Below are 216,727 nucleotides of genomic sequence, written 5' to 3'. Positions count from 1 at the left end.
CGTGCGGATTGAATGCCGCGATGGCGAAGGCCAGCGTTGCTCCGAGCAGGACCTTGAACTGGAGATCTACCGGAGCGGTAACGAGATCAATCTGATGCTCAGCTGGTGGGACCAACCGGAACGCCCGATGCTCTGGCACGGGCGCCATCCGGTCTGGATGGATGGTGGATCCGGTCAGCGTTGCGCGGCACCACAAGATGCCGCCGTTCTCGAGGCATTGGGTCGACGTTTACGAGCACTGGTGCAACCGGCTGTTTGACTGCGACGAACTCAATCGGCGTGGTCGGTTGTTGCACCACGGCTTGAGCTGGAAACCAGCCGTGCGTATTTGCCGAGAATTCCATGGCGATAGCGCGGTTCCGGCTTGCTCCAACCCGCCCGGCGGCGCTCCAGTTCCACCTCATCCACGTTGAGTTGGAGCAGCAACTGGTCGGCATCAACGGTGATGCTGTCGCCCTCTTGAACCAGGCCGATCGTTCCACCAACAGCAGCTTCAGGGGCCACGTGACCTACCACCAGGCCATAGGTGCCACCGCTGAAGCGACCATCGGTGATCAGGGCGACCTTGTCCCCAAGGCCTTGACCCACGATCGCTGATGTGGGAGCCAGCATTTCCCGCATGCCCGGCCCACCAACGGGACCCTCGTTGCGGACCACCACCACATCCCCGGCCTTGATCTTTTTGTCGAGGATGGCGGCAAGGCAGTCTTCCTCGCTTTCGAACACCCTGGCCGGGCCTGTGAGCACCGGGGTCTTCACACCGCTGATCTTGGCCACGCTGCCTTCGCAAGCGAGGTTGCCCTTGAGGATGGCGAGGTGGCCTTTGGCGTAAAGGGGGTTGCTCAAGGGGCGGATCACGTCCTGCCCGGCGGCGGGGGCTGACGGCACGTCTGCCAGCAAGTCTTTCAGGGTCTTGCCCTCAACCGTGCGGCAGTCGCCGTGCAGCAACCCGGCATCCAGCAGCAACTTCATCACCTGGGGAATGCCGCCGGCGTTGTGCAGATCAACGGTCACATAGCGGCCACTGGGCTTGAGGTCACAGATCACAGGCACCCTCTGACGGATCCGTTCGAAGTCATCGATGCTCAGCTCGACGCCGGCCGTGCGGGCGATGGCCAGCAGGTGCAGCACCGCATTGGTGGAGCCACCCACCGCCATGATCACGCTGATGGCGTTCTCAAAGGCTTCCTTGGTCAGCAAATCCAGGGGGCGGATGTTGGCTTTCACGGCCTCCACCAGCACCTCAGCGGAGAGAGCGGCACTATCGGCCTTTTCGCCGTCCTCCGCAGCCATCGTTGAGCTGTAGGGAAGGCTGAGACCCATCGTTTCGATGGCGGCGCTCATGGTGTTAGCGGTGAACATGCCGCCGCAACTGCCAGCCCCAGGGCAGGCATTTTTTTCAACTGCGGTGAGCTGCTCTTCGTCGATCTTGCCGCTGGTCAGTTGGCCGACCGCTTCAAAAGCGCTCACCACCGTGAGATCACAGCCACCCAGCTTGCCCGGCTTGATCGTGCCGCCGTAGACGAACACCGAAGGAATGTTCATCCTTGCCATGGCCAGCATGGCGCCAGGCATGTTTTTGTCGCAGCCTCCGACTGCCAGCACCCCATCCATGCTCTGGCCGTTGCAGGCCGTTTCGATGGCGTCAGCAATCACTTCACGACTCACCAGGGAGTACTTCATCCCTTCGGTGCCCATTGAAATTCCATCACTCACGGTGATGGTCCCGAACATCTGTGGCATGCCTCCGGCCTGCCGGGCAGCTTCCTCAGCCCGTATGGCCAAGTCGTTCAGCCCCACATTGCAGGGAGTGATGGTGCTGTAGCCGTTGGCAATGCCCAGGATGGGCTTGCCGAAATCACTGTCTCCAAAGCCAACGGCCCGCAACATGGCGCGATTGGGAGACCGCTGAATCCCCTTGGTGACGGCGTCGGAGCGAAGCATGGAACGGAGCGGACCAGTGGCGATCAAGCCAACCTACCGAGCGCTCATCCTTCGCTTCCGAGACCCTCGAGCTGGGCACGAACGCGGGCAATCTCTGCGTTGAGTTTTTCCACCCGTTCCTCGAGGTGCCCGTTGGGTGAACTGTCCAGTACTTCCGAACCGTCCTGCATCCGCGGTGCGTGCAACATCGACGTCTGCGCGCCGTAACGCCTACGCCTGTCAGCCTCATTGAGGAGCCACCAAGCCAGGCCTGCAGCACCGAGCACTGCTCCGGTGACCAGAGTTGCCAGGGTGCCTGAGCCCGTGTCGTGCTGCTGGGCCATGGGTGCAATCAACCTGATCGAAGGTTAGTCACGCCCTCAAGATCTGAAGTTCAGCCGTCGCACAGGGTCACCGATTCCCGGACAAATCTCGCCTTGCTCACCCAGGCTTTCGTCGATACAGGCGGTATGCAGCGTTAGGTCTGGAATCGCTTCACCCAAAAGCTTTAGTCCAGGACTGGCACAAAGGGCAGTGATCATTCGTAGCCGCCGTCCATCCACACCTTTGGTCTGGAGCTCCTGCAGAAGCTTGAGGGTGGATTGGCCATCGCTGATCTGATCAACAAACAGAATCACCCCGGCATTGGCTTCGATTTCCTCTGGGCATGACCCCAGGCTGAGGGAGGAATCGGGAAGGACAGATCGTCCCCCCTGCCAAAGCTCGAGGCCTGCTGGCAGCACTGGAATGGCGATCAGCGGAACCGACGACTCAACGATGGTGCCTTCGGTGTCTCCATCGATTCCGGGCACCATGTCCCGACGATGGGGCAGCCAGTCCCGCAGGGCTTCGTAGGTGAGCCACCGGCCCAGCTCCTGCAGGGCGGTGGCATAAAGGGCAGCAGGGGTTTCCCGGTGCCGCAACATCGTCAGCCAATGACCGATTAGGGGATGGGGTGGAACTACCACCCGCAAGCTCATGGCCATATCGACTCGCTCCGCTGACAGTTGCCATAACGTGATTGCTCAAATTACCGGTCTCATGGGCGCCCTTCGACGTTTGGCCTCACTGCTTGCGGTGATCACGCTGGCGATCAGCACCGTTTTCTGGGCTGAATCAGTGCAGGCCATCACCGCTCCCGAGTTGCGTGGTCAATTCGCAGTTCAGGAGATCAGCGCCGATATGCACGGTCTTGATCTCAAGGAAAAAGAGTTTCTCAAGGCCGATTTGCGGGAAGTGAATCTCAGCGGCACTGACCTGCGCGGAGCTGTGATCAACACCTCCCAACTGCAGGGGGCCGATCTTCGTGATGCCGATCTCTCCGATGTTGTTGGCTTTGCCAGCCACTTCGAGGGCGCAGATCTGCGGGGGGCCAACTTCACCAACGCGATGATGATGCAGAGCCGTTTCACGGACGCGCAGATCGACGGTGCTGATTTCACCAATGCTGTGATCGATCTGCCCCAACAGCGGGCTCTCTGTGCTCGGGCGGATGGATCCAACCCGATCAGTGGCGTCTCAACCCGTGAGAGCCTGGGCTGCCGCCCTTAATCCTCATGGCTAAGCGTCTGCCGGTGACCGTGATCACCGGGTTTCTCGGGGCAGGAAAAACGACGGTCCTCCGCCATCTGCTCACCCGCGGAGGCCAGCGATTGGCCGTGATGGTCAATGAATTCGGCAGCGTTGGGCTTGATGGTGATCTGATTCGCAGCTGTGGCTTCTGTCCCGAGGAGGATGTTGATGGCCGTCTGGTCGAGCTGAACAACGGGTGCCTCTGCTGCACGGTGCAGGATGACTTCCTCCCGACGATGGAGACCTTGCTGGAACGGGCGGATCAGTTGGATGGGATCGTTGTTGAGACAAGCGGTCTGGCCTTGCCACGGCCTCTGCTCCAGGCCTTGGATTGGCCGGCCATCCGCAGCCGTGTGCATGTGAATGGTGTGGTGACGCTGGTGGATGGCGAAGCCTTGGCTGCGGGCAGCCCAGTGGCTGATACTGAGGCGCTGGAGCGGCAACGTGCCGAGGATCCCAGCATCGATCACCTCACAGCGATCGATGACTTGTTTGAGGATCAACTCCAGGCCGCTGATCTGGTCTTGATCAGCCGGGCTGATTGCCTTGATGCATCAGCGATGGCTGAGGTGCAGGGGCGGATCAAGGGCAAAGTCCGTCCGGGAACCGCTCTGCTCCCGGTGTCTCAGGGACAGGTGGAGACATCTGTTGTGTTGGGTCTTGAGCACAAGCCCACGCACGACCACGACCATCACGACCATCACGACCACGACCATCACGACCACGACCATCACGACCACGACCATCACGACCATCACGACCACAGCCATGTCGACATGGTCGGCAGCAATGTTCGCGTCGAAGGGGCATTGGACCGCCAGGCCCTCGAGCATCTGTTGCCCAACCTCGTCAGCGATCACCAGGTGGTGCGACTCAAGGGGCGTATCTGGTTGCCCAGCAAAACGGTTCCGTTGCAGATCCAGATGGTGGGTCCGCGGTTGAACAGCTGGTTTGAAGCAGCTCCCAGCCATGCCTGGCGTCCCGATCAGGGCTGTGGTGCTGATCTGGTGGTGTTGGCCTTGAACAAGGCTGCCGCTTCGGCGGTGGAATCCACTCTTCAGAGGCTGGTACAGGCCACACCTGCCAAGGCCAGCACTGCGGCAGCCACGCCCGAGAGCTGAATTGGATCTCCTTCCATTCGGCCCACAAATAGAGCCATCACTGGCGCCGTGGCCATCAGCGTCACCCCTTCTCCAACGGGCATACTCTGCAACACTACTTGTTGCAACAAGATGCCCCCGTTGGTTCCGATCACGGTGGCGATCACAAGCTTCCATTGCTCCCGCCGCGTCAGACTGGCTTGTCTCCAGATTCCGTTGAGGAAGGGGATCAGACCAAGCCAACCGCCCAGCAGCCTGATGGCTGCCGTCTGAAAGGGAGTGAGGTCGCTGCTGATCAGCACATGACGGGCCAGAAAGGCTCCGCTCAGTCCACAGATCACGGCGGCGAATGCCAACAGCAGCCCGGGGCCGAGGTCAGCAGCGATCGCCCCCTTCTCCCGTTGGCTCGTTTCTTTCGCCTGCAAAGCAATGAGAACCACGGCGCTTGAAACCAAAAGCGCGCCTAGACCGTTCTTCACTCCCAAGCTGTCCCCCATCACCAGCACCCCAGCGATGCTGGCCAGCACCGGTCCGCTGGCTTCCACAGTGAGGGTTCGTCGGGTGCCGAGTCGCCGCAGCGCCCCGAGATAAAAGCTGTCGCCGAAGGCAATGCCGATCAAGCCGCTGATCAACAGCAGCAGAACGACCTGCATTTCGGTGTCATGTGGAAGTGTGAGCAGAACCGGCAGAAACAGCAGGCTGGCCAGCCCGTTTTTCATGGCATTGAGCCGGATCGCCGTCATCCGCCCCGATAGCGATCGCCAAAGCGCACTGGCTCCCGTCCAGGCCATGGCCGCTCCGAGGGCCGCCAGTACACCCGTCATTGTTTGGTGGAGATCGTTGTGCAGTCTGCTGCGCTGTTCAGAACTCTGAGCACAATTCAGGAACGTGAGTCCTGGAGACGCACAAGGTGCTGAGGCAATTGCTGGAAAGCCTTTCAGGGCAGTGGGCTGTTCATCTTGAAAGTCGCGTTCCGCGCACTGAGCTCTATGAAGCGCGGATCGCATCATCCAACCCATCGCTTGGCTTCTTCATTCTTCTGATCAGTTCTGCAGTGATCGCCACCCTCGGGCTGATCTCCAACAGCACAGCGGTCGTCATCGGGGCCATGATTGTTGCCCCATTGATGGATCCCATCCTCAGCTTGGCCTTTGGCTTGGCGGTCAGTGACGGGAAATTGATCCGACGTTCTGCCGTCACAGTTGGCTTTGGCGTGTTGGCGGTGATTGGAACCGCATCGTTGCTCAGTTGGGGGCTCGGCATCAGCCATGTGCAGTCGGAGATCACCGGACGCACGTCTCCGAATCTGATTGATCTCGGCATCGCCATTGCAGCGGCTGTTGCCGGTTCGTTCTCGATGACGCGCAAGCACTTGTCGAATTCAATCGCTGGTGTGGCGATTGCTGTCGCCTTGGTTCCACCGCTTTGCGTCAGCGGCATCGGCATCACCCTTGGCTCGGAAATGTTGGCAGTGTTTGGGCGAGGAACAGTGGCGGGCCTCACCAATGAGATCGCGGAGGGATCATTTTGCTCTTTCTGGCGAACCTGATCGGAATCACTTTCACCAGCCTTGTGGTGTTTTTGGTGAAGCGTTACGGTTCAATCCGCAGGTGTTGGCGCAATCTTTTGATTTGGCTTGGATTACTCGGCTTGCTGAGCATTCCGCTGTCATCGGCCTTGCATGACTTCAGCGTCCGGCAGGAGATGGATGCCGTGTTTGGTCGCTTTAAGGCAGGCCAATTGAAACGTGTAGCTATTGCCCAAAGTAACCCAAGATTTTGGTCGAAGGTTCGACTGATGTGCAGCAATGTGATAGTCGTCAATAACAAAGCAAGACTTGATCTTGTTTTGAATGCACACGAAGTTTTTCTAAATCAATCGTTTATGGACGACTTTTATCAGAAAATGCAGGGACGAGTTAAAGACTTTGGCTTGAAGGATCTTGACGTGAACGTCAGGGTGATTCCCAATCGTCTTTATAAGTTTAATAGTCTGAGGTTGATTAAACAATAGTTGGGTTTTTAGGGATCACTTTGAGAGCCTGTCTGATGGCGTCAGCACGGAGTTAATCAGCTCGCGTGACAACGTCCAGAGCATCGTCGCTTTCTCACTGTCATTCGCTTCCTCGGATGGCTCCGTTGGTTTGAAATGATGCCGTCCAGGGCCCAACAGGCCATTGCTCCAATAGCTGAAGCCTGGCTGGTGAAGCTGTTCATTGATGAGCTTCACAAGCAGTTCTCCAGCTCGCTCAACGCTCTCCGTCAGTCTCAGAACATCTCGGGCAACAAAGCCAAACAAGGCCTGCCCAAGTGGATTGGCTTGGCGACTGTTTCTGAAAAAGCCCTCTGATGTGCGTGGAATCACCAGCCCCGGACTCCAGGCCACGACAGGCAAATCCTCATGCTGCTGGTGGATCTGCAGGGCCATCAGCAGATTGCAGAGCTTGCTGTCTTTGTAGGCCTTGTCTGCATTGAACGGACTTTCTCCGTCCACCATTGACGCCCCGGGCCCCTGGCGCAGCCCCTGCAGCGCGCCCAGCCCTGCAGGTTGGCCAACCCGTCCTCCGCCGGTGGCTGGATTGTGCACCTCAGAGGCGGTGATCACGATGGCTTTGGTTTGCTCCATCAATCCTTCAGCCAGAAGTTGATGGGCCAGGTGGTTTACCGCAAAGGTGAGTTCAATGCCCTGTGCACTCCAACGGGGGGAGCTGTAGCCGGCGTATTGCAACCCGGCATTGAGCACCAGTGCATCGAATGGCATCTCGTGATAGCGGAGTTGTTCGATCGCCTTGGCCACAGACGCAAGGTCCGCCAGATCGGCAATGCAGGTATCAACGGAATCCGACAGAGCCTTGCGGGTTAGCTCGGCCCGTTCTGCATTGCGGCAAACAATTGTGAGTGCATCACCACGGGTCAGAAGAATTTTTGCCGCTTCAAGGCCAATGCCGCTGCTGACACCGGTGATCAGAACGCGGCGCTGTTCAGCAGTCGTCATGGAGTTTGAACACGTAGAGATCAGCGTCTCGATCGCTCACCACGTACATCCTGTTCCGCCCGGGATCGAAGGCAACACCCTCCGGTTTGCGGATCCGCTTTGGCTTATCTCCCGTGCTGATGGTGAGATCGAGGCGCTGGATAACAGTGTCGCCTGCCCAGTCGTATTGGAACAGGCACCGCCCCTTGTCGCTGACAATCCAGAGGGTGTCGCTTCTGCTGTCGTAGCTCAGGCCCGAGAAATCAAGCTGCTCGGCCTTCAGTTCGGGATGGACGAACCCTTGGCTGGGCTGCAGCATTCTTGTGGAGAGGATTGTCGTGAGTGAGGAATCCAGTTCGATCAGCAGACCGGGCTGCTGCTCTTTGACCACAACTACGTGGTTGTTCTTGGTGTTCACTGTGATGCCCTCCAATCCGTTGTTGTCTGGAGGGTCTGGGAAGTGGTGCGCAATCGTGTCGTAGTTGGTCATCGCTGACAGGGGACGTCGATAGCGTTCCTTCCTGCTTTTCAGATCCACCACCACCACAGAATTGCTCTGCTCCTGCACCACGAGCAGCTCGTTGTCATCGCCACGGATGGCGATGCCTTCCAAGTCGTCGAGGCCGATGAAGAACGAGTCGCCCACCGACACCCTGCCATGGAGATCCAGACGAAAAATCGCCTTGGTGTCATCACTGATGGTGTATAGCGCCGAGCCATCCCTGCTCAATGTCAGTCCGGATGGCTCATTCAGGCCGAGGCCTGGGTCACGAATCCGATGATGGCTCAGCAGCTCAAGGCGCATCGAGGTCATCCTCACAGGGACCCGTTCCTGGTGATTCTCGGGGCTTGGCTCGTTTTTACCAGCCATCGCAGGTGAGGATGAATGGATCACAGCGAGGCGTCATGAATCGGATCGCTGTGTATTGCGGCTCCTCGAGTGGCGACTCGAGCCTGTTCAAGCTTGCTGCCACTGAGCTGGGTGACCTGATCGCCTCCAGGGGCATGGCCCTGGTTTACGGCGGAGCTCGCATTGGCTTGATGGGCGCTGTTGCTGATGCCGCATTGGCGGCTGGAGGGGAGGTGATCGGGGTGATCCCCGATGCGTTAACACAGGATGAAGTGGTGCACGCCGGTTTGACCCATCTCGAGGTTGTGGGATCGATGCACGAGCGCAAAGCGCGGATGCTCGATCTGGCCGATGCAGCCGTGGCCATGCCCGGGGGGCTGGGAACCCTCGACGAGTTGTTTGAAGCTTTGACCTGGGCTCAGCTTCGTTTTCATGCCAAGCCGATCGGCATGCTCAACCTCGATGGATACTTCGATGCGTTGCTGAGCTTTTTGGATCAAAGCGTTTCGACGGGCTTTCTCTCGGAGCGAAATCGCCAGCTCCTCCTGGATGCAACAACGCCAGAATTGCTGATCGACCGACTTCTCAACCCGTCCTGATGCAACGCACGGTTTTGCTCACCGGAGCCAGTCGTGGCATCGGGCGTTCCATTGCCAGACGTTTGCTCAAGGATGGTCACCGCCTCAGCCTTGGTCTGCGGGATTCGCAGGCTCTAAGGGGAACAGATCTGGACGTCGAGACGGTGTTGCATCACGCCTACGACGCCAGCGATCCAGCCAGTGTTGAAGCATGGGTTGACAGCACCGTTCGTCACTGGGGTGCCCTCGACACCGTGATCCACTGCTCAGGGATTTTGCATCGAACACCGCTGTTGTTTGCGGATGGTGAAGAGCAGCAGCTTGATGAACTCTGGGCGATCAACGTGAAGGGGCCCTGGTGGCTGACCCGTGCGGCATGGCCGCATCTGGTGACCAGTGGCTATGGACGAATCCAGGTGCTGGTGTCGATGAGTGGCAAACGCGTCAAAGGTCGGATGGCGGGCTACCCCGTGAGCAAATTCGCCTTGATGGGGCTCTGTCAGAGCATGCGTAATGAAGGGTGGGACAAGGGGATTCGGGTGACCGCCATCTGTCCCAGTTGGGTCAATACCGATATGGCTTGTTCGGTGAAGGCTGTTGAGCCTGCCGCAATGACCCAACCCGAGGATATTGCTTCTCTTTCCAGCAGTTTGTTGTCGATGCCGAACGCTGCCGTTCCGTTCGAGTTGTTGATGAATTGTTCGCTCGAAACATGAGTTTTCTCGCCATGACGATGTCGCCTCCAGAGGACGTCGCTATGGATGACTAAGCCTCCCTGCCCTGCGTTGTGTCTTCTGGCGGCGATTGGCTTGCTTGCCCCACGCCTTGTTTTGGTGCTGATGTGGTTGATCAACAGCAGCTTCGTCCTTCAGCCCTTCAGTGGCACCAGTGTTCCAAACCCAGTGCTTCCTGTTCTTGGCTTGCTGTTCCTTCCCACCACAACCCTTGGGTATTGCTGGGCTGTCACGTCGTTTGGAGGAGTGTCTTCTCTTAGCGGATTGTTGGTGGTGTTGATCGGAGTGATCATCGACTTCGGCTTGATCGGCAATGGTCGTGGTGCCGTGCGCCGTTGAACAAGCCTCTCGTGGAAAACTGTGCCATCTGTCAGCTGCACGCCGACCCTGCAGCTCGAGAGCGTTATGAGATTCGGCGATCGGAGCTTTGGGTCTTGAGCCATCACACCGACCCAGCACCTCTCCCTGGTTGGCTGCTGTTGGATTCACTGAGGCACTGTTCCGGCCCCGCGGATTTCACGGCGGCCGAGGCTTCTGATTGGGTTCGCGCTGTCTGCGATGCGAGTCGTCTCGTGAAGCAAATCACCGAATGCGAACGCGTGTATGCAATTGCCTTTGGTGAGGGAGCTCAGCACCTTCATCTGCATCTGATCCCGCGCCATCTGAATGAACCGGCCTCCAAGGCCTGGGCGATTGCCGACTTGTACCGGGACATGGACCGTGGAGCTCGAGCCTCTGCTGATCCTGCTGTTGTGGCAGCGATGGTGCAACGCTGTCGATCGTTGATCAGCGACCCGGGTTGAAGCGTTTGCGCGTCTTGGTGACGTCGGCGTTTTGCAAAAGGTTGCCCAAGGGCCAGCCGAGGTGCCTGAGATGGCTCAACGTGTTCGACGATGCGCTGAAGCAGTTCTCGCTGTAGCTGTTGGCAATTCCGATCTCTTTGAGGGTGAGCAGCAGCAACCTCTGCTCCCGGCGTGTACCTCGCCGGCTCGCGACCATCGCAAAGTCGCGTTCACGAAGCTGTTCGCTGATTGCATCGATGTTGTTGGAATACCCCAGGGAGAGGGTCTGATCAATGGCGCGATAGGCGGTGTAGATCCTTCCTCTGGGATTGTCTTCAAGGGTTTGAACCCGTTCACTCAGGGCAATCACGGCATCCATCACCGGTGCCTGGAGCGCTTGTTCGATCTGTTCAAGCTGCACAATCAAAACCCTCCCACGGCCAAACGCTCATCACAGGCACCCTCGTAGGCGCGGATGGCTGCGTTGGGTATGGAGCCATTGCTCTTGAGCTGGCGCACCGAGAGCTCTACGCACTGGAGCACAACACTGGTGAGCTCACGCCCTTCGCACAGGGCCCAACTGCGAAGCAGCACATGAAGGCTTGGGGGAACGGAGACCGTGAGCTTGACCTGGGTTTCGCGGGTGGAGGTTTTGATCATGGCCCGTGTGCAGCCGTAGCAACTATAAAGTAGCTCCGCAGGTACCCGAGAGCAACTGCTGGGTATCTCAGGGGAAGTTTTTTGTGGTTGATGCACAGTCGCTTGGCAGTGCTTCTTGGCCGTGCTGAGCGATTTCAATGGCTGGCGCAATGGCGCTCGGTCCGTGGACCCCGTCTCTTGAGCATCAGGCTTTGCTGATCTGGCTGCAATTGTTGTGTCTTTGTGTTGTCAATTCAGCCGTTCCATGGACTCCCCGTCTTGCTGACTCGGTAATTCGCGGTGTCGACTTTAAATGTCCCAGGTCAAGCCTCTTTTATGCAAAATTCGCATCAATGTGGATAAGACGAAACTGTGATAGGGATAGTTGATGGGCACTACTTCTGTTCAAGCTGACAAGGTGGTCAACGTCAGGTTGTCTGAATCGGAGCACACTCTACTGAAGACATACTTCGCTTCGTTGAATCGAAGTATGCAAGATGTGCTGCGTGATTTTGCGTTGATGCAAATCCAGAAGCAACACTTTTGTTGCCGCCTTGTGCGCTCCTTGATGGAAGAACATGGGATTGAGCAAGACCACAGGGTCAGCAAACCTTGTTATGGCTATGCCTGTTACTACTGCAGCCATGCAGATGCCTGTATGGCTGGCGAGACGGATCTGCTTTATGTCCCCCGCCAGGAGATACGTGAACTCGTTGCTGAGGAATCGGCTTATATCTTCGAGTTCGACGGCAGCAGCATCGAGGTCCCTGCGCAGCCGGGCTGATCGTGTTTCGACTCGCCAATAACCTCGATCTTTGAGGGATGGGCCTTCCGATTCCAGAGTTCGATGCAGGGCGTCCAGGCAGGAATTATTTTGAGTCTCGGAAGCGATTTGTGGATGTCATGAAATCGAGCACAGCCCCTTCAAAACTCCGAACGATTCGTCCCATAGTGATGTCACCAAGTCGGTAATTGGGCTTGGAAGCCGGGCAGAGCGATGTCCGACGCGTCGGTATTTGGCCCTCACTTTGGTGGTGGCCAAATCCGTTTCTTTCTTAAGGAATCTGGCTGTGTATCCCGATGAACGGATTCGTCCGTCAATGTACAGACGTGGTCGAATCGCTCCGGTGATGCATCACCGTCGGCCACACAACATTGTTTGATCTATTTGAAAAGTGGTGGACCTTGAGGTCGCCTTTTTAGTGAGAAAACGGAGAGGGTGGGATTCGAACCCACGGTGCCCGTGAAGACACGCTGGTTTTCAAGACCAGAGCCATAAACCACTCGACCACCTCTCCAGAGGGTGCCAGGTGCCCCGCGGGACACCTGGCAACTGTATCGGGACGTGATCCCAGCTCAGTTTTTTGGCTTGGCCAGAGGCAGCAGACACTTGTCGGAATCACAACCAGCAGGGCCGGCTTCGGTCAGCTCACCCTGGTCGTAACGCTGCAGTGCTTCAAAGAAATCAGTGCTAACGCGACGCTTCACCACAGCGGATTGGAGCTCTTCGTAGGTAGCTGAATCGATCGGCTCGAAGGGCAGGCGGGGGAAGGTGGCATTGGCATCGAAGCGGGCTAGAAGCGCCGCAGAGATGTACCCCTCGCCCTTCTCCATGGCTTGATGCAGAGCATCAGCCAAAGGTTCGATTTCGTGCTCGCGGAATTCGATCGTGGCGGAGGTGTTGTGGGCGGTGTAGTGACGCTGCACCTGCATGTAGAAGTCGAATTGCGCCATGGCACTGAAGCCGTTGATGTCAACAGCATCAGCACCAGGGAGGTTGGCCCAGCTCACCTCGGTGGGGATCTCCACCAGCCATTCGGTGCACCGGGGATCGAAGGGATCATTCAGCAGGCGGCCTTCCTCATCCTTGTCGGACTGGGAGGGAACGATGGTGTAACCGTAATCCATGCAGGCCATGGCCACGGGGTCGTTCTTGCGGAAGGTGATCCTGCGGATGAAGCGCTGGGCTTTGGGGGGATGCCAACCAGGTGCGGCGCCGGTGAGAAGGCTCTTGGTGCCTGCAGGTTGAACAGTGGTGCAGCGGTTGGGGCGACGCAGACCCTGGCGGTCGCAGTAGTCCGAGACCGTTTGATTGACGATCTCCTTCCACCGACTCAGGTAAGCGGCTTCCTGCTCCTTGAAGCGCAGACCCGCCTCGGTTTCAGGCCGGCCGGCTTCCCACCAACGCAGCCAATCCGTTCCGAAGGCGTGCACAAAGAAGTCGAACAGACCGGTGAAGCTGACGCCCACGATCGGATCCCACTCGCGGCTCTGGCGGTAGCGCTCAACTTCGAAACGATGGTTGAGCAAACAAGCAACCGACAGGGCGCCTGCACGGAAAGCATCGGCCTGCCCCTCCTCGTCGCTGGGGTCGATCTGGTTGAGATGCACCTCAGCCAGATTGCAGTGGAAATCGGCACCCAGGATCTCGCCGCAGGGATTCAAGCCGTAACGGCTGAGGCGGTGCTCCAGCTCGTTGGCGTCGATGGGGCCATGGTTGTCGGACAACCAGCGACCCGCTTCCTCGCGACCCTGGTCGCAGTAGATCTCAATGAACTCCGTGCGCAGTTCAGGGGTGGTGAGCAGATCGGCATTGGAGCGAGCGATCGCTTCGGGAGCAAACTGGATCGCACCTTCACCGGAGTGGAACTGTTTGGTCACCGCTGCGTGCACAACGTCCTTGCTGGGACGGGTGTGGTACACACGGGTGTGGTTGGCCATCCGCAGAGCATCACGCTCGGGATCGATCCTCCAGTTGCCCTCCTCGTCTTGCTGCCAGAGGTTGTCCTTGGAGGACGCAGCGGCCTGGTCGTCTGCGGCGAACTGGCGCATGCCGGCGCTGCGACGGATGTTTCCGGCAACGATCGTGACGGCGGCTTCGTCGATCAGCAGACAGCACTCCACCGAGGTGAGCCGACGGCCCTGGGCCTTGTTCAGTAGCCGAGCAACGCGACCGTAGAGATCCTTCAACTTGACGGGGTTTGCCATCCCGCCGAAACCTTTCAGGGTTTCACCAACAGGCCGCACATCGCTGAGGTCCACCTCGATCTGAATTGGATCGCCATTGAACCGTTCATCGCTGCTGAGCTGGAGCATCAGCTGGTAGCTGTCCACCCAGCCACGGCGGGTGTCACCCACCTTGATGGTCACTTTGTTGCCGTCAATGCTGTGGGTGCAGTCGTCCTGGCGCTCAGACGCAGGAGTGATGCCGATGTCGCTAACGCTGAGGACTTCAAAGGTGTTGCGCACCACAGGAAGCCTGTCGATCAGGTGCGGCTCGATGATGGCGCCGGTGCCACAGCCCATCATTGCCAGATCCATCATCAGACCGAAGGCATGCCAATCCACGAGGTTGGTGGACGTGCAGTTGTAGGAGCCGGAGAAGTTTTCGGGCTGTTCGATCCAGCGTGTGCCACCGATCCAGAGCCAACGACCTGAGGGAAGAGCTTTTTTCTCGGCCTGCATGCGAGCCAGCAGGGCCACTTCCGCGTCGTTGAGGTTGCCCAGTTGACGCAGACCTTCCAGGTTTCGCGCACCCACCTGGTTCCAGCTCTCACGGCCGCTTGGGGTTTTGCGGCTGTAGGTGCGATAGAAGACCGGGTTGGCAGCAGGAGCAGTTGCGGGGAAGGCGCCGAACCCGGCGACAGATCCCGCAGAGGTCTCCACACGATTTGGAGTGAGGGTCACGTGCGGTACGTGGGCGAAGGACAAGTATCGAAACCCTAACGCCACAGATGGGGGCAGCAAGGTCTCTTCACCACCATCAACAGTGTCCCCTTCAAACTGAGTTCCAAATCGGCAGTGAATGATGCAGCGGCGGCTGGAGCCTGAGTTGATGAACGGCGATGCGCAGGTGCAGGCCTATGCCGCTGCTGACTTCAGTTCCGGCGATCAAGCAACCATCGAGGCGATACAGCGCCTCCTCTTCAACACATCACCATTGCCGTCTGATCCACTGGTGGTGGATCTGGGCTGTGGCCCGGGAAACATCACTCTTCTGTTGGCCGGACACTTCCCCGAGGCTCGGATTATCGGCATTGACGGTGCCGAATCGATGTTGGCCCTGGCTAGGGGGCGGGCTCAGCAGCAGCAGCTGGAGATTTCATTCCACTGTCAGACCCTTCAGGAGGTTCTTGGAGGTCCTCTAATCGGTCAGGCCGATCTGGTCGTTAGCAATAGCCTTTTGCATCACCTGCACCAACCCGATCTGCTTTGGACGGTCAGTCGAGCTTTAGCAGCACCGGGTTGTCGCACGTTGCATCGGGATCTGCGGCGTCCGGACTCCGATGCTGAGGTTCAACAGCTGCTGCTCAAACATCTGCCATTGGCGCCAGAGGTGTTGCAGCACGACTTCGCTGCTTCGTTGGCTGCGGCCTTTGAACCTCAGGAAGTGACTGAGGAGCTGCACAAGCTGGGGCTCAACCAATTGACGGTGTCAGTGGAGGACGACCGTTATCTGGTGGTGTCAGGCTTGGTGAAGTCCTGAAATCCGATGAGCGGCAGTCAAGCGACCACTGATGGTGATCTGGCCCAAGTTTTGGCCTCGGCGGTGGATCGCCGTCGCAACTTTGCGATCATTTCTCACCCAGACGCGGGAAAAACAACTCTGACCGAGAAGTTGCTGCTCTATGGCGGTGCCATTCAGCAGGCCGGTGCGGTGAAAGCGCGGGGTGAGCAGCGCAAGGTGACCTCCGACTGGATGGAGCTTGAAAAGCAACGGGGGATCTCGATTACCTCAACGGTGCTGCAGTTCGATTACGGCGTCACAACGATCAATCTTCTGGACACGCCAGGTCACCAGGATTTTTCCGAAGACACCTATCGAACGCTGGCAGCGGCTGACAACGCCGTGATGCTTGAGGACGCAGCGAAGGGTCTTGAGCCGCAGACCCGAAAGCTGTTCGAGGTCTGCCGCATGCGTGAGATCCCGATCTTCACCTTCATCAACAAGATGGACCGCCCGGGGCGAGAACCGCTGACCCTGCTCGATGAAATCGAGTCGGAACTCGGCCTTACCCCCTGGGCCGTGAACTGGCCCATCGGCAGTGGTGAGCAATTCCGTGGCGTGATCGATCGCCGCAGAAAGGAGGTGGTTTTATTCAGCCGTGCTGAACGCGGCAAACAGGCCAGTGAGCAGCGCCTCTCCCTGGACGACCCAGCCCTGCGGGAGTTGGTGGAAGAGGACCTTTTGGATCTGGCCGTTGAAGAAATGGAGTTCCTGGAAGCAGCAGGCGCCGAACTGGACATCGAGATGGTTCATGCCGGCGAGCTCACCCCGGTGTTCTTTGGCTCGGCGATGACCAACTTCGGGGTCCGTCCGTTCCTGGATGCCTTCCTCGAGATGGCGCAGCGGCCGATTGCCCGATCCAGCAGCCAAGGTCTGGTGGACCCGTTGCGGGAAGGGTTCAGCGGCTTTGTGTTCAAGCTTCAGGCCAACATGGATCCCAGGCACCGCGACCGGGTGGCCTTCGTTCGTGTCTGCAGCGGCCGTTTCGAAAAAGACATGACGGTGAAGCATGCCCGCACCGGCAAAGCAATCCGCCTCTCACGTCCTCAAAAGCTGTTCGGTCAGGACCGAGCCGTGGTGGAAGACGCCTATCCGGGTGATGTGATCGGTCTCAACAACCCCGGCATGTTTTCCATTGGCGACACCCTTTATGTGGGTTCGAAAGTGGAATACGAAGGCATTCCCTGCTTCAGCCCGGAGATTTTCAGTTGGCTACGCAACCCCAACCCTTCAGCCTTCAAGAATTTCCGCAAAGGCGTGAACGAGCTTCGGGAAGAGGGGGCTGTGCAGATCCTCTACGACACCGATGAGAGCAAACGAGATCCAATTCTGGCGGCCGTCGGACAACTCCAACTTGAGGTGGTGCAGCACAGGCTGGAAAACGAATACGGCGTTGAAACCCGCCTTGAGCCCATGGGTTTCCAGGTTGCCCGTTGGATCAGCGGTGGTTGGGCCGAACTTGAGAAGGTCGGGCGGATCTTCAACTGCAAGACCGTGCGTGATGCCTGGAATCGGCCTGTGTTGCTTTTCAAAAACGAGTGGAATCTCAATCAGCTCCGAGAGGACCATCCCGAGCTGGAACTCAGCAGTGTTGCCCCCGTGGTGAGTGGAGTGGAGCCGATCAGTCTTTGAACAGAGCTGATCTCTTCATCCACACCTCAACGGCTCACTCGCCAGAATCGTCCGGCGCGTCCAACTCTCGTGAGTACGTTCTGGCTGCTGAAGAACAACGCTGACGGCGGCACCGAATACGTGTGTTTTCGTGGTGATGACGAATCAGTGGAAATGCTCGAGGGCTACCACTTTCCTCCGCAGATGCCGCTGATTAAACGACGCTCTTGGATGAACAGGATGGATGCGCTGAGCTGTCGCAGCAGGCTCCAGCGAAGCGAGGGTTTTCGTCACGGTGCACCCCTCTTCTGAACAGGCCCCGATACGCTCATCAAACGACCCCAATCGACGCAATGGCAGCCCTGGGTGAATCTGGTCCCGATGCAAACGCAGATGATCCATTTGCCCGTCTCGGCCTGAGCCGTGATGCGGGGTTTGAACAGGTTCAGTCGGCGAAGGCGCGCTGCCTAGCCGAGGTTTCCGGGGATGATCAGGCCCTGGCAAAGATTGAGGCGGCCTACGACGCCGTCTTGATGGCTCGTCTTCGGGACCGGCAGCAAGGTCAGGTGAGTGCTGCTGCAGCGACCGCATCGGAGCTTGAGGCGACCGCAGGATCAATGCCCTCGTTGCCAGCACAGGCACCGATAGGCAATGTGTTGGCGAGTCTCCGCAGCAAGTTGCCTGATCCCTCCCAGTCTCTCTCCGGCCTTAAGCCGGACTGGGCTCTGGTGGAAGGGCAGGGGCGTTCCGTGCGCATCATTGCGGGGATCATCGGTGTTGCTCTGCTGCTGGTGTCTGCCGGCAGCATCCAATTGGTGCTTGCTTTGGCCACGATCGGTGTGTTTCTCAGCCAGGTTCGCCGTGGCCGGCGACCACTGGCATCCCTCGGCTGGACATTGCTGGTGCTCAGCATCGGCTTGGCGGTGGGCTCTTTGTTGAACCTGGCGCTCTCTCCGACTGCTTTTGAGCAGCTGGCTCTCAGTCCTCTGCAGATTCAATCCCTGCCTGCTGCTCTGCTGCTCTGGGCGGCAGCTCTGTTCCTGGCCTGAAATTCAGTCAGGCAGCCGACGGTAGGGCGTTAATCAGTTCCTGCAGCTCGGCAGCACTCACGTCATAACGGTTGTTGCAGAAGTGGCAGGTCAGTTCCGCGCCACCATCTTTGTCTTGCATGTCGGTGAGTTCGTCCCTTCCCAGCAGGAGCAGGGCCGCCTTGCTGCGTTCACGGCTGCAAGGACAGAAAAAACGAAGCTCCTGACTAGCCTCAGCGTCGTCGAGAGGTTTGGGATCAAGGTCGGGGAAGACATCCTGAAGCAGATCTTCAAGCTGGTCTCCACTTGCAGCCAGCCGCTGACTGAATCCAGTGATCTCGCGGCAACGTTGTTCAATCAGCTCCACCAGGGCGGGCTCTTCCGCTGCTTTGGGAAGGATTTGAACCAGTAGGCCACCGCTGGCGTGGATGCCGGCACTGTTCACCTGCTCTCCCACAAACACAGCTGATGGGGTTTGTTCTGAGTGGAGCAGATAGGAGGCAACATCCTCACCAATGCCTCCGCTAACGAGCTCAACGGTGCTGTTGAAGGGCTCGCCCTTGCCGTCGTCACGCATCACGTGGAGGTAACCGGTGCCAGCGGCTTCTTTAAAATTGAAGCTGAAGTGTCCGGCTTCATCCTGAATCGGATCAAGTTCGAGGGCCGGCTCGCCGACGTAGCCACGAACTGTTCCGTTGCGACCGGCATCCACCATCAAGCCCTTGATCGGTCCGTCGGAGCCGAGGCGCAGATTCACCCTGCCGTGGCGCACCTTCATCGAACTCGCGAGCATCAGTCCAGCCGCCATGGCCCGTCCGAGCATCACGCTGGTGAGGAACGACAGCCCATGGCGTTCCCTCGCCTCACGCACGATGTTGGTTGTTGATACCGCCACCAACCGGATGCCACCTGCGGCTGCGGTTGCGCGAACCATCCGGTCGGCCATGTCCCCTTCGGAAGCTCAGGGCAATGTAGTCATCGGATCGAGCCGCCCGCCCTGCAAACGCAGCCGTTGGCAGTCCCAGTCCTGAAACAGCTCAGGTTCGTGGGTGACCACGATCAACACCTGTTCACGAGCCAGGCCGGCGAGCAGTTCAAGCACGTCGCGTCGCACCGACCAATCCAACCCTGCGGTGGGTTCATCCAGGAGGAGCACTTCAGCGCCGCGGAGCATTTGCACCGCTAGGGCAAGCCGCCGTTGCTGCCCGCCGCTCAGTCGTTCAGGAGCTGTTGTAGAGGAGATGTTGTAGAGGCCAACCCGTTCGAGAACGCTCTGTTCGCGCTCATGACCGAGCCGGCGATGGCCCAGCCGCAGTTCCTGAGCCATGCTCAGCCCGAGAAAATGGCGTTCGGGAAACTGGAAGACGAAGCCGCAAAGCCAGCGCAGCTGCCGCCGTTTCATCGCGGTGCCATTCCAGCGGATGCTGCCGGATTTGGCCGACGCCAAGCCGCTGATGATTTCCAGCAGCGATGTCTTTCCGGATCCGCTAGCGCCAGCGATCAGCAGCGGCCGTCCCTTCTGCGTCTGAAAACCGATGCCATCGAGGATGGGTGCGCCAGCCGTCGCAGGTGCATAGGTGATTCCTGAGAGCTCGAGCATGCGATCAGCTTGAACGATGATGAAGGTGTCGCGATGACCCCATGGACATTCGTTTTCGTGAAGTCGACCCCTTTAATTGCTGGTTATGGATCCGTTTCTCGGAACCCCCCAGCCAGGGGGAGCGAAATTACGTGGATGGTGTGTTCGACAGCTGGTACGTGATCGGGCGTTTGGGCGGTTTCAATGCAGAAAACCTGCAGGTTCATGACGCTGGCTCCGATCTCAGCTGGATGGCCTACGAGAACGATGGGGCTGAGTCGGCGATGCCCGCCCTGATGCACAACATGGGACAGCTCGAATATCAGAACGAATGGGGACGCTGCTGGGTGGATCTCGGTACGTCAGATGGTGTCGCCATTGATGTCTTGATTAATGCTCTGCGTCAACTGGACTCTGACGTGGTTCAGCTCGAGGAGCTGGTCGTTGGTGGTGTCAATGAAAATTGGCCGGTCGAAGATCATCCCGACAGCGTTTTCCCTGCAGGTGGCTGAACGCCGGCGTCTACTCCTGTCGCCGGATCGCCTGGAGGTGGGTGGTTCGGTTCTGCTCAACACCGAAGAGCAGCACTATCTGCGGAGGGTATTGCGTTTGCGTTGTGGCGAGCAAGTGGATGTGACCGATGGTTGCGGCCGCCTCACGCTCGCAACCCTGGTGGAACCGCAGTTGCTTGCGCTCGACAGGCCAGTGCAGCAGATCGAGCCATTGGCAGAACCTCAGCTGGGCTTAGCCGTGGCCTTGATGCGGCGGGGGATGGATGAGGTTGTTCGAATGGCTTGTGAGCTCGGTATTGATCGGATTCAGCCCTTGCGCTGCGATCGCTGTGTTCCCCAGGCCGATCATCGGCCGGAGCGCTGGACCACGATCATTCGTGAAGCGGTGGAGCAGTGCGAGCGTTTGTGGATGCCGCAGCTGCAAGAGCTGAACGGTATTTCCGAATGGATCGGAGCGGTGGAAGGTCTGCCTCTTGCCGGGGTCACCCGAGATACGGCAGCTCCATCATTGGATCAATGTTTGCGCCAACAGGGCGATCCTCTTCAGCCCACTTGGTTGGTGATCGGTCCTGAGGGGGGATGGACCTCAGCAGAGCAGAGCCTCTTCGCCGATGCAGGGGTCCAGCCTGTGCGGATGGGAGCAACCATCCTCCGCAGTTCAACAGCAGCCGTGGCAGGTGCGGTTGAACTGGTTCGTTGGCGCGATGGCCTGATCAGCTCTTGAACAGATCCTGAGCGATACCCCGGAAGGATTTCAGAGCTGCTCCAGGCCGACGGCTGCGCTGGCGCAGTCCGCCACCGGGCATCAGGTTGACGGGTGCAAAAGTGGAGTAAGTCACGGCTGGGCGGGCTGCCTCTGCCGCAGCCAGGTCGGCAGCGATGGCTTCTGCAGTGGTGAGTGAGTCTGCGGGCTGAGTGCTGGATTCAGCTTTGGATTCCACAACGGCCTCAGTGGCTGAAGGCTTGGAAACAGCTGAAGGTTCGGAAGGTGCGACAGGTGTTGCTACGGCGCTTGCAGCAACGACAGCTTCCTCGAACTTCGCTTCTTCGGTTGCGGGAGGCTTTTGTTGAGGCAGCTCAAGGGTGGCCGGCGCTGCGGAGTCATCCAGGGTGAGGAAAAAGCCCTTGTTGCGGTTGAACACCATCCGGTCGACCAGAGAACGAACGAACCCGATTCTCCCTCTGCAATGGCCGCAGGCAGGAGATGCTTAGAGCACTGCAACACGGTGTGATGTCCGCACTCTGGATTCAGGCTCTGCTGGTGAACACGGTTTTGATTGCACTGGCGCAGCGGACAACCGTGCTCACCCGGAAGGGTTGGGTCCATGCGGCTGCTTTGGGCACGATTCTTTGGGGTTGTTTGGGTTGGTCGGGCTGGTTGGCTGTGGTCGCTTACCTCTGCCTTGGAAGTCTGGTCACCAAGATCGGCTTTCAAAACAAGCAAAACCGGGGCCTTGCTGAAGCCCGCGGTGGTCAGCGCGGTCCTGAAAATGTCTGGGGTTCCGCTGCAGTTGGAGCTTTCCTGGCACTGCTCATTGGTGCCGGTGTTGAGCCCCATGAACTGTTGTTGGTTGGCTTTGCTGCGAGTTTCGCCGCCAAGTTGGCCGACACCTTCGGCAGTGAAATCGGCAAACGTTTCGGTCGCAACACGGTGTTGATGACCAGCCTTCGCGTGGTTCCACCAGGTACTGAGGGAGCCATCAGCCTTGAAGGAACCCTGGCCAGTGCCGCCGGCAGCATCGCCATGAGCCTGGTGATGCTGGCCCTGCAACTGATTCCCTCGTGGCCTGTGGCTGTGTTGGTGATGATGGTTGGTCTGGTGGCGACCCTCGGGGAAAGCCTGCTCGGCGCTCTGGTGCAGGACCGCGTGGCCTGGTTGAGCAACGAGCTGGTCAATGCTCTCCAGACCCTGTTGGCCGCAGTTTTGGCGATGCTGCTGATCGCGCTTTGATCAGCTGGTATGGAATGGCATCAAACCATCGCGGTGGGCCCATCGCCGTAAGAGTTCCAGCTCCTCATTGAGATAAAAGCGCAGGGATGAGCGGCTGCATTTCAGGGCCTGAGCCAGATCCTTGAGGCTCTTGCCTTCGATCAGGTGGGCCTGCAGCACCATGCCGGTTTTGCCCTCCACTTGGTGCAGCACGCTCCTCAACCAGTCCAGGTGTTCATCCTCTGCAGAGAGGATTGCTGGCTCTCCAGGACAGGCAAACAGGTCAGCGACCTGGCTGGCCCCATGGCTTTGCACGGCGGAGGCCCAGCGTTCCGGTCGCACCAATACTTTGGCTGCAAGCTCCTGGTCGCTGAGGTTCGGTAGCTGGTTCTGTTCGCGTTCACGTTGGATCTTCATCCCTGCTGCGTAGAGATCACGCAACTGCCACGGAATCCGAATCGTGCGAGAACGATCGCGGCGGTAGTGGAGGATTTGACCGGTGGCCCGCGAAAGCAAATAGCTGCTGGGGTGTACGCCTCGTTGTCGATCAAACCGTTCAAGGCCACGGATCAAACCAACACGGGACTCCTGCAGCAGGTCGTCGAACTCTTCGGGTCCGCGTTGCTGTTGGCGACGGGCCGCGCAGTGGGCCAGTCCAAGGTGCTTGAGAGCCTGCTGATTCCGCCGTGCAATGGAGGGCGGAAGCCCGCGTCGGTACTCATGGCGCAGGTGAGGTTTAGAAATCAAGGGATCAGTGCAACTGATCCAACGTTTCAACAATCAACCTCTGACCGGTTGGCCCTTAGGTGCCGCAGTTCGGCAATTTTGTGCCGGATCATGGGTGCATCGGTTTTGGATTGATGGACTGGCAACCAGAGGCCCTAGCAGCACTTAAAAAAGATGTTCCGTTCTTTGTTCGGCCCGCTGTACGTAAACGGGTTGAAGCGATGGCGGATTCAGAAGGACGTGCCGACATCGATCTTGGGTTTTACCAGTCCGCGAAGCAGGCGATGGCGCCAAGCTGATTTTCAGGAGGGATCCAGATCGCAGCGCTGCAGTTCTGGCTGGGTCAAGCGGTCAATGATGCGTGCCATATCGAGAGCGGTCAGTTCACCGTTTTCGTCCCACTTGAGCGTGGTTTTGCGCTGGGCTGGAGGGTGGCCGGCAGCACGTTCTGCAGAGCGGTCAGGTCCCAAGTCTGATCACCAATGTCAGGAGAGCCACACATTAATCGCTCCTGGGGGCTCCTTTACATGCTGATAGGTGTTGATGTGTTGTGTCGAGCAAGACCGGCCCACTCCCGCAGAGGTGCCCACTGATCCAACCGCTTGTCCAGCCAGCGGTGGCCATCGGCATTGAGATGGATTCCATCGGGTTCCATCCAGGTCAACCAGTCGGACTGCTCCTGCATCTCCCGATGCATGGGCAGGAAAGGCACATCAGCCTCACGGCACTGTTCAGCCATCACTGCTTCTGTTGCCGCGATCTGGCTGTTGGCGTACCAAAGGCAGCCGGCAAAGGGCATCACATGCTCATCCACTGCTGTGAGGCCCAGCACAAACACCTGCATCTCCTGGGTCATCTCATTGAGAAGTTGCCCCAGGCCGAACGAAAAGGCCTCCACATCAAGTTGAGGCCTGCCGTCAATTCGGCCAACTCTGGCGGTGTCATTCAGCCCAACACTGAGCAAAAGCCCACCCGGTGTTTGGCGACGCAGTTCGCCGCGGCAGCACCACTCGCTGCGCCAGCGAGCGGCCACGCGTTCCAAGCCGTCGCCGCGCACGCCAAGGGGATACACCACTGGAACGCTGGGCAGATTCATCCAGCGCAAGCGGAGTCGTTGGCACCAACCACCCGCTTCACGGTCACCCCAACCATGCACGCCACTGTCCCCGAGAACGATCAGCTGACGGGGGACGTTGTTCGCACCGCTCATAAGGCCATGGCTCGGCTATTCCAGATCCCCTGAAGTCTTTCCCCCAGGGTCTCACCCAGCAGCGTGAGCACCGCGGAGATCAGCACAATCCAGAGCACCAACCACCAATGAAAGGAGCTGAGTGCCTCCATGAGCTGCCAGCCGAGGCCTGCTCCACCCACCATTCCGATGATGGCGGTGTCACGCAAGATCACATCCAATCGGTAGGTCGCATAGGTGAGGTAGGCGCGACTCACATCCGCCAAGGGCCCGTAAAGCCAGCTCACCCGGGGGGAGGCCCCGCAGGCCTTCATGGTCTGACCGGAACGCAATCCCGTGCTGCGGATGTCGTCCATCAGGACCCGACCCATCACACCGCTGTGGTGAAGCCCTAGGGCCAGACCTGCCAGGGCCATGCTCGGTTTGGCCAGCATCAGCAGTAGCAACGCGGTGAGAGGCGCCGGGATGAGTCGCAACGCTCCCCACACCACCCCCTGCAGGTGGAGGCTGGCACGGCTGGGCCAGATCAACATCAGCAGTGGTGGTAGTCCGGTAGCAATGCAAGCGGCGATCAGGGTGATCCACACCGTCGCTCCAATCACCCCTGGCCAGGAGATCTCAAGGGCAGCATTGATCCCCTCGGATCCTTCGATGAGGTTCCATACCACCGTCGACCACGACTCCACAGGCCATACAGCCACAGGCATGGCTAGCTGCAGATCCAGCTGTGTTCCCCAGCCGAGGGCGAGCCCTGGGCTGGCAATGACCACAGGAAAAATCAGGACGGGTGACCAACAGCGCAGCGTGCGCAGCAATCGGTCGAGCACCACCATGGTGATGGCCAGCAACCAGAGGCCACTCCACATCTCCTGAAATTGAAGCGAGCGCAGGCTGAGGCTGAGGTCTGTGCCGAGTCCCCCGAGGCCGAAAACGCCCAGAATCAATGCTGAACGAAGCGCACAATCGAGGCGGTGGCCGATGTGGTCGCTGACCGGTTTTGTCAGCGGAGGGGCAAGCCCAGTGAGCATCACTGCCCATGGTGTCGCGCCGGCTCCTTTGAGGACGGGGATGGCCGGTGAAACGTGGCAATCCACCTGATCGGCAATGACCCGCGCCATCAGAACTGTGTAGGGAATGGCGATGGCGCAGACAGCAACCCAGCCATTCAGTCCGAAGACCTGCAGCAGCAAAAGACCCCAGATCAGTTCATGCACAGCTCGCAAGGGGGCCAGCCAACGGCGCAAGACCACTGCAGGCCAACGCACGCCCGCCAGGATCTTCCAGAACGTGTTTGAACTCAGAAGGCCGAGACCGACGCCGAGAAGGCTGCTGATACCCCAGGACATCACTGCGATCACCAGGGTGATCTGGAGTCCGTTGAGCAAACTGCCCAGCACGATCGGATCAACTGAGGGCTGCACGGCCCCAGCGGCGAACTGTTGCAGAAGAGCAAAACCTCCTCCGTGCCCATCGCGTAACAGCACGGAAAGAACACCCAGCAGACTCAGGCCCGGCAGCAATGGGATCAGCGGCAGGGCTGGTGTCAGGCGGATGCGTAGAGCCATTCCAACTGATCCCGATGAATGGTGTTCGGAGCCGCATCGATTACCAGGGCACCATCACGGAGCCCCAGAACCCGATCAAACCGGTGAATCAGATCCGGTCGGTGCAGGCTGATCAGACAGCCCGGCGACAGAAGCAACGTGTTGAGAACGTCCTCGGCGAGTGTGGGATCAAGGGCGGAGAGGGGTTCGTCCGCCAGCACCAGTTCTGGTTGCTGATGCAACAAACGGCCCAGAGCAACCCGTTGACGCTGGCCTCCGGACAGCTCTCGTACAGGCTGTTCAAGCAAATCGGCCTCCAGTTTCACCTGGTGCATCAGCGCAAGACAGCTGTTCTTGTCTAGGGGAGCGAGCAGGTTTCGAATTGCCCAGAGCAGACCATGGCGTCCCAGGGCACCGCTGTTGATGTTTTGAATGACGTTCAATTCCTCCACCAGACGCAGGTCCTGCCAGAGGGTGCCGATTTGGCACCGTTGCCGGCGCGATAGCTGCTGATGGGAGCGACCACACCAACGCACGGATCCTGCATCGGGTCTTAAGGCCCCGTTGCAGAGCTTCAGCAGCGTGGTTTTGCCGGCGCCACTGGCACCGAGCAAAACCACTCTCTGGTCAGCACGAAGGGTGAGGCTGATCGGTTGGAGCCGTTGTCCCAAGCAGGCCTGGTGCAGCTCCAGCAGTGCCGTCAACGGATTTTTCCGAGCTGGCGACCCACCGATTCGATCAACACGTAGTCCTCGTCTTTGGCAGGGATGAAGCGTTCTGCACCGAACAACTCAAGAATTGCTGCGCCGTTCTCGGTCTCTGCCGAGAGGTCCAGCAACGCGGTTTGAAGTTTGTTGGTGAAACCAGCGCCAAAGCGGTCATCCAGACCTGGCCGTACAACCCAGTGGTAATCCACGTAGGGCGGTGTCCTCCAAATCACCGACACTTTGTCGGGATCCACGCGGCCATCTGCAATATTGCTGCGCCAGACCTGTTCGTTCAAGGTACCCACCTCGTAGGCACCGCTTTGCACCACCGCAATGGTGGCGTCGTGGCTACCGCTGAAGCCAGGTCCGCCCCCCGCCAGATCCTCAGGTTTGACGCCGTTTTCCCCCATGAAGAACTGGGGCATCAGGCGGCCAGAGGTGGAACTCTCCGAACCAAAGGCCAATCGGCGTCCCTTCAACTCAACCAGTTGGTCGGCACTGGTGAAGGGGCGCAAGCCGCTGGCCCCATTGGCGATGAACACACTGGTGAATTCGGCGTCGATGTCGCGTTGCGCCAGCACACGGGCTCCAGGCGTCTGCAGCCTGGCCTGCACACCGGTGAGTCCACCGAACCAAACCAGATCAAGACTGCCGGTGCGAAAGGCACTGACCGCCGCCGCATAGTTGCTCACCGGCCCATAACGCACAGGAACATCAAGCTTCTCGCTCAGTTCCTCCGACAGAGTGCCGTAGAGGCGATTCAGTTTCTCAGGGTTTTGGTCGGGGATGGCCCCAATCTGTAGAACAGCCTGTTTGGATTTGTTCTGGGGTGCTCCGCAGCTTGAAACACTGGCCGTGAGGGCGAGGCCGGCAATCAAACCGAAGGCCACCACGGCCTTGCGTTTTCCTACAGCCATTCAGAAATTGGAAGTGATCAGATTGGATCAGAAGGAACGAAGCAGTCGCTTCAGTCGCATTAGTCCATCGTTGATCGTCTCATCCGCTACGGCACAGGAGAGTCGAATGCAGCGGTCGTCGCCGAAGGCCAGGCCTGGAACCATCGCCAGACCTTCCTGTTCCAGGGCTTGCCGGCAAAACTCCATCGAATCGGGCACACCATCTGGCAGACGAGGGAAGGCGTAAAAAGCCCCTTGAGGGGGCGTCAGGGTGATGCCCTCCAGGGCTTGTAGCCCTTCCGTGAGCAGCGCGCGTCGGTGGTTGTAGCTGATGGCCATCTCGCGCACGCAATCTCGGGGTCCTTCGATCGCCGCCAGGGCCCCCCGTTGAGCAAAGCTGCATACATTGCTGGTGCTCTGGCTCTGCAGAGCAGAAGCGGCCTTGATCACGGCAGAATCTCCAGCCAGATAACCGAGGCGCCAGCCGGTCATTGCCCAGCCTTTGGCAAAGCCGTTCACGGTGAAGCAGCGCGAGCGGATCTCTTCGGCGACGGCTGCGAAGCTGCAGTGCTGCTGACCCTCGGCCAGGAGATATTCATAGATCTCATCGCTCATCACCATCAGCTGGGGGTGACGGCCCACCAATGCGGCCAGTGCCTCAAGTTCGGCTTGTGTCATCACCTGGCCGCTGGGGTTGCCAGGTGAATTGATCACCAGCAGTCGGCTACGTGGGGTGATCTGCTGCTCCAGCAGATTGAGGTTGAGACGGAAGCCCTCCTCCGCTTTGGTGTGGATGATCCTGGTGCTAGCCCCAGCCAGGGCTGCCATTTCGGGATAGCTCAGCCAGTAGGGGGCCGGCAGCAGCACTTCATCGCCGGGATTGAGCAGAACCTGGAACAGGTTGTAGATGGCTTGCTTGCCGCCGTTGGTGACAAGCACCTGCTCCGTCTGGGTTGGGATGCCGTTTTCGACGCTCAGTTTGTGGGCTAGAGCAGCACGAAGATCAGGGTCCCCCGCAGCGGGGCCATAACGGGTGAAGCCGGATCCCAGAGCGCGCTGGGCTGCTTCAACGATGAATGGAGGCGTCGCAAAGTCCGGCTCACCAGCACTGAGGCTGCAGATGTCCTTGCCGCTGTCGCGCAGAGCTTTGGCCTTGGCGCTGATCTCCAGCGTCAGAGACGGTTTCAGGGCGACAGCCCGGTCGGAAAGTTCTGGCGGGCGCGGCATCGGTAACGCACCTCCCCGCGGTGCGTTTAAAACGTCATCATCCTGCCGCAGATGGTGTCGCAGACAACCGTGATTTCTCAGCGCCGATGAATGCGATACAGATCAGCTGGGTCCTGGCTGCAAAAGACAGCGCCAAGTTGGCGGGCTTTTACTGCGAGCTGTTTCAAGCCAAGTTGAATCCTGGGGTGGCAGACCACCACTGCATCGTTCAATTCAGCGATGGCAGCCAGCTTGAGATTTACAGCCCATCACGCCGGCGCCCTTTCCCTGCCCGTGGGCGAGCGCTGGCCCCCTGTTTGAGGCTCCCCCCATCTCAGGCCCCCCTGCCTGAGCTTGAGCGGCTGCTCAGCAACGCCCTGCAGTGTGGTGGGTCGATTCTGGAGGATGTGCGGCTTGAGCCCTTTGGTGCTGAGGCCTGGATCCACGATCCGGAGGGCAATGCCCTGTTGCTTCTGGCTCCCCTGGACTCTGGCGCTTCGATCTCATGACCGGCTCCAACCTGGATGACTGCAGTTCCTGTAAAGCCTGTGAGCTTGCCAGCACTCGACAGAGCGTCGTGATCAGCCGCGGCAATCCCAACGCGAATCTGATGCTGATTGGCGAAGCACCAGGGGCTCAGGAAGATGCTCAGGGCGTTCCCTTTGTTGGTCGTTCAGGACGTGCTCTCGATCAGCTGCTGCGGGACGTGGATCTGGATCCCGAGCATGACCTTTACATCTGCAATGCGATCAAATGCCGCCCCCCGAACAACCGACGACCAATAAAAGCTGAGTTGGCCGCCTGCCGGTCCTGGCTTGACCTGCAACTGGAGGCCGTTGATCCAAAGGTGATCGTGCTGACGGGAGCCACCGCTGTGGAAGCCATCCTTGGAATCAAGGGGGGCATGACCCAGCTTCGTGGTCAGTGGCAGAGCTGGAATGAACGTGCGGTGATGCCGATTTTTCACCCCTCATATCTGCTGCGCAATCCCTCTAAAGCAGCTGGAGCGCCCCTCGATCTGACCCGTCGGGATCTCGCCACAGTCCAACAGCGCCTGTGCGAGCCTTGTTCTGCTTCTAACTGAGCTTCATGACTGCCCTGGATCGGCGTTACGACACCAAGATCCATCGCCGTGTGACCCGCACCGTGATGGTGGGTGATGTGCCGATCGGCAGTGAGCATCCTGTCGTTGTTCAGTCGATGATCAACGAGGACACCCTCGATATAGATGGGTCCGTCGCAGGGATCCTTCGGCTTGTGGAAGCTGGATGCGAAATCGTTCGGGTGACGACGCCTTCGATTGGCCATGCGAAGGCCATGGCGAAAATTCGTGCCGCACTTCGAGAGCAGGGCTGCATGGTTCCCCTGGTGGCGGACGTCCACCACAACGGCATCAAAATCGCCCTTGAAGTCGCTAAGCATGTCGACAAAGTCCGGATCAATCCCGGCCTGTTTGTTTTCGACAAGCCCGATCCCGATCGGCAGGAGTTCAGCAAAGAAGAATTTGCTGCCATCGGCCGGCGCATCCGTGAAACGTTTGAGCCCTTGGTGACCCTGCTGCGGGATCAGAACAAGGCGCTTCGAATCGGCGTGAACCATGGCTCCCTGGCGGAGCGGATGCTGTTCACTTACGGCGACACCCCTCAGGGGATGGTCGAGTCAGCGATGGAGTTTGTGCGGATCTGCCATGAGCTTGATTTCCACAACATCGTGATTTCGATGAAGGCGTCGCGTGCTCCGGTAATGCTCGCGGCCTACCGCCTAATGGCGGACACCATGGACAAGGAAGGCTTCAATTACCCGCTCCACCTGGGCGTGACCGAAGCCGGTGATGGTGATTACGGCCGGATCAAGAGCACCGCAGGCATCGCCACCCTGCTGGCCGATGGGTTGGGAGACACCCTCCGGGTCTCGCTGACGGAGGCCCCTGAAAAGGAAATTCCCGTCTGCTATTCGATTCTTCAATCCCTGGGTCTGCGCAAGACCATGGTCGAATACGTTGCCTGCCCCAGCTGCGGTCGCACCCTGTTCAATCTCGAGGAGGTGCTGCATAAGGTGCGGGATGCCACTAATCATCTGCAGGGTCTTGACGTTGCCGTGATGGGATGCATCGTCAATGGTCCCGGAGAGATGGCAGATGCTGACTACGGTTACGTGGGTAAAGGGCCTGGAACCATTGCTTTGTATCGCGGTCGTGATGAAATTCGCAAGGTCCCTGAGGCCGAAGGCGTTGATGCTCTGATCCAGTTGATCAAAGAGGACGGACGATGGGTTGAGCCAGCCTGATCTCGTTAGCCTGAAGAATCAGTCCTAAAGGGCCATGGTTCGGAGTCAGCGCCTGCGATCTTTGGTTCGATCAACTCCATTGCTACTGATGCTCGGCGTTGGCGGTGTGGTCACCGCCATGGGAATTAGTTCACCTGGCTTTTCCTTGCCATCGGCCTCCGGCGGATCCATTCACGACAGCCCCAAGGAGGTAATTGATCAGGTCTGGCAAATTGTTTATCGCGATTACCTGGATTCGACGGGCTCTTACGACGAAACCACTTGGCGCCAATTGCGGAGCAATTTGCTCAGCAACTCCTATGGGGGAAGCGCCGAGTCCTACGAGGCGATCCGCGGCATGCTTGCCAGCCTTGATGACCCCTACACGCGTTTTCTTGATCCGAGGGAGTTCAAGGAGATGCAGATCGACACCTCGGGTGAGCTCATGGGCGTGGGGATCCAGCTCAGTTTGGACAAGGACACGAAGGAGCTGATCGTTATCTCCCCGATTGAGGGCACCCCTGCATCCCGTGCGGGAGTTCAGCCCAAGGATGTGATTGTGTCCATCGATGGTACCTCCACCAAAGGCATGACCACTGAGGACGCCGTCAAGTTGATCCGAGGTCCGGAGGGCACCGATGTGGTGCTGGGACTCAGGCGCCAGGGTCAGGTGCTGAATGTGCCGCTGAAACGGGCGCGCATTGAGATTCATGCCGTGAAGGCCATGCTCAACACAGCACCCAACGGCCGCAAGGTGGGCTACATCCGTCTCAAGCAATTCAATGCCAACGCCACGCGTGAGATGCGTGCGGCTATCAAGGATCTGGAATCACAGGCTGCTGAGGGCTACGTGCTCGATCTGCGCAGCAATCCCGGTGGATTGCTCGAGGCCAGCGTGGACATCGCCCGCCAATGGCTCAATGAAGGCACCATCGTCAGCACTCGAACACGGGAAGGAATCCGCGATGTGAGGCGCGCCACCGGCAGCGCGATTACCGATAAACCCCTGGTGGTGCTGATTGACCAAGGATCTGCCAGTGCCAGCGAAATTCTTTCAGGGGCACTCCAGGACAATTCCCGTGCACAGCTCGTCGGTCAGAAGACCTTTGGCAAGGGCTTGGTTCAGGCCGTTCGAGGCCTTGCCGACGGATCAGGTTTTACGGTCACGATCGCCAAATACTTGACGCCTAAGGGAACCGATATCCACAAGAACGGGATCCAACCGGACATAAACGCAGCGATGTCGGAGAAAGAGCTCAAGAACTTCTCGGTTGATGACTTGGGAACCGAGAGAGACAGCCAATACAGGACGGCTGAGGGAACTCTGGTGAAACAGTTGAAAAAAATTCAGGCAGGCAACACGTATCAGCCGGGCCAAGCCAACCTCAGCTACGCGCTGCGGTAGGTCAGGAGATCGGCTGCATCAGTCCGCCGCCGCCGCCACCATTGGAGTCGTCATCGTCTGAGGCGTCGGGTTGGAACAGGGCGTACACACCGATTGCGGTGGCACAAAAAACGCCGCTGATCAGTTCCAGAGAGACGCCACCAGCACTGAACTCGACGAATTCACCCATGTCCAAAGGATTTCTCTGCGCTCAATGTAACGAAGAATTGCGTGGTTGGTAACGTTTTTCTCAGAATTGGGTTCAGGCTTCAGACCTGAACCACCTCTGCGTTCTTGTTAAGCAGCTCCTCCTGCCGCTGTGCCTCGGTTTTGCCTTCGGCATCGGGAATCTGGGCAGCCATCAAACGGAGCCATTCCATCAGCTGCTCCAGTTGCTTCTCCATGGGGAGAACACCAAGACCGCGGGCCATCACCTTGTGTTGGATGCCGCTTCCGGCCTGATACACCAATCGGCCATGCAGGTGCTGGGGCAACCCCTGGCGCAGCAAACGGAACGCCGGTTCCTCCATGGGAGTTTCAAGCACGATGTTGGGCTTCTCCGGTTTGATCCTCGAGAACCCGCACCGTTTCGCCAGAAGTTTGAGTTCCATGAGCTGCAGAAGTGACACCACGGCAGCAGGCAGCGCTCCGTAGCGATCGGCCCAACCGGCAGCCAGCTCCACAAGGGCTTCGGCCGTCAGGCAGTCGGCTGCAGCTCGGTAGGCCGCGATTTTTTCATCGGGATCAGTGATCCAGTCCGCAGGCACGAAGGCCGTGACGGAAAGGTCCACCTGCGTGTCTTCAACGCTGGGGATGTCTTGACCCTGAATTTCAGCCAGGGATTCCTGAAGCATTTCCATGTAAAGGTCAAAGCCGATGGTTTCCATCTGGCCGCTCTGCTGCACGCCGAGGAGATTGCCGACCCCACGGATCTCCATGTCCCGCATGGCGAGCTGATAACCACTGCCCAGTTGGGCGAACTCCTGAATGGCGCGAAGCCTCTGACGTGCAGTGTCGCTTAGCGATCCATTGCCGGGATAGAACAACCAGGCATGGGCCTGAATCCCACTGCGGCCGACACGTCCCCGCAGTTGATAAAGCTGGGCAAGGCCAAAACGGTGGGCGTCTTCAATCAGGATCGTGTTGACACGCGGAATGTCCAGGCCGCTTTCCACAATCGTGGTGCAAAGCATCACGTCGGCTTCGCCTGCGTTGAACGCCACCATGGCGCTCTCCAGCTCCCCTTCGGCCATCTGACCGTGAGCCACCAACAGCTTTAGGCCAGGCAGCATCTCCCGTAGTCCCGCGGCTACGTCTTCGATTCCTTCCACCCGGGGAACCACATAAAACACCTGGCCCCCACGATCCAATTCCTGGCGGATAGAGCTGCGCACCGCCTCCGGATCAAGAGATGCCAGGTGCGTCTTGATTGGACGGCGCAGCGGCGGTGGTGTGGTGATCAGGCTCATCTCTCGCACCCCCGAAAGACTCATGTAGAGGGTTCTGGGGATCGGCGTTGCCGACAGGGTGAGCACGTCTACATCCTTTCGCAGCACTTTGATCTTTTCCTTCTGGTTCACACCGAAGCGCTGTTCTTCATCCACCACCAACAGGCCTAGCTCTTGAAAGGACGCTCCTTTGCTGAGCAACTGGTGGGTTCCCACCACGGCGTCGATGGTTCCCTGCTTCAGCCCATCAAGAATGGTTTTTCGTTCCGATGCTGTTCGGAAACGATTGAGCAGAGCCACCTTGATCGGATAGGGCGCGAATCGTTCCGAGAGCGTGCGCCAGTGCTGCTGAGCCAGCACCGTTGTAGGGGCCAGCATCGCCACCTGTTTTCCGGCGGTGATGGCTTTGAAGATCGCGCGGATCGCAACTTCGGTCTTGCCGAATCCAACGTCACCGCACACCAGTCGGTCCATCGGTTCTTGCCGTTCCATGTCCCGTTTCACGTCGGTCGTGGCCTTCAGTTGATCCGGCGTTGGTTCGTACGGGAACGACTCCTCCATTTCCACCTGCCAGGGTCCGTCTGTTGGGAAGGCAAAACCGGCAGCCTGTTGCCGCTCCGCGTAGAGCTTCACCAAATCAAGGGCTACCTTGCGGACCGCTTTCTTGGCCCTCTCTTTGGCCTTGTTCCAGGCTGTGCCACCCATACGGTTGAGCTGCGGGGGTGTTTCACTCGTGGCGCGGTAACGCCCCAGACTGCCGAGTTGATCGGCGGCGACCCGAAGGATTCCGTCGGCGTACTGCACGACGAGGTAGTCGCGGATGTCGCCTGACATCGCGAGTTTTTCCATGGCTTTGAAGCGGCCGATGCCATGGTTCCGATGCACCACGAAATCGCCGGGTCGCATCTTGTTGGGATCAACTGTGCGGCTTGCTGCCTTGCGGCGACGTCGCACATAACCACTGGAACTAAGTCTCTGTTGGCCAAAGAATTCACGGTCGGTGACCAGCGCAATCCTCCAGGCAGGCAGCTGCAAGCCCTCAAGTTCGGCTGTGCCCCTCACCTTCAACGCGACGGGGGTGTTCTGCTCAATTAGTCGGGCAATGGCATTGCTGTCGCCGGCATTCGGTACAAACCGACTGATGCAGTCATGCTCCTCTAAAAGAGCAACCGCTCGACTTGGTTGAGCAGACACCAACCAAACCGCCGTGCGGTCGGATTGAAACCCCTTGATCAGTTCCCCGAGCTTTCCGAATTGGTTGGCATAAGCCGGAACAGGTCGGCTTGCAAGGTCAAAGCTGTTGGGATGCTGGTCAACTTCCAGCAGTTCAGCCATGTCAAAGCCATGGAAGACCTCCGTCAGTCCATAGGCAGATTCAATCCCACGATGCAGAACTGCTGGCCAGAGCTGATCACGTTCGCCTTCATCCAGGCCCGCCTCAGCAGCCATGTCGCGGTGGTGTTCCTCCACATGGCTGAGCCACTGTTGTCCGTGGGCCAAGCCGTGGCGTCGTTCATCAATTACCACCGTTGTGGTGTCAGGGAGATAGTCAAGTAACGAAGCGGGTTGATCCCAGGCGAGCCCCATCAGCCGGCGCATGCCTTCCGGCGTTCCACCGTTCAGAAGTTGCTCTGTCTCGTCAGCGCCGAGCAATTGCTCCAGTCCATCGGGCATCGTCTCCCTGAGCTGGTCTGCAATCAGAGGGCCAAAACCTGTAGGTGTTAGTCGAAGGGCATCGACGGGGTCCAGTGAGCGTTGGCTAGCGGGATCGAATTCCCGGAGCTTGTCGAGTTCCTCCCCGAAAAATTCGAGTCGAACAGGCAGCTCACTGCTCACCGGGAATATATCGACTATGTCGCCTCGACGGCTCCAGCTCCCCTCCTGCTCAATGGTGGTGGCCCGTTCGTAGCCAAGTTGAGCCAGGGTCTCACCAAGAATTTCCAGATCAACCTCATCCCCTTTGCGCAACGTGCGCGTCTTCGTTTTCAGAACATCCGGAGGGGGAAGGTGAGGCTGCAAACAACGTTCTGTGGACACGATTGCCCAGGACGACGCGTCGGGATCCCCAAGCAAGTCACTCAGAACTTGAAGTTGCCCCCAGGTGATTTCGCTTGTGGGGTCAAAAGGTTCATAGGGAGAGCCTTCGCTGGTGGGGTATAAGCCGGCTTGGTTCCACCCCATCAATTCCAGCAACGCCGTCCAGCGCCCTGCTTCCTCAAGCGTCGGCACTACCACCAGCAGAGGTGCACCACGTCGTTGTGACAGCGCACTCGCCACCAGAGCGCGGCTGCAACGACCAGCTCCGCGCATCAACAGACGTTCAGTGCGGCTTGAGCGCTCATCAAGCTCACCGGTGAGTGCAGTTTCCTGCAACTTGGTCACCAGGGAACGGAGCGGCATGGAGCAGGCCTCGGCAATCCATAATCTTCGCAATAAGGTGCCAGCAGTTGCGTTTCACCGGTCGATGCCGCGCTATCGCTGCCCGTCCTGCTGTTGCGGCCCGGCCTTGGTGTTGCATCCACCCAAAGGTCTGATTCCGCTCTGCTCCAGCTGCGCGTCCCCGCTACAGCGTCAGCCGCTGGTCCGGCCCATCCCGCTGCTGGTGTTGCTCACTGTTGGTGGAGTTCTCGTGGCCTCGTCAATCCCCATCCTGTTCACTCCAGTACCAGCTCCTAGATCGAGGCCCGAAAAACTGGCCTAAAGCGATGTTTTCGGTTCAATACGTCGGTATTGGTGCGTTCATGACTCTCGGCCGTTTTTTGATTTTCTTTGTGATCGGGATAGCGTTCGCGCTTACCGTGCCTCAGCTGACTTGGTTGCTTTGGCCATTGGCAGCGTCAGCGCTTTTGGTAGTTGTGCAACTGATCCGTTCCTGATCTCTGGTGTGTTTGAGACCAAGCGGAATCTCAAGACAACCAGCAGGCATCCACTGAAAAGGTGAGCACCTCGTGGGCATCACGATGGTCAGCGGAAGTGATGGCCACACAGGCCAACTGACCATCGTCAAAACAAGTTTTCGACTTGAGCACAAATTTGGCGGCGTCACTGTGGGACCAGACCGCCAAACCCTGCTGTTGGGCTTCGTCGGTGTAGAAGTCCCAGAGTTCCGCGAAGCGTTCTGCCTCTGGACCTTGCAGAAATTCCTCCTGCGCTCGATCAGCTCCAATCTCACGGAAGCGTTCCAGAAAAGACCGCATCAATGGATCGTCGATCACGTTGCTGGTGGCTATGGCACCGGTGATTCCGCGCACCGACGTTCGAACAACCCGATACGGTTCGGTCCGGGCGTCAATGATGACGATGGGGCATTGAAGATCCCAAGCGTTCCGATTTCTCAGTTCACGGCCTGCTTCGGATATGTCATCCCGAAGTTCGTTGATCAGCTGCCGTACAACAAGTGTGGAATCTTCCATACCTGGATCTATCGCGAAGGCAACGTGTCACTTTGGCAAGTTTAAGATTCAAAACGTTGAGGTTGAAGGAAGCTCTTCAAGCAAATTGGGACGTCAAGGCAATATGCACTGGGCTGGCAATACGGAGTGAGACAATCACCCAGATCAAGCCGCCGTCGACCAATTGATCCTTTTTTATGCCTTCAGTCCCTTTATTTATTCTTACTTTTGCTAGTATTGCTGGTGTAACGCTGCTGCTGTTCGGTCAAAGCACGAAAGCGCAAACTGGTGCCTGCCAAAGCTATGAGGCGGCATTCAACCTTGAAGCGGGAGTGCGGGATGGATAACCCTTAAACAAGCCAAAGAAAGCATTCTCTATGATGGATATTCAGATGGCACACCGGCGTGCTCCTCATCCATCAAGAATGAAATCAACCAAATGCCCTATGCCTTTCTGCTCGTGAATCAAGCTCTCTACAAAAGAGCGCGCCGCTTGAGACCGCGCAAAAGCATCCTGTCTTTTGTAAAATCATGCTGTATAGTTTAACTAGACGAGCCAATTCCATCACAACGGCTATATCATCAAAAACCTCGGATCAAAAGTCCAATCATTTGGCTAAAGCTGCCGAATATTATTCACAGGCCAAGGAGCTGATAGAAGTGAATCAGGATTGGCAAGCCTGTGGCTCAATGATTCTTAGAGCTCTCTCTGAGGAAAGGAAATCCGAGAATACCGGTCTTCAGGTGATGAGTGTGATCAAGTATCAAAAGCCCAAAAACAAGCTGGAGTTCAACTTCCGCAGTTGAGTTCAGCATTCAACTAGCCCTTAACGCAGGGAAGAATGAAGCTCGTTATCTTCCTCTAGGAGCCATTTCCTCCTTCAGGAAAGAAGCGGGGGAAATGGCCAGGATGCGCAGAGTGTTTAGACGATTCACTCTGCTGCAATCGGCATGGACGCCGTATCAGTCCCTGCCGCAAACCTGTTGTAGGCCAACACCTCGGACCATTCCTGAGTGTTAGTGCTTATTTCGCCAGGCTGATCGCTTGCTCCTCCAGCAGCAACAGATTAACTGACAAATTGGTTTTGAACGAACCTCGAAGATCTGCACGCAAAAAGTACGTTTCTCTTTAGGCAGGGCTGCTTATGACTGCCCTTGGAAGATGCTCTTTGATGCCAACGAATTGAAAGAGCTAAACCCAATCGTCTGTGTACTTGGTCTTGGCTGAGGTCACGGCTCGTACATCCTCTGTGGGGTGTTGTGCTGCCCATATGCCTCTGACTTCATGGCAGACGCCCTCTCGGTCGCAAACCTTGTAGCACTCGATGCCCTGTGGCGTGGTTGTGAGTTTTGTCGTTTCCATGAACCAAACCCTGCAAGCTCACAGATAGGTCGCAGCGTGAGTCCCGTCTAGACAAGTTGAGCTCAAAGGGTCAATACGTTACAAATTCTTGGATGGCTTAACTGCTGACGTCACGCATCTTCAGGCATCTGTCGCTTGACGCCAGATCCAGATCTACGCCTGCACTAATACAGTTGTACTAGCAGGAGAGGGTATGTCGGTTGATCATGCAAGCGCCGTTGCAGCGCCCAAGTCAGATCCCGTTTATCTGCACGTCAAGGCAGGCATGACCGTGATCGTCGCCGACACGGATGGTGCCTGGCGGATGGCTGATGTCATTTGGGTCAATGGCGGTGCCAGAAACCCAAAGATTCCAACGCTGTTCCAGGTGGCTGATGTCGATACCGGCGTCATCAATTGGATCAACGCAGACCTCGTAACTCACATTTGCCCCAGGGTTTAGAAGTCAGGGGTTGCTAGCTCTGAGTATTTCTGCTCACTAGCCCTTTTCCTTATGTTCATCAAACCTCAGATTTGTAGGCCCTCTTTGAACAGCACTAGGCCCTGCGCCTCCGCTTTTAGAAGCGCCAATTGATGACTGATCGAACTCTCGACATCTCAGCCGTACTGCGTGAAGCGCAGCTGCAGCGTCTCGAGGCCTCCCTGGCTTCAAAGTCAGTGCTCAAGTCGAGGCACCCAATGACAAGGACGAGTCAGTTTGCGACTGACCGTTAACGGTCGCTGTCCCACCCCTTGATCACCACGGCATATTGAATACATCTAGCTCCGGCTGATGTTCTCTGGATACTTGTTGTGGAGGCGCTTGTCTCGATAGCTCTGGGCGTCTTACTCGCCTGGTTCACCACCCGGTTGATATTTTGGTTTTTCAGCCCTGATCGGTATCGGCGAGGTCGCAGTTCAGAAGACTGAAATCGAATCCTGAGCTGCTGCCATCTTTGGCGCACTGGGAAAGCGACCATCAGCTCGCCGCTTTCATTTGGTGCTCCTCCAGCAGCAACAGATTGAGTGACTGAAAGGGTTTTTAACGAACCACGACAATCTGCACGCCAATAAGCACCCTTATCTAGGCAGGGCTGCTTTTGTCTGCCCTAAGCAGGCCTAACTTTGGTGACGCTCCTCCGAACAATGGTGCAGCTCATTTAGCCACTGCCATTGCCTCATCTTTATCGAAGTGAACATCTGGCAGGGGGGATTCTGTCTTTGGAGACCCGAAGACCTCCATCCAATGGTTTTTGTAGGAACCATTAGGCGCTGAGTGTCAGCGTTCGTTTCACGGTGACATAGCAAGCAACGGCCTGACTCCTCTTCTGAATGGGGGGGAGTCAGATCAGCGTTTCAGTTCCCGAAACCTTTCAGCGACTCATTTGGTCGCCGCTGTCGCCTCATTGGAACTGCACTGAACGCCTGGCAGGGGCGATGGTTTCTTTGGAGGTTCCTGTGCTGGGCATCTCCATCCAATGGTTTTTTCGTTTTAACCATTGGGCGCTGATAACTGTTCACTGACTCCCTTTCTATCCGGTCGGGGAGTCAGTTCAGCGTTATCTGACGGGAAATCTGAACCGTTGCCATCCTTGGCGCATGAGCAACAGGCAGCACCCTCCAGGGCCTAACGGCTCCTGAGGAAGGGAGGCTACTGAGGCCGCGAGAAGAACTCTGTCCTTCCCGAGCGATGCGGCATCGGTGATAACAAGTTCGCCAAATTAATTAGGTTGCCTGCGAACGCACCAATTCTCTTCAGAATTTCGTTGCAGAAGCTGTCTCCGGCGATCGCTCTCGCGGGAGACAGGGGGTTCTGCCAGCTCTCGAATCGCTCTTCCGAGGCCGTCGCGTGTGAGGGATTTCTCCCTGCTCGCGCCAGGCAAATATGGGGCCAAACAAAGAGATCGGCAACAGATCATTTGGTCATTTTTTGATTTCAGAAAATCTCCCGCGAAGACCTGTGATCCCTGTTACATCCGACACCGACAGAAGGTCTCTCATCCGCCCAGATCACTTATTGAGACTGACTTCTCAAAAGGACGGATGATGTGGGTCATCAGCTCTGCTCAAACATCGATCACGTTGGGCATTCCGCTGATCGCTGCCATCCTTGGCGCATGAGAAAGGTGCTGCTCCTTGATCGCAGATACAAGGTTCTGCTCCCAGGGGTAGTTCTCTCCGCTTCGGCATCGTGCTCTACTTGCACGAAAAACGTACCGTCCTGCACGCAAAACGCATGTAAAACCGCTCATACCTGCTTCAGACTGCCCCAGATGCACGCAAACTGCCTAGGAGGAACTAGTTATAGAGCCTTAATATCATAAGTTTTTCATCGAAAAAAAACTTCAGGCCTTCGCTTGCATTTGCTGCTCCTCCAGCAGCATGTTGAACTGCAGCAACTGTTCATCACTCAGCTGTTGTCGACTGGTGGACCCAAGATGTTGTTGGAGAAAAGCCCGGGCCTGATCGGAGTTCCAGCCCAGCTGCTTCAACATTGAATCTCCTTGCTGGAGCAGATCACCACGGCGGATAGGAGCTGGCGCGTTTGACGCATCGTCGTTGGCTTGGATCAACTTCAGCTGACGCAGATAGGCCACCAAATCGGCATAGCGCGTCAGCTTGTGGCGGCTGCCATGACCGAAAGCACGAGTCAAGTACTCCTGCTCCTGCTCCCGAGACCAACCGATACGTCTGATTTCCATATCGATGGCGGTCAGCTCATCACTCCAATCGTCAGGATCCGTGGGGGTTTCGGGCGGGGGATTGTCAGAGGCTGTAACGCGGAGCTCCTGTGGGGCTTGAGCGGGCGAGGCGGAAACGGACTCGGGCTCGGGCTCGGCCTGATCAAGCTTTCTTGACCTTGGGGTGTGGAGCGCCTTCGCGTCCCCATCGTTCGCCTTGGCTTCGAGACGAGCCGAAGTCTGTGTGGGTTGCGCTCGCCCAGTGGGCTCGAGCCTGGTGTTCAGGCGCTGCAAAGCCCTTTCCTCCGCTTCCTCCGCCGTCGCGGCTTCACCAAGCGCACTGCCCTGCAGAGAGCCGTCGTGCCATGCCTCAACTCGCACGATGCATCGCAGGGTGTCGACGTGACACAGCTCGGCCCGGATCTGCATCGCAATGGAACAGCGCTTGCACTTTCTAGGCTGCCGCGATGGACATCACTTCGCTCCCCTCACTCTCGGATTTCTTCGAAGGTGCCGATCAATGGAGAGAGGTTGTGTCACTGCTCCCCGTTCTGGTGTTGCTGGAGCTGATCCTCTCCGCCGACAATGCCGTGGCCCTTGCTGCCATCGCCAGAAGCAGCCGCCAACCGGAGCAGGAACGCCTTGCCCTCAACCTGGGTATTGGCATTGCATTGATCTTGAGGATCGCCTTGATCGTTGTCGCCCAATGGGTGTTGCAAAACGCATGGGTGCAACTTCTGGCTGCCACCTATCTGGTGTGGCTGGTGGTGGATCACTTCAACAATCGATCAGGCGATGACGCGGACTCCATCGAAGGCAGTGAATCCAGGGCTCTGTCACGCCCTTTTCTCAACACTGTTCTGCTGTTGGCCTTCACAGATCTGGCGTTTTCCATTGATAGCGTTGCCGCAGCAGTTGCTATCAGTGATCAAATTTTGTTAATCAGTGCAGGTGCCTTCATTGGCATCGTGGCGCTGCGCTTCTCGTCCGCTCTCTTCATCCGCTGGCTTGATCTCTATCCACGGCTGGAAACGGCTGGATTTCTCGCTGTTGCCTTTGTGGCGTTGCGCCTGATTGTTCACGTTGTTCTCCCCAGTCTCAATCAACCCGATTGGCTCACCCTGTTGGTGGTGCTGATGCTATTTGCCTGGGGAATGTCGATCCGCAGCAACGATCTCGATCAGGATGAAAGCCATGCTTGTTGAACTTCGTCATATCAATGGTGACCGTTTGATACATCGTGTTGATCTGGATGATCCACCACAACCGGGACGCTGGCTTTTTGTTGAAGAGCAATCCTTTCTTGTGATGCAACGTCGTCATCGTTATGCCCTTCGTAACGGTCGCTATGTGATGGCATCGGTGGCCTTGATGGTGAAACCCCAAGCTCGACCAGCTGATGCAACACCCTGGCGACACGGCTGGGTGATCGGTGATCCGAAGTGTCGGTTCAATGCTCGCAGCCCTTTGCTCCGTTGCGCCGTGTGGCCGGAAGGCCCCTGCGAGAGCTGCAGCCATCGTGAACTCGCTAATCCATGAGTGCTAATTGGCTCACTGGGCGTCTCTGCGCTGGCCATGGAGTCGCCTCCGGATCAAGCAACGAATCTCCGTACCCAGATGGAACGATTCGAATGCAAGTCCCTGTTTTCCAGGCCTTCGGGCTTGACTTATCGGGCTGTAATTTCGGGACACTAAACATCGATTTTTCCCCACTCGAGGTTTCTCTCACAAATCCAGATCACTGTTTCGAGAACGTGAATTGGACCGAATTCCACCCCCCTGAAACATTCTCGTTCTGGACTGTGGAGATCAAAACAAATGAAACTGACGTTGTGAACGGATGGATTTACTATCCCCATCCCGAGACCAAAGAACGTCATTGGCAACCTTCAACAACGTTGGAGTTGCTTGCACCCTACTTAAGGGGGATTGAACCCGGCAGCACCATTCAGCTTCGAGATGAAGGCGGACGAATCAAACTCGTGGATACGATTCGCCTGCGTGCAAGGTTGCTTGAATTCCTAAAATTCAGAGTGCTCGCATCACAGCAAACATTTTTTGAAGCTGACACCCTGTTGAAACGACAACAATGGCTTTCAACGATGTTCCCGGAAGCTCTACAACTCTCCGAACAGAATCTTGATCGGGTCTGGACTCAAGCGCGTTCGTTGTACACGGAAACCTGAATCAACCCTCATCGAAGCGATCTCCCGGAGTGGCCTTGAGTTGCTGCAACAGAACGGGTGCTGTGCTGCGAGCTTTCCCTTCCAGCTGTGCCTCCCGAATCAGAAGAGGACAACCTGAACTGCTCACCACAAGTCCCAAATCTTCAATCACTGCCAAGATCGTCCCTGGGGTATGCCCGCCCTTGGGCCACTGACCCACGAGGTTGCGTCCTTCGGCGCTGAGTTGATCCTGCAAGCGCTCGATCAACGGCTCTGTGTGCAACACCTTCAAACGTTTGCCCTTCCACTGGGTGAATGCTCCGGGATGAAGTCCCATGACTTTGCGATGGATGCTGAGGGCAGGGGCTGACCAATCCAATTGGAAATCCTGCTTCTCCAGCATGCGGGCATAGGTCGACTCCTCTGCCTGAACGCGCACGTTCAGCCTTGCCCATCTCTCGTCTTCGCTGCCAGGACCAGCCGCTTCAATTAGAGGCATGGCCTGCACCATCAGGTTTGCGGTCAGTGCACTCAGCCTTTCGGCTAACGCGATGGATGACTCCAGCAGCTGGATCGGGATGCGTTGCTCCAGCAGCACAGGCCCGGTGTCGAGGCCTTCTTCCATGGCCATGATTCCCACACCCGTTTCCTTATCACCTTCGAGCAGGGCCCACTGAATGGGACCCGCACCTCGCCAGCGGGGCAGTATCGATCCGTGGCCGTTCCAAGAGCCCAGGGGCGGTTGCTGCAACACATCCTTGGGAAGGATCTGTCCGAAGGCGACCACCACTGAAATATCGGCTCCGAGAGCATCAAGCTCAGCCTTGCAATCGTCATCCCGTCTGATCCGCTCAGGGGTAAACACCGGAAGACCCAGCTCTTTGGCCCTCGCCTTCACTGGTGATGGAACCAACTGTTTGCCGCGTCCACGCCGCCGATCTGGCTGGGTAACCACCCCAACAATGGTGTGACCCGTCTCATGCAATGCATCAAGGGTCGGCACGGCATAGACCGGTGTCCCCCAGAACAGAATTTTCAACGTCAGGCTTCGCCGGTGATCGAGAGTCCATCCACCCAAACATGGGGGGAAACCCCACGGTGTGTGACTTCAGAATCAGCTTCCAAATGAGCAATTCCGTTGAGAACGGAGCGGATGTCACCAGCAACCGTTGCCGCTTCAACGGACACCCGTTCGCCGTTGTTCACCAACCAGCCATCGAAAGGCAAGGAGAAGGAGCCCTGGGTGGCTTTTACACCGGCATGGAGAGCTGACAGATCCTCAATCAGAACGAAGGGGGCTGACTCGGTGCGGTGATCGAGGCTGTTGCCGCTGCTCACCTGCGGGTTGGAAGTAACCACGAACCAGTCTGGACCAACTGAAACCTTGGCTCCAAGACCTGCATGGCCTGTAGGTTGAACACCGAACGCTCGCGCCGTAGCTTCCGAGTGGAGGAAGTTCCGCAGACTTCCGTCCTCAATCAAGGAGAGCCGCCGTGTCGGTGTTCCCTCGCCATCAAAGGCAGCCGCACTGATATGGCCAGGATGGAGGCCGTCATCGTGGAGATTGAAGAAGGGAACCGCCACATTGGATCCAATCGAATCCCGTTGGCTCAAGCTCACTCCATCGAGCACAGAACGAGCATTGAACATGCTGCTGAAGGCACCAAGCAAGGAGAGGAAGGCCTCAGGCGTAAAACAAACCCGGTAGCTCCCGGTTTCGATGGGTCGATAGTCCAGATGGCTGACGGTTCGAGCAACCGCTTCGCTGATGCAGCCTTGAACATCCAGCTCGCTGCTACCAAGACCCAGACGAACAGCACCTCCACTGCGGGGCTTGCGACCTGTTTCTTCCGCTCTGGCGTAGAGATAAAGGCTGGCTTGGGTGCGCTCCATCTGACGGAGTGCTCCTTCACTGTTGAGATAGAGGCTCTGGGATAAGGATTCAGCCAGTCCGTTGTAGGGGACGGTCTGGATCGCGGAGTGGCGACCCAGCAGGTCTGCTTCCGCATCCCGGAGGGTGTCCAGAAGGGGGAGGATTCCCTTGCGTGGTTGCAGCGGTCGATCGAGCTCGGGAAGTGGAGCTGTCGCCAATGGTGAGAACTGAGGAATTTCCTCCGGATTTCCAAAACGGCTGGCCGCATGTGCTCCGACCAGAGCTTGATCTAATCCACTTTCCGAGAGGTCGGTGGTGCTAGTGATGCCCACCAGTCCTTCGTTGTTCCAGACCCTGACGGTGATTGAGCTCCGCTGCGAAGCCTTGAGTTGTTTGGCTTCACCGCGATCCACCTGAACGGAGCAGTCATCGCTGCAAGCTGCACCGAGGTCCCAGCGACGAATGCCTTCGCGAGAAGCGAGGGTCTGTAGGCGATCCCTGAGATCTGTGGCGTTGAGGCTGTTCTTGCTGGTCATCATCAACGGCCCCCCACCGTGATCGAATCAACCTTGATATGGGGTTGGCCCACGGTGACGAACACACTCCCGCTAACGGAACCGCAAAACCCTGCAGCCAGTTCCAGATCATTGGCGCACATCGAGATGCGAGGCATCACCTCCTTGGCATCACCGATCAACGTGGCCCCTTTCACCGGTTTGGTGAGCTTGCCGTTCTCAATCAGATAACCCTCTTCAACGGAGAAATTGAACTGACCCGTCGGACCGACGCTTCCACCACCCATGGCCTTGCAATACAGGCCTTGGTCAACGGATTCAATCAACTGCTCGGGGGTATGCGAGCCCGCATCGATGAAGGTATTGCGCATCCGGCTCGCAGCGGCGAAGGCATGGCTCTGACGGCGTCCGCTTCCGGTGCGTTTGTGGCCCGTGCGCAGTTCACCGGCCCGGTCACTGATGAACCGTTGCAGCACGCCGTCTTTGATCAGAACCGTGCGCTCCGGTTCCATTCCTTCGTCGTCCATCGAGAGGGAACCGAAGGATCCACCGCTCAGTCCTTCATCAATGGCAGTGACAGCTGGGTGAGCGATCAATTCACCAACACGTTCAGCGAAGGGAGTAGTGCCTCGTTCGATCTGGGTTGTTTCGAGAAGGTGTCCACAGGCCTCATGGAAAATCACGCCACCGAAGCGGTTGGCAAGAACAGCCGGCATCTGTCCGGCATCCACGTAGTCGGCACGCAACATCGTTCCAGCGCTGTTACAAACCTCAGCTGCACTGGCCTCGGAATCCCAGTCCCGAAGATCATCCGGACGATCGGAACTGCCATAGCGTCGGCCAATGCTGGACCGGTGATCTCCATCGGCGGCGAGAACGGAAAGACCGGTCGACTGATGCAGGCGGATGTCGCGGGCGTAGGTGCCATCGGATGCAGCCACAAGCACTTCTTGCCAGTCGCGGGCGTAGCTGCCGCGACGCACCTGAAGGTGCTGACCGAGACGATCAAGATGGGCTGTGCCCTGGAGCAGACATTGGCTGGCCTGGTCCAGGGATGGACAGCGTTCCAGCCAGTCGGTCTTGGTCAGACCGTGGTCGGTCAGCTGCTTCAACCCTTCAAAAGCTGACGGAGATGAAAGTTGTTGAGCCTCGAGCCCCAGCATGGCGAGGGCTTGATCAAGGGCCCGTTGGAGGCCAACTTCGCTGAGGTCGTTGGTGCTTACGAAGCCATCCCGGCCATCACGAAACACCCTGAGGCCAGCACCCCGGGCGAAGGATGGATTCACACTGGTGATCCGATCCTGTTCAGCGAGCAAACCGATGTGATCGGTGCACTCAAGGAACACCTCCACCAGGTCGGCTCCTGCAGCACTGCCGCGATGTAGCAAGGACTCCATGAGTCCTCGCCACTGGTTCGAAAAGGCGTTGGTCAAGAAATCTCCTCGGTTGGGCTGGGATCGTTCCTCAGCGCACAGCAGGCTGGAAGCGATCGCTGTCGACCGCAGGCATCAGAAAAAGCTTGGCCATTTCGGCACCGTTACGAATCCAGAAGGGCAGCTTCCGCAGCAGCTTTACAGGGGCAATAGCTCCGCTTGCATCGGCCTCTTCTAGGGCGGCATTGTTTGCCACGAGGCGTTCGAGGCGCGTCCAGAACTTGTCGTTGTTCACGTCGAGAACGACAGGGAAAACGCGAGCGGAGGTTTCATTGGTCTTCTCGATCACCATCTTGTCGTAGGTGCGGGCGTCCAATCCGAGAGCCTCGTAGAAGTCCTTGCGAGCCACGTCACGCACATACATGGTGGCGAACACCGCCAGGAGGAAGAAGCGGCACCAAAGTTTGGCAATCGGTCCACGAACCGTGTCCGGCTGGGCCTTCATCAGGGCATCGAAGAAATCGCCATGACGGTTTTCGTCCTGACACCAGTTCTCGAAGAAATTGAAGATCGGGAAGATTTTGCTGTCGGGATTCTTTTCGAGATGGCGATAAATGGCGATGTAACGCCAGTAGCCAATCTTTTCAGACAGGTAGGTGGCGTAAAAGATGAATTTCGGCTTAAAGAAGGTGTATTCCTTGTTGGCCGTCAGGAAGCCGAGATCAAGCTGCATCCCGAAATCGCCCATCGACTTATTGAGGAAGCCGGCGTGGCGAGCTTCGTCACGAGCCATGTGGGCGAAACACTCAGCCAGAAGCGGGTTTTTGGCCTTGATCCGGCGGCTCAGCTCCTTGTAAAGCAAGAATCCTGAGAATTCCGACGTGCAGCTTTGCTCAAGGAATTCGATGAACACCTTGCGGGTTTCAGGATCGAGCTTGTCAGCGGCGCCTTCAAACTCTTCGTTACGCACGAAATGGTGACGGTTGTAATCCTTCCTGAACTCTTCACAGATGGCTTCCAGTTCAGCCTCATTAGGCTGAAGGTCCATTGCCGCCATCGCCTCGAAATCGGTGGTGTAGAAGCGAGGGGTCAGGATTGTGTCCTTGACAGGATTCTTGATTGCTACAGCGCTGCCTTCGGCCACGGCGGTGGGAGGGACCATCAGTTGCGATTGACGATCCTGCCAATGTAGGCGTGTCAGCCCGACCCCCGAGGCGAAAGCGGGCGGTTAGTTACCTCCCAGCCACTTTTGGCCGTTAAGCCGTTGCAACAGGCGGGAGACGAGAAGGGGCAATGACATCCGCTTCTCATCGATCAGAAAGCTTTCCAGCAGCGTTGGCTCACTACCGGCATCAGCAAGGGCAATCACCTTGGTGCTGTTGATGTCGGCTTTGGAGAAGCAGACCCAGAAGCGGCGTCCCCCAGGCAACTCGCCAACCACCATCGGACATTCACCACCGACGACGGGACGCTGCCCATCCACGCGCTCAAGCCGATCGGCTTTGATGTCGTGTTCGGCCAGCTGTTTGGCGACGGCCGGCAGAAACAGCGTGTCGATGAATTCAGGGAAGGGCTTGTCTTCCGGTTTGGGCGGCTTGGCTTTCGGCGCCGCTTTGACGGGGGCGTCTTGACCTGAAGACTGCTTCTCGACTGGGGTTTCGCTCACCGATCAAGCATTGCTGGGGCAACTGTAAGCAGCTTGGTGCGTTGCTTACCAGTCCGCTTCAGGATCATCTCCCCAATCACCGAAGTCCTGTAGGGGAGAGGCCACGGCTGAAGCTTCTGGCGGCTGGGGGGCTGATGAAGGGCGTTGAATCACGCGGTAAGCCACAGAAACCGTTGGAGCCGGATCTCTCACATCGCGTTCGGGGCCGTGGTTTGCGCTCGATCTGGGTGTTGATGCATTAGCCGCATAGTCCCTTTCATCCAACTCCGGTTGAACGGGGGAACGCCTTTGACGAATCAGAGGACGCTCCAGTGGCGACACCAGAAACGCTGCTACAGCTGCTCCGGCCGCACCACCGACGCCAGCCATTGCGGTCCAAGCCCCCAAAGGGAGTGGAGGTGTTGTCCACACCAGCAGACGGATTCGGGTCTTGTCTCCGGCACTGGTGGCCGACAGAACCAGCAAGGCCAGCAGTGGCGCCAGGCAGGGAATCAGCAGAAGCCGCTGAAACATGCTCATTCCAGGGGGCCGTTCCAGCGGTTCAGAGGTGCGAGGTCTTCCTCCAGACCATCGAACAAGCGCACCACCAAAAAGTCCACCATCTCCTGCAACGAATCCGGACGGGTGTACCAGGCCGGAATGGGAGCGGCAATGGTGGCTCCGGCCTCAGCAAGGCCGGTGAGGTTGCGGAGGTGAATGAGGTTGAAAGGCATCTCCCGGGGAGCAATCACCAGAGGACGGCGCTCCTTCAGGTGCACATCCGCACAACGTTCAATCAGATCAGCCGCAATACCGGCATGGATCCGTCCGACGGTGCCCATGCTGCAGGGAACGATGACCATCGCCCTGGTTCTGCAGCTCCCACTCGCGATGCAGGCAGCTTGATCATTCCAGCGATGACAGGTGAGTTCGCCGCTCTCCACCGCAAGCCTGTCTCTCCAGAACTCGCGTTGCTTCAGAGGATCCACTGGGATGGACAGGCCCTGTTCCGCACGGAAGACCTCATGGGCACCATGGCTGAGCACCAGATGCACCGCGCGACCGCGTTGCAACAGAAGCTGTAGGGCGCGCTCGGCCAGGGGTTGGGCAGATGCACCGGTGACCGCCAGAACGTAGGGATGCATCACTCAGCGCTCGCTGAGGGCAACGGGCAACGGCTCCGAGGATTCAGGCTCGCTGGAGGCGTTGGAACCCTGACTGATGACCTCGAGGTCGATCTGGTTTCGCAGAACATCCACATTGATCACGCGCACCTGAACGGCGTCGCCGAGTTGATAGGTCTGACGGTTCTTGCGCCCGACCAAGCGATTCTGGCGTGATCTGTATTCGTACCAGTCATCGTTGAGGGAGCTCACATGAACCAGCCCCTCAGCGCGACTCTCACCAACTTCAACGAAAAAGCCATAGCTCTGCACACCACTGATGCGGCCTTCCACCTGTTGGCCGATCAGGGGCTGGGCTGAACGAGCCTGGATCATCGACAGCAGATCCTTTTCCAGTTCCAACACCTGACGCCGAAGGGTGTTGAGCCGCTGCACGGTGCGCTCATTCACCAATCCGTTCAGTTTCTCGTCCTGCGATGCCGTGAACAGGGGCCATGTGAGATCAGCACCGGCACCCTTGAGCCCAAGCTTCAGGCGTGTCTTGTGACGCACGGTTGGACGATCCTTGGCATCTGTCAGCAGCGCAACGATCACCTGTTGATTCACCAGGTGGACGTAGTGCTGGGTGGCACAAGTCCATGGGGTTAGTGAAGTATTGGGGCTGGTCGAAGCAGCCTCTTTCCCATCGGAATCTGCAGCCGCCGGGGTGACTTCTTTTGATGCCACAAAGCTGAGCGGTGGCAGGGCATGACTGAGCTGCTGTTCAAGCACCCGACGTTGAAGGCTGTCTTTGAACACCTGAATCAGTTCAGTAGCTGATGGGCAACCATCGTCATCCAACTCAAGAGGTAGATCCAGGGCAATGGCTGTCTTCGCCACATCGGTCAGCACGCTGCCATCAGGTTCATCCGCCTCAATGGTGATCCCAGGCAATTGCAGATCGAGTCGTTGTGCGGTCCATGCACGATCAGCAGCCCTCAACAGAGGCTGAAGGAAGGCATGGGGGTCCACCGGGTTGAACGCATCAACCCAGCGATGCCGCAAACCTGATGGATCTGCGCTGCGCAAGTCACCAAGGGCATCCAGCTGCGGAGGGCAGAGGTTGAGTTGCACAACCCCGCTAATGCGCTCTTGCTCCAATAGCAGCGTGCAGCAGAACCGCAGGGTCTCCAACTGACCGAGCTGGTCTTTGATCGGTTTGAGCACCGCAGGAATGCTGCGCGCCTTGGGTTTGCGTTCCGCAAGGGCGATCAACTGCTCAGCGCTGACGTCGGCGACGGGCCGCACCGAGCTCAGCATGAACTCCCAATTGCTCACCTCACCGTTGGCTGAGATGTCGAGCTGAACGCTGATGGCGTCAGCCTCGGAGCCGGCGGAGAATCTGGTGGCCTTGTTGAGGGCCGGAGTCAGCAGGGGTTGCCAGACTTGACCGAGGCAAAGCGCTTCGCCGCGATCGCGCAGGCAGGTATCAAGGCTGTTGCCCAACCCGATCCGCTCCCCCACGCTGGGCACATGGACCCAGAGGCGACAACCACCGTCCATGGGCTCAACATGCACGGCAGGCAAACCCGGCGCATCCTCCTGTGTCCAGCCCTTGAGAAGCAGCGAAGGTTGCGCGGTGAGATCGACCCGGCCCTTAGCCGCAGGGTTTTTGCCAGAGCTTCGGGGTGCCGCCGGACGGTCCTGAAGTCCAGCCTTGGTCAGCAGCAGATCTCGATCTGCTGCTGGTCCGCCGTTGAGCGGGAGAGATCGCACAACATGACCAACCGCAGCATGCTGAGCCAAGGGATAGCGATCGATGCGCACCTCGACAACGCTGGAGACTTCATCGCCTGGGAGATGCTTCGAATCCTCTGCTGGTAGCTCAATGCCAGCGAGCACCCTGTCATCCAAGGGGGCAGCCAACAGCTGCTCGCTCTGCTGCTCCACCTGAGCCAGGAGCGATTGAGTGGCCCTTTCAAGGATGCACTGGACGCCACCTTCTGGTGAGCGGCGGCGTCCGCCCTCCCTCGTCACCCGCACCAGCACACGATCGCCATTCCAGGCGTGGTTGAGCTGATGGTCTCGGATATAGATATCCTCGCCGCCGTCATCGCGAATAGCGAAGCAGAAGCCTTTGCTGCTGCAACGCAGGCGGGCATCAATCAGGTCGCTCTCTTGGGGTCGTTTGAGAGCACCCCCGCTCGTCTGCTCGATTACACCGATCTTGACGAGTGATGAAACGGCAAGCTCAAGCGATGCCTTATCCGTCTTGTTGCTGAGCTTGAGGATCTTGGCCAGTTGGTCTGGCTCGGAGGGATGCTCTGTCGAGAGCTGATCCAGCAGATCGGCAACCGTAAATTTCATCGTGGCGTGCGCAGAAACCGACCATCAGGGTCGGGAGAGACGGAAGGGGCGGCCGACGCTGTTCAGCAGGCCATGCGGAGTCAGCCCTTCAATACCCATCCTAGGACTCGGGAGTTTGATCCCCGTCCGCGGCGGGTTCCGTCTCACGGAACAGAGGAACCAGCAAACGGCCACCGATTACAAGGAAACCCAGCGAGGCCAACAGCTGAAGCAGGTCGCTCGGAATCACCGTCGCAACGGATCCACCTGCAAAGGCCCCGAGCAAACTGGCCAGAACCAACGCGGATGATGAGCCCAGAAATACGGCCAGGGGGCGATTGGACGTGCCACTGATGGCCACGGTGGCGAGTTGGGTCTTATCACCGAGTTCGGCCAAGAACACGGTCAAGAAGGTGGAAATCAGAAGTGGAAAATCCATCGTCAGCTCGCGGCATTAAGCCAAAGGGAACGGGCTGCCTGGAGACCCAGCCAGATGCCAAGCGCCACCATCAGCACTCCAGCCATCAGTTCAAGACGCTCAGGCGGAAGGGTTTTGGCCAACCATTGACCCACGAGAACGCCCACAAGGCTGGAGGCAATCAACGCCAGCGCGGCACCAATGAACACCAGAACCGGTGAGCCGGACTGGGCGGAGAGCAACAGCGTCGCTAACTGTGTTTTGTCGCCAAGTTCAGCAATAAAGACCGTGGTGAAGGTGCTGAACAAAACGGCAGCAAAGCTGCGCGACTCAGGGCTGGTTTGCTCACTCATCGATAGAACCTCCCGCGGTCTGAGCGCGCTTGAACCTACGCATCACGCCACTACGACCGCCATAGGTGCTGCGGATTTGCTGGTGGCAACAAGCGATGGCGAAGGTGTCAAATTGATCATCGGGAACGTCAAACAGCCGGCCCAGGCCACTGACACGACAGAAGTCAGGACGCTCCTCATAAATCGTGCAGTGCTGACTCCCCGTGTCGTAATGAATGCACCATCCGTCGGGCCCGACCATGGCCAGATAGGTGCGCTGTTGTTCTTCGCTCAAGGCCGCCAGGGCATCGGCCCGTTCTTCTGGAGCGAGCCGGCAACAGGCTCCGCAGTGTTTGATGCAGGTCCATTGCGGCGTCTCCCTACTCATGACTGAAGCTGTGACAAGCCATCACAGAGATCAGAACAAATCCGTCGCACTCGGGACAGAGCCCCGTAGCCTGGGAGGCGTAACGATTTCGGATAGCGCTGCAACGCCATGGGCTTTGACATTCACCTGATCGCCAACTTTGCCGCCCTGGCGATGATCACCATTGCCGGTCCTGCTGTCATCTTCATCCTCTTCTATCGTCGCGGCGCGCTCTGATCGCATCGCTTAAGGACGAAGCCCCAATCCCAGACAGGCTTCTTCGATCAACTGAATCACCCGTTGATCCCTCGCCAGGTCGTCGTCACTGGTGAGGGATTCTTCTTGTTCGATGCTCGCCTGAAGCGTCTCACCCTCGCCATTGGTGAGCGTCAGCCCTGTGCTTTCCGTCCTGCGGGCGATGTATTGCCGTGTGCCGCGATCAATCATCACCAACTCGGTATGGGCGCGGATTGCTTTGAGCTCCAGTTGGAGACGCTGTTCGCCCTGCCAACGGTTGACCGAAATGCTGTAGGCCACGTCACAGCATTCGGGGACAGATGCCGATGGATCCCATCGCCAGGCAATGGCGCGACGCTCACTCTCCCGTTGGCGCAGCGTCAGGGCCAGGTGTCCTCCCTTGAGGTCGCGTCGATCCTCAACGCTCACTCCCCGTGACCAGAACAGCGGTTTCGGATGACCGATGCCGAAGGGGGCCAGAGATTGCAGGTGGCGCCACAGATCCCAGTTCACATCCTTCAACTGCAGGAGAGCGTCAGGCTGCACGGGACGCCCCTGAGTCTGGGTGATAAGCCAGCTATCGGCCTCGGCGCAGAGGCGCTCATGCAGGGCGTTCACTAGCTCAGCTCTCACGGTGAATCCCCCTGCAGCGGGATGGCCTCCAAAACGGTTCAACAGATCACTGCAATTGGAGAGGGCACGATCCACAGCGAAACCGATCGGTCCCCGCACGGAAGCCCGCAGGCTTCCATCACCATCACCGGCCAGAAGAGCGGTGGGTCGGTGATAACGCTCCATCAGACGCGCAGCCACGATGCCAATCACCCCGTGGTGCCAGTGACTTTGGGCCAGCAGCAGAAAGGACGGAAGTGCCTCATTTCTCTCCGCTTCCACCAGAGCCACTGCCTCCGCTTCAATCGCGTCGCAGAGGTCCCGTCGCTGACGGTTGTAATCATCACAACGGCGTGCCAGGGCCATCGCTGAATCACGATCCTCAGCTGTGAGCAGATCCACGACAAGCTTCGGCTCGCCGAGACGACCGACGGCATTGATGCGTGGTGCAAGCTGAAACCCAATGTCCTCGGCTGTCAGCGGGCGTTCTCCCAAACCGGCAAGGCGCTGAAGTGCTTGCAAGCCCTTGCAATCGGAACGGTGCAGGTGGTTCAGCCCCTCGAGCAACCAACTGCGGTTGGCCCCCACCAGCGGAGCCATATCGGCAACCGTGCCGATACAAAAAAGATCCCGGGCAACGCGGATGGCCTCTGGTTTGTTCAGCACCTCGGCAACGGCATTGGCAAGCACATAGGCCAGGCCCACACCTGCCAAGCCCCGGTAGGGCGAGCCATCCGGAGTGGTGGCCGGGTGAATGAGTGCGGTCATTGGCGGCCGTTCCGCCGGGATGGTGTGGTGATCGGTCACGATCACCTGCATAATCAAACTCGCGGCCAGTTCAAGGGCTTCCCTCGCGGCTACTCCGTTATCAACGGTTACCAGAAGCCGTACTCCATCGTCGTAGAGGCGCTGCACCATGGCGGGATTGAGGCCATATCCCTCCTCCATCCGCGACGGAATCGCTGGCTCCGGCTGAGCACCCAGCGGGGCCAACGCCCGCAATAAAAGAGCTGTACTAGTCATCCCATCGGCGTCGTAATCACCACAGATGGCGACACGCTCACGAGATCGGCAGGCAGCCACCAGACGGGCGCAGGCCTGATCGAGATCGGGGAAATGATCGCGAGTGGGTGGCAGATCACCAGGGGAGAGAAATCTCTCGGCCTCGGATGTTGAGCTGAATCCCCTTCGCCGCAGCACACAGCGCAGCGCCAGCGGCAAATCAAGCCCTCGCAGTGGGGATGGTTCCACAACGGCTGGAAGGGACCAGGACCAATGGAGCGGAACAGCCGGCAAGGGAACGCAATAAGGGGTGATGTCCCAGCATTGTGGCGTTGCTGCTCCTCAAGGTGAACAGACTTTCGGCGGTCTTTTGGGATGTGGATGGCACCTTGGCCGACACGGAAATGGGCGGTCATCGACCGGCCTTCAACATGGCCTTCAAAGAACTGGATCTCCCCTTCGTGTGGGATGAAGAGCTGTACAACAAGCTTCTGGCGATTCCTGGCGGGATCCGCAGAGTGAAGTTTCACGCTGAAGCCTGTGGGATGACCCTCAGCCAGGACCAACTGGACCAGGTGCGTGATCGCAAACGCTTGCATTACTTGGAACGGGTCCACGAAGGACACGTTCATCTGCGCCCCGGTGTGAAGAGGCTTTTGCATGAGCTGAGCCACGCCGGAGTGAAGCAGTGGATCGTCACCTCCAGCGGAACGGCGTCGGTGATGGCACTGCTGAAACAGATCCAGAAGCAGATCCCTAGCTTTGATGGAGTGGTGGCATCGGATGACGTTGCTTCAGGCAAGCCAGCACCGGACGGCTACCTTCTCGCTCTCAAACGCAGTGGGGCCAACAGTGCTGCCAGCCTCGCTGTCGAAGATTCTGCTGCTGGTCTCTCGGCCGCAAGAGCCGCAGGTCTGCGATGTCTGCTGACCCCCTCCCCCTGGGATGCCGAAGCCCTGCGTAATTCCTGTGACGAGGCAGCTGCAGTGTTGGAACACCTGGGGGACCCTGGACAACCAACGACCGTCCTTTCGGGTGCCTCTTGCCAGGAGGGGGCAGTGACGCTGAAGTATCTGGAGACCCTGCTGTCGGTGCCGGATCGATGAGCTCAATCCAGCGCACACGTCTGGCGGGGCTTCAAAACAGTTGGGGTGCAGGGATCCGTCGTTCTTGGTCTGGACCCTGGTGGCGCCGCAGCGCCACGTTGCTACTGCTTCTGCTTGGATTTTTTATTGGCAGCAACCTCCCCGTTTACATCCTGGACGCTGTTCAGCTGAGGACATATACGGCGTTTTGTGCACTCATCGCCTGTGAATTGATGGTTCTTGGGCGTCGTCGTCTTCCCTGGCTCGACAACCTGCGGCTTGGATTTGTTTACGCCGTTGTTCTGGAGGCGTTCAAAGTTGGATCCTGAGGGTCAACGTGTCATTCCCAGCAGCGATCAGCAACGGTTGCTTCAGCATCTCGGGTTGGGCAACGTCGAAAGTTGGTTTGCTCAACAGCGCAATTCCGGGCGTCATCGGGTCGCCCTCGATCACTGGCATCCCAAAGCTGCACCGGATTGGCTGTGGTCAGTTGGTTTGCCTGTTCTGAGTCTGGGGGAACAATGGCTGGGAGAGCGCCGTCTGCTCGGACTCAGTGCTTTGCCGGGATGTGGGAAGACCACTCTGGGGCTATGGATTGAAGCCGCGGCAAAGGCACTTGGCCTCTCCATCCAGGTGGTGTCGCTGGATGATTTTTATTTCGAGGCCGAACGGCTTGATGCGGCCACACGCGGCAACCCCTGGGGTGTGCCTCGCGCACTTCCTGGCAGCCATGACCTGGAGCTTTTGCAGAATTGTCTCCAGGCATGGCGCCAGGGTGACCACGTCTTGATGCCCTGCTTCGACAAAGCCAAACGACAAGGACGTGGAGATCGCAGCGGTTGGCGCCGTTGCGATGCCGACCTGCTGATTTTTGAGGGTTGGTTTGTGGGATGCAGATCAAGTGCCGACCCAACGGCAGTTGAGCCCCATCTCGAGATCCCCCTGTCGTCGCAGGAATTGGAGTGGCGCCAGAAGCTGCAACCTGTGCTCGCCCTCTACGAAGCCACCTGGAGTTGTTTCGATCAACTCTGGCAACTGCGAGCGACAGACTTCAACGCTCCATGGCGATGGAAACGACAACAGGAAGCCACCCTTCAGGCGGAACGGGGTGCATCACTTTCCAATTCCGAACTGGATAGATTCGTCCGCATGATTCTCTGCTCGCTGCCATCGAGCAGTTTTCAAAAAATGCGAGCGGATGTTGTTTTGGAGGTGGATCCAGATCGAAACCTGAGACGAATCCACCTCCAGGGTGCGGATCAGGCTTCGGCGTCTTCGGACTCACTCACCGGGTAGACAAATCCCTGAGCACGGCCACTCAGCACAGATTTGCCAATGGACATGGCGCGCTGGGCGGCAATGGCTGCCTTGCCCTTCCAGGTGGCGCTGCGCTGGTTGCGCTTGGCCTTGGATGTTTTCTTCTTCGGGACGGCCATTGCGCCTGATGTATTTCCAAACCGAGATTGTCTCGTTTGGAACCCCCTTGCGTCAAATCGCTAGGCTCCGTGAAGCGCAGCGACGACGTGGCACCAGGTTCGGACGGCTCCAGTGGTTCCGCGGCCCCTCAGAAGGTTCAACCTTCCTCGATGCAGGGTTTTTGGACAAAGCAGGACGCGGTGAGTTATTCCACCCTGCTGAACGATATCGATGCAAAAGAGATCAAACAGTTGGATCTCGTACCGGGCAGCAGGGAGGTCAGGGTCCAATACAACGATGGCCGAAAGGTCACCGTTCCCGTTTTCGCCAACGACAACCAAATCCTTCGAGCAGCTGAGAGCTCTGGCACGCCTCTGACGGTTGTTGATATCCGCCGTGAACAAGCAGGACGCGAACTAGCCGGGACCCTGGTGATGGTTCTGCTGGTGCTGGTCGGCCTATCACTCCTGCTGAAGCGTTCAGCTCAGATGGCAAATCGGGCTTTGGGTTTTGGGCGAAGTCAACCTCGCTTAAAACCTCAGGAAGACCTGCAGATTCGTTTTGAAGACGTAGCCGGCCTTAACGATGCGCGGCTTGAACTTGAGGAGGTGGTCACCTTCCTCAAGCAGCCTGAGGCCTTCATTCGGCTTGGCGCCAAGATCCCGCGGGGGGTTCTGTTGGTCGGGCCCCCTGGAACCGGGAAAACGCTTCTTGCTAAGGCGATTGCTGGGGAGGCGGGCGTGCCGTTCTTCTCGATCGCGGCTTCAGAGTTTGTTGAGCTTTTTGTGGGTGTCGGCGCCAGCAGAGTTCGCGATTTGTTCCGCCAAGCCAAGGAAAAGTCTCCCTGCATTGTTTTCATCGATGAGATTGATGCGGTTGGTCGCCAGCGGGGTGCTGGCATCGGCGGCGGCAACGATGAACGCGAACAGACCCTCAACCAACTCCTAACGGAGATGGATGGTTTTGAGGAAAACTCGGGCGTCATTCTGCTGGCGGCCACAAACCGTGCCGACGTTCTTGACGCCGCATTGCTGCGTCCAGGCCGCTTCGACCGGCGTATTGAGGTGGGCCTTCCTGATCGCCGAGGTCGCGAGGCCATTCTCGCCGTGCATGCGCGAACACGACCCCTCGATGACTCGGTTTCGCTGTCGGATTGGGCGAGCCGAACTCCTGGATTTTCCGGTGCAGATCTGGCCAATCTGCTGAACGAAGCGGCGATCCTCACGGCGCGCCAGAACATGCTGCGCATCGGTCAGTTCCAGTTGGAGGGGGCCTTGGAGCGGATCACCATGGGGCTCAGCAATCGCCCCTTGCAGGACAGCGCCAAAAAACGGCTCATCGCTTACCACGAAGTTGGCCATGCCCTGGTGGCAAGTCTTCTGCCGGCTGCTAACGCAGTGGACAAGGTCACGATTCTTCCCCGTGGCGGAGCCGGTGGTTACACCCGTTTCATGCCCGATGAGGAAGTTCTGGATTTCGGTTTGATTACCCGCTCGTCCTGCCTGGCTGATCTGGTGGTGGCCCTCGGTGGGCGGGCAGCAGAGCAGGTGGTTTTCGGATCGCTCGAGATCACCCAGGGGGCCAGTGGAGATCTCCAGATGGTGGCTCAACTCGCACGAGAGATGGTGACGCGCTTCGGCTTTTCCAACCTCGGGCCCATGGCCCTTGAGGGCCCGGGTTCGGAAGTGTTTCTTGGACGCGACTGGTTCAACCAACGGCCGAGTTACGCCGAATCCACAGGCCAGGCCATCGATGCTCAAATCCGCCAGCTCGCCAAGAGTGCTCTGGCACAAGCCATCGCTTTGCTGGAGCCACGCCGTGAGTTGATGGATCAAGTGGTGGACGTTTTGATTGCCGAGGAAACGATCAACGGTGATCGGTTCCGAGACATCGCTGGCCTCCCATGAGACGCCTCCTCCCTCTGCTGCCGCTGGTTGTTGTTGCAGCCCGGATGCAGATCGAGTGGCTCTGGTTCGATCAGTTCGCCTGGACTGACGTTCTTCTAAAGCGCTGGTTTCTGCAGCTTCTCTTCGCTGGGTTGGCCATGCTGCCACTGCTGGTAGCCAGGTCCTGGTCCAGGCAATTCAAACAACAGACGTCGAGCACATCCCAAGGGATAAGCCTGACCGGATGGTCCTACGGATTTGCTCTGTTGATCAGTGCTGGTGTGGTGCTGATCAGTGCATCGCTAACGCTGGATCTATTGGCGCTGGCCATCAATGACCCGTTTCAGCTGGGGGAGTGGCGGCCAAAACTTGGGCCGAATATTCGAATCGACTCAGCTACAGGAGTCGTTCAGGCGTCATTGATAGCTCTGGCGATGGCCTGGCCGCGGTTGAGGCCATGGTTGGCACGAGTCATTGCAGCCTCTCTGGTCGTTGTCGTGAGCCGCGCCTGGAGCATCTGGTCGCTGGCCCTCTGGATTCCTGATGAATCCACAAAAGACCCCTTGCTTGCAGCCGATCTCAGCTTTGGGTTGGGGCGCTTTGCCGGATTGCATCTGGCCCTGGAACTGCTGATCTTGGGTACCGCATTCACCCTCGTCTTTGAGCTCTGGCGTGTTCTGGCTGGTTTGAAAGCAATCTCTGACTGGGCCAGTCCAATCTTTTCGCGGCGACAGATTCAGCTAATAAGGTCCTTGTCAGCGCTTCTGCTGCTTGGAGCAGCGGGTCTGGTGTGGTTATCGAGGCATCAGCTCCTGTGGACCCAACACGGCCTGGTGGCCGGGGCGGGATGGCTGCAGGCTCACCTCACCCTGCCGTTGCGTGATGTCGCCACACTCCTACTCGTGCTGATCGCTGTTGCAATTCTGTTGCCCTGTCGGCGACGGCTGCGTCAGGGACTTGCATTGACCTTGGCGTCGATCGTGGCGCTGGAAATGGTCGCCACACCTCTGACCCGCTGGCTCGTAGTGCGGCCAAGAGAATTTGCTTTGCAAGAGCGTTATCTCAAAAATGCCATTGAGGCCACGCAATGGGGCTTCCATTTGGATCAAATCAAGAGTCGAGTCGATGACCCCTCAAGGTTCAGCGCCGCTGATCGTGAGCAAGGCGCCAGCACTCTCGAAAATGTCCGTCTCTGGGACAGCGGTCCACTGCTTGAAGCAAACCGCCAATTGCAACAGCTGAGGGTCTACTACCGCTTTTCCAATGCAGCGGTTGATCGTTATCCGCTGAATCAAGACAGCGATTCATCCCAGCAAGTGATTGTCTCGGCGCGCGAATTGGATCAATCCGCACTACCGCGTCGCTCCAAAACTTGGCAGAACCGTCATTTCATCTTCACCCACGGTTATGGCTTCACCGTTAGTCCGGTGAATGAACGCAGGGACGATGGTCTCCCCTCTTATTTCATCAAAGGTTTGGGCACGGAAACGAAAATTACTGGAAATCCAGCATTGGGTATTGAACGATCTGAGGTTCAGGAAGAAATTCCCGTCGGCGATGCTGCGCTCTATTACGGGATGCTCCCTTCCCCCTATGCCATCGCTCCGACAGATATCGCGGAATTTGATTACCCCGAAGGGGATATCAATGTGATGACGCACTACAAGGGATCAGGTGGGGTATCAATAAGATCTTGGCTCCAACGGTGCGCAGCAGCGGTTTATCTGAATGAACCTAGATTGCTATTCACAAACGCGATCAACGTTGATTCCAAACTATTGATCAGGCGTGACGTGCGCAGCCGCGTCAAAGCGATTGCACCCTTCATTGATTTTCGTGGTGAGCCCTATCTCATCTCCATTCCCAATTCTGAGCTCGACAGTTCCAACACGACCTACGCGACATCGGATCAACGCCCACAACATCAGTATTGGGTTGTTGAGGGGTACACCCACAGCACGACCCTGGCCTATAGCGCGGCGGTCTCACCAGATGATCCTGATCGGTATTTAAGAAACTCAGTGAAGGCAATCGTCGATGCTTACAACGGCAGCATTCAATTCTTCATTTCAGAACCAGAAGATCCGATTGTGAGCGCCTGGACACGCATCTTCCCAGATTTATTTGAACCAATGAAGGCAATGCCGCAACTGGTTCGTGATCACCGCAGAGTTCCTGAGGATTTCTTCAATGTTCAAGTGAATCAACTGAAGCGATATCACGTTACCGATCCCCAAATCTTCTACAACGGCGATGATGTTTGGCAGGTTCCTAGTGAGATCTATGGGGGAAAAAAAATTGATGTTGAGCCGTATCACATCACGGCACAGGTTCAAGGCAACGACAATTCCGAATTTCTTCTACTCCAACCGCTTACCCCGCTAGCCCGGCCAAATCTTACAGCGTGGTTGGTGGCTCGAAACGACGGTGATCACTATGGTGAATTGGAATTGATCGATTTTCCGAAGGACAAAATTATCCTCGGCCCGGAACAAGTTCAGGCGCTTATTCATCAGGATCCAGATGTAAGCGAACAGTTTGGCCTTTGGGATCAGGACGATCTAGAACTCGTGCAAGGAAATCTTCTTGTGCTTCCCGTTGGCTCCGGACTCCTTTACGTGGAACCGGTGTATTTGCGCACTAGGAAGGTGGGGCTACCTTCATTAGCCAGAATTGTTGTCAGTGACGGACGGTTGATTGCCATGGACCAGAACTTAAATCTCGCTTTGGATCAACTCATGAAAAAAAGCTCTACCCGATTGACGGGCAGAGCTTAAGAAAATACCAATTTGGTTAACTGAAGGATCAGCCGATGGAGGAGAAGTACTCCTTCGAACCCTTGGGATCAGGCTTCATGGTCTTTTCACCAGGAGTCCAGTTGGCAGGGCAAACCTCGTCGGGGTTGGATTGCACGTACTGGAAGGCCTGCAGAACCCGAAGAGTCTCATCCACGTTGCGACCAACAGGCAGGTTGTTGATGGTGGCGTGCATGATCACACCATCGGGGTCAATGATGAACAGACCGCGCAGGGCAACACCCTCAGCGTCATCAAGAACGTTGTAAGCCGTGGAGATTTCCTTCTTCAGGTCGGCAACGAGGGGATAATTGATGTCGCCCAGGCCGCCCTGATTGCGAGGGGTCTGAATCCAGGCCAGGTGGCTGAACTGGCTGTCCACGGAAACGCCGAGGACCTCGGTGTTCTTGCTGGAGAAATCGGCGTAGCGATCGCTGAAGGCCGTGATTTCAGTCGGGCAGACGAAGGTGAAATCCAGCGGATAAAAGAACAGCACCACATACTTGCCCCGGTACTGGGACAGGGTGACTTCCTTAAACTCTTGGTCCACCACTGCGGTGGCTGTGAAATCAGGGGCCTGCTGGCCCACACGCAAGCAACCGGTGTCGGTCATGTTCGGGGAGAGAATGAGTGAGCTGAAGGCCGCAATCGACTTAACACGTAGTCGAATCGACTTCCAGATTCATGTTTCAACCTATCACGGATGTTGCCCCCCGTCGCCATAAACTCAGACGATGACTGACAGATTCACCAGCTGGGACCCAGCTCTCCTGCGCAAGTTCAGCTCTACCGGACATTTCCGTCTGCTGAACCAGCTGAAAGGAGATCTGCGCAAGAAACCCCTGGATCGAGACAAGCGCACTGGGCAGCTGAAAAGCTTGGGAGGCAATCGCGGAACAAGCCGACGGTCGTCCCCCTCAAGGGTTGCCGAACCAGCACCTTTACCTGCACCGACACCTGTTGTTGAGACCGCCACGCCTCATATCAGTGATGACCAGCCGAGATCCTTCCGGGACCGCCTGAATGCCATCGACATGCGCTGAGGGTGAACCCCGAGATGTATGATGGGCACTGGCCTGAAGGGCCTACGTCAGAGTAGCTCAGCTGGTTAGAGCACAGGATTCATAACCCTGAGGTCGGGAGTTCAAGTCTCCCCTCTGACATTCATTTAATCAAGCTGGCGAGCAACCTGCTCTCTAACGGCTTGGCTATGAGATTGATTGGTTCAGGCTTTTTGCGTTGGCAACTTGACCAGAGGATTGAGAGCAGCGCCACCGGCCCGACGGATTTCAAAATGAAGGTGAGGTCCGGTGCTTCGTCCGGTACTTCCCATCAGTGAAATGCGAGAACCACGAGGAACAATCTGCCCTTTTTTAACCAAAAGACGGCTGTTGTGGGCATAACGCGTGGATTCGCCATCACTGTGGGCGATTTCAACCAGATAGCCGTAGGCGCCTCTCCAGCCGGCGAAAGAAACGATTCCATCACGGGCAGCAACAACGGGCGTTCCGGTGTTGTTGGCGATATCAATGCCTTTGTGCATGCGTCCCCAGCGCCACCCATAACCGGACGTGAAAACCCCCTTGGTGGGCCACTGGTAACCAACAATCGGCGGCTTCAGGCTGTCGGGCTGGTCGGCTGAAGACAACAGAGGGCGATCTGGCCAGGCACCGCCTCCACTGCTGAGAGGGCGAACAGCCAGGATTGACTGACCCGAAGAGGCTTCAGCGATCTGCAGTTCCTGGCCAATCGTCAAAGCACTGAGCTGAAGGCCTGGATTCCAACTCAACAGCTGCTTTTGCGTAACGCCATGGCGTTTGAGGAACGACGCCAGAGAGTCTCCGGTCTTGATATTGGCCGTGGCGCTTACGGGAGGTGGGGCAACTATCGGAAGTGTCTGACGTTCACTGGAATGATTGAGTGACGACAACGTCACGGCAGAAACCCGTGCGGAGTCCGGAAGGGAAAGCCAGCTTTCTTTTTCAAAAACGTGGGTGCTTGGCACGTTGTTCAACGAGGCCAGCACTTCACGATCGAGCTTCAACAGCTCAGCGAAACGCCGCAGGGACGTGGCACGAACGACCTTGAACCAGATCTGACTGCTCGATTCAACTTTGCTGACAACAGCAACGGGATCGTTCAGGAAAAGAGCTGGCAGAGGAGGCGGCTCGGCAAGATCAAAGGTGGCGTTATCGGCAATACCGGGCAGGGAGCTCCACAAACCCAATGACACAACAGGGGCTACTGCAGCTGCCAAAGCAAGCGATGCGCGCATGAAAACCCAGAGACGCGTTGAAGGTAACGAGCCGAACATCCCGTCGCAAGGGGGTTTGGAGCAGTGGTGGGATCACCACAACCGCAACTGCTCTCCAGCGGCGTAGGTCACCAATGCAGAAGCCACCGAAAGGTTGAGGCTGCGTACGCCTCCCTGGCCAGCGTCATCAGCAGCTCCAGGCATTGGAATCGTGAGGATGCTGTCGCAGGCTTCGCGCACCGGTTCAGGCAACCCCGTGTCTTCCCGGCCAAACAGAAGAACATCCCCTCGTCGAAACGTAAACGACGAGAGCGATGAACCACCACGACGACTGCAACCGATCAACCTCTGCTCAGGTCGAAGCTCAGCTTGAAACTCCGGGAAGTTCGAAGCAATCGAAAGCTGAACGTGGGGCCAGTAATCGAGACCGGCACGGCGAACGCTGCGGTCATCCACCTTGAAGCCAAGGGGTTCAATCAAGGTCAACGGAACTCTGAAAGCTGCCGAAGTACGGGCAATGTTGCCGGTGTTCGGTGGGATCTGGGGCTCGAACAGGGCAATACGCAGGGGGGCAAACTCAGTCATGGCACCACCTGGCCGAGAGCATGAAGATCCAGAGCGCGACCCTGGAGAACCAGCCAGGCGGCGCTGGCGACGCTGTCCAGGGCTTGCGCAAGGCTTCCAAGACGATCCCGGAACAAGCCACCGATGCGTGTTGGGGGAACAACGCCCCAGCCTGTCTCTTCGATCACCAGAACAAAGATGCAATGCGATGACCTGATCGAGGCGATCAACCGTTCACAGAGCTGATCCCACTCCAAGGCACTTAGGTCCAAGTGATGGGCAACGAATCCTCCAAGCGCGTCAATCAGAACAGATTGGCCTGGAGCAAGGTTGTCGATGACGTTCACCAGCTCTGCTCCGCATTCAGCGACGCTCCAGTGGTCGGGTCGACGCTGCTGGTGGACCTCCAGTCGCTTCTGCCAATCAGGATCACCCGGTCGGGTGGCAGCTGTGGCGATGTAGGTCACAACAGGGTGGTGATGCAAAAGATGCTCAGCCCAACGGCTCTTTCCACTGCGGGCTGGTCCGCTGACCAGAATCAAGCGGCTGGTCTGACCGGCTACGTGTGGCTCCATATGCAACCTGGGTTCAACCACCGCCATTCATCCCCTTCAGCGTCGCGACGGAAGACGGAGAAACACGGTTGAGATATCTGAAAATCCAATACTTGAAGATCGTCGCTAACACCACTGGGAATGTCGCGATGAAGAGATTGACAAAACTCTGGCTGGAGGGAAGACCGAAATGGTCGGCAATCCCTTCCAGCAGCACCGACCAACCTTCCGGGCTGTGGTAACCAACGAAGATGTCGGTGAACAAGATGATGGCGAAGGCCTTGGCGGAATCACTCAGCCCGTAAACAGCCTCATCCACAAAACCTCGAAGAACCCGCAGTTCATCGCGGCTCATAAAACACACCACGGCGAAAGCAATCAGGCCGGTCAAATCTGCAAAGACGTTTTTGATGGCCTTGAGACTTTCCTGATCAGCATCGTGCTTGAGTTCAGTCGCCTTTTCGGTGAGCTTGTCGCGCAGAGCACCATTATCCAGAGGCTGGACGCCTTTGAGGAAGGCATCGAATTCCAATTCTTGCTTGTAGATCCGAAGTTTTTCAGCTGCCCTCTCTTCCAACTGAGGCTTGGGATAACTAAGAAAAGGAAGTTCAGGTGAAAGCTGATTCACAGCAGGGGAGATCAGATAGGTCCCCGCAATCTGCTGAACCAGTAAGGGAACAAGAACGAGAAGCAGCAGAACCTTCAGTGAAATCAGCGTGCTGTCCCGCCGGCGTCGATAACCTTCAACCAAGTTGTCCTCGGTTGAAGGATCCAATTGAAGTCGAATGCTGTCGAAGACGCCGAGAAGCGAACGAGGCAGGGCATCCGGTGAGCGGCTGATCGACGGCGAACTGCTTGATCGTTGCGATCCATAACGGCTCACAACGGATTCAATCAGTTGGAGTTGACGCAACTCCTGGGAATCCAGTTGGCCCTGTTGGTCCGAGAGATTGGCTGCTGAATTACGGCAAATGGCCAGCGCCGTTTTGAAGCGTCGCAAAATCGTGGCCTGAACAGAGCGAGGAACGGAGAGCTTGAGGTCCGGCCGGATCTGCCGGTCGCCGTAGTACTCCAATTCCAAGCTTTGGATGAGAAGAGCCGCTTCATAACCACGCTCAAGATCACTCGAGAGTTCGATGGATTGGCTATTGCTGAACAGGTTGATCCAGTTTCGGCGGCTCATCGCAGACAGGTCATCAGCGCGAGAACACCCACCAGGTGGCCATCGGAATGATGGTTCCAAGAACCAACAAAATGATCACCCACTTGGTGGCATCACTCTCAGCGGTTTCAGCCTTGGTGGGAATATTGGTAGGTAGTGTGACCCGTTCGATTTCCTTCGGAGGGCCTGGATCCTCCCCACCAGAGAGAACAATTGAAAGTCGGGTGAGGCCATCAACAGAGGCCTGGCGATAACGATCGCCCTCACGCAGGGGCACAGTCATGGTTGTCCGCGCGGTGCTCTTCAGCAGGCTCGAAGGAAGTTGTGCTTCAAGCTCCTGATTTGCGACCACGGCGGAACGCTTGTTGGAGGTTTCGATCAACATCAAAAGCAATGGATTGCCGCTGGGCGAGCTCCACATCTCGAGGAGTTCCTCACCGAAGCTGTTCAAGTTGATGCCGTAATCCAAACGCCGCAGGGTGATCAAGCGGGCATCCACCCGTTGATCATCAAAACTGCGCAATTTCACTTCCAATTCACCACGGCTGGCGCGGCTGAACACGTCGGCATCGTCGATAACCAGCGCATCTGGCAGGCTTCCACCCAGCGCGGCAGGTGAGATCGCCAGACTGGCAGGGGCACAGAGAAGAAGACAGAACCCGAAGCTGAGCAGGCTGGCCAACAGGCGTCTGGCGGAACGAGGCATCCCTTCAAGCGTTATGACTCCCTCAGTCTGCCGTTAGCTGTCCAGCATGTCGCGGTTGAGGGCTGCAATTGCCTCAATAATCATGCGGGCCTCGTTCTCGGGCACAGCCATTCGACGGGTGAGCTGATCCAGGAGGTCGGTCTCCTCCGCTGTGATCTTGCGGTCGGCATGCACCAGATGCGCTGCCACGGCCAGGGCCGACTGCTGCTGTGGTCGATTGAGCTGCGGCAAAGCGGAGGCGATCAAGCCCTGAACGCCCTGCTTCCGTAACAGCTGAAGCAGGCGATCAAACAATTCACCCATCTCAGCTTCAGAGCAGTCGCTGTAGAGCGATCGGTTCTCCAGCTGACAGCGCAAGGCATGGGCTTCATCCCGCCCCAACTTGCCGTCACAGGCAACAGCGGCGAGGGCAATGGCGGCAAAAGCCTCGGGAGTCGTCATGGCAGAGACGCACATATCCGTATTTGAGCAGGATGATTACGTTCTGACAGTGCTCTTCGTTGATGCCAGGTCCCGCCCGAGCCGTTCTGATCTGTGCGCTTTTGTTGCTCGGTCTGACCGTGACCAATGCGGGGTTAGCGGAGACCGTGACACCCGAACTGCAAAGAGCAGAGGTTTTGGCGGGGATGGCAGCGGTTGGGTTGATGTTGGTGGCGGTGCTCTGGACACGGGCCAATCCCAAATCAACGGAGAAGGTTCCATTGAAGGGAGAGCAGGGACTGGTGATAGGGGATCAGTTCAGCGAGGACCAACAACAAGAGCTGGCCTGGGGCAGCCACATGCTGCTGACGGCAACGCCAGCGGCATCCGTCCTCGTGCTGTGGCGCAAGCAGGTCGTGTTACGTCGAGGCCTGATCAGTCAGGACTCGTTTCAGCCAGGCCCGATCACCAAACGGGCTCTAGAGCGTGACCAAACCATCTCCCTGGTGAACACAACACTTTTTCCGGGCCGAGCGGAATTCGACGCGATGCTGCCGTCACTCCCTGCCATCGTTGTATGCCCCATGGGAAACGAGGGAGCCGTGATCGTGGGGGGTTGGTCGCCCCGTTGCTTCACTTGCTCGGATGAGCGATGGATTGAGGGCTGGGCCCAGCGGCTCAGAACGACACTTGGGGCCGGCGAGGTTTCTCCTGTGCCGCCGGACTCAGCTTGATCCTGGATTCAACCCTCGCTCCGGATTGGCCGAAACGAATCTCTCCATCATCAGAAATCATGGCCTCCATGCGTGATGCCCGAGTGATCTGCTCAGGCTTGGTCCGCTGAAGAACCACATCGCCATCAGCCACAAGCCGTTCACTGCGCCAGTTCCATGCACACCGACGAGCCGTAAGCGTTTCCGACTTCTGCTCCACGCGACAGTTCCTGGAAATGATCACGGTGCCAGTGCGCTCATCAAGCTTGAACCCGCCGCCCTGCACTTTGCTGTTTTTCAAATCAGCCTGAACGGGTTGATCGGATTGAAGTTGCTTCGCAGAAAACAGCCAACGCGTCCGTCCGGCAGTGATCCGACCCCGTTCGCTTTCGAGCACAAGCGTGACCGGTTTTTGAAGGTCGAGGTAGCCCTTGCGGGTATTGCCATCCAGCCCTGATGCATTGAGTGTCCGGCCATCACTGCGCACGGCCTCCACCGGACCAGGCGCTTGCATCAAACCGCTCTTGAGATTCCAGGTTCCGCTGCCTCCGCGCACCACTGTGGAAGCAGCATCTGTTCCATCCACACGGTTCAGCTGGGTTGGGCCGCTGAACACCAGCACTTCGGTGTCCTGCTGGAAGGCCAGCTCGCGGGATCGAATTTGCGTCTGGCCATCATTGGCCGTTGGCCGTTGATTGATCACCATCCTCGACTGCGATGGCGTCCAAATCAGATTGTCCCCCTTAATCGTCAGCCCCCGTCGGTTCAGCTGCTGCAGATGCACCGATCCTTCAAGAACGACGAGTTCTCCATCCCTCAACACCGTGGCGAGATCGGCAGTGATCCGGTAGTGCGGTTGATCGTCTCCATAGAGAACGCCCTCAGGATTTCGTGCACGGATGGTTCGACTGCTCAAGTCGTAACGCGCCTCGGGGCTTGTGAGATCCCAGTCACGGTTGCCGTCGTCGGTCCGTTGACTCAAATCCAGCGATCGAAAAACGAAGGAAGGCGTGGGTTCAACCGTGATTGGACGCCGAGTCGCGCAAGCGGTCAGCAATGCACTTGCCACAAGGGCTGCCGTCAGACCACAACGCGACAAGCGACCCAGCATGCTTTGTTTAGAGGGGTTCATCCAGTTCCAACCGCTGCATCACCGGTGTTGGCTTCGGCAGCACAGAACCGCTGCTCAGCCTGCCCCAATTGAGCTGATTCGACCAGTTGTTTGGATCCAAGCTCTGCCCAAGCTGGGTAAGAATCCGCCCGCTGAGGTCGGGCAAAAGCGGGGCAAGCAGAAGCCCAACGATGCGGGTGGTTTCCAGCACAGCAAACAAATCTTCGGCAACGCTCGCCTCTTGACCGGGTTCCTTCATGCGACTCCAGGGCGCCGTGTCATTGAGATGACCGTTCGCAGAAATCGCCAACTGAAGGATCGACTCGGCCGCGGTCTTGAACGCAAGCTGCGGCATCGCCTGAATCACCGTACTGACGGTTTCCGCAGCCTTGATAGCCATGGGATGGTCAGCACTTGAGGCTGTTCCTGCCGGAGGGACGCCTTCATCGAACCACTTGCGGGCCATCGACGAGGTGCGGTTGAGCAGGTTGCCGATGGTGTTGGCGAGGTCGTTGTTGACGAGATCCACAAAGCGTTGTTGTTGAAAATCTCCGTCGTCTCCGAATTGGATGTCGCGCAATAGATACCAACGAACGGCATCGGTGCCGCATCGTTCCAGCAACAATTCCGGGTCCAGCACGTTGCCAAGGGATTTGCCCATCTTCTGGCCCTCCCTGGTGAGGAAGCCATGGCCAAACACCTTTTGCGGCACCGGCAGCCCTGCAGACATGCACATGGCAGGCCAGAAGACAGCATGAAAGCGAAGAATGTCCTTACCGATCACGTGCACGGAGGCGGGCCAACCGCAGGAGGCAAGCCGATCCAGTGACACCGCTTCGCCGTCATCGAGAAGTGCTGTGAGATAGCCCAGCAGGGCGTCAAACCAGACGTAGAAGGTGTGACCGGGATGGTCAGGTACTGGAAGGCCCCAGGACACATTCACCCGTGAAATGGAGAAGTCGCGCAATCCTTGGGCGACGAAATTGCGCACTTCCTGTCGTCTGCTGGCAGGCGCGATGAAGTCATCCCGAGCCACCAACTCTTCAATGGCAGATTGATAGCGAGAGAGCCGAAAGAAGAGGTTCTCCTCATCGCGCCATTCCAGAGGCTTGCGGTGGATCGAACAGGAAGGCGACTCCGCCTCGGCCGGATCGTCCTTGTATTCCTCGCAATCAACGCAGTACCAGCCGGTCTGTTTACCGACAACAATGTCGCCGGATGCCTTCACCCGTTCGTAGAACTGCTCCACCAACTCCAAATGGCGCGGGTTGGTGGTGCGCACGAAGCGATCGTCGGAAATCCCCCACTGATTCCAGAGATCGCGGTAGCGGCTGCTGACGCGGTCGCAGTGATCTTGCGGGCTCAGCTGCTGACGTTCTGCCGTGCGTTGAATCTTCTGACCGTGCTCATCAACCCCGGTTACGAAGGTCACCTTCTCCAGCCGGAGTCGCTCGAAGCGAGCCAGGGCGTCACAGGCGAGGGTCGTGTAGGTGCTGCCCAGATGGGGACGATCGTTGACGTAATAGAGCGGAGTCGTAAGGGTGTAGGGCATCAGAAAAGTTCGAACTCCGCTGCACCGCAGCGACGACAGACTCTAACGAGCATGCCCATCGCGCTCCACGCCAAACCGACCTCGCCATGACCCAACGCGACGTGGTGGTTTGGGGTGGTGGCTGCGGAGGCGTTGCTGCTGCTCTGCAGAGCGCAAGATCAGGAGCGGACACGACACTGTTCACACCCGGCCCTTGGCTTGGGGGCATGGTGAGTTCGGCAGGGGTCTGCGCCCCGGATGGGCATGAACTGACCTGTTGGCAGACCGGGATTTGGGGCGCATTTCTGCGGCAGCTGGAGATGGAGGAGCCGAGCGGGCTCGACCAGAACTGGGTGAGCTGTTTCGGATACAGGCCGCTAACAGCCGAACGGATCCTGCAACGCTGGGTGACGGCTGAGCCCAAGCTGGAATGGCGTCCCCACTGCAGGCTGGAGCGGGTGCAATGCCAGCAGGGGTGCCTCCGTTCCGTGGACATCCACAGCGCAAATGGTGTCGAAACCTTCTCCGCCAAAGTGTTTGTTGACGGCAGCGACCTGGGTGATCTGCTTGCCCTTTCGTCGACTCCTTTTCGCTGGGGTTGGGAAGCCAAGGAGATCTGGGATGAACCCAGCGCCCCCGATCAGTGCCGGCTCGAGAGCGAAGCGTTCTTTCAACAGCAACCCATTCAGTCACCCACCTGGGTGGTGATGGGTCAGTTGCATGGAAAACTTGCCCCGCAGCGTGCCGATGCGATCCCGCACATTCCGTTTGATCGGAGCATCGCCAGTTTCGGCCTTGAGAAAACCATCACCTATGGCCGTCTGCCCAACGGACTGGTCATGCTGAATTGGCCCCTGGAGGGCAACGACTGGCACCAAGGACTCGATCGAGCTCTCAGTGCGGATGCCGAGGTTCGTGCAGAGCTGACCCAAGAGATGCAGGGGCACAGCAAGGATTTTCTCGCGGCACTGTCGGAATGCAGCGGCGGTTGGATCGCTGCAGGGAAGGCTTTTCCAGGTGAAGACCCCAGCCTCGCGTTGATGCCGTACTGGCGGGAAGGTCGGCGGCTGATAGGTCGATCAACGGTCACGGAACGAGACCTCTTGCCGATGGCCAAGGGAGCCCTGCGAGGACCGCTCCCGATCGATGTCCAGGGACGCTGCACCAGCATCGCTGTGGGCACCTACGCCAATGACCATCACTACCCTGGTGGAGACTGGCCCCTCGCAACGAAAAGTGTGCGTTGGGGAGGGCGTTGGAGCGGTACACCCTTCTGCATCCCCTTTGATGCCTTGATCTCAGAATCGATTCCCAACCTTGTGATGGCGGAGAAAGGCTTCAGCGTCAGCCACATGGCCAATGGGGCAACGCGGTTGCAGCCCTTGATCCTCAATCTGGGCCAGGTGGCGGGTCTTGCAGCGGGCATGGCCGTTCGTCATGGCTGTGCCGTTGGTGATCTGGCGGTTGATGCCATCCAGTCAGCACTGATCCACGAGCCCCAAGCCCCTGCAGCAGTGCTCCCGATCTGGGACTGGCCGCTTTGGCATCCCTACTGGGTTACAGCTCAGGAGCAGGGCTTGGCTCAGCCTGAACACCTGGATGCATCAGGCTGCCTTTCAGGCCCACGGGCCAGCACGCTCATTCACCCCGGAGTGAACCAGGCGCCAAACCAGCCTCATGAGGTCGGCCTCAGTGGTGTGCTTACAGGCAACCTTCAGGAGGGCTACCAATTGCAAACCGCAGAAGGGATCTGGCCCCTTATCACGCTGGAACCTGCTGTTCACCGCTGGCTTTCCGCCTCTGATCAGGCCGGCCAAACGGTGAGTCTGCGCGGCGTGCAAAACCCATGGGGTCCCTGGGTGCGGATCACAGGGGTTCTGGATCAGGCCAACTGAAGCTGCAGCTCACCGCGTACAGGGTCAGCTCGACCCACCTTGAGCTCAAGAGCGTCGCCGGGCTCAGGGTCTGCGGCAGACACACAACCGACCAGATCCATGGCCAGGTCGCTGACATGAACCAGGGCCAAGCGATCCTGCGGACGCAACCAGCGCAGGAATTGTGCCGACCAAACGGTGCTCTGATGCTCAGCGAACCACACCTGCTGCCAGTGGCGCTGATCCTCACGGCTGATCTGAATGGATTGGCGTAATGGATCATCGAGATCGTCGATCACTTCCCCAAGATGCTCTTCATCCATCGGTGCAATCTCCGAAAGCTGGGCAATTATCTGGCGGTGGGCCATGAGATCGGCATAGCGTCGAATCGGGGATGTCGCCTGCACATAGGCCTCAAGCCCGAGGCTGTAATGAGGCATGGGTCGCGTTCCCTGCACGCCACGGCTCAAGCAGCGCTTGATCGCCGCATCACGGGCTGGTCCCTCGGGGATTCGATCGAGTTCATCGCTGGAGGGCAGCTCCGCCGCAGGCTGACTGCGGAAGGGCAGCGGCAGATTGTGCTCTTCCCCAAAGCTGGCCACAACAGCGCCCATCAGCAGCATCGCTTCACTCACCATCAGGCGGGAGGGTGACGGGTCAATCACCTGCAGCGTCAACGCCCCATCGCTGCAGCGGAAGCGTCCTTCGGGACGGTCGAACATCACGGCCCCTTTGGCTCGGCGCCAGCGCATGCGCTGAATCAAGAGTCGCGAGAGATCTGACAAGGCTTCATCGCCTGGGGGAGCCAACTCGATCAGCTCATCACCATCGGTGTAGGTGAGGCCGTAGCGGGGTTGAATCCAGCTGCGCGCAATCCGTTGTTCCGCCACAGCACCAGCGTCATCAAGGCGAACGGCCACACTCAAGGCTGCACAACGCCTCCCGGCCCGCAGGCTGAGGGGACCGGCTGCCAGCTCAAGAGGGAGCATGGGCATCACACCGTCCGCCAAATACAAACTGGTAGCCCGGCGTCTTGCTTCCTGATCGAGAGGGGAGTCAATGCCGATCAACCGACTGGGATCAGCGATGTGGATCCAGATCCAATCGACGCCGTCACGACACTCCAGGGAAAGAGCGTCATCAATTTCGCGGGTTCCTGCATCGTCCAGGCTGTAGGTCGCCAGGTCCGTGAGGTCAATGCGTTGCTCATCCCCAGGCAGCTGTTCATTCGACAAAGCAACAAGGCGGTTCGCTTCTTCCACCAGATCAGTGGGAAAACTGCGAGACCAAACGCTGCCTCTCAAACCAATGGGCTCATTGCGATCGAGCAACTCCCGCACGATCAACCACTGCCGCAGATCAGCTGCATCCGATCCGATCGATAACTGTGCCGACCACTGCTGGAGATCCCGGTCGGAGCCCACAGACGCGGGATTGTCTTTCAGCAACTGAATCCAGTGGCTGAAACGTTCATCCCAAACCTTACCGAGTTCGAGGCGTTCATCGTCGCTGAGGCCTCGCTCCGCCCGCAGCAACGCGAGCTGCCGTTGTTCATGCTGTTGCGCTTGCCGCTCAGCACGGCGTTGGCGCCGCAGGCTGGCCCGCTCCTCGCGGGGTAGTGGTTGGATCAAGCGGTCTCGACGCCAGCGGAACAACTGTTGGTTCCCATGCAGCCAGGCCCACAGCGCTGCCAGACCGGCGAGGTTGAACGGGGTTAACACCAACTCGCCCAGCTCACACAGACTCAGACGACCCATACCCCCCGGTTGATCCGTTTCCAGCAGCTGCCAGGCCTCGACGACGGCCCGTGCTGATGGGGCGCTGTCCTGCACCTGCTCAGGGGCAGGCAGGTCACAGTGATCGAAGAGATGCTCGGGATCAATGGCACTCAGATCTCGCAGGGGTAGGCCCTGGTCACGACGTTGACCACCAAAAGAAAGAACCGCCTTGCTGCCCTTGATGGACAGAAGACGGCCGAGAAGAGGAGATCCCTTGAGAACAACCGCGACGGTGTCTCCGGGTTGAATGAAATTGTTCAACGCCCGAGGATCAACCTTCGGGGTTCACGAACGGCAGAAGAGCAACGATGCGTGCACGCTTCACAGCGTTGGTGAGATCACGCTGTTGCTTGGCGGTGAGGCCGGTGAGGCGACGAGGAAGGATCTTTCCGCGTTCGGTGATGAACTTCTTGAGAAGATCCACATCCTTGTAATCGATGGGATCACCGGGCTTGATCGGCGAGAGACGCTTCTTGAAAAAGGAGCTGGACATGAATCAGGAACAGTTGAAAAGCTGGACGAGCAAAAAGCTCACTTGATCTCTTTGTGAAGAGTCATCTTGTTGAGCTGAGGGCAGAACTTCATCAGCTCAAGCCTTTCAGTGGTGTTCCGGCGATTCTTTTCCGTCGTGTAGCGAGACACGCCGGGGGATCGCTTTTCGGAAGCGGGAACGGACCGGCATTCGGTGCACTCAAGAGTGACAACGATCCGGACGCCCTTGTTCTTGGCCATAAAGGACGTAGCGCCGCAGGTGCGAAGCGAAATGACAAACATTGAGCTTACCCCCTGACCCGACGGGGCTTAAGCAGCTCTCCCTAGGGGACTTCCTAAGATCGCGCGCTGTTTGGCATAGATCCGATGCGGGTATCCATCTCCTGGCTGAAACAGCTGGTCCAGGTGAATGAGTCCGTGGACGATCTCTCCGAGCGCCTATCGATGGCGGGCTTTGAGGTAGACGACGTCGATGACCTCAGCGCAAGGGCCAAGGGCGTGGTGGTCGGCCATGTGATGGAGCGGGACAAACACCCCAATGCCGACAAACTGAGTGTCTGCAAGGTGGATGTCGGAGCTCAGGAGCCCATCCAGATCGTTTGTGGCGCCAGCAACGTTCGTGCCGGCATCCATGTTCCGGTGGCGATGGTCGGAGCCACCCTCCCCGCCGTTGGCTTGACGATCAAAGCCGGCGAATTGCGGGGTGTCGCCAGCAACGGAATGATCTGCTCCCTGACCGAGCTGGGCCTCACGGAGCAATCCGACGGCATCGCCATCCTTGATGAGCTTCAGGAATCGCTGCCACCAACCGGGTCGCCTGTGGCGCCCCTGCTGGGACTGGACGACACCGTTCTGGAGCTGGCCATTACCGCCAATCGTCCCGACGGCCTCTCCATGGTGGGTATTGCTCGCGAGGTGGCGGCCTTGACCGGTGGCAGCTTGAGCCTGCCCGAGCTGGATATGAATCCCAGCATCACTCCGCTGAACACAGAGCTGGACGGCTGCTTCTACTCGATCACAAGGGTCGAGGGTGTGGATGGCTCCAAGCCCTCACCAACCTGGTTGCAACAGCGTCTTGAGCACGGTGGTGTGAACAGCGTGAATGCCGTGGTTGACGTCACCAATCTGGTGATGCTGGAGCAGGGGCAGCCCCTCCACGCCTTTGATGCCGATGTGCTGGAACAACTGGCCGGCCAACCGGTGGATGCCAAGAGTTTTGCTGTCCGTCCCGCTCGCGACGGGGAAACGTTCGTTGGTCTGGATGATCAGAAGCGAAGCCTCGACAGCCGTGTTCAGGTCGTCACCTGTCATGACCGGCCTGTGGCTATCGCAGGTGTAATGGGGACTCTTGAGAGTGGGGTGACCGCCAAAACCCGAAACATCTGGCTGGAGTCCGCTTTGTTTGCTCCGCCACGGGTTCGCCAGTCCGCCCGGGCCCTGGGCTTGCGCACTGATGCCAGCAGCCGATACGAAAAGGGCTTACCCATTGAAATGACGCTGCCCTGTTCAGCCCGTGCCTCGACCTTGTTGAGTCAGGAGTTTTCCTGCTCGGAGAAGGGCCGTTGGGTGGGCGGCACCGGTCCTGGAGCAGCGGAACCGGTGCTGTTGAGGCGCAGTGCTCTGCATCAACTGCTTGGCCCCCTCGATGCTGCCGATGGCCCGGAGAATCTGGATGACACCAGCATCGAAAACTGCTTGTCAGCCCTGGGTTGTCAGCTCTCAGCCCATGAGCAGGGATGGCAGGTGATTGCACCGCCCTCAAGACGGCAAGACCTGCAACGTGAAGTTGATCTCATCGAGGAAGTGGCTCGTCTTGTGGGCTTCGATCGGTTTGAGGCTCATCTGCCAGATCCGCTGGAGCCCGGTGCCCTCACACCGCGCCAGCAGGCGGAACGGCGCCTCCGGCAGCTGTTCTGTGCAACAGGGCTACAGGAGGTCACCACGCTGTCGCTCGTTCCTGGTTCCGAGCAGGAACAGCGCATCGCCATCAGCAATCCGTTGTTGGCCGACACAAGCCATCTGCGCACGAACCTCTGGGAAGAGCACCTGCAGATCTGTGTTCGCAATCTGAAGGCGTCGCAGCGGGGTTGCTCCATCTTCGAGATCGGCAACACCTACAGCGGATCCCCGGAATCCGTCAGCCAAGCCGCAATTCTGGGTGGCGTGATCTGCGGAGATCGACGCCTCTCCACCTGGGCAACCAGCGGCAAGCCGCAGGCGCCCGACTATTACCAGGCCCGTGGCGTTCTCACCAGGGTGATGGAGGCCCTTCAGCTGGAGCTGTCCGACCGTCGTCTGATCGACGATGCACGACTCCATCCAGGTCGGGCCGCCACCTTGGTGCTGGAAGGCCGTCCCTTGGGCTGTTTCGGTCAACTTCACCCAGCCACGGCTGAGGAGCTTGATCTTCCCGAAGCCACCTATCTGTTTGAACTCGACCTTGTTCGACTTCTGGATGCGGCCACTCGCAGCAATCGCTGGACACCGTCCTTCAAGCCCTACCCAACCGTGCCCTTCAGCGAGAGGGATCTTGCTGTGGTGGTCGACCGATCCAGTGCAGCTGCGGATCTAATCCAAGCCATCCGCAAGGCGGGCAAACCTCTTCTGGAGCAGGTGGAACTGGTGGATCGCTTTGAGGGCAAACAGCTTGGCGACAACAAAGTGAGCCAGGCCTTCCGTCTGCGCTACCGCGGCAAGAATGAAACCCTCACCGACGACAAAATTCAGCCCGTTCACGACAAAGTGCGCGCCGCGTTGAGCAAGCAGTTCCAGGCGGAGCTCAGGAGCTGATCCGTTTCAACAGCGCCAACGACTCAAGGTGCGTTGTTTGGGGGAAGAAATCCACAGGCTGGAGCATCTCCAGCTCGTATGGGCCTGTTGGCCGTAGCAGTGCTTTCAGATCCCGCGCTTGGGTGGCGGGGTCACAGCTGAGGTAGGCCAGCACGCCAGGGGGCTGCTCAAGGATGGTGTCCACCACGCGTTGATCGAGGCCCCGGCGCGGTGGATCCAGCACGAGTGCCTGACAGTCCTCAAGCTGAGCAGCCAGGAGGTCTGCCACATCGCCGGCGTGAAATGCACAGCGGGAGGAGAGGCTGTTGTGCATGGCATTCAGCCGGGCATGCTCCACCGAGTCAGGGTTCAGTTCCAGACCTTGAACATCAAAACCGGCCTTGGCCAGGGGCAGAGCAATGGTCCCCACGCCGCAATAGGCGTCGACCACACGTCCGCCGCCGCACTGATCCCAAAGCCAATCGCTGAGCAGCTGAACGATGCGTTCCGCCTGCGGCGTATTCACCTGAACAAAGGTGGTGCTGCTGAGGGAGAGCTTGATGCCGCAGAACTGGTCCTCAATCGTGGGAACACCGGCAAGGCAATGGGTAGTACGACCGAGAACGAGGTTGTTGGCCTTGGGTTGAAGGTTGAGGCAGACCCCTTTCACCGCGGGCCAACGCTGCACCCAGCCCTGCGCGAGGTCCTCAAGGCCAAAAAGCTGGGCATGGCTGCTGATCAAGGTGATCAGCACATCACCAGTAACGCTGGCCAAACGAAGCCCAAGGTGACGCAGGCCCTGGGCATCGAGCAGGTCATGGTCGGCCGGCCACCCCCCTGCATCCAGGTCTTGCTTGAGTGGTTCCACCAACACGTCCAGGCGTGGATCGAGCACCGGGCAGTGGCTCAGGTTGACGATCTTGTGGGTCTTCGGTCGGAAGTAACCGGCTTTCAGGCGGCCGTTCTGGTCTCGCTTCAGCGGGATCAGGGCTCTATTGCGGTAACCGAAACAGCGTTCGTCATCAACAAGAGTTGCCGCGGGGGCAACATCAATGCCCCCAATGCGCTGCATGGTCTGTTGAATCTGCTGGGCTTTCCAACGGGATTGGGCGGGATCATCCAGGCGTTGCAGGGTGCAACCACCGCAGTCATCAGAAAGAATGCAGGGAGGACGGCGTCGATCTTCGGAAAAAGAGATCTGATCCACCCGACGGCTCAACCAGCGCGACTTTTGGCGTTGCTGCAGCTGAACCGTGGCGCGCTCCCCCGGCAAGAGACCAGGAACAACGATCACCCAGTTGTTCCAACGGGCCAGGCCCTTTCCGTCGCGGTCGAGGTCAACAGCCTCAAGCTCGATGGTGAGCCCCGGCCGCGGTTCACTGCTGTTCGGGCTGTCGACTTTGGTCATGCTCTCGGTTCCCTGCCATTGCAATGGCGTAACACCCGGGCAGTGAAGGGTCTGGTGAACGGGTCGAGACCACTAAACTCCAGGAAGCCTGCCCAGTTCCATGAGCGTTGTCCGGGATCTCATCCTCCAGGCCGATGACGATCTGCGGTATCCCACCAGCGGAGAACTCCGCACCATGGTGGATTTCCTCGACCAAGGCGCCATGCGCGTTTCTGTGGTCAATGTTCTGACCGAGAACGAAAAGAAGATCGTCGACGAATCCGCCAAGCAATTGTTTGGTCGCAAACCCGAGTACGTTGCTCCTGGCGGCAACGCTTACGGTCAGCGGCAGCGTGCTCAATGCCTGCGTGACTACAGCTGGTATCTCCGTCTGATCACCTACGGAGTTCTTGCTGGCAGCACCGAAATGATCCAGGAGATCGGTCTAGTGGGCGCCCGCGAGATGTACAACAGCCTGGGTGTTCCGATGCCTGGCATGGTTGAGGCGATGAAGTGCATGAAGGAAGCGTCTCTGTCTCTGTTGTCTGAACAGCAGGTGAAGCTCACGTCTCCCTATTTCGACTTCTTGATTCAGGGCATGCAAACGTCCACCTGACTCAAAGGTCAACGCCCTCAAAGGAGCCGGGCCTTCGAGCCCGGTTTTTTATTGCCAAGTCATCGCAATTGAGACTATTTACAGGACTCAATACGCGTCTTGGATGCGACCTATGCGGCACACCATTTGTCTCGGAATTACAAGGCAAGACACTACATGAGTCCCGCAACGAGTCCTATACAAGCAATTAGAGACAACATTCATTCAGGCCATCAAAGCCGAAAAAGCCACAGCTCAGGCTGCGTACCTGTGTCAACAGCAGGTACGCGAGCTTCTAAAGCATTGAGGTGTCTTCATTTTGCGTATCTCAGATGGTGCCTGGACTGGCCCTGGACCACTGCAAGGACCTTCAAAGAAGGCTGTTTCGCGCGAAGAACAGCAACATTCTCTTTGCGTGCAACAAGCGAAACAGGGCACTTTTTGAATCTTTATAATTAGCATTTATCTCAGGCAAGACTGGTTTCAAGACTGGCCTTGTGTCTCAGCCGAGACTTACGATTGCGTTGATTGGAATGAGCCATGTCAACGCGATGGATTGAACGACGGTTTTAGCGGCTGATCTGACAATTCCGGTTGATCAGCATTGTGCCGGTGGTACTAAGCCTGCTCGGAAGCGTTAGCTGTTTTGTGATCGGGGCGATTGAAGTCTTCAATGCTTTTCTGGTGATCATGCGCCTACCGTTCAGGACCAAGATCGTTGCTGCCCAAACAATCGCCCAGATGGTGGTGGGGGGGGGGTGATTACTTCGTAATCGGCATTGCCCTGCTGATCTTTGGCTACGGCATCTATGAACTGGTGATCTCAGACCTTGATCCACGCCTTGAAGATGGCGCAGAGCAACACAACAAAATTCTCTCGGTGAACAGCCTGCAAAGCCTGAAAAACAATCTGTCCAATGTGATTGTTGTTGGCTTGATTGTCGCTGCGTTCAAAAAGACTATTGGCTTCGAAGTGAACGACGCCACCTATCTGCTGGCGCTGTGCGGCTCTGTGGCCATGCTGGCCCTCAGCACTTGGTTGATTGTTCGCAGCCACGGAACCAGCCACGAGACATAACGCAAACGTCTCGAATAAGACTCGAATCTAGTCTCATAGCGCATCTACAGCGCGACAGCTGATCAACGGTTCCGGTACAGCTCGCGAAGCAACCGATAGGCCTCATTGAGGCGCCGCATCGCATCGGTGGAGCCACCCGCATCGGGATGTTCTTCAAGAGCCCTTTGTTTGTAAGCCTCTCGAATCGAGCTAAGGGTGACCGAGGTACCTGCTTGCGTTGACAGACCCAACAGCTTCAGAGCTCCGTGCACCGTCATCGTTGATTCAAGAGTTTCGAAGGAGGTGACCTGCCGGCTGCGACGGAAACGGTTCACGAACCGACGGATCAGAGTCGGCATGCGCTCCGCCAATGAAGACGTAGCAAAGGGATCTTCAAGAGCACCTGCCACCACCATCACCCGCCCGAGCGATGGATCACTGGACTCCCAACCGACACAGAGTGTCTCAACGGCCGCGTTGGCGGCAGACCATGTGAAAGGACGCCCATCACTCGCATCGGTGCTGGACCAGACATCACGCGCCAACCAGGTCATGGCGGCTTCAATCACGGTTGGGCCCGGCGGTTGGCCATACAGGGACCTCCAGTGCTCTTCAGCTGCAGCACTGGCCTCCTTTAATTCGGCTGGGTCCACCGTTGAGACAAGGGGATCGTTCTGAGGAGATTCCCGTGGCTGCGGAGAGCGAAGGGTCGCTTTGAGCTGACTGGTGCGCTTACTGACGAACCCCGGCAGATCGATGCCCGAAGGTCCACCCCCAGAGGGAAGCCCAGATGCTGAGGTTGGAGTTTCTTCAAGGCCTTCTTGATGGTTGCCCGTTGAGATCAGAACGAGACTGGTGACCTCATCGGACCTGTTGGAGGACGCTGGTTCAGCAGCGTCCTCCAGGGGAGTGACCTCAGGATCCGAAGCTGCATCGCCAGGGTCGATCAGATCCTGCAACAACATCTCAAGCACACGCCCACGGGAACGTGCTCCGTATTCACCCTTGAGCTGGTCAATCAACGCGACCATGGGCTCTGACATCTCCACGGAGATGCGTTGACGTTTTGAGTCCTCGCCGCTCAAAAGTTCAATCCACCTTTGGGAAGGTTATCGACCCTGAAGCTGCAGCAACCATTGCTGTTGAGATCGAATCACATCGCCGTAACGCGGGGTGGTGACGGGGAGCACTGCAGGGATCACAGGAGCTGGCTTCCCAGGAGCAGGATTCGCAACAATGGGCTTTATCTCAGGAGGAGGGGGAGCGGTTTTCGGTCCCACCTTCCGTGATTTGGTGTCCGCAATTTTTAGCTGGGCGTTTCGCTGCTGTTGCTGGCGACGATGAATCATGGCCAGCTGCTGAACGGGAACAACACTGAGGAGATGGCCTGGGGTGGCATCGGCTGGATAAACCAAACTCACCTTCACAGCCTTGCGAGTACCAGGTGCCAGGTTGAGATCAGCCAGGGCCAGGCTCTCGCCTGAGCGCATGCCAACGTGAACCTCTTGAAGAGTTCGATCCTGAGCAATCTGAAGCGATCCTCGAAAGGCAGTGAAGGTCTTCTTGCCAGACACAACCGGGTGACTGAGCACGAGTTGATGGGGCCCTGTCCCAGAAACATTCAGGGTTACGTCGTAGCGAACTCCATAGGTGCCAACGTTATTCAGAGCAGAATCGATCATCCGTGTGGTCAACGGATTGACCTGAACATCGCTGGTGCCGAAGTGATGCCGCTTCGTGCTTGTTAGGGGCACATGCAGTGGACCCTGGTTGAGGTCGTGGCTGATCTCTGCCTTGTAAGCATCACCAAGGGCAACGCCGGCCACTCGGGAGAAGACGCGGCCCAGCTGAATCTCTCGAATCCGATTCAAGTAAATCCGCCCAGGGGCCAGACGCTCTGACTGCAGAACCGCAAAGAGATCTGAATCCTGCGCTGATTGCTCAGCAGCAACAACAGCCATCGTGAAAGGACCATTGCTGCGTCCCTTCAAAAGGCCGTTGGCAATGCCACGGGCGGGGAGAACAGTGCTCACCACAACACGACGTCCTCCAGCAGGGATCACGACGCGTTCGGGCAACTTGCGATCCAGTTCTCCGCGAAGCAGTTGAACGGCGGTGGCATCGCCAGGACCGGTGTTCCAGGGGCGCTTCCCGAGGGGTTTAACCCCCATTAGCCGATTCGGGTGATATGGCGCTTCAAAACTATTTTTGACGGAACCACGGTCGAAATCCAGCGTGATCGACGTCGGTCCTGGATTTGTCGCGATTAGAGCCAAGGTCATCAAGCCCCTGGATCGTCGTCCGCCGAGCTTTGACTGGTCTTGGGGGTAGTACTTGTGATGCATATGAACGCCGAACTCACCATTGAAGGTGTAAGCGGCATTGCGGAGCGGCTGATTCGACTCGGCTGCGACAGCAGACCCGGCAGCGGTGTTCACCAGGATTCCAGGTCCGGTGACGATCTCCGGTTGATTGGAATGCAGAACCGGGACGTTGTTAAACGTTCCGTTGAGGGGGCGTGCGCGCTGACCAGCCATCAAGGCGACATAAGCCTCAGCACGGCACTGCAACCCAAACTCAAGTCCCGCAAGCGAGACACAGGCTAAGACCAATAATGGGACTCGCCTGAGACTCATGCGGCTTGCTGTTGTGGTGTTCGCAAGGACGTCAACACCACTGAGTGGATGTCGTGAACCCACAACGTAGTTCCACCACCTGCCACAGCCAAGTGATTGGAGAGTCGCACCAGGCCTGGAAATCCGTCAGGATTTATGCGATTTGACTCGCTGACATGCTCCCACCTTTCTGCTGCAGCACCAGCACCGATCACACGACCCTGCGCCGCCAGCATCAAGAAAGGAAGTTGTCGATGCTGCGGTTCTGGCGTGATAGTGCAGAACGGCAGCTGTCGGCCCTCAATGCCGCCATCAAAACTCTCCAAGAACAAATGGATCGCGACGCTCAGGCGTCCAGCTGAGCAGCGTTCAACTCTTTGGAAAGGCTGTTGAGGGCGCGTTTAACCCGACGCTGAACAGTCATCGCTGAAATCCCAGGCTGTTGAGCTGTTTGCCTCAGACTCATTCCATCGATGACGACCTTCTGTAAGGCGCATTCGTCGTGTTTTTCAAGTTTGCGGAAAACCTTTTCACCCTGCTCCAGGCTTCTGAACGTTCGAGCAACTCGATTCCTTCCGGCGTGTCATTGAGCAGATCGTCGTTGAATTCTTCCTAGTGCTGCTGATTGCGGTAGTGGTCAACCACAAGTGAATCGGCTGGGCTCAGACCAGAGCCTCCGGGGCTTCGCATCATCCGCATGGCCCTTTCCTCAACGGCCCTTGGGAGTCGAATCAAACCAACGCTGTCACGGAGGAAATGAAGTATGGCTCCCCGGATGTGCGGCTTGGCGAAGCTTGGAAAGTTTCCCCACGCAGTGCGTCGTAGCGGTTGCAATCCTTGATCAGCCCCAGACATCCCACTTGCAAGAGATCACCGTTCTCTAGGCCTGTCTGCTGGGCGTAATGGCGGGCAATGGGTTGAACCAGATGCAGGTTGTCCTGGATCTGACGGTTTCGACGCTTAAGGCAGGTCTTGTCCCATGGATGGTTGTGAGTGCAACTACAGCCTTGGCAGAGAAAAGCAAGCCACGGCATCAGTGGCACCACTGCACCGTTGCGTTCCTGGTGACGTCTTTGTCACGGAGCTTTGGTTCAGTCGTCAGCGTCAACAACGGCTTGAAGCAGAGCCTCTGGTCCTGAATCCTGAATCCATTGCCGATCGGAGGCCTCAGTACTCAACAAGGATCCGGCGAAGCCGAGAGCGTTGACGCTGAAACCACGAATGCCCTCCCTTCTGCGGCGAACGATGGCCATCCACTCCCTTGAGAGCAGCAGGTTGTAGGCCCCCCGGGGGCAGTCGTCGGTGCTGGGGTGACCCAGACCGAGGTCTTGTGCAAGAGCGAGATAGCGATCTTGAAGCGTTTCACCCGTCAGGGTTGAACTGATCGCTGCGACCCGTGAACTGCGCAACAGAGGATCCTGAACAGACGAGGTTGCGTCCTGAGCGCAGCGTCGAAACCAACCGTCCCGAGCACAGATGCGCTCCCCTGCTGCACGGGGTAACAGCTGCAGATGCCGGTGCGGCTGACTCGCACCGGCATCTGGACCACTGTTGAAAAACCACAGCCCCGTCGTCGTCGCATCAATCCGGGCGAGGGACTGCCAATCCTCCATGGACAACCAACCGGTCTGGGGTTGCCAGTCCTGGGTGATGAGCAACATGTGGGAGGTCTGAACTGGATATTTGTTCAGGATCACGACGTGGGAATCACCAATCCGATCAACCTCCAGACGTTGATCCCAGGGAAGAAATGGATTCGGCTTTGGACCCGATGCTCGAAGGTGCTTTGGTGTGGCGCTGAGGAGATGCCGTAACTCAAAGCGGCTTCCTCCCTCCCCCAATAGGTGGGTCAACGAGGTGTCGAGCGGCACCAGCGCTCCGGATGCTGTCGCTGCGACCGTGACCTCTGTCGCTTTTCGAAGCAGTTCACTGGTCATGCCAAGTCAACCGTGCCAGCGAGGCTCCTGCGTAGTACCTGCCGAGAATGGCGTTGAAGGGAAGTCCCTGACTGGCCAGATGCTGTGCCCCGGTTTGACTCATGCTTGCGCCGAGATGGCCATGGGCTTCAGCACTGACTTGCGCGTTTGACGCGTAGAGGCTCTCCACAATGCCACCGCTGTAACTGAGGATCATTCCCCGGGGCTGCGGAGTGGCTGAGCGACTCGCCTGTGTAGTGCTCTTCTCCCCTGCGAATACCTGCCAACGGGTTGTGTCCCCAAGGTGATAAGCCGTTGTTGCGGGTCTGGCGAGGTGCGCCATCGCATATGAGCGAGCTGCAACGGCTTGCGCCTTCAGGGCTTTCTGATGCCACTGGCTCGGCATTTCGGCGCCAACCACTGAGGCCACATAGGTTTCCAGGGCAAGGGAGACCACAGGAAGCCAATCACCTTGGCCTTTGAGCAGCGATACATCGCCTCGATAGTGGTGCTGGTTGATCTGAAGAGGTCCGCCGGAGCAATGAATCTCCTTTGGGGTGGATGAAGCAATCCTCTTACCCAGCTGTTGAGAAGGAATCAAAGAGCCGTTCTGGTTGCGACACAAAACGTCGGGGCCTGGCTGGAAGGCTGTGATGGGACTTTGGCTGACCAAACCGACGCGGATCTCCAGTGGCACGTGATCAGGATCAGCAACCGGCGGCACCCTGGGGACAACACTGGCACCAACAGTTGAATCGGTCTCGAGCAGCTCAAGCAGGCCTGAGGTTGGCTGATCAGGCCGCTGCGGGAGTGGCCGAGCCAACCAGCCGATCAAAGCGGCCATGAGCAGGCTTCCCAGCACGGCAGGGAGCCAGAAGTAACGGTGAAGCGGCACCAGAACTGCTCAGCAGAGCCTCCAGCCGATGATGCCTGATTTCCGCTAGACGATCTCCACTCCGCAGCAAGATCACATGGTCGAAACAGCCTCGACCAACTGGATTGGCCTGGCCCTGGTGGTTGGCCCCGGTGGAATCGGATCAGCAGTGGCGGCGGAACTGAAGCAGTGCTGCCCTGATCTGAAGGTTTTGACAGCCGGACGTCATGGACCACCGGAATCCTCACTGCAGCTTGACCTCGAAAACGACAGCGACCTGGATCGACTGGGAATGAGCCTGCGTGCTGAGGGCCTGCCGCTTCGCTTGGTGTTCAACTGCAGCGGCCGTCTGCATGGTCCTGAACTTCAGCCGGAAAAACGTCTTCAACAGGTCGAGCGTTCCCAGTTGGAGCAGCAATTCGGCATCAATGCCATGGCTCCGATCCTCCTGGCCAAATCAATCGAGCCTCTGCTGCAGCGGGATCAACCCTTCCATTTCGCCAGCCTCAGCGCTCGCGTGGGCAGCATTGGAGACAACCGTACCGGTGGCTGGTACGGCTACAGAGCGGCCAAGGCGGCTCAGAACCAACTGCTGCGCTGCTTAAGCATTGAATGGGCCCGCCGTTGGCCGATGGCCACTGTGAGCCTGCTGCACCCAGGCACGACGAACACAGCCCTGTCTCGTCCATTCCAGAGCTTCGTGGCACCGGACAAGTTGTTCTCCCCCGAACGGGCCGCTCAACAGTTGGTGGAAATATTGCTGCAACAGACTCCAGAACAGTCAGGAGCTTTTCTCGCCTGGGACGGTCAGTCGATCGATTGGTGAGCGTGCTGCTGCAGCTGCTCAAGGCTGACCACCTTCAGGGCCGTGTCTTCCGTTGCTTCCAAGCGCACCAGCGGTGCGACGCCATCTTCATAGGCCTGCTTCCAACGCGGCGCACAGACGCACCAGTGGTCCCCCGGTTTCAAGCCCGGGAACTGAAAGGCGGGCATCGGAGTGGTCAGATCATTGCCCTGGGCCTTGCTGTAACTAAGAAATTGCTCGGTCATCACGCAGCAGATGCTGTGCTGGCCGAGATCCGATGGATCGGTTTGGCAGAGACCATTGCGATACCAACCCGTCATCGGCTCACAACTGCAGTTCTGTAATGGGTCGCCAAGAACGTTCATGGCCGGCGGAAATTCGGGGCTACTGCTGGACATCTGAGCGCTGAATTAAGGGGGAGTCTGCCCAAGGACTGGCACATTTTGACTTCAGACAGTTGACGAACCCCTGGGGGAGCGGGTTAAAGGTCATTCAGTCATGTCCACTCGATGGATTGGGAGTTCACTGAAGACGCTGCGTTTCTCGCGCTTTGCGATGCGTTTCGCGAGAGCGGAGAAAGCTCGGCGATCGAGTTCCTGGCCAATGGAGAGGGAGCCTTTCATTTCCAGGACCTAGCCCAGAACGCTGCTGGCGAAGGCCTTGATCTGAGCGAGTCCAATGCCTTGGAATCGTTTCAGCAAGAGGTGATCGACACAATGGAGAAGCTCTGCCAGGACTGAGCCCGGCAGAGGCTGTGTCTCCGTCACTGGGAGATCATCCGTAAAAGAAAGCGATCTCCTTGTCCTTCAGACCGTCCCATCCGGCCTCCTGGAGCCTCTGATTGAGCGTTTCCTGGTCGAAATGCTTGGCTCCGGTCTTGACCACCCGGTTGCGCATCGATTTCAGAACACCACTGCGAGCGCGCTGACTTTCCAGATCCATCACCTGGTTGTAGAGAGCGAGCATCGCTTCAGGGATTGGACTTCCATCAAGATCCACACCCGCTGTGATGGCGGCGTCGACACCATCCGGTCCGGCAATTGCCATGGTGAGAAGAAACAGGGCGCCTCAGGCTATGGGACGCCCCTCAGGCTTAGGCGCTGAAATAACGCGCCTGGGAATGGAGAGCCACCAATGCTGTGGTGCTTTGCTCCGGTTCGAGCTGGTCGCTCGCGTCCATGCTGAGACCGATCCGGTCGGCGCCAAGCCATTCCAACTGCTGCCTGGAATCAGAGACGTTGGGGCAGGCCGGGTAGCCGAAGGAGTAACGACTACCGCGATAACGCTGGGCCAGCACATCGCGCAGTGCCATGCCGTCAGGATCAGCGAAGCTAAGTTCGGCGCGAATGCGTGCGTGCACCCATTCAGCCATCGCTTCGGCCATCTGAACCGCAAGGCCGTGGAAGTACAGGTAGTCGCTGTAGCGATCGCCTTTGAACAACTCCTGGGCCACCAAGGAGGCCTTCTGGCCCATGGTCACAGCCTGCATCGGCAGCACGTCTATAGGGCATCCATCAGAGTCCAGATCGTTGAAGAAATCGGCAATGCAGTAGCGGTTGCCAGAACGCTGACGGGGAAGGTCAAAACGTCCGAGTTCCCGCGTGCCATCGGCATGGAACACCCGAAGGCTGTTGCCATCGCGGCCGGCAGGGAAGTAGCCGTACACCGCCCGGGGGGTTAACAGTGATTCGTTGATACAGCGCTGCATCCACTCCTGCAGCACGGGCTCTGCCTTCTCCGCCAGCATCGCCTCGTAATCGTCACGGCTCTGTTCCTTGGTTTTGCGGAGCATCCACTGGCCGGCAAAGAGAGCATTGCGGTCGAGGTAGCGGAAGACCTCAGCGATGTCGATGTCGGCCTCGGTGATCACAGCAGAACCCAGGAAGGGCGTCACCGGTGCGGTTTCAGCGGGGACTGCGTCCGAACGATCCGAGCTCACCGGTGGCAGATCCACTGCTGGAACATCCGTTTTGGAGGCGGATGTCTCCTCAAGGGTCTCGGAGGTTGTCGACTCTTCATCCAGGCCCACGCCTTGTGGGGCATCAGCCAGAAAGCCCTGGGTGTTGGTCCAGTTATCGCTCCGCTTCGCGTCCATCAACGCATCCATGAAGCGCAAATCAGCGAAGGCATCACGGCCGTAGATCACCTTGCCGTCGTAAACCTCGCGGCAATCCTTATTGACGAAGCGCGGTGTCAGAGCCGCTCCGCCGAGGATCACAGGAACATCGATCCCCGCATCGTTGAAGGCCTTGAGGTTGTCCTTCATGAATGCTGTGGATTTCACCAGCAGACCGCTCATGGCGATGCAATCGGCCTGGTGCTCACGCTGGGCCTCAACGATCGCGTCACAGCTCTGCTTGATGCCGAGGTTGATCACCTCAAAACCGTTGTTGGTGAGAATGATGTCCACCAGGTTCTTGCCGATGTCGTGGACATCACCCTTCACCGTGGCGATCAGGAACTTGCCCTTGCTCGTGCTCTGACCCTCGCCTTTTTCCATGTGCGGCTCTAGGTGAGCCACAGCGGATTTCATCGTCTCAGCGCTTTGCAGAACGAAGGGAAGCTGCATCTGGCCGCTGCCGAACAATTCACCCACCACCTTCATGCCATCGAGCAGGAAGGTGTTGATGATCTGCAGAGGGGGATAGGTCTGCAGCGCCTCGTCTAGAGAGGGCTCAAGGCCGATGCGCTCCCCATCAATGATGTGCTGCTTGAGCCGTTCCTCAATGGGCAGATCGGCCAGTGAGGGGCCAGAAGCACGGGCTTCCTTGGTGCTGACTCCCTCAAACAGCTTGGTGAGTTCGGTGAGCGGGTCGTAGACGCAGATGCCGTCCTCGAAACGGCGGTTGTCATTGATCAAATCTCGACACACCTTTTGGTGGTCATCGCTGATCTTGATCAACGGAAGAATCTTTGCTGGGCTGACGATGGCCGAATCCATGCCGGCTTCACAGCAGTCGTGGAGGAAGACCGAATTCAGGGTGATCCGGGCTGCCGGTGACAAGCCGAAACTCACATTGCTGACCCCGAGCACCACGTGCACGCCAGGGAGGTTCTCACGGATCATCCGGATGGCATCCACGGTGGCGCGACCATTCAGACGGTCTTCCTCGATGCCAGTAGAGATGGGAAGTGCCAGAGGGTCATAGAAGATCTCGTGGGCCGGGATCCCGAACTCCAGGGCATCGCGATAAGCCCGCTGGGCGATCGCAAACTTCTTCTCGGCCGTTCTGGCCATACCGTCTTCGTCGATCGTACCGACCACCACAGCGGCGCCGTAGCGGCGAGCAAGCTCCAAAACCTTGAAGAAGCGCCCGTCACCGTCTTCGTAGTTGGTGGAGTTGAGTATGCACTTGCCCCCGGCTACCTTCAGGCCCGCCTCCATCTTCTGCCACTCGGTGGAGTCGAGCATCAGGGGCAGGTTGACGTTGGTGACCAGACGGCTCACCAGATCGTGCATATCCCGTTCGCCATCGCGACCGACGTAGTCGACGTTGACATCGAGCACGTGAGCATTTTCCTTCACCTGGCCGCGGGCCACCGACACCAGCCCGTCCCAGTCTTCCTCTGCCAGCAGTTCGCGGACCTTGCGGCTGCCGCTGGCATTGAGCCGCTCACCAATGATCAGGAAAGAGTTGTCCTGGTGGTAGGGCGTGACGCCGTAGATCGATGACGCGGCGGGCTCGTAATTGAGGCTGGGGCGAACATCTTCATCACTGGCACGATCCCAGCGGGAGGGGCGCTCTGCAGGCTTGAGCTCCTGTGCCAGTTCTGCCAGGCTGCCGATATGGGCGGGAGTGGTGCCGCAGCAACCACCGATCACCTGCACGCCGAGGTCTTCAACGAAGTGCATGAGCTGCATCTTCAGCTCCACTGGCGTGAGGCGGTAATGGGCCACACCGCCAACGTTTTCCGGCAGACCGGCATTGGGAATGCAGCTGACGGTGAAGGGGGAATGCTCGGAGAGATAGCGAATGTGCTCCTTCATCTGCTCCGGACCGGTGGCGCAGTTCAGGCCGAGAATGTCGATCGGGAACGGCTCCAGGATCGACACCACCGCAGCGATGTCCGTGCCAACGAGCATGGTGCCCGTGGTTTCCATCGTCACCGACACCATCAGGGCCCGCCGCTCACCGGTGGCGGCAAAAGCCTCTTCGATGCCCTGGAGAGCTGCCTTGATCTGCAGCACGTCCTGACAGGTTTCAATGATAAAAAGGTCGACGTTGCCGGCGATCAGTCCCTCAGCCTGTTCGCGGAACGAGTCCCGCATCGTGTCGAAATCAATGTGGCCGAGGGTGGGAAGCTTGGTGGTGGGTCCCATGGACCCTGCCACGAAGCGAGGCTTCTTAGGAGTGCTGAATTCATCAGCCATCTCCCGCGCCAGCTCGGCTGCCCGCTTGTTCAGCTCGAAGGCCTTGTCTTCCAGGCCGTATTCCGCCAGCACGATTGATGCAGCCCCGAAGGTGTCGGTCTCGATGACATCGCAGCCCACCTCGAGGAACTGGCGATGCACAGCCTTGACCGCATCAGGTTTGGTGACTGCAAGGTTCTCGTTGCAGCCCTCCAGCTCAGGACCACCGAAATCATCCGCGGTAAGCCCCAAACCCTGAAGGCTGGTGCCTGTGGCGCCGTCGAATACCAGCACAGGGCGCTGCGGCCCGTGCAGGTGCTTGAGGAATGCAGAGGTGGTGGCTTGCCGATCTGCCTGCGTCACCACCATCAATGCACCCCTGAAGAGGGTCTGATCTTAAGAAAAGCTCAGGACGAACTTCAGGCTGTTCCTATCAGGAGATCGGAATTCGAGTCACCCAGTGCTCATAGGCGGAGTCCCGCCCTTCGGTGATCCCCACCAGCTTGGCCTTCAGCGCATCCATCACAGGCCGCTTGGCATTCAGCACCGTTGATTCGATCTGACGGATCGGCGTCACCTTGGCGGCCGTGCCGGAAAGGAACACTTCATCGGCGATGAACAACTCGGTTTTGTCGACCGGACGTTCAATCACAGGGATGTCCATCGCTTTGGCCAGCTCAATCACGCTGGCGCGGGTGATGCCCTCGAGGATGTCCTGATCCACTCCAGGCGTGATCAGTTGGCCATCACGCACCAGGAACAGGTTCATTCCACTGGCTTCACTGATTTTGCCGCGACTGTTCAACAGCAAGGCTTCGTCGAAACCGCTCTGAACGGCCTCCGTTTTGGCCAGCGAACTTGTGATGTATGCGCCGGAGATCTTGCCGCGCAGCGGCAGAGAGCGGTCCTCCTGGCGGGTCCAGCTGCTGATTCTGCAGCTCACCCCCTCCGGGGACAGGTAATCCCCCAAGGGGAGTCCGTAAATCAGGAAATCGGTCTCAATATTGTGCAGGCGCGGGGCGATGCCTAGATCGCTGGTGTAAACGAAGGGCCGCAGATAGATGGGCTGGTCAGGCTTGTTGGCCTGGAGCATCGCAGTGAGAGCCGAGAGGATCGTCTCCTCACTCAGATCCGTTAGCAGCAACCTGGCACTCTGGCTGAGACGCCGGGCGTGCCGATCAGCACGGAACAGCAGCATGGTGTTGCTGTTCTCGGGATCGGGAATAGCTCGCATGCCGCCGAAGGCACCGGTGCCGTAGTGCAGAGCATGGGTGGCAATGGAGATCCTGGCCTCCTCGAAGGGAACGCACTGGCCCTGGAACCAGGCATAGGGCAGGAACTGATGCATCACCGTGAAGGATCCGACCGCTGAATCTTCTCACCACCGGTCACCGCAAAGACGGAGAATGGGGTCATGCATCGCCTTGCCACCTGTCCGGGCCTGGACCCACCGGAAGATGTGGTGCTGGTCGAGCAGCCGGGCGCCGACGTACTTTTCCTCACCAGCGCTGGCACGGACATCAGCTGCCTCGACGCCAGCCTGCCGAGCAACCCTGCCTGGAACGATCAGATCCGGGCATTGTCCCTGAGCTGCCTAGACCACCCAGCGCAGCTGGACCACTACCTCAACACCACCGCCCAGGCGGCGAGATTGATTGTGGTGCGTCTGCTCGGCAGTCGTGGGCACTGGAGCTACGGCCTAGAGCAACTGCAGCGCTGGCGCGCCGAAGCGAAACAACGGCAACTGATCGTCCTTGCCGGAACGGCTGATCAGAGCAACGAACTGCATGGGCTGGGCTCCTGCAGTCCTGAACTGGCCGATCGGCTGTCGGCTCTGCTGCGGGAAGGCGGCATCGACAACATGGGGCAGTTCTTGAAGGTCCTCGAGGCCCTGATGGAGGGCAGCCCCCCATCACCCGACAGCGTCGCGGTGGTGCCTTGCCCCGATCCGATGCCCTGGGATTGGCGCGATGAACCGGGGACAGCCGTTGGTGTGGTGCTCTATCGAGCTCAGTTTCAGGCCGGAGATCTAGACCTAGCGGATGAACTCACGGCCGCACTGCGGCAACAGGGACTGCGACCCTGTCTGCTGTGGGTCAGCAGCTTGAGAGACCCTGCAGTGCAGGCCGGCGTCCACGACCTGTTGGAACAGCAAAACGCTGAGCTCGTGATCGCAGGAACGTCCTTTGCCTCGGTGCAGTCCGAACAGGCCGGCTTAGGCAGCCCGCTCTGGGATCGGCTGGATCGACCGGTGTTGCAACTGCTCAGCAGCAGCCGCAGCCGTGCCCAGTGGCTGGAGAGCAGCCAGGGGCTCAATCCGATGGATCTGTCCCTGCAAGTAGTGATGCCGGAGCTGGATGCCCGGATCACCTCGCGGCCCTGCAGTTTTCGTGAGCACCGGCAGACGAGCGGACCTCTGGCCACCGCCATTCCTTGTCTGCAGCCGGATCAACAGGGGCTGGCGTGGCTGGTCGAACACAGCCGTCGCTGGGTGGAGCTGCGCCAGACCACCTGCGCCGACCGGCGCATCGCAATGGTGTTGGCGAACTATCCCGTGCGCGATGGGCGTGTAGCCAATGGTGTTGGCCTCGATACACCGGACAGCACGGCGCGGATGCTCCGGTGGCTGGCGGACGCAGGCCATGACCTGGGCACGGATGCCTTGCCGGGTACAGGCGATGACTTGATGCAACAACTGTTGGCCGGTCGTACCAATGCACCGGAGGGACAGCACCGTCCACCGCTGGATCATCTGCCCCTCACCACTTATCAGCAGTGGTGGGGCTCCGTTCCGGAGCCGGCTCGACGCTTGATCGAATCCCGATGGGGGCCTCCGGAGACCGCCTGCGATCTGGATCCAAACCAGGGGTTTGCCATTCACGGCCTGCGCTTCGGTCATGTGGTGGTGCTGATCCAGCCGGATCGCGGCTACGACGCCGACCAGATCGCCGATCTCCACTCACCGGATCTGCCGCCACCACACCGGTATCTGGCCCAGTACCTCTGGCTGCGCAGCGTGCATCAAACCCAGGTGATGCTGCACGTTGGCAAGCACGGCAGTGCGGAATGGCTGCCGGGCAAGTCAGTGGGGTTAAGCGATTCCTGCGGCCCCGGCCTAGCCCTCGGCCCTATCCCACATCTCTACCCCTTCATCGTCAACGACCCCGGCGAAGGATCTCAGGCCAAGCGTCGCGGTCACGCCGTGGTGCTGGACCACCTCACACCGCCCTTGGGTCGTGCTGGGTTGCACGGACCACTCCAACGGTTGGAGGGGCTGCTCGACGAACTTGTGGAGGTTCGCCAGCTGGGGGGGCAGCGGGCCCAGGTGCTGGAACAGTCGGTGCATGCCAGCTTGCTAGACCTCAACTGGCCTGGAATCCCCAGTGAAGAGGAGATTCGCCGACAACCACAGCTGCTGGAGAGCTGTCTTGATCAGGCGGAGACCTATCTCTGCGAGCTGAAGGAATCGCAGATCCGCACGGGCCTGCATCGGTTCGGCGTTGCGCCGTCGGCAGAAGCTGCCGATGAACTGCTGGTTGCCCTAGCCCGTCCCCCCAGGCAGGGACAGCCGGGCTTGCTGCAAGCCATGGCCATACAGGCAGGTCTGGGCTTCGATCCCTGGCAGCAGGACGAAGGCGACAAGCTCTCGGAGACGGACCAGACCCGCCTGAGGGTGCTGGGCGGATCGGACTGCCGTCGGGTGGGGGATGGTTGTGCATGGCTGGAGCACCAGGCTCAATTGTTGATCCGTCAGGTCGTCCATGGGGAACAGTGCGACGGGATGGCGGAACCCTTCCAGACCTGGAACCCGGAGGATCCCTGCCTGCTGAACCTGCGCAACGACCTCTGGCCTCGCTTGAGCGGTTGTGCCGCAGCCGAAAAGGCGGCGTTCCTTCGGGGCATTCAGGGTCAGCGAATTGCTGCTGGGCCGTCAGGAGCTCCGAGTCGCGGCCGCCCCGATGTGCTGCCTACAGGCCGGAATTTCTATTCCGTCGATCTGCGGGGCTTGCCCACGGAAGCCGCCTGGGACCTAGGGCGACGCTCAGCGGAGCAGTTGCTGGATCTCCATCTACTGGAGCAGGGGGAGCCGCTGCGCCATCTGGCGTTGTCGGTCTGGGGAACGGCCACGATGCGCAATGGCGGAGAAGACATCGCACAGCTGCTGGCCCTGATGGGTGTTCGACCGGTCTGGGATGGCCCTACCCGAAGGCTGGTGGACCTGGAGGTAATCCCACCCCGCTTGCTGGAGCGACCACGGGTGGATGTGGTGCTGCGCATCTCCGGACTTTTTCGCGATGCCTTTCCCCAATTGGTGGGCTGGGTGCATCAGGCCCAGTCGATGATTGCGGCCCTCGATGAACCGGATGAACTCAACCCGCTGGCCGAGCTCACCCGTCGAGGGGGACCCCAGGGCCGCATCTATGGATCCGCCCCCGGTGCCTATGGAGCCGGTCTGCAAGCTCTGATCGACAGTGGTGCCTGGGACTCCCGAGCAGACCTGGGCCAAGCCTTCCTCAGCTGGAGCCAGTGGTCGTACGACGGTGGCGCCGCCCCCAGCCTCGACCGTTCCGGTCTGGAACAGGCCTTGGGCAGAGTGCAGGTGGTGCTCCACAACCAGGACAACCGCGAGCACGATCTGCTCGATTCCGACGATTACTACCAGTTCCAGGGTGGCCTGAGTGCCGCGGTGGAAGAGGTGTCAGGAGCACGTCCGCAGCTGTGGTTCGGGGACCATTCCCGCTCCGAACGGCCTCGCCTGCACCGGCTCGAAAAGGAACTGGACAAGGTGATGCGCAGCCGGATGCTCAACCCCCGCTGGATCGAGGGGATGATGCGACACGGCTACAAGGGTGCCTTCGAGATGGGGGCCAGCATTGATTACCTGTTTGCCTACGACGCGGCCACCGATCGCGTTCCCGATTGGTGTTATGGCGCTCTATGTGATGAGTGGCTAAGCCAGTCGCGGATTCTTGACTTCCTAAGGGCAAGCAATCCCTGGGTGCTCAGAGACATGGCCGAGCGACTGCTGGAGGCCTCGAATCGAGGCCTTTGGACTGCAGCAACGGATGGGCAGCTGCTTCACCTGCAAACCCTTGTGAACAGCAGCGAAGCCCAAATTGAACGAGGCAGCCCTATTTGTTGAGATCGCGAACCATCTGACGAAAGGGATCGATCGATCCAGGCTTCGAGGACGGCTCAGCAGAACCTGCTTTGGCCACCGGCTCTTCCTTGGGCTTCAACTCTTCTTTGCGGCCGACGGGAGCAGCATCTGCGGGAGCAGGGGTGTTCACACCCGTGATGGCTGTGCCTTTGAGGCGCTTGCTCATCTCATCCGTGCTCACCTGCGTAGCGAAGGTTTTCTTCACCGGAGTGGGGATGCCTGCGTTGAGGGTGACGGATTGTTCCTTCTTGACCACGCCCCCAAGGCCTTCGCTGCGCTTCTCAAGCTTCTCGGTTTCAGCGGCCACCTCCATGATCTGTTCCTTCGTTCCGGGGCTTGCGGCCGTGCCCGGGAAGGTGCGACGAATCGTCTTCGATTCGCGCATGTAGTTCACATCACCCAGTGAGGATGAGGAGTCTGCATCAAGAAAAAACTCGGCCGGCTTCTCCTTCGCTGGCTTGCGTGGCTGAATCGTGGAGTCGGACTCTGCGGAATCCTTTTTCAGCAGACGATCCAAGAAGCCCATGTCGACCGGAACTGAGATGAGACGAACTTAGCGGCCGCAAAGGTGAATTCCATGGGTATCGGTGCCACACGTACGCAAAAGGCCAAGGTTGCTCAGCTGACGGTCGATGGATTCACAGATCAAGGGACTTGCAGACCAGCTTGGTTGCATGTCGTAGTCGTACCAGGCTTCACCGCCATCGAAACCGAGACGAGCCGCCTCATCGATCAACACGTCATGACCAAGGCGATAACGGGCGGGATGGGCCAACACCGCCAATCCACCGGCTTCATGGATTGCCTTGACCACAGCCTCAGCCCTTAGCGGTTCACCGACAACGGCATCACCACGGTTGTAGGGCTGAAGCGCAGGGTGGTTCAGCTCGAAGCCAAGGGCGAGCACATGAACCAGGCATCCCTTGAGCAGTGCACTGATTTCCATGCCGCTCCAAACCGTGGGGAGCACGGCACCGGTGCCGCGCTGCTGTTTCAGCCAGGCTTGGATCTCCTGATGGGCTTGGCTGCTGTGGTGATCCGTCACCGCAAGATGCTGGAGCCCCCGCTCGGTGGCCTGCTGAATGAGGTCCAGGGGTTCGAGGCTGCCGTCGCTGCAGACAGTGTGGCAGTGAAAGTTGTGCGTGGTGGGGCAGCTCGACGGTCCCACCTGGTCGAGAACAGCCTTGAGCGGATGGGTCATCTCAGCCCTCATCTCAAGCTTTGGCGGAGGCTTCGGCCCGCAGTCGGCGCCAACGGGCATAAAACTGAATCGACGCCGCCATGAACACCACCAGAGCGACGATGAACCAGGTCGCTGCGCTGGTGGGGAACTGTGTTTTGAACACCACCAGCATCACCACGATCACCAGCAGCAGCGTGGGCAGCTCATTGAGGGCGCGGAGCTGCTTGCCCGACCAGGCACAGGTGCCGGCGTGGAGTTGGCCCATCAGCCGGTAACAAAACACGTGATAGGCCAGCAAAGCCGCCACGAAGGCGAGCTTGGCGTGCATCCAGCCCTGCTGAAGCCAGGAGGGCTGAGCCAGCAGCAACCCGATTGCCATCGACACCGCCACCGCCATACCGGGCGTGGTGATGATGTTGGCGAGACGTTTCTCCATCAAGGTGTATTGATCGCGGAACGGCTGCTGCAATTCCGGCGCCAGCTCCTCGGTTTCAACGTGATAGATGAACAGACGCACCAGATAGAAGAGGCCTGCAAACCACACCACAACTCCAACGATGTGCAGGGTCTTGAACCAGAGGTAGGCCTCGGGCGAAAACGTCATCAACACAACTGCTCTGGAGCGACCTTACGCAGGGTTCAGGTGAGAGCGTCAAGAAAATCGCTGGCCCGGCGCTGATGGGCCACTAGAACATCGGCGCCGATGCGATCCAGGTTGCGGGCCATCATCGCAAGGCGGTATTGGCGCCGGAAGAAGTCTTGATGGCAATGGATGAAACTCCAGAACAAGCCATCCCAGGTGTCACACCACTCGCCTTTGCGGTAGTCCGACATCTTGCGGACGTAGTTCGACCCGGAGAGATAGGGCTTGGTGGTGAAGATGCCGCCATCGGCAAACTGACTCATGCCGTAGACGTTGGGCACCATCACCCAGTCGTAGGCATCCACGAACAGCTCCATGAACCAGGTGTAGATCCGGGTTGGATGGAATCCGCAGAGGAGCATCACGTTGCCCAGGAGCATCAGTCGTTCGATGTGATGGCAATAACCGGTCCCTAAGGCATGGCGGATGGCGTCATCAATCGGAGGAAGTCCCGTGGATGCGGTGTAGAAAGCTGAAGGGATTGGTCGGTCTTCAAAGCCCCAAAAATTGCCGTTACGCATCTCCACACCATGGCGCCTGTACATCGCAGCCATGAACTCTCGCCAGCCGACGATCTGACGCAGAAATCCCTCCAATGAATTGAGGGGGACATCACCGACCTCGGCCCGTTCCAGCGTTCGATCCAGCACCTGCTGCGGCGTGAGCAAACCGATGTTGAGCATCGGCGTTAGAACGCTGTGCCACATCACCTGGTGCTGGGTGCTGATCGCATCTTCGTAAGCCCCGAATTGGCGCAGCCGCTGATCGAGAAATTGATCCAACCAACGGGCTGCATCGCCATGGGTGACTGGGTAATGGAACTCGTCCCAGCTGCCGATGCCGGCCACCCCCTCCTCGATCAGCTGCTGCCGAGCGGTGTCGACGATGACGGTCGAGCCGCTCGAACGTTTGCCAGGGAGCTCAGGAACAAGGATTCCCTTGGGAAGCTTCTTGCGGTTGTCGGCATCAAAACTCCAGCGGCCGCCGACAGGGCCACCATCAGAATCGATCAGCAGATCCAGTCGCTTGCGCTGCATCTCGTAGAAGCGACCCATCAGTGGCTTCTTACGGGATGCGAAATGGTCATCGATGACGGCCTCTGGGGTGAGCAGCATCGGAGTGGGGACTATCTCCAGACCGCAGTCATGGCGTGATGCGAAGGCGGAGATCCGTTGGGTCAGAACATCGTCCACCGGATCCGCGAGATGAAAGGACCGGTAGCCCTGATCGAGGAGCCCACCAAGGATCACAGCGGTGCTGGCCGCCTGGCCCTGAAGGATCCGCAGCACAGAGAAGCCCTTGGCCTGAAGCATCTCCGCATAGGCATTCATCGAGGCCCGATGCAAAAGCAAGCGCTGCCGATGCACCTGGATTGGCCAGCGGGGATCGGAACCGAACAGCAGCGGATCCTCGATCAGTGCCACGGCACGCCCCGGCTGGATCGCGGGATGGTGCTCAAACAGCTGATGGGGAAAAACGAGACTGAGATCCACCGTCAGCTGTCCTCCCCAGCAAGGCGGCAGGCACGATGGCCCAGGGCGGTGGCATAGGCGCGATCCACGGGTCCGGCCATGGGGCTCAACTGGCCGGCCCGGCAATTCATCACCACTTTTTCGCGATGGCCCTGCTGATCGTTGAGCCGCAGCACCAACTGCCAGTGGTTCTTGGCACTGCGGGTAATGCCATCGGCACACACGGGCCCCGTGCACAGGCCTGGGGACGCCCAGACCGGACTGGCGAGCAGAAGCACTCCTGCCAAAGCCATGCAGAGATGACGGATCATGCGGAGAGTTCCTGAGGCTGTTCTTCTAAAGCAGCCCTGACATCAGCGTCGGTGCCGTCGTCCGACGGGTGGAAGAAATCGTGGATGTCGCGGGCCAGCGCCGGGCCAACGCCAGGGGCCTTAGACAGGGTTTCAAGCGATGCCAGCTGGATGGCATCAATCGAGTGGAAGTGAGCCAATAGATCCTTGACCCGCTTGGGACCGACCCCAGGGATGTCCGACAGGCGTGAACGCTTCATCCGCTCACCACGCTGCTGGCGGTGGAAGCTGACGGCGAAACGGTGGGCTTCGTCCCGCAAGCGGCGAAGGAGCACCACCCCGAGCTGATCCGGTTCACTCTCCAGGGGCTGGCTTTCGCCAGGGAGAAACACCTCTTCGCGCTGCTTGGCGAGGGAGCAGACGTTGAGATCCTCATGGAGATCCAGCTCCCGAAGAGCCTCCATCACGGCCGAGAGCTGGCCTTTACCGCCATCAATCATCACCACATCGGGCCAGTCGTTGAGGCCGTCGGTCTGCAAGGCGCTGCCGCCTTTATGACGCAGGGCACCCACATCCACCCCCTCCGCCTTGGCCCGGGCCCAGCGCCGAAAACGGCGGCGCATGATCTCTGCCATCGCCATGAAGTCATCGCTGTGACCAGCGCGGATGCTGCTGCTGCGGATCTTGTATTTGCGGTAGTGCTGCTTAGCGGGCAATCCGTCGATGAACACCACCTGGGAGGCCACGGCATCGCTGCCCTGGATGTGACTGATGTCATACCCCTCGATTCGTCGCGGCGGGGTCGGCAACTCCAGCAATTGCGCCAGATCCTCCGTGGCCAACGACTGCTTCTCCTGGCCTTGCTTGGCGCGGAGCAACTCGAACTCCGCATTGCGCTGCACCAGTTCAATCAGATCGGCCTTTTGCTGGCGCTGGGGGCAGTGGATCTGCACCCGACGCTCCCGCTGTTCCGAGAGCCAGTCCTCCATGAGTTTCTGCTGAGGGAGAGCGTGCTGCACCAACAGCTCGGGGGGCACCTCAACGGAATCCACCTGGCTGTAGTGCTCTTCAATCACCCGTTGCAGGATCAGTCCCGGTTCCAGGCCTGAGGCGTCGGCGGTGTAGCCAAGACGTCCCACCAACTTCCCGGCACGCATCTGAAACAGCTGGACGGCCGCCAACCGTTCATCAAAGGCAAGGGCCAGCACATCCCGACTCACGGAGGAATCCGGCAGGCTCATCTTCTGGTCGGCGGTGAGCTGATCCAGCCCCTGAAGTTGATCGCGGATCCGGGCCGCCGATTCGTAGTCCATCCGCTCGGCGTACCGCTCCATCTGCTCCTGCAGCAGCTGCTGCAGTTCATCACTGCGGCCCTGAAAGACCATCGCCACCTTGCGCAGGGTGCGGTGATAGTCCTCCGAGCTGATTTTTTCCTGACAGACCCCCGGACAGCGCCCAATGCTGTAGTTGAGGCAGGTCCGGTCGGGGTACATCGGACGTGGCCGTTGCCGCAGCGGGAAAACCCGCTTAACCAGGAACAGGGTGCGACGCAACAGCCCGACATCGACATAGGGCCCGTAAAAGCGATCCAGGGGACTGCGGAAACGGCGGCGACGGGTGATGAAAATCCTTGGGTAGGCCTCACTCCAGGTGATGCATAGATAGGGATATTTCTTGTCGTCCTTCAGCAACACGTTGAAGTGCGGCTGATGGTTCTTGATCAGATTCGACTCGAGCACGAGGGCTTCCGCCTCGCTGTCGGTGACGATGAACTCGATCTCACAGACCTGGCGCGTCATCAGCCGGATCCGTGGTGACAGATCGTGGCGGCTGCGGAAATAGCTGCGCACGCGAGTGCGCAACGCCTTCGACTTGCCGACGTAGAGGATCCGGTCGTCGCCGTCCCGCATTAAATAGCAACCAGGCTCAGGGGGAATCTCCTTGAGGCGGCGTTCGAGACGTTCGGGCTGCGTCAGCAGCGGTGCACTGGAGGCGGCATCCACCAGGCCAGCTCAGCCGCCGTAATTCCAGCCGGTGCTGGCCAGGTTCAGGGCATCGCCATCGGCAATCAGACGCGCCGTTTTCACTTCGCCCACAAAAACGGTGTGGTCTCCGTGTTTGATCGAACCCACGAGCTCGCACTCCACACCACCGACGGCGTCAGTGAGGAGGGGAAGGCCAAGCTCACCTTCTTCGAAGGGTGCCGCTTCAAAGCGACCACCGAGCGCCTTTTGGGGCTTGAAAAACACGGCCGCCAGGTCCTTCTGATCGGCTCGCAACACATTGAGGGAGAACTTGCCGGTGGCCTCGATGATGGCGTGACTACTGCTGTCAGACCGAACACCCATCACCACCAATGGCGGTTCGAACGATCCCTGGGTCACCCAGCTGGCGGTGAAACCGTTGACCTCATCGCCGTTGCGCACGCCGCAGATGAAGAGTCCGTGGGGGATCTTGCGGAGCAGGATCTTCTTGGCGTCGGCGTCGAGGCTCATGGCACGAATGCGTTGGTTGAAATCTAAACATCGATCCACTGCATAGGATCCGCCCATCGCTTATTCCCGATGCGGGCGCTCTACCCCGGCAGTTTCGACCCCCTCACCAACGGTCATATGGACCTGATCGAGCGGGCAGTGAGCCTGTTTGGCGAGGTGGTCGTAGCGGTGCTCAGCAATCCGAGCAAACGGCCTGCATTCAGTGTCGAGGAACGGATCGAACAGATCCGCACGGCGACGCGCCATCTCTCCGGAGTTGAGGTGATCAGTTTCGATGGCCTCACGGTGAACTGTGCCGTCACCCATCGCGCCGACCTGATCTTGAGGGGCCTGCGAGCGATGAGTGACTTCGAATACGAACTGCAGATCGCCCACACCAACCGCTCATTGGCGGACGATCTGGAGACGGTGTTCATGGCCACTACTGCACGCCACAGCTTTCTCAGCAGCTCCGTGGTGAAGGAAGTGGCTCGCTTTGGCGGATCTATCGACCACATGGTCCCACCAGAGGTGGCGAAGGACCTCAACAGGCTCTTTAATTCGGCTTTCCCCGCCAGCTGAGATGAACGACGTCCGGTTCTCCGTTCTCGATCAACTAGATCAGTTGGAGGAAGTTGTGCTGGAGGGCAGCCGGATGCCCTTCACCGGCGGACGTCTGGTGAACGAAACCGATGCCGTTGAGCTGCTGGATGCCGTCCGCGACGAATTACCCAAGGAGCTCGAGCGGGCGGTCAAATTGCTGGATCGCCGTGACGAGTTCATCAACACCGCCCGCAGGAACGCCGAAGAAATTGTTGAGCAGGCTCAGCGTCAGCGCGAACAACTGGTGAACAACGCCTCCATCCGCCAGGAAGCGGAACGGCAAGTGAATGAAATGCGTGAGCAGGCCCGCCAGCAATGTGAGCAGCTGCTGCAGAAAACGCGGGAGCAGGGGGCGAAGTTGGAACAGGAGATGCAAAGCAAGCTGGCCCAGTTGGAGCAGCAGTTCGCCTCACGCCGCCAGCAGCTGGAGCAGGAAGGCCTGGAGCGTCGCCAACAACTGGATCAGGAGGCGATTGAGCTGAAGCGTCAACATGCTGAGCGACTCGAAGCAAGCCGCCAACAGGCCCAACAGCAAATCCAAAAGATCGAGACCAACGCAGCAGAGCTCAAGCGCCAACACGCTGAGCAGCATGAAGCCAACCGGCAGCAGGCGCTGCAGGAGCTTGAGACGATTCGCCGTGAAGCCCTGAGGATTCAGAAGGAAGGCCGGGACGAGGCCGAGCGGATTCACAACGATGCGCTGCAGTTCCGCCAGCAGACCCAACAGCAATGTGAGTCTCTGATCCAACGCAGCCGCCAGGAGGCCGCCGGAGTTCAGGACGGCGCCAACCGTTACGCCGAACAGACGCTGGGTGAGCTGGAAGTGCGCCTTAAGGAAATGACCCAAGTGGTGATGGCTGGCCGTCAGGAGCTCTCCAAGATTCAGACGATTCGCTCAGCTGCCCCTGCCGCCAACGCTGCCGACGAAGCCAAAACTGTGCCGTTCAGTCGGGCCCACCGGGCAGCGTCCCGGCTGCGGTCCATGCGGGGCAACGGCTGATCCGCTGGCTGGCCAGCAGGATCTGGCCCATCACGGAATTGGGTGCGTAGGACCCGTTGGCAATCATGCTCACGTAACGCGGTCCATCGGCGGTTTCCAAAATGCCGGAGATCGAACGAACACCTCTGAGAGTGCCGGTTTTGCCCCAGAAGCGACCCACAAGCGGGGTGCCCCAGAAATAATTGCGCAGCGTTCCCCTTTGGCCAGCAATTGCCATTGAGGCCTGGTAATTGGCCGCCAGGGGGTGTTGCGCCATGCGCCACAGCAGCACGGACAAGGAACGGCTGGTGAGGCGGTTGCCCCGTGAAAGTCCGCTGCCATCACGCAGCCGAAGACCCGTCATCGGGACCCCCTGCGCTTGCAACCAGCGGGTGGTGGCGATGGACGCACGATTCACATCCCAAACCTCGGCCGCTTCCCGCATCAGCACCTCAGCAGTGAAGTTATGGCTCTCCGTGTTGGCCAAGCTGAGCAGGGCGTGCATCGGCGCGGAATCCTCGCTGTGCAGGACCACACTCGCTCCCCTACTCCGCGCAAGGGCCGCTTCCCGGATCTGCTGATCAACCATCTGCAGATGGATCTGCCCTCCCTGCTGGCGGACTGTGGAGTTGAGGATGCTCTGTAGCCGTGCCGCTGGATCCATCACCGCCATGTGCAGAGCATTGCTGGTGAGGGCAAGACGGGTGATCGGTGCGCCGTAGGCGTAGGACCGATCCGCAGGATCCCAATCGGCGGGCCACCAGCGCTGACGCGGTTCCTCCCGAACCATCAGCTGAACAGGTGTTGCGGCGAGGCTGGTGGTGCTGCGGGAGCCGCCCTGGCCGATAGCCACCATGGCGAACTTCTGGATCTCGGCAATGCTCAGGTCGGGATCGCCTTCCCCCACGATCTCCAGTGATCCATCGGGGTGACGCAAAAGCTGCGTCTTCAAACGGAAGTCGGGGCCGAGGCGATCCAGGGCAAAGGCCGTACTAACGAGTTTCTGATTCGATGCAGGGATCCGGGGGATTCCCCCGTTCAGATCAGCCAGCAACTGCCCCCGTTGATCGAGAACGCTGACGCTCCAGAGCCGCTCTTCCGTCCCCACCGCTGATTTCAAGGCCGTCTGCAAGGCCGGGCAAAGCGCACCGCTGCTGAGAATGGCCTGGCCCTGACGATGGTCCACCGGAGGTGGTGCCAACAGTGGAGGCGCGGCCCTAAAGGGCAACTGGGGCGCCAGCACCAGCAGGGTGACCAGGGCAGAGCGAATCACAGAGGCATGACTCCGCTTACAACACCGTTCAAGCGGTAAAGGCGTCCTTCCAGCTCAACGGGCACTCCCACCTTGAGCTTGGTGCCACCGATCACAACACCGGAGGGTTTGATCTCGGCTTGGGCCTCCATCACAAAACGGGCATGCCGGGGCAGGGCCGTGCTGGGGGCATCCGCGATCACCACCGAACCATCGGGCTGCACTGCCGTCAGGGGATTGGTGAGGTCATCCACCGACACGAGGGTCACCTGACCGGCCGGTTGATTGCGGATCACGATGTTGAGGCCCGCTTCCTCTCGGGCTGAATTCAATAGCTGCTCGGGATCAGCGCTGTAGAGACTATGCACATCAACACTGACCTGCACAGGCTTCACGGCACCCGTGGCCTTGGCGACCGCATTGGAGAGCTTGGGGGACCAGATCACCCCAGCCAGCGCTGTCAGAGCAACGACTCCGGCCACAGCATCGATGGGTGAAAGGGATCGCAGCCTGTGGAGCACTGTCGAGAGGGAGCCTGGGCTCGAACCTTATAGAGACTCTGAGCCTGGATCAAGCCAGGCGCGGCTCAATTGCGCAGACCATCAAGGAAGCGGTCGACACCGGAAAGCTGTTGCTTGATGCTGTCGGGATCTTCACCGGCCAGAAGCGCTGCTGTTGTGTCCGGATCCGGTCGTTCGGGAAGCACCTCAAGTTGCCGGTAACCATCGGGATCCTGTCGAAAGAGACGCCAGTCATCGGGGAAGCAGCGCATCAGGGCTCCTCCCTCCAGGGGCTGAAGCCAATAGGCCTGCTGCCAGCTGGCCACGAAACCCTTTCGGCGCTCCCGGGCCACGCTCCCGATGCCAACGGCGGCGTCTTCAAGACGCCCATTCAGCATCAAAACCACTCCGGCATGGTTCTCACACAACGCCTGGAACTCCTCGTAATCGGCAGGGGAGGGGTTCACCGCAAGCAACAGGCGGGTGTCGGGAGCGTCGCTCTCCGAACGTTTGAGCTGATTGAAATCGAAGATCACCTCCTTGAGGTCTTCCGCATCACGCCGAGCCAGGGCTGCAGCACCGGCATCGGGCCAAACCATCAACAGCTGTTGACCGGCAGCGATCAGCGCGCGGGCCAGACGCACCGCCACCGGGAGCAGGCGAAGCCCCTCAAAGCGCAGGCTTGCGGCCCAGCGTTGACCGTCGCCAGATCCAACGGCTGCCAGGGCAGCTTGCAGCATGGCCTCTTCGGCCGCGAGCAGATCCGCGGGTAGCGCGAAACAGGGAGCGTCGGATTGAGTCATCGCCAAAGCATGTCAGGGAAAAGCCTGCAGCACGGATGCAAAACGGCCTGGAACGGCATCGAGATCCTGATCCGATAGCCAGGGGCCAAGGGTCAGCCGCAGGCCCGACTGGCGTGCAGGTCCGGGAATTCCCATGGCTGTAAGCACAACACTGTCAGTACTGCTGCCACTGCTGCAGGCACTGCCGCTGCTACAGGCCACTCCCGCTGCTGCCAGCCGTCGTACCAGATCGCGTCCCGGCAGGGGCTGGCCATCGGCGGTGGTTGCTAGCAGCGCGATGTGATGAGGCAGACGCTGATCGACTTGAGGGCCGCAGAGCTGAAGCTGGGGCAGCTCGAGTAATCGTTCGAGCAGTTGATCCCGTTGACGACGGATCTGCGACGAGCAGCCCGGGGGGACGGGTTGACTGGCGGGGTCAAAGCTGGGGAGGTCCATCAGGGCTTCGGCCATGCCGCTGACCAAAACAACGGGTTCGGTGCCAGAGCGCAGGCCGTGTTCCTGACCTCCACCGCCCTGGAGCGGTGAAAGTTCCACACCCGGGGCTCGAATCAGCAGCCCCACGCCCCTGGGGCCACGGAACTTGTGAGCCGAGAGGGTCAGCAGATCCACTCCGAGACTCTCGAAAGGGAAGCAACCCTGGGGCACAAGCTGGGTGGCATCGCTGTGGATGACGATGCCGCGCTCGCGGCAGGCCTTTGCAATCCTGCTCACTGGTTGCAACGCACCAACCTCGCCCTGGGCTGCGATCAGGGAAACCAGCCGGGTTGGAGCAGACAACAGCCCTTCGAGCTGGTCGAGCCGCACAACGCCCTGGCCATCAACAGGCCATTCAGCGATGCTCCAGCCCAGCGCTTCGAGTTGGTGGGCCGCAGCGACCACCGCCGGATGCTCCACCGCAGAGATCACCAACCGGCCCGGGACAAGACCATTGGCACTGCCGAGCAGGGCGAGGTGAACGGATTCCGTCGCTCCTGAAGTGACGATCAACTGATCAGGACTGACAGCAAAACGTTCGGCAATGAGCCAACGGGCTCGCTCGAGAGCTTCCGCAGCTGCCAACCCGGCCTCATGGAGGCTGCTGGGATTCGCCCAGGCTGTCTGCTGGAGCTGCTGCATCACTGTGATCACCGCCGGCAGCGGCGGTGTCGTGGCAGCTGCATCCAGATAGATCTCAAGGTGTTCCACGCTCGAACCGTGCCTTGGTGCGCTGCTCCAGGGACTCACTGGCGAGATTGAGCATCGAGTCGAGGGACGTGCTGCTGAGGAAGGCCTGCACCTTTTGCTGCGCCTCATCGCGGAGGCAGCGGCCGGGGCGCTGACATTCGTCAGCGCAATCCTTGGAGCAATCGAAGTCGGCTGCGGCCGTCTGCGCAGGTGGAGCAGAAGGGGCTTCACTGATCGACGCCGTCAATGGACCTGCAGGCACCAGATCGGGCGTCAGTACCCCGTCAAACACCGCTTCGGCAGGTCCTGTCATCAGCACGGAACCGGTGCGATCGCGCCATTCGATCATCAGCGGTCCACCGAGCAGCAGCACCTCGGCGCAGTCATCGGCGAGGCCCAGCAACACTGCCGCCACCAGAGTGGCGCAGGCACCGGTACCGCAGGCCAGGGTCGGTCCTGCACCCCGTTCCCAGACCCGAATCTCCAGCCGCTCACGGCTGTGCACCTGGAGGAAATGAACGTTGGTCTTGGCCGGGAAGGCCGGATGCACTTCCAGAGCAGCTCCCCAGGCATCAAAGGGAATGCTGGCGAGGTCGTCGACGGGCACCACCACATGGGGATTGCCCATGCCAACGGCCGCCACCTTCAGCTGCTCGCCCTCCAGAAGCAGCACCCCCTGCGGCAGACCCTCTTCGGGCATCAGGGTTGTGGGGATGCCTTCGGAAGTGAGGAAGGGCGGCCCCATGTCCACCCGCAACTGGCCATCGGCCATCAGTTCAGGGCGGATAATTCCCGCCAGGGTTTCGATGTCCCAACGTCGCCCAGGCGCATCACCGTCAGTGTCGGCGAGGTAGCGGGCCAGGCAGCGAATGCCGTTGCCACACATTTCGGCCTCACTGCCATCGGCATTGAGAATCCGCATCCGCAGTTCTCCCTCCGCCTGTGGGGGAAGCGCCAGGATCAGGCCATCGCCGCCCACGCCGAAGCGCCGATCACAGATGCGCCGCACCCAGGTGGGATCCGGATTGCTGATGGCATCAGGCAGTTGTCCCTGCCGCCCTTCAACGATCAGGAAATCGTTGCCAAGTCCCTGATATTTGCTGAACTGCAACATGCGTGGCCGGTATTCCTCCCGAATCCTATGGAGACATCTCCTCTAGATCCAAGCCTTCCGGGGGTTCGGTTGCTGCAGAGCTGGATCCGTGAACAGCTGCCCCTCAGCATTGCGGTGGTGGGAGAACCATCGAGGGGCGTCTGATCTGGCAGGACCCTGAATTTCTGGCCATCGAACGTGCGGGCAGCAGCCGGCCCGTGTTGATCAACCGTCGTCAGATCAGCGTGATCCGCTCCCTCGGCTAAACACCAGGCATGTGGCACGATCGCAACCTTGCCGAGCGCTGGTTCCGTGAACGCTGCCAACCCTGCCGTCGACACCAGTGCCCAGACCGGTCGTTATGACCCCGCTGCGCTGGAGCAGCGCTGGCAGGAGAGCTGGAAGGCAGATGGAGTGGACAGCACCGAAGAAAGCAGTGAGAAGCCGGGCTTCTTTGCCCTGTCGATGTTCCCGTACCCCTCGGGCAGCCTGCACATGGGCCATGTGCGCAACTACGTGATCACCGATGTGATCGCCCGGGTTCAACGGATGCGGGGCCATGCCGTGCTGCATCCGATGGGCTGGGATGCCTTCGGACTTCCCGCGGAAAACGCGGCGATCGAACGCAATGTGGACCCTGGCGAGTGGACCGACCGCAACATCGATCAGATGCGGGCGCAGCTGGACCGGCTTGGCTTGTCGATCGACTGGAGCCGCGAGCAGGCGACCTGTCACAGCGACTACTACCGATGGACCCAGTGGCTTTTTCTTGAACTTCTCGAAGGGGGGCTGGCCTATCGCAAGAACGCCACCGTCAACTGGGATCCCATTGATCAGACCGTGCTGGCCAATGAGCAGGTGGATGGTGACGGCCGCTCCTGGCGCTCCGGAGCCCTGGTGGAACAACGCCAGCTGAACCAATGGTTCCTGCGCATCACCGACTACGCCGAGCCGCTGCTCAACGACCTGGATGCCCTCAAGGGCTGGCCGGAACGGGTGCGCACCATGCAGGCCAACTGGATCGGCCGCTCCGAAGGCGCGGAGATCAGCTTCACCGTTGAAGGGGAGCAGGATCAGACCATCACTGTGTTCACCACCCGCCCCGACACCCTCGCTGGGGCGAGCTATGTGGTGCTGGCTCCGGAAAACGAGTTGGTGGACAGCCTCACCAGCACGGAACATAAGGGGACGGTGGAGGCCTTCCGCAAGGAGGTGGCTCGTCTCAGCACGATCGAACGCACCAGTGATGACCGGCCCAAACGGGGGGTGCCCATCGGCAGTCACGTGATCAACCCTCTGACAGGGGCAGTGCTGCCGGTGTGGATCGCCGATTACGTGCTGGCCGAGTACGGCACCGGCGCCGTAATGGGAGTGCCGGCCCACGACCAGCGGGACATTGCCTTTGCCCAGTCGAATGATCTGCCGATCCAGCAGGTGATCGATGCCGAAGGAGCTGCTGAAGCCATCGCGGCCGGTCAGGCCTGGACGGATGCCGGAACACTGATCAACTCCGGCACCTTCGATGGCACCGCTTCCATCGAGGCCAAGGGCGCCATCATCGGCCACGGCGCCGAGCAGGGTTGGGCCCGCAGCAAGGTCACCTATCGCCTGCGCGATTGGCTGATCTCGCGCCAGCGCTACTGGGGCTGCCCAATTCCTGTCATCCACTGCGATGACTGCGGTGCTGTACCTGTGCCGCGCGAAGAGCTGCCGGTGGAACTGCCCCGGGGCATTGATCTCTCCGGCAAGGGTGGTTCGCCCCTGAGCCAGCAGAGCGACTGGGTCAACGTGACCTGTCCGACCTGCGGCAAGCCGGCCAAGCGGGAAACCGACACCATGGACACCTTCATGTGTTCCTCCTGGTATTTCCTGCGGTTCGCAGATCCCTACAACACCGAGAAACCCTTCAGCAAGGAAGCGGTGAACCGCTGGTTGCCGGTGAAGCAGTACGTGGGCGGCATTGAACACGCGATCCTGCACCTGCTTTATGCACGCTTCTTCACCAAGGCACTGAAGGATCGAGGCCTGATAGACATCAACGAACCGTTTGAACGACTCCTCACCCAGGGCATGGTGCAGGCCATCACCTACCGCAATGCGACGACCGGCAAGTACATCGCTCCAGCGGATGTGGCAGATCCGGATGATCCTCGCGACCCCAACACCGGCGACAAGCTCGAGGTGTTGTTCGAGAAGATGTCGAAGTCGAAGTACAACGGCGTCGACCCCGCGGCGGTGATTGATCGCTACGGCGCAGACACGGCCCGGATGTTCATCCTGTTCAAGGCACCGCCGGAGAAGGATCTGGAGTGGGATGATGCCGATGTGGAAGGCCAGTTCCGCTTCCTGCAACGGCTCTGGCGCCTTGTTGAGGCGGGTGCTGCCCGCATCGACTCACTCGAGCCGCAACAACGGCCGGCCGATTTGAGCGATACCGACAGTTGCGTACGCCGGGCGCTGCACCTGGCCATCGAAGCCGTCAGTGAAGATCTCAGTGACGAGATTCAGCTGAACACGGCGATCTCCGAGTTAATGAAGCTCTCTAATGCCATCAGCTCCACGGGCATCGATGCCCTCAGTGTTCCTGTGCTTCAGGAGGCTCTTTCGGGGCTGATTCGACTGCTGGCTCCGTTCGCGCCGCATCTGGCAGAAGAGTTCTGGAGCCGTCTGGGGGGAAGCGGCAGCGTGCACCGTCAAAGCTGGCCGGTGCTGGATCCAACGGCTTTGTTGCAAGACAGCGTTGAAGTGGTGATCCAGGTGAAGGGCAAGGTGCGGGGCAAACTGCAGGTTCCGGCCTCCGCCGGCAAGGAGGAGCTGGAACGGCTGGCTCTGGCCAGTGACGTCGCCAAAAAGTGGTTGGAGGGCGCCGCCCCCCGGCGGGTGATTGTTGTCCCTGGAAAACTGGTGAACCTGGTGCCCTGAGCCAGGGAAGATCAGCCTTTGCTGAAGCGCATCGAGGCGGGCTGGCTCCAGTCGCCCTGGGCACTAAAACCACGCTGGTTGCCGGTGAGATGACGCAGGATCCAGAAGATGGATTCGTCGGTGCCATCCGCGAGGGCCAGGCGAATCTCATCGGCGGAACGGGCCACACCGTCAGCCAGGATCGCCTCCACACGGCCTTGCAGGTCGAGAATCGCCGCCGCTGCCTTCTTGCCGGCTTCAACGCCGGGCTGGTGGTAGGCGTTGATGTTCACAAGTTCGCCGTAGAGACCGACGGCGCGCTCGAACAGAGCAATCAAGGCACCGAGACGGCGTGCATCAAAGCAGCGCATGCTGATCGTCATGCTCTGGCGCCCACCCTCGGTGAGGGCTGAGCGGGTGCCCTGCAGGAAACCATCGAGGAAGTCGCCGGGGCATTCCCCGTCAATCGTGGGGATATCGCTCACGTCCTCGAGCACCTCGATGAACGTGGCGAAGAAGTTGTCGACACCATCGCGCAGTTGCTGAACATAGGCGTGCTGGTCGGTGGAGCCTTTGTTGCCGTAAACAGCGATGCCCTGGTGAACGACCTCACCGTTGCGATCCAGGCGCTTGCCCAGGGATTCCATTACCAGCTGCTGGAGGTAGCGGCTGAACACCTCCAGGCGATCGCGGTAGGGCAGAACAACCATGTCGCGCTGACCGCGACCGCCACCGGCCACATACCAGGAGGCGGCCATCAGGGCCGCTGGATTGCGACGCAGATCCGCTGCGCGGGTGGCGGCATCCATCTGAGATGCGCCGGTGAGAAAGTCGCGGATGTCGCAACCGATCAGGGCACCGGGCAGCAGACCAACGGCACTGGTGATGCTGGTGCGGCCCCCAACCCAATCGAACATGTCAAAGCGCTTGAGCCAGCCCTCGGCCTGAGCCTGCTGATCCAGCTTGCTGTCGAGCATCGTCACGGCAACGGCCTGGCCGGCCCACTGGCCACCAGCGGCCTCGAGGCGATGGCGAGCCTGCTCCAATCCGAGGTGGGGTTCAGGGGTGCCCCCCGACTTGCTCACCGTCACCACCAGGGTGCGGTCAAGACGACCCTTCAACCCGGCCAGGACGTTGCTCATCCCGTCGGGGTCGACGTTGTCGAAGAAATGAAACGGGAGACCCTCGTCTGGGTTCTGCAGGGCCTTGATCATCAAGGCGGGACCCAGACCACTACCGCCGATGCCGATCCAGAGCACATCGCTGAAGCTTTCGCCGTTGGGCGCCTTGATCGTTCCGTTGATCACATCGCGCCCGAAGGCCGCGATCAGATCGATTTCCCTGGAGATGTGCTGTTGCAGCTCTGAGGAGGGGGCGAGTTCGGGGGTGCGCAGCCAGTAGTGACCAACCTGACGCTGCTCATCCGGATTGGCGATCGCACCGGCTTCCAGCTCCTGCATCGCAGCGAAAGCCTTGTCCATCCGCGGCCGCAGCTGCTGCAGGTCAGCGGCGTTCACGTGCATCCGGCTGATGTCGAGCCAAACGCCGAGATCGTCGTGATACCAGCTGAGATCGCAGAAGCGCTGCCACTGGATATGAGCGTCGGAGGCGTTGAAATCCGGGAAGCTCATGCCGGGCGGACGATGCAGACCTGCCGAACGTATCCAGAATCTGCCGGGATGCCCACGCAAAAGGACACCCCGGCTAGTTTCATGTCACATTCCGCTAACCCGATTTCCAGCCCCCATGGCTGAGCCACTGCGATTGACCACTGGGCTGCTGGCGATGGCAGCGAGCCTTTTCCTGGTCGGTCAGTGGTCACAGCCAGTCGCTGAGCTTGAGGATCAGTTGCCTGTGGTGGTGGAAAACAGGCTCGAGCCGACCGACTTCACACCGCAAGAACTGAAGTTGCTCCAAAGGCGCTTCGGGGTTCACGGCCCGCAGACGCAGCTGGCCCAGTTGTTAACAAGCAGCGTCGATCAGCTCAAACCGCTGCGCTCATCAACCTTGAATCGCCTGCGGAAGCTGAAACCGGTGATCCTGCGCGAAGCAGCGGCGCATCAGGTGAATCCGATGTTGATCACGGCCGTTCTCTTCGACGAGATCCAGCACTCCAAGCCGGGGGAGAGCCTCCCCTTCATCGCCCACTCCGGCCTGGTGAAGACCCATGGCCTCGCACAGCTCGGCATTGCTGAGCTCATTCATCAGAAGCGACTTTCCGAGAACCCAACGCCGGAAGAAATCACCTGGGCCCGCAATCAACTGCTGGACCCCAATACGAACATCACTCTGCTGGCGGCGAAGTTCCAACGTCTGAAGTTGGCTCTTGGCATGCCAGACAACTTAATCCTGCAAGCAAGTCGCTCGTATCTCGATGCCAAGGCGATAGCCACCCTCACGTATCTGCACAACGGAAAATTGGATTACCCAGCGCGGGTGCTGGGCTACATGCAGGACCCTGAACTGCACGGGTTGATTTACGGCGGTCATCAACCGAATCCAGACATCACTGTTTGAAACTCCACGGAGCGGACTGGTTTGTTACGCAGAGGCCGATCCAATCCCTCGTCCCCCTGACCCCTCAGATGAGGGATAAAAGCCTCACCCAAAATCCCCCGATAGGGGGATTTTGATATTTAATGGTTGTTGTTTCATCGATCCAATACACAAATCGATGAAACAACTCCTGACACCGATTGCGTTTGGTCTGCTGTTCCCAACCGCAGTATTGGCTCAGGTGGATGGCGAGGTGGCTGCCCAGTGCGAGGACGCCAGGGATTTCTATGGCTGCATCAGAGCCTTCACCGCTCCTCCCCAATCCAGCGCTGATCTCGGCCCTCTGGGTGGAGCCATGGGTCAGATGGCTGCAGATCTGATCTGGGCCCAAGTTTCCGCAGCTCGCCTGCCAAAGACCCACCAGGCGTGATTCCGGCGGGTCTTGTGGAGGGAATCCTGCGCGGCGTTCTTCGCTGAACCGACGCAGGTTGCATTCACTTATGGCAGCTCGCCCGGAACCGATCGGAGCGGCTGGTGGCGGCGTGTTTGGTTTTGCGGCCACTCACCCGCTTGCGCCAGAGCTTGAACGACGACGCTTTCATCTGTTGCCGCATCACAGCAATCACCTGCGGCTCGGAGAGTCCGAATTGAAATTCGATCGCTTCGAAGGGAGTGCGGTCTTCCCAGGCCATTTCAATGATCCGATCGAGATCTTCGCTGGGGAGCGGTGTCAACGACGCACTGAACAGGATGCCGAACGCTAACCACGCCTCAGCTCACGCAGAGGTCCCCGAGGGCAGCGAGTCGCGTCTGCAGTTTCGACCAGTCAAAACTGCGCGGATCACCGCGTTCTCCGCCCAGATCCACATGACGATGGGTGGTGATCGCCGCCGGCGGCAGATTGAAAGAGCGGATCCAACCAGACAACACCAGGGCCAACGCGTCGTATTGCTGGGTGGTGTAGCCCGAATGAGAGCCATAGGCATTCGCCCCTGACAGCGGGGTTTCCAGGCTCAGGTGCAAGGCAAAGTTGTTAACGGAGCCCTTGAGCTTCTTGTTGGTGATCGCCCACTCCCCCAGAAAGGCGGAGTAACCAGCGCCGTAGGCACGACTTAATGGGTCCACCAGATCAACAACGCGCCCGTCCTGGCCCACCAACGTGTGATAGCTCACTTGATCTTCATCCCGCAGGTGGGGCGTCATGAAGGTGTTCAAGGCGGAGCTCAGCGAATAGACGGTTTCATGCAGCACCACCACCCGCGGCATGGCATCAATCACACGGCCATAGGCATCCTTCTCGTAGCGCTCACCAAAATTGGTGGGATCGATCTTCACGAAGGCCCGCCAGGAACTCGAGCGGGCTTCGAGCTGGTTCAAACGTGACCGCAAAGCGGTGTCCACACCCGAGCACTGGCGGGCCAGTGGCGACCGCCAGGAGCGCGACTTCGGTGGCAAAGGCAACGATGAGGAGGGGTTGTCCTCCCGTTGGCGACCGCGTTCCATCACCACAGGGGACAACTCCTCTTGATCCATCAACATCCAGCCGGTCAGTCCAAGAGCCAACGCCCCCGCTGCAGCAACGCTGATCGCGAGCGGCCGATGCTCATTAACGCGGTTCAAAACACCGCTCCAGCAACGGCTTAAACGATCTCGAACCATCGATCCCGTAACTGCCGTTGTTCTGTTGTGCACCCAGGATCCCAATCCAAAACCCAATGGTCCACACCGGTGTCGGGGAAAAGCGGGGTCTCCTTGAGCAGGCTGCGTCGTGAATAGGTGACGCGTACACACTTCTGCTTCTCAAGCAGAACTGATAGGTCACTGCTGCGACGCACCCGGTAGCCGTTGATCGCCAACAGCTCATCGCCCACCACAAGCCCAGCCCCTTGGCCGGGACTGTCCCGCCGCACCCTCTGAATCAAAGCGGCACCCTCAACATCCTTCAGAGTGAGTCCGTGGTCGGGATACTTGAGCGGAACAGGGTTCATGCGCAGCCCCAGAGCCTCCACGCAATCAAGGAGGGGAAGAGCCACGGGCTGGTCCAACCATTGACCCAGATCCGTCGCAAGATCGGCATCCCATCGAGCCAGGGCGGCCTTGATGTCATCACGGCTGTAGCCACGGGCCTGACGGCCGGGGCCCTGCCACAACTCCCGCAGGATCGCGGCCATGGAGTGGCCGCACTGCCGCAGGCGAACATCCAAGCAGAACGCCACCGCAGCACCGAGGCGGTAGTAGCTGATCTGGCTATCCCGCGAGGCTGGCGTCGCCTTATAGAGCTTGATCCACGCCTCACGGGCACTGGCCGCCAGCGACTGGATCGAACAGCCGGGTGACATCAGCACGCTGGACAGCTCTTCCCCCAGATCCTTGATCAGAGTCGGCCGATCAGAACATCCCGCCAGCAGGGGCAGGCTGAGGTCAAAGTAGCTGGTGATTCCCTCGGCAAACCAGAGGCCTTCGGTGATCACCGCCTGCCCGTAGTCGTAGGGCCGCAGCTCAACAGGGCGCAGCCGCCGAACATTCCACTGATGCAGGTATTCATGGCCGATCAACTGCAACAGCTGCCGGTAGCCCTTGGGCTTGGCAAGTGCCGACCAACTGAACTGCAACACAGCACTGTGATCGTGTTCAAGGCCGCCATAGCCCTGATCGAGCAGTTGCAAAACCAGCTGGTAGCGATCTCCCGCCGGAGGTGGCGTTCCAAGCAAGCGACAGGTGGCGCTGCACACCTTCTCGATGTCGCTGATGAAGCTCGGCGGCCAACCCATCGGCGGCGTGCCGATTAAAAGCAGCTCATGGTTCTTGCCCTCCACCGTGAAGGGTTCCGCCTGAAAGGGTCCCGCATGCAGCGGGCTGTCCACAAGAGCATCGAAATCAGCAGCGACCCAGCCCTCAGCACTGGCCTCCAGCGGCAGATGCACACTCCAGTGCTGTGGGGCCGTCACGACAACGCGGTGCGTTGACCAGCGGCAGCCGTCGATCTCCATTGCCACTGCGGCAAGGCAGAGCGAGGCGAAATCGGGATCCAGCAAGCCGGTGCGGACAGTCAGATCCCGGGCCTCAAGCTGATAGTTGAGCGTGAGCGGGCTCAGATCCGGCAGATCGCAGAGCCATTGGTGCGTCGCCATGCGACGCACCGGAAGCTCCTCACCATTGGCATGCAGCTTCAGGCTGTGCAGGTGCTGGGCGTGATCACGCACCGTGTAAGACCCCGGCGTCCACACCGGCAGTTGGAAGGTCTGGCGATGGGTCTGCGGTGTCCACTGGATGGACACCGAGATGGTCTGGGTTTGGGGATGGCTCAGATCGAGCCGGATATGAACCGGTTCGAGCACGTCAGTGGGTCTGCACAATCAGTTCGACGGAACCCATGTCACCGAGGCGCACCTGGTCGATGGCATGGAGCAGGGCGTAGCGGCGGGTCAGTCGCTGCAAGCGCTGTTCAAGCCCCGGCTGGCGGCTGATTCGCTGGATGTCGCCATGCATCACGATCGCTCCATTCTCTCGCTGGGTCCAGCCCAGGGGCATGGCTGAGCCCTGAAACGCGAGCACATCAACAGCGTGGGAGTCGTCCGCGAATCCCTGCAATTCGGTCGTTCGCTCCACCGTGAAGCCCTCATCACAAAGGGCCTGAACCAGACGCTCGAGGTCGGTGAAGACAGTCGGCAGGATGGAGAGATGGGACATGGACCGAACCCCGCTTTGACTGACCCTAGCCACGACAATCGAGCTGACCAGGCCCCGCTTCAGCTGGGGGTGATGGCATCCGGAAACGGCAGCAACTTCGAGGCCCTGGCCCAGGCGATTCAGGCGGGGGACCTCAACGCGAGGATCCAGCGGCTGGTGGTGAATAATCCTGGCTGTGGCGCCCAGCAGCGTGCGGAGCGTCTCGGCATTCCCGTATCGGTGCTCGACCATCGCCTGATCAAGGACCGGCGCGAGCTGGACGGCGAATTGGTGCGCCTGTTTCGTGCCGACCAGGTGGAACTGGTGGTGATGGCGGGGTGGATGCGGATCGTCACCGAAGTGTTGATCAGCGGCTATTCCGATCGCCTGATCAATATCCATCCCTCACTGCTGCCCAGCTTCCGTGGCCTGGACGCCATCGGGCAGGCTCTCAAGGCCGGGGTGAAGCTCACCGGCTGCACGGTGCACATCGTCACAGAAGAGCTGGATGCCGGCCCGATCCTGGCCCAGGCCGCCGTCCCCGTCCTCGAAGGGGATGACCACGCCAGGCTCGCCAAACGCATTCAGGAGCAGGAACATCTGCTCCTTCCCAGGGCACTGGCTGGCCTGCAGCCAACCTGGCGTCAGGGATAGAACGACTGCAACGGCAGCCCCGTCTCCGGAGCAAGACCCGCCATCAGGTTGAGGCACTGCACGCCCTGCCCGGCCTGACCCTTGATCAGGTTGTCGATGGCACTCATCAACACCAGCTGGCCCGTGCGGTTGTCCACCTGAACAGACAGCAGAGCACGGTTCGTGTGGCGCGCCCACTTGGTGGCGGGGTAGGTGCCCACCGGCAGGACTTCAACGCAGGGGTGGTGGCGGTAGATCGCATCCAGAACCGTGGTGCAATCCTCCGCGGTGAGACCGGGGTCGCGCAAGCGGGCATAGACCGTAGAGAGCAGACCACGCACCATCGGCACCAGGTGAGGCGTGAACTGAAGCCGCACCTCCTGGCCAGCCACCTCCATTGCCATCTGCTCAATTTCAGAGGTGTGGCGATGGCCGATGACGCCGTAGGGCGCGATGGATTCCGAGGCCTCGGCCAGCAGCATCGCCTCCTTCGGCACCCGACCCCCCCCGGAGGTGCCGGTCTTGGCGTCAATGATGATGCCGCTCGTCTCAATCAGACCCTGCTTAAGGAACGGCAGCAGAGGCAGCAGGCTGGCGGTGGGGAAGCAACCGGGAGCTGCGACAAGCTTCGCGTCAGCGATGGCGGGGCCGCTCCATTCCGGCAGGCCGTAGACGGAACTGCTGCAGAGCTCGGCGTCCTGACGGTTGAGGGAGCCGGCCTCCCTGGCATAGACCTGCAGCCACTGCTCCAGAGAGCGGTAGCGGAAGTCGGCGGAGAGATCCACCACCCGCACACCCCGCTCCAACAGTTGTGGTGCCAACAGACAGGCCAGTCCGTTGGGGAGGCTCAGTACAGCGAAATCGGAGCAGGCCGCAATCCGATCTGGATCCGCCGATTCCACCGTTGGGTCGTCCGGCAGGGGAAGGAAGGAACAGACGGAGCTCCAGCGTTGACCAGCACTGCGTTCACCACCCAGAAAGCTGACGGAAAGCCCCGGGTGGCTCTGAAGCAGACGGATGGTCTGCAGGCCGCCGTAGCCGGAGGCGCCGATCACAGCAACCCGTCCGCCCTTCACCGTTGCCATCGCTTCAACCGCCGACGTTGTCTTGCCTGCCATTGAACCAACCAGCCAACGATCGATCGTACAGAGATCAATAATGAAGGCATCTCCCGACGACCAGGCTCCTGAATCCCAGTTCCCTTGACCCCACGAACGAACCCATTGCGTTCGATGCGATCAGCGACGCCCTTGCGGCGATCCGCAATGGGGAGTGCGTTGTCGTGGTGGACGACGAACAACGGGAGAACGAGGGTGATCTGATCTGCGCGGCCCAGTTCGCCACCCCTGAAGCGATCAACTTCATGGCCACCGAGGCACGGGGCCTGATCTGTCTGGCCATGGAGGGGCAGCGGCTGGACGAACTGGATCTGCCGCTGATGGTGGACCGCAACACCGATGCCAATGAAACGGCCTTCACCGTGAGCATCGATGCCGGCATCGAACATGGGGTGACCACCGGCATCTCCGCCGAAGACCGCGCCGCCACGATTCAGGTAGCCCTCAACCCAGCCACACGGCCAGCGGAACTTCGCCGGCCCGGGCATATTTTTCCTCTGCGCGCCCGCCCCGGCGGCGTGCTCAAACGCGCCGGTCACACCGAAGCCGCCGTGGATCTAGCTCAGCTGGCGGGCCTCAGCCCCTCCGGAGTGATCTGTGAAATCCAGAACAGCGATGGCTCCATGGCTCGTTTGCCGGAGCTGCGCAGCTATGCCGATCGCTGGGGGCTGAAGCTGATCAGCATTGCTGACCTGATCCGCTACCGGCTGGAGAACGAGCGCTTCGTCTGCCGCATGGCTCAGGCCCAATTGCCCAGCCGCTTCGGCAGCTTTCAGGCAGTGGGATACCGCAACGAACTGGATGGCTCCGAACACGTCGCTCTGATCAAGGGCGAGCCCAATGCCCTGAGCGAACCCGTGCTGGTGCGCATGCATTCCGAATGCCTCACTGGTGATGCCTTCGGCTCACTACGCTGCGACTGCCGGCCCCAGCTGGAGGCGGCCCTGCGCCAGATCGAGTGGGAAGGCGAGGGTGTTGTCGTCTACCTGCGCCAGGAAGGTCGAGGCATCGGCCTGATCAATAAATTGAAGGCCTACAGCCTCCAGGAAGCGGGGCTCGACACCGTTGAAGCCAATGAGCGGCTCGGCTTCCCGGCTGATCTGCGCAACTACGGCGTTGGCGCGCAGATCCTCTCCGACCTCGGCATCCACCGGCTGCGGCTGCTCACCAACAACCCTCGCAAGATCGCCGGCCTCGGCGGCTATGGCCTGCAAGTGGAGGAACGGGTGCCGCTGGTGATGGACCCCGGCGCTCACAACGCTGACTATCTGGCGGCCAAGCGAGAGAAGCTCGGGCACTTGTTCGAATCCGAGAGTCCCTGCGTGGTGCTGGCTCTGGCGGTGAACGTGGGCCCGGAAAGCTGGCCCACCATTCGCCAGGAAGTGGAAGCCATCGCCCAACGCCAGGGCTTCAGCCTCGAGGCCCTGCATGAACCACGCCTTTTAGCGCTCTGGGATCGACCGCAATTTGTGTGGAAATTGATTCCCGACGGTGCTGATGCAGCCCCGCTGCTCAAGAGCCTGGCGGTCTTGGCAGCGACCGAACGTGTGGGGCTGATGCGCGTTCCTACCGAGCGGATGGCTCTGCACCCGCCCCAGACCCTCGAACGGGTGGAGCATCAACTCAATGAGTTGATCAACTTGGGCAGTGACGAACTGCTGGAAAACGGCCCGTCACTGCTGCACTGGACACGGGCCTGATCAGCCTTCCTGGATCGTCACTTTGTTGATCTTGGAACCGTTGGCGAGCTTCAGCACCACATCCATGTTGCCGGTGTGACCGAACACGGTGTGCACGCCATCAAGGTGGGGCTGGCCTTCATGGCAGATGTAGAACTGCGAGCCACCGGTGTTGCGACCGGCATGGGCCATGGCCAGGGTGCCGGCCTGGTGCTTCTGCTGATTGATCTCGCAATCGATCTGATAACCGGGGCCTCCAGTACCAGCCATGCCGCGGGCGCCCTCACGACTGTTAGGGCATCCCCCCTGGGCCATGAAGCCGGGGATGACGCGGTGAAAGGCAAGACCGTCATAAAAGCCGTCCTTGGCCAGCTTCACGAAGTTGGCGACTGTGTTCGGTGCATCGGCTTCGAACAGCTCGAGCTCGATCAGGCCTGCTTCAGTGTCCATCAAGGCCTTGGTCATGGTGGCGCGAGCAAAACTGGAGTGTAATGAGACGCTGACCATGCCCGACCTCTCCAAATCTCGCGTCGGTGTGATCGGCGGCAGTGGCCTCTATTCGATCCCCGGCTTGCGCCAAGTGGAGGAACGCACGGTCGATACCCCTTTCGGGGCAACGTCCGATCAATTGCGACTGGGAGAGCTCGAGGGGGTCGAGACCGTCTTCCTGGCACGCCACGGCCGCCATCACCATCTGCTCCCCAGTGAAGTGCCCTACCGAGCCAACATCTGGGCCATGCGTTCACTGGGGGTGCGCTGGCTGATCTCGCTCTCGGCGGTGGGATCACTGCAGAGGCATCTGCAGCCGCGCGACATGGTCGTGCCCGATCAGTTCATTGACCGCACCCGTGATCGACCCGCCAGTTTCTTCGGCAACGGCTGCGTCGCCCACGTCAGTCTTGCGGACCCCTTCTGCCCCCAGTTGAGTGCCCTACTAGCCGATGCCGCCGAGCAAGGCTTACCGGAGGGTCGACAGCTGCACCGCGGTGGCACTTATCTCTGCATGGAGGGACCCGCCTTCTCCACCCGGGCGGAGAGCAAGCTTTATCGCTCCTGGGGCTGTTCGGTGATCGGGATGACCAATCACACCGAAGCCCGCCTGGCCCGAGAGGCCGAACTGGCCTATGCCTCCCTAAGCATGGTCACCGACTTCGATTGCTGGCACGAAGACCATGACGCCGTCTCTGTGGAGATGGTGATCGGCAACCTCCAGGCCAATGCCTCGGCCACCGAACCGATCCTGACTGGGTTGATGCAGCGGTTCAAGCACGAGCTCCCCGCCTCTCCAGCCCATACAGCCCTCGCCAATGCCCTGATCACGCCCAAGGATCAGGTGCCAGCGCACACCCGCTCCAACCTCGATCTGTTCACCGCCCCCTACTGGGGAACGTTCAATCAGGCCTCCGCCAGTTGAGCGCCGCAGGCCTCCAGGGCTGGACGCAGCTGTTGGTCGTGCTGCAGCAGCAGAGCTTCGGCCTGATCCACCGACAACGAAGCAGCGGCCATCAGTAAGGCGAGTTTCACCGATCCGCCGGCGTCCTCCAGCAGCGTCAGCCCCCGCTTCCGCTCCACGCCAGCCAGATCACGCAGAATCCGCAATGAGCGGTCTACCAGCTTGCTGTTGCTGGCGGCCACATCCACCATCCGATTGCCATAGACCTTGCCCAACTTCACCATCACGGCTGTGGAGAGGGTGTTCAACGCCAGTTTTGTGGCGGTTCCAGCCTTCATCCGGGTGGATCCCGTCAGCAACTCAGGGCCCGTGAGGAGGCGGATGTCAATGTCGCAGGGCAGAGGGGCTTGCTCCGCCGGAACGCAGGCCATGGCGATGGCAAGGGCGCCGATATTTGTCGCGAACGCCAGTCCACCGCGCACGTAAGGGGTGGTACCGCCGGCAGCGATGCCCACCAAGCAGTCCTTGGCGCAGAAGCCCCGCTCCTCCAGATCAGCGCGACCGGCGGCCTCAATGTCCTCAAGCCCTTCAGAACTGAGAAGCAGCGCTGCGGAGCCACCGGCGAGAACGCCTTGTACCTGCTGGGGATCACTGCAGAAGGTGGGCGGACATTCCGCGGCGTCCAACACCCCAAGCCGTCCAGAGGTGCCAGCACCGAGATAGAAAAGGCGGCCACCGGCACGGAGACGCTCGGCAACAGCATCAACCGCCTGGGCCAGGGCTGGGGCCACCGCGGCGACTGCTTCCTGGGGGCGACGATCCTCGTCTGCAAACAACTCCACCAGCGCCAGTGTGTCGAGTTGATCCAGCCGTGAACTGCGCTGGTTGTTCTGCTCGGTGAGCAGATGGCCGCGGTCGCTGGAGGGTTGCAGATCGGGGTCAAACACGGCCATGGCTCAGAGCAGACCTTCCAGGCGCCGCCGCAGCTCATCCAGTTCAGGATTCGATTCTGATTCGGTCTCCAGTCCCTGGCGCGCCGGCTCCACAGCCTGCTGCCCAGCCATCGCGTCGTCGGAACCAGCGTCGTCTTGCCAATTGCTCACATCGCGGTTGCTCTGAGGCGGTGCCATAAACAGACGCTCCTCGTCGTTGCTCGGCACAAAACCCGACTCGATCAAGCGAGCCTCATAGCCGGCCTCACGGCAGAAGAGATCAACGTCTTCTCGGTCGAGGGCCTCCACCGTGGGAACAGGAAAATCCTGGGCTTCCAGAAGACCGGCATAACGCTCGGCATCGTCGGGGTTCTCAAACAACAGAACCACCGTCCGTCCGGCGATTTCAAGCGAGTGGATGCCTTCGCTTTCCGTACCGGCATCAAAGAGCAGGACGTGGACGCGCATCGGGAAAAATCGTCAGATCAACCGGTCCGGAGTCTCACCCATCGTCAACCACCCTGCTCAGATTCGCTCGCCAGTTCCTGAAGCCGCCGGTAGAGGGCCCGTTCCGCATCGCCCAGATCCGAGGGGATCACCACAACAATCTCCACCAACTGGTCCCCCCGCTCGTCATCCAGCTGCAGACCGCGCCCCCGCAGCCGCAGCAAACGTCCACTGGATGAGCCTGGAGGCACCTGCAGCGTCACGGGTCCATCAAGAGTGGGTACATCCACAGCGCAGCCCAGCGCCGCATCCGGCGGGAAGAGCATCAACTTGTAGAGCACGCGCAGACCGTCAATCCGCAGCCCATCGTCGGTCACAACCCGAAGCTGCAGGAAATGATCACGGCCACCGGGGGCAACGCCTTCAAGCCGCAGACGCCAGCCATCCCCTGCAAAGGGAGGTGTATTCAGCTCGATCATCGTGCCGTCATCGAGCGTCAGTTCCACCACGGTTCCCTGGAGCGCCTGATCCGGGGTGAGATGAACAACTGACTCGAGATCTTCCACAGCACGCACCGGCGGCGGTGGCGGCGGTGCCGACACCGGACTTCGAAAAGGTGGATCGGGCTCTTCCACAACCTCAGCGCCCGATTGAGCTGATCCGCCGCCAAAGATCACATCGAGGTAGTCCTCAAAATCAGGGAAGCCCTGGGCAAAAGGATCGGCGACATCCGAGCTGGATCCACCCCCCTGCTGCCAGGCATGACGCCGGCGGGGATCGCTGAGCACCGCATAGGCCTCATTGACCAACTTGAAGCGCTCCTCAGCAACGGGGTCATTGCTGTTGAGATCGGGATGCCAGCGGCGTGCTTCCCGGCGAAAGGCCCGTTTCAGTTGCTGATCCGTGCAGTCGGCATCGACCCCCAGCAGAGACCAGTAATCAGGCTCAGCGGTAGATGTCATCGTCCCAAGGTGCAGGATCACGACGGCTCAGACCATGGCCACGTTCACCCGGACGGCTGGGGGGCCCCCAGGGGTCGTCGTCCCAGTCATCGGCAAATAGCTCATCTTTGAGGGAGCCCAGGGTGTTGCGAATGCCCTGAAGCGGACTGCCATCGGCCTGACGTTCCGCCGACAGACGACGGTTCAACCCGAACAACGCCTCCTCCAGACCACTCACGCAGAGATCAAGCTCCTGAAGGTCGTCGTTGGCGAGACAATCCTGCACGTCACGCATGGCCATTTCAACGGCCCGTTGCTGACGTTCGGCTCCATAGGGCCCCAGCTCGAGCGAGGCATCCCGCAGCCGCCGTTCCGCCTGGGCAAGCAAGGTCTGAGCCCGGTTTCGGCGCTCAATCTGGTTGCGTTTGCGCCGGTCCTCATCAGCTCTGGCCTCGGCTTCCGCCAGCAGAGCGGTCACATCCTCCTCGTTGAGGTTCGAGCCGCCCTGGATCGACACCGACTGCTTCCGGCCCGTGGTGCGGTCGGTGGCACTGACCTGCAGCAGGCCATTGGCATCGATGTCAAAGGCCACCTGCACCTGGGGCACCCCCCGCGGGGCCGGTGGTATCCCGGAGAGACGGAAACGACCGAGGGATTTGTTGTCGGTCGCCATCTGGCGCTCCCCTTGCCAGACATGAATTTCCACGGACGACTGATTGGCTTCCGAGGTACTGAACACATCGGACTGACGAACCGGAATAGGCGTGTTGCGCGGAATGAGCACCTTCATCAATCCACCGATTGTCTCAAGTCCGAGCGACAGGGGGGTGACGTCGTTGAGCAGCAGATCCCTGAGTTCACCGGTGAGGATTCCGGCCTGCACCGCAGCACCGATCGCCACCACCTCATCGGGATTCACCGATTGGCAGGGGTCGATCGGCACCAGGGTGCGTACCAATTGCTGCACCATCGGCATCCGCGTGGCACCCCCCACCAGCACGACGTCATCGATGTCGTCGGCCGCCCAGCCGGAGTCACGCAGGGCCGCTTGGACCGGACTCAGCAGACGATCCAGCAGATCCGGGCAGAGCCCTTCGAAGGTGGCGCGGTCCAAACGCGTCTCAATGTGAAGCGGCCCCTCGCTGCCGGTGGCAATAAACGGCAGCGAAATCGGGGTGCTCAGCACGCCGGAGAGTTCCTGCTTTGCTTTTTCAGCGGCTTCCGTCAACCGCTGTAACGCCTGACGGTCGCGCCGCAAATCAACCTTGTGCTCCTCCTCAAAGGCATCGGCCAGCCAGTTGACGATGCGCTGATCGAAGTCGTTGCCGCCGAGTTGGGTGTCGCCGTTCGTCGCCTTGACGTCAAAGACCCCGTTGGCGATGCGCAGCAGCGACACATCAAAAGTGCCTCCACCCAGGTCAAAGACCATCACCCGCTTGACGGCGCTGCGATCAAATCCGTAGGCCAGGGCAGCCGCCGTGGGCTCATTGAGGATGCGCTCCACTGAAATCCCGGCCAAGCGTCCGGCGTCGCGGGTGGCTTGACGCTGCGCATCATTGAAATAGGCGGGGACGGTGACCACCGCGGCTTCCACCGGTTCACCCAGATAGGTGGAAGCATCATCGACAAGCTTGCGAATGATGCTGGCCACCAGTTCTTCAGGCGCGTACTCCCGCTCGGTCACCGGGCAGGGCACCCGGACCTGTCCCTGTTCGTTGGCACGAACCGTATAAGGCACAGACAGGCTGCTGTCCTCCAGTTCGTCCCAGTCACGACCAACGAACCGCTTCAGGTTGGAAAAGGTATTGCGGGGGCTGAGCACCAGCTGGCGCCGGGCCAGTTGCCCAACCAGCAGTTCCTGATCCTTGGTGTATCCGACAACGGATGGGGTGGTTCGTCCGCCCTCGGCATTTGCGATCACATGTGGACGACCTGCCTCCAGCACAGCGACAACCGAATTGGTGGTCCCCAGATCGATTCCGACGATCCGCCCCATATCCCTGAAAACTTGATCCCTACGCTAACGGCAGGTACAAATCTGCTCCAGCCCCCCGCTTAAACCGTTCTTGATGACCTCCAGCGGTTCGGGTCATACGTTGTATGAGCGCGCCCTTGGATGCATGTCCGACCCGGACAGTCGTTACTTGCTCCGAAGCCGTCCACCTGCGGAAAAGTTGGTGGACAACAGTTTCAGAAATCTCGCCATCGCCATGGCTTCCGTTGTGGCGATCGTTCTCTTCTCCATCCTTGTGGTCGTTTTCCAGGGGGGCCTGGATTCCATGGCCCGCTACGGCTGGCAATTTCTGGTCACCTCGGACTGGAATCCGGTGGACGATCAGTACGGGGCCGGGGCTGCGATCTACGGCACCTTGATCACATCGCTGCTGGCCTTGTTAATTGCGGTGCCCCTCGGGGTCGGCACAGCCATTTTCATCACCGAAAACATCATCCCCAAGGGAATCCGTGACGTGATCGGCCTGATGGTGGAACTACTCGCAGCGATTCCATCAGTAGTGCTTGGCCTATGGGCCATTTTTGTGATGGAACCATTCATCAGACCTGGGCTTGAACTTCTCTATCAACTGTTCAATTGGTTCCCCCTGTTCAGCACCCCGCCAATGGGTCCAGGCACCATTCCTGCAGTATTGATCCTCGTAGTGATGATCCTGCCGATCATCACGGCGATTTCCCGTGATTGCCTCAATCAGGTCCCACCACAACTCCGCCAGGCGGCCTATGGGGTTGGCACAACACGGTGGGGCGCAATCATTAATGTAATTCTCCCTGCAGCTATTTCCGGGATCATCGGAGGTGTGATGCTGGCGTTGGGTCGTGCCATGGGCGAGACCATGGCCGTCACGATGATTATCGGCAATTCGAACAACTTCAGTGTGTCGCTGCTGGCACCTGGAAACACCATCGCGGCGATGTTGGCCAATCAATTTGGTGAGGCGGATGGTTCACAGGTGTCATCGTTGATGTACGCAGCGTTTGTGCTGATTGTTCTGACCTTGTGCGTGAATATTTTTGCCCAGTGGATCGTGAAGCGTTTAAGCCTGAAGTACTGACATGACACAGACGCTCACCCACGACCAAGCCGGGTCAGCACCTGACCTCAGCTACAAGCACTTTCAACGCAGAAACATCAGCAGCGGAGCACTCTCGTTCTTGGCGGCACTGTTTGCCGTCATCGCTGTCCTGCCCCTGATCCTGGTGCTGGGTTATGTGCTGGTGCAGGGGGGCAGCAAGATCAGCCTGGCCCTGCTTACGCAACTTCCTCCGCCGCCAGGCCTCGAAGACGGGGGCATCGCCAATGCCATCGTTGGGACCCTGGTGGTGACGGCTATTGCGGCACTGATTGCCGTTCCAGTAGGCGTCGGCGGTGGCATTTTTCTGGCTGAATACTCCCGCTCGGGATGGTTCGCTCAGTTCATCCGGTTTGGCACCAATGTGCTGGCCGGGGTGCCGTCCATCATCGCCGGTGTGTTCATCTACTCAACAATCGTCACCAGCCGAATTCTCTTCGGGAACGCCTATAGCGCCGTGGCTGGCGGCATGGCACTAGCTGTGCTGATGCTTCCCACAGTGATCAAAACAACGGATGAGGGCTTGAAGCTGGTGCCCGACGATCTGCGCCGTGGAGCCTTGGGCGTGGGGGCATCCCGATTCGTCACCATTGTTCGAATCACGCTCCCTGCCGCATTAACTCCGATTGCAACAGGGGTGGTTCTTGGCATCGCCAGAGCAGCAGGAGAAACGGCTCCCTTGATTTTCACGGCCCTGTTCTCACCGTTTTGGTCGGATCTGCTCACACCGGAAGGGATCTTCGCTCCCATCGCGACCCTCTCCGTAATGATCTACAACTTCGCGATCATGCCTTACGAATTTCACAACGAGTTGGCATGGGCCGCATCGTTTGTACTCGTGGTGATGATTCTGGCTCTAAACCTCCTCTCGCGCTGGCTGGCGCGAATTGCTGCCAAATAAACCACTTCCCACTTAAAACAATGACGCTTCTTCAACAGCCTCAAGCCACCGAGTCCCACAACGCAGACGTCGCTCTTTCCCTTCAAAACGTCACGATCAGCTACGGCAATTTTGAAGCCGTCAAAAACGTCTATTGCGAGATTCCCCGAGGCAAGGTGACAGCCTTCATCGGCCCATCCGGCTGTGGAAAGTCAACGGTGCTTCGTTCATTGAATCGGATGAACGATCTGATCGAAGGCTGCTCACTTAAGGGAAGCATTCTGTTTGGGGGCGTTGACCTCTACGGGCCCAGGATTGATCCCGTGGAAGTGCGCCGCCGCATTGGGATGGTGTTCCAACAACCCAACCCATTCCCGAAGAGCATCTACGACAACATCGCCTTCGGCGCTCGCATCAACGGCTACACGGGAGACATGGATGAGCTTGTTGAACGATCACTGCGCCAGGCGGCGGTTTGGGATGAATGCAAAGACAAGCTCAACGAGAGCGGCTGTTCGCTGTCCGGCGGACAGCAACAGCGCCTTTGCATCGCCCGCACGATCGCGATCCAGCCGGAGGTGATCCTCATGGATGAGCCCTGTTCAGCCCTCGACCCCATCTCCACCCTGAAGATCGAGGAGACGATGCATGAGCTCAAGAAGAGCTTCACCATCGTGATCGTGACCCACAACATGCAGCAGGCCGTCCGTGTCAGCGACATGACTGCCTTCTACAACGCAGAGGCAGTTGAAGGCGGAACCGGAAAGGTGGGTTATCTCGTGGAATTCAACGACACAGACAAGATCTTCAACGCCCCCCAACAGCAGGCCACCCAGGACTACGTCTCTGGTCGTTTCGGCTGATCGTTCTGTCAACCAGTCACGACCAGGGCCTTAGTGGGGTTTTAAGCCTCTAAAGCGGCAAAAAAAATCCGGTCCCTTAGGACCGGAGAAGCGGAGAGCGAGGGATTCGAACCCTCGATAGAGTTGCCCCTATACAGCATTTCCAGTGCTGCGCCTTCGACCACTCGGCCAGCTCTCCACCGGCTAAATGGGGCAGGTGAGAATGTAGCAGGGCACTGCCAGGTGACCTTCATGCGTCCCAGCCACAGGATCACGATTCATTGGCGCCAGGAGGGTCGCACCATCACCCACGACGTCCCTGAAGGGGACTACATCCTTCGCAGCTTTGAAGAGCAGGGCGACCCACTTCCCTTCTCCTGCAGGAACGGATGCTGCACTGAGTGCGCCGTTCGCGTGCAGAGCGGCAGCCTCGACCAGCGCGAAGCCATGGGTTTGTCGCAGGAGCTGAGGGCCAAGGGCTACGGCCTTCTCTGCGTGGCCCGCGCCGTCGGCCCCCTGGAGGCTGAAACCCAGGATGAGGACGAGGTGTACGAGCTCCAGTTCGGTCGCCACTTCGGCAAAGGGCGCGTCACCGAACGAATTCCCCTCGAGGAGGAGTGAACATGCAGGAATCGATGTGCAGCCGGGCCGCCCGCAAGTGCGGTCTCACCCCAAGCGATCTGGAGCGTCTTGTCGCCGTGGCCCGCTCAGCGGCCGATGCCGGCGGCCAAGAACTGATGCGCCATTACGGGTGCCTGTCGTCCATCGAAAGCAAAGGCCGCATCGGCGACCTTGTCACCAATGCTGACGTTGCAGCCGAGCGCATCGTCTTGAAGCTGCTGGCAGACCAGACCCCTGAGATTGCTGTGCTGGCAGAGGAAAGCGGGGCGGCCGGACAGCAGGACGGCCTGAGGTGGTGTGTTGACCCCCTCGATGGAACGACGAACTTCGCCCACGGCTATCCCTTCTTTGCAACTTCAATCGGGCTCACCCTGGGCCAACAACCGATTCTCGGTGCCATCGCTGTGCCCTTTCTCAAGGAGATGTACTGGGGAGCGCCGGGGATCGGAGCGTTCTGCAACGACAGCCCGTTGCAGGTGAGCAGCTGCGATCGGCTCGAGGACTCCCTGCTTGTGACCGGTTTCGCATACGACCGGCATACCCGACTCGACAACAACTACGCCGAGTTCTGCTGGTTCACCCATCGCACCCACGGCGTGCGCCGAGGCGGTGCTGCAGCGGTGGATCTGGCCTTTGTGGCCGCTGGCCGCCAGGACGGCTACTGGGAACGGGGCCTCTCTCCCTGGGATCTGGCAGCTGGAGTTGCGTTGGTGGATCTGGCCGGTGGAACCGTCACCGGGTATGGCCATCAACCCTTCGACCTCTCCAGAGGCCGGGTCGTTGCCGCTGGTGCCAGCTTGCATGCGGCGATCACCGATGGGTTGTCTCAGGTGAAACCACTGTCTGGAGATGCTTTCGGTGCGCCCGAGGTCACGGCCATGGGATCCTGAGGCGTGGCCGAGAGGACGTGAGATGGCGCTGCAACCTGCAGCTGGCGCAAAGGATCTGAATCCACGTCAGGTGGAGACCAACCGACAGCTGACGGAACGTCTGGCGTCGGTTTACCGCCTCTGGGGCTACGACGAGGTGTCTCCACCCCGGGTGGAACGCCTGGCCACCCTGATGGCGGGCGGTGCCATTGACAGTTCAGACATTGTTCGTCTGGTGGCGGATGACCCCCTCGGGCTGCGACCGGAGATGACGGCTTCCATCGCCAGAGCCGCCTGCACCCGATTTGCAGATCGCCAGAGACCGCTGCGGCTCTGGGCCTCCGGCACGGTGTTCCGCACCCGTTCCGCCGATGAGGGGGGCCAGTGCATTGAAGAAAACCTGCAGAGCGGCGTTGAACTGTTCGGCGTCAGTGGCAGTGAAGCGGAGATGGAATTGCTCAGCCTATTGATGGCCTCCGTTGAGACCCTGGGGCTGCAGGCCAGTCAGAAGCCGAGGCTGCTGCTGGGCCACACCGCGCTGATGGATCTGGTGCTCCGTCCGTTCAGCGGAGCGTTGCGCGATCAGATCCGCACGGCACTGATCGATTTCGACCGTTTGGCCATTGAAAGCTTCGATCTGGCCGACGGGCAGAAGAGCAGACTGCTCTCCCTGATGGACTGCCGCGGCACCCCCGACCTGGTGCTGGCGCAGCTCGCCAGCACCTGTGGGGAACAGCCGGTTTTCGACGAGCTGCGTCGCCTCTGTGCCCATCTCGCCTCGGAAGCTCAGGCGCAGGCCGTGACCATCCAACTAGACCCAACCTTCCAACCCCATTTCGAGCTGTACACCGGACTGGTGTTCCAGTTGGTCTGTGATGGCCGCAGTTCACCGGTGGTGATTGCCCGCGGCGGCCGCTACGACGACTTGGTACGCCGTTGCGGCGCAACGGATGACCGGGCCTTTGGCACTGGGTTCAGTCTGGCGATCGACCCGATCCGCGAACTGATTTCGGACCTGGATGCTGCTAAACAAGATCAGTCCGATGTTCTCGTTGCGTTTTCAGCGGCCTCGAATCTGGAATCCGCCATGGAGCGTCAGCGCAGCTGGCATCAACAGGGACGCACAGCAGTGATGGTCCTTGAAGCATTGGCGTCCAAGCAGGAGGCTGAAGAGCAGGCGAAGGCCCAGGGTGATCTGAAGCTGGATTGGGTCGATCCTTAGGATCCCGCTGTTCGGCAGGACCTCCATGGCTCATTCCATCGTCACTGACGTTTGCGAGGGCATCGCTGACTGCGTTGATGCCTGTCCAGTGGCCTGCATTGACCAAGGAAAAGGAAAGAACAAAAAGGGAACCGACTTCTACTGGATCAATTTCGACACCTGCATTGATTGCGGCATTTGCCTGCAGGTGTGTCCCGTTGAAGGAGCCATCGTTGCCGAAGAGCGTCCTGACCTCCAGAAGACGCCCTGAACCAGAAGGAGGTACGGAGACCCCCCTGAAACAGCCGTTGAGCCGGGGTGAAACCTGTCTCTAGTGTCTGGTTTTTCGCAGCAAAGGAATGGCGGTGCTGGAGGAACAGGGTCAGATTCAGATCCATACCGAAAATATTTTCCCGATCATTAAGAAGGCCGTTTACTCCGGCCATGAGGTGTTTCTGCGGGAACTGGTCAGCAATGGCGTGGACGCCATCAGCAAGCGCCGGATGGCCGCCATGGCTGGCGATTGCAGCGAAGGGGACGACGGAGCCATCCGGATCACTGTGGATCGGGAAGCCAAGACGGTCACCATCAGCGACAACGGCATCGGCATGACCGCCGATGAGGTGAAGCGCTACATCAATCAGGTGGCCTTCTCCAGTGCCGAAGATTTCCTGGAGAAGTACAAGCAGGAAAACGACGCCATCATTGGCCACTTCGGCCTGGGTTTCTATTCCAGCTTCATGGTGGCCGAGCGGGTGGAGCTGCTGACCCGTTCAGCCCGGCCCGACGCTGAAGCCGTGCGCTGGAGCTGTGATGGTTCCCCGAACTTCAGCCTCACTTCCGCCGAAAAAGACCAGCCCGGTACGGACGTGATCCTTCATTTAATGGAGGACGAGCTCGAATATCTCGAACCGGCTCGGATCCGCACCTTAATCAACACCTACTGCGACTTCATGGCAGTACCGGTGGAGCTAGAGGGAGAAACCATCAACAAGATGGATGCCCCCTGGCGCAAAAGCGCCAGAGATCTGAGTGATCAGGACTACATCGATCTGTACCACTACCTGTACCCCTTCCAGGGCGATCCCCTGCTTTGGGTTCACCTCAACACCGACTATCCCTACAACCTTCAGGGCATTCTTTTCTTCCCCAAACAGACCGGTCGTGCCGACTGGGAAAAGGGAGAAATCAAGCTGTACTGCAACCAGGTGTTCGTCAGCGATTCGATCAAGGAAGTCGTGCCGCGCTATCTGTTACCCCTCCGGGGGGTGATCGATTCACCCGACATCCCCTTAAACGTGAGCCGCAGTGCCCTCCAGACCGACCGACGCGTTCGCTCCATTGGCAACTTCGTCGCCAAGAAAGTGTCCGACCGGCTGCGGAACCTAAAAAAGGAGGATCCCAAGAGCTACGCCGAGGCTTGGGATGCCTTGGCACCCTTCGTGAAGATCGGCGCCATGGAGGACGAGAAGTTCGCCGAGCAGGTGTCTGAATTGATCCTGTTCGCCACCACCGCTGCAGCAGGCGAAGAGGACGACGCTGACCCGATCGCATGCGATGGCCGTGCCTTCACCACGCTGGAGGGATATCGCAGCCGACTGGCCGCTGATCAGAACAAGCGCGTGCTTTACAGCACCGATGACGTTGCCCAGGCCGGAGCACTCAACCTCTGGACCTCCCAGGGCGCGGAGGTGCTGAAGCTGGAGACGGTGATCGACACCCAGTTCATCCCCTGGCTGGAGCATCGCCATGAGGAACTCACCTTCCAGCGTGTCGATTCGGAACTGGACGAAAGCCTGAAGGACAACGATGCCGAACTCACCGATCAAGACGGCACGACGGAGTCCGACCGACTGCGGGATCTGATCAAAGCGGCCCTGGCCAATGACAAGGTGACCGTTCAGGTGCAGGCGCTGAAAGCCGAAGGAGCACCACCGGCGATGATCCTTCTGCCGGAACAAATGCGCCGGCTGAACGACATGGGCGCCTTGATGGACCAACGCCTGCCAGGCCTTCCAGAGCATCACGTTCTGCTGGTGAACCGTCGTCATCCCCTTGTGGAGGGCATGCTGAAATTGCGTGCCGGGGGCGTGCTGGTGGGAGCGGCGGAAACGTCTCCAACCGCAAGCCTGGCCGAGGATGTGGCGTGCCATCTGTATGACATGGCGCGGCTGGGCGTCGGGGGGCTTGAGCCCAATGAGCTGGCCGGATTCCAGACCCGCAGCGCTGAATTGATGGGTGCCCTGATGCAGAGAGGACTATGAACTGAAGACCTTTTGCTAAATTGGTTGTTTGGAACTGGTCTCTCAGCTCCAAACAACCTCTCAGTAGAAGGACATCGTCATGTCACGGGTGTGTCAGCTCACCGGTACTCGCGCCAACAACGGCATGGCCGTGAGCCATTCCCACATCCGCACCAAGAAGTTGCAGCAGGCCAACCTGCAGCAGCGTCGCCTCTGGTGGGCGGAAGGCAACCGCTGGGTGAAGCTGCGTGTCACCACCCGCGCTCTGAAAACCATCCAAAAGAAAGGCCTGGGCGCCTATGCCAAGTCTCTGGGCATTAACCTGGCCAAGATCTGAGATTTTGAACGGGTGAATCGGCGGGAATTACTAGTCAAGTCCGGCCTATTCCTTGCAGCTTTGACACTCTCACCCTCGCGGGCTTTGGCCCTCGGGGGTGTTGTTTTGGAAACGGGCACGACCGTTCCCGATTTTGATCTGCCCGGATCCAGCCAGTCCGAACCCGATCGGAAGCAATGGGGCAGCCGTGATCTTCGCGGCCGTTGGCTGGCGGTTTATTTCTACCCAAGGGATTTCACCGGGGGATGCACGATCGAAGCCAGGGGCTTCGAAAGCCTCCACGCCGACTTCCTTCAGGCTGGGGCCGAGGTCATCGGCATCAGCGCTGACAGCGTTGACGACCATGAATCCTTCTGTGAAAGCGAGGGGTTGAGCTTCCCTCTGCTGTCCGATCCAGACGGAACCGTGAGCAAGGCCTATGGGTCCTGGATGGCGCCATACTCACTACGCCACACCTTCCTGATCGATCCCGAAGGAATCTTGCGTGAGCGTTGGGTAGCGGTTAGACCCAACGGTCACGCCCGGGAGGTGCTGGATTCGTTGAAGTCTTTTCAGAACAAACCCACCGTTTGACAAAAAAGGCCTTTTGCTGAAAGGTGGAACGCACGAAGCGATGTTCAGATAAATGGGTGCTGGTCAGAGTTCGTTTGTAATCCTCTACCACCGCACGCCGTTCGACGAATCAAAAGACAAGAACGGGAAAAGAGTATGGGTCGATCAGAAAAGCCCTAACGGAATTATTCCGACACTTCGCAATCTTTTTCGCAGTTGCGAAAAGGGAACCTGGATTGCCTGGAGACGCGTCGACGATCAGTCGAATGGGGGCACAGAACGGTTTGAAATGAACAAACCTTCGCCGTTCACTCTGTGCAGGATCCCCCTGGAAGACGAACAGATTTCTAGTTTTTATCACATCACCTCCAAAGAATGCTTCTGGCCGATTCTTCATACATTTCCAACTTACTTCAATGTCAATAATGCGAACTGGAAAATCTTTGAAGAGGTTAATAAGTGTTTTGCCATGGCGGCCTGTGCGGAAGCCGCTGAAGGCGCAACAGTTTGGGTGCACGACTACAATCTATGGTTGGCTCCGGGATACATCCGAGCGGAACGTCCCGACCTAAAGATTGCCTTTTTCCATCACACTCCCTTTCCAGGAAATGATGTTTTCGCCATCCTTCCCTGGCGTGAGCAGATTCTGGAAAGCTTGCTCTGTTGTGATGTCGTCGGCTTCCACATTCCCCGCTACACAGAAAACTTTGCCCGTGCCGCCATCACCCTGGTTGGCGCAAAACGTGGCCCCAAAGTCCCGGTGGACACGAAATTCATTGAGGTCGGCACTGCTCTTTCAGAAGGCACGGTGACCAGTCACCTCGAGCACAACGGGCGCACCATTCAGCTCCTCAGCTCTCCCGTGGGCACCTCACCAGATCTGATTCAGGAGTTGTGCTGGAGTCCGTCGGTTGAAAGCCACGGAGAATTGATTGTTCAAGACACCAAAAAAGGCCGAAAGCTGATCCTCTCCGCCAGTCGGGTTGATTACACCAAGGGGAACGAAGAGTTACTGCTGGCCTTTGAACGTCTCTTGGAACGACGCAAAGATTTGCATGGGCAGGTGGTGTTGATGCTGGCCTGTGTTGCCGCTGCCAGTGGAATGAAGATCTACGAAGACACCCAACGCTCGATCGAAGAAATGGCCGGCCGCATCAATGGCCGCTTCAGCCAGATCGATTGGGTCCCCATCCGCTTTTCCACCCGCCGGATCCCCTACGACGAAATGATCGCCTGGTTCTGCCATGCCGATGTTTGCTGGATCACTCCGCTGCGGGATGGCCTGAATCTTGTGGCCAAGGAATATGCCGCTGCTCGACGCAACCGAGGCGGGGTTCTTGTGCTCTCGGAATTCACCGGAGCCTCGGTTGTTCTCGATGGCGCTTTGCTCACCAACCCCTATTCGAATCGCCGTATGGATGAGGCCATTGAATCGGCACTGGAAATGGATGAAGAAGAACAACGCGATCGAATGAGCCGCATGACCGATGCCGTTGAGAGCTACACAGTTAGCGACTGGGCAAATGAACAGATCTCTGGTCTCTCGTCCTCGACCCCGCAATGAACCTGCGCCTCTGGCTCGTAGGCAGCGCCTTGGCTCTGGCGATGGCCTTGGGAGCGATGGTTGGATCAGCCTCCTTTCGAGCGGAGGAGGTGAGCATCCTCATGCCCTCGTCCTTCACCGATGCCAGTGCTGATTTGGTGAAGGCCTTCAACAGCGAGCATCGCGGCCGGATTCATCTCAAGTTGATTCGAGGTCCTTTAAATACCGAATCGATTTCAGATCTGGCAATCAGCAGTCTTCTCCTTGGGGATGCGCCGTTCGACGCGCTGCTGATGGATGTCACCTGGCTGCCGAAATATGCAGCCGCCGGTTGGCTGGAACCGCTGGATCCCTGGTTTGATCCGGGCGATCAAGAACAGCTTGTGCAAGGGGCACGGCTCGGCAATAACTACGACGGCCATCTCTACCGCTGGCCGCTGGTGGCCGATGTGGGGCTGCTCTACTGGCGCACGGATCTGATGGATCAGCCACCGACAACGCCCGACGCGCTGGTGAACATTGCTGGACAGCTGGTGCAGAGCCAAGCCGTTGCTAACGGTTTTGTCTGGCAGGGGCGTCAGTACGAAGGTCTGAGCTGCGACTTTCTTGAAGTGCTGCAGGGCTTCGGCGGTGACTGGATGGACACCACCACCAACACCATGGAGCTCGATACGCCTGAGGCGACGGCCGCGGCGGGATGGTTGAACGATCTGATTCGCAAAGGCGTCAGCCCTTACGCCGTGACCAATTACGCCGAAGCAGAGTCGCTTCAGGCCTTCAAAGCCGGAGATGCCGCTCTAATGCGGAACTGGCCCTACGCCTGGGCTGAACTGCAGAAGGACGACAGCAAGGTGAAAGGCAACGTCGGCATCAGCCTGATGGTGGCCCAACCGGGTGAACGTCCAGGAGCCACCCTCGGCAGCTGGGGGCTGAGCCTGATGCGGCAATCGCAGCACAAGGAGGCAGCGGTGGAGGCGATTCGCTACCTCACCAGCGAAGCCGCACAGAGGGCGCGCTTTCTCAACAACGGCTACACCCCCATCCAGGCGGATCTGTTCAACGACCCTGAGATGCTGAAGGCCTCCCCCGTGCTGCCGGATCTGCTGGTGGCCTTGAACCATGCGGTGGTTCGTCCGCCAACCCCGCTTTACGCCCAGCTGAGCGATGTGGTGCAGCGGGAACTCAATGGCTTATTCACCGATGCCGGGTCCGCCGATGAGGCCATGGCCACCAGCCAGCAGCGGAGCCAGACCCTGCTGCGTGCTGCGGGAGCCATGCCATGACCATGCTCCTGGCTGCTCCGGCGCTGCTGTTGATTGCGGTGGTGTTCGGCTGGCCGATGCTTCGCTACGCCTGGCTGAGCTTCCACGCTGATTCCGTTCTCACGGGCCTTGAACCGGTGGCCAACGGCGGGGCCAACTGGTTGCGACTGGTGGCTGATCAGCGCTTTTGGCTGGATGCCGGACAGACCGCGCGATTCGCCCTGATCTCGGTGGGTTTGGAGTTGTTGTTGGCCCTGGCCATTGCGCTGCTGCTCCATCAGCGCTGGCGCGGCAGAGGCGCCGTTCGTGCCCTGACACTGCTGCCCTGGGCCCTGCCCACAACAATGATGGCCCTGGGCTGGCGCTGGATCTTCAACACCCCCTACGGCCCGATCGAGGTGCTGGCACGAAGCCTTGGCCTCAACTCTCTGGATCTGTTGTCCACCCCATCGATCACCTGGCTCGTAACCGTGTTTGCCGATGTCTGGAAAACAACGCCCTTCATAACTCTGATTCTTCTGGCGGGGCTCCAGAGCATTCCCCAGGACCTCTACAGCGCCTTTCGCCTGGAAGGGGGAACCCCCCCTCAGGCGCTTCGCAGGGTCACCTTGCCGCTGTTGCTCCCCTACATCCTGTTGAGCCTTCTGTTCCGCTTGGCCCAGGCCTTCGGGGTGTTCGATCTGGTGCAGGTGCTCACCGGTGGTGGCCCCGCTGGCAGCACCGAAAGTATCGCCCTTTATGCCTACCTCAACGGCATGCGCTTTCTTGATTTCGGCTACAGCGCCACGGTGATGCTTGCGGGATTTCTGCTGCTCACCGCGCTGATCCTGGTTGGCACGTTGCTGCTGAGGAGCTGCGGTCTGCTCAGGCCCCTGGACCGATGAGGGATGAATCGATGACACGTGGATTAAAGAAACGACGCACCTTCTGGGTTGCACTGCTGCTGGTTTGGTCTCTGGGTCCGATGCTGTGGCAGCTGGTGAGTTCCTTCACTGCCGCAGATGCCTTGGTCAATGACCAACTGAGCTTCTGGAGCCGTTGGACGCTCAACAACTACCGGGATCTGCTCACCACTGATCCGCCGTTCTGGCGTTACTTGTTCAACAGCAGCTTTGTGGCCTCCATCACCACACTGCTCACCTTGATTCTCGCCATCCCAGCCGCCTACGGCATGGCCAAACTCCCGGATCGGTGGAGGGGAAGCCTCCGAGCCGCAGTGGTGGGAGCCGCCCTGTTTCCCTATGTGCTTCTGTTCCTGGCGCTGCTCGAACTGGCCCGCACCTTTGCGCTGGGCAACAACCTGATCGCCATCGCCATTCCCTACAGCGCTCTGTCGATGCCACTGGCCCTGCTGCTGCTGACGGCAGCGTTTGAAGCCCTGCCCAACGATCTAGATGACGCGGCAAAGCTGGAGGGTCTGTCGTTGTGGCAGCGGCTGCGTTGGGTGCTGATCCCCTTGATTGCACCGGCCTCCGCCAGCACGGCAATCCTGGTTTTTCTGTTTGCCTGGAACGAATATCCCGTGGCCCTTACCTGGCTGAGCCGCAGCGATCTACTCACCTTGCCGATGGCGATGGCCCGAATTGCGGGATCATCGACCTATTCGGTCCCCTACGGCACCTACGCGGCAGCCACTGTGCTCGGTGCCATTCCTCTTCTGGTGCTGGTGTTGGTGTTCCAGCGCCAGATCGTCAGTGGACTCACCAACGGAGCCATCAAGGGATGACACTGCAACTTCGGGCCATCAACAAGCGCTTCGGCGAGCGTCAGGTTCTCAACCAGCTATTTCTCGATGTGGCGAACGGCGAGTGCGTCGCTTTGCTTGGGGCCAGCGGCTGTGGGAAAAGCACGGCCTTGCGTCTAATTGCCGGACTCGATCACCCGGATCAAGGATCGATTCGCATCAATGGTGCGGAGATGGTCGACGTGCCCGCTGAACGTCGCCGTGTGGGGATGGTGTTTCAAAGCTATGCCCTGTTCCCGCATCTGAATGTGTGGGAGAACCTCGAACTGGGACTGCGCATGCGGGGCGGCAGCGCCGGCACCCGCGATGAACGGATCCGCAGCGTCCTGGAGGTGTTGCAGCTCAGCGGGCAGGCCGGGCAACGACCCTCACAACTGTCCGGCGGACAGCGGCAGCGCGTCGCACTGGCCCGCGCCCTGTTGCGAGATCCCCTCGTCTACCTGCTCGATGAGCCGATGAGCAATCTGGATGCCCAGTTGCGCGAGGACCTGCGACCTCAATTGCGCCGTCTGATGATTGGCGGTGAACAGCCTGTGGTCTACGTCACCCATGACCAGCAGGAGGCAATGGCGCTGGCAGATCGCATCGCTGTGATGCGCGAGGGATACATCGAACAGATCGGAACGCCCCGTGAGCTGTACCTGCAACCGGCCAGCACCTATGTCGCCCAGTTCATCGGCCGCCCGCAGATGAACCTACTGCCAGCCAAGGACGGGGTGATCACGGGCATCCGACCAGACGACCTGCGGCTCGATCCCGCCGGCTCGCCCTGCACGATCCTCAGCCGTGAATGGTTCGGAGCCAACCAGATGTTGCTGATGCGCTGCGATCGCGGCGACCTGCGGCTGGTCTGCCCCGGAGAAACAGAAATTGAAGCTGAACCACGCGTCAGTTGGCCCAGCGCTTGCGAGCACCACTTTGATGCCATCAGCGGCCTTCGGCTGCCATCCGATTGAGAAGCTCGCTGTGCGCTGACGCCCGGCGTCGCAGGGCTTCGGTCTGATCAGGATCCGCTGGACGATCCACTTCTTCCCGCCAAAGGGTCAGCAGATCATCCACAGAGGGAAGTGACCGCAATGGCGTGCAAGGCACGTTGGCCATGCCTGCTGCGGCCTCCACCTTCGGGTCATAGCTGAGGGCAGCCATGGGGCTGTTGGCCAGTCGGGCCAGGACTAGAGCATGCAAGCGCATCGGCAGCACCAGGCGCGCCCGCTGCACCAAGTCAGACACAGCCTCCAGGGACTGGGGCACCAGGGTTGAGCTGCGCGCTTTCAATCGCGCCGGCAGTAAGCCTTGATCACTTAAACGCTGCAGCAGCGGTGCGTCCTGGGTGTGATGGAACGCCAGCCAGATCACCGGCGCCTCCAAGTCGGAACTAAGCCGATCCAGAGCTTCCGTCAAGCGACGCCAGCCCAAGTGATCCAGCAGAGGAGTCGGACGCCAGCTGAGCACGATGGCGTCGCCACCGAGCCAAGAGCGCGCCGGCATCTGCCAGACCGGATCGGCGGCCAGGACCATCGGCAGCTTTGGGGCCCAGAACTGAGCCCAATCAAAGGAGCGCTGATCCCTCCAACTAGCTGCCTTGCAGAGGGGCAAAACCGTACGAACCAACAGCCGACTGATCCGACGCTGCAAGGGTCCAAGGCCCTGCCCCCATAGAACCACCTGGGCGCCACCGAGGCGGGCAACCGCCATCAGCAAGAGGTAATAGACAAGGCTGCTGAAGCTGGTGCTGTCCTGCAGCAGGCTCCCGCCACCAAGCACGAGCACATCCGCCCGCAAAGCCGCACGAAGGCAAAGCAATAAAGAACGACGATTCACTGTCTGCGCCGACGGAGCCAAAGCCAGAACGGGTGCCGGATCGCGGGCGGTAATCAGGAGCTGGTGCGGCTGAGGAAGTGACGACACCAGCACCTGAAGCAGTGCATCGTCGCCAAGGTTGCGCTCTCCGTAGTAGCCGCAAAGCAGCAATACAGGCGCAGTGGGGCGGACCACGGACAGCAGCCTGTTCACTCCGTGCATTATCAACCGATTCCTAGGATTCAGGGCATGCACGCGTTATCGCTCGGAACCTGGTGGATCCACGTCGCCTCCGTGGTCGAGTGGTGCGTTGCGATCGTCTTGATGCACCGGCGCGGGCTGCCGGGAATGGCCTGGGCCATGCTTCCGGCCCTAGTGAGTGCAATGGCCGCCTGCACCTGGCATCTGTTTGACAACAGCGAAGCGTTGCGGGGCCTGGTGACCCTTCAGGCCATTTTCACCGTGATCGGCAACTGCACCCTGGCCTTTGCGGCTTGGCAGCTCCAACGACGCCGGGTTGTGGACAGAGTCAGCGCTCCATGAGCTTTGATCCCGCACCGCTGTTCGCCGCCTCACTGATCCCCTATCTGCTGTTTCTGTACTGGCTCAGGAAAAGTGAGGCGCTTCCGCTGATGGCGGAACGGGGCTTCCAGCTCACCCTGCTGTTTGTGGCCGTCACGATTGTTGCCGCCATTGCCGCCCTGCGCTGCTGCTCAGCCGAACTGGTGGAGATCGACTGGTTGCATGGTGGGGCAGAAGCCTTTCTCACCCTCAGCAACACGGTTTTAGTGATCGGACTGTTGTTACCAACGCCAAAAAAAGGGTGAACAACTCTTAAGAGAGTCAGGCAAGGCGTCCCGATCACCGGAAAATGAGATGTCGCTCATTGGCTCGAATGCTGACCCACCTTTTCGCGATCGCTCCCGCCTCAGTGTCTTGGTCTCCCAAGGTCGCCCTGGTGATGATCCTCTGCAATGTGGTTGCAATCATGGTCGGCAAGGCCACGATCAAGCACCCGAACGTTGGTGCTGGACTCCCCAACGCTTCCTTCTTCGGCGGAATGGGCCACGCAGCCCTGCTCGGCACCACCAGCCTGGGCCACATCATTGGCATCGGCGCCATCCAGGGTCTTGCCGCCCGCGGAGTGCTCTGAAGCACATGACTTTGGGGAGGAGCCGGTCTTCTCCCTGAAACAACTGTTGTCTCAGAGCAGATAAGGCAGCAGACGAAGGCCGTAACGCTCGAAGTTGTACTCGAACAACAGCTCGGAGAGAGCTGGGGCTTCTGTTGAAACAGAAAGCCCATGGATCAGACGTCGGAGACGCCGATCCGCCCTTGGATTGTCGAGGCCCCACCAAGTGCGCCGCGCGAGGCGGCCCGACACCAACCAGCGCCAACTCCGCTGGGCCTTGAGCTGATGTTGGTAGCGACGGGCCATCGTCGAAGAATCTCCCCAAATCCCTTCAGCGATCAACAGATCGGCCAGTTGATCAGCGCCATCCATGGCATGGCGGATCCCTTCTCCCCCAAGCAGATTGGCGGAACTGGCCGCATCCCCCACCGCCAGCAGCGCCCCGGCCACCAATGGTTCGGTGCGGGAAATGCTGCTGGACAAAGGACCGCCATGGCGATCCAGCACCGGGCAGGAGCTCAAGCCGCAGCGATGAATCAAGCGCTTAAGGGGCCCAGCCAAGCTGCCGGGAGTCGATCGATCCGCCGGTGGAAGGTGACAGACGCCCACCTTCAACCGTTGCCCTTGCATGGGGAAGATCCAGGCATATCCATGGGGGATCCAGGCGGTGCCCAGGAAGAAACTGATCCGATCCCGCCAGGCCGCAGCCTGACGGTCGTCGGCTTGGAGCAACCACTCAACGCCAATGCCCTGCAGCAGCGGGTCCTCCGGATTGGGCCTGAGGCCGGCCTGCTGCAGCAGATCTCGGCGTGCACCCGTGGCATCAATCAGCCAACGAGCTGAGCGCAATGTCGTCTGCCCATCGCGCATCTGCAACCGGACGCTGGCCCCTTCGGCCGTCAAAGAGCTCAGCGAAGCCCGGCAGTCCGAAATCAACTCCACCCCATGGCAGCGCGCCTGCTCCCAGAGCCAGGACCGAAGCCGACCGAAGTCGAGCACCACCCCCAGATCGCTGGCAGACCACCACTGATGAACGAGACCGGAGGGATCGTGCAGTTGCCAGCCCTGCCAGGTGGCGGCAATGGCTTCATCCGGCAGACCAAGCCGACGAACAGCGTCCAATGGCAGAGCACCACTGGAGTAGGCATTGCGATTGGGATCGGCCAAGCGATCCACCAGGGTGACCTCAACTCCCGCCCGCGCCAGTTGAATCGCCAGACGAGCACCGGACGGCCCCGCGCCAACGATCAGAACCGACACTGATTCCTCAGCCTTAGGCCTGGAGGGCCTTGATCGAAGCGCTGGAGGGCAGATCACCAGAGGTTTTGCTGAAGCGCTCAAGGATGCGTTCAGCCATCTGCGCAGGAGTCAGGCCGAGAGTCTCCTTGCTCTGCTGCGGCGTTGCGTGATCGACCATCTGATCGGGGATGCCGATGCGCAGCATCGACACGTTGATGTCCTGATCGATCAACGACTCAAGAACCGCTGCACCAAAGCCACCGGGGAGCGCCCCCTCTTCCATGGTGACCAAGCGGGGGATGCGTCGCGCCAGGGGATGAATCAACGCCTGATCCAGGGGCCGCAGGAAGCGGGCGTTGATCACAGTGGTGGAGAGCCCGGCTTCCTCCAACAGCGTTGCTGTGGCTAGCGCCGGAGCCACCATCGAGCCGTAGGCCACGATCATCAGATCGTTGCCTTCCCGCAGCAGTTCACCACGGCCGATCGGCAGTGATTCCCAACCTTCCTCCATCAACGGGACGCCTTCACCGGAGCCACGGGGAATCCGCAGCGCCGTGGGCCCGTCGTGATGCAGGCAGGTCACCAGCATCTGCTGAAGCTCAGCCTCATCTTTTGGCGCCATCACTGTGAAGTTGGGAATGGCACGCATGTAGCTGATGTCGTATTGACCCTGGTGAGTCGGGCCGTCAGCGCCGACGATTCCGGCACGATCCAGCACGAAGGTGACCGGCAGCTTCTGGATGCCCACGTCGTGGATCAACTGGTCGTAGGCGCGCTGCAGGAAGGTGCTGTAGATGGCGACGACGGGGCGCAACCCCTCGCAGGCCATGCCAGCCGCCAGGGTGACGGCATGTTGCTCAGCAATGCCGACGTCCACGTACTGATCCGGGACAGCCTTCTGCAGCAGATCGAGACCGGTACCGGTGGCCATAGCCGCGGTGATGCCGATCACGCGGCTGTTCTGCTCACAGAGCTTGACAAGGGTCTGCCCAAACACCTTGCTGTAGCTGGGTGGCTTCGGTTTCGACGACGGAATCGCCTTACCGGTGCCGAGATCAAAGGCCGATTGGGCGTGATAGCCAACCTGATCGGCCTCGGCGTAGGGGTAGCCCTTGCCCTTTTTGGTGACCACATGCACCAACACAGGGCCGCCCTCACGATGGGCCGCCTGGAAGGTGCGCACCATTTCACCGATGTCATGGCCATCGATTGGCCCCATGTAGGTGAAGCCCAGTTCCTCGAAGACAGCACCCACCTTGGGAACTGCTAGGCGACGCATGCTCCCCTTGAGGCGGTTGAGTTCCGCAGGGATCTCACCACCCATGAAGGGCAGGTGCCGAACGCTTTCCTCAACACTGCCTGAGAGGAACTGCATCGGTGGACTAAGCCGCGCTCGGTTCAACACATTCGACAGCGCACCCACAGGCGGAGAGATCGACATGTCGTTGTCGTTCAGCACCACCAGAAGTGGTGTACTGGGAAGGTGTCCGGCGTGGTTGATGGCCTCCAGAGCCATGCCGCCTGTGAGGGCTCCATCACCAATAACGGCAACGCATTTGAACGACTCACCCCGGTTGTCTCGCGCCATGGCCATACCCAGCGCCGCGGAGATGGACGTGCTGGCGTGGCCAGCTCCGAAGTGATCGAAGTCGCTCTCCGAGCGCTTGAGGTAACCCGCGACCCCATGCTGCTGGCGCAAGGAATCGAAGTCGTTGAACCGGCCGGTGATCAATTTGTGGGGGTAGGCCTGATGGCCCACATCCCAGACCACACGGTCATGGTCGAGGTCGAGCGTCTGGTACAGCGCCAGGGTCAGCTCTACAACGCCAAGACCAGGACCCAGGTGACCGCCACTGGTGGACACCACCTGCAGATGCCGCTCGCGAATCTGCCGAGCCACATCCTCGAGCTGAGCCGGGCTGAGTCCGTGCAGTTCATTCGGATGCTTCAGATCTCCGAGATGCATGCACTGCCAACTTCAATACATTCAATCTACGGGAAACGACCCGGATCATGTCTGGATCGAATCCTTGGAAGAATGATGGGATGACCGACTACCTGCAGCGGATCCTGCGCGCCCGCGTTTACGACGTGGCGCGGGAAACCCCCTTGGATCACGCCCCCAATCTGAGCCGCCGGCTGAACAACGCGGTCTGGCTGAAGCGTGAGGATCTCCAGCCGGTGTTCTCGTTCAAGCTGCGCGGCGCCTACAACCGAATGGCGCAGCTCAGTGCCGACGAACTGAAACGCGGTGTGATTGCCTCCAGCGCCGGCAACCATGCCCAGGGCGTCGCCTTAAGTGCCAAGCGACTCGGCTGTCGGGCCGTGATCGTGATGCCGAGCACCACCCCAGAGGTGAAAGTGCGCGCCGTACGGGCCCTGGGCGGTGACGTGGTCCTCCATGGCGAGACCTACGACGAGTGCTCCGCTGAAGCACAGCGACGCTGCAAGGCCGAGGGGCTCACCTTCATCCACCCCTTTGACGATCCAGAGGTGATCGCAGGTCAGGGGACGATCGGCATGGAGATCATGCGCCAGGCCGAGCAACCACCCAACGCTATCTATGTAGCTGTGGGCGGTGGTGGCCTGATCGCAGGAATCGCTGCCTACGTCAAACGGCTCTGGCCGGAAACGGAGGTGATCGGCGTGGAGCCGGTCGATGCCGATGCCCTGAGTCGCTCCCTCGAGCAAGGCCAGCGTGTGGAACTGGAACAGGTGGGTCTGTTTGCAGATGGCGTCGCGGTCAGAAAGGTGGGCCAACACACTTTTGAGCTGGCTCAGCAATTCGTCGATCGGATGGTTCGGGTCAACACCGATGCCATCTGTGCCGCGATCAAGGACGTCTTTGAGGACACCCGTTCAATCCTGGAGCCAGCCGGTGCTCTGGCGGTGGCTGGGCTCAAGCAGGACGTGGCCGATCGGCACCTGGCGGGGCGCAATCTCGTGGCGGTGGCCTGCGGGGCGAACATGAATTTCGACCGCCTGCGCTTCATCGCCGAACGGGCTGAGCTCGGTGAAGAGCGAGAAGCGATGTTGGCAGTGGAAATTCCCGAATCACCCGGCAGCCTGAGGCGGCTTTGCGAACTGCTGCGGGAGCGCAGCCTCACGGAATTCAGCTACCGCATGACCGATGGCGCCACGGCACAGATCTTCATCGGTGTGCAGGTAAAAGATGAAAGCGACCGTGCCTCACTGCTGAACCAACTGGAAGATGGGGGCTTCCCCTGCCTCGATCTGAGCGGGAACGAATTTGCCAAGGTCCACCTGCGCCACATGGTGGGGGGTCGTCTGCCGTCCTCAGCGCGCACAGCCTGTGCAGGTGAATGCAAGGAGCTGCTGTATCGCTTCGAATTCCCGGAACGACCGGGTGCCTTGATGAGCTTCGTGGATGCTCTGCACCCCGGCTGGAGCATCAGCATCTTCCATTACAGAAACCACGGCGCGGACGTGGGGCGCATCGTTGTGGGGGTGCTGGTACCGGAGCAGGAGAAGGAGGGCTGGACCGAATTCCTCAATGCCCTGGGGTATCGCCACTGGGATGAAACAAAGAACCCTGCGTATGGCCTGTTCCTCTGAGTTTCAGGGCGGTAACTTGAGCGCTCTAGAGGGGTTGTGATGACGTCTGCATCCCTGCCCACGCGGCTCGAGGCGATTCTCTATCTCAAAGGTCGGCCCGTCAGCGTCGGCGAACTGGCCGAGCTGGCCGACTCAGACCGCCGCTCCGTGGAAGAAGCCCTCGTAGCCCTGACGGCCTCTTACGCCCAGCGGGACAGTGCCCTTGAGGTCGTTGAACAGAGCGGTCGCTACGGGCTGCAACTCAGGCCGGGCATGGGCGATCTGGTCAAAGACCTGCTGCCGGTGAATCTCTCCACGGCAACCTTGCGAACCCTTGCCACCATTGCCCTGAAGAAGCGGATTCTTCAATCGGATCTTGTGGATCTGCGGGGCTCGGGGGCCTACGACCACATCAAGGAACTGCTGACGCAGGAATTCATCGAACGGCGTCGACAGAGCGAGGGGCGGTCCTACTGGCTCACCCTCACCGAAAAATTCCATCGCACCTTCTCCGTACTTCCTGATCTCGGGGCAACCGATCTGACGGAAGCTGCATAAAGTCGAAGCAGATCAGCCCACGTCATGGAATCTCTACCCGTCACCCTGCTGCAGGTGCTGTCCCAGACCCTGCAGATCTACTCATTGGTGCTGATCGTTCGAGTTCTGCTGAGCTGGTTCCCGAATCTGGACTGGGGCAATCCGGTGCTGAGCAGCGTGAGTGCGATCACCGACCCCTACCTCAACGCGTTCAGAGGCTTGATCCCACCGCTTGGGGGCATTGATCTCTCCGCCATCCTGGCCTTCCTGGCCCTAAATCTGTTGCAGAGCCTGGTGGGGCGGTCGATCAGCGCCTTTTACATGTCTGGCTCCACTTGGTGATCACTGCTGATTGATGCCGCGTTCCAACGGCAGCAAATCATCCTCGTCGGCATCAACGCGGGTTCGGACCGGGGAATTGAATCCACGTGCCCGAGGATTTTTAATCACAAACGGGCCGGGGGTTCCGGCAGGCACTGAGATTCGCAGAGCGAATGGGGAGTGACCGGGGTTCACATCCCCGATCGATCCCACCCGGGTTCTGTTTGGAAGAACGGGTTCACCACTGGCATCCAGGATCCGTGCGTACACATCGGTATCGATGACGCTGTTTTTGCCGCGGTTCTCAACGTCTCCCGTCAGCACATAACAGCTGGCACCCACCGGCCGGCTCAGTTCCGGTTGATTGCCAGCATCTAGCTCTCCGCAGGGATCCAGGCGAACCTCACTGAGTTGAAGTTCAGCGGCATCACAAGGGAGTGCCAGTCCAAGCAGCAGAGGCAGGCTGCACAACAAGGCAAGGAGTCTTTGGAGCATTAGGAGATCAACGTTGGTCACCGCTGCCGCCGATGCGCCCACGGGCAGCCCGGCTCGACAGTTTCTGCAGGTTGGCTTCAGCCACCTCATCCATTTCATAACCCAGTTCGCTGGCCAGCTGAGCCACGTACCAGAGCACATCTCCCAGCTCCAACTTGATTGCTTCGCGGGTGTCTGCATCAAATACACCCTTACGATCCCGAATCACCTTTTTCACCTTGTCGGCCACCTCGCCGGCTTCACCGGTCAAACCAAGGGTCGGATAAATGAGATTACGGCCCACATCCGGGTAGGCAGCCGTCTTTCGGGCGGCGTCCTGATAGGAATTCATCTCCATGGGGCCGGTAGGGAAACGCCCGGATGGTAGTTTCCGCAGGGATTTTCAGCCGCGATATGGGCCAGTTCGACCTGAACCGACGCACCAAGATCGTGGCCACCATCGGCCCTGCCACGGAGAGTCCGGAGCGGATCAAGGAGCTGGTCAATGCTGGTGCCACCACGTTCCGGCTTAACTTTTCCCACGGGGACCACAGCGAACACGCCGCACGCATCACCACGATTCGTCAGGTGTCTGAGGAATTGGGTCAGACCATCGGCATCCTCCAAGACCTTCAGGGCCCGAAGATCCGACTCGGGAGGTTTGCGGAAGGGCCGATCACCCTGGCCAACGGCGATCCCTTCACGCTCACCTCACGGCAAGTGAGCTGCGACAAGACGATCGCAACAGTCACCTACGACAAGCTGGCCGACGAAGTCACTGCTGGGAGCCGAATCCTGCTCGACGACGGCCGCGTTGAGATGAGGGTCGATACCGTCGACAAGGCGCAGCAGACCTTGCACTGCACCGTGACCGTGGGCGGTGTTCTTTCCAACAACAAAGGCGTCAACTTTCCGGACGTTCAGCTTTCCGTTCGTGCCTTAACGGACAAGGACAAGACCGACTTGGCCTTTGGCCTCAGCCAGGGGGTGGATTGGGTGGCCCTCAGCTTCGTGCGCAATCCCTCCGATATGGAAGAGATTCGCGGACTGATCCGTGAGCAGGGCCATGAGACCCCTGTGGTGGCGAAGATCGAAAAATTTGAGGCCATCGATCAGATCGATTCGATCCTTCCGCTCTGCGACGGTGTGATGGTGGCTCGCGGTGACCTTGGGGTGGAGATGCCAGCTGAGGAAGTTCCGCTGCTGCAGAAGGAACTGATCAGCAAGGCAAATAGCCTTGGCATCCCCATCATCACGGCCACCCAGATGTTGGATTCCATGGCCTCTAGCCCCCGGCCGACCCGAGCCGAAGTCAGCGACGTGGCAAACGCCATCCTTGATGGCACCGACGCCGTGATGCTCTCCAACGAGACCGCGGTGGGGGATTTCCCCGTGGAAGCCGTTCAAACGATGGCCACCATTGCTCAACGGATCGAAAGGGACTACCCCCAACGCTCGATCGACAGCCACCTGCCAAGCACCATTCCCAACGCCTTGAGCGGAGCGGTCAGCACCATCGCTAGCCAGCTCAATGCCTCCGCGATTCTTCCTCTCACCAAAAGTGGGGCCACGGCTCGCAACGTCAGCAAGTTCCGGCCTGCGGCACCCATCCTTGCCATCACTCCTGATCGCACCGTTGCCTGCCGTCTTCAGCTGGTGTGGGGCGTTACACCGCTGGTGATTCCTCAGGGCGAACGCACCACTCAGACCTTCCAGGCAGCGATGGTCAAGGCCAAGGAGCTCAATCTGCTCAAGGAGGGTGATCTCGTGGTTCAGTCCGCAGGCACCCATACCGGCGTTTCCGGATCCACAGATCTGGTCAAGGTGAGCATCGTCGGCAACGAAGCTGCGGCGACACTGATCTGAACGAAGCCAGACCATGAACCGGCGCATGCCCGCAACGGAAACGGTGCGGATGGCACTGTCCACCTTGCGAAGCAACCGCCTGCGCAGCCTGCTGACGATGGTGGGCATCGTGATCGGCAACGCTTCTGTGATCACCCTGGTCGGAGTTGGTCGTGGTGCTCAGGGGTTGGCGGAGGAGCAGCTGACCAACCTTGGCGCCAACGTGCTGTTCGTGGTTCCGGGCAACAACAACACCCGTCGCCAGGGAGCAACGCGACCCAAGACCCTCGTGCTGGAGGACGCCGAAGCGATCGCCACCCAGGTTCCCAGCGTCAAGCGCGTCGCCCCTCAGATCAACAGCAACCAGGTGGTGCAAGCGGGTGCACGTAGTTCCACCAGCGCCGTCTATGGCGTGACACCTGAGTTCGTTCCGGTGCGCAGCTTTGAAGTGGCCAAAGGCCGTTTCATCAGCGCCCAGGACGAAGCCGGTGCACGGGCCATTGCTGTGCTCGGCTCTGATCTGCGCACCAAGTTGTTTCCCACTGGCCCAGCGATTGGCCGGCAAGTACGCATCGGCAATCAAGGCTTCGAGGTGGTTGGTGTGATGGCCCCCAAAGGGGCCGTATTCGGCAGCAACCAGGACGAAAACGCCTACATCCCGCTCTCAACGATGGTGAATCGGATCACCGGAAGGGATCCGATTTACGGCGTCAGCCTCACCTTCATCAGTGTTGAAGCAAAGGATGAGCAGAGCACCAATGCAGCGAGCTTTCAGGTCAGCAACCTGCTTAGGCAGCGGCACCGAATTCTCCGGGATGACGATTTCGCGGTGCGGTCCCAGAAGGATGCCCTCACCATCGTGGGCACCATCACCGGAGGACTCACCTTGATGCTCGGAGCCATCGGAGGGATCTCCCTGCTAGTGGGCGGCATCGGGATCATGAACATCATGCTGGTGTCCGTCAGCGAACGAACCGAAGAGATCGGCCTGCGCAAAGCACTGGGGGCTCGCAGCACTGATGTACTGCAGCAATTTCTTGTGGAATCCCTGGTGCTTGCCAGCCTGGGCGGCGCCATCGGCACGTTGGTGGGGCTTGGAACCGTCAGCCTCGTGGCGGCGGTCACGCCTCTCCCGGCAGCGATCGGCGCCACGACGGTGATGGTCACCGTTGGACTCTCGGGATCGATCGGACTGTTCTTCGGTGTCGTACCCGCCCGTCGAGCAGCAAGACTTGACCCAATTGTTGCCCTGAGAAGCCTTTGATCAAGGCCTCAGAAATCAGACCGACTCCTTTACACTAGTTCACGAATTTCCTCAGCTCATGAATCAGCGCTGGCGCCTTCTTGCCCTCTGGCTGTTGCCAATCGGCGTCGTGTTGCTGATCGGCTGGCAGGTGGTGAGCAACGGAGGCATGAATGGCCTCAGCCAAGACAGCAATGGCACCACCGTCGCCCCCCGCAATGCTGCGGTGGCCCGCATGAGCTATGGACGCTTCCTTGACTATGTCGAAGCCGGTCGCGTCACAGCCGTTGATATTTACGACGGTGGCCGCAACGCCGTGATCGAAGCCGTCGATCCTGATCTCGACAACCGTGTTCAGCGGCTGCGTGTTGATCTGCCCGGTCTCGCCCCTGAGCTGATCAATACCCTGAAGACTGAAGGCATCAGCTTTGATATTCATCCCCCCCGCACAGCGCCTCCAGCCCTCGGCGTGCTGGGCAATCTGGCGTTCCCGCTGCTGCTGATCGGTGCCTTGATCTTCCTGGCGCGCCGCAACAGCAACATGCCTGGCGGTCCTGGTCAGGCCATGCAATTCGGCAAAAGCAAAGCTCGCTTCATGATGGAAGCGGAAACCGGCGTCATGTTTGATGACGTGGCTGGTGTCACTGAAGCCAAGCAGGAATTGCAGGAAGTGGTCACCTTCCTGAAGCAGCCCGAGCGGTTCACCTCCGTGGGTGCTCAGATTCCCCGCGGCCTCCTGCTGGTTGGTCCTCCCGGAACCGGAAAAACTCTTCTTGCCAAGGCCATTGCAGGTGAAGCGGGCGTTCCCTTCTTCTCCCTATCTGGCTCTGAGTTCGTCGAGATGTTCGTTGGCGTGGGTGCCAGTCGCGTCCGCGACCTGTTCAAAAAGGCCAAAGAGAACAGCCCCTGTCTGATCTTCATCGACGAAATTGATGCCGTTGGCCGCCAGCGTGGTGCCGGCATCGGTGGAGGCAACGACGAACGCGAACAGACGCTGAACCAGCTCCTAACGGAGATGGATGGCTTCGAGGGCAACAGCGGCATCATCATCATTGCCGCTACTAACCGGCCTGACGTTCTGGACTCAGCCCTGATGCGTCCCGGTCGTTTCGACCGTCAGGTCACCGTGGATGCCCCAGACATCAAGGGCCGCCTCGCCATCCTGGATGTGCACTGCCGCAACAAGAAGCTCGAAGACGAGCTGTCCCTCGAAAGCATCGCCCGCCGCACCCCTGGCTTCACTGGTGCTGATCTGGCCAACCTGATGAACGAGGCGGCCATCCTCACCGCTCGTCGCCGCAAGGAAGCAATTGGTCTGAGCGAGATCGATGACGCTGTCGATCGCATCATTGCCGGCATGGAAGGCCGTCCTCTCACCGACGGGCGCAGCAAGCGTTTAATCGCGTACCACGAAGTGGGTCATGCCCTGATCGGGACCCTTGTTAAGGACCACGATCCTGTTCAGAAGGTCACCTTGGTTCCTCGTGGTCAGGCCCAAGGCCTTACTTGGTTCTCCCCCGACGAAGAGCAGACTCTGGTAACCCGCGCCCAGCTCAAAGCGCGCATCATGGGAGCACTCGGTGGACGTGCCGCAGAAGATGTTGTGTTCGGTCATCAGGAAGTCACCACCGGAGCCGGTGGCGACATCCAGCAAGTTGCTTCGATGGCACGAAACATGGTTACTCGGCTCGGCATGAGTGATCTCGGCCCTGTTGCTCTCGAAGGCGGAAGCCAGGAAGTGTTCCTGGGTCGCGACTTGATGTCCCGCAGTGAAGTGTCGGAATCGATCTCCCAACAAATCGATATCCAAGTGCGCAATATGGTGAAACGTTGTTACGACGAAACTGTGGAGATCGTGGCCGCCAATCGCGAAGCTATGGATCGCCTGGTTGAATTGTTGATCGAGAAAGAAACCATGAATGGTGATGAGTTCAAGGCCGTTGTGGCTGAATTCACCGCTGTTCCTGAAAAAGACCGCACAGTCGTCACCCTGGACTGATCTTCAGTTCAGCAACAAAAAGCCCCCGTCTTATTCAGGCGGGGGCTTTTTTATGGATTGGATTTACTCTTTCGTCGACGGCAACGTTCGGAGCAATAGATAACATCATCCCAGCAATTTCTCCAAGCTTTACGCCACTCAAACGGACGATCGCAGACTGGACAGATCTTGCTGGGGCGGATGTTTTTAGCTTCCCGCTTCTTCAAGCGACAGCCTGAACGGGACGCTTGTCGATCACCGAATCAATCAACCCATAGTTCACTGCTTCGGTAGGTGACATGAAGAAGTCACGGTCAGTATCCTGTTGGATGCGATCCAGAGGTTGCCCGGTCCGATCAGCCAGCTCCTTGTTGAGGCGATCCTTCAAGAAGAGGATTTCATCCGCCTGAATGCGGATATCACTGGCTTGCCCCTGGGCACCGCCCAAAGGCTGGTGAATCATGATCCGGGAGTGCTGCAGGCTGCTGCGCTTTCCCTTGGTGCCGGCGCAAAGAAGGAAGGCACCCATGCTCGCGGCCAGACCTACACACACCGTGTGCACATCCGGTTTGATGTGCTGCATCGTGTCGAAGATGCCGAGGCCGTCGTAGACCGAACCGCCGGGCGAGTTGATGTAGAGGTAGATATCTTTCTCGGGATCCTCAGCTTCGAGGAACAACATCTGGGCCACGATCCGGTTGGCAGAGTCACTGGTAACAGCCTCACCAAGGAAGATGATTCGCTCGCGCAGAAGCCGGGAATAAATGTCAAAGGCCCTTTCTCCCCGGCCGGACTCCTCAATCACAATGGGGATCATCTGAGCATGAGCGGGGTCAAGTAATCCTAACGGCGATGTCTGCGGCGCTAGGGTTTCAGCCATTCATTCTGGGACTGCACGTTGGCCGCAAGTCAGACCATCGCCGACAGCAAACGAGCGTTTCATCAGGCTTTCCCCCACGTCATTGCGCCGCTGTACCGCCGCCTTGCTGACGAGCTGCTGGTGGAGCTGCATTTGCTGAGCCATCAAAGTCGATTCGAAGCCAACGAACTCTTCAGCGTCGGGCTTTGCAGCGTGTTTGACACCTTCACCAAGGGCTACCGGCCAGAAGCACAGACAGACGCACTGTTCAGTGCCCTCTGCAGCAGCAATGGCTTCGATGCAGCAAAGCTGCGCAAGAGCAACGCTTCGCTGGTCGAACAAGCCAAAGGCAAGGATCTCGAAAGCCTGAAGAGTTGGCTGTCGTCCCACAGTCTCAAAGATGGCAGCCACTACTCACGTTTGATGGCCGTGGGACTGATGAACCTTCTCAAGGCGGCCGCCGCGGATGCCAGTGGCTCGGAAACTGAGGCCATCCTCAATCAGAGCAAGGAACTCGCCGAAAGCCTGGGTTTGCCCAGCGATCGCGTCGAGAAAGATTTAACGCTGTTTAGCTCCAATAGCGAACGGATGGATCAGGCCGTTGAACTGGTGAATGAAACGATCGCCGCTGAAAAGCGCAAGAAGGAGCGCCGTTTGGCAGAGCAGGCTCAAGGCACCTCCAACTGAAGGCGAAGCCGTCCGGTCTGTTTCTGCATCGGCAGTGCTGTCATCTGAAGGTCGAGTGGAGATGCGTTGCCAATCACCCAGGCCAGCCCGGACCAAGCCAACCCAGCCGAACCAATTGATCCTGTCTCCCTCGAAGGCGAAGTCGCTGTTTTCCCACCCTTTTCATCGGTGAGGGGCCGATGGTCCGGACGTCCCCCAAAGCAAGCAGCAGCTCCACCCGATCCTGCGTTCCAGAGGTCAGCGACCATCCACCTTGGGGGTTCCCCTCGGAATCGAGCCGAACTTCGGCGACACGGTTTGAGGGTCGACCATCCGGAGACAACAGGGGGCGTTGCTCCAATAGAAACGTGCTTCGACAAGGCAGTCGCAATGGCATCAAGACTTCGCTTGATCCAGTCGATTTGATCAGCAGCAATCATCAACCTGGCTTGAATAGAGGCCTGGAAGCGGCCAGCCTCGAGCGCGTCCACCCGCACAACGACAGGCGCGGCGAGCAAAACATCACGCAACTCCTGCGGAAGTCTGTAGCTGCTGTTGAGTTGTTCTGCGATCAGTGGATTGTTGAAAACGGATCCCAGCAAAGGCTGCAGAGCAACACTGTTGAGCTCCACATCGGCCGACGCTGGATCAAAGCGGACGAAATTGGTTTGATCTTTCGCCTGGCCAGCCTGCATAGACGCAAAGGGGCTGGACGCTACCGGTCCTTCAGCCATCAGACGGTCGCCCTGCAGAGCAACACGCAAACTGCTATGGGACACGCTCGCCAAGGCAGGAAAAAGGGGACCACTGATCGAGGCCAGACCTGACGGTTGCCACAAAACGGCTGTTCCGCTGGTCAACCGCTGCAAGCAGCTCTGCTCCAAGGCCGAAGGCTGCCTTCGCTGAAGCGATTGGAGTTGATCAAAACTGCTTCGATGTAATGCTTCAGCGAACAGCAGATCCAGGGAAGACGAATTCGAAGCGGACCGATGAGCCAGAAGGGGGTCCCCGTCCTCCACCAGATCAGCCACCAGATCCCGCGGCAATGCCGGACCCAGCGATCAGGGGCTGCAGAAGGACCCAGCCTCTTCTGCCAGACCTTCGGCACCGACCTGGAGGCATCAGCCTCAAAACTCTGAACCAAGCGAGCCCGCCGACTGAGCTCAAACAGTTCTGCTGTTCCACGGCGATTCAGAGAAGGCGTCAACAGGCTGGACGTGCCGAAACGCAGGGCGGGCAAAAAAAAGCACAACCCCAGAAGAAGGGTTGTGCAGAGATGATTTTGAAGTTCGCGTCGGGTAGACGCAATCAAAGGGAGGATTTATCTGAACCTTAACGGCGTCGACGGTCTCTCCATTCGATCGTTGAGAGATAAATCACTGCAACGCTGACGAAGACGAGAAGCACTGCTGCCGTGACCGCCAGGGCCTGGGTGAGAAGTGGTGCGTCTTGAAGCACAGATTCGATCAGAAATTCAGGGTGCCGTCACCGTTGCGTCCCCAGACCACCATGGCGATGGAGAAACTGAACATGGCGGCCAAGGACGCCCAACCCAGAGTGAACAACATGCGCTTGACCGCTTGAATGTTGAGATCCTACCTAGGATTCGGCACCTTTTCGTCCGTCCGGAGGCAACTGTCATGACCAGCTCAAGCCCCGGTTCATCAGCAGTACTGGAGCGTCAGGAAACTACTCAGCGTTACCCCCAGGCTCGCGTGATCGTTTTGGACGACGACGAGAACACGTTCCAGCACGTGGTCGATTGCCTTCGCAAGATCATTCCCGGAATGAGCGAAGACAACGCCTGGAACCTCGCCAACAAAATTGATGGGCAGGGTTCGGCTGAAGTCTGGTGCGGGCCCCTGGAGCAGGCCGAGCTGTATCACCAGCAGCTCCAGGCCGAAGGGTTAACAATGGCCCCTCTGGAACGCTGCTAAGTCAGGCCGCCGGCTTACGGCTTGCTTTGGTGAGTCGCAGCAGATCAGCCACCTGCAGACGCTGCAGCTGCTCGTCCATCACGAAACGCACAACGCGGCCAGGGCACAAGGCCAGGCCGCGAACCTCCGTTCCGTGCACCTCAGCGGTAAGCATGCGGGCATGGGGTCCACATGCATCCTCCAGCGGTCCGCTGATCGCGTGGTGGAGAGCGTCAACTGATTTCAGCATCACAGCCCCAGAGCGCTCTCTCTGGCATAGCCAAAGTCGCTAACTTTCACCAGTTCTCGGGTTTTCGTTCAGCTTTGGGCCGGGTAGTTATCACCCACAGCACCTACGTGGATGGCTTAATCCCGTGGCTTAAGGCCTTGTCCCATGAAACGAGTATCCAGACGATCACCCCTGCCGTGATCAGCCGCGTGCGTGGCCGCAGTCCCGAACTACGCCTGCGAGTGTCCACACCGATCCATGGGGGTTACAAGCTGGTGGCTCGCAAAGGCACTTCAGTCCAAGAGGTCTTTGTGGTGACATCGATGAGTCGGCCCGACCTGGAACAGGCGGTTCTGCATCACCGCCCCTGAGGGGATTGGCCTTACTGGAATCCTGCATCACGACAAGCCTCAGGATGACCAACAGCAACGCTGAGTTCACTGGCACAGAGATCAGCCCAGTCGGATCGTCGGAAACATTGGGGAAGGATGGCCCGGCATGCGACTTCAGCGTCATCCGGCAGAAAGAAGGCAGCGTCAACGGCGGGGTGCCGAAAAATCAACAAGCAATCCGCCTGCTAGTAGCCCGAAAAAAGGTGAGAGCAACGAAGCCAAATATTGAACGTTGAAATATCAAGCGACAAAAAACGAGCCTAAACAACAATAAATCCACTAAAACTCAGTTCACAATGATCAACAACAACGACATCAATTACTGGCGTCAGATGGAGGAATCTTGAATTCCATAAAAAGAGCCTCCGCATCAGCATAATCTTTCTTTTCACGCAAATAAAAAACTTGAGCTTTCCACCAATCCCAGGTTTCCATTTGAATTAGCTCATCCAGGCGAGGATCACGCATCGCGATACAGCAAGGGACCCAAAGCTAAAGACAACCAAAGCACTGACAAGCTTTGTTCACACAGTAGTAAGCATCATCGACTACACAACGGTTGAGCGGTAGCCTTTGTTCGCTCAAGCGACCGAACGATGCCCCTGGAAATTACCGTCAAAGAAGGGCAACTAACAACGGAGATCATAGGAAGCTTCGACGATCTCGAAGACGCTTTGACCGAATTCAATGAATTGATCAATCGCCGAAACTGGAATCCAAGCGTGACAACCATTGCGCTGAGCGACACTAATAAAAACAAATGCCTCGCCCAATACGCGCTTCAAGAGTTCAACCACTCCAAGAACTAGCACCACAAATCCGATCTACCCCAATCCGGACAAAACGAATCTAAAATTCTGCAAAGCAAAATTTTCAGAATGAACGGCAAAATCCTAGTGATCGGCATTGGTTCATTCTTCCTTATATTTTTTGTGATCGAGTCTTGGTTGATGAGGAGTTTAGCCCATTAACCGAAGTTAAATTTCTTCCAGGTAAGAACCGAAAAGAATTTGAATACTAACCTGGAAAGTTCAAATTTTGGACGTATCCAGAGCAACACCCAAGCAAATTGATTTGCTGATGCTTATGTCAGAGCCAGGCATCGACCAAGCAATGATTTGAAGAGGGTGAACCACCATGCCGTGCGAGCCCCAGTGGTCGACCTGGAAGAACCAGAAGGGGCGACAAAGTGGGGTTTCGTTTCCGGCTGCATGGCCGGTTTACGTCACCGTCACGACAGTCTCCCCAAGTCGAAAGAGAGTCAGATCAGAACACTAGAAAAAGGCCGTCACCAACACAGCAGTTCACTTACAACCCTAGTCCTGACTCTCGCTTTCGAGCGGCCAGATCCGGCGAATGGCGGCAAGCGCTGACTCGGCCTCATCGCGCCGATTCAAGACCGTGTCGCTCTCGAGCAGCAGCGTCACGTGCCCCAACTTGCGCCCCAGTGTTTCCGGTGACTTGCCATACCAGTGCAGGTGAAGCCCCGGCATGTCCTCTAGAGCCTGAAGCCGCTGATCCAAAGGAGCATGGCGCTCCGTATCGAGACCGAGCAGGTTGACCATCAGGGCACCGCGGCTATTGAGCTCGGGATCTGGCACAGGTAGCCCGGCTGCAATGCAGAGCTGCTGATCAAACTGACTGCTGGTGCACGCCTCGATCGAGAAATGCCCGGAATTGTGAGTGCGTGGGGCAATCTCATTCACCTGCAGGCCGGCTGGCCCGTAGAAAAACTCCAAAGCCAACACCCCCACGTAGCCAAGCTTCGTCATCAGCGATGCCGCCACGTTGTAGGCCAGGGCTGCTACCGAGGGTTCCACCGGTGCCGGTGCCAGAACCCAGTCACAAACCTGCTGGTGCTGGTGGGTCTGAACTAAGGGGAAATGACGGATCCGGCCGCGCTGATCACGGCTGACCACCAGAGCCAACTCCAGCTCGTAGTCCACCCATGATTCCAGCAACCAATCGTCGGCCGGAACGGCGCGCAACAACTGCGCCAGGGCATCGATGTCGCGCAAAACCAACGTGCCCTTGCCGTCATATCCCCCGCGGGATGCTTTGGCCATCACGGGGAAGGTCCAGCCCTGTGGAAGTGCCGGTTGAGCGGGCGAAATCAGGCTCAGCGGACACCAAGGCGGGCTGGGAATCGCTAGGTCATCCAAGAGCTGACGTTGAGAGAGTTTGTCGACCAGGGGCGAGAGCGCGGCCAAAGACGGCCGGAAACGAACCCCCTGCTGCTCCAGCGGCAGAAGGGCATCGATGTTGACCCACTCGTTCTCGAAGGTGATGCCATCACAGCCCACCACCAGCTCCCGGGTTCCAGCCACATCCCTCGGATCCGCTGCAATGAGACGCGAGGCCAAGCCAGCGGCGGGATCCGCTGCATTGGACGTTTGAACGGCGATCGGAACTTCACGTTGCGCAGCGGCCTGCACAAGCATCCGTGCCAGCTGACCACCTCCCACAACGCCGATCATCGTGCCCGAGCTGATGTCCGCAGCTTGCCACTTTGCAGGGTCGATGACAGCGTCAGATCAGCGGCCGATCGCCGGCAAAGACCAACCGAATCATGGTGAACAGCAACACCAACAGAAACAGCGCTAGGCCCAGGGTGCAGGCGTAGCTAATCTCCAACTCAGCAAAGGCCTGGTCGTACACGTAATAAACGATGGTTCGCGTGGCATCTGCAGGACCTCCCTGGGTCATCAGAAACACCTCCTCGAACACCTTCGTGGCCGCAATCGACGACACCACTGCGACCAGGGTCACGTAGGGACTCATCAAGGGCAGAGTGATGTCGAGATGCTTTCTCCATCCCTCGCTGCCATCCAGCTCCGCTGCCTCATAGAGCTCCTGGGGAATGCCCTGCAGACCCGCCAGAAAAATCACCATGTAATAACCAAGACCTTTCCAGAGGGTCACCAACATCACGGAAGGCAGGGCCAGCTGCGGCGTGGTGAGAAAACCAATCGGGCTGAAGGCATCGCCGAGCAGAGCGCTCAACCATCCATTGATCAGTCCGTTCTCGGCATACAGCCAGCGAAAGGCGATCGCTGCAACAACGATCGACACCAATACGGGGGTGTAGATAGCGCCCCGCAGCAAAGAACGACCGGGCAATCCCTGGTTCACCAACACCGACAGCGCCAGCGCTCCGAAAACGATGGGAGGCACCACACCGATCAGATAAAAGAAGGTGGTGACCAACACCTGCCGCGCCATCGGATCGGACAGCAAGCGCTCCAGGTTGGCCAAACCCACAAAACGCAGGGGTTCACTGACATCAAGCCCGGTGGAGGTGAAGCTCATCACCAGGGCCATCAAGGCCGGCACCAGCACCGACAAACTGATCAGCACCACCGCCGGGAGCAGGAATGCCCAGGCCGAAAGGGAGTTGCGCACTGATCTCTCGCGCACAGGACCAGCGACACTGTTGCGAGAGTAGGTGGGTTCCAACGGTTTCATGACCACAATCACCCCGTTGCATCACATCCGCGTTGCGCTGGAGCGCAATCCGTACGAGGTGGTGATTGGAGCCGGCGGCCTGGCCAGACTTGGTCAGCAGATGCTGGACGCCGGTGTGCAGGCTGGTCGGCGTGTCCTGGTGGTCAGCAATCCGGATGTCGCCAGCCCCTATGGCGATGCCTGTCTGAGCAGCCTCAAGGAGGCAGGTTTCAGCGTTGAGCTGCTGGTGATTGACGCCGGCGAACACCAGAAGACGCCCGTCACGGTGGCTGAGATCCACGATGCGGCCTACAACGCCAAGCTCGAACGCAGCTCCTTGATGGTAGCCCTCGGCGGCGGCGTAGTCGGGGACATGACGGGTTTTGCAGCAGCCACCTGGCTGCGCGGCATCCAGGTGGTACAAGTGCCCACAACGCTTCTGGCCATGGTGGATGCGTCCATCGGTGGCAAGACCGGGGTCAACCATCCCCGCGGCAAAAACCTGATCGGCGCCTTTCACCAGCCGCGCCTGGTGCTGATCGATCCTTCCACCCTGAACACCCTTCCCAAGCGCGAGTTCCGAGCCGGCATGGCGGAGGTGATCAAATATGGAATCCTCGGCGACACCTCGCTGTTCGAAGAACTGGAGGCCTGCGTCGACCCAAGCACCCCCGCTGGACTTGGAGCAGAACGCCTGAGCTTGATCCTGCAGCGATCGGCCGCGGCCAAGGCCCGGGTGGTGGCCGCCGATGAAAAGGAAGGTGGCTTAAGAGCGATCCTCAACTATGGCCATACCTTCGGCCACGTGGTCGAGACCCTCTGCGGCTATGGCACCTGGCTGCATGGTGAGGCAGTCGCCATTGGCATGGTGGCGGTGGGCGAACTCGCCGTGCTGCGAGGAAGCTGGAGTCGCGACGCCGCCGAGCGGCAACGTCTGCTGATCGAAAGCGCCGGACTACCCACCGCCTGGCCCGATCTCTCCGCAGATGCGGTTCTCGACAGCGTGCAGGGCGATAAAAAGGTGCGCGACGGTCGCCTGCGCTTCGTGATGCCCACCGGCATCGGATCCGTTGAAATTCGCGATGACGTCAGTCGCGTCGAGATTCTGAACTGCCTGGAGCGCCTGAAAGGCTGAAGCCGCCTCCAGGCAATCCGCGCCCATAGGTGAGCCAGCGGAACGCACCCAAACCCGCAGGGTCCACAAGCCGAAGCAGAGCTTCGCGGCGTTGCAGGGCCTCCGCCAGGTGTTGGCCCGGCAGCTGCTGCAGCCCATACAGACGCTGTGCAAGCCCCAAGGCGAGAAGTGCTTCGCCCTGCTTGGCCTGATCACCCACCAGCCAGCCATTGCGCTGGGCCGCCTCATGCACAACCTCGATGCAGAGGTGTGCCGTGAGGTCCTGCTCGCCGGGCTGATCGAAGGGCGACAGCCCCGCCTGCTGAGCACAAACAGCCATCAAGGTGCCGTCGGAGCGGCGGGCCGCGTAATAACGCTGGGCCTCCAGGGCGTAATCAATCACCAGCAGGACGCCCGCATCCACGGCAGCCGCAGCAGCAGCGAACCAGTCGGGCAGTGCGCTACTCCACTCCGTGGTCCACCCCTCTTCGGCATCGGGGGGCGGCAACTGAATGCCGGTTTGGCTGCAAACACGCTTGATCTCCTTGTGCAACCCATCCGGTAAAGGGCGATGCGTCGAGAGCAGGCCACCGTTTGGATCAAGCTCCACCCACTGCTGATGGAGGGCTCCCTCCCGCCAGATCAATCGCTCCACCGGGAGGGCATCCAGCAACTCATGGGCGATCACGACCCCATGAACCGGATCGCGGCGCAACTCGTCCAGGGAACACCAACGCAGCGGCAGATCATCCACTTCTTGCAGCAGGGCCTGTTGTCGCCGCCGCATGCCGGGATTGGCCTCCACCAACACCAACTCGATCTGGCCCAGCAGCTCTGGAGCCGCACCACGCAACGCAGCGACGAGATCCAGGGCCAGATGACCTTCACCAGGGCCGATTTCCACGATCGACAGGCGTTGAGCAGAATCCGTCCGGGGAACCGCAGCCAGCCAGGCCAGAAGTTGGGGCGCCAGCAGGGCTGCAAAGTCACTGCCCATAGAGGGAGATGTGACGAAATCACCCTGGGCGCCGATGCGTGCGCGGCCTGAACCGTAATAACCATGCTCCGGCTCATTCAGAGCCAGATCCATGAACCGGGAAAACGGAACGGCACCCCCTGCTTGATGCAGATGCGTTGCCAACCAGTCAGGAGAGGACGCAGCCATCGGTTTCATTGGAGAGAATGCCGGTCGCTGCAGCAGTTCCATGGGAACACATCACATCCGACATCTGTGGAGCCTTGTCGTCGTGACTCTGGTCAGCCTGGGTGTTCTGGTGACCCCGGCTGAGGCCTACGACAACCCAGAGCTGCTGCCGGATCACCCCACCCCGGTGATCGACCTCGCCAAGGTGTTCAGCGACACCCAACGGGCTCAGCTGGAGGCATCTCTCGCGGATGTGGAGGAACGCACCGGCTGGAAAATGCGGGTGTTAACCCAGTACGAGCGCACACCAGGCCTGGCCATACGCGAGTTCTGGGGGCTGGATGAAAGCAGCCTGCTGCTGGTGGCCGACCCCCGTGGCGGGAACCTGCTGAACTTCAACGTTGGCGATGCCTACTTCGCGATGATGCCGCGCACCTACTGGGTGGAGCTGCAGACCCGCTACGGCAACCAGTACTACGTGAAAGACCACGGCGAAGACGGAGCCGTGCTGGATGCCCTCAATGCCGTGGAGATCTGTCTGGACCGGGGTGGCTGTCAGGTGGTGCCTGGTCTTCCCCAGGAACAGTGGCTGTGGACGCTGACCACCTCGATCTTTGGCGGCTTGATTGCTGGCTTTGCCGCCTACCCCCGGAAGGAGGGCGAAACCATCGCCTGGGCCTGGTTGCTGCTGCTTTCACCGCTGTGGGTGATGCTGTTTGGCGTCTTTGGCGTCGCTCCCGTGGTGACGCGCACCTCAGACGTGATGCCCCTGCTGCGCAATGGGGTTGGATTCCTCGCCGGGGGCATTGCTGCCTATCTGATTGCCCAGGCCACCGTCGGGCAAAAGCTGCAGAACGACGCCGAAGGCAGAGGGACTTAAAAATTCTCGAGGCTTCTCAGAGCCGGGTGGCGCAATCGATGCGCGACCCGGTGCACAGAGCCGGCGGAGGCGCCACCAAGGCTTGTCGCTTGACGTCACGCAGTCGACGCAACTCAGCAAGATTCACGTCGTAAAACGAGCGAAGGCGCGCGTATTTCTTGACGGGCTGGCCGTAGTAGCTGCGACCGGCAAGGGTGGGGAATGAGGCCCACTCGGGAGCCAGCATGGCGGCGAGAACGGGGCTGAGAACACCGGTATCGGTCAGAGACAGGGCTTTGCGCCGCTGAATCAGGAACAAAGCACCCTGGTCCTGAGCTTCAGGCCCGAAACCGCGCACTCCAATGCTTCGCTGAACCAGGTTCCAGGTGAAGGGCATGAACTGGTAGGCCCCGGCAGCTGCACTGGCGTAGCGGGAGCTGTAGATCACCCGGTTGGGATGACGGGCAAAGGAAGGCATCAAGCCACCTCCGAACATCACTCGATAGCCCACATCCAGGCCACCTTTCCAGGTGCCTTCAGCGAAGCGGATCGTGTTGAGCATCGCCCGACGTTCGGGCGTGATCACGTAGGGAATTGCCCGGCTGGGCTGAATATCAGAGGTATGAATTAACTGTGCCCGCGAGGAGGGGGGCAGCAGGCTCGCCTGAGCGGGCAGAGGGGAAATAAGAACAGGCAACACTCCGACGATCACGGCCGCTGAGAGCGTCTGACGACCGAGGAATGTAGAGATAGCCATTAAGAGCGTTCAAAGAACAAGCCCGAGAAAGGGCGAAGAGCAGATCAGAAGCGGATGAAATGCTCAAGCGGAAACAAATCCACCGGATGCACCTTCTCGAACCAAAGGTTTAAAGCAATAGGTATATATGCCAGTGAAGTAATCGGCCAAGACATCAACGTGGAAGCAAATCAGCTCAAAAAGGTGTTGATAAATACCAAAAATTACAAGTGATCTTCCACCCAGTTCACCAGTGCTTGCGCGGCTTCTGAGGCCCCTGATGAAGAAAGAGGGGCGTCACTTGGCGCCATCAACGGCTGGTCCAGCTGCCATGCCCCAGCATCCAGCTCCTGACGGCTGAGGCAACGGTGCTGACCGTGGCGACGCAGACCAGCCATCAACGCCGAAGCTTCAGCGAATTCGCTGCGCTCCACCACGTGCATCCCAACCCCTTGGGCCATCGCCTCACAGAAGCTGCTGAAACCGGGCTTGCCAATAAAACGGGAGCAACGGCCGAGCACATCAACGGGACGCAGCTCATCCGGCAGAAGCGTGAGGTTGGGGAGCGCCGCCAACTTATGCGCTTGCAAGGCATCTGCTGAAGCCGGAAGCAGGAAATGGTGGTTGGGCCAGATCTGAAACAGATCCCGCGAAAGGGACAAGCCCAGGCCTCCAAAACCCACCAACACAAGGGGAGCGTCCTGGGCATCAAGGAAAACCTCAAGATCCGCCGGGACGGACCGCGGGCTGGCGCAGACCAAACCGAGCCTCCGTTCAGGCAACCCCCAATTCATCGCCAGATCAAACGGACAGCGCAGCAGCAGATCACCGCAGCGGTAGGACTCAGTGGCAGCGTCAGCCCAGCGTTGGAAGGCAGCCCCCAAGGGGCCATAAATGTCATCCCAACCGAAATTGCTCATCCAAACCAAAGGTGCATCGAGGCGCTGGGCCAAGGCGGCCGCGGCCGGAGGAATGTCCCCGACGATCAAAACCGGCTGCCCCTGGGACGCCAGCCAGTTGATCTCAGCCTCGATCAGGTGCGGCAGCCGTTGCTCCAGCTGATCCAAGGCGCTGAGGGTGGCGGCGCAATCCACACCAAGCGCATCGGCCTGCACCATGCCCACATCCCATTGACAGATCCGTTGCTGAATTGCTGTATCGCCCAACAGCAGCGTCAGCACAGGGGAGGGCAGACCCGAGCTCATCACCAAGGTCCACTCAGGACGTAGGCGGCGCAGGCGCTGCATCACTGCAGCATCGCGGGCGGCATGGCCGTAGCCATGGCTGCTGCTGCAGAGATAGATCAGCACGGCAGCGGAGCATCCATCGGCAACAGCTCCTGATGGATCAACTCAGCATCGGGGGTGTACCAGCGATGGGCGAGCAAAGCGAGACGGGAACCCTGGAATTCAGCCCAGGAAAGGTGCAACAGCGTCCGCCCTTGCCCATCAACCCCGGAACGCGGCACACAGGCGGCGTTGATCAGCGCGGTTCCGTGGCGATGACGCAACAAATTCTGGCGGAAACCGGAGCCGCGCTTGAGGGCATGGTGCATGTGGCCAAAGATCACCAGATCGGCAGGTCGGCCCTTGGCCATGCGATCCAAGGCGAGGGCCAGATCCTGATCTCCCCAGTCCACCTCCGGTGTCTTCCAATCGCGCCCGCAAGGACTGGCAGCATCGGATCCCAACCCAGAGGGTCCACAGTGGGCCATCACGATCAAGGGTTGATCAGCGGGAACATCAGCTGCGGCCTGCACGATCCGCTCGGCTGAAGCCTCGAGCGACACCGGGCCGTACACCGCCTCCACTGCATTCGACAGGTCAAAACCTCCACCTGCACTGCAGGGACGCGCACCCACAACCGTCAATGGGAGCTCGGGCCATTGGATCGAGCGCCAGGCACAGTGCAAATCGCCGAGCAGAGCAAGTTGTTGCTCAAGGATGCGGCCACTGCGATCCCGTCCGCGGTCGTGGTTCCCCAGGATCACGGCTACGGGAAAGGGAAGCCGCGTGATCCGGCGCGTCAGCCGCAGATCCCCATCAGCGAGATCACCAACGAAGAGAACAGCATCGGGCTTGAGCTGCTGCAGCAGCTGTTCATCAGCGTCGCCCCAGGCGCCGTGCAGATCACCGGCAATGGCGAGACGCAGGTGCTTCAGAGCGAATGCCTAGGCTGTATCCATCCTGCCCGAATCGGTCCTGATGAGCGCTGACACCGCCCTTGTTGCGGCGATCAACCGGCTTCGCCAGGACCGCAACGCCGTGATCCTGGCGCACTACTACCAGGAACCGGAAATACAGGACATTGCCGACTTCGTTGGTGACTCCCTTGAGTTGTCGCGCCAGGCCGCCAGCACCGATGCAGACGTGATCGTGTTCTGCGGCGTGCACTTCATGGCAGAGACCGCCAAGATCCTCAGCCCGGAAAAGACCGTGGTGCTGCCAGATTTAGAGGCTGGGTGCTCCCTTGCGGACGACTGTCCCGCCGATGAGTTCGCCCGCTTTCGTGCAAAACACCCCGACCACTTCGTGGTGAGTTACATAAACTGCACAGCAGCGGTGAAGGCGCAGAGCGATCTGATCTGCACCAGCAGCAATGCCGTTGATCTGGTGAACCAACTGCCTGCCGATCAGCCCGTTCTGTTCGCCCCCGATCAAAACCTGGGGCGCTGGGTTCAACAACAGAGCGGTCGCGAGCTAACCCTCTGGCCGGGACGCTGCATCGTTCATGAGACCTTCAGCGAAGAAGCCGTGCTGGCCCTTAAGCACGAACATCCCTCAGCGGAAGTCATCGCCCACCCCGAATGCCAGCAAAACCTGCTTGACCTGGCGGATTTCATTGGGTCCACCAGCAAGCTGTTGAATTACGCCGAACAGAGCCCCTGCAACAGCTTCATCGTTCTGACGGAACCAGGGATCCTGCACCAGATGCAGCAACGGGTCCCTGAGAAAACTCTGCTTGACGTGCCAGGGGTCGATGGATGCAGCTGCAATGCCTGCCCCTACATGCGGCTCAACACCCTGAAGAAATTGAAGGCATGCCTTGAGACCCTCACGCCTGCGATCGAGATGAATGAATCGATGCGCCTGAAGGCCATGAAACCCATGCAGCGCATGCTCGAGATGAGCCGGTGACGCGCCAACGGATCAGGGAAATCGATCTGATCCGAATAAATTTTCAAGAATCCACCCCGCGCTGCATGGCACCTGTAACCCAACCCGAGTGCATCAGGCTTCTGATCGTGATGGCAGCGATGACGGGGACAACGTGCACTGCAGCAGCTGCAAAACCCTGGAACCAACCCATCCCTGAACCCGTAACGGAATCCACAGCACAAACGATCAAGTTGGCCGACCAACTCAACACAGTTGGCGCCAAGTTTTTTGGGGCCCATTGGTGCCCCGCCTGCAAAGAGCAGATGAAACTCTTCGGCAAACAGGCCGGTCGCAGCCTGAACTACGTGGAATGCGGTTTGCCCGACAAATATCCCGACCAGCTCAGCCAATGCAGGGATGAAAACGTTCGATCCATCCCTACATGGACAAGGCCCGGATCAACGCGGCTGGAGGGCGTTCAATCGATCAACACCCTTGAGCGCTGGAGTGGCCTGAGGCCTGAATCAAAGAACTGATTACTCCTTGCGGCAGTAGCCAGCACCAACATTCATCCAGCCGGAGGGGCAGGCTTCACCATTGGTGGGCATCATCTTGTAACAGATCGGTGAGGTACAGGTGGTGCCCAGAGTGTTGACGTAACCCAGGGGGCATTGGTTGTGGCCTTGTGCCTTGGGAATCTTTTTCTGAACTAGAGCAGGACTGAGCACAGCGAGGGCTGAAACAACCAGAGCAGCAGCGAGAAGCTTGATCGCAAACAGGACAAACACGATCAAGTCACGGGGCTTTCAGACTGTCTGCAGCGATCAGCAGCGGAGCTTGATCGAACGCACGCCAGAGGGGTTGTATTGCCAAGCTGCAAAGGCCTGGGTCGACCCTTGGCGTCCAGTTCCTCGGGCTCTGATCACCCACGCCCATGCCGACCACGCCCGACCCGGATGCGGGGAATACTGGGCTGTGGCCTCCAGTGAAGGGGTTCTGCGCCAGAGGCTCGGTCAGAACATCACGCTTCACCCGTTGGCCTACGGCGAAGAACACTGGCTGGGGCAATGCAAGGTGTCGTTTCACAGCGCCGGACATGTGCTCGGTTCAGCGCAGATCCGCCTGGAATCGGGGGGTGAGGTGTGGGTGGTCAGCGGTGATTACAAACGGGATGACGATCCCAGTTGCGAATCCTTTGAACCGGTGCACTGCGATGTGCTGATCACCGAAGCCACCTTCGGGATGCCGATCTATCGCTGGCAAAGCGGGGCGCACGTAGCCCATGACATCCATGCCTGGTGGAGCGGTGATCGCAGCAGGCCGTCACTGCTGTTCTGCTACGCCTTCGGCAAAGCCCAACGCTTGCTGGCTGAGCTCAAGGCCATCGGCGTGGAAGAGGAAGTGCTACTGCACGGTGCCGTGGAGACCGTGACCCGTCACTACCGGGATGCGGGGGTTCCCATGACCCCCAGCCGTCCCGTCAGCGAACTGCCCCGCAAGGATCCGCTCCATGGTCGATTGATCCTGGCGCCGCCATCAGCCCATCGCTCCAGCTGGATGCGCCGCTTCAAGTCACCCCAAACAGCCTTTGCCTCCGGCTGGATGGCCGTGCGCGGTGCCCGACGCCGCCGGGGCTACGAGCGGGGGTTCGTGCTCAGTGATCACGCCGACTGGCCTGGACTGATCCAGACCGTTCGAGACAGCGGCGCCCGCAAGGTGTACGTCACCCATGGACAGAGCGACGTCCTGGCCCGATACCTGCGGGAGGTGGAGGGTGTGGATGCGGAGCCGCTGGAGACCCTGTTCGAAGGGGAATCCGACTAAAACTTGGCGATGCCGTCCGGCAGCTCGGGAAGTTTGAGATTCGCCTGACGGCCTTCAATCGCGGCATTGAGCGACTCGATCATCATGGCGTTGCCGCTGTCTTTAATGGCTTCAAGTGCCTTCTGCAGTCGACGTTGACGGTCGGAAGGATCCTCCGCTGTTTCCGGAACAGCCGCAGGAGTCACCACGGCAGTTGCTGACTCAGTGGCGCGGACAGTGTCCAGTTGTTGCGCCAGGTTGTCCCAGAGAAGTGCCATCCGGCTGATTCAGAAAGCTGTCGCTCAGATCAACACAAGTCTGCGCCGGATTTCCAGCACTGCTCACAAAATGTCTTGTCAGGATGGCGGTGCATTTCATCCATCCCGTTCAAGCGCGCATGCGGGCCTTTCAGGACCTGTTCAATCAGCTGGATCAGGTCACGGGCACCAAGGCCAAGGTGCGGGCGCTGGTGGATCACTTTCAGGGGGTCGATCCAGGGGAAGCGGCTTGGGCGTTGACGCTGCTGTTGGGCAAACGCCGCCGCCGCTTGATCACCGGTCGCCGACTGCGCGACATCCTGCGGGACCGGGGTGGTTTGCCGGATTGGCTAATCGACGACTGCTACGGCCAGGTGGGCGACTCAGCCGAAACCATCAGCCTGCTCTGGCCCGCCGTGCAAGAGCGGGTTGAAGCAACCGATCCCGGTCTACCCAGCTGGGAGGGAGACATGCCCCTGCGCTGGTGGATGGACACCCTGCTGCCGGCCATCAGCACCAGAAGCGATGACGATCAGGCCAATGCGGTGATCTGGCTCTGGCACCGAACCCCGCGCGATCAACACTTCATCGTCAACAAGTTGCTCACGGGGGGATTCCGTGTGGGCGTGTCGACGGGACTAATCAGCCGCGCCATCGCCGAGGCTTTTGATCTCGAGGAAAGTTTGGTGGTGCAACGGCTGATGGGGGGCTTTGAGCCCTCCGCTGATCGATTTGATCAACTCACCGCCCATGCGACGCCGGATGAGCACCGCTCCAGTGGCACGCCGTACCCCTTTTATCTCGCCAGCCCCCTGGAACCCGAACGACTGCAGGAGACATCTGCAAAAGATTGGCAACTGGAGTGGAAATGGGATGGGATCCGCGGTCAGCTGATTCACCGCGGTTCTGGCGTCTACCTCTGGAGCCGTGGAGAAGAACTGGTCAACGAGAGCTTCCCTGAACTTGTGGATGTGGCCCAGGCTTTGCCATCCGGCAGCGTTCTCGACGGCGAGCTGATCTGCTGGCAACAAAACGCGGCCACACCGCTTGGCTTTGATCAGCTGCAACGACGGCTCGGCCGCAAAACCGTTGGAGCAACGTTGAAACGGGACTGCCCGATGCAATTCATCGCCTACGACCTGCTGGAACATCAGGGCGTTGACATCCGCCAGCAGGGATTACGCCAGCGTCAGCAGCAACTGGCTGCGCTGCTGGGAAACATCGAGCATCCCGAGTCGTGGCGACTGCAGCAGAGCCCGTCCTGGTCGATCAACACCTGGGAGGGACTGGAGACACAACGCAACCAGGCCCGTCAACACGGGGCCGAAGGCCTGATGCTCAAACAAGCGGAATCGCCTTATCTGAGCGGACGCAAACGCGGCAACTGGTGGAAGCACAAACTGGAGCCGATGACCCTCGACGCTGTACTCCTCTATGCCCAGGCCGGCAGTGGGCGACGCGCCAACCTGTTCACCGATTACACCTTTGGCCTCTGGACCAACGCTGAAGAGCCCCAGTTGGTGACCTTCGCCAAGGCCTATTCCGGCCTCAACGACGCCGAAATGCTCGAGATTGACCGCTGGATTCGACGTAACACCCTACAGCGCTTTGGGCCAGCACGATCTCTGAAAACCGAGCTGGTGTTTGAAATCAGCTTTGAGGGCATCCACCCCTCAAAACGCCACAAATCCGGCATCGCCGTCCGTTTCCCGCGCATCCTGCGCTGGCGACGCGACAAACCCGCCGATGAAGCGGATTCACTCCAAACAGCGATGGCGTTGATCCAGAACCGCTGATGGCAGCTTCAAAAGCGAAGGCAAAGGCCAAGTCAAAAAGCAGCGACCCTCGGTTGAAGCCGATTCATGCCTGGTTCGCGCAGAAAAACTGGGCACCGCTCCCGTTCCAACAGGAGACCTGGATCGCCTATCTGGTGGGGCGGAACGGGTTGATCCAAGTGCCCACAGGGTCCGGCAAAACCTTCGCCGCTGTAATGGGACCGATTGCGCGGATGTTGGCTGAGGAGCAGCCGTTAAAAGGAATACGTCTGCTCTACATCACGCCCTTGCGCGCCCTCAGCCGCGACTTATCACTGGCGATCCGCGAACCGATCGAGGCGATGGATTGGCCGATACGGGTGGGCATCCGCAATGGCGACAGCAGCAGCAGCGAACGCACAAAACAGCTCAAGGCACCACCACAAATCCTGGTCACCACTCCCGAATCCCTCGCTCTCCTGCTCAGCAATGCCAAGGCCGAAGAGCTGTTTGGCCAGCTGCAGACGGTGATCCTCGATGAATGGCATGAGTTGATGGGGAGCAAAAGGGGCAGCCAGGCAGAGCTGTGCCTGAGCTGGTTGCGCCAGCTGCGTCCCCAGCTCCAGACCTGGGCCATCAGTGCCACCATCGGCAACATCGACCAGGCAGCGCGCCATGCCCTGGGAACGGCAGGGGAGCCACATCTGATCGGGGGCGCCCCTGCCCGCAGCACGGAGATTCAGAGCATCCTTCCGGAGACGATCGATGGCTTCCCCTGGGCCGGACACCTCGGGTTGCGGATGTACGAGGAGCTGGTGGCACGCCTCAATCCCGGGATCAGCACCTTGCTATTCACCAACACCCGCAATCAGTCCGAGCGTTGGCACCAGTGTCTGCGCTTCGCCTGCCCGGAAATGGAGGAGGGATTAGCTCTACACCACAGCGCCATTGATCGCAGCGAGCGGGAAGCGATCGAAGCCTCCGTGAAGGCTGGCGGCATTCGTTGGGTGGTGTGCACCAGCTCCCTGGACCTCGGGGTGGACTTCCAACCGGTGGAACAGGTGGTGCAGATCGGCAGCCCAAAGAATCTGGCGCGGCTGCTGCAGCGAGCGGGGCGGTCAGCGCACTTGCCCGGCGGAACATCCCAGGTGCTGTTCATGCCCACCAATGCGCTCGAACTGCTCGAACTCAGTGCTGTGCGTCGGGGATTGGCGGAGGGTCTAGTGGAACAACGCAAGCCGCCGAACGCTCCTCTGGATGTGCTTCTGCAGCACCTCACGGGGTTGGCCTGCGGCCCTGGTTTCAATCCCGAGCAGACCTTACAGGCCGTGCGGAGCTGTGCGGCCTATGCCGAGCTGAGCCAGGACGACTGGGACTGGTGCATGCTGTTTCTCGAGCAGGGCGGGGAGTGCCTCGGGGCTTATCCCCGCTACCGCAAGCTCGAGTGGGAGGAGACAAGCCAGCGCTACCGGGTTGGTGAGAAGGCCATCGCCCGGCTGCACCGTCTCAATATCGGAACGATCACGGCCGCACCCGCGATCACCGTGCGCTTTGTGCGTGGTGCAGTGCTCGGCCATGTGGAGGAGACCTTCATCAGCCAGCTGAAGCCGAAGGATGTGTTCTTCTTCTCCGGCCGCCAGCTGGAGTTCGTACGGCTGCGGGACATGACCGCTTACGTGAAGGTGAGCACAAAAAAAACGCGCACGGTGCCTGCCTGGGCTGGGGGGCAGATGGCCCTCTCCGATCTGCTGACCCATCACCTGCGTCTCGAGGTGGACCGTGCCAGCCGTGGTGATCTCGACAACGCCGAACTGCAGGCTCTGAAGCCCCTGTTTGATCGGCAACAGGACATCTCAGTGTTGCCGATGGTTGGGCAGCTATTGATTGAGACCTGTCACACCCGGGAAGGCACGCACCTGTTTGCTTACCCCTTTGAAGGACGGTTCGTGCATGAGGGCATCGGCTTCCTCTGGGCTTCGCGGCTCACCCGTCTGGAGCGGGGCACGATCACGGTTTCGGTGAACGACTACGGCTTTGAGCTATTGGCACCGAAGAGCTACCCCATGGCGGAATTGCTGGAGGACCACATCGATCTCCTGCTTGATCGTCAAAAACTGGAGCGGGATCTGAAAAACGCACTGAATCTTTCCGAGCTGCAACGGAGACGCTTTCGCGCCATCGCCCAGATCGCTGGCCTGATGAACCGGGGATTCCCTGGATCCAGCAAAAGCACCGGTCAGCTTCAGATCAGCGCCTCGCTGCTGTTCGATGTTTTCAGCCGCCACGAACCGAACAATCGCTTACTGCTGCAGGCACAGCAGGAGGTACTCGACGACCAGTTGGAGATCTCACGACTGGAGGCAGCCTTGGAACGCGCTGCGAGCCAGGAATGGCTGCACGTTGAAACCCCGCGGCCCAGCCCATTGGCCTTTCCACTGTTGGTGGAAAGGCTCAACAACAGGATGAGCAATGAATCCGTTTTGGAGCGGGTTCAGCGGATGAAGGATGAAGCCATCCGCAAAGAGGGTTGAGATCGCTTTCCACTGCAGTGCCCTTAGGGTTCAGCAGCGGAAAGAATTAGCAACGTTGGCCAAGCTCGGGGAGATCAAACTCAAAAAGATTCCACAACTGAATACGGCCAACAGCTCGCCGTTGATTCGGAAACACAAGGAGGTTCTGAATCTGATGATGAAAACGCTTTCGCTCGATACCTACGGCCTCACTTGGGCCCAGTTCATCAAGGGGTTTGGTTGTGGTGCCTTGGCCGTTTGGCTGCTGATGCGCTGAGATCAACCGTGACGTACCGGCCTTCCGCCCTGTCGCAGCGACTCCAACATGCCCCTTTCCAAGGCCGTCAGTTTTGGTGCCGGCTCATTCAGTGCAGCTTCCGCCCGTGACTTGGCTGCGGCAATGAATCGGTCTGTCTTATCACCAGAATCAAACGCCAAGATGCCTTAGCAAGTACCAACAAATGTATGAATCGGTGGCCGTTAAGGCTCAGGACTTAAGGAAAAACCCTGAACCCAAGAGATGAGGGTGAGAGCTCTCGGCAACCATTCCCTCGATCACTTGTTCGTTGCTATCGGTTGGAGGTTGCAGCACCTCGATGAGCCGTTACCCCGTCTTTTATTGCTCTCCAGCGTCGGTTGACGCCGGCTTCATGCCTGTTGAGGCGGAGGACGCCTATGAGGCTGAGCAAATCGTGCAGCGCGAACACCCCGGTGCCGTGACGGCATCCCTGAGCGAGCGGATCACGAACGCAGAGGAAATCCGCCGATTATTCCTGGCCTGGCTCGAAAAAGTCTGAAAATCTGGAGCCACCGGGGGGTGCATGGGACACAATCCGTTGTCGGTCAGGCCCCCCAGCTGGCTGGACATCGATGCCGACAGCTACAAACGGCTGCTGAACCGCACTGCTGTAACGATCACCAAGCGCGCCAGAAAGCGAGGAGCCACATACCAAGTGAGGGAGGCCATTGATGCCATTCACTCAGCCTTTCAGCGTTGCGACGGCACGGATCCCTTCGACGGACTGCCGTTGGACAGCCAACTTCATGAAGGAAGCCGCAGTCCGACGGTCTCCCCGGTGAGCAGCAGCAGCGCCGCGACCTTTGAGATTCTCAGCCTGCAGACGAAAGAAGCCAAAGGGGAGAGGAACGCCGAGGAGTTCATCGCCCACTGCCGTGCCGTCGTTGCCCATGCCGACGACCCATCAACAGCCCAGCGATGAGCAGCGCAAAAAAGTTGTTCCTGGTGGTTCTGGGGGGCCGTTGCAAGGGCTGCCATGTCGAGCAGCACGATGTGCGCTGGGTGGTAGGTGAGACTATTGAGGCCACGCTGCCGGCCCTGCGGCAGGAATGGATCGGCCTTCGCAGTGGCTTGCACATCGACACCTATCGCTGCATCGACCATGTCGATGGCCATCGCGTTGAGGTTGTTGAGCAAGCGCAGGATCGATCCAGTGCTGATGGTCAGCAGCTGTGGTTCGTCAACCTTGGCGCCTATGACCCCACGTCAATGGCGGAACAGCACGCCTTTGGGGTGATCGTGGCCCGTTCTTCAGCCTCTGCAAAAGCGCGGGCACGCCAGCGTTGGCTGCAAGGACAGGAGCAAGTCCACAAGGATGACCTTCACCCTGTCGAAATGGACAGCGCGCTCGATGATCTGCTGCCGATTAACGGCAATGGCCAATGGCATTTGAAACTGATCGCGGATCCCCAAGTCGATGACATCCCAGCCCATCCCGATTGGTACGGCTACTGGACGATCTGACCACAGAACAAACACAGGTCAGCTACAACAAACCCCACATTGAGGATGTGTCGTGCTGATCCTGATCCTCCTCGTTCTGACGGGCTCCTATGCCGGACTATGGGCGTTGCGATTCGTGCTCGAACAAAGCACAGACACCGAATAGGCAATCACGGCCCAAAGCAGCATCCAGTCACACTTGACCGGAAAGCTGACATGGTTTGCAGGTGGAGCCGCAATACAAATTTTTAGTCAACTGAACAACCACGAGACTTGTTCAACGTCTCGGCACCGCCATGCTTTTCGTGGGGGTCACCGGAATCGGCCTGAGTCCTGCAGCTGAAGCCCATCTCGATCACCACCACCACAATCGCCACTCCCACAAGAAGCAAAAGGCCTACGACAAGGGCCACAGGAGGGGCTACAGAAGTGCGATCGGCATATCCGTCGCCGCCTCGTCCGTCCGATTTACCGCAGCTATTCCCCGGTGCACGGCCCCATGGGTTTACCTGTGCCCTGGATGGTTCCGGTTCACCCGTATCACCACGGAAAGCGGGGCAGTGGCGGTTTCGGGTTCAATCTGTAGACACAGATCAATCCACCATGTCTGATCGATTCGGCAAAGACGCAAGCGAAGCCTGGCGCGACCATGTGCTGAAGCAGGTGGTGGGTTATCTAGAGACCCATCGCGAAGCAATCCTCGATCGCTTTGAAGCTGACAACGCTTACAACTTGAAGCGTGAGGACATCGAACAGTCAGATCTTCTCGATTTCGATGTTTCAGTCACACTGCACCGCGATCAATCCTCATCCTTCGGCCTTGGATTCGGTTTTTTCAAGGCCAACATGATTCGCTGAATCAAGCTGCAGGCTTCCAGAGTTCGTCGGGATCCTGGCGTTGCAGTGTTTGTTCAGCCAGCTTGAGGTAATAGAAGTAGCTCTGCCTGTCTTCAGATTCAGCAGCTTTGTTCATTAAGTGCAGATAGCTGAGACGCTGATCGCTTTTCATGCGTTGACTGGAAGAAGTCCAAACAATCACCTTCTGGAGCCTTGAGTTTCGGTATCGGAGCGAACAATCGATACAATTTTGGGTATCACCACGGCACTTTTTAACTTTTTCTTTTGAAGACTTTGCCTAAAACCTTTCCCGACAATGCAATCAACAGGGCTGGAAGTTCTTCGTGACAGCCGGGCCGCCTCCAGGAGGAACGAAACAGCCAGAATCGATTTTCTGCTCAGGCAACGCAGGACCTTTAAGTACAGGCCCTTCTGGGGATGCCGGACCCAGGCCCGGCCGGATCAGTTGAGACGTGACGTTGAACGCCAAGCCGCCAAGCAAACCCAGCCCCATCGAGGCCGAGAAAGCGATGAAGAGTTGACGCTGACGGTTGTTCATCCCACTGCTCGATCCCGGTGAAGGTGGATTGGCCGCGAGCTCTGGCCTCAATCTCAGTCAATAACGGAGATTTGACAGATCAAAACAGACCGCCGGATGATCCGCCTGCTGCAATCAGAACGATCGAAACACAGTCTCTGCTGACGCTGCTCACCCCCTTCCTCGTGTTCGGAGCGTTGTTTGTGGTGCTCCTGCTGGTCTGGGACCGATGACAGCCCCCGTTGCGGGACTGTTCTGGACGCCATACGCCGATTGGATTTACACCGTGGTGAGCCTCAGTGGTCTGATGCTGATCACCTTGTTGGTGCTGGGTCGCAGCAGCCGTAGCTGACGCACCTCAAAGGGCGTCAGGCAGCAAGCATCTCCATCTCAGGCTCAAGCAGCACATCGCGGGCTGTGTTGAACCGCGTCATTACGTCAGGTTCTCCTCCTTTGTCCGGATGATGTTGAACAGCCAGAAGTTTGTGGGCCCGCTTCACCTGGGCAACGGTCAACCGCCCGGTCAGCGGCAAGCCAAGGCACTGCCTGGCCTGAATCGCCTCAAGGCCAGGATCGCGCCCCATCGGACATTGATCGCGGCGATGGTTTGAAGTGCCTGGCTTGCGCTTTTTGCTGGCTTTACGTTTGGCCGAGCTGGCCTCACCCCCAAACCCTTTCGATTCCTGCACGAGCTGATCGCCGAAGCAGGCCACAATGACTGATTGCTTGGCTCAGTCACCCAAAAGCGACCACCAGCGCACGATGCGATCGGTGGAGCCGTACCAGCTTTGGCCGAACAATCCGCCGTGGGCCGTATCGGCAAGCTCAATCCAACGGGCATCCCGCAACAGGGCTGATGAAATTGGCACCAGGCCATCCCCCTCCAGATCCGGGTCGTCCATGATCTGGCGATAGCTGCGGGCAGAGCTGCGCCTCGAGAAGCTTGACGCATTCGCTCCCAGAGGATCCAGCCGACCCGCAACCGCGACGTAATCCACCCGATCGGCTTCAGGGCAACCCGGAAACTCACGATCCACGCGAGCCCGCATCGGTGTGGCACGCAGAGCCTGATGGGGACTGCCGAGAGTGATCAGGCGATTGCATCGGGCTGCACCGTTGAATCGACGTCCCAGAAAGCTCGTATCGGCCAGATAGGGACGCAACATCACCCCACCGGAACTGTGACCAATCAAAGTGACTCGCCCGGTGGGCGACTGGGTTTGAAGCTCGCGCACAGCGGTATCAACGCGATCAAGCAGGCGACACCAACCGAAGCCCCAGCTGGTGGCCAGCCAATCCAATTTGGACGCAGGCACGATGCGCACTGCAGCACCAGTGGCTTGATGAATCCAATCAGAGAGCGGGCGATAGGCCTCTTTCGTGATAAGAAAGCCACCGAGGATCACTACGGGCTGATCCAGCGAAACCGTTTTAGGATCTAGTTTCTTCAGTTCTGACAACGGTTTTGAGCGGTTGGGCGATGAGTAAGTGGTGGCCAGCTTCCGGATTATGCGGGATGATGCTGGCAAGAAATTAGGCCCAAATCAGGCCCATTTCCCGCCAAATCTCCAAATAAGCCACCGAGAGTCAGCCCAGTTGGACCTGGACCTCACCACTACTAACCAAGCCCTGCGTAATCGCGGGGCAAAGCTGACGCTGTATGTCGTGCCCGGCAGGGGAACCATCGGTGTCAGAGGCACCTGGACTGATGCAGCAGGGGTGAGGAAACAGCGGAAGGCCGGCCTCGGTTGCCCTGCAACGCCGGGCGGATTGATCGAAGCGGAGCAGATCGCCACCGCTATGCACCAAGCGATCAGCGAAGGGATCGATCCCACCACGGTGGTGCTGCGGGCAAAGCATCAGCCGGGCCAGGCAATCCCTGAGAAGCCCGTCACCGTCGCAGAAGCGATCGCGACATTTGAGAAGGACTACTGGCAGACCCGGAAGCGACTGCCCAACACCGAGCTCACCTGGCAGCGATACCAGATGATCCTCAACCGCTTGCCCGCCAACGGTGTCCTGAGCCTCGGTCTTCTGCAGCAGATCCTGCTGGAAACAACGGAACCGGACAGCAGGACAAGGCAGATGACCTGCATGCAGTTCGAGCGGCTGCTGAAGAAGTCAGGGGTGGAGGGCAGCGAACAACTCCGCATGCTGCGGGGCAACTACAAGCCCCAGGAGCGAGAGCTGCCGACCGATGAGCAGCTGGTGCAACTCATTGATGTCATCAGGCCCACGAAGTGGGGATGGTGCCTCGCAGCGATGGCGACATTTGGCTGCAGACCCGGCGAGGTGCCCAGCCTTCAGCTGCATCGGGACGGCACCGCCGAGTGCCTCTCAATCAAGGAGAAGCTGCGCCTGCCAACGCCCCGAACCTGCTTCGCTTATCCGAAGGAATGGATCGACCGCTGGACTCTTCATGAGGTGGAGATCCCCACGGGGCCGCTAGAGGAGGCCAGGTGGATCAAGCCTAACCAGTTCGACTCCGCTGACAGCGAGAGATGGGTGGCTGCATGGCGCGGCGCCCGCCAGGCGCAGATCTACAAGGAGACCATCGCCGAGGTTTTCGGAGACGACTATCGATTCGATATCTACGACATGCGGCACCGCTGGGCCGTGCGGTCCATCGAGGCCAACGTGAACCAGAGCCTTTGCGCCCAGAGCATGGGGCACTCCCTGCAGATGCACGAGCAGCGATACCAGCGCTGGATGACAGCAACAGACCTCAGAGCCGCCATGGCGAAGCTCACCATGTAGCTCCGCAGCACCTCGAAAATCGAACGCTTAATGGCTTGGGGAGAGGCCTAGTGGACCTCGATCCCCATTGGTGTGGGAGGAGGCCAAGTGGTCCTCGACTCCCAGCTGCAGAACCCCCTGGGTCTGCAGGGTCAACATGCGCCTGCCATTCGAACGGTCTCCCGAAGCCTTCTGTTTTCTTCCGGCCTCCAGGTTGTCGAATCATTGGAGTGGCTCATTTGGTCGCTGCCAGCACTTCATTAATGCGGCAACAAGTCAGTGGCCGGGGTGATTGTGTCTTCGGAGGGTTCCTGCAGCCTCCATCCAATGGGTTCTCCAATGACCATTGGGCGCTGATCACTGCACTGACTCCCTGAGGCGATGCGGGGAGTCAGGTCAGCGTTCTCTACACGCAGTTGACCTCGCCGTACCACCAGTAGTAATACAGATGTACTTAGAGTGATGTATGTCGGTTGATCATGCAAGCGCTGTTGCAGCGCCCAAGTCAGACCCCGTCTTTCTGCACGTCAAAGCCGGAATGACTGTGATCGTCAGTGACACAGAAGGTGCCTGGCGGATGGCTGATGTCCTCTGGGTCGATGGCGGTGCCAGGAACCCAAAGGTTCCAACGTTGTTCCAGGTGGCTGATGTCGATACCGGCGTCATCAACTGGGTGAACGCTGACCTGGTAACGCACATCGTTCCAAAGGTCTAAGCAGCTGCCATCCTTGGTGCACGTCGCAATCAAAGCAATGCGCACTTGGGGACAGGTCTTGGTTGCCTTGATGGCCCTAGGGCTGTTGGGCTGCCTAGTGGATGACGACCCCCAAGGAGACATTGAGGCACTTCCAGGTCTCGCCATGTTTGGCGGAGTTGGGGCCTACCTCTGGATTGATGGACAGAAACGTCTGGACAAACTTCAAGCCCTTTCAGAGGCAGCCTTGAAGTCCAACAGAGAGTTGGGCCATATCGACTGCCTGAAAATTAGCGGGAGCCTCCAAATCCCTGAGACTCAAGTCAGAGTGAAAATCGCTAGGGCTCAGAAAAAAGGTTGGGTGCCTCACGGCATTGAGATGAAATAACTCCTTGTCACCACTCCCTTCGGCACCTGGATCGCTGCCATCATTAGCGCATGACAGAGCTCGGGAAATTCCTTCTAAGCGTTGTGTTGACGGCGTTCTTTGCCGTGTCTCTCGTGCCTTACGGCTTCCTAGGGCTGTTTGGAGCAAGGTTTGTCGGGCAAATGCTGGACGGGTTGTTTTCCCAATTCGGTACAACCACCCCGGTTTGGCTGGGAATGGGTGTTTTGGTTCCGATGGCGATTGCGTGGGTAGCCGCACCCATCGCTCTTTTGGTCCTTGGAATTAGAGGTATCTGGGCGAAGCCAAAGAGCTCTCGCCTCCCTGAGGGCAAGAGCTGAAAGCGCTGCCATCAACTGGGTCAACGCCGACCTAGTGAGTCACATCGTTCCAAGGGTCTGAACCGCTGCCATCCTTGGCGCATGAGAAAGCCACCGAAGATGACGATGGGCTGGGTGAGACGAGCTGTGCTGATCACCTGATCAGCGCGCATTGCGGGGCCTTGATCAGGTCGTAGCCACGACGAATGCGACTTCCACCAGGCTCAAGAACCGTGCTCAGCTGTTGATCCTCGGAGGAAGCCTCGAGAACAACCTGCTGACCGATCAACACGATCCTGAAGCGCCAGGGGAGAAGACCCGGAAGGGTAAAGCTCATGGAAGTCCTGGTTCTCGCCTAACGCTGCCGCAATTGAGGCCAGCGTCCATCCCTTGAATTCGAAGGAAAGACGAGGAATTACTGGAGAGGTTTCTCCGTCATAACGGCAAAGAAAGGATCTCCCTTGCCACCGAACAATCCCATCACACCTTCGGCGCGGGTGTCTTCAGCAACTATCTCTGGCTGGGGCCAGCCCTGGGCCATCAACACCTCAGCGACATAGCGGAGGTGATCGCCGTTATCACCATCGGTCCAGACCTGCGGAGCCTTGGTGAAGAACATTCGATTCGAAAACGCCACGATCACCTGGCCCCGGGGACGGGTGATCCGCAACAGCTCAGCAGCGATCAGCTCGGGCTGTTGCAGGTACTGCCAACCGGCCACGATCAGGGTGGCATCGATCGAAGCGTCCTCAACCGGGAGGGTTTGGTCGCGGTTGAGGTTCTGAACCCAATGCCGATCCAATCGGGGGTTGGCGCTCAGCTCATCTCCATTGAGACCATGGCCAATCACCTTGTCGTAACTGATGTCTTCCGGCAGGTGGCTGACCCAACTGCTCATCAGATCAAGCACCTGGGCACAGGGCGGAATGCGCTCGCGGTATAGAGCGGTCAGCCGAGCCCGAAAACCCGCATCCAGGTGGTGAACGAAACGAGGCTCGCTGTAAAAGATCGCGTCATCGGTGGCATCCAACTTGAAGCGTTGGGAGTCCTTGAGAACAGGAACAACCGTCATCGATCAACCCAACTGCAGGTACCAGTGCAGAACTGCACCAAGCTGACCCGCAATTCCCAAGCCTGTGGTCTTTTCAAACACCACGGCAGCCGCGAAACCGAGCATGGCTACCCGGCCATTGAGACGCTCCACATCGGTCAGAGCTGACCGGTTCCAAGGACGTGCCGTGGTGAGCGACTCGCCGAAGCGTTCCGGTTCTTCGTAGCGAAAAGCAGGCCGACTCATCGCATTGCGCAAATCCAGCGGACCTTAACCACGGTTCCATCGCGTCCGGGGTAGACGGTCCAGGAACCATCGGCCCGGCGTTGCTCCAGCTGACCGTTGGCGCAGTTGGCACGCATCGGCAGAACCCGTTGGCTCCACTGATCCTGGCCAGGGCGCTGAATTAACAGGCCTGCCTCCACCTCAACGGCACCGTCCACGGTTTTTGGGGCCCGGATGTATTCAGCCGCCTTGAGCGCGGGAGTGTCGAGGGCCTCCATGAAGATCCAGCCGTCGCCGGGCAGCAGCTCGCCGCGACGCGATTGCCAAACCGCCGGCTCCTGCATCGGCTGCCATTCCGCCAGAGCAGGCAATGCACTCAGGGACAAGAGTGAGGCCACAGCAACGTTGAAGGACAGAGAACAGGAGGCCATGGGCAGAAGGATGCGGGCAGAGCAGCTTTCAGGGGGACTGTCAGTTGCTTCAAACAGCTTCACGAAGCGTTGAAACGCAAACATGAACGAATGGTTATGGAATTCCACCTGGCAGGAGTGCCAGCTTGAAGCGACTGATTCATCGGCCCATGGCCAGCATTACTCAGGGACGGGCTGCTTACACCGTCCGCCACAAGACATCCAACGGAGAAAAGCTGGAATCCTGCTTTTACGCCACGGATGCGTTTGAAGCGCGTCTGCTGGCCATGGAGTTCAACGATTACATCCGTCAGCACCCAAATTGCATCGATTCGATCCTCAGGACGGAGGCTTGAGCGGCGCTCGCCGACGCTCCACCTGAACGAAGACAAGCCAGGCCAGGCTGGCGAGGCCTCCTCCGATCCAATCGCTGCGCAGCAGTTCAACCAGGGCGATGGTGCTGGCCCCAATGCGCAGTCCCCGTAGAAGCAGGTCCGTTAGGGGAGGTGTCCGGCGCTTGTCGCGCTCCATGGGCCGACTCCGAAAAAATAGGGAGGTTGCAGAGCCCCATGATCTCAGCAGTATCTGGTCCGCCTGCCGCTGCCCTTCTTGCGCGAGAACGTCAGAGCCGCCGAGAGGGAAGCGGCATTCAGATCGAGCAGTTGCCGGGCTGCTGGATCTTGCAGCAAACCTGGAATCGCAATGGTGATGCGCCGCCGCCCGGCACGGCAACACTGCTGCGTTGGCTGGATGCCAGCCTGATTTTGAGCCCTTGTGACCAGGACCTGGGCATCACCAATCAGGTGTCCCTGGCCGGGTTCCGATTGAGGTTCAGTGGTCATGCCCAGCTCAAGGGGTCAAGACCGCTGCTGATGTTCAGCTTCACGTCGATAGAGCTGTCCTGGTCGAGTCAGCTGCTGCTTAAGCGAAGCCTGCCTTCACCACAGCCCCAACGGCTTCCTTTTTTTGCCCTGATCGAGCTGAACGATCAGCAGGGAACGCTGACGGCGCGGGGCCGGGGCGGTGGACTGGCTCAGTGGTCGCGGCTCAAACCGGAGGCGCCATGAAGCCCGCCGTTGCCCTGGCCATGCTCCAGCGGGAAGGGCAATGGCTGCTCCAGCTGCGAGACGATGTCGACTCAATCATTTATCCGGGCCATTGGGGGCTGTTTGGCGGCCATCTCGACCCGGGAGAAACAGCTAGCGAAGCCGTGCACCGCGAACTGCAGGAGGAGATCGATTGGTCGCCCAGCGTGCCGCTCGAGCCTTGGTTCAGCGACGACAGCGGCAACCGGGTGGCCCATGTGTTCCATGGAGCCCTCAGCGTGCCCTTGAGCAAGCTGCAGTTGAAGGAGGGCCAGGAGATGAAGTTGGTCTCCCTCAGCGACCTTGTGCGTGAGTCGATTTGGAGCGAGCGGCAGCGGGAGATGCGGCCCGTCGCGCCCCGCCTGTCGATCGTGATCGAACGGCTGCTGGAGGAGGGCCATGACTGCTGAAACCTGGCTCGATCTCTGCAATGTGGAGGCATGGTTGGGCGATCGCCCGGTGCTGCACAACCTCAACCTGCATTTGAAGCTGCGGCAGTCCACAACGGTGTTGGGGCCCAACGGCGCAGGTAAAAGCAGCCTTGTGAAACTGATCGACCGCAGCCTGTATCCCATTGTTCGGGCCGACGCGCACCTGCGGCTTTTTGGCAGCGAGACGGTGGACCTCTGGGCGCTGCGCAGCCGCCTTGGGGTTGTGTCCAGCGAGTTGGAACAGCGGCTTCATCCCAAAACAGCGGTTGATGAAGTGGTGGTGAGCAGTTTTTTTGGTGCCACCCGGCTGGGCCGGGATCAGAACCCAAGCGGTGAGCAATGGGAGCAAGCGCACGATCTACTCGATCAACTGCAACTCCAAAACATTCGTGGGCGCTGCTATGGAGAACTGTCGGACGGACAGCGGCGCCGTCTGCTGATCGCTCGCGCCCTGGTGCACGACCCCGAGGTGCTGGTGCTGGATGAGCCGAGCAGAGCCCTTGATCTCCAGGCCTGCCATCAGTTGCTGAACATCCTCCGGTCCCTGATCCAAGCGGGGACAACCGTGGTGCAGGTCACCCACCGCGTGGACACGATCCTGCCGGAGATGGAACGGGTGCTGTTTCTGGCGCAGGGACGCCTTGTTGGGGATGGGAGTCCGCGGGAGATGCTGCGGCCAGCCGAGCTGAGTGAGCTATTCAAGACCCCGCTCAACGTGGTCGAAGCCCATGGCTTTCGCCAGGTTCTCCCGGGATAAATCCAAACGCAGCACCCTGCTCTGCTAGGGATGAGGGCCAGACATTGCAATCGCCATGGCAACGGCAGAACAGAAAAAGACCATCACCAAAAAGCGCCTGCAGGAGCTGCGCAACCAGTGCCGTGACCACTACAACGTGGTAGCCGATGGTGTTCTGCCCGACGGTGCCGATGTGCGCGTCACCATGGGCAGGCTCCAGGAGCTGATCGAACTGCTCGATGGCAAAGCCAAGTGGGATGACAGCGAAGCCTCCTGAGCCACTCAAAGACATGCGGGACGATCTTGATTACCGCGAGCCGTGGGACCAGGCAGATTCCAAGCAGAAGGGATCCGATCAGGATCATTCCACCAGGGAATTTCACTTCCGAGAAGCCGGCGTTCAACGCTTCAACGACATCTACGACTGGGACGACGACGCGCGCTGATCCATCGATCAGAGTCGCCGCAGAACCCCCTGACCAGGGGCCAAAAGGAAGGCGAGCACGAATTGCGCGGTTTGCGCCAGCACGATGCAACCAGCGGTGGAGCTGTCGGTCCAATAGCTGATGAACACCCCCAGAACACTGGAGAGCACGCTGCTGGTGACGGCCAGCAGCGTCATCCGATCGAACCGATCGGTAAGCAGATAGGCCGTGGCACCGGGGGTGACGAGCATGGACACCACCAGAATGATTCCTACGGTCTGCAGACCGGCGACGGCGGCCAGGGAGAGAAGCCCCAACAGCATGTAGTGCAGGAGTCCGGTGTTGATCCCGATCGATCGGGCGTGGGTGGGGTCAAAGCAAAAAAGCATCAGGTCCCGCCGGAACAGCAGCAGCAGCACCAGCACCAGCACGGAAATCACCAGGGTCTGTTGCACGTCCCCGGTTGAGATCCCCAGAACATTGCCGAACAGGATGTGGGTGAGATCGATGTTGCTGCGCGTCTTCGAGACAAGCACCAGACCAAGGGCGAAGAAGCCGGTAAAGACAAGCCCAATGACGGTGTCTTCCTTCACCCTCGACTTCTGCTTTACAAATCCGATGGCGGCAACGGAGCCGACACCGAAGACGAACGCCCCCAAGGAGAAGGGGAGTCCAAGCGCATAAGCGACCACCACGCCAGGGAGAACGGCATGGGAAACGGCGTCACCCATCAACGCCCATCCCTTCAGCGTCATGAAGCAGGACAACAGCCCACAAACACCGGCGACGAGGGCACTGATCAACAACGCCTTGACCATGAAGGCGTGACTGAGGGGTTCCAGCAAGAGCTCCATCGGTTCAGTATGGGCGCGCTGCAGCCGGTTCGATGCCCCGCGCCTCCACCCATACCGCTCGTCCCGCGCTGCGCCGGCTACCCACCCGCCCAAGCCGGATGGTTCAGACCGTTGTCAGCCGCCTGCTTCCACTGCTCTTCCGCAGTCAGGGGCTCGAGATCCGCCATGGCAGTGCGGCAGAAGGCTTGGCGCGGGCCTTTGCAGCGCAGCAGTCGGGCGGCTGCAATCTGCTAATCGCCTTTCGCCACCCCAGCACCCGCGATCCGGTGGTGCTGGCGGATCTGTTCTGGAACCGTGTTCCCCAGGCGGCACGGCGGCTCAAGTTGCCGTTGCCACGTCCCATCCAGTTGCGGTTTCTCTACGACCGTGGCATTCCGATCTGGGCTGGCCAGGTGATTGGTTGGCTGCTGCAACGCAGCGGTGGCATTGCAATCCATCGCGGTCGGTTGGACCGCCCGGCCCTCGCCCAGGCCCGTGCGGCTCTGACCCAGGGGCGCTACCCGCTGGTGGTGGCACCAGAAGGAGCCACCAACAACCTCTCCGGCGAGATGGCACCGTTGGAACCGGGAGTGGCCCAATTGGCGTTCTGGGCCGCTGAAGATCTGGAGAAAGCCAACGACGTGCGGCCACTGGAGGTGTTGCCAATTGGCATTCACTACAGCTGGAGACAACACAACTGGGATACCCTCGATGCGCGGTTGACAGCCCTGGAATGCCATCTCGGCATTTCCAACTCCGACGCCGACCCAGAGAATTCCGAGGAAAGCAGGCGCGACCGGCTGATCCAGATCGGCATGAATCTGCTCAAAGCGCTTGAGCAGCTCGAACGGCTGAAGCCCGATCCAGATCAGACCTTCGGTGAACGGATTGGTGCCTATCGCCTGCATGGTCTTGCCAAAGCCGAGGGCCATTTCGCCTTGCGTGCCGTCGGCAATTTGCAAGAGCGTTGCCGTCGGATCGAGCAGGCCGCCTGGGATCGGATCTACAGGGAAGGTGTTGATCAGCTCTCACCCTTGGAGCGGAGCCTGGCGGACTGGGAGGCACGGGAAGCCGACCTCCAACTCACCCGGATGCGACTGGTGGAGCATTTCACCAGCGTGAGTGGTCACTACATCAGCGATCAGCCCAACTTTGATCGTTTGGCTGAGATGTTGCTGCTGGTGGAGGAGGCGATCGGCTGGATTGAAGACAAGCCCTGGAAGGGTCAGCCCAGCCTCGGACCACAACGGGTAGAACTGCGTCTTGGACGTGCTTTGCCCGTGCGGCCTCGACTGAACCAGTACCGCAGTACCCGACGCGAGGCGATGCATCTGTTCATGCAAGACCTGGATCAGGCTCTCGCTGCCCTGATGCCTGACGCTTCTCGAACAACAACGACTGATGCTGGTAAGTCCTAATCAGAACTTCTCTTCCGGGGAACTGTTGCCAGTAAGCAGATCGGGGGGCACGCCGCCGAAGGTCATGGCCAGGTTCTCGGGGGTGAAGACTTCCGAGGTTTCCCCATAGGCGAGCACCGTCTTGTTGATCAGAACCACAAGATCACAAAAATCACGGACGTGACCCAGGTCGTGGGTGGAGATCAGGATCGTGCGTCCTTCCTCGCGAAACTGAAGAAACAACTGGGCCATCAGCTGCTCAGTGCGCACATCAACCCCGTTGAAGGGTTCATCCAGCAGCAGCACATCGGCACGCTGGGCGATTGCCCGGGCCAGGAACGTGCGCTTGCGCTGACCACCCGAGAGGGTGCCAAGGGGACGATCAGCCAGCTCCAGAAGATCGACGCGCATCAAGGCGTCCCGCACAGCCACACGATCCGAGCTTCGGGGAATCCGCAGTGGATTCATCGCGCCGTAGCGACCCATCATCACCACATCCCTCACAGAGACAGGGAACTGGGCATCCACCCCATCGCTCTGGGGCACGTAGGCCACAGCCTGATGACGCTGGGCTTCGGCAACACTGCTGCCGTTGATCCGGATTCTGCCCCGTGAGGGACGAACAAACCCAGTGAGGGCCTTGAAAAACGTCGATTTGCCGGCACCATTCATGCCCACCAAACCGCAGATGCATCCTGCTGGCAGATGCAGACTGGCGTCGTACAAGGCAACGGTGCCGTTGTAATCCACACAGAGCTGGTCGGCCTGGATGCGCATCAGCGGTTGCTCTTGGGCAGGTCCAAGCCCTTGCGAATCAGACCCACATTGTGCCGCTGCAGGTCCAACAGGGTGGGTGCGGGCCCGTCCGGAGACGACAGGGAATCCACGTAGAAGGTTCCGCCGAATCGCGACCCGGTCGCCGCTGCCACCTCTCGTTGGGCTTTATCGCTCACGGTGCTTTCACAAAAAATGGCTGGCACTTCCCGCTCTCGCACCGTGTCGATCAACCGTGCCATGCGTTTGGGTGTGATCTCGCTTTCGGCATTTACAGGCCAGAGATAGGCCTCCTCGAGCCCGTAATCGGTTGCGAGATAGGTGAAGGCCCCTTCGCAACTCACCAGCAGCCGTTGCTGGGCCGGCAGCGCAGCAATCGCCGTGCGGAGCTCCTCATCGAGGGCCTGGAGCTTGGCTTTGTAGGCCGACGCGTTAGCAGCAAAGACCTCGGCCCCGGCAGGATCGAGTTGGCTGAACGCCCGCTCGAGATGGTCCACATAGCCCATCGTGCGCTGGGGGGACATCCAGGCATGGGGGTTGGGCTTGCCGGAATAGGCGTCTTCAGTGATCAGCAAAGGATCCATCCCCTCCGAAAGGGTGATGGTGGGCACATCCCCCGCTGCAGCCGTGAAACGCTGGGCCCACAACTCCAGCCCCAACCCGTTCTCAACAATCAGATCCGCCTTGCTAGCTCGCTCGATGTCACTGGGGGTGGGTTGGTAGCCGTGGATCTCGGCACCAGGCTTGACGATCGAAGCCACCTGCAATCGATCACCCGCCACATTCCGGGCCAGATCGGCCAAAACCGTAAAGGTGGTGAGCACCTGGGGGCGTGAATCCGAGGGGATGCCCTGGTCTCGGCTGCGGCAGGAGGCCAGCAGCAAACCCATCACAACCAGCAGCACAGCCGCCGAACGTTTCCAGTTCAACAGGGACAAAGAGAACTGACCTGACCTAATCGAGGATGGCATCAGGCGGTCCTAAAACAACAGCGGCAACAGCAGGGAATCGCTGCAACGAAGCGATGCAATCACCGAAGCGCCAAGATCACTGCACCCACTTAATTCCCGTGCGCAGGTCAGAGCGGGTGGAGGTGATCCTGCAGCGCCTCCACGAGCAGTACCCGGAAACGCCGATCCCCCTAGATCACAGTGATCCGTTCACCCTGCTGATCGCTGTTCTGTTGAGTGCCCAATGCACCGACAAGAAAGTGAATGAGGTCACGCCGGCGCTGTTTGCCGCCGGACCGACACCCGCCGCCATGGCGGCACTCGAGGAGGAGCAGATCCTCGCCTTCATCCGGCAGCTCGGGTTGGCCAAAACCAAGGCCAAAAATGTGCGCCGCCTCGCTCAGATTCTGGTAACGGCCTACGACGGCGGCGTTCCCCGGAGCTTTGAGGAGCTCGAAGCGTTGCCAGGAGTGGGGCACAAGACAGCCAGCGTTGTTATGGCCCAAGCCTTCTGCGTGCCCGCCTTCCCCGTCGACACCCACATCCACCGGCTGGCCCAGCGCTGGGGATTGAGCGACGGCAGCAGTGTGGTGCATACAGAACAGGACCTCAAGCGCCTCTTCCCAAAGGAGCACTGGAACCGGCTGCACCTGCAGATCATCTTCTGGGGCCGCGAGTTCTGCACGGCACGGGGCTGCGATGGAACCGTGTGCCCCATGTGTCGTGAGCTCTATCCAAAACGGCGGCGTCCTGTGATCACCCGCAAGCCCTGATCAAGACAAGTGCTCTTCAGCGTTGGCCTTGATCACACAATCAGCGGTGGGATAGCTCACACAAAGGAGGGCGAACCCCTGGCCCATCTGATCATCATCGAGAAAACTCTGATCGGTCTGATCCACCGAGCCACTCACCAAACGGCCGGCGCAAGTGGAACAGGCTCCGGCCCGACAGGAATAGGGCAGATCAACTCCGGCCTCCTCTGCTGCATCGAGGATGTAAACGTCATCAGGGCACGAAAAGCTGGCACCACCCTCGATATTGATGTTGAAAGAGGCCATAACGCGGTAGATCCTGAAGGGTTGATAGCTGGATCAGACCATCGGTGCCAAGGGCGCTGGACCTGCAACGACCTCCCTTGCATTTGTGGGGGAGGCGCAAGCGAGGGAACCTGCGCTCGTTCAACTCCCCGAAGCGTTGGCAGTGATGCTCGCGCCGACCGAACCATTACTCGAGTAAGAACAGCTCTTACCAAGCAGTCATGCCTGAATGCGTGCGGATCGTTATCCGCGAAAACTCCAGCGTCATGGACAGTGCACGCGATAGCACCGATGCTTTCCATGCGTCACGGAGGGGGTGGACTGAGGAGCCTGCTCCCTTTTTGGCTTGAACTTGAGGCAGGAGGCCACCTGACCGCCCACACTCGTCATTGCTAGTACTGGTGCACTTGTAGCGTGGTCATGGGAGAGGGCTGGCTCATCGATAGTGATGGCCGTTGGATCTGGCGATTCCATCGCGATCAGAAGGGATGGATCAACGAGCCAAAGGTTTTCATCGACAGAGGCCGTCGCCTGCCTGATGGCCCTCCCCTGCTGAAGGAGCCGCGACATCTCAGAAAGGCCGAAGCAGAACAACTCTGGGCGTCATTGCAGACCCAAGGCTGGAAGCGCCTTGCGTCTCCGGCCTCGGGCGATGCGGCTGAACTTTGAGACGGGCCGATGGTGCCAACCGGGAGGCTGTCCATCAGCAATCCCATCGCTCGCCTCGTGTTGGCATTTTGGAGGGGTGAGGAATAGCGACTCGCAGGGTGGAAACAAGGTCACACTCCTGCGAGTCGTTTTGAAACCCCTGCCTTCGGCAGGGGTTTCTTTTTGCCTGGAAGGATGCCCATGGAATCCGTCATCAACGAAATCGAGTTCGACTTCGAGCAGACCGTCAGCATCCGAACTGACGTGAAGCTGAGTAAGGATGACGTGAAGCAGATCGTCTCAGAAGCTCCACCAGAAACACTGGAAGAGATCGTTTACCAAAGCCTGGTGACAGATGAGTTGTACCTGAGAGCGAGAGCCAAGGAGATCGCCACCAAACTGAAACAAGACGACCTTGAAGTGAGAAGGATCGAGTATTGGGACGACAAAGGAAACAAGGTCTGACAGTTGCACCTGGTTGTCAACACCTCTGGGAATGACATTCACCAGAGGTCTGCCTTGCCTCAGCGGAGGGGACGCTTACGACTGCCTCGATTAACCGCGACATTCAATTTTGTTGAGAACAAGCTCCAGATTCCAGTTGTAACCGCGAACGATTACATCAGCGCGCTGCTTCAAAGGGTGAATGAAGCGTTGTTCACCTGGCAGCATTTCACCCAGCATCTGGCGAATCACATACAGAACCGACCGCTGCCTCTCGCGTACATCACGCCAGAGACGACTGACCAGCCTCTGGAGAAGAGGGGTTTCGATGTACACCACAAGCGAGATCGGTACCGCCTCCAGCAAATGTTGCGGCCCATAGGAGCCTTCAACCAGAACCAGGTCATAGGGCTGATTCAATGGCCTTGAGCCAACCTTGCGGCTGCGCATGTCGTAGCTGCGCAAAGAGCCCAGCCGCCGATAGCGAACAGCGCTGAGCTGCATCCGCAGCTGATCCACGTCAATGGCATCCACCGTGTCGAATCCATAGCGAGAGCTGGGGAGCCAACCACTGCGGTAGTAGTCGTCGCAGGCGATCAGAAGTGGACGCCGTCCCCTGCCACGCAGCTGCTCGGCGAGATGGGCCGCAAAGGTTGTCTTACCAGCCGCAGACGGCCCGCAGATGCACACCAGAGGGACTGCCTCAGACAACCGCCGCCTTCATCCAGACCAATACTGCCAACGCCCCCAAACGAAGCAGGAAAAACAGTAGCCGTTGATACAAATTAAGGCTATGGTGTGGTCACGTTGAGCCTCTTCAACAGGCAGCAGTCAGATCCACGCCAAGCAACGGGGGCGTGGGCACCGCGCAAGAGAAAGATGAACACCCTTCAACTGATCAAGGCACGGACTGTGCGCAATCAGGCCATCGAAACGGCCAGAACACAGATGGCACGGGCCTACCGCCACCAAGGCCACACCGACCGGGTGCACACCCCGGTGGGATCCAAAACCAAGGTGCTGCGCTATCGCGGCGTTGTCTACGAAGCGATCGACCCACAACAACACCCAAGCGGCGGGCGGGAACTTCGTTACCGCGGCGTGAGTTACGACGTGTACTAAGGCCAAATTTCCATTCATGATTAAAGCGGGGACATTCCCCGCTTTTTTTATGGCCGTTGAGGGTGACAAAGCAGCAGTGGCGCATTGTGGTGATCTCAACTGCGGCAGTGGCCTTCAGCGTCACAGCAGGCCTGGAACCTCCGCTGCGAAACCTGGTCAACTTCGCCAAGGCGGGGACGAGTTTTATCGCCAAACAGCTCTGCAGCGGCTTGCCTATGGCTGGGATGGATCCAGACCAAATGCTGAAAGAAGACCTGGCCGACGGCCAGGGGATGATCCACACCCAAATCGAGCCAAGCGCTGGTCGCGTTAAAGCGAGCTCCCTGTTCGGGCTGATTCGTGCTGAAGCAGTTCAGAACGGTGAACGGGGCTGCACATGGAGCATCAACGGCCAACCAATGCCCCGAACCCTCAGCCAAAACAAGCCTGGTCTGGCAATTCCAAGCCCACTGGAGCCCCTTGGCCCCTGATCGCCACAGCTCAGCCAGAGCCACCTGAAATCGATCGCCAAGCGCTGAACACGGCTCTCGATCGCGCCTTGCAGGAGAACGATCCTCTCCTACTAAAACGAACCCGGGCTGTGGTTGTTGTGAGAACGGCTGGGTGGTTGCCGAGCACTACGCCAAGGGCATTCAGCCCCACATGCCACTGATTGGCTGGTCGATGAACAAAAGCATCACCCATGCCCTGATCGGACGAGCCATCGACGAAGAGCTTCTGGATCCCGACAAGCCGCCGAGGGTGCCCGAATGGAGTAATTCGCTGGATCCACGCCAAAAAATCAGCCTGGATCAGCTGCTGCGAATGAACAGCGGGCTGGCATTCGAAAAAACGGGAGCACTGAACTCGGATCTGATGCGGATGCTGACCCAGGAAGCCGACATGACAGGGTTCGCCGCCAGCAAATCGCTCAGCAAAAAACCAGGGAAAAAGTGGAACTATTCATCCGGAACCACCAACACCAACATCCTCAGCCGGATCCTGAGACACGCCATCGATGACGATCAGCGCTACTGGAGATTCCCCTCACAGGCGTTGTTCGGGCCTCTCGGGATGACTACTGCTGTTCTCGAAAGCGACAACAGTGGAACTTTGGTGGACTCATCCCTGGCTTGGGCAAGCGGACGCGATTGGGCCCGGTTTGGCCAGCTTTACCTGGATCAGGGCAGCTGGAACGACAAACAACTTTTGCCCGCGAACTGGGTTCAGCAAGCTCGAACGGCGTACAGGGGATCCAAGCAGGCCTACGGAGCGCACTGGTGGATCAGCCGCCGCAAATCAAGGCCTGATCTGCCCACAGACAGCTTTTCAGCGGAGGGCTATCAGGGGCTATTGCTGCTTGTGGCTCCATCCCAGCGCGCGGTGATTGTGCGTCTGGGACAGACACCCAAAAAGCCAGGTTTTGATGCAAATGCTTTCGGGGCTGATGTTCTCTCAGCCCTTCGATAAAGCGAACGGCAAAACTCAGTTGTTGTCGCCGCCCTTAGGAACAAAAGCCTGGGATGCTGCGACGAGAAGACCGGTGATGAGCAGAGCAGGAAGAATCACGGTCGGACCGCCTTGAGCTGTCTGAGAGGCGAACAACAGCATGGTCTGGCAACAAAAACCACCGTTAACCCTGACAGAACGGGGGGCAAACAGCGACTTCTGCAAACGTTTGTCGCAGAGACCAAGGCTCAGCAGATCACAACTGGAAAGAGGAAGAGCTCTCCTTGCACGGCATCACAAGTTCGAGCTGCAGCGGGCGGTCTGGCACGAGGCTTCGCTGCTGCTGAGGCCTTCACCGGGAACGCTTTGCGCGGACGAATCAAAGAATGACGCATCCACTCGTCAGCACAGAAGGGGGCGTAAGGAGAACTCGTAGACATGAGCTTCAGAGCAGTACATCTGTTTTAGTGCGCATGTACTACACCGTCAACCCTGCTTCTCCCCGCAACAATCAGAGGCCCTCCCGCCCCTCCGCAGATGACGCAACAGGACGACGCCATCGCCAGCCGCTTGAGCCGGATCGAAGCGCGGCTCGCCAAGATCGAAGAACGTCTGCTAAGCGCAGTGGATTGTGAAGACCAGGACCTCATGGCAACGCAACAGCAGTGCTACGAAGAATGGATCCACTATCTGAACAACACGCCTGACGCCGTCGAAGCTCACCTCACCGCCCACGAGATGGCCGCCCTAAAAGCCTCTATCAACGCCCATGTTCCAAGCGATTCGTAGCGTTATGCACAGCTTTTCCACAGGACTTTAATACTTGATCCTGACGAGCACAGCGGTTTCGGCAGTCGGCGTGGAAAACAAACCTCAGACGCTCACCAGTACCAAGCGAATCCTCAAGTTCGTTGACAAGAATGCTGTGTTGGCAGTTGTTTTCAAGGAACCAACGCATCAGTGATCCTGAGAATGCATCAAGTCCAAACGAAGCGCTTTCTGCCGTGAGCGAAGCAAAGAATCCTCAGCAGGAGTCTCAGCAGGCCGATGTGCGACAGGGGTCAGAAAAAAAACTGTGGAAAAACAAAAGCTTTTTTTGTGATCACTGCAGACAGCCTGGGAGCCAGCATTTCCGCGTCAGCACGGAACGACTCGCTAACTGGATATTGGTGTGCGAAACCTGCTTGCCGAACTTTCGAGAACAAGCTGGTTATCGCTACGGAGGAACCCGCAAGGCGAGCCGCCGAAAGCGAAAACGGCGGTAAAGGGACTCAGATCAGTTCGCATTGGTGGCGAACCACCGAGCCACGGCGTTCCCAGAATTCCGGCGCTGAAGCATCAACAACACGCCACCACCAACGGCCATCGGTGTAACTGGGCTCACCAGCATTGTTGGTACGCGGAAGTTGCAACTCCACGTCGCGCCAACGCAGCAGAATTCCATCTCCCGGCAGGGTTCCCTCCAACGTGTTGGGAATGCCTTCCGGCAGACCGGTGAGATCGACGGCTCCTCGCGTGATCTCAACACTGAGCCGATCTCCATCGCAGATCCAATCGGCCCATAAAGGCTGGGGCGCCACCAACATCCAGCAGAGCAACAACGCCAGGCCCAAGCCCTTCGCGACAGAATTCAGCAATGCTGTTAACCCTCATCTACGACGGCGGATGCCCATTCTGTCGAGAATTCGCCCTGCGCAGTGAGCTCCAAGCGGGTGTTCCAAACCTGCGCATTGTTGACGGGCGCGCCGATCACAACATCCGTCGCGAACTCAATGTCCTCGGACTGCCTCTGCGCAATGGGGCCATTTTGATCGAAGGAGAGCATCGGTGGCATGGCAGTGAAGCCATCGCAGAACTCAGCCGGCGCATGAAACCCAGCGATCCCCTGTTAGGGCTGCTGGCCAAGCTGTTCGGTGACAACCAACGTTCGGCACTCGCCTATCCCGCCCTCTTGGCAGCCAGGCGCCTGGCACTCGCCACACGCGGCCTGAGCGTTGACCCGGATCAAGCTCCATCACGCTGAAGCAATGAGCCAAAACACGGGTGGTCTTAACCGATACCCCTGAACTACCGTCGAGGCACACCTAAAGATTCTCTTAAGCATCGATTCCGATCCCTTTGTTCCTGACGCGCTGAGTCATCAGCAACTCAACGCCTTGCTGAAAGCGGCGATGGACACATCCGCCCTTCCTGAAGGTCAACTCAGCGATGACGAACTGCTGCGCGCAGCACTGAGTGCGTGGGCAGACCAAACCCAGGAGTTGCTGCGTTGGATTGAAGGGCAGGGTGATGCTGTTAGCGACACCCGGTCACCCAAGCAGGTCATGGCTCTGGGAAGTTTTCGCACCCATCTGGTGATGGGCCTCAAAGCACTGCGCTACTCCGAGGGCTGAGCCCTCTGATGTTCCCGACGGGCATCACAACATTCCTGGAGAACTAAAAGAAACTGTTCCGGCTCCGGTTGATCATCAAGATCGAAGCGGCATTGATGACGTCATACAGCTGATCCAAACCTTCCGTTTGAGCGTCAGCAAAGACGGCACGAATGCGAGCCAACATCAGCAAGCACGCTCAAGTTCAACGACAGAAACCTCTGCATTCACATTGGAGGCTTCGTCTGCAAGCTCAAGCAGTTCTGCATTGAGCTCCAACAACATCAGTGCCAAGGAAGAAGCAAATTCGATGCAAAATGATTCGTCTTTCACAGCACCACCGCATTGATTGCAGAGTGTCTAAACAATGCAGGAAGTTGACCGTGGATCCCGCAATCCTGCTTCACATGAATATCAAAAAATGAGAAAAATTGGCTCAATATGTATCGAAAAATCAAATCAGCCGCAGATGTTGTGCGGGTCCGCTATGGGATGCAGGGGGGCTCAGGCCGCCACCGGTTCGAGCATGGAGCTGACACTCGGCTGAAATCCAAACTCACGCAGTCGAGCGTTGCTGACACGGGCATTGAAGATGCGGGCTCCGGGGCGATCGTGGTTGTCCCAGATCACAGGAGGCAAACCGAAGTCATCACACAGGGCATTGGAGAGCTGACGCCGGGTGAACTGGAGATCATCCACAAGGTTGTAGATGCCTTGGAGGCTCCGACCGAAAGCAAAATCAACGCCACGGACGATGTCGAGCAAATGAACCCAGGCGTTGATGTGATTACCGTTCTTGCGAACCGACTGTCCAGCAGCACTACGGATGTACGACGGGATGTCCTTACCAGGACCGTAAATACCACCCAGCCGCAATACACAAGCCTGAGTTGAGGCGTCGTTTAACGAAAGAACAGACGTCTCGGCGCTGGCCAGAAGAGCGTTGGCATTGTTGGAACAATCAGGAGGCGTCAGCTCATTGCAGATCGCGCCGGACTGATCGCCATACACCCCAGCACTGCTCAGGTAGGTCACATGCAGAGGCCGACGCCCCTGGCGTTGACGAAGCGCATCAACGAGGGCCGGCACCGCCTGGCCATAGACCTTCTCGTATTGATCCTCTTCAAAGGTGGTTGTAGTGGGAGCTATCGCAATCAGAACACCATCGAGCCGATCCAGGAAGCTGGTATCGGCCATGGAGTCGCCCGCGCTGTAAAGGCGGGGGTGGTCGACTAGATCGCAGAGTTCAGACAGCCGTTCGGGGGTTGTGGTAGTGCCAACAACCTCGTGGCCTTGACGCCTGAGATGAGCTGCAACAGCAGATCCGACATATCCACAACCAACAATTCCGTAACTGCCCGACATAACTGGTCAAACACATTTTACAGAATTTAACGAACGAGCATTGCGCCTGCCGTGACAATGGAGACATGTTCTCGATGATCCTCAACCTCCTCTGGGTTGTTCTCGGCGGACTGCCAATGGCTCTGGCCTGGTGGCTGGCAGCACTGATCTGCGCCATCACCATCGTTGGACTGCCATGGGCGAGGTCATGCTGAGTGATCGGCTGTTTCTCGCTCTGGCCTTTCGGTTCCGAAGCCATGAGCCGTCGTCAGCTCAGGGGACGAGGCGATCTGGGGACGGCCCCCCTGGGTGCACTCGGCAATGTGATCTGGTTCCTTGTGACTGGCTGGTGGCTGGCCCTGGGTCACCTCAGCAGCGCCCTGGCCTGTTTTGTCACGATCATCGGCATTCCCTTTGGCATTCAGCACATCAAGCTGGCTTTGATTGCCCTGGCCCCCGTCGCCATGACGGTTGTGAAATCAAGAAACTGATTTGAGCAGAGCTGATCAGAACAGCAGCTGAATCAGCCAAACCATCACCAAACCGAGCACGCCAGCCAACAGCAATCCGCCAACCAAGAAGGTGATCGCAGCAGCCAGCCCGATCCTTGCCATAGTCTCTGGGTAGAGAAGGAACAGGGTCAGGCCAAGGGCCACAGGCCACAACGGCGGAATCAACAGGCAGACCCCGGCGAGGATCATCAGCTTGCGATCACGCTTTTGCTTGGCCTCAACCTGGATGGCCACGGCATCAGCTTCACGATCAAGCTCAGCCTGCTCATCGTCACTGAGCCAACGGCCACGAGCCTTGGCACGATTGAGATCGTCCTCCAGCCGTTCAGAGGGGTTGCCCTTGCTCATCGATTCAGCTTAAGGAGCCTGGATCTACGATCAAATCAAGGTTTCGAGCGCACTGCTCTTGCGTTCAGAAGCTCGCAATGAAGCCTAAAAGCCACAATTTCAATCGAATAGGTAATCCTTTCTAGGTATTTACCCTCCGCAATGATTTCATTGCCTAAAAAAGTGAATCACGATAGTGTCGCTCTGCGAATTGAGAATGACATGCTGAATACAAATCTAGAATCTCCAAATGCAGCCCAAGCCTGCGTCACTGAATCACAAGTAAATGCTTATTTTGAGTGCCTAACACTCTGCAATCTAGATGACGGAGTCTGTTATGAGCAGTGCATTCTCGTTCATCTGAAAAACGAGGTTGATGCATGAAAAGCTTGAGTCATCAAACACAAATGAACTTGGCATCCCTTGCCTCGACGATTGCTGTTGCTCTTCTCGTGATCGGTTTTATGGGCATGGCCCAGCACATCAACGCCAGCCCGCTCTAAAACACTTGTTCACTTCTGGCGTTTAAAGGTGTAGCAACCACCGTGGTAGCCGGTAAAGGGTTGGGCGTAGGTCACCAATTCCCAGCCCTGCTCACCCAATTCATTCATTAACCCCACCAGGCTGACGTCCCGCTGTGGGTGGCTTCTGGAGATCAGCTGGCGATCATCCAGCCAAAGTTCCTCGATTTCCCCGGTCCACGACTTCCCCCGGGGCACGAAGCGCAACTGGGTGTATTCCCACCGCATCACCAAGCATTAGCCGAACGACGCACCATCTTCACCGCAGACAGGACCAACCGGAAGCGACAATTCAAGAACATGCGGTTCTTTGATGCGTCGTCTGCTCGCCCAGTTCGTTCTGCTCATCGGCCTGCTCACGCTCACACCGGGCTTGTGCGAAGCCTTGGAGGTAACCCTGCAACGCATTGATACCAACGGCATTGGCGAGTCAATCGGCAGCATCACAGCGCAAGACACCGACCAAGGTCTGGTGATTTATCCCGATCTGGCGGGACTGAGCCCTGGGGAACACGGCTTCCATCTCCACAGCACGGGAAGCTGTGAAGTGGGCGAAACCGCCGACGGCACCCCAGTTGCCGGCCTTGCTGCAGGTGGGCACTGGGACCCTGACGAAACTGGCCAGCATCTAGGGCCCTTCGGAAACGGTCACCGGGGCGATCTCAGCAGGCTGGTGGTGGATGACGATGGCAAGACCAACACAAGCGTGGTGGCGCCACGGCTCAGCACAGCTGATCTAAGTGGTAGGGCTCTCATTGTTCACGCTGGAGACGACACCTACAGGGACGAGCCCCCCCTTGGTGGAGGTGGAGCACGGGTTGCCTGTGGTGTGGTGCCGAACGGGCGCTGACTCAGCCTTTCACCAGGCGGGCGTGGATGCGACAAACCCTGATGGCCTGTGCGGGAGGCTCCTGACAAAGGGCACCGAGCTCCCTGTTCAGCTGCCTGAACAGGGAAAGATCCGCTCCAGGAATCGAGGGAAACACCAGGAACAAACCAGAGGCGATTAATCCGATCACGGCACCGCTCCAACTCTTAAGAGAAGCCTAAGCCCGCATCGATTAAGGGTCGTGTTGTCCCTGCAGACCACGGCCATCAGTGCATCGATGTGCAACATCAAACCAGCGCGCCAGGCAGCGTCATCGTCACAGGCCTTGATTGTCTCCAACACAACCAAGCCCTAACGCTCAATGATCAGGTCATAGGCGGCTGGCATCAGAGCGTTGCAGCGCCTCCCCATTCAGTAGGCAAACCGCGTCTGGCACATCCCACAATTGAGGGAGGTCCTCGGCAGGAGAACATGATGAAAGGCTCGAACTCTTAAACCGTTGTTCAAATCACCCCTGTTTCGGCGTGTCGGGATATACCTCGTGCTCAGCACGGCAGGCGTCACAGTCGTCAGTCAGCTCGAAATTGAACAGCAGAGTGCCTATCAGATTTATATCCCGATGTTCATTGGGATCTATGTGCTTTCGCGTTGGCTCGACAGTCGGCTCAACCAGGCCTCACAACAGCAACCGGCCAACGCAAAACATGAGAGAGTCTCACCATCCACAACCGACCGCGGTTTTGGACAGTGAGGTGAATCAGGGGTTCAAGTGTCGGTGAACGATCACCGGCCCATCCCCCTTGGGCTTGTTTTGAAGCTCAGCGGCGGGGTTCGGCCTTACGAACGGAGATGGCACGGCCCATCCACTCAACGTTCTGCAGGTCGTCGATCGCCGACTGCTCATCGGCTTCGTTGCTGAGATCCACAAAAGCGAAACCACGCTTGCGGCCCGTCTCCCGGTCGAGGGGCAAGGAGCATTTGCTCACCTCGCCGTACTGACTGAACAGATGCGTGAGATCCTCCCGCTCAGCGTCCCAGGAGAGATTTCCAATGAAGATCGTCAAAAAAAAAATTGATCAAGACTCTTACCTTCGCACACAAGCGGCCCAGGCGAGAGGCTTCAGAGGGAATGGCTTATCGGTCAGATCGAGGCTGAACAACCATTCCCCTCAAGGGTGAATTCCATAGAAGGTCTTTACTTCGAGCCCAATTGAGCTTCAAGAGAACCAGGCTTGAGCTAGTTGAGGCATTGAGATGAGTGGACTCAGCGGCACCAAGACAGATGATTTCATCAACGCAGCCAAAGCCCGCGGCGAGGCTGCCCTGCAGTACCAGCAGCCCAAATTGACGAAGCTGGAAAAAGCATTCCGGCATGCCGCGATCCGGCGGCGAGCTGAAGATGCCCGCAAAACAGGGCACCAGGCCTAATTGAGGGGCCGGCCTTTCCAGGTCCAGCCGCGTCCCGTACGGGTGCGCCAAATCGAGACAGGGCCAATCGCACCCACCAGCAAACCACCGGCCCCCATCAGCCACCAATAGCTGAGGGGCACGTCAAAGTTGCTGCGCGTCCACAGCCGCAGCAGCAGCTGTTGAAAGATGGCCAAGCTCGCCAGGGCCATCAACCACCACCAAAGATTCGCCAACAGGGGCTGGAGCCAGAGCAGCACGAGCGATGCCGGCAGTAACAGCCAGGGCACTGTGAACATCAACAGCACCACCAAGGCTGCTCCGAGGGCTTTGACGGAATCCCGATCCAAACCCAGAAACCAGTTCTTGGTCCAGCCCTCCCAAAGAGCCGCCAGGTCGCTGTACATCCGCAGGTCGACCGCATCAAGCCCCAGGAGATAACAAAGCCGATGGCCGCCGCCCTTGATGGCGCGGGCGAGGGCCAGATCTTCCACCACCTCACCAGCCAGGGCCCTGTGGCCACCGATCTGCGCGTAGGTAGACGCCTTGAACAACATGAAAGGTCCCGCCGCAAACGCCACCGGCGATGCCGGGTCGTTGGTTTCAAGGATGGGAAAACCGAGGCCCAGCAGGCTGGCCATGATCGGCTGCACCATCCATTCCGCCAGGCATCCGCAGCTCAACCGCGGCGCCAGGCTGAGCAGATCAGCATCCTCATCAAGGGCCTGTGCAAGGGCCCGTTGCAGCGCATCGGGCTTGAGCCGAACATCGGCATCGATGAACAACAGCCAATCGCTGGAGACCTGTTCAACGGCCTTGCTGCAGGCCCAATTCTTGCCCACCCAGCGTTCATTGACGGGCCTGGGGCCGGCCTGAATCAGGCGGAAGTGGGACGCTTCAGAGCCAGCGCGACTAGCGATCTCCACCGTTGCATCGGTGGAATCGTCATCCACCACCAGCACCGACCAATCCCGGCAAGGAGGCTCACTGGCCAGCACGCAGCCAACACAGGCTTCGATGTTATGTGCTTCATTGAATGCGGGGATCACCACAGTCAGCGAAGTGTCCGGAGCAGCGTCCGACTGAGCCGGCTTCAAGCGCGGTGCAACAGCAAACACGCGTTGCAGACCCAACTGCAGGATCAACAATCCCGCTGAAGCCGAACCAGCCGCAGCAAGAAACAGCAGTGGCTCAAGCAAGGCAAGCGTCAAGGCCGGGCAAAGGTTTACGAACAATCCGTCTCAGTCGACGGATGCTGCAGCTTCCACCATCGGCCACATCGCAGCAAATTCGGCATCCGAAACCACGGCAGTGACGTCGAACTGAATGCCGAAGTCTTTGATCCAGGGGCCGAGATGCGCCCACACCTTCCCGATGTCACTGGCAACGGCAATAGCAACACCACTACCGCTGATCGGTTCACAGACGCGGTATTTGAGAGCAAAGCCGTCGAATGCATCACCAGGTGCTCCCGCATTGATGTAGTCAGCAAAACCAGGGCACGACTCCCAGGCCCCCTCAACGGTCGGGAAGGTCCAAACGATCAAGTAGTGCTGCATGGTGAAGGGGGCAACCACTTGCTTCGTAGCCATGAACGAGCATTTAGGCGGAATCGCAACTGAATTCAGCAGTTATTCCGCAGGAGCCTCAGGCGCAGCTGACAACGGGCTACAGCTGAAATAGGTTCCAGCAAAGCCATGACTCTCCACATCGCCAACGAGATGGATGAAGTGGAAGTGGCCGTCTGGTGGGATTTATCGCGCATCGTCCGTCACTTCGAACGCCAAGGACTCGAGCGCCGGGAGGTGAAAGCTGCTGTGATGAATGCGGCGCTGCGCCTGATGAAGGATGAAGGCGAATAGAGCTGAACAACAAGAACAATCGTTGATAACTCGCCGTTAAGACGAAAAATGATTGCGCTGGTGCGAATTCACCAGCACCCCTTTTCCATTTCGACCACCTGCAACGGTGATCAAAGCATTGAAACGTTGATCAACCGTTTGATGAAGCAATTGCTGCTTCAAACTTTCAGCATCAGCTACCGACAACGTTGCCCCAACCGCATTGAGATGATCGAGGGGGCCAGCGTTGTTCTTGAGACCAAGCAATTTCGCCACAGCCAAAGGATGGTGATGACGAGACATCCACTGTGCTGCATTGGTTCTTTTGCTTTCTTCGTAGGGACGAGCGGTTGAATGATCCGAACAATCAAGCAGGGATCTTGCGACGCTTTCAGCCACCAAGTTCACGACTACAGGAATCTTTTTCAAACCCAGCAGCTGCGCCAAAATCAAACGATGGTGTCCATCGATGAGCAGGAGATCGCCATTCGCGGCCAAGGCAACTTCCACGTTGTTCTCAATCGAGTCGGACCGCCGATACCCGTTTCGCTCGATATCTTGATACATCGCGTCGGACCACTCTATTTTTCCGATAGAAACGCCTTGAAACCTCATTTTCTATAGCTCTTTCCCTTCATAAACTGCTTGTATTTTTTCTCAAAAAGCACTGAGTACTTGGTTTGATGCCAGTCTAGACCCTCAACGAATCGTTGACGCATTGCATGAACATGCTTGCATCGTTGCAGACGCTTCCCTGGCTTTAAAGACTGATCGGCAATCACCATGCCGAAGTAGCGCTTGTTGCCATAGATCCTGGCCGAAACGTTACTGGGCAATCCAGCCTCATCGAGCACCCGTGAACGCAGAAAATGCGTAATCGCTGCGTGATTTACCTCAAGAAGCAAGCAGCGACGTCATTCCTGGCCTTAGATTAATATAACTTTAAACTAAGCTTTAACCCTAGATTGTGATCGAACGCTATGAATTCAGCCGCTTACGATTGCAATAACTATTCCCAAAGATTCTGAGCAATCAACTTCAGCAGAGAGATTGATCAACCATCAACGTTGTGCTTGCTGCACAAACAACGCTTCCTCCGGTGAGCTCACCTGTCCAAGAGCAGCATTGCGATGTGGATAACGACCAAAGCGCTGCAGCTGGATGAGATGGCGGCGGGCGACATCAGCGGTGGCGACGTCGGCGAATTGCTCCAGCACAGGGATGGCCTGGACCAACACCTCGTGCTCTTCGCTGTGCAAGAGAGGCATCAGCCAGAACTGACGTTTGGCTCGCTCCTGTTCCTGTTGAATCCAACCCTGTTGCAAGGCCTTCTGGCTGAGGGCCTTGGCCTGCTGGTCGCCGGCGAAGGCCTTTGCCTCACCGCGCCAGATCTGACGGCTGAATTGATCCAAAAGCAACACAAGGGCGAGGCCGCTCGATGGCGTATCAGCCCAGGCCTCAAGCTCGCCGGCCAGTGCCCTCTCCACAAGAGCAGCAAAACGATCGCGCACCAGCGCATCGAAGCTGTCGCGGCGGCGAAACCACTGCCAGGGACGACACTGCTGAAACCAGAACTCCAGAACTTCGTCTGCTGTCAAGACGAACAGCTGTAGTGGGACACCCCACCAGCGCTGAAGTACTCCCGCGGTTTCAAGCGGTCGTAGCGGGCCGCCAATTCAGGGGCAGGGGTGTCGTAGGGCGTGCTGAACAGCTGCTGCAGTTCAGCCATCAAAGAGGTGTCTCCTTCGGCTGCCTGCTGGTAGGCCGGAGCGATCAACCACTCGCGCCAGGTGATCGCCGGATTGACCCGCCGCATACGAGCGGAGATCTGCGCCGGATCAACGCCACTGGGCCACTGGGCGCGCCAGCGCCGCAACCAGTCCTGCCACTGGGATTCAAGGGACGCTGAAAGGGGCAGATAAAAACAGTCCCGCAGCGGATCGATCTGCTCGGGCAGATCCGACAAGCGGCGGAACAACATCGAATAATCAGCGCTGGAATCCACCAAGAGCTGCAACAGCTCGCGCACCAGGGCGTCGTCGGCACTGGACACGCCGAGTTTGCTGCTCCACATCCGTTGCATGGCCTCCTGCATGGCCGCGGGGAAGCCCTCCAGCAACTGGTCCAGTTGGGCCTGGGCCTCCGCCTGGCCCTCCATCAGTGTTCGCAGTGATTTCCAGAACATGCGGTAGTTGGCCTCCGCGGCCACCGGCTGGTTGAAGAAGCAGAAGTGGGCGCCGCCACCCGTCCAGGGCTGAAAGCGCAGATCGAACAGCTCGCAGAACCCAAACGGGCCGTAGTCGAGGGTGAAGCCGCCGGCGGCGCAGTTGTCGCTGTTGAAATTGCCCTGGCAGTAGCCAACCCGGATCCAGTTGGCCACGAGTGCGGTGAGGCGATCACGGAACAAGCGCGCCGACAGCACAACCTGGTCGCTGAACGGCAGGCCGGGATCGATCTCCTGGCGGTAATTGCGTTCGATCAAGTGCGCCACGATCTGGTGCAGCTCTTGGTGCGCCCGGGGATGGGCCTCACTGCGGGCACGGCGGGCGAACAACTCAAGCTGACCCACCCGCAGAAACGATGGCGCCACCCGCGTGCTGATGGCCGCCGGGTTGTCGACCATCACGTCCGGGTCCATCGAGCGTGAGTTCTCGGAATACCAGGGGCGACGCACCGTCTCTGCATGGGAGACGTAGAGCGTCAACGAACGGGAGGTGGGCACACCAAGGGCATGCATGAACTCCTGGGCCAAAAATTCACGAACGCTGGAGCGGAGCACCGCACGGCCATCGGCACCACGGCAGTAGGGCGTTGGACCACCGCCTTTGAGCTGCATCTCCCAGCGGCGCCCTTCAAACAAACCCTCAAACACCGACATGGCGCGGCCATCGCCGTAGCCGTTGCCATTTCCAAAGGGGCACTGCTGGGTGTATTCGGTGCCGTAGATCGAGAGCGCATAGCCCGTGGCCCAGCCCCAGGGCCGCATCGGACCTGTGGCCACACAGAGATCACCAGAGAACATTCGGCGGAACTGATCATCCTGGACCAGGCCGTCGCTGAGGCCCAGCTCGCTGAACAAGCTGCGGCTGTGCGCCAGGTATTGGGGCTCAGGGATTGGGGTGGGCGTCACCGGCACGTAGTGACCGGAGAGAACCTGGCGAGGACGGTGGTCCTCCCCATCGGCTGTCGCCTCGGGATCAGGCGTAAGGGCTTCCAAGAGGGAGTAGTCGGCCCGTTCGGCGAACTCAGCAAACGTGGCGGTGCTCATCGGGCCTTGACGCTGAGCCCATCATCGCCAGAGCTGCGGCCGGGTGTTTTGACCGATGGCCAATGGTGAACAGAGGCCCTACACCGAGGGAAGCATTCAAGACGAACCGTGGGCAAAGCCAAGAAACTTCGCTCCGATAACCGGCAGGAGGAGCTGATCACCAGCCTGATCGGCCTCACCGCGATTTTTGTGGCAACCGCCATCTGGTGGAGCGTGGCTCCCCAGTGGCTCACCAGCAGCTGGCAGACCTTTAAGTAGACGGCCTAATAGCCGGGCTAGTAGTCGGGCATTGACGCCTCAGCACGCAGCGTGCACCAGGGCTCAAGCAGGGTGGGGCGGCCGCAATGGGGGCAATCCTGCCCCCGCTTCTCCACCTGCACAAAGGGGATCCAACGGGAGTTGGCCTGCCCCTCGTAGCCGCAGTGCTTGCAGTGAATCCGGTACTCCGCCATGGCTCAGAGCCCGGGCTTTTCCTGACGTTGCACGGCCTCATGGGCTTGGCGGAGGCCATGCACCATGAAGCAATAGGCCTGATTACAGACCAGATATTTGCCTTCGCCGATGGCGTCGATGGTGGACCCGCGCGAAGTGGCAAAAATGCGGCTTTTGAACTCCATCTCATCTCCAGTGCTGACCTCACTGTTGTGGGGACATGGAGCAGCCGCAACCGGTGTAAACGCGCATTTTGCGCTGGACTGACTCAGTCCACGCGCTCGCAATGGTCCCCATCACACTGCAGCCCGCATTGGGGTTGCTTGGCGCCGTACTGCCAGGGACGACGCATGGCCCAGTACTCATCCACCAAACCGAGCAGGTAGGTGCCGATGCGCCGGAGCAGGGAAGCTTGTTTCATCCCCTCAAGCTGGCAACAACGCCGCAAGCCTGCAACCGAAGGCGACGAAATCAATGTGGCAAAACACAGCCTGGGTGGGTTAGGCCCGGTGCAGTGCTGTCGACCCATGACCACCACGCAACATTCAAACCAGCTGCTTGAAGAGCTTGTTGCTGAAGAGATCATTATTCAGATCGATCAGATCGCTGAAAGCCTGCAGCGGGAAGGCTGGCCAATCTCCATGGTGAAGCGGTTCATGCATGTGGCCGTGGAGCGACTGCCGGAATAACTCCAGGGGGCGACTAGGTCAAACAACTCATCCGCAACGGGCTGTTGCGCTTTTAACAACAGCGACCCAGGCCATTCATCAACAGTTGGGCAACGATTGCGCCATTCCCGATGAATGTCGTCACTGCTTTTGCAGCCGTTGGCCTTACCGCGGTGTCTTGGGACGACACCCTCAGCCGAGCTGGGGCTAGGGCGTTCCGGCATGCCCTCGACTATCGCGAGCCCTACTGCCGGATGAGTGAGAACGAGGTAGTGCTGCTGATGGATGCGGTGCTTGCCATGCGGCTTGAGCGGGGGACGAAGGCGCTGATGCTGGAGGCCGCCAAGGTGCTCACGGCCGATCAAGCGCTCACGGCCTACGCCATGGCCTCAGAACTGATGCGCTCCGATGGGCCCTATTCCGCCGAGGAGCGACGACGGCTCGATGTGCTGGCCTTGATGCTCTCGATTTCGCAAGTGGAGGCTGAGCGCATCGATTCGGTCTTTGAGTTGCTGCACGCCCCCCTGCAGCCAGCCGTTCTCGTCAACGGCGCGACCTAGGCCGCACGCTTGTCATCACCGAACCAAATGCCCCGGCGGCTGTCGGGAAGGCGAACAACGGCGCGCTCATAGCGCTGGCGGCAGCTTCGGGCACGGAGGTGTTCCTCTGCCTCCTGAAGCAACTGTTGCAGCCTGACGTCGTCCATGGCGTTGCCTTGATGCCCACCCATTCAGGCCACGATCTGAGCGGCGTCAATAGGCCACATTCAACTCGTCTGATCCGTAGCGGAGCAGCAAATCCGCTTCGGATTGATCGGAAAGCAACAGACAGGTGTAGTCGTTGGCGCCCGTTCGATAGCAGTAGACGTCGAGCTCTTCAGGGTTGCGGTTGGAGTGGATGATCTCTCCCGTCCGAAGCACGTAACGCGTTGCCATCAACATCGACCAACGGATTCCCCCGCGATAGCGCTGATTCAGCCCTACCAATCATCTCTGTGCTGAGCTGCGAACAGGAGGTCATTCGTTGTCGACGCGGATGAAAAAGCGACTCTCAACATCCATCTCGTCCTGCTCATCGGTCTCCTCCGGATCACCCTCCACCAACTCAACGGCGAAGTCTTTGTCGTCCAGTTCATGCACAACGCTCTGACCGTGCACCAGGTTGTGGACGAGCAGGAGTCGTTTCATTGTTGGAAGAAGACACCATTCGACAGGTTGATAGCAACAGCTTGGTGGGAACGGGTTGCTCACCCAGCCGCTTGACGTTTAACGAAAGCCGAAACCATCGCGGCTCGGCTGCTTAGCGGAATACTCCCGAGACAGAGCATCAAGCATCAGGGCGATGTAGCGGTCATCCATGCCAATGTCCTGCTTCAGCTGACGCATCAGGCCGTTGATGCTCTTGAACGCGTCTGGAATGTGATGGTCTAGATGCTCCTTGGTGGGTTGATAGGGCATCGAAGCCAAAAAAATTCCCCGTGAAACCTAAAGGAACCAGGGGGAATGTGATGTTTGCGCTGAACCGGTGATCAATCCTCTTCTTCGGAGCCGCCAACGGGAATCAGGCGGATCTGCTTGCGTCCAAGCTTGATCTCATATTCATCACCGGGCTGCAATTCCAACAGGGCGGTGTAAGCCTTGCCGATCAAGAGATTGCCATTGCCCTGAACCACAGCTTTGTAGGAAAGCTTGCGACCTCCCTTGCCCACACCGGATGCACCGGTGGAAAACGATAGGCCCTTGGCCTCCAGCAAAGCCTCGTAGAACGCGGTGAATTTCACCTGTTCAGAGCCGTCTTTCTTTTGGACGACATAACCACAACCTCTGGCCAGATCTGTCTTGGCGCAATCACCAAGTTCCTTGACGCGGTTGAGCAATTCAGCTCCGGTAAGCATGGGTCTTTGAGGTCATGACTTCTCTATTAGAACAAATATTGTGCTGGTCACAAGGGGAAAAAAGACTGAATTCAGTTGATTTGCTGTGAAAACAAAAAATCAGCATGTGTGGGTGGTTTGAAAGGCCCTCAGCATCAAACAGTTGGCCCCCGACCAATGAGTTGAGATGACCCGCGGATGGTTGGTGAGTACAACCCAAAAGCCGGTGGTGCATTTCAAGGCAGAACCCCTCAGCCATCCCCGGGTTCTGCGTCAGAGCGCCATCGACACCTGGAGCGTGTGCTGATCACTTTCGTTGTTGTTGCTACTGGATCGGCATTCAATGGCATCAATTGCCGAGGAATGCCTTACTTGTTGCTGTCAAAGCCAGATCACGATCGATAGGTTGCCGCTCAGGAACAGGTTCAGTTGTGAGCGTCAGTTCAGTTCAGCCCGCCCAAGCCATCACCACTCCCACCGTTCATGGCGCGTGGCAACTGTTGAGCTACGAGGTTGAAGAACAAGCCAACGGCGAAACCTTCGCGCCGATGGGCGAGAACCCCACGGGCTATGTGATCTTCACGGCGGAGGGGCGTCTCTCCTTCATGCTCTCGGCGGAGGGTCGCCAACCAGGCAGCAACGTCGAGGAGCGATCTGCCCTTTTAAGCAGCATGATCGCGTACACCGGCATCTACCGGCTCGAGGGTCACCGCTGGATCACCCATGTGGATGTGGCATGGAACCCGGAATGGGTGGGCACGGAACAGACCCGCTTTTTCGCGATCGACGGCGACCTGCTCACGGTGCACACCCCCTGGCGGGTGATGCCCAACTGGCCCGACAAAGGTCTGACCCGCAGCATTGTTCGCTTTCAGCGCTGCCGCTGAACTGGTTCCGGCAAATCCTCAGGCGTCGGTCTCGCTCTTCTGGCCACCACAGGCATGGCGGGGTTGGTAGCCCTGCTGCTCGGCCAGGTAGCGGAGATAAACGATCTGATGACGATCCGGCATGCCCACGGCAGCAATCAGACCCAACGGACCAAAGAGAAAACCCGCAACAGCCCAGCGGTTGCTGTTACGCGCCTTCTGGGCGGCAACGGTTTTCGAAAGGCCAGCGCTGATTAGATGAACAACCAGAACCACAACCAGGGACTTGACTTCCACTGAGAACGCGCGGCACACCACTTGAGATAGCCAGCACCTGCAGCACTGTCAGCCTTAGAACGGCAGCTCACACCGAGCTGCGATGGCCACCACCCCCCTCCCCACCACGGGCGCCGTGAGCGGACTGGGAGAAACCCTGGCCTTCTTCACCCAGGCGGATTTCGCCCAACGGCGCTTCCAGTTCCACGGCGATGTGTTCGAAACCAAGCTGCTGGCCCAGCGGATGGTGTTCATCCGCGGCGAACGGGCCATCGGCGATCTACTGGGGCAAAGCGACTCCCTCGAGGGCTGGTGGCCTGAGAGTGTGCGGCAACTGCTGGGAAGCCAATCGCTGGCCAACCGAACAGGCCCCGGCCACAAGGCTAGGCGGCGCGTGGTGGGGCAGCTGTTCTCCAGCGCAGCGCTGGCGCGCTACACCCCGTCCATCCAGAAGTTGGTGGAAGAGCTCTGCCAGGAGTTAATCAGCACAAACACACCGCTGCCTCTGGCGGCGCGGATGCGGCGTTTCGCCTTTGCGGTGATCGCCACCACGGTGCTGGGGTTGGATGGCGTCAGCCGTGACGCACTGTTCGCCGATTTCGAGATCTGGACCCGGGCGCTGTTCTCGATTCCGCTGGCGATTCCGGGCACCCCCTTCGCCAAGGCGATGGCGGCACGCCAACGGCTGCTAAACCGCATCAAAAGAGTGCTTCAAGCGGGGGGCAACCAAGGAGGCCTGGATCTGCTGAGCGGCGGCCTGGATGAAGCCGGCATCCCCCTGGACAATGACGACCTGGCAGAACAGCTGCTGCTGTTGCTGTTTGCCGGCTACGAGACCACCGCCTCGTCCTTGAGCTGCCTGTTCCGGGCCCTGCTGCTCAACCCGGAGTTGGAGCGCTGGTTGCGCGAGGGCTTGGCGGACGACCCGACATCACCACGGTTGGACGCGACGGTGTTGGAGGTGATGCGGCTGACGCCGCCGGTGGGGGGATTCTTCCGGCGCAGCCTCGCGCCGATCAACCTGGCGGATGTGGCCGTTCCCGAAGGCAGCGTGATTCAGGTGGTGCTGAGCCCGACGTCCAACAAAGATGACGACGATCTGGTGACGTTCAGGCCGCAACGCCACCTGGATGGATCGTTCAAGCAAACGCTGCTGCCCTTCGGCGGTGGCGAACGGGTCTGCCTTGGCAAGGCCCTGGCGGAACTGGAGATCCGCCTGATGGCTGTGGGACTGCTGGAGGCGGTGGAACTGCAGCTGCAGCCGGATCAAGACATGACGCTGCAGCTGATCCCCAGCCCCACTCCTAAAGACGGCCTGCTGGTTCAGGCTGCAGCACGGTGACGGCGACGGCCCAGGGGTTCGATCCAGTCCACCAGCACTTCCTGGTGGCGCAGCATCGGCTCCGGCAGGCGGCAACCCAGATTGATCTCGCCTTGATCCATCAAGCGCCCAAGGCGGATGGCGGCTGCCTCTTCGGGCCGATCGAAGTTGGTCTGGTGGGAGGCCAACCAGTTCACCTCATGCTCGGTGATCACCCCAGTGGAAAGGCTTTCCAGAAAGATTTCTCCGACGGTCATGAGAGGTTTGTAACGAATTCGTTACATCCTGGCGCGCTAGGGCGCCGGCTGTGGATTGATGCCGCTCAAGAGAGCCACTGATCGGCGTCCATCACCTTCTTGATCAACAGGCCGAGGCGCTTGAACTCCGCAAAGTTCACATCCTTCACCGCCTGATCCAGACCGCAATCCACCCAGGCACCATCACGCTTCTCCTCAATCGTGAAGTCCTGCTCGAGGGCGTCTCGGCGGATCCGATAGGTGATGCCGTCGTCGTGGAGGTAATCGGCGGAAACCAGCTGCAGACCCATCGATCGCTCGCGTCAATCCAGAGATGGTGGCGTGAAGGTGTCGGCCACCGCAACAATCCAACGGGCCGCCGCCGCCGTCACCTGCTCCTTGGTGACGCTGAACTCCAGATCATGGCCTTGCTCAAGCAGGTCGGGAATGATCGTCTGCCAGGCCATGCCGGCGGCACTGGCATTGAGATCGCCAATCAGCACGAAGGCCTTGGCCGCCCCGGTGACGGCATCGGTGTACTCGGGATTGGCACTCACCTTGCTGCGGTACCAGTCACCCACCAGATCCCGCTGGGCTTTGCTCAGGAACGGCGGGGCGCCAACGAGATAGGCATCAAGCACCAGCATCGGGCTGGGCACGCTCTTACCGGGGTGTTTGAGCTCGAACCAGGCTTGGCCGATGGAGGCAGCATCGGGCCAGTGGCAGAGAATCGCGGCATCCTGGCTGTCGAGGGAGCGCTGACTGGCCAGCTGATCGATGCTTTCCAGCAGGGCGGGCCCGGCGAGGGGCGGTTCACAGCGGGCGTGCTCGGCGCGGGCTTCATTGATCGCCTCGGCCACGGCCGCCTCGTTCTCGTTGAGCTGCTCGAGGGCCCGCTTGAGGTTGGCGTCGGCGGGAATGGCCACAAAGCATCGAGCGGGGGTCAACCCCAAGATGTCATTGCCGTCGCCAAGACGCAGCAAAGGCAACAAACACGCTATTGATAATTTTCCACCTGAAGGTTGTAAGCCGACACCAGCAGATTTTTATCCAGACAGATCTCGGCTGGAAATTTTGGCGACGCCGATTTAATCAGCCGCAAGTGAACATCAATCGGCTTGTATCCCACTCTCAGACAGCTTTCAAAGAATTTGGAGACAGCAACTTCGAGGACTTCAGCACCAAAGAGAGGTGTCACTTGACCGCTTTCATGCACCAATAGCCCGAAGTAATGCATCGACCCAATTAAAGAGTCGAGACTTTACAAAACCGAGAATCATTTGCAATAAGCATAAATACTCACCAAATATCTGTCCAAAACGTGGGGGCTCTCATAAAAAAGCAGGAGGGTTGCCCCTCCTGCCCTTACTGCTCAACTCATCGCTGCAAGCAGCAATGAATCAGAAGCGGCCGTAGTTGAACTTGCCGCCATACATGCGGCGGTAAGCAGCGTTGCGGGGATTGCTGACGGCGTTCGTGTAGGAGAAGCCACCACGATCGCTGTCATCTGAATAAACAGCAGCAGCAGCGAAGGAATTGAGATCCATGCTGAAACGCTTCACCAGGGAAGGGCCGGTGTACATGGCGTTTTCAGAGCTGGCATTGGCCGGAGTGATTTCGGCCATACCAACAAAGGTGGAGCAGGAAGCCCGTGCTTCCGACTTGAAGCCACGCAGATAAGGAACCGTGTCGGTTCCGAAGGTTTCGAGGTACTCCTCCGAGCGAACGAGGCTGTCAACGAAAGCGTCGAAACCCTCTGCAGCGATCAGCTGAATGCCAGCGCTCACTTCCTTCTGATTGATCGGAGGGCGACCCAGCAGGTGCTTGGTGGTGAGCTCGATGCCGCGCATAGGAGACACGGCGTGGAAAAACTTCTGCTTGTAAAGCTCAGATTTCACCAGGCCTGCCATGAAGCCCTGCACGTTGATGCGGCCGTCACAGAGGAAAGCCTCCAGTGAGACGAGACGCTGGTTGTCGGAGATACCGATGTTGCCGAACACCTGCTTGTAGCCAGCGGTGATAGCAGCTTCTAGAGCCTGGCTGCCCGTTGAGGCATAGGAGTGGTTGATCGCCGAGAAGGGGCACTCCTCATGGATCCGGGGGCCCATACCAATGCCCATAGCGGCGCACTGGTTTTGCTTGTACTCAGCAGGTGTAGATGCCGCCTTGCCCTTGTTGGAGCTGGCACTTTTGGCTGCATCTACGGAGTTCGCAAATGCGAATGACACCCGCTGTTCGTGGGTGAAATCCCGCTTGTACTTCAGGGCTGGCATCCGAGAAAACAGTGAAATCAGGTCAAAGATATGGCGATCGCTTCATCAATGGAGATGAACTTAGTAATAGTTAAAAGCTGCGTTGCAGCAGCAATAGGCGTTGATTGCTTCGGGCCAAATCGAAGGCCTGGTCTCGGCCAGAACACAGGCTCTTCTCAAGGGTGTTGGCCGCAACCCTTGGGAAGAGTTGGTCTTGAATCTCAGCCGCCATTGCAGTAGCGAACAGCTTCAGCTTGAGAGCGGCCCTCAGCCATAACAGTTTCAACGCAGCCGTTGAACAGGCGGCTCTCCTGCTTCACGGCGCACAGGCCAAAAGCAATGGCCGCCAACGACACGGCCGACACAACGGTGGCAGAGATCTGAACCAGGCCATAGGCGAGCATCGCCCGCTTCTTGCCGCCACAGGA

At 59.1% G+C, this 216,727-nt stretch carries 264 protein-coding genes, 3 tRNA genes, 1 other RNA gene and 1 pseudogene (2 of these 269 only partly in view); 122 read left to right on the top strand and 147 right to left on the bottom strand.

Annotated elements, in window-relative coordinates; genetic code table 11:
• Positions 1-259, top strand: the 3' portion of a protein-coding gene (locus FZX09_RS03290) for a hypothetical protein (RefSeq protein WP_226399959.1). It extends 110 nt beyond the left edge of the window; the window shows 259 of its 369 coding nt (coding positions 111-369); the start codon falls outside the window, past its left edge; it ends in the stop codon at positions 257-259.
• A gap of 11 nt (positions 260-270) precedes the next feature.
• Here the strand turns inward: FZX09_RS03290 and ilvD are convergent, their stop codons facing one another.
• The 3 genes from ilvD to FZX09_RS03275 are packed head-to-tail and all read right to left on the bottom strand — an operon-like array spanning position 271 to position 2,909.
• Positions 271-1,944, bottom strand: coding sequence for a dihydroxy-acid dehydratase (ilvD, locus tag FZX09_RS03285; RefSeq protein WP_226399957.1), 1,674 nt, complete (start codon positions 1,942-1,944; stop codon positions 271-273).
• A gap of 44 nt (positions 1,945-1,988) precedes the next feature.
• Complete coding sequence (locus FZX09_RS03280) at positions 1,989-2,267, bottom strand: hypothetical protein (RefSeq protein ID WP_226399955.1); 279 nt, start codon at positions 2,265-2,267, stop codon at positions 1,989-1,991.
• Positions 2,268-2,303: 36 nt separating this feature from the next.
• Entirely contained in the window at positions 2,304-2,909 is a 606-nt protein-coding gene (locus FZX09_RS03275) for a uracil phosphoribosyltransferase (RefSeq protein WP_226399953.1), read from the bottom strand.
• Between the two features lie 55 nt (positions 2,910-2,964).
• Here FZX09_RS03275 and FZX09_RS03270 point away from each other — a divergent pair, with 55 nt between their 5' ends.
• Both FZX09_RS03270 and cobW read left to right on the top strand, forming a co-directional pair.
• Positions 2,965-3,474, top strand: coding sequence for a pentapeptide repeat-containing protein (locus FZX09_RS03270; protein WP_226400348.1), 510 nt, complete (start codon positions 2,965-2,967; stop codon positions 3,472-3,474).
• A 5-nt stretch (positions 3,475-3,479) separates the two neighbouring features.
• A complete protein-coding gene (gene cobW / locus FZX09_RS03265; RefSeq protein ID WP_226399951.1) occupies positions 3,480-4,616 on the top strand; it encodes a cobalamin biosynthesis protein CobW in 1,137 nt (378 codons plus the stop codon).
• On the opposite strand, the gene FZX09_RS03260 is transcribed toward cobW, so the two are convergent.
• Positions 4,553-5,419 carry a DMT family transporter gene (locus FZX09_RS03260; protein WP_226399940.1) on the bottom strand — a complete coding sequence of 289 codons (867 nt, stop codon included), beginning with the start codon at positions 5,417-5,419 and terminating at the stop codon, positions 4,553-4,555. The genes cobW and FZX09_RS03260 overlap by 64 nt on opposite strands.
• An 86-nt stretch (positions 5,420-5,505) precedes the next feature.
• Between FZX09_RS03260 and FZX09_RS12020 the strand changes: the two genes are divergently transcribed.
• Together FZX09_RS12020 and FZX09_RS12015 are read left to right on the top strand one after the other, a co-directional pair.
• Positions 5,506-6,144: a TIGR00341 family protein gene (locus FZX09_RS12020; protein WP_370624166.1), complete on the top strand. Its 639-nt coding sequence runs from the start codon at positions 5,506-5,508 to the stop codon at positions 6,142-6,144.
• Positions 6,123-6,608: a hypothetical protein gene (locus FZX09_RS12015; protein ID WP_370624165.1), complete on the top strand. Its 486-nt coding sequence runs from the start codon at positions 6,123-6,125 to the stop codon at positions 6,606-6,608. The genes FZX09_RS12020 and FZX09_RS12015 overlap by 22 nt, the downstream gene beginning before the upstream one ends.
• A 15-nt stretch (positions 6,609-6,623) precedes the next feature.
• On the opposite strand, the gene FZX09_RS03250 is transcribed toward FZX09_RS12015, so the two are convergent.
• Both FZX09_RS03250 and FZX09_RS03245 read right to left on the bottom strand, forming a co-directional pair.
• Positions 6,624-7,589, bottom strand: coding sequence for an SDR family NAD(P)-dependent oxidoreductase (locus FZX09_RS03250; RefSeq protein WP_226399939.1), 966 nt, complete (start codon positions 7,587-7,589; stop codon positions 6,624-6,626).
• On the bottom strand, positions 7,576-8,382 hold the full coding sequence (locus tag FZX09_RS03245; protein WP_226399937.1) for an SdiA-regulated domain-containing protein: 807 nt from the start codon (positions 8,380-8,382) through the stop codon (positions 7,576-7,578). The genes FZX09_RS03250 and FZX09_RS03245 overlap by 14 nt, the downstream gene beginning before the upstream one ends.
• Before the next feature lie 92 nt (positions 8,383-8,474).
• Here FZX09_RS03245 and FZX09_RS03240 point away from each other — a divergent pair, with 92 nt between their 5' ends.
• From FZX09_RS03240 to FZX09_RS03225, 4 genes are all read left to right on the top strand, one after another.
• A complete protein-coding gene (locus tag FZX09_RS03240) occupies positions 8,475-9,017 on the top strand; it encodes a TIGR00730 family Rossman fold protein (protein ID WP_226399935.1) in 543 nt (180 codons plus the stop codon).
• Positions 9,017-9,712 carry an SDR family NAD(P)-dependent oxidoreductase gene (locus FZX09_RS03235; RefSeq protein ID WP_226399933.1) on the top strand — a complete coding sequence of 232 codons (696 nt, stop codon included), beginning with the start codon at positions 9,017-9,019 and terminating at the stop codon, positions 9,710-9,712. The genes FZX09_RS03240 and FZX09_RS03235 overlap by 1 nt, the downstream gene beginning before the upstream one ends.
• Before the next feature lie 69 nt (positions 9,713-9,781).
• On the top strand, positions 9,782-10,069 hold the full coding sequence (locus FZX09_RS03230; protein ID WP_226400347.1) for a hypothetical protein: 288 nt from the start codon (positions 9,782-9,784) through the stop codon (positions 10,067-10,069).
• Positions 10,066-10,533 (top strand): HIT family protein, encoded by a 468-nt coding sequence (locus FZX09_RS03225; RefSeq protein WP_226399931.1) that lies wholly within the window; start codon positions 10,066-10,068, stop codon positions 10,531-10,533. The genes FZX09_RS03230 and FZX09_RS03225 overlap by 4 nt, the downstream gene beginning before the upstream one ends.
• Here the strand turns inward: FZX09_RS03225 and FZX09_RS03220 are convergent.
• Entirely contained in the window at positions 10,517-10,933 is a 417-nt protein-coding gene (locus FZX09_RS03220) for a hypothetical protein (RefSeq protein ID WP_370624164.1), read from the bottom strand. The two genes, FZX09_RS03225 and FZX09_RS03220, sit on opposite strands and share 17 nt — an antisense overlap.
• A 2-nt stretch (positions 10,934-10,935) precedes the next feature.
• The gene (locus tag FZX09_RS03215) at positions 10,936-11,172 is read right to left on the bottom strand and encodes a hypothetical protein (RefSeq protein WP_226399927.1); all 237 of its coding nucleotides are present in this window, start codon (positions 11,170-11,172) and stop codon (positions 10,936-10,938) included.
• A gap of 367 nt (positions 11,173-11,539) precedes the next feature.
• On the opposite strand from FZX09_RS03215, the gene FZX09_RS03210 reads away from it, so the two are divergent.
• On the top strand, positions 11,540-11,935 hold the full coding sequence (locus tag FZX09_RS03210; RefSeq protein WP_226399925.1) for a hypothetical protein: 396 nt from the start codon (positions 11,540-11,542) through the stop codon (positions 11,933-11,935).
• A gap of 427 nt (positions 11,936-12,362) precedes the next feature.
• Here the strand turns inward: FZX09_RS03210 and FZX09_RS03205 are convergent.
• Both FZX09_RS03205 and nrdJ read right to left on the bottom strand, forming a co-directional pair.
• A tRNA-Ser gene (locus tag FZX09_RS03205) sits at positions 12,363-12,449 on the bottom strand.
• 58 nt (positions 12,450-12,507) lie between these two features.
• Positions 12,508-14,838, bottom strand: coding sequence for a ribonucleoside-triphosphate reductase, adenosylcobalamin-dependent (gene nrdJ, locus FZX09_RS03200; RefSeq protein ID WP_226399923.1), 2,331 nt, complete (start codon positions 14,836-14,838; stop codon positions 12,508-12,510).
• A gap of 121 nt (positions 14,839-14,959) precedes the next feature.
• Here nrdJ and FZX09_RS03195 point away from each other — a divergent pair, with 121 nt between their 5' ends.
• The 4 genes from FZX09_RS03195 to FZX09_RS03180 all read left to right on the top strand — a co-directional run bounded on the left by FZX09_RS03195 (position 14,960) and on the right by FZX09_RS03180 (position 18,318).
• Entirely contained in the window at positions 14,960-15,637 is a 678-nt protein-coding gene (locus FZX09_RS03195; RefSeq protein ID WP_370624163.1) for a methyltransferase domain-containing protein, read from the top strand.
• Positions 15,638-15,643: 6 nt separating this feature from the next.
• Positions 15,644-17,290, top strand: coding sequence for a peptide chain release factor 3 (locus tag FZX09_RS03190; protein WP_226399917.1), 1,647 nt, complete (start codon positions 15,644-15,646; stop codon positions 17,288-17,290).
• A 69-nt stretch (positions 17,291-17,359) separates the two neighbouring features.
• The gene (locus FZX09_RS03185) at positions 17,360-17,581 is read left to right on the top strand and encodes a hypothetical protein (RefSeq protein WP_226399915.1); all 222 of its coding nucleotides are present in this window, start codon (positions 17,360-17,362) and stop codon (positions 17,579-17,581) included.
• Between the two features lie 41 nt (positions 17,582-17,622).
• Positions 17,623-18,318, top strand: coding sequence for a CPP1-like family protein (locus FZX09_RS03180; protein ID WP_226399913.1), 696 nt, complete (start codon positions 17,623-17,625; stop codon positions 18,316-18,318).
• Between the two features lie 7 nt (positions 18,319-18,325).
• Here FZX09_RS03180 and hslO read toward each other — a convergent pair whose 3' ends face one another.
• Both hslO and FZX09_RS03170 read right to left on the bottom strand, forming a co-directional pair.
• On the bottom strand, positions 18,326-19,243 hold the full coding sequence (gene hslO / locus FZX09_RS03175; protein WP_226399911.1) for an Hsp33 family molecular chaperone HslO: 918 nt from the start codon (positions 19,241-19,243) through the stop codon (positions 18,326-18,328).
• 15 nt (positions 19,244-19,258) lie between these two features.
• On the bottom strand, positions 19,259-19,897 hold the full coding sequence (locus tag FZX09_RS03170) for an ABC transporter ATP-binding protein (RefSeq protein ID WP_226399909.1): 639 nt from the start codon (positions 19,895-19,897) through the stop codon (positions 19,259-19,261).
• 41 nt (positions 19,898-19,938) lie between these two features.
• On the opposite strand from FZX09_RS03170, the gene FZX09_RS03165 reads away from it, so the two are divergent.
• Positions 19,939-20,388: a DUF3531 family protein gene (locus FZX09_RS03165; RefSeq protein WP_226399907.1), complete on the top strand. Its 450-nt coding sequence runs from the start codon at positions 19,939-19,941 to the stop codon at positions 20,386-20,388.
• Entirely contained in the window at positions 20,381-21,112 is a 732-nt protein-coding gene (locus FZX09_RS03160) for a 16S rRNA (uracil(1498)-N(3))-methyltransferase (protein ID WP_226399905.1), read from the top strand. The genes FZX09_RS03165 and FZX09_RS03160 overlap by 8 nt, the downstream gene beginning before the upstream one ends.
• On the opposite strand, the gene FZX09_RS03155 is transcribed toward FZX09_RS03160, so the two are convergent.
• Positions 21,102-21,533: a hypothetical protein gene (locus tag FZX09_RS03155; RefSeq protein ID WP_226399903.1), complete on the bottom strand. Its 432-nt coding sequence runs from the start codon at positions 21,531-21,533 to the stop codon at positions 21,102-21,104. The two genes, FZX09_RS03160 and FZX09_RS03155, sit on opposite strands and share 11 nt — an antisense overlap.
• A gap of 86 nt (positions 21,534-21,619) precedes the next feature.
• Here FZX09_RS03155 and FZX09_RS03150 point away from each other — a divergent pair, with 86 nt between their 5' ends.
• Positions 21,620-22,339, top strand: coding sequence for a TIGR00297 family protein (locus tag FZX09_RS03150; RefSeq protein WP_226399901.1), 720 nt, complete (start codon positions 21,620-21,622; stop codon positions 22,337-22,339).
• Here the strand turns inward: FZX09_RS03150 and FZX09_RS03145 are convergent, their stop codons facing one another.
• Positions 22,340-23,065, bottom strand: a complete 726-nt coding sequence (locus tag FZX09_RS03145) for a sigma-70 family RNA polymerase sigma factor (protein ID WP_226399899.1) — start codon at positions 23,063-23,065, stop codon at positions 22,340-22,342.
• Between the two features lie 113 nt (positions 23,066-23,178).
• Here FZX09_RS03145 and FZX09_RS03140 point away from each other — a divergent pair, with 113 nt between their 5' ends.
• The gene (locus FZX09_RS03140) at positions 23,179-23,343 is read left to right on the top strand and encodes a PCP reductase family protein (protein WP_226400346.1); all 165 of its coding nucleotides are present in this window, start codon (positions 23,179-23,181) and stop codon (positions 23,341-23,343) included.
• A 3-nt stretch (positions 23,344-23,346) separates the two neighbouring features.
• On the opposite strand, the gene FZX09_RS03135 is transcribed toward FZX09_RS03140, so the two are convergent.
• The 6 genes from FZX09_RS03135 to FZX09_RS03110 are packed head-to-tail and all read right to left on the bottom strand — an operon-like array spanning position 23,347 to position 28,607.
• On the bottom strand, positions 23,347-23,514 hold the full coding sequence (locus FZX09_RS03135) for a hypothetical protein (RefSeq protein WP_226399897.1): 168 nt from the start codon (positions 23,512-23,514) through the stop codon (positions 23,347-23,349).
• A gap of 53 nt (positions 23,515-23,567) precedes the next feature.
• Positions 23,568-24,254, bottom strand: coding sequence for a GDSL-type esterase/lipase family protein (locus FZX09_RS03130; protein WP_226399895.1), 687 nt, complete (start codon positions 24,252-24,254; stop codon positions 23,568-23,570).
• Positions 24,251-25,798, bottom strand: a complete 1,548-nt coding sequence (locus tag FZX09_RS03125) for a phosphonate ABC transporter (protein WP_226399893.1) — start codon at positions 25,796-25,798, stop codon at positions 24,251-24,253. Before FZX09_RS03125 ends, FZX09_RS03130 begins: the two co-directional genes overlap by 4 nt.
• On the bottom strand, positions 25,777-26,481 hold the full coding sequence (locus tag FZX09_RS03120) for a phosphonate ABC transporter ATP-binding protein (protein WP_226399892.1): 705 nt from the start codon (positions 26,479-26,481) through the stop codon (positions 25,777-25,779). The genes FZX09_RS03125 and FZX09_RS03120 overlap by 22 nt, the downstream gene beginning before the upstream one ends.
• Positions 26,478-27,401 carry a putative selenate ABC transporter substrate-binding protein gene (locus FZX09_RS03115; protein ID WP_226399891.1) on the bottom strand — a complete coding sequence of 308 codons (924 nt, stop codon included), beginning with the start codon at positions 27,399-27,401 and terminating at the stop codon, positions 26,478-26,480. The genes FZX09_RS03120 and FZX09_RS03115 overlap by 4 nt, the downstream gene beginning before the upstream one ends.
• Positions 27,402-27,428: 27 nt before the next feature.
• Positions 27,429-28,607 (bottom strand): pyridoxal phosphate-dependent aminotransferase, encoded by a 1,179-nt coding sequence (locus FZX09_RS03110; RefSeq protein WP_226399890.1) that lies wholly within the window; start codon positions 28,605-28,607, stop codon positions 27,429-27,431.
• Positions 28,608-28,693: 86 nt separating this feature from the next.
• Between FZX09_RS03110 and FZX09_RS03105 the strand changes: the two genes are divergently transcribed.
• From FZX09_RS03105 to FZX09_RS03090, 4 genes are read left to right on the top strand one after another with little or no spacing between them, the layout of a single operon-like run.
• The gene (locus tag FZX09_RS03105; RefSeq protein ID WP_226399889.1) at positions 28,694-29,095 is read left to right on the top strand and encodes a VOC family protein; all 402 of its coding nucleotides are present in this window, start codon (positions 28,694-28,696) and stop codon (positions 29,093-29,095) included.
• The gene (locus tag FZX09_RS03100; RefSeq protein WP_226399888.1) at positions 29,092-29,670 is read left to right on the top strand and encodes a uracil-DNA glycosylase; all 579 of its coding nucleotides are present in this window, start codon (positions 29,092-29,094) and stop codon (positions 29,668-29,670) included. Before FZX09_RS03105 ends, FZX09_RS03100 begins: the two co-directional genes overlap by 4 nt.
• A gap of 5 nt (positions 29,671-29,675) precedes the next feature.
• Complete coding sequence (gene ispG / locus FZX09_RS03095; RefSeq protein WP_226399887.1) at positions 29,676-30,872, top strand: (E)-4-hydroxy-3-methylbut-2-enyl-diphosphate synthase; 1,197 nt, start codon at positions 29,676-29,678, stop codon at positions 30,870-30,872.
• A 34-nt stretch (positions 30,873-30,906) separates the two neighbouring features.
• On the top strand, positions 30,907-32,256 hold the full coding sequence (locus FZX09_RS03090; RefSeq protein ID WP_226399886.1) for a S41 family peptidase: 1,350 nt from the start codon (positions 30,907-30,909) through the stop codon (positions 32,254-32,256).
• 1 nt (position 32,257) lies between these two features.
• Here FZX09_RS03090 and FZX09_RS03085 read toward each other — a convergent pair whose 3' ends face one another.
• The 3 genes from FZX09_RS03085 to FZX09_RS03075 all read right to left on the bottom strand — a co-directional run bounded on the left by FZX09_RS03085 (position 32,258) and on the right by FZX09_RS03075 (position 36,934).
• Positions 32,258-32,425, bottom strand: a complete 168-nt coding sequence (locus tag FZX09_RS03085) for a hypothetical protein (RefSeq protein WP_226399885.1) — start codon at positions 32,423-32,425, stop codon at positions 32,258-32,260.
• Positions 32,426-32,504: 79 nt separating this feature from the next.
• The gene (gene mfd / locus FZX09_RS03080) at positions 32,505-36,083 is read right to left on the bottom strand and encodes a transcription-repair coupling factor (protein ID WP_226399884.1); all 3,579 of its coding nucleotides are present in this window, start codon (positions 36,081-36,083) and stop codon (positions 32,505-32,507) included.
• A 506-nt stretch (positions 36,084-36,589) separates the two neighbouring features.
• A complete protein-coding gene (locus tag FZX09_RS03075; protein WP_226399883.1) occupies positions 36,590-36,934 on the bottom strand; it encodes a hypothetical protein in 345 nt (114 codons plus the stop codon).
• A 753-nt stretch (positions 36,935-37,687) separates the two neighbouring features.
• On the opposite strand from FZX09_RS03075, the gene FZX09_RS03070 reads away from it, so the two are divergent.
• A complete protein-coding gene (locus FZX09_RS03070; RefSeq protein WP_226399882.1) occupies positions 37,688-37,882 on the top strand; it encodes a hypothetical protein in 195 nt (64 codons plus the stop codon).
• Between the two features lie 749 nt (positions 37,883-38,631).
• The gene (locus FZX09_RS03065) at positions 38,632-38,880 is read left to right on the top strand and encodes a DUF3104 domain-containing protein (RefSeq protein WP_226399881.1); all 249 of its coding nucleotides are present in this window, start codon (positions 38,632-38,634) and stop codon (positions 38,878-38,880) included.
• A gap of 1,882 nt (positions 38,881-40,762) precedes the next feature.
• Here FZX09_RS03065 and FZX09_RS03060 read toward each other — a convergent pair.
• A complete protein-coding gene (locus tag FZX09_RS03060; protein WP_226399879.1) occupies positions 40,763-41,527 on the bottom strand; it encodes a hypothetical protein in 765 nt (254 codons plus the stop codon).
• Positions 41,528-41,565: 38 nt separating this feature from the next.
• Here FZX09_RS03060 and FZX09_RS03055 point away from each other — a divergent pair, with 38 nt between their 5' ends.
• From FZX09_RS03055 to FZX09_RS03045, 3 genes are all read left to right on the top strand, one after another.
• Positions 41,566-42,303 (top strand): DUF475 domain-containing protein, encoded by a 738-nt coding sequence (locus tag FZX09_RS03055; protein WP_226399877.1) that lies wholly within the window; start codon positions 41,566-41,568, stop codon positions 42,301-42,303.
• Positions 42,293-42,637 carry a DUF6464 family protein gene (locus FZX09_RS03050; RefSeq protein ID WP_226399875.1) on the top strand — a complete coding sequence of 115 codons (345 nt, stop codon included), beginning with the start codon at positions 42,293-42,295 and terminating at the stop codon, positions 42,635-42,637. The genes FZX09_RS03055 and FZX09_RS03050 overlap by 11 nt, the downstream gene beginning before the upstream one ends.
• A 215-nt stretch (positions 42,638-42,852) precedes the next feature.
• Positions 42,853-43,284 (top strand): hypothetical protein, encoded by a 432-nt coding sequence (locus tag FZX09_RS03045; RefSeq protein WP_370624162.1) that lies wholly within the window; start codon positions 42,853-42,855, stop codon positions 43,282-43,284.
• Between the two features lies 1 nt (position 43,285).
• On the opposite strand, the gene fmt is transcribed toward FZX09_RS03045, so the two are convergent.
• From fmt to FZX09_RS02990, 11 genes are all read right to left on the bottom strand, one after another.
• Positions 43,286-44,302 (bottom strand): methionyl-tRNA formyltransferase, encoded by a 1,017-nt coding sequence (gene fmt / locus FZX09_RS03040; RefSeq protein ID WP_226399871.1) that lies wholly within the window; start codon positions 44,300-44,302, stop codon positions 43,286-43,288.
• 2 nt (positions 44,303-44,304) lie between these two features.
• Positions 44,305-45,675, bottom strand: a complete 1,371-nt coding sequence (locus FZX09_RS03035) for a TldD/PmbA family protein (RefSeq protein ID WP_226399870.1) — start codon at positions 45,673-45,675, stop codon at positions 44,305-44,307.
• Positions 45,675-47,084 carry a TldD/PmbA family protein gene (locus FZX09_RS03030; RefSeq protein WP_370624161.1) on the bottom strand — a complete coding sequence of 470 codons (1,410 nt, stop codon included), beginning with the start codon at positions 47,082-47,084 and terminating at the stop codon, positions 45,675-45,677. Before FZX09_RS03030 ends, FZX09_RS03035 begins: the two co-directional genes overlap by 1 nt.
• Positions 47,085-47,115: 31 nt before the next feature.
• Positions 47,116-48,186 (bottom strand): magnesium-protoporphyrin IX monomethyl ester (oxidative) cyclase, encoded by a 1,071-nt coding sequence (gene acsF, locus FZX09_RS03025; protein ID WP_226399866.1) that lies wholly within the window; start codon positions 48,184-48,186, stop codon positions 47,116-47,118.
• A 66-nt stretch (positions 48,187-48,252) separates the two neighbouring features.
• On the bottom strand, positions 48,253-48,690 hold the full coding sequence (locus tag FZX09_RS03020) for a DUF2996 domain-containing protein (protein WP_226399864.1): 438 nt from the start codon (positions 48,688-48,690) through the stop codon (positions 48,253-48,255).
• Positions 48,691-48,735: 45 nt separating this feature from the next.
• Complete coding sequence (locus tag FZX09_RS03015; RefSeq protein ID WP_226399862.1) at positions 48,736-49,209, bottom strand: hypothetical protein; 474 nt, start codon at positions 49,207-49,209, stop codon at positions 48,736-48,738.
• A complete protein-coding gene (locus FZX09_RS03010) occupies positions 49,206-49,814 on the bottom strand; it encodes a flavin prenyltransferase UbiX (RefSeq protein ID WP_226399860.1) in 609 nt (202 codons plus the stop codon). The genes FZX09_RS03015 and FZX09_RS03010 overlap by 4 nt, the downstream gene beginning before the upstream one ends.
• Positions 49,815-49,817: 3 nt before the next feature.
• The gene (locus tag FZX09_RS03005; RefSeq protein WP_226399858.1) at positions 49,818-52,139 is read right to left on the bottom strand and encodes an RNB domain-containing ribonuclease; all 2,322 of its coding nucleotides are present in this window, start codon (positions 52,137-52,139) and stop codon (positions 49,818-49,820) included.
• Between the two features lie 100 nt (positions 52,140-52,239).
• On the bottom strand, positions 52,240-52,557 hold the full coding sequence (locus FZX09_RS03000; RefSeq protein ID WP_226399856.1) for a TMEM165/GDT1 family protein: 318 nt from the start codon (positions 52,555-52,557) through the stop codon (positions 52,240-52,242).
• Positions 52,558-52,559: 2 nt separating this feature from the next.
• Entirely contained in the window at positions 52,560-52,889 is a 330-nt protein-coding gene (locus FZX09_RS02995; RefSeq protein ID WP_226399841.1) for a TMEM165/GDT1 family protein, read from the bottom strand.
• The gene (locus FZX09_RS02990; RefSeq protein WP_226399839.1) at positions 52,882-53,256 is read right to left on the bottom strand and encodes a YkgJ family cysteine cluster protein; all 375 of its coding nucleotides are present in this window, start codon (positions 53,254-53,256) and stop codon (positions 52,882-52,884) included. Before FZX09_RS02990 ends, FZX09_RS02995 begins: the two co-directional genes overlap by 8 nt.
• Before the next feature lie 108 nt (positions 53,257-53,364).
• Between FZX09_RS02990 and psb30 the strand changes: the two genes are divergently transcribed.
• Entirely contained in the window at positions 53,365-53,472 is a 108-nt protein-coding gene (psb30, locus tag FZX09_RS02985; protein ID WP_025362280.1) for a photosystem II reaction center protein Ycf12/Psb30, read from the top strand.
• A gap of 9 nt (positions 53,473-53,481) precedes the next feature.
• On the opposite strand, the gene recJ is transcribed toward psb30, so the two are convergent.
• Positions 53,482-55,335, bottom strand: a complete 1,854-nt coding sequence (gene recJ, locus FZX09_RS02980; protein WP_226399837.1) for a single-stranded-DNA-specific exonuclease RecJ — start codon at positions 55,333-55,335, stop codon at positions 53,482-53,484.
• 77 nt (positions 55,336-55,412) lie between these two features.
• Between recJ and FZX09_RS02975 the strand changes: the two genes are divergently transcribed.
• Genes FZX09_RS02975 through FZX09_RS02965 form a run of 3 tightly spaced genes read left to right on the top strand, consistent with a single transcriptional unit; the run spans position 55,413 to position 57,467 of the window.
• On the top strand, positions 55,413-56,192 hold the full coding sequence (locus tag FZX09_RS02975; protein WP_226399835.1) for an HAD-IA family hydrolase: 780 nt from the start codon (positions 55,413-55,415) through the stop codon (positions 56,190-56,192).
• A complete protein-coding gene (locus FZX09_RS02970; protein WP_226399833.1) occupies positions 56,189-56,500 on the top strand; it encodes a DUF565 domain-containing protein in 312 nt (103 codons plus the stop codon). The genes FZX09_RS02975 and FZX09_RS02970 overlap by 4 nt, the downstream gene beginning before the upstream one ends.
• Positions 56,490-57,467 (top strand): phosphoribulokinase, encoded by a 978-nt coding sequence (locus FZX09_RS02965; RefSeq protein WP_226399831.1) that lies wholly within the window; start codon positions 56,490-56,492, stop codon positions 57,465-57,467. Before FZX09_RS02970 ends, FZX09_RS02965 begins: the two co-directional genes overlap by 11 nt.
• On the opposite strand, the gene rpmF is transcribed toward FZX09_RS02965, so the two are convergent.
• Entirely contained in the window at positions 57,431-57,607 is a 177-nt protein-coding gene (gene rpmF, locus FZX09_RS02960) for a 50S ribosomal protein L32 (RefSeq protein ID WP_226399829.1), read from the bottom strand. The two genes, FZX09_RS02965 and rpmF, sit on opposite strands and share 37 nt — an antisense overlap.
• An 87-nt stretch (positions 57,608-57,694) precedes the next feature.
• Between rpmF and ftsH (FZX09_RS02955) the strand changes: the two genes are divergently transcribed.
• Positions 57,695-59,494, top strand: coding sequence for an ATP-dependent zinc metalloprotease FtsH (ftsH, locus tag FZX09_RS02955; RefSeq protein ID WP_226399827.1), 1,800 nt, complete (start codon positions 57,695-57,697; stop codon positions 59,492-59,494).
• A complete protein-coding gene (locus tag FZX09_RS02950; RefSeq protein WP_226399825.1) occupies positions 59,491-62,250 on the top strand; it encodes a UPF0182 family protein in 2,760 nt (919 codons plus the stop codon). The genes ftsH (FZX09_RS02955) and FZX09_RS02950 overlap by 4 nt, the downstream gene beginning before the upstream one ends.
• 28 nt (positions 62,251-62,278) lie before the next feature.
• Here FZX09_RS02950 and FZX09_RS02945 read toward each other — a convergent pair whose 3' ends face one another.
• Positions 62,279-62,881 carry a peroxiredoxin gene (locus tag FZX09_RS02945; protein WP_226399823.1) on the bottom strand — a complete coding sequence of 201 codons (603 nt, stop codon included), beginning with the start codon at positions 62,879-62,881 and terminating at the stop codon, positions 62,279-62,281.
• Positions 62,882-63,002: 121 nt separating this feature from the next.
• Between FZX09_RS02945 and FZX09_RS02940 the strand changes: the two genes are divergently transcribed.
• Together FZX09_RS02940 and FZX09_RS02935 are read left to right on the top strand one after the other, a co-directional pair.
• Complete coding sequence (locus tag FZX09_RS02940; protein ID WP_226399821.1) at positions 63,003-63,311, top strand: hypothetical protein; 309 nt, start codon at positions 63,003-63,005, stop codon at positions 63,309-63,311.
• Between the two features lie 46 nt (positions 63,312-63,357).
• Positions 63,358-63,431 (top strand) — tRNA-Met (locus FZX09_RS02935).
• 62 nt (positions 63,432-63,493) lie between these two features.
• Here the strand turns inward: FZX09_RS02935 and FZX09_RS02930 are convergent.
• From FZX09_RS02930 to FZX09_RS02905, 6 genes are all read right to left on the bottom strand, one after another.
• The gene (locus tag FZX09_RS02930) at positions 63,494-64,543 is read right to left on the bottom strand and encodes a M23 family metallopeptidase (RefSeq protein WP_226399819.1); all 1,050 of its coding nucleotides are present in this window, start codon (positions 64,541-64,543) and stop codon (positions 63,494-63,496) included.
• 72 nt (positions 64,544-64,615) lie between these two features.
• Positions 64,616-65,107, bottom strand: a complete 492-nt coding sequence (locus FZX09_RS02925; protein WP_226399817.1) for a tRNA (cytidine(34)-2'-O)-methyltransferase — start codon at positions 65,105-65,107, stop codon at positions 64,616-64,618.
• On the bottom strand, positions 65,104-65,661 hold the full coding sequence (cobU, locus tag FZX09_RS02920; protein ID WP_226399815.1) for a bifunctional adenosylcobinamide kinase/adenosylcobinamide-phosphate guanylyltransferase: 558 nt from the start codon (positions 65,659-65,661) through the stop codon (positions 65,104-65,106). The genes FZX09_RS02925 and cobU overlap by 4 nt, the downstream gene beginning before the upstream one ends.
• A 13-nt stretch (positions 65,662-65,674) precedes the next feature.
• Positions 65,675-66,823 carry a proton extrusion protein PcxA gene (pxcA, locus tag FZX09_RS02915; RefSeq protein ID WP_226399813.1) on the bottom strand — a complete coding sequence of 383 codons (1,149 nt, stop codon included), beginning with the start codon at positions 66,821-66,823 and terminating at the stop codon, positions 65,675-65,677.
• Between the two features lie 13 nt (positions 66,824-66,836).
• Positions 66,837-67,508, bottom strand: a complete 672-nt coding sequence (gene psb32, locus FZX09_RS02910; RefSeq protein WP_226399811.1) for a photosystem II repair protein Psb32 — start codon at positions 67,506-67,508, stop codon at positions 66,837-66,839.
• A 33-nt stretch (positions 67,509-67,541) separates the two neighbouring features.
• Positions 67,542-67,949 carry a tellurite resistance TerB family protein gene (locus FZX09_RS02905; RefSeq protein ID WP_226399809.1) on the bottom strand — a complete coding sequence of 136 codons (408 nt, stop codon included), beginning with the start codon at positions 67,947-67,949 and terminating at the stop codon, positions 67,542-67,544.
• A 62-nt stretch (positions 67,950-68,011) separates the two neighbouring features.
• On the opposite strand from FZX09_RS02905, the gene FZX09_RS02900 reads away from it, so the two are divergent.
• Positions 68,012-68,662, top strand: a complete 651-nt coding sequence (locus tag FZX09_RS02900) for a cofactor assembly of complex C subunit B (protein ID WP_226399807.1) — start codon at positions 68,012-68,014, stop codon at positions 68,660-68,662.
• On the opposite strand, the gene lptC is transcribed toward FZX09_RS02900, so the two are convergent.
• Both lptC and metG read right to left on the bottom strand, forming a co-directional pair.
• Positions 68,607-69,752: an LPS export ABC transporter periplasmic protein LptC gene (gene lptC, locus FZX09_RS02895; protein ID WP_226400345.1), complete on the bottom strand. Its 1,146-nt coding sequence runs from the start codon at positions 69,750-69,752 to the stop codon at positions 68,607-68,609. The two genes, FZX09_RS02900 and lptC, sit on opposite strands and share 56 nt — an antisense overlap.
• Positions 69,753-69,759: 7 nt before the next feature.
• Positions 69,760-71,304 carry a methionine--tRNA ligase gene (gene metG / locus FZX09_RS02890; protein ID WP_226399805.1) on the bottom strand — a complete coding sequence of 515 codons (1,545 nt, stop codon included), beginning with the start codon at positions 71,302-71,304 and terminating at the stop codon, positions 69,760-69,762.
• Between the two features lie 86 nt (positions 71,305-71,390).
• Here metG and FZX09_RS02885 point away from each other — a divergent pair, with 86 nt between their 5' ends.
• Positions 71,391-73,178: an FAD-dependent oxidoreductase gene (locus FZX09_RS02885; RefSeq protein WP_226399803.1), complete on the top strand. Its 1,788-nt coding sequence runs from the start codon at positions 71,391-71,393 to the stop codon at positions 73,176-73,178.
• On the opposite strand, the gene FZX09_RS02880 is transcribed toward FZX09_RS02885, so the two are convergent.
• Genes FZX09_RS02880 through rpmG form a run of 3 tightly spaced genes read right to left on the bottom strand, consistent with a single transcriptional unit; the run spans position 73,166 to position 75,667 of the window.
• A complete protein-coding gene (locus FZX09_RS02880) occupies positions 73,166-75,196 on the bottom strand; it encodes a ribonuclease catalytic domain-containing protein (protein WP_226399802.1) in 2,031 nt (676 codons plus the stop codon). The two genes, FZX09_RS02885 and FZX09_RS02880, sit on opposite strands and share 13 nt — an antisense overlap.
• Positions 75,197-75,206: 10 nt before the next feature.
• Positions 75,207-75,428, bottom strand: coding sequence for a 30S ribosomal protein S18 (gene rpsR / locus FZX09_RS02875; protein ID WP_006041316.1), 222 nt, complete (start codon positions 75,426-75,428; stop codon positions 75,207-75,209).
• Positions 75,429-75,466: 38 nt separating this feature from the next.
• Entirely contained in the window at positions 75,467-75,667 is a 201-nt protein-coding gene (rpmG, locus tag FZX09_RS02870) for a 50S ribosomal protein L33 (protein ID WP_028952014.1), read from the bottom strand.
• A gap of 126 nt (positions 75,668-75,793) precedes the next feature.
• On the opposite strand from rpmG, the gene pheT reads away from it, so the two are divergent.
• A complete protein-coding gene (gene pheT, locus FZX09_RS02865) occupies positions 75,794-78,217 on the top strand; it encodes a phenylalanine--tRNA ligase subunit beta (protein WP_226399800.1) in 2,424 nt (807 codons plus the stop codon).
• On the opposite strand, the gene rlmD is transcribed toward pheT, so the two are convergent.
• Positions 78,207-79,604, bottom strand: coding sequence for a 23S rRNA (uracil(1939)-C(5))-methyltransferase RlmD (gene rlmD / locus FZX09_RS02860; protein WP_226399798.1), 1,398 nt, complete (start codon positions 79,602-79,604; stop codon positions 78,207-78,209). The two genes, pheT and rlmD, sit on opposite strands and share 11 nt — an antisense overlap.
• Positions 79,605-79,704: 100 nt before the next feature.
• Here rlmD and apcD point away from each other — a divergent pair, with 100 nt between their 5' ends.
• Together apcD and FZX09_RS02850 are read left to right on the top strand one after the other, a co-directional pair.
• Positions 79,705-80,199, top strand: a complete 495-nt coding sequence (gene apcD, locus FZX09_RS02855) for an allophycocyanin subunit alpha-B (protein ID WP_226399796.1) — start codon at positions 79,705-79,707, stop codon at positions 80,197-80,199.
• Between the two features lie 697 nt (positions 80,200-80,896).
• The gene (locus tag FZX09_RS02850) at positions 80,897-81,256 is read left to right on the top strand and encodes a YqhA family protein (protein WP_226399792.1); all 360 of its coding nucleotides are present in this window, start codon (positions 80,897-80,899) and stop codon (positions 81,254-81,256) included.
• A gap of 62 nt (positions 81,257-81,318) precedes the next feature.
• Here FZX09_RS02850 and FZX09_RS02845 read toward each other — a convergent pair whose 3' ends face one another.
• Both FZX09_RS02845 and FZX09_RS02840 read right to left on the bottom strand, forming a co-directional pair.
• Positions 81,319-82,266, bottom strand: coding sequence for a molecular chaperone DnaJ (locus FZX09_RS02845; RefSeq protein WP_226399791.1), 948 nt, complete (start codon positions 82,264-82,266; stop codon positions 81,319-81,321).
• A gap of 78 nt (positions 82,267-82,344) precedes the next feature.
• A complete protein-coding gene (locus FZX09_RS02840) occupies positions 82,345-83,871 on the bottom strand; it encodes a DUF3370 family protein (protein ID WP_226399790.1) in 1,527 nt (508 codons plus the stop codon).
• Positions 83,872-84,026: 155 nt separating this feature from the next.
• On the opposite strand from FZX09_RS02840, the gene FZX09_RS02835 reads away from it, so the two are divergent.
• Positions 84,027-84,212 (top strand): hypothetical protein, encoded by a 186-nt coding sequence (locus tag FZX09_RS02835; protein ID WP_226399788.1) that lies wholly within the window; start codon positions 84,027-84,029, stop codon positions 84,210-84,212.
• Here FZX09_RS02835 and FZX09_RS12010 read toward each other — a convergent pair.
• The 3 genes from FZX09_RS12010 to FZX09_RS02815 form a co-directional block, all read right to left on the bottom strand.
• Entirely contained in the window at positions 84,197-84,394 is a 198-nt protein-coding gene (locus tag FZX09_RS12010; protein WP_226400344.1) for a sigma factor-like helix-turn-helix DNA-binding protein, read from the bottom strand. The two genes, FZX09_RS02835 and FZX09_RS12010, sit on opposite strands and share 16 nt — an antisense overlap.
• Before the next feature lie 547 nt (positions 84,395-84,941).
• Entirely contained in the window at positions 84,942-85,787 is an 846-nt protein-coding gene (locus tag FZX09_RS02820) for a DUF4922 domain-containing protein (RefSeq protein WP_226399784.1), read from the bottom strand.
• Positions 85,777-86,661, bottom strand: a complete 885-nt coding sequence (locus tag FZX09_RS02815; protein WP_226399782.1) for a SpoIID/LytB domain-containing protein — start codon at positions 86,659-86,661, stop codon at positions 85,777-85,779. The genes FZX09_RS02820 and FZX09_RS02815 overlap by 11 nt, the downstream gene beginning before the upstream one ends.
• A 76-nt stretch (positions 86,662-86,737) precedes the next feature.
• On the opposite strand from FZX09_RS02815, the gene FZX09_RS02810 reads away from it, so the two are divergent.
• Positions 86,738-87,466, top strand: coding sequence for an SDR family oxidoreductase (locus tag FZX09_RS02810; RefSeq protein ID WP_226399780.1), 729 nt, complete (start codon positions 86,738-86,740; stop codon positions 87,464-87,466).
• Here FZX09_RS02810 and FZX09_RS02805 read toward each other — a convergent pair.
• The gene (locus tag FZX09_RS02805) at positions 87,448-87,843 is read right to left on the bottom strand and encodes a DUF2237 family protein (protein ID WP_226399778.1); all 396 of its coding nucleotides are present in this window, start codon (positions 87,841-87,843) and stop codon (positions 87,448-87,450) included. The genes FZX09_RS02810 and FZX09_RS02805 overlap by 19 nt on opposite strands.
• Before the next feature lie 111 nt (positions 87,844-87,954).
• Here FZX09_RS02805 and FZX09_RS02800 point away from each other — a divergent pair, with 111 nt between their 5' ends.
• Positions 87,955-88,185 carry a hypothetical protein gene (locus FZX09_RS02800; RefSeq protein WP_226399776.1) on the top strand — a complete coding sequence of 77 codons (231 nt, stop codon included), beginning with the start codon at positions 87,955-87,957 and terminating at the stop codon, positions 88,183-88,185.
• A gap of 34 nt (positions 88,186-88,219) precedes the next feature.
• Here FZX09_RS02800 and FZX09_RS02795 read toward each other — a convergent pair whose 3' ends face one another.
• The 3 genes from FZX09_RS02795 to FZX09_RS02785 form a co-directional block, all read right to left on the bottom strand.
• The gene (locus tag FZX09_RS02795) at positions 88,220-88,492 is read right to left on the bottom strand and encodes a DUF4090 family protein (RefSeq protein ID WP_226399774.1); all 273 of its coding nucleotides are present in this window, start codon (positions 88,490-88,492) and stop codon (positions 88,220-88,222) included.
• A gap of 46 nt (positions 88,493-88,538) precedes the next feature.
• A complete protein-coding gene (gene metH / locus FZX09_RS02790) occupies positions 88,539-92,165 on the bottom strand; it encodes a methionine synthase (RefSeq protein ID WP_226399772.1) in 3,627 nt (1,208 codons plus the stop codon).
• A gap of 64 nt (positions 92,166-92,229) precedes the next feature.
• A complete protein-coding gene (locus FZX09_RS02785; protein WP_226399770.1) occupies positions 92,230-93,144 on the bottom strand; it encodes a branched-chain amino acid transaminase in 915 nt (304 codons plus the stop codon).
• Between the two features lie 66 nt (positions 93,145-93,210).
• Here FZX09_RS02785 and cobN point away from each other — a divergent pair, with 66 nt between their 5' ends.
• On the top strand, positions 93,211-96,939 hold the full coding sequence (gene cobN, locus FZX09_RS02780; RefSeq protein ID WP_226399768.1) for a cobaltochelatase subunit CobN: 3,729 nt from the start codon (positions 93,211-93,213) through the stop codon (positions 96,937-96,939).
• On the opposite strand, the gene FZX09_RS02775 is transcribed toward cobN, so the two are convergent.
• From FZX09_RS02775 to FZX09_RS02745, 7 genes are read right to left on the bottom strand one after another with little or no spacing between them, the layout of a single operon-like run.
• Complete coding sequence (locus tag FZX09_RS02775; RefSeq protein ID WP_226399766.1) at positions 96,929-97,483, bottom strand: hypothetical protein; 555 nt, start codon at positions 97,481-97,483, stop codon at positions 96,929-96,931. The genes cobN and FZX09_RS02775 overlap by 11 nt on opposite strands.
• Before the next feature lie 27 nt (positions 97,484-97,510).
• On the bottom strand, positions 97,511-98,158 hold the full coding sequence (locus FZX09_RS02770; RefSeq protein ID WP_226399764.1) for a PHP domain-containing protein: 648 nt from the start codon (positions 98,156-98,158) through the stop codon (positions 97,511-97,513).
• Between the two features lie 13 nt (positions 98,159-98,171).
• Positions 98,172-98,744, bottom strand: coding sequence for a protoporphyrinogen oxidase HemJ (gene hemJ / locus FZX09_RS02765; RefSeq protein ID WP_115023060.1), 573 nt, complete (start codon positions 98,742-98,744; stop codon positions 98,172-98,174).
• Between the two features lie 35 nt (positions 98,745-98,779).
• Positions 98,780-100,276, bottom strand: a complete 1,497-nt coding sequence (locus tag FZX09_RS02760; RefSeq protein WP_226399762.1) for a cryptochrome/photolyase family protein — start codon at positions 100,274-100,276, stop codon at positions 98,780-98,782.
• Positions 100,277-100,278: 2 nt separating this feature from the next.
• Positions 100,279-100,566, bottom strand: a complete 288-nt coding sequence (locus FZX09_RS02755; protein ID WP_226399760.1) for a hypothetical protein — start codon at positions 100,564-100,566, stop codon at positions 100,279-100,281.
• On the bottom strand, positions 100,563-102,548 hold the full coding sequence (uvrC, locus tag FZX09_RS02750) for an excinuclease ABC subunit UvrC (protein ID WP_226399759.1): 1,986 nt from the start codon (positions 102,546-102,548) through the stop codon (positions 100,563-100,565). Before uvrC ends, FZX09_RS02755 begins: the two co-directional genes overlap by 4 nt.
• Positions 102,549-102,557: 9 nt before the next feature.
• A complete protein-coding gene (locus FZX09_RS02745) occupies positions 102,558-103,040 on the bottom strand; it encodes a flavin reductase family protein (protein ID WP_226399757.1) in 483 nt (160 codons plus the stop codon).
• Between the two features lie 69 nt (positions 103,041-103,109).
• On the opposite strand from FZX09_RS02745, the gene coaD reads away from it, so the two are divergent.
• Both coaD and FZX09_RS02735 read left to right on the top strand, forming a co-directional pair.
• Positions 103,110-103,601, top strand: coding sequence for a pantetheine-phosphate adenylyltransferase (gene coaD, locus FZX09_RS02740; RefSeq protein ID WP_226399755.1), 492 nt, complete (start codon positions 103,110-103,112; stop codon positions 103,599-103,601).
• A 1-nt stretch (position 103,602) separates the two neighbouring features.
• A complete protein-coding gene (locus FZX09_RS02735) occupies positions 103,603-104,622 on the top strand; it encodes a hypothetical protein (RefSeq protein ID WP_226399754.1) in 1,020 nt (339 codons plus the stop codon).
• Here the strand turns inward: FZX09_RS02735 and dacB are convergent.
• From dacB to dapF, 5 genes are all read right to left on the bottom strand, one after another.
• Entirely contained in the window at positions 104,567-105,874 is a 1,308-nt protein-coding gene (gene dacB / locus FZX09_RS02730) for a D-alanyl-D-alanine carboxypeptidase/D-alanyl-D-alanine-endopeptidase (protein ID WP_226399753.1), read from the bottom strand. The genes FZX09_RS02735 and dacB overlap by 56 nt on opposite strands.
• Positions 105,871-106,374, bottom strand: coding sequence for a DUF4330 domain-containing protein (locus tag FZX09_RS02725; protein WP_226399752.1), 504 nt, complete (start codon positions 106,372-106,374; stop codon positions 105,871-105,873). Before FZX09_RS02725 ends, dacB begins: the two co-directional genes overlap by 4 nt.
• 65 nt (positions 106,375-106,439) lie before the next feature.
• Positions 106,440-107,156: a DUF1995 family protein gene (locus FZX09_RS02720; RefSeq protein ID WP_226399751.1), complete on the bottom strand. Its 717-nt coding sequence runs from the start codon at positions 107,154-107,156 to the stop codon at positions 106,440-106,442.
• 12 nt (positions 107,157-107,168) lie between these two features.
• Positions 107,169-108,341 (bottom strand): aminotransferase class V-fold PLP-dependent enzyme, encoded by a 1,173-nt coding sequence (locus FZX09_RS02715; protein WP_226399744.1) that lies wholly within the window; start codon positions 108,339-108,341, stop codon positions 107,169-107,171.
• Positions 108,328-109,434: a diaminopimelate epimerase gene (dapF, locus tag FZX09_RS02710; RefSeq protein ID WP_226399742.1), complete on the bottom strand. Its 1,107-nt coding sequence runs from the start codon at positions 109,432-109,434 to the stop codon at positions 108,328-108,330. Before dapF ends, FZX09_RS02715 begins: the two co-directional genes overlap by 14 nt.
• A gap of 291 nt (positions 109,435-109,725) precedes the next feature.
• Here dapF and leuS point away from each other — a divergent pair, with 291 nt between their 5' ends.
• On the top strand, positions 109,726-112,335 hold the full coding sequence (leuS, locus tag FZX09_RS02700; protein ID WP_226399741.1) for a leucine--tRNA ligase: 2,610 nt from the start codon (positions 109,726-109,728) through the stop codon (positions 112,333-112,335).
• 11 nt (positions 112,336-112,346) lie between these two features.
• Here leuS and FZX09_RS02695 read toward each other — a convergent pair whose 3' ends face one another.
• On the bottom strand, positions 112,347-113,945 hold the full coding sequence (locus tag FZX09_RS02695; protein WP_226399740.1) for a glucose-6-phosphate isomerase: 1,599 nt from the start codon (positions 113,943-113,945) through the stop codon (positions 112,347-112,349).
• Positions 113,946-114,060: 115 nt separating this feature from the next.
• Here FZX09_RS02695 and FZX09_RS02690 point away from each other — a divergent pair, with 115 nt between their 5' ends.
• Together FZX09_RS02690 and FZX09_RS02685 are read left to right on the top strand one after the other, a co-directional pair.
• Positions 114,061-114,831, top strand: a complete 771-nt coding sequence (locus FZX09_RS02690; RefSeq protein WP_226399739.1) for a helicase DnaB — start codon at positions 114,061-114,063, stop codon at positions 114,829-114,831.
• A gap of 157 nt (positions 114,832-114,988) precedes the next feature.
• On the top strand, positions 114,989-115,240 hold the full coding sequence (locus tag FZX09_RS02685) for a hypothetical protein (protein ID WP_226399738.1): 252 nt from the start codon (positions 114,989-114,991) through the stop codon (positions 115,238-115,240).
• 64 nt (positions 115,241-115,304) lie between these two features.
• On the opposite strand, the gene FZX09_RS02680 is transcribed toward FZX09_RS02685, so the two are convergent.
• Genes FZX09_RS02680 through FZX09_RS02665 form a run of 4 tightly spaced genes read right to left on the bottom strand, consistent with a single transcriptional unit; the run spans position 115,305 to position 118,500 of the window.
• On the bottom strand, positions 115,305-115,544 hold the full coding sequence (locus tag FZX09_RS02680; protein ID WP_226399737.1) for a TIGR03643 family protein: 240 nt from the start codon (positions 115,542-115,544) through the stop codon (positions 115,305-115,307).
• Between the two features lie 37 nt (positions 115,545-115,581).
• Complete coding sequence (locus FZX09_RS02675) at positions 115,582-116,469, bottom strand: N-acetylmuramoyl-L-alanine amidase (RefSeq protein ID WP_226399736.1); 888 nt, start codon at positions 116,467-116,469, stop codon at positions 115,582-115,584.
• A complete protein-coding gene (locus FZX09_RS02670; protein ID WP_226399735.1) occupies positions 116,451-118,148 on the bottom strand; it encodes a PDZ domain-containing protein in 1,698 nt (565 codons plus the stop codon). The genes FZX09_RS02675 and FZX09_RS02670 overlap by 19 nt, the downstream gene beginning before the upstream one ends.
• A gap of 1 nt (position 118,149) precedes the next feature.
• Positions 118,150-118,500 carry a DUF1257 domain-containing protein gene (locus FZX09_RS02665; RefSeq protein ID WP_226399734.1) on the bottom strand — a complete coding sequence of 117 codons (351 nt, stop codon included), beginning with the start codon at positions 118,498-118,500 and terminating at the stop codon, positions 118,150-118,152.
• Between the two features lie 72 nt (positions 118,501-118,572).
• On the opposite strand from FZX09_RS02665, the gene purN reads away from it, so the two are divergent.
• Complete coding sequence (gene purN / locus FZX09_RS02660) at positions 118,573-119,133, top strand: phosphoribosylglycinamide formyltransferase (protein WP_226399733.1); 561 nt, start codon at positions 118,573-118,575, stop codon at positions 119,131-119,133.
• Here the strand turns inward: purN and argC are convergent.
• Entirely contained in the window at positions 119,124-120,197 is a 1,074-nt protein-coding gene (gene argC / locus FZX09_RS02655) for an N-acetyl-gamma-glutamyl-phosphate reductase (protein WP_226400343.1), read from the bottom strand. The two genes, purN and argC, sit on opposite strands and share 10 nt — an antisense overlap.
• Positions 120,198-120,334: 137 nt before the next feature.
• On the opposite strand from argC, the gene ribBA reads away from it, so the two are divergent.
• Positions 120,335-121,930 (top strand): bifunctional 3,4-dihydroxy-2-butanone-4-phosphate synthase/GTP cyclohydrolase II, encoded by a 1,596-nt coding sequence (gene ribBA / locus FZX09_RS02650; protein WP_226400342.1) that lies wholly within the window; start codon positions 120,335-120,337, stop codon positions 121,928-121,930.
• Here ribBA and FZX09_RS02645 read toward each other — a convergent pair whose 3' ends face one another.
• Positions 121,931-122,374 carry a peptidylprolyl isomerase gene (locus tag FZX09_RS02645; RefSeq protein ID WP_226399732.1) on the bottom strand — a complete coding sequence of 148 codons (444 nt, stop codon included), beginning with the start codon at positions 122,372-122,374 and terminating at the stop codon, positions 121,931-121,933.
• A gap of 40 nt (positions 122,375-122,414) precedes the next feature.
• On the opposite strand from FZX09_RS02645, the gene mtnP reads away from it, so the two are divergent.
• Positions 122,415-123,323: an S-methyl-5'-thioadenosine phosphorylase gene (gene mtnP, locus FZX09_RS02640; RefSeq protein WP_226399730.1), complete on the top strand. Its 909-nt coding sequence runs from the start codon at positions 122,415-122,417 to the stop codon at positions 123,321-123,323.
• Here mtnP and murQ read toward each other — a convergent pair.
• The 4 genes from murQ to dnaK are packed head-to-tail and all read right to left on the bottom strand — an operon-like array spanning position 123,305 to position 127,618.
• Entirely contained in the window at positions 123,305-124,255 is a 951-nt protein-coding gene (gene murQ / locus FZX09_RS02635; RefSeq protein WP_226399728.1) for an N-acetylmuramic acid 6-phosphate etherase, read from the bottom strand. The genes mtnP and murQ overlap by 19 nt on opposite strands.
• 3 nt (positions 124,256-124,258) lie before the next feature.
• Positions 124,259-124,702 (bottom strand): DUF3110 domain-containing protein, encoded by a 444-nt coding sequence (locus FZX09_RS02630; protein ID WP_226399726.1) that lies wholly within the window; start codon positions 124,700-124,702, stop codon positions 124,259-124,261.
• Between the two features lie 44 nt (positions 124,703-124,746).
• Positions 124,747-125,643 (bottom strand): DnaJ domain-containing protein, encoded by an 897-nt coding sequence (locus FZX09_RS02625; RefSeq protein ID WP_226399724.1) that lies wholly within the window; start codon positions 125,641-125,643, stop codon positions 124,747-124,749.
• A complete protein-coding gene (dnaK, locus tag FZX09_RS02620) occupies positions 125,627-127,618 on the bottom strand; it encodes a molecular chaperone DnaK (protein ID WP_226399723.1) in 1,992 nt (663 codons plus the stop codon). Before dnaK ends, FZX09_RS02625 begins: the two co-directional genes overlap by 17 nt.
• Positions 127,619-127,742: 124 nt before the next feature.
• On the opposite strand from dnaK, the gene pstC reads away from it, so the two are divergent.
• From pstC to pstB, 3 genes are read left to right on the top strand one after another with little or no spacing between them, the layout of a single operon-like run.
• Entirely contained in the window at positions 127,743-128,690 is a 948-nt protein-coding gene (pstC, locus tag FZX09_RS02615) for a phosphate ABC transporter permease subunit PstC (protein ID WP_226399722.1), read from the top strand.
• Position 128,691: 1 nt separating this feature from the next.
• Positions 128,692-129,609 carry a phosphate ABC transporter permease PstA gene (gene pstA, locus FZX09_RS02610; protein WP_226399721.1) on the top strand — a complete coding sequence of 306 codons (918 nt, stop codon included), beginning with the start codon at positions 128,692-128,694 and terminating at the stop codon, positions 129,607-129,609.
• A gap of 20 nt (positions 129,610-129,629) precedes the next feature.
• Positions 129,630-130,451, top strand: coding sequence for a phosphate ABC transporter ATP-binding protein PstB (gene pstB / locus FZX09_RS02605; RefSeq protein ID WP_226399720.1), 822 nt, complete (start codon positions 129,630-129,632; stop codon positions 130,449-130,451).
• Between the two features lie 91 nt (positions 130,452-130,542).
• Here pstB and FZX09_RS02600 read toward each other — a convergent pair.
• Positions 130,543-130,629: transfer RNA gene (locus FZX09_RS02600), tRNA-Ser, on the bottom strand.
• A gap of 53 nt (positions 130,630-130,682) precedes the next feature.
• On the opposite strand from FZX09_RS02600, the gene FZX09_RS02595 reads away from it, so the two are divergent.
• The 12 genes from FZX09_RS02595 (at position 130,683) to FZX09_RS02540 (ending at position 141,758) form a co-directional block, all read left to right on the top strand.
• Entirely contained in the window at positions 130,683-131,051 is a 369-nt protein-coding gene (locus FZX09_RS02595; RefSeq protein ID WP_226400341.1) for a 2Fe-2S iron-sulfur cluster-binding protein, read from the top strand.
• A 2-nt stretch (positions 131,052-131,053) separates the two neighbouring features.
• Positions 131,054-131,941: an inositol monophosphatase family protein gene (locus FZX09_RS02590; RefSeq protein WP_226399719.1), complete on the top strand. Its 888-nt coding sequence runs from the start codon at positions 131,054-131,056 to the stop codon at positions 131,939-131,941.
• 22 nt (positions 131,942-131,963) lie between these two features.
• On the top strand, positions 131,964-133,142 hold the full coding sequence (locus FZX09_RS02585) for an ATP phosphoribosyltransferase regulatory subunit (RefSeq protein ID WP_226399718.1): 1,179 nt from the start codon (positions 131,964-131,966) through the stop codon (positions 133,140-133,142).
• 25 nt (positions 133,143-133,167) lie between these two features.
• A complete protein-coding gene (locus FZX09_RS02580) occupies positions 133,168-133,392 on the top strand; it encodes a ferredoxin family protein (RefSeq protein WP_006851587.1) in 225 nt (74 codons plus the stop codon).
• An 88-nt stretch (positions 133,393-133,480) separates the two neighbouring features.
• The gene (gene htpG, locus FZX09_RS02575; protein WP_226399717.1) at positions 133,481-135,385 is read left to right on the top strand and encodes a molecular chaperone HtpG; all 1,905 of its coding nucleotides are present in this window, start codon (positions 133,481-133,483) and stop codon (positions 135,383-135,385) included.
• A gap of 79 nt (positions 135,386-135,464) precedes the next feature.
• Complete coding sequence (gene rpmB, locus FZX09_RS02570) at positions 135,465-135,701, top strand: 50S ribosomal protein L28 (RefSeq protein WP_006850205.1); 237 nt, start codon at positions 135,465-135,467, stop codon at positions 135,699-135,701.
• A gap of 12 nt (positions 135,702-135,713) precedes the next feature.
• Entirely contained in the window at positions 135,714-136,274 is a 561-nt protein-coding gene (locus FZX09_RS02565) for a peroxiredoxin (protein WP_226399716.1), read from the top strand.
• 52 nt (positions 136,275-136,326) lie between these two features.
• Complete coding sequence (ggpS, locus tag FZX09_RS02560; protein WP_226399715.1) at positions 136,327-137,817, top strand: glucosylglycerol-phosphate synthase; 1,491 nt, start codon at positions 136,327-136,329, stop codon at positions 137,815-137,817.
• The gene (locus tag FZX09_RS02555) at positions 137,814-139,079 is read left to right on the top strand and encodes an ABC transporter substrate-binding protein (RefSeq protein ID WP_226399714.1); all 1,266 of its coding nucleotides are present in this window, start codon (positions 137,814-137,816) and stop codon (positions 139,077-139,079) included. Before ggpS ends, FZX09_RS02555 begins: the two co-directional genes overlap by 4 nt.
• The gene (locus FZX09_RS02550; RefSeq protein WP_226399712.1) at positions 139,076-139,942 is read left to right on the top strand and encodes a carbohydrate ABC transporter permease; all 867 of its coding nucleotides are present in this window, start codon (positions 139,076-139,078) and stop codon (positions 139,940-139,942) included. The genes FZX09_RS02555 and FZX09_RS02550 overlap by 4 nt, the downstream gene beginning before the upstream one ends.
• An 11-nt stretch (positions 139,943-139,953) precedes the next feature.
• A complete protein-coding gene (locus FZX09_RS02545; RefSeq protein WP_226399710.1) occupies positions 139,954-140,784 on the top strand; it encodes a carbohydrate ABC transporter permease in 831 nt (276 codons plus the stop codon).
• Positions 140,781-141,758, top strand: coding sequence for an ABC transporter ATP-binding protein (locus tag FZX09_RS02540; RefSeq protein ID WP_226399708.1), 978 nt, complete (start codon positions 140,781-140,783; stop codon positions 141,756-141,758). Before FZX09_RS02545 ends, FZX09_RS02540 begins: the two co-directional genes overlap by 4 nt.
• On the opposite strand, the gene csaB is transcribed toward FZX09_RS02540, so the two are convergent.
• The gene (csaB, locus tag FZX09_RS02535; protein WP_226399706.1) at positions 141,730-142,797 is read right to left on the bottom strand and encodes a polysaccharide pyruvyl transferase CsaB; all 1,068 of its coding nucleotides are present in this window, start codon (positions 142,795-142,797) and stop codon (positions 141,730-141,732) included. The two genes, FZX09_RS02540 and csaB, sit on opposite strands and share 29 nt — an antisense overlap.
• Positions 142,798-142,851: 54 nt before the next feature.
• Between csaB and FZX09_RS02530 the strand changes: the two genes are divergently transcribed.
• The 3 genes from FZX09_RS02530 to psaK all read left to right on the top strand — a co-directional run bounded on the left by FZX09_RS02530 (position 142,852) and on the right by psaK (position 143,755).
• Entirely contained in the window at positions 142,852-143,145 is a 294-nt protein-coding gene (locus tag FZX09_RS02530; RefSeq protein ID WP_226399704.1) for a DUF2499 domain-containing protein, read from the top strand.
• The gene (locus FZX09_RS02525) at positions 143,142-143,429 is read left to right on the top strand and encodes a DUF3593 domain-containing protein (protein ID WP_186493258.1); all 288 of its coding nucleotides are present in this window, start codon (positions 143,142-143,144) and stop codon (positions 143,427-143,429) included. The genes FZX09_RS02530 and FZX09_RS02525 overlap by 4 nt, the downstream gene beginning before the upstream one ends.
• A gap of 68 nt (positions 143,430-143,497) precedes the next feature.
• Positions 143,498-143,755: a photosystem I reaction center subunit PsaK gene (gene psaK / locus FZX09_RS02520; RefSeq protein WP_226399702.1), complete on the top strand. Its 258-nt coding sequence runs from the start codon at positions 143,498-143,500 to the stop codon at positions 143,753-143,755.
• Positions 143,756-143,806: 51 nt separating this feature from the next.
• On the opposite strand, the gene FZX09_RS02515 is transcribed toward psaK, so the two are convergent.
• Both FZX09_RS02515 and dxs read right to left on the bottom strand, forming a co-directional pair.
• A complete protein-coding gene (locus FZX09_RS02515) occupies positions 143,807-144,994 on the bottom strand; it encodes an NAD(P)/FAD-dependent oxidoreductase (RefSeq protein WP_226399700.1) in 1,188 nt (395 codons plus the stop codon).
• A 13-nt stretch (positions 144,995-145,007) separates the two neighbouring features.
• Positions 145,008-146,939, bottom strand: coding sequence for a 1-deoxy-D-xylulose-5-phosphate synthase (gene dxs / locus FZX09_RS02510; protein ID WP_226399698.1), 1,932 nt, complete (start codon positions 146,937-146,939; stop codon positions 145,008-145,010).
• An 80-nt stretch (positions 146,940-147,019) separates the two neighbouring features.
• Here dxs and ilvA point away from each other — a divergent pair, with 80 nt between their 5' ends.
• From ilvA to FZX09_RS02495, 3 genes are read left to right on the top strand one after another with little or no spacing between them, the layout of a single operon-like run.
• Positions 147,020-148,549: a threonine ammonia-lyase, biosynthetic gene (ilvA, locus tag FZX09_RS02505; RefSeq protein ID WP_226399696.1), complete on the top strand. Its 1,530-nt coding sequence runs from the start codon at positions 147,020-147,022 to the stop codon at positions 148,547-148,549.
• Between the two features lie 39 nt (positions 148,550-148,588).
• Positions 148,589-149,086 (top strand): SMC-Scp complex subunit ScpB, encoded by a 498-nt coding sequence (scpB, locus tag FZX09_RS02500; RefSeq protein WP_226399694.1) that lies wholly within the window; start codon positions 148,589-148,591, stop codon positions 149,084-149,086.
• Between the two features lie 24 nt (positions 149,087-149,110).
• Positions 149,111-149,407: a YggT family protein gene (locus FZX09_RS02495; RefSeq protein WP_226399692.1), complete on the top strand. Its 297-nt coding sequence runs from the start codon at positions 149,111-149,113 to the stop codon at positions 149,405-149,407.
• Here FZX09_RS02495 and FZX09_RS02490 read toward each other — a convergent pair whose 3' ends face one another.
• Both FZX09_RS02490 and FZX09_RS02485 read right to left on the bottom strand, forming a co-directional pair.
• Positions 149,408-149,881: a hypothetical protein gene (locus FZX09_RS02490; RefSeq protein WP_226400340.1), complete on the bottom strand. Its 474-nt coding sequence runs from the start codon at positions 149,879-149,881 to the stop codon at positions 149,408-149,410. It abuts the gene before it with no gap.
• A 7-nt stretch (positions 149,882-149,888) separates the two neighbouring features.
• Positions 149,889-150,218, bottom strand: coding sequence for a nucleoside triphosphate pyrophosphohydrolase family protein (locus tag FZX09_RS02485; protein WP_226399690.1), 330 nt, complete (start codon positions 150,216-150,218; stop codon positions 149,889-149,891).
• A 56-nt stretch (positions 150,219-150,274) separates the two neighbouring features.
• On the opposite strand from FZX09_RS02485, the gene pyk reads away from it, so the two are divergent.
• Genes pyk through ftsH (FZX09_RS02470) form a run of 3 tightly spaced genes read left to right on the top strand, consistent with a single transcriptional unit; the run spans position 150,275 to position 154,947 of the window.
• Positions 150,275-151,726 (top strand): pyruvate kinase, encoded by a 1,452-nt coding sequence (pyk, locus tag FZX09_RS02480; protein ID WP_226399688.1) that lies wholly within the window; start codon positions 150,275-150,277, stop codon positions 151,724-151,726.
• A 13-nt stretch (positions 151,727-151,739) separates the two neighbouring features.
• On the top strand, positions 151,740-152,969 hold the full coding sequence (locus tag FZX09_RS02475) for an ABC transporter permease (protein WP_226399686.1): 1,230 nt from the start codon (positions 151,740-151,742) through the stop codon (positions 152,967-152,969).
• A gap of 58 nt (positions 152,970-153,027) precedes the next feature.
• Entirely contained in the window at positions 153,028-154,947 is a 1,920-nt protein-coding gene (gene ftsH / locus FZX09_RS02470; RefSeq protein WP_226399684.1) for an ATP-dependent zinc metalloprotease FtsH, read from the top strand.
• 50 nt (positions 154,948-154,997) lie between these two features.
• On the opposite strand, the gene FZX09_RS02465 is transcribed toward ftsH (FZX09_RS02470), so the two are convergent.
• Together FZX09_RS02465 and clpP are read right to left on the bottom strand one after the other, a co-directional pair.
• Positions 154,998-155,153 carry a DUF2256 domain-containing protein gene (locus tag FZX09_RS02465; protein WP_226399682.1) on the bottom strand — a complete coding sequence of 52 codons (156 nt, stop codon included), beginning with the start codon at positions 155,151-155,153 and terminating at the stop codon, positions 154,998-155,000.
• Complete coding sequence (clpP, locus tag FZX09_RS02460) at positions 155,150-155,743, bottom strand: ATP-dependent Clp endopeptidase proteolytic subunit ClpP (protein ID WP_226399680.1); 594 nt, start codon at positions 155,741-155,743, stop codon at positions 155,150-155,152. Before clpP ends, FZX09_RS02465 begins: the two co-directional genes overlap by 4 nt.
• Before the next feature lie 81 nt (positions 155,744-155,824).
• Between clpP and psb29 the strand changes: the two genes are divergently transcribed.
• On the top strand, positions 155,825-156,472 hold the full coding sequence (gene psb29, locus FZX09_RS02455) for a photosystem II biogenesis protein Psp29 (RefSeq protein ID WP_226399678.1): 648 nt from the start codon (positions 155,825-155,827) through the stop codon (positions 156,470-156,472).
• Here the strand turns inward: psb29 and FZX09_RS02450 are convergent.
• The 4 genes from FZX09_RS02450 to petN form a co-directional block, all read right to left on the bottom strand.
• Positions 156,454-157,311, bottom strand: coding sequence for a hypothetical protein (locus FZX09_RS02450; RefSeq protein WP_226399676.1), 858 nt, complete (start codon positions 157,309-157,311; stop codon positions 156,454-156,456). The two genes, psb29 and FZX09_RS02450, sit on opposite strands and share 19 nt — an antisense overlap.
• A complete protein-coding gene (locus FZX09_RS02445; RefSeq protein WP_226399674.1) occupies positions 157,308-157,658 on the bottom strand; it encodes a hypothetical protein in 351 nt (116 codons plus the stop codon). The genes FZX09_RS02450 and FZX09_RS02445 overlap by 4 nt, the downstream gene beginning before the upstream one ends.
• A 125-nt stretch (positions 157,659-157,783) precedes the next feature.
• A complete protein-coding gene (locus FZX09_RS11885; RefSeq protein ID WP_255599580.1) occupies positions 157,784-157,909 on the bottom strand; it encodes a hypothetical protein in 126 nt (41 codons plus the stop codon).
• A gap of 8 nt (positions 157,910-157,917) precedes the next feature.
• Positions 157,918-158,019 carry a cytochrome b6-f complex subunit PetN gene (petN, locus tag FZX09_RS02440; protein ID WP_011364412.1) on the bottom strand — a complete coding sequence of 34 codons (102 nt, stop codon included), beginning with the start codon at positions 158,017-158,019 and terminating at the stop codon, positions 157,918-157,920.
• Between the two features lie 72 nt (positions 158,020-158,091).
• Between petN and clpS the strand changes: the two genes are divergently transcribed.
• Positions 158,092-158,388 (top strand): ATP-dependent Clp protease adapter ClpS, encoded by a 297-nt coding sequence (clpS, locus tag FZX09_RS02435; RefSeq protein ID WP_226399672.1) that lies wholly within the window; start codon positions 158,092-158,094, stop codon positions 158,386-158,388.
• Position 158,389: 1 nt separating this feature from the next.
• Here the strand turns inward: clpS and FZX09_RS02430 are convergent, their stop codons facing one another.
• On the bottom strand, positions 158,390-158,617 hold the full coding sequence (locus FZX09_RS02430; RefSeq protein ID WP_226399670.1) for a hypothetical protein: 228 nt from the start codon (positions 158,615-158,617) through the stop codon (positions 158,390-158,392).
• 74 nt (positions 158,618-158,691) lie between these two features.
• On the opposite strand from FZX09_RS02430, the gene FZX09_RS02425 reads away from it, so the two are divergent.
• Together FZX09_RS02425 and FZX09_RS02420 are read left to right on the top strand one after the other, a co-directional pair.
• Positions 158,692-158,967 (top strand): DUF2103 domain-containing protein, encoded by a 276-nt coding sequence (locus tag FZX09_RS02425; RefSeq protein WP_226399668.1) that lies wholly within the window; start codon positions 158,692-158,694, stop codon positions 158,965-158,967.
• 44 nt (positions 158,968-159,011) lie between these two features.
• Positions 159,012-159,224, top strand: a complete 213-nt coding sequence (locus FZX09_RS02420) for a hypothetical protein (protein ID WP_226399666.1) — start codon at positions 159,012-159,014, stop codon at positions 159,222-159,224.
• A 79-nt stretch (positions 159,225-159,303) separates the two neighbouring features.
• On the opposite strand, the gene FZX09_RS02415 is transcribed toward FZX09_RS02420, so the two are convergent.
• Positions 159,304-159,456, bottom strand: a complete 153-nt coding sequence (locus FZX09_RS02415; RefSeq protein WP_226399664.1) for a hypothetical protein — start codon at positions 159,454-159,456, stop codon at positions 159,304-159,306.
• Between the two features lie 128 nt (positions 159,457-159,584).
• On the opposite strand from FZX09_RS02415, the gene FZX09_RS02410 reads away from it, so the two are divergent.
• A complete protein-coding gene (locus FZX09_RS02410) occupies positions 159,585-159,797 on the top strand; it encodes a hypothetical protein (protein WP_226399662.1) in 213 nt (70 codons plus the stop codon).
• Positions 159,798-160,113: 316 nt separating this feature from the next.
• Here FZX09_RS02410 and ssrS read toward each other — a convergent pair.
• The 3 genes from ssrS to FZX09_RS02395 form a co-directional block, all read right to left on the bottom strand.
• A non-coding RNA gene (gene ssrS, locus FZX09_RS02405) (6S RNA) lies at positions 160,114-160,297 on the bottom strand.
• Between the two features lie 7 nt (positions 160,298-160,304).
• Positions 160,305-161,465, bottom strand: coding sequence for a 5-(carboxyamino)imidazole ribonucleotide synthase (locus FZX09_RS02400; protein ID WP_226399660.1), 1,161 nt, complete (start codon positions 161,463-161,465; stop codon positions 160,305-160,307).
• A 52-nt stretch (positions 161,466-161,517) separates the two neighbouring features.
• Positions 161,518-162,390, bottom strand: a complete 873-nt coding sequence (locus FZX09_RS02395; RefSeq protein WP_370624178.1) for a carbohydrate ABC transporter permease — start codon at positions 162,388-162,390, stop codon at positions 161,518-161,520.
• A gap of 61 nt (positions 162,391-162,451) precedes the next feature.
• On the opposite strand from FZX09_RS02395, the gene aroB reads away from it, so the two are divergent.
• Positions 162,452-163,567, top strand: coding sequence for a 3-dehydroquinate synthase (gene aroB / locus FZX09_RS02390; protein ID WP_226399657.1), 1,116 nt, complete (start codon positions 162,452-162,454; stop codon positions 163,565-163,567).
• On the opposite strand, the gene FZX09_RS02385 is transcribed toward aroB, so the two are convergent.
• Complete coding sequence (locus FZX09_RS02385; protein ID WP_226399655.1) at positions 163,521-164,711, bottom strand: class I SAM-dependent methyltransferase; 1,191 nt, start codon at positions 164,709-164,711, stop codon at positions 163,521-163,523. The two genes, aroB and FZX09_RS02385, sit on opposite strands and share 47 nt — an antisense overlap.
• Positions 164,712-164,751: 40 nt before the next feature.
• Here FZX09_RS02385 and FZX09_RS02380 point away from each other — a divergent pair, with 40 nt between their 5' ends.
• Positions 164,752-165,570, top strand: a complete 819-nt coding sequence (locus FZX09_RS02380) for a TPM domain-containing protein (protein ID WP_226399653.1) — start codon at positions 164,752-164,754, stop codon at positions 165,568-165,570.
• 16 nt (positions 165,571-165,586) lie between these two features.
• Here FZX09_RS02380 and FZX09_RS02375 read toward each other — a convergent pair whose 3' ends face one another.
• From FZX09_RS02375 to FZX09_RS02365, 3 genes are all read right to left on the bottom strand, one after another.
• Positions 165,587-166,306, bottom strand: coding sequence for a glycoside hydrolase family 104 protein (locus FZX09_RS02375; protein WP_226399651.1), 720 nt, complete (start codon positions 166,304-166,306; stop codon positions 165,587-165,589).
• A 203-nt stretch (positions 166,307-166,509) separates the two neighbouring features.
• Positions 166,510-167,595, bottom strand: a complete 1,086-nt coding sequence (locus tag FZX09_RS02370) for a hypothetical protein (RefSeq protein ID WP_226399649.1) — start codon at positions 167,593-167,595, stop codon at positions 166,510-166,512.
• Positions 167,589-168,437, bottom strand: coding sequence for a TIGR04168 family protein (locus FZX09_RS02365; protein ID WP_226400339.1), 849 nt, complete (start codon positions 168,435-168,437; stop codon positions 167,589-167,591). The genes FZX09_RS02370 and FZX09_RS02365 overlap by 7 nt, the downstream gene beginning before the upstream one ends.
• A gap of 52 nt (positions 168,438-168,489) precedes the next feature.
• Between FZX09_RS02365 and nadA the strand changes: the two genes are divergently transcribed.
• Positions 168,490-169,422: a quinolinate synthase NadA gene (nadA, locus tag FZX09_RS02360; RefSeq protein WP_226399647.1), complete on the top strand. Its 933-nt coding sequence runs from the start codon at positions 168,490-168,492 to the stop codon at positions 169,420-169,422.
• A 65-nt stretch (positions 169,423-169,487) separates the two neighbouring features.
• Positions 169,488-169,919, top strand: coding sequence for a thioredoxin family protein (locus FZX09_RS02355; protein WP_226399645.1), 432 nt, complete (start codon positions 169,488-169,490; stop codon positions 169,917-169,919).
• Here the strand turns inward: FZX09_RS02355 and FZX09_RS02350 are convergent, their stop codons facing one another.
• Positions 169,920-170,153 (bottom strand): hypothetical protein, encoded by a 234-nt coding sequence (locus tag FZX09_RS02350; protein ID WP_226400338.1) that lies wholly within the window; start codon positions 170,151-170,153, stop codon positions 169,920-169,922.
• Between the two features lie 67 nt (positions 170,154-170,220).
• Here FZX09_RS02350 and FZX09_RS02345 point away from each other — a divergent pair, with 67 nt between their 5' ends.
• A complete protein-coding gene (locus tag FZX09_RS02345) occupies positions 170,221-171,207 on the top strand; it encodes a ligase-associated DNA damage response exonuclease (RefSeq protein WP_226399643.1) in 987 nt (328 codons plus the stop codon).
• Here FZX09_RS02345 and FZX09_RS02340 read toward each other — a convergent pair.
• Positions 171,204-171,464 carry a hypothetical protein gene (locus FZX09_RS02340; RefSeq protein WP_226399641.1) on the bottom strand — a complete coding sequence of 87 codons (261 nt, stop codon included), beginning with the start codon at positions 171,462-171,464 and terminating at the stop codon, positions 171,204-171,206. The two genes, FZX09_RS02345 and FZX09_RS02340, sit on opposite strands and share 4 nt — an antisense overlap.
• Before the next feature lie 119 nt (positions 171,465-171,583).
• Between FZX09_RS02340 and FZX09_RS02335 the strand changes: the two genes are divergently transcribed.
• From FZX09_RS02335 to FZX09_RS02310, 6 genes are all read left to right on the top strand, one after another.
• Entirely contained in the window at positions 171,584-173,239 is a 1,656-nt protein-coding gene (locus FZX09_RS02335; protein WP_226400337.1) for an ATP-dependent DNA ligase, read from the top strand.
• Positions 173,239-175,728 (top strand): ligase-associated DNA damage response DEXH box helicase, encoded by a 2,490-nt coding sequence (locus FZX09_RS02330; protein WP_226399639.1) that lies wholly within the window; start codon positions 173,239-173,241, stop codon positions 175,726-175,728. The genes FZX09_RS02335 and FZX09_RS02330 overlap by 1 nt, the downstream gene beginning before the upstream one ends.
• A 55-nt stretch (positions 175,729-175,783) precedes the next feature.
• Entirely contained in the window at positions 175,784-175,984 is a 201-nt protein-coding gene (locus FZX09_RS02325) for a hypothetical protein (protein WP_226399637.1), read from the top strand.
• Between the two features lie 319 nt (positions 175,985-176,303).
• Positions 176,304-176,504, top strand: a complete 201-nt coding sequence (locus FZX09_RS02320) for a hypothetical protein (RefSeq protein WP_226399635.1) — start codon at positions 176,304-176,306, stop codon at positions 176,502-176,504.
• Between the two features lie 39 nt (positions 176,505-176,543).
• On the top strand, positions 176,544-176,927 hold the full coding sequence (locus tag FZX09_RS02315) for a hypothetical protein (protein ID WP_226399633.1): 384 nt from the start codon (positions 176,544-176,546) through the stop codon (positions 176,925-176,927).
• Entirely contained in the window at positions 176,924-177,469 is a 546-nt protein-coding gene (locus tag FZX09_RS02310) for a DUF1543 domain-containing protein (protein WP_226399631.1), read from the top strand. Before FZX09_RS02315 ends, FZX09_RS02310 begins: the two co-directional genes overlap by 4 nt.
• A gap of 227 nt (positions 177,470-177,696) precedes the next feature.
• On the opposite strand, the gene FZX09_RS02305 is transcribed toward FZX09_RS02310, so the two are convergent.
• Positions 177,697-177,861: a hypothetical protein gene (locus FZX09_RS02305; RefSeq protein WP_226399628.1), complete on the bottom strand. Its 165-nt coding sequence runs from the start codon at positions 177,859-177,861 to the stop codon at positions 177,697-177,699.
• Between the two features lie 190 nt (positions 177,862-178,051).
• On the opposite strand from FZX09_RS02305, the gene FZX09_RS02300 reads away from it, so the two are divergent.
• Positions 178,052-178,306, top strand: a complete 255-nt coding sequence (locus tag FZX09_RS02300; RefSeq protein ID WP_226399626.1) for a hypothetical protein — start codon at positions 178,052-178,054, stop codon at positions 178,304-178,306.
• A 1-nt stretch (position 178,307) separates the two neighbouring features.
• Here the strand turns inward: FZX09_RS02300 and FZX09_RS02295 are convergent, their stop codons facing one another.
• Both FZX09_RS02295 and FZX09_RS02290 read right to left on the bottom strand, forming a co-directional pair.
• Positions 178,308-178,457, bottom strand: coding sequence for a hypothetical protein (locus FZX09_RS02295; protein WP_226399624.1), 150 nt, complete (start codon positions 178,455-178,457; stop codon positions 178,308-178,310).
• A gap of 150 nt (positions 178,458-178,607) precedes the next feature.
• A complete protein-coding gene (locus FZX09_RS02290; RefSeq protein ID WP_226399622.1) occupies positions 178,608-178,844 on the bottom strand; it encodes a hypothetical protein in 237 nt (78 codons plus the stop codon).
• 208 nt (positions 178,845-179,052) lie between these two features.
• On the opposite strand from FZX09_RS02290, the gene FZX09_RS02285 reads away from it, so the two are divergent.
• On the top strand, positions 179,053-179,175 hold the full coding sequence (locus tag FZX09_RS02285) for an adenylosuccinate lyase (RefSeq protein ID WP_226399620.1): 123 nt from the start codon (positions 179,053-179,055) through the stop codon (positions 179,173-179,175).
• A 16-nt stretch (positions 179,176-179,191) separates the two neighbouring features.
• Here FZX09_RS02285 and FZX09_RS02280 read toward each other — a convergent pair whose 3' ends face one another.
• Together FZX09_RS02280 and FZX09_RS02275 are read right to left on the bottom strand one after the other, a co-directional pair.
• Positions 179,192-179,536 (bottom strand): molecular chaperone DnaJ, encoded by a 345-nt coding sequence (locus tag FZX09_RS02280; RefSeq protein WP_226399618.1) that lies wholly within the window; start codon positions 179,534-179,536, stop codon positions 179,192-179,194.
• Between the two features lie 18 nt (positions 179,537-179,554).
• The gene (locus tag FZX09_RS02275; protein WP_226400336.1) at positions 179,555-180,274 is read right to left on the bottom strand and encodes a triacylglycerol lipase; all 720 of its coding nucleotides are present in this window, start codon (positions 180,272-180,274) and stop codon (positions 179,555-179,557) included.
• Between the two features lie 145 nt (positions 180,275-180,419).
• Between FZX09_RS02275 and FZX09_RS02270 the strand changes: the two genes are divergently transcribed.
• From FZX09_RS02270 to FZX09_RS02260, 3 genes are all read left to right on the top strand, one after another.
• Positions 180,420-181,580 (top strand): hypothetical protein, encoded by a 1,161-nt coding sequence (locus FZX09_RS02270; protein WP_226399616.1) that lies wholly within the window; start codon positions 180,420-180,422, stop codon positions 181,578-181,580.
• 445 nt (positions 181,581-182,025) lie between these two features.
• On the top strand, positions 182,026-182,274 hold the full coding sequence (locus FZX09_RS02265; protein WP_226399614.1) for a DUF3104 domain-containing protein: 249 nt from the start codon (positions 182,026-182,028) through the stop codon (positions 182,272-182,274).
• 97 nt (positions 182,275-182,371) lie between these two features.
• Entirely contained in the window at positions 182,372-182,641 is a 270-nt protein-coding gene (locus FZX09_RS02260; protein ID WP_226399612.1) for a hypothetical protein, read from the top strand.
• Between the two features lie 471 nt (positions 182,642-183,112).
• Here the strand turns inward: FZX09_RS02260 and FZX09_RS02255 are convergent, their stop codons facing one another.
• The 4 genes from FZX09_RS02255 to FZX09_RS02240 form a co-directional block, all read right to left on the bottom strand.
• Positions 183,113-183,295 carry a hypothetical protein gene (locus tag FZX09_RS02255; protein WP_115132715.1) on the bottom strand — a complete coding sequence of 61 codons (183 nt, stop codon included), beginning with the start codon at positions 183,293-183,295 and terminating at the stop codon, positions 183,113-183,115.
• 78 nt (positions 183,296-183,373) lie between these two features.
• Positions 183,374-184,030, bottom strand: coding sequence for a methyltransferase domain-containing protein (locus FZX09_RS02250; protein ID WP_226399610.1), 657 nt, complete (start codon positions 184,028-184,030; stop codon positions 183,374-183,376).
• 3 nt (positions 184,031-184,033) lie between these two features.
• Positions 184,034-184,255, bottom strand: coding sequence for a chlorophyll a/b-binding protein (locus FZX09_RS02245; RefSeq protein WP_226399608.1), 222 nt, complete (start codon positions 184,253-184,255; stop codon positions 184,034-184,036).
• Positions 184,252-184,749, bottom strand: coding sequence for a hypothetical protein (locus FZX09_RS02240; protein WP_226399606.1), 498 nt, complete (start codon positions 184,747-184,749; stop codon positions 184,252-184,254). The genes FZX09_RS02245 and FZX09_RS02240 overlap by 4 nt, the downstream gene beginning before the upstream one ends.
• A gap of 65 nt (positions 184,750-184,814) precedes the next feature.
• Here FZX09_RS02240 and FZX09_RS02235 point away from each other — a divergent pair, with 65 nt between their 5' ends.
• Positions 184,815-185,000 (top strand): hypothetical protein, encoded by a 186-nt coding sequence (locus FZX09_RS02235; protein WP_226399604.1) that lies wholly within the window; start codon positions 184,815-184,817, stop codon positions 184,998-185,000.
• Here FZX09_RS02235 and FZX09_RS02230 read toward each other — a convergent pair.
• The gene (locus FZX09_RS02230) at positions 184,984-185,175 is read right to left on the bottom strand and encodes a hypothetical protein (RefSeq protein ID WP_226399602.1); all 192 of its coding nucleotides are present in this window, start codon (positions 185,173-185,175) and stop codon (positions 184,984-184,986) included. The genes FZX09_RS02235 and FZX09_RS02230 overlap by 17 nt on opposite strands.
• A gap of 38 nt (positions 185,176-185,213) precedes the next feature.
• On the opposite strand from FZX09_RS02230, the gene FZX09_RS02225 reads away from it, so the two are divergent.
• Genes FZX09_RS02225 through FZX09_RS02205 form a run of 5 tightly spaced genes read left to right on the top strand, consistent with a single transcriptional unit; the run spans position 185,214 to position 187,342 of the window.
• Positions 185,214-185,711, top strand: a complete 498-nt coding sequence (locus FZX09_RS02225) for a hypothetical protein (RefSeq protein ID WP_226399599.1) — start codon at positions 185,214-185,216, stop codon at positions 185,709-185,711.
• On the top strand, positions 185,708-186,139 hold the full coding sequence (locus FZX09_RS02220; RefSeq protein ID WP_226399597.1) for an NUDIX hydrolase: 432 nt from the start codon (positions 185,708-185,710) through the stop codon (positions 186,137-186,139). The genes FZX09_RS02225 and FZX09_RS02220 overlap by 4 nt, the downstream gene beginning before the upstream one ends.
• Positions 186,129-186,917 (top strand): ABC transporter ATP-binding protein, encoded by a 789-nt coding sequence (locus FZX09_RS02215; protein WP_226399595.1) that lies wholly within the window; start codon positions 186,129-186,131, stop codon positions 186,915-186,917. Before FZX09_RS02220 ends, FZX09_RS02215 begins: the two co-directional genes overlap by 11 nt.
• A 55-nt stretch (positions 186,918-186,972) precedes the next feature.
• A complete protein-coding gene (locus FZX09_RS02210; protein ID WP_011364449.1) occupies positions 186,973-187,173 on the top strand; it encodes a hypothetical protein in 201 nt (66 codons plus the stop codon).
• A 13-nt stretch (positions 187,174-187,186) separates the two neighbouring features.
• Positions 187,187-187,342 (top strand): hypothetical protein, encoded by a 156-nt coding sequence (locus tag FZX09_RS02205; RefSeq protein ID WP_226399593.1) that lies wholly within the window; start codon positions 187,187-187,189, stop codon positions 187,340-187,342.
• An 8-nt stretch (positions 187,343-187,350) separates the two neighbouring features.
• On the opposite strand, the gene FZX09_RS02200 is transcribed toward FZX09_RS02205, so the two are convergent.
• Positions 187,351-188,175, bottom strand: a complete 825-nt coding sequence (locus tag FZX09_RS02200; RefSeq protein WP_226399584.1) for a metal ABC transporter permease — start codon at positions 188,173-188,175, stop codon at positions 187,351-187,353.
• A 32-nt stretch (positions 188,176-188,207) separates the two neighbouring features.
• Between FZX09_RS02200 and FZX09_RS02195 the strand changes: the two genes are divergently transcribed.
• Positions 188,208-189,572, top strand: a complete 1,365-nt coding sequence (locus FZX09_RS02195; RefSeq protein WP_226399582.1) for a 1-acyl-sn-glycerol-3-phosphate acyltransferase — start codon at positions 188,208-188,210, stop codon at positions 189,570-189,572.
• Here FZX09_RS02195 and FZX09_RS02190 read toward each other — a convergent pair whose 3' ends face one another.
• A complete protein-coding gene (locus FZX09_RS02190) occupies positions 189,573-190,328 on the bottom strand; it encodes a metal ABC transporter ATP-binding protein (protein WP_226399580.1) in 756 nt (251 codons plus the stop codon).
• Positions 190,328-191,296 (bottom strand): metal ABC transporter substrate-binding protein, encoded by a 969-nt coding sequence (locus FZX09_RS02185; RefSeq protein WP_370624157.1) that lies wholly within the window; start codon positions 191,294-191,296, stop codon positions 190,328-190,330. The genes FZX09_RS02190 and FZX09_RS02185 overlap by 1 nt, the downstream gene beginning before the upstream one ends.
• A 98-nt stretch (positions 191,297-191,394) precedes the next feature.
• On the opposite strand from FZX09_RS02185, the gene nth reads away from it, so the two are divergent.
• Positions 191,395-192,048: an endonuclease III gene (nth, locus tag FZX09_RS02180; RefSeq protein WP_226399578.1), complete on the top strand. Its 654-nt coding sequence runs from the start codon at positions 191,395-191,397 to the stop codon at positions 192,046-192,048.
• On the opposite strand, the gene FZX09_RS02175 is transcribed toward nth, so the two are convergent.
• Positions 192,049-192,333: a 2Fe-2S iron-sulfur cluster-binding protein gene (locus FZX09_RS02175; RefSeq protein WP_226399576.1), complete on the bottom strand. Its 285-nt coding sequence runs from the start codon at positions 192,331-192,333 to the stop codon at positions 192,049-192,051.
• Positions 192,334-192,732: 399 nt separating this feature from the next.
• On the opposite strand from FZX09_RS02175, the gene FZX09_RS02170 reads away from it, so the two are divergent.
• The gene (locus FZX09_RS02170; RefSeq protein WP_226399574.1) at positions 192,733-192,981 is read left to right on the top strand and encodes a DUF1651 domain-containing protein; all 249 of its coding nucleotides are present in this window, start codon (positions 192,733-192,735) and stop codon (positions 192,979-192,981) included.
• A 180-nt stretch (positions 192,982-193,161) separates the two neighbouring features.
• Positions 193,162-193,425, top strand: coding sequence for a hypothetical protein (locus FZX09_RS02165; protein WP_226399572.1), 264 nt, complete (start codon positions 193,162-193,164; stop codon positions 193,423-193,425).
• 90 nt (positions 193,426-193,515) lie between these two features.
• Here FZX09_RS02165 and FZX09_RS02160 read toward each other — a convergent pair whose 3' ends face one another.
• Positions 193,516-194,115 carry a nucleoside kinase gene (locus tag FZX09_RS02160; RefSeq protein WP_226399570.1) on the bottom strand — a complete coding sequence of 200 codons (600 nt, stop codon included), beginning with the start codon at positions 194,113-194,115 and terminating at the stop codon, positions 193,516-193,518.
• 168 nt (positions 194,116-194,283) lie between these two features.
• Between FZX09_RS02160 and FZX09_RS02155 the strand changes: the two genes are divergently transcribed.
• From FZX09_RS02155 to FZX09_RS02140, 4 genes are all read left to right on the top strand, one after another.
• A complete protein-coding gene (locus FZX09_RS02155; RefSeq protein WP_226399568.1) occupies positions 194,284-194,526 on the top strand; it encodes a hypothetical protein in 243 nt (80 codons plus the stop codon).
• Positions 194,527-194,582: 56 nt separating this feature from the next.
• On the top strand, positions 194,583-194,996 hold the full coding sequence (locus FZX09_RS02150) for a hypothetical protein (RefSeq protein WP_226399567.1): 414 nt from the start codon (positions 194,583-194,585) through the stop codon (positions 194,994-194,996).
• Positions 194,997-195,129: 133 nt separating this feature from the next.
• Positions 195,130-195,975, top strand: a complete 846-nt coding sequence (locus FZX09_RS02145; RefSeq protein WP_226399553.1) for a serine hydrolase — start codon at positions 195,130-195,132, stop codon at positions 195,973-195,975.
• Between the two features lie 516 nt (positions 195,976-196,491).
• Complete coding sequence (locus tag FZX09_RS02140; RefSeq protein WP_226399551.1) at positions 196,492-196,743, top strand: hypothetical protein; 252 nt, start codon at positions 196,492-196,494, stop codon at positions 196,741-196,743.
• A gap of 482 nt (positions 196,744-197,225) precedes the next feature.
• On the opposite strand, the gene FZX09_RS02135 is transcribed toward FZX09_RS02140, so the two are convergent.
• A complete protein-coding gene (locus FZX09_RS02135; protein ID WP_370624156.1) occupies positions 197,226-197,591 on the bottom strand; it encodes a hypothetical protein in 366 nt (121 codons plus the stop codon).
• Here FZX09_RS02135 and FZX09_RS02130 point away from each other — a divergent pair.
• On the top strand, positions 197,591-197,977 hold the full coding sequence (locus FZX09_RS02130; protein ID WP_226399549.1) for a DCC1-like thiol-disulfide oxidoreductase family protein: 387 nt from the start codon (positions 197,591-197,593) through the stop codon (positions 197,975-197,977). The genes FZX09_RS02135 and FZX09_RS02130 overlap by 1 nt on opposite strands.
• Positions 197,978-198,125: 148 nt before the next feature.
• Entirely contained in the window at positions 198,126-198,347 is a 222-nt protein-coding gene (locus FZX09_RS02125; protein WP_226399547.1) for a hypothetical protein, read from the top strand.
• A gap of 165 nt (positions 198,348-198,512) precedes the next feature.
• Here FZX09_RS02125 and FZX09_RS02120 read toward each other — a convergent pair whose 3' ends face one another.
• Positions 198,513-198,659, bottom strand: a complete 147-nt coding sequence (locus FZX09_RS02120; RefSeq protein ID WP_226399545.1) for a hypothetical protein — start codon at positions 198,657-198,659, stop codon at positions 198,513-198,515.
• 171 nt (positions 198,660-198,830) lie between these two features.
• Positions 198,831-199,691, bottom strand: coding sequence for an SDR family oxidoreductase (locus FZX09_RS02115; RefSeq protein ID WP_226399543.1), 861 nt, complete (start codon positions 199,689-199,691; stop codon positions 198,831-198,833).
• Positions 199,692-199,756: 65 nt separating this feature from the next.
• Here FZX09_RS02115 and FZX09_RS02110 point away from each other — a divergent pair.
• A pseudogene (locus FZX09_RS02110) lies at positions 199,757-200,161 on the top strand (YccF domain-containing protein).
• 15 nt (positions 200,162-200,176) lie between these two features.
• Here the strand turns inward: FZX09_RS02110 and FZX09_RS02105 are convergent.
• Positions 200,177-200,530, bottom strand: a complete 354-nt coding sequence (locus FZX09_RS02105; RefSeq protein WP_226399541.1) for a hypothetical protein — start codon at positions 200,528-200,530, stop codon at positions 200,177-200,179.
• A 491-nt stretch (positions 200,531-201,021) separates the two neighbouring features.
• The gene (locus FZX09_RS02100; protein WP_186495351.1) at positions 201,022-201,258 is read right to left on the bottom strand and encodes a hypothetical protein; all 237 of its coding nucleotides are present in this window, start codon (positions 201,256-201,258) and stop codon (positions 201,022-201,024) included.
• Between the two features lie 85 nt (positions 201,259-201,343).
• Here FZX09_RS02100 and sodC point away from each other — a divergent pair, with 85 nt between their 5' ends.
• Complete coding sequence (gene sodC / locus FZX09_RS02095) at positions 201,344-201,880, top strand: superoxide dismutase family protein (protein WP_226399539.1); 537 nt, start codon at positions 201,344-201,346, stop codon at positions 201,878-201,880.
• A gap of 797 nt (positions 201,881-202,677) precedes the next feature.
• Here sodC and FZX09_RS02090 read toward each other — a convergent pair.
• On the bottom strand, positions 202,678-202,923 hold the full coding sequence (locus FZX09_RS02090) for an RNA-binding protein (protein ID WP_186540459.1): 246 nt from the start codon (positions 202,921-202,923) through the stop codon (positions 202,678-202,680).
• Positions 202,924-203,113: 190 nt separating this feature from the next.
• Between FZX09_RS02090 and FZX09_RS02085 the strand changes: the two genes are divergently transcribed.
• The gene (locus FZX09_RS02085; protein WP_226399537.1) at positions 203,114-203,287 is read left to right on the top strand and encodes a hypothetical protein; all 174 of its coding nucleotides are present in this window, start codon (positions 203,114-203,116) and stop codon (positions 203,285-203,287) included.
• Here FZX09_RS02085 and FZX09_RS02080 read toward each other — a convergent pair.
• Complete coding sequence (locus FZX09_RS02080; protein WP_226399535.1) at positions 203,284-204,477, bottom strand: glycosyltransferase family 2 protein; 1,194 nt, start codon at positions 204,475-204,477, stop codon at positions 203,284-203,286. The two genes, FZX09_RS02085 and FZX09_RS02080, sit on opposite strands and share 4 nt — an antisense overlap.
• 30 nt (positions 204,478-204,507) lie before the next feature.
• Entirely contained in the window at positions 204,508-204,825 is a 318-nt protein-coding gene (locus FZX09_RS02075) for a DUF3303 domain-containing protein (RefSeq protein ID WP_226400330.1), read from the bottom strand.
• 138 nt (positions 204,826-204,963) lie between these two features.
• Between FZX09_RS02075 and FZX09_RS02070 the strand changes: the two genes are divergently transcribed.
• Positions 204,964-205,128 carry a hypothetical protein gene (locus FZX09_RS02070; RefSeq protein ID WP_226399526.1) on the top strand — a complete coding sequence of 55 codons (165 nt, stop codon included), beginning with the start codon at positions 204,964-204,966 and terminating at the stop codon, positions 205,126-205,128.
• Between the two features lie 36 nt (positions 205,129-205,164).
• Here FZX09_RS02070 and FZX09_RS02065 read toward each other — a convergent pair whose 3' ends face one another.
• The 4 genes from FZX09_RS02065 to FZX09_RS02050 form a co-directional block, all read right to left on the bottom strand.
• Positions 205,165-205,674: a ParB N-terminal domain-containing protein gene (locus tag FZX09_RS02065; RefSeq protein WP_226399525.1), complete on the bottom strand. Its 510-nt coding sequence runs from the start codon at positions 205,672-205,674 to the stop codon at positions 205,165-205,167.
• A gap of 44 nt (positions 205,675-205,718) precedes the next feature.
• The gene (locus tag FZX09_RS02060) at positions 205,719-206,012 is read right to left on the bottom strand and encodes a hypothetical protein (RefSeq protein WP_226399524.1); all 294 of its coding nucleotides are present in this window, start codon (positions 206,010-206,012) and stop codon (positions 205,719-205,721) included.
• 156 nt (positions 206,013-206,168) lie between these two features.
• Positions 206,169-206,705, bottom strand: coding sequence for a DUF924 family protein (locus FZX09_RS02055; RefSeq protein ID WP_226399523.1), 537 nt, complete (start codon positions 206,703-206,705; stop codon positions 206,169-206,171).
• Positions 206,702-208,375: a protein adenylyltransferase SelO family protein gene (locus FZX09_RS02050; RefSeq protein WP_226399522.1), complete on the bottom strand. Its 1,674-nt coding sequence runs from the start codon at positions 208,373-208,375 to the stop codon at positions 206,702-206,704. Before FZX09_RS02050 ends, FZX09_RS02055 begins: the two co-directional genes overlap by 4 nt.
• A gap of 108 nt (positions 208,376-208,483) precedes the next feature.
• On the opposite strand from FZX09_RS02050, the gene FZX09_RS02045 reads away from it, so the two are divergent.
• Positions 208,484-208,633: a hypothetical protein gene (locus FZX09_RS02045; protein WP_226399521.1), complete on the top strand. Its 150-nt coding sequence runs from the start codon at positions 208,484-208,486 to the stop codon at positions 208,631-208,633.
• A gap of 17 nt (positions 208,634-208,650) precedes the next feature.
• Here FZX09_RS02045 and FZX09_RS02040 read toward each other — a convergent pair whose 3' ends face one another.
• From FZX09_RS02040 to FZX09_RS02030, 3 genes are all read right to left on the bottom strand, one after another.
• Positions 208,651-208,827: a hypothetical protein gene (locus tag FZX09_RS02040; protein WP_156957657.1), complete on the bottom strand. Its 177-nt coding sequence runs from the start codon at positions 208,825-208,827 to the stop codon at positions 208,651-208,653.
• A gap of 3 nt (positions 208,828-208,830) precedes the next feature.
• Positions 208,831-208,992 (bottom strand): hypothetical protein, encoded by a 162-nt coding sequence (locus tag FZX09_RS02035; RefSeq protein ID WP_226399520.1) that lies wholly within the window; start codon positions 208,990-208,992, stop codon positions 208,831-208,833.
• Between the two features lie 83 nt (positions 208,993-209,075).
• Positions 209,076-209,228 (bottom strand): hypothetical protein, encoded by a 153-nt coding sequence (locus FZX09_RS02030; protein WP_226399519.1) that lies wholly within the window; start codon positions 209,226-209,228, stop codon positions 209,076-209,078.
• Between the two features lie 106 nt (positions 209,229-209,334).
• Between FZX09_RS02030 and FZX09_RS02025 the strand changes: the two genes are divergently transcribed.
• Positions 209,335-209,496: a hypothetical protein gene (locus FZX09_RS02025; protein WP_226399517.1), complete on the top strand. Its 162-nt coding sequence runs from the start codon at positions 209,335-209,337 to the stop codon at positions 209,494-209,496.
• A 110-nt stretch (positions 209,497-209,606) separates the two neighbouring features.
• Positions 209,607-210,035: a tellurite resistance TerB family protein gene (locus FZX09_RS02020; RefSeq protein WP_226399515.1), complete on the top strand. Its 429-nt coding sequence runs from the start codon at positions 209,607-209,609 to the stop codon at positions 210,033-210,035.
• Here FZX09_RS02020 and FZX09_RS02015 read toward each other — a convergent pair.
• The 5 genes from FZX09_RS02015 to FZX09_RS01995 form a co-directional block, all read right to left on the bottom strand.
• Positions 210,032-210,205, bottom strand: a complete 174-nt coding sequence (locus FZX09_RS02015) for a hypothetical protein (RefSeq protein WP_006851083.1) — start codon at positions 210,203-210,205, stop codon at positions 210,032-210,034. The two genes, FZX09_RS02020 and FZX09_RS02015, sit on opposite strands and share 4 nt — an antisense overlap.
• Before the next feature lie 22 nt (positions 210,206-210,227).
• Complete coding sequence (locus tag FZX09_RS02010; protein WP_226399513.1) at positions 210,228-210,410, bottom strand: hypothetical protein; 183 nt, start codon at positions 210,408-210,410, stop codon at positions 210,228-210,230.
• 81 nt (positions 210,411-210,491) lie between these two features.
• Entirely contained in the window at positions 210,492-210,662 is a 171-nt protein-coding gene (locus FZX09_RS02005; RefSeq protein ID WP_226399511.1) for a hypothetical protein, read from the bottom strand.
• A 78-nt stretch (positions 210,663-210,740) separates the two neighbouring features.
• Positions 210,741-210,932 (bottom strand): hypothetical protein, encoded by a 192-nt coding sequence (locus tag FZX09_RS02000; RefSeq protein ID WP_226399509.1) that lies wholly within the window; start codon positions 210,930-210,932, stop codon positions 210,741-210,743.
• Positions 210,933-211,003: 71 nt separating this feature from the next.
• Positions 211,004-211,369, bottom strand: coding sequence for an AbrB family transcriptional regulator (locus FZX09_RS01995; protein WP_226399507.1), 366 nt, complete (start codon positions 211,367-211,369; stop codon positions 211,004-211,006).
• A 410-nt stretch (positions 211,370-211,779) separates the two neighbouring features.
• Here FZX09_RS01995 and FZX09_RS01990 point away from each other — a divergent pair, with 410 nt between their 5' ends.
• Positions 211,780-212,235, top strand: a complete 456-nt coding sequence (locus tag FZX09_RS01990; RefSeq protein ID WP_226399505.1) for a lipocalin-like domain-containing protein — start codon at positions 211,780-211,782, stop codon at positions 212,233-212,235.
• Between the two features lie 18 nt (positions 212,236-212,253).
• On the opposite strand, the gene FZX09_RS01985 is transcribed toward FZX09_RS01990, so the two are convergent.
• Entirely contained in the window at positions 212,254-212,511 is a 258-nt protein-coding gene (locus tag FZX09_RS01985) for a hypothetical protein (RefSeq protein WP_226399503.1), read from the bottom strand.
• An 82-nt stretch (positions 212,512-212,593) separates the two neighbouring features.
• Here FZX09_RS01985 and FZX09_RS01980 point away from each other — a divergent pair, with 82 nt between their 5' ends.
• Positions 212,594-213,832: a cytochrome P450 gene (locus FZX09_RS01980; protein ID WP_226399501.1), complete on the top strand. Its 1,239-nt coding sequence runs from the start codon at positions 212,594-212,596 to the stop codon at positions 213,830-213,832.
• On the opposite strand, the gene FZX09_RS01975 is transcribed toward FZX09_RS01980, so the two are convergent.
• From FZX09_RS01975 to FZX09_RS01950, 6 genes are all read right to left on the bottom strand, one after another.
• Entirely contained in the window at positions 213,814-214,068 is a 255-nt protein-coding gene (locus FZX09_RS01975) for a hypothetical protein (RefSeq protein WP_226399499.1), read from the bottom strand. The genes FZX09_RS01980 and FZX09_RS01975 overlap by 19 nt on opposite strands.
• Before the next feature lie 65 nt (positions 214,069-214,133).
• A complete protein-coding gene (locus FZX09_RS01970; protein WP_226399497.1) occupies positions 214,134-214,358 on the bottom strand; it encodes a hypothetical protein in 225 nt (74 codons plus the stop codon).
• A 12-nt stretch (positions 214,359-214,370) separates the two neighbouring features.
• Positions 214,371-214,973 carry a hypothetical protein gene (locus tag FZX09_RS01965; RefSeq protein ID WP_370624177.1) on the bottom strand — a complete coding sequence of 201 codons (603 nt, stop codon included), beginning with the start codon at positions 214,971-214,973 and terminating at the stop codon, positions 214,371-214,373.
• 71 nt (positions 214,974-215,044) lie between these two features.
• Positions 215,045-215,284: a hypothetical protein gene (locus FZX09_RS01960; RefSeq protein WP_226399493.1), complete on the bottom strand. Its 240-nt coding sequence runs from the start codon at positions 215,282-215,284 to the stop codon at positions 215,045-215,047.
• 163 nt (positions 215,285-215,447) lie between these two features.
• Entirely contained in the window at positions 215,448-216,320 is an 873-nt protein-coding gene (locus FZX09_RS01955) for a phycobilisome rod-core linker polypeptide (protein ID WP_226399492.1), read from the bottom strand.
• A 200-nt stretch (positions 216,321-216,520) separates the two neighbouring features.
• Positions 216,521-216,727, bottom strand: partial view of a hypothetical protein gene (locus FZX09_RS01950; protein WP_226399491.1) — the 3' portion only. Its footprint extends 27 nt past the window's final position; the window shows 207 of its 234 coding nt (coding positions 28-234); the start codon falls outside the window, past its right edge; it ends in the stop codon at positions 216,521-216,523.

Source organism: Synechococcus sp. MU1643 (assembly GCF_020514095.1).
Lineage (GTDB): Bacteria > Cyanobacteriota > Cyanobacteriia > PCC-6307 > Cyanobiaceae > Parasynechococcus.
The sequence above is the reverse complement of the archived record's forward strand: the minus strand, read 5'-3'. Positions and strand labels throughout refer to the sequence as shown.

Bases quoted from the DNA above. Each gene is read 5' to 3' on its own strand.
- FZX09_RS03210 (WP_226399925.1), top strand. From the start codon at position 11,540: ATGGGCACTACTTCTGTTCAAGCTGACAAGGTGGTCAACGTCAGGTTG.
- mfd (WP_226399884.1), bottom strand. From the start codon at position 36,083: ATGCCGCTCCGTTCCCTGGTGACCAAGTTGCAGGAAACTGCACTCACC.
- FZX09_RS02155 (WP_226399568.1), top strand. From the start codon at position 194,284: ATGAACACCCTTCAACTGATCAAGGCACGGACTGTGCGCAATCAGGCC.
- FZX09_RS02805 (WP_226399778.1), bottom strand. From the start codon at position 87,843: ATGTCCAGCAGTAGCCCCGAATTTCCGCCGGCCATGAACGTTCTTGGC.
- FZX09_RS03260 (WP_226399940.1), bottom strand. From the start codon at position 5,419: ATGACGGGTGTACTGGCGGCCCTCGGAGCGGCCATGGCCTGGACGGGA.
- FZX09_RS02555 (WP_226399714.1), top strand. From the start codon at position 137,814: ATGAACCTGCGCCTCTGGCTCGTAGGCAGCGCCTTGGCTCTGGCGATG.
- FZX09_RS02375 (WP_226399651.1), bottom strand. From the start codon at position 166,306: ATGGCTATCTCTACATTCCTCGGTCGTCAGACGCTCTCAGCGGCCGTG.
- scpB (WP_226399694.1), top strand. From the start codon at position 148,589: ATGACGTCTGCATCCCTGCCCACGCGGCTCGAGGCGATTCTCTATCTC.
- clpP (WP_226399680.1), bottom strand. From the start codon at position 155,743: ATGATCCCCATTGTGATTGAGGAGTCCGGCCGGGGAGAAAGGGCCTTT.
- FZX09_RS02410 (WP_226399662.1), top strand. From the start codon at position 159,585: ATGCCCCTGGAAATTACCGTCAAAGAAGGGCAACTAACAACGGAGATC.
- FZX09_RS03180 (WP_226399913.1), top strand. From the start codon at position 17,623: ATGGCAGCCCTGGGTGAATCTGGTCCCGATGCAAACGCAGATGATCCA.
- FZX09_RS02625 (WP_226399724.1), bottom strand. From the start codon at position 125,643: ATGACATCTACCGCTGAGCCTGATTACTGGTCTCTGCTGGGGGTCGAT.
- rpmB (WP_006850205.1), top strand. From the start codon at position 135,465: ATGTCACGGGTGTGTCAGCTCACCGGTACTCGCGCCAACAACGGCATG.
- FZX09_RS02755 (WP_226399760.1), bottom strand. From the start codon at position 100,566: ATGATCCGTCATCTCTGCATGGCTTTGGCAGGAGTGCTTCTGCTCGCC.
- FZX09_RS02530 (WP_226399704.1), top strand. From the start codon at position 142,852: ATGCACGCGTTATCGCTCGGAACCTGGTGGATCCACGTCGCCTCCGTG.
- FZX09_RS03195 (WP_370624163.1), top strand. From the start codon at position 14,960: ATGCAGCGGCGGCTGGAGCCTGAGTTGATGAACGGCGATGCGCAGGTG.
- FZX09_RS03165 (WP_226399907.1), top strand. From the start codon at position 19,939: ATGGACATTCGTTTTCGTGAAGTCGACCCCTTTAATTGCTGGTTATGG.
- pstB (WP_226399720.1), top strand. From the start codon at position 129,630: ATGACGCTTCTTCAACAGCCTCAAGCCACCGAGTCCCACAACGCAGAC.
- FZX09_RS02810 (WP_226399780.1), top strand. From the start codon at position 86,738: ATGGTCGAAACAGCCTCGACCAACTGGATTGGCCTGGCCCTGGTGGTT.
- hemJ (WP_115023060.1), bottom strand. From the start codon at position 98,744: ATGACGTTTTCGCCCGAGGCCTACCTCTGGTTCAAGACCCTGCACATC.
- FZX09_RS03005 (WP_226399858.1), bottom strand. From the start codon at position 52,139: ATGAAATTTACGGTTGCCGATCTGCTGGATCAGCTCTCGACAGAGCAT.
- FZX09_RS02295 (WP_226399624.1), bottom strand. From the start codon at position 178,457: ATGAAAAGCGATCAGCGTCTCAGCTATCTGCACTTAATGAACAAAGCT.
- FZX09_RS02585 (WP_226399718.1), top strand. From the start codon at position 131,964: ATGGCGCTGCAACCTGCAGCTGGCGCAAAGGATCTGAATCCACGTCAG.
- FZX09_RS02690 (WP_226399739.1), top strand. From the start codon at position 114,061: ATGGCTGAGCCACTGCGATTGACCACTGGGCTGCTGGCGATGGCAGCG.
- FZX09_RS02210 (WP_011364449.1), top strand. From the start codon at position 186,973: ATGGCAACGGCAGAACAGAAAAAGACCATCACCAAAAAGCGCCTGCAG.
- cobW (WP_226399951.1), top strand. From the start codon at position 3,480: ATGGCTAAGCGTCTGCCGGTGACCGTGATCACCGGGTTTCTCGGGGCA.
- FZX09_RS03130 (WP_226399895.1), bottom strand. From the start codon at position 24,254: ATGAGCGGTGCGAACAACGTCCCCCGTCAGCTGATCGTTCTCGGGGAC.
- FZX09_RS02945 (WP_226399823.1), bottom strand. From the start codon at position 62,881: ATGACCGACACCGGTTGCTTGCGTGTGGGCCAGCAGGCCCCTGATTTC.
- FZX09_RS02050 (WP_226399522.1), bottom strand. From the start codon at position 208,375: ATGAGCACCGCCACGTTTGCTGAGTTCGCCGAACGGGCCGACTACTCC.
- FZX09_RS03105 (WP_226399889.1), top strand. From the start codon at position 28,694: ATGAATGCGATACAGATCAGCTGGGTCCTGGCTGCAAAAGACAGCGCC.
- aroB (WP_226399657.1), top strand. From the start codon at position 162,452: ATGACCACAATCACCCCGTTGCATCACATCCGCGTTGCGCTGGAGCGC.
- metH (WP_226399772.1), bottom strand. From the start codon at position 92,165: ATGGTGGTGACGCAGGCAGATCGGCAAGCCACCACCTCTGCATTCCTC.
- FZX09_RS03240 (WP_226399935.1), top strand. From the start codon at position 8,475: ATGAATCGGATCGCTGTGTATTGCGGCTCCTCGAGTGGCGACTCGAGC.
- pstC (WP_226399722.1), top strand. From the start codon at position 127,743: ATGTCCGACCCGGACAGTCGTTACTTGCTCCGAAGCCGTCCACCTGCG.
- coaD (WP_226399755.1), top strand. From the start codon at position 103,110: ATGCGGGCGCTCTACCCCGGCAGTTTCGACCCCCTCACCAACGGTCAT.
- FZX09_RS02545 (WP_226399710.1), top strand. From the start codon at position 139,954: ATGACACGTGGATTAAAGAAACGACGCACCTTCTGGGTTGCACTGCTG.
- FZX09_RS02735 (WP_226399754.1), top strand. From the start codon at position 103,603: ATGAACGACGTCCGGTTCTCCGTTCTCGATCAACTAGATCAGTTGGAG.
- FZX09_RS02495 (WP_226399692.1), top strand. From the start codon at position 149,111: ATGGAATCTCTACCCGTCACCCTGCTGCAGGTGCTGTCCCAGACCCTG.
- FZX09_RS02775 (WP_226399766.1), bottom strand. From the start codon at position 97,483: ATGGGCTTCTTGGATCGTCTGCTGAAAAAGGATTCCGCAGAGTCCGAC.
- clpS (WP_226399672.1), top strand. From the start codon at position 158,092: ATGACCAGCTCAAGCCCCGGTTCATCAGCAGTACTGGAGCGTCAGGAA.
- FZX09_RS02185 (WP_370624157.1), bottom strand. From the start codon at position 191,296: ATGCCATCCTCGATTAGGTCAGGTCAGTTCTCTTTGTCCCTGTTGAAC.
- FZX09_RS02115 (WP_226399543.1), bottom strand. From the start codon at position 199,691: ATGTCGGGCAGTTACGGAATTGTTGGTTGTGGATATGTCGGATCTGCT.
- FZX09_RS02340 (WP_226399641.1), bottom strand. From the start codon at position 171,464: ATGGCACTTCTCTGGGACAACCTGGCGCAACAACTGGACACTGTCCGC.
- FZX09_RS02330 (WP_226399639.1), top strand. From the start codon at position 173,239: ATGGCAGCTTCAAAAGCGAAGGCAAAGGCCAAGTCAAAAAGCAGCGAC.
- FZX09_RS02785 (WP_226399770.1), bottom strand. From the start codon at position 93,144: ATGCATCAGTTCCTGCCCTATGCCTGGTTCCAGGGCCAGTGCGTTCCC.
- FZX09_RS02005 (WP_226399511.1), bottom strand. From the start codon at position 210,662: ATGAAACGACTCCTGCTCGTCCACAACCTGGTGCACGGTCAGAGCGTT.
- rlmD (WP_226399798.1), bottom strand. From the start codon at position 79,604: ATGACCAAAGTCGACAGCCCGAACAGCAGTGAACCGCGGCCGGGGCTC.
- FZX09_RS03270 (WP_226400348.1), top strand. From the start codon at position 2,965: ATGGGCGCCCTTCGACGTTTGGCCTCACTGCTTGCGGTGATCACGCTG.
- FZX09_RS02255 (WP_115132715.1), bottom strand. From the start codon at position 183,295: ATGAGCTTTACCCTTCCGGGTCTTCTCCCCTGGCGCTTCAGGATCGTG.
- FZX09_RS02240 (WP_226399606.1), bottom strand. From the start codon at position 184,749: ATGTTTGCGTTTCAACGCTTCGTGAAGCTGTTTGAAGCAACTGACAGT.
- ispG (WP_226399887.1), top strand. From the start codon at position 29,676: ATGACTGCCCTGGATCGGCGTTACGACACCAAGATCCATCGCCGTGTG.
- FZX09_RS02905 (WP_226399809.1), bottom strand. From the start codon at position 67,949: ATGACGACTCCCGAGGCTTTTGCCGCCATTGCCCTCGCCGCTGTTGCC.
- FZX09_RS03155 (WP_226399903.1), bottom strand. From the start codon at position 21,533: ATGGTGTTCAACCGCAACAAGGGCTTTTTCCTCACCCTGGATGACTCC.
- ilvA (WP_226399696.1), top strand. From the start codon at position 147,020: ATGACCGACTACCTGCAGCGGATCCTGCGCGCCCGCGTTTACGACGTG.
- FZX09_RS02400 (WP_226399660.1), bottom strand. From the start codon at position 161,465: ATGATCGGCGTTGTGGGAGGTGGTCAGCTGGCACGGATGCTTGTGCAG.
- cobU (WP_226399815.1), bottom strand. From the start codon at position 65,661: ATGGAGCCACACGTAGCCGGTCAGACCAGCCGCTTGATTCTGGTCAGC.
- FZX09_RS03280 (WP_226399955.1), bottom strand. From the start codon at position 2,267: ATGGCCCAGCAGCACGACACGGGCTCAGGCACCCTGGCAACTCTGGTC.
- FZX09_RS02105 (WP_226399541.1), bottom strand. From the start codon at position 200,530: ATGAGCAAGGGCAACCCCTCTGAACGGCTGGAGGACGATCTCAATCGT.
- FZX09_RS02265 (WP_226399614.1), top strand. From the start codon at position 182,026: ATGTCGGTTGATCATGCAAGCGCTGTTGCAGCGCCCAAGTCAGACCCC.
- FZX09_RS03010 (WP_226399860.1), bottom strand. From the start codon at position 49,814: ATGCATCCCTACGTTCTGGCGGTCACCGGTGCATCTGCCCAACCCCTG.
- cobN (WP_226399768.1), top strand. From the start codon at position 93,211: ATGCATCGCCTTGCCACCTGTCCGGGCCTGGACCCACCGGAAGATGTG.
- FZX09_RS03035 (WP_226399870.1), bottom strand. From the start codon at position 45,675: ATGATGACCAGCAAGAACAGCCTCAACGCCACAGATCTCAGGGATCGC.
- FZX09_RS02820 (WP_226399784.1), bottom strand. From the start codon at position 85,787: ATGACCAGTGAACTGCTTCGAAAAGCGACAGAGGTCACGGTCGCAGCG.
- sodC (WP_226399539.1), top strand. From the start codon at position 201,344: ATGCGTCGTCTGCTCGCCCAGTTCGTTCTGCTCATCGGCCTGCTCACG.
- FZX09_RS03150 (WP_226399901.1), top strand. From the start codon at position 21,620: ATGTCCGCACTCTGGATTCAGGCTCTGCTGGTGAACACGGTTTTGATT.
- FZX09_RS02235 (WP_226399604.1), top strand. From the start codon at position 184,815: ATGGCCAGCATTACTCAGGGACGGGCTGCTTACACCGTCCGCCACAAG.
- FZX09_RS01980 (WP_226399501.1), top strand. From the start codon at position 212,594: ATGGCCACCACCCCCCTCCCCACCACGGGCGCCGTGAGCGGACTGGGA.
- FZX09_RS02175 (WP_226399576.1), bottom strand. From the start codon at position 192,333: ATGGCCTCTTTCAACATCAATATCGAGGGTGGTGCCAGCTTTTCGTGC.
- FZX09_RS02015 (WP_006851083.1), bottom strand. From the start codon at position 210,205: ATGGGTGGGCATCAAGGCAACGCCATGGACGACGTCAGGCTGCAACAG.
- argC (WP_226400343.1), bottom strand. From the start codon at position 120,197: ATGGCAACGGTGAAGGGCGGACGGGTTGCTGTGATCGGCGCCTCCGGC.
- FZX09_RS02420 (WP_226399666.1), top strand. From the start codon at position 159,012: ATGACCAACAGCAACGCTGAGTTCACTGGCACAGAGATCAGCCCAGTC.
- FZX09_RS02010 (WP_226399513.1), bottom strand. From the start codon at position 210,410: ATGGCAACGCGTTACGTGCTTCGGACGGGAGAGATCATCCACTCCAAC.
- FZX09_RS02355 (WP_226399645.1), top strand. From the start codon at position 169,488: ATGGCACCTGTAACCCAACCCGAGTGCATCAGGCTTCTGATCGTGATG.
- FZX09_RS02200 (WP_226399584.1), bottom strand. From the start codon at position 188,175: ATGGAGCTCTTGCTGGAACCCCTCAGTCACGCCTTCATGGTCAAGGCG.
- FZX09_RS02840 (WP_226399790.1), bottom strand. From the start codon at position 83,871: ATGAGTCTCAGGCGAGTCCCATTATTGGTCTTAGCCTGTGTCTCGCTT.
- FZX09_RS02590 (WP_226399719.1), top strand. From the start codon at position 131,054: ATGCAGGAATCGATGTGCAGCCGGGCCGCCCGCAAGTGCGGTCTCACC.
- FZX09_RS02170 (WP_226399574.1), top strand. From the start codon at position 192,733: ATGGGAGAGGGCTGGCTCATCGATAGTGATGGCCGTTGGATCTGGCGA.
- FZX09_RS02770 (WP_226399764.1), bottom strand. From the start codon at position 98,158: ATGACCCATCCGCTCAAGGCTGTTCTCGACCAGGTGGGACCGTCGAGC.
- FZX09_RS02085 (WP_226399537.1), top strand. From the start codon at position 203,114: ATGAGTGGACTCAGCGGCACCAAGACAGATGATTTCATCAACGCAGCC.
- pstA (WP_226399721.1), top strand. From the start codon at position 128,692: ATGACACAGACGCTCACCCACGACCAAGCCGGGTCAGCACCTGACCTC.
- FZX09_RS02745 (WP_226399757.1), bottom strand. From the start codon at position 103,040: ATGAGCCTCGACGCCGACGCCAAGAAGATCCTGCTCCGCAAGATCCCC.
- lptC (WP_226400345.1), bottom strand. From the start codon at position 69,752: ATGCTGGGTCGCTTGTCGCGTTGTGGTCTGACGGCAGCCCTTGTGGCA.
- FZX09_RS03250 (WP_226399939.1), bottom strand. From the start codon at position 7,589: ATGACGACTGCTGAACAGCGCCGCGTTCTGATCACCGGTGTCAGCAGC.
- FZX09_RS02385 (WP_226399655.1), bottom strand. From the start codon at position 164,711: ATGGCTGCGTCCTCTCCTGACTGGTTGGCAACGCATCTGCATCAAGCA.
- FZX09_RS03085 (WP_226399885.1), bottom strand. From the start codon at position 32,425: ATGGGTGAATTCGTCGAGTTCAGTGCTGGTGGCGTCTCTCTGGAACTG.
- FZX09_RS03140 (WP_226400346.1), top strand. From the start codon at position 23,179: ATGGACTGGCAACCAGAGGCCCTAGCAGCACTTAAAAAAGATGTTCCG.
- FZX09_RS02970 (WP_226399833.1), top strand. From the start codon at position 56,189: ATGAGCTCAATCCAGCGCACACGTCTGGCGGGGCTTCAAAACAGTTGG.
- FZX09_RS02165 (WP_226399572.1), top strand. From the start codon at position 193,162: ATGGAATCCGTCATCAACGAAATCGAGTTCGACTTCGAGCAGACCGTC.
- FZX09_RS03275 (WP_226399953.1), bottom strand. From the start codon at position 2,909: ATGGCCATGAGCTTGCGGGTGGTAGTTCCACCCCATCCCCTAATCGGT.
- FZX09_RS02550 (WP_226399712.1), top strand. From the start codon at position 139,076: ATGACCATGCTCCTGGCTGCTCCGGCGCTGCTGTTGATTGCGGTGGTG.
- dnaK (WP_226399723.1), bottom strand. From the start codon at position 127,618: ATGGGGCGGATCGTCGGAATCGATCTGGGGACCACCAATTCGGTTGTC.
- FZX09_RS02630 (WP_226399726.1), bottom strand. From the start codon at position 124,702: ATGCGCGTCCACGTCCTGCTCTTTGATGCCGGTACGGAAAGCGAAGGC.
- FZX09_RS02310 (WP_226399631.1), top strand. From the start codon at position 176,924: ATGAGCAGCGCAAAAAAGTTGTTCCTGGTGGTTCTGGGGGGCCGTTGC.
- FZX09_RS01955 (WP_226399492.1), bottom strand. From the start codon at position 216,320: ATGCCAGCCCTGAAGTACAAGCGGGATTTCACCCACGAACAGCGGGTG.
- FZX09_RS02885 (WP_226399803.1), top strand. From the start codon at position 71,391: ATGACCCAACGCGACGTGGTGGTTTGGGGTGGTGGCTGCGGAGGCGTT.
- FZX09_RS02475 (WP_226399686.1), top strand. From the start codon at position 151,740: ATGAACCGGCGCATGCCCGCAACGGAAACGGTGCGGATGGCACTGTCC.
- ggpS (WP_226399715.1), top strand. From the start codon at position 136,327: ATGGGTGCTGGTCAGAGTTCGTTTGTAATCCTCTACCACCGCACGCCG.
- FZX09_RS02485 (WP_226399690.1), bottom strand. From the start codon at position 150,218: ATGGAGATGAATTCCTATCAGGACGCCGCCCGAAAGACGGCTGCCTAC.
- FZX09_RS02380 (WP_226399653.1), top strand. From the start codon at position 164,752: ATGGGAACACATCACATCCGACATCTGTGGAGCCTTGTCGTCGTGACT.
- nadA (WP_226399647.1), top strand. From the start codon at position 168,490: ATGAGCGCTGACACCGCCCTTGTTGCGGCGATCAACCGGCTTCGCCAG.
- FZX09_RS03110 (WP_226399890.1), bottom strand. From the start codon at position 28,607: ATGCCGCGCCCGCCAGAACTTTCCGACCGGGCTGTCGCCCTGAAACCG.
- pyk (WP_226399688.1), top strand. From the start codon at position 150,275: ATGGGCCAGTTCGACCTGAACCGACGCACCAAGATCGTGGCCACCATC.
- FZX09_RS02675 (WP_226399736.1), bottom strand. From the start codon at position 116,469: ATGGTTCGAGATCGTTTAAGCCGTTGCTGGAGCGGTGTTTTGAACCGC.
- FZX09_RS03055 (WP_226399877.1), top strand. From the start codon at position 41,566: ATGGACATCACTTCGCTCCCCTCACTCTCGGATTTCTTCGAAGGTGCC.
- FZX09_RS02215 (WP_226399595.1), top strand. From the start codon at position 186,129: ATGACTGCTGAAACCTGGCTCGATCTCTGCAATGTGGAGGCATGGTTG.
- hslO (WP_226399911.1), bottom strand. From the start codon at position 19,243: ATGGCCGACCGGATGGTTCGCGCAACCGCAGCCGCAGGTGGCATCCGG.
- FZX09_RS02075 (WP_226400330.1), bottom strand. From the start codon at position 204,825: ATGCAGCACTACTTGATCGTTTGGACCTTCCCGACCGTTGAGGGGGCC.
- acsF (WP_226399866.1), bottom strand. From the start codon at position 48,186: ATGGTCCCTCCCACCGCCGTGGCCGAAGGCAGCGCTGTAGCAATCAAG.
- FZX09_RS02025 (WP_226399517.1), top strand. From the start codon at position 209,335: ATGACCACCACGCAACATTCAAACCAGCTGCTTGAAGAGCTTGTTGCT.
- dapF (WP_226399742.1), bottom strand. From the start codon at position 109,434: ATGTTGCAGTTCAGCAAATATCAGGGACTTGGCAACGATTTCCTGATC.
- psb30 (WP_025362280.1), top strand. From the start codon at position 53,365: ATGGGCTTTGACATTCACCTGATCGCCAACTTTGCCGCCCTGGCGATG.
- apcD (WP_226399796.1), top strand. From the start codon at position 79,705: ATGAGCGTTGTCCGGGATCTCATCCTCCAGGCCGATGACGATCTGCGG.
- FZX09_RS02835 (WP_226399788.1), top strand. From the start codon at position 84,027: ATGCTCCCACCTTTCTGCTGCAGCACCAGCACCGATCACACGACCCTG.
- FZX09_RS02100 (WP_186495351.1), bottom strand. From the start codon at position 201,258: ATGCGGTGGGAATACACCCAGTTGCGCTTCGTGCCCCGGGGGAAGTCG.
- ftsH (WP_226399684.1), top strand. From the start codon at position 153,028: ATGAATCAGCGCTGGCGCCTTCTTGCCCTCTGGCTGTTGCCAATCGGC.
- FZX09_RS01995 (WP_226399507.1), bottom strand. From the start codon at position 211,369: ATGCTTACCGGAGCTGAATTGCTCAACCGCGTCAAGGAACTTGGTGAT.
- FZX09_RS03125 (WP_226399893.1), bottom strand. From the start codon at position 25,798: ATGGCTCTACGCATCCGCCTGACACCAGCCCTGCCGCTGATCCCATTG.
- FZX09_RS02525 (WP_186493258.1), top strand. From the start codon at position 143,142: ATGAGCTTTGATCCCGCACCGCTGTTCGCCGCCTCACTGATCCCCTAT.
- FZX09_RS01975 (WP_226399499.1), bottom strand. From the start codon at position 214,068: ATGACCGTCGGAGAAATCTTTCTGGAAAGCCTTTCCACTGGGGTGATC.
- psaK (WP_226399702.1), top strand. From the start codon at position 143,498: ATGCTGACCCACCTTTTCGCGATCGCTCCCGCCTCAGTGTCTTGGTCT.
- FZX09_RS02415 (WP_226399664.1), bottom strand. From the start codon at position 159,456: ATGCGTGATCCTCGCCTGGATGAGCTAATTCAAATGGAAACCTGGGAT.
- FZX09_RS02000 (WP_226399509.1), bottom strand. From the start codon at position 210,932: ATGCCCTATCAACCCACCAAGGAGCATCTAGACCATCACATTCCAGAC.
- FZX09_RS02540 (WP_226399708.1), top strand. From the start codon at position 140,781: ATGACACTGCAACTTCGGGCCATCAACAAGCGCTTCGGCGAGCGTCAG.
- rpmF (WP_226399829.1), bottom strand. From the start codon at position 57,607: ATGGCCGTCCCGAAGAAGAAAACATCCAAGGCCAAGCGCAACCAGCGC.
- FZX09_RS02040 (WP_156957657.1), bottom strand. From the start codon at position 208,827: ATGGCGGAGTACCGGATTCACTGCAAGCACTGCGGCTACGAGGGGCAG.
- FZX09_RS03000 (WP_226399856.1), bottom strand. From the start codon at position 52,557: ATGGATTTTCCACTTCTGATTTCCACCTTCTTGACCGTGTTCTTGGCC.
- FZX09_RS02030 (WP_226399519.1), bottom strand. From the start codon at position 209,228: ATGAAACAAGCTTCCCTGCTCCGGCGCATCGGCACCTACCTGCTCGGT.
- FZX09_RS02285 (WP_226399620.1), top strand. From the start codon at position 179,053: ATGACAGCCCCCGTTGCGGGACTGTTCTGGACGCCATACGCCGATTGG.
- FZX09_RS03065 (WP_226399881.1), top strand. From the start codon at position 38,632: ATGTCGGTTGATCATGCAAGCGCCGTTGCAGCGCCCAAGTCAGATCCC.
- FZX09_RS02580 (WP_006851587.1), top strand. From the start codon at position 133,168: ATGGCTCATTCCATCGTCACTGACGTTTGCGAGGGCATCGCTGACTGC.
- FZX09_RS03245 (WP_226399937.1), bottom strand. From the start codon at position 8,382: ATGACCTCGATGCGCCTTGAGCTGCTGAGCCATCATCGGATTCGTGAC.
- psb32 (WP_226399811.1), bottom strand. From the start codon at position 67,508: ATGCCTCGTTCCGCCAGACGCCTGTTGGCCAGCCTGCTCAGCTTCGGG.
- FZX09_RS02125 (WP_226399547.1), top strand. From the start codon at position 198,126: ATGGACACATCCGCCCTTCCTGAAGGTCAACTCAGCGATGACGAACTG.
- FZX09_RS02195 (WP_226399582.1), top strand. From the start codon at position 188,208: ATGCCCCGCGCCTCCACCCATACCGCTCGTCCCGCGCTGCGCCGGCTA.
- FZX09_RS02940 (WP_226399821.1), top strand. From the start codon at position 63,003: ATGACTGACAGATTCACCAGCTGGGACCCAGCTCTCCTGCGCAAGTTC.
- FZX09_RS02800 (WP_226399776.1), top strand. From the start codon at position 87,955: ATGGATTGGGAGTTCACTGAAGACGCTGCGTTTCTCGCGCTTTGCGAT.
- ilvD (WP_226399957.1), bottom strand. From the start codon at position 1,944: ATGCTTCGCTCCGACGCCGTCACCAAGGGGATTCAGCGGTCTCCCAAT.
- FZX09_RS02070 (WP_226399526.1), top strand. From the start codon at position 204,964: ATGACTCTCCACATCGCCAACGAGATGGATGAAGTGGAAGTGGCCGTC.
- FZX09_RS03235 (WP_226399933.1), top strand. From the start codon at position 9,017: ATGCAACGCACGGTTTTGCTCACCGGAGCCAGTCGTGGCATCGGGCGT.
- FZX09_RS02065 (WP_226399525.1), bottom strand. From the start codon at position 205,674: ATGTATCAAGATATCGAGCGAAACGGGTATCGGCGGTCCGACTCGATT.
- FZX09_RS02795 (WP_226399774.1), bottom strand. From the start codon at position 88,492: ATGGCAATTGCCGGACCGGATGGTGTCGACGCCGCCATCACAGCGGGT.
- FZX09_RS02990 (WP_226399839.1), bottom strand. From the start codon at position 53,256: ATGAGTAGGGAGACGCCGCAATGGACCTGCATCAAACACTGCGGAGCC.
- FZX09_RS01970 (WP_226399497.1), bottom strand. From the start codon at position 214,358: ATGGGTCTGCAGCTGGTTTCCGCCGATTACCTCCACGACGACGGCATC.
- FZX09_RS02035 (WP_226399520.1), bottom strand. From the start codon at position 208,992: ATGGAGTTCAAAAGCCGCATTTTTGCCACTTCGCGCGGGTCCACCATC.
- FZX09_RS02595 (WP_226400341.1), top strand. From the start codon at position 130,683: ATGCGTCCCAGCCACAGGATCACGATTCATTGGCGCCAGGAGGGTCGC.
- FZX09_RS02320 (WP_226399635.1), top strand. From the start codon at position 176,304: ATGAGCCGTTACCCCGTCTTTTATTGCTCTCCAGCGTCGGTTGACGCC.
- FZX09_RS02950 (WP_226399825.1), top strand. From the start codon at position 59,491: ATGAGACGCCTCCTCCCTCTGCTGCCGCTGGTTGTTGTTGCAGCCCGG.
- FZX09_RS02930 (WP_226399819.1), bottom strand. From the start codon at position 64,543: ATGCGCGCATCGCTTGCTTTGGCAGCTGCAGTAGCCCCTGTTGTGTCA.
- FZX09_RS02900 (WP_226399807.1), top strand. From the start codon at position 68,012: ATGCCAGGTCCCGCCCGAGCCGTTCTGATCTGTGCGCTTTTGTTGCTC.
- FZX09_RS02335 (WP_226400337.1), top strand. From the start codon at position 171,584: ATGCGGGCCTTTCAGGACCTGTTCAATCAGCTGGATCAGGTCACGGGC.
- FZX09_RS02695 (WP_226399740.1), bottom strand. From the start codon at position 113,945: ATGAGCTTCCCGGATTTCAACGCCTCCGACGCTCATATCCAGTGGCAG.
- metG (WP_226399805.1), bottom strand. From the start codon at position 71,304: ATGCCCTACACCCTTACGACTCCGCTCTATTACGTCAACGATCGTCCC.
- FZX09_RS02290 (WP_226399622.1), bottom strand. From the start codon at position 178,844: ATGAACAACCGTCAGCGTCAACTCTTCATCGCTTTCTCGGCCTCGATG.
- FZX09_RS02430 (WP_226399670.1), bottom strand. From the start codon at position 158,617: ATGCTGAAATCAGTTGACGCTCTCCACCACGCGATCAGCGGACCGCTG.
- FZX09_RS02645 (WP_226399732.1), bottom strand. From the start codon at position 122,374: ATGACCAAGGCCTTGATGGACACTGAAGCAGGCCTGATCGAGCTCGAG.
- FZX09_RS03100 (WP_226399888.1), top strand. From the start codon at position 29,092: ATGACCGGCTCCAACCTGGATGACTGCAGTTCCTGTAAAGCCTGTGAG.
- htpG (WP_226399717.1), top strand. From the start codon at position 133,481: ATGGCGGTGCTGGAGGAACAGGGTCAGATTCAGATCCATACCGAAAAT.
- pheT (WP_226399800.1), top strand. From the start codon at position 75,794: ATGCGGGTATCCATCTCCTGGCTGAAACAGCTGGTCCAGGTGAATGAG.
- FZX09_RS03215 (WP_226399927.1), bottom strand. From the start codon at position 11,172: ATGATCAAAACCTCCACCCGCGAAACCCAGGTCAAGCTCACGGTCTCC.
- FZX09_RS02020 (WP_226399515.1), top strand. From the start codon at position 209,607: ATGAATGTCGTCACTGCTTTTGCAGCCGTTGGCCTTACCGCGGTGTCT.
- murQ (WP_226399728.1), bottom strand. From the start codon at position 124,255: ATGGCCGTGTTTGACCCCGATCTGCAACCCTCCAGCGACCGCGGCCAT.
- FZX09_RS02720 (WP_226399751.1), bottom strand. From the start codon at position 107,156: ATGACTCAATCCGACGCTCCCTGTTTCGCGCTACCCGCGGATCTGCTC.
- FZX09_RS02300 (WP_226399626.1), top strand. From the start codon at position 178,052: ATGTCTGATCGATTCGGCAAAGACGCAAGCGAAGCCTGGCGCGACCAT.
- mtnP (WP_226399730.1), top strand. From the start codon at position 122,415: ATGCCCGACCTCTCCAAATCTCGCGTCGGTGTGATCGGCGGCAGTGGC.
- FZX09_RS03170 (WP_226399909.1), bottom strand. From the start codon at position 19,897: ATGCTCGAGCTCTCAGGAATCACCTATGCACCTGCGACGGCTGGCGCA.
- pxcA (WP_226399813.1), bottom strand. From the start codon at position 66,823: ATGAGCCGCCGAAACTGGATCAACCTGTTCAGCAATAGCCAATCCATC.
- FZX09_RS03115 (WP_226399891.1), bottom strand. From the start codon at position 27,401: ATGGCTGTAGGAAAACGCAAGGCCGTGGTGGCCTTCGGTTTGATTGCC.
- FZX09_RS02225 (WP_226399599.1), top strand. From the start codon at position 185,214: ATGATCTCAGCAGTATCTGGTCCGCCTGCCGCTGCCCTTCTTGCGCGA.
- FZX09_RS02230 (WP_226399602.1), bottom strand. From the start codon at position 185,175: ATGGAGCGCGACAAGCGCCGGACACCTCCCCTAACGGACCTGCTTCTA.
- FZX09_RS02490 (WP_226400340.1), bottom strand. From the start codon at position 149,881: ATGCTCCAAAGACTCCTTGCCTTGTTGTGCAGCCTGCCTCTGCTGCTT.
- FZX09_RS02140 (WP_226399551.1), top strand. From the start codon at position 196,492: ATGACGCAACAGGACGACGCCATCGCCAGCCGCTTGAGCCGGATCGAA.
- rpsR (WP_006041316.1), bottom strand. From the start codon at position 75,428: ATGTCCAGCTCCTTTTTCAAGAAGCGTCTCTCGCCGATCAAGCCCGGT.
- FZX09_RS03060 (WP_226399879.1), bottom strand. From the start codon at position 41,527: ATGCAGATCCGGGCCGAGCTGTGTCACGTCGACACCCTGCGATGCATC.
- FZX09_RS03090 (WP_226399886.1), top strand. From the start codon at position 30,907: ATGGTTCGGAGTCAGCGCCTGCGATCTTTGGTTCGATCAACTCCATTG.
- purN (WP_226399733.1), top strand. From the start codon at position 118,573: ATGGCATCCGGAAACGGCAGCAACTTCGAGGCCCTGGCCCAGGCGATT.
- FZX09_RS02245 (WP_226399608.1), bottom strand. From the start codon at position 184,255: ATGAGTCGGCCTGCTTTTCGCTACGAAGAACCGGAACGCTTCGGCGAG.
- FZX09_RS03190 (WP_226399917.1), top strand. From the start codon at position 15,644: ATGAGCGGCAGTCAAGCGACCACTGATGGTGATCTGGCCCAAGTTTTG.
- FZX09_RS02250 (WP_226399610.1), bottom strand. From the start codon at position 184,030: ATGACGGTTGTTCCTGTTCTCAAGGACTCCCAACGCTTCAAGTTGGAT.
- FZX09_RS02925 (WP_226399817.1), bottom strand. From the start codon at position 65,107: ATGACTGAGTTTGCCCCCCTGCGTATTGCCCTGTTCGAGCCCCAGATC.
- FZX09_RS02685 (WP_226399738.1), top strand. From the start codon at position 114,989: ATGAAACAACTCCTGACACCGATTGCGTTTGGTCTGCTGTTCCCAACC.
- FZX09_RS02130 (WP_226399549.1), top strand. From the start codon at position 197,591: ATGCTGTTAACCCTCATCTACGACGGCGGATGCCCATTCTGTCGAGAA.
- FZX09_RS03015 (WP_226399862.1), bottom strand. From the start codon at position 49,209: ATGAGCATGTTTCAGCGGCTTCTGCTGATTCCCTGCCTGGCGCCACTG.
- FZX09_RS02995 (WP_226399841.1), bottom strand. From the start codon at position 52,889: ATGAGTGAGCAAACCAGCCCTGAGTCGCGCAGCTTTGCTGCCGTTTTG.
- FZX09_RS02205 (WP_226399593.1), top strand. From the start codon at position 187,187: ATGCGGGACGATCTTGATTACCGCGAGCCGTGGGACCAGGCAGATTCC.
- FZX09_RS02665 (WP_226399734.1), bottom strand. From the start codon at position 118,500: ATGTCCCATCTCTCCATCCTGCCGACTGTCTTCACCGACCTCGAGCGT.
- FZX09_RS02220 (WP_226399597.1), top strand. From the start codon at position 185,708: ATGAAGCCCGCCGTTGCCCTGGCCATGCTCCAGCGGGAAGGGCAATGG.
- FZX09_RS03050 (WP_226399875.1), top strand. From the start codon at position 42,293: ATGCTTGTTGAACTTCGTCATATCAATGGTGACCGTTTGATACATCGT.
- dxs (WP_226399698.1), bottom strand. From the start codon at position 146,939: ATGCATCTCGGAGATCTGAAGCATCCGAATGAACTGCACGGACTCAGC.
- FZX09_RS02190 (WP_226399580.1), bottom strand. From the start codon at position 190,328: ATGCGCATCCAGGCCGACCAGCTCTGTGTGGATTACAACGGCACCGTT.
- petN (WP_011364412.1), bottom strand. From the start codon at position 158,019: ATGTTGTTCACTCTGGGTTGGGCGTCCTTGGCCGCCATGTTCAGTTTC.
- FZX09_RS01960 (WP_226399493.1), bottom strand. From the start codon at position 215,284: ATGCATTACTTCGGGCTATTGGTGCATGAAAGCGGTCAAGTGACACCT.
- rpmG (WP_028952014.1), bottom strand. From the start codon at position 75,667: ATGGCCAAGAACAAGGGCGTCCGGATCGTTGTCACTCTTGAGTGCACC.
- FZX09_RS02845 (WP_226399791.1), bottom strand. From the start codon at position 82,266: ATGGTCGCGTTGATTGACCAGCTCAAGGGTGAATACGGAGCACGTTCC.